The organism is Flavobacterium sp. NRK F7, from assembly GCF_024054195.1.
Lineage (GTDB): Bacteria > Bacteroidota > Bacteroidia > Flavobacteriales > Flavobacteriaceae > Flavobacterium.
This window is the reverse complement of the sequence record NZ_JAMXLB010000001.1, coordinates 1,893,980-2,123,038: the sequence shown is the minus strand read 5'-3', so window position 1 is coordinate 2,123,038 and position 229,059 is coordinate 1,893,980. Positions and strand designations below refer to the sequence as shown.

The window sequence follows — 229,059 nt, the reverse complement described above, 5'->3', positions numbered from 1 at the left end:
TTTTTTTTATATTTGCTAAAACGTTTTCGAAATGCAAGATAAAACAATCGATTATATTTTAAGATATACATGGCAAGCTGTAGCAAGAATGTATAATGAAGAAGCTTCTAAATATGGAGCTACAATGGCTACTGGTTTTGCTTTATTAAGTATTGATAAAGAAAAAGGAACTCCTTCTACTATGCTAGGTCCAAAAATGGGAATGGAAGCTACAAGCTTAACTAGAACCCTTAAATCTATGGAAGAAAAAGGATTAATTACTCGTAAAAAAAATCCTTCAGATGGTAGAGGTGTCATTATAGAACTTACTAAAGAAGGTCAAGAAAAAAGAGAACTTTCTAAAAATACCGTATTAAAATTTAATGAAACCATTAAAGAACATGTTTCAGAAGAAAAACTGATTCATTTTATGCAAGTGGCTGAAGTGATTAATGAATTAATTGCGGATAAGAAAATTTATTCAGAAAAGGAATTTGAAAACAAATTATAACCAAGTATATGAAACGTAATATTAAAAAAGTTGCTGTTATTGGTTCTGGAATTATGGGAAGTGGAATCGCTTGCCATTTTGCAAACATCGGTGTAGAAGTATTATTATTAGACATCGTTCCAAGAGAAGTAACAGAAGCTGAACAAAAAAAAGGATTAACTTTAGAAAGTAAAGTGGTTAGAAATCGTTTAGTAAATGAACATCTAGCAAACGCTTTAAAATCGAAACCCTCTCCTATTTACCATCCAAGCTTTGCCAACAGAATTACTACGGGTAATACTACTGATGACATGCCAAAAATAGCAGATGCTGACTGGGTAATTGAAGTAGTTGTTGAAAGATTAGATATTAAAAAATTAGTCTTTGAACAAGTAGAAAAATACAGAAAACCAGGTACCTTAATTACGTCTAACACTTCTGGTATTCCTATTCATTTTATGAGTGAAGGAAGAAGCGAAGATTTCCAAAAACACTTCTGTGGAACACACTTCTTTAACCCAGCTCGTTACTTAAAATTGTTTGAAATTATTCCTGGACCAAAAACCTCGCAAGAAGTATTGGATTTCTTAAACGGATATGGAGAAAAATTCTTAGGAAAAACTTCAGTTGTTGCAAAAGACACACCTGCATTTATTGGTAATAGAATTGGAATTTTCGGAATTCAAAGTTTATTCCATCAAGTAAAAGAAATGGGATTAACTGTTGAAGAAGTAGATAAATTAACAGGACCTGTTATTGGTAGACCAAAATCAGCTACTTTCAGAACAGTAGATGTGGTTGGTTTAGACACTTTAGTACATGTGGCCAACGGTATTTATGAGAACTGTCCAAATGATGAATCTCACGAATTATTCAAATTACCTGCTTTCGTACAAACCATGATGGATAACAATTGGTTAGGTAGTAAAACAGGACAAGGTTTCTATAAAAAAGAAGGAAAAGACATTCTTACTTTAGATTTAGACACCTTAGAATATAGACCGAATAAAAAAGCTTCTTTTGCTACATTAGAATTAACCAAAACTATCGATAAACCAATAGATCGTTTTAAAGTATTAGTAAAAGGTAAAGATAAAGCGGGAGAATTTTTCAGAAAGAATTTTTCAGCAATGTTCCAATATTGTTCCAACCGTGTTCCTGAAATTACGGAAGATTTCTACAAAATCGACGATGCTATGAAAGCTGGTTTTGGTTGGGAAAATGGTCCTTTTGAAATTTGGGATGCTATTGGTGTTGAAAAAGGAATCGAATTAATGAAAGCGGAAGGTTATGAACCAGCTGCTTGGGTAACCGAAATGATTGCATCAGGAAACAATTCTTTTTATTCTGTAAAAGAAGGCGCTACTTATTACTACAATATTCAGTCAAAAAAAGCAGAAAAAATCCCAGGACAAGATGCTTTCATTATCTTAAATAACATTCGCGAAAGCAAAAAAATATGGAATAATAGCGATTCCATTATTACTGATTTAGGAGATGGTATCATCAACTTAGAATTTACTTCAAAAATGAATTCTATTGGTGCTGGTGTCCTTCAAGGTATTAATAAAGCAATTGACATTGCAGAAAAAGAATATAACGGCTTAGTAATTGGTAACCAAGGAGCTAATTTCTCTGTTGGTGCGAATTTAGGAATGATTTTCATGATGGCTGTGGAACAAGAATATGACGAATTGAACATGGCTATTAAAATGTTCCAAGACACGATGATGCGTTGTCGCTATTCTGCAATACCAGTAATTGCTGCTCCTCATGGCATGACATTAGGTGGTGGTTGTGAATTAACCATGCATGCTGATCGCGCTGTTGCAGCTGCTGAAACCTATATCGGTTTAGTAGAATTTGGCGTGGGTGTTATTCCAGGAGGTGGTGGTTCTAAAGAAATGGCTTTAAGAGCTTCTGATTTATTCCGTAAAAATGATGTGGAATTAAACGTTTTACAAGAATACTTCTTAACTGTAGGTATGGCTAAAGTGGCTACTTCTGCATATGAAGGTTTTGATACAGGTGTACTTCTAAAAGGAAGAGATATGGTTGTAGTAAATAAAGACCGTCAAATTGCAACTGCAAAACAAGTGGCTTTACAAATGGCAGAACAAGGTTATACTCAAGCTCCTAGAAGAAAAGATATTAAAGTATTAGGAAAACAAGCTTTAGGTATGTTTTTAGTAGGTACAGACAGTATGGAAGCTGGTAAATACATCTCAGAACATGATAAAAAAATTGCAAATAAATTAGCTTACGTAATGGCTGGTGGTGATTTATCTGAACCAACACTAGTAACGGAACAATATTTATTAGACCTTGAAAGAGAAGCTTTCCTATCCTTAACTGGCGAAAGAAAATCTTTAGAGAGAATTCAATACATGTTAACGAAAGGGAAACCATTAAGAAACTAAGAAATTATGAAAACAGCATATATAGTAAAAGCGTATAGAACTGCAGTAGGTAAAGCACCTAAAGGTGTTTTTCGTTTCAAAAGACCAGACGAATTGGCTGCAGAAACTATCGAACACATGATGAAAGAATTACCTAATTTCGACAAAACGCGCATCGACGATGTGATGGTAGGTAATGCAATGCCAGAAGCAGAACAAGGATTAAATGTAGGACGTTTAATTTCATTAATGGGATTAAAAGTAGAAGACGTTCCTGGTGTTACTGTAAACAGATATTGTGCATCTGGAATTGAAACAATTGGAATGGCCACAGCCAAAATTCAAGCAGGAATGGCCGACTGTATTATTGCAGGTGGTGCAGAAAGCATGAGTTATATTCCTATGGGTGGTTATAAACCCACTCCAGATTATAAATTATCTAAAGAAGGGCATGAAGATTACTACTGGGGAATGGGATTAACTGCAGAAGCCGTTGCGAAACAATTTAATGTTTCTCGTGAAGATCAGGATGAGTTTGCTTATCATTCTCACATGAAAGCTTTAAAAGCGCAAGCAGAAGGACGATTTGATGAACAAATTGTTCCCATTACTGTAGAAGAAACTTTTGTAAACGAAAATGGAAAGAAAGAAACGCGTTCTTATGTTGTTACAAAAGACGAAGGTCCTAGAGCAGGTACCTCAGTTGAAGCTTTATCAAAATTAAGACCTGTATTTGCTGCTGATGGAAGTGTAACTGCTGGTAACTCTTCTCAAATGAGTGATGGTGCTGCTTTTGTTTTGGTGATGAGTGAAGAGATGGTAAAAGAATTAAACTTAGAACCAATTGCTCGTTTGGTAAACTTTGCTTCAGCAGGTGTAGAACCAAGAATCATGGGTATTGGACCTGTAAAAGCAATTCCAAAAGCTTTAAAACAAGCCGGTTTAAAACAAGCAGATATTGATTTAATTGAATTAAATGAAGCTTTTGCTTCTCAATCTTTAGCTGTAATACGTGAATTAGACCTTAATCCAGAAATTATCAACGTGAATGGAGGTGCAATCTCATTAGGACATCCTCTAGGTTGTACAGGTGCTAAATTATCAGTTCAATTATTTGATGAAATGCGTAAACGTGGTAATGCCAAATATGGTATGGTAACCATGTGCGTCGGAACTGGTCAAGGTACAGCAGGAATTTTTGAGTTTTTAAAATAAGATTACAGTAAATAGAATATAGACTAACCGAAAATGAAAATATGGAATCTGGAAAATTGCTTTTCTTTTCTTTATTTTCTTTTCTCCAAAAATCAAAAAAAATATGTCAGATATTATTAGAGGAGGTCAATTCCTAGTAAAAGAAACAAAATGTGAAGATATTTTCACACCTGAAGATTTCTCAGAAGAGCAAATCATGATGCGTGATTCTGTTATCGAATTTGTGGATAAAGAATTATGGCCCAATAAAGAGCGTTTTGAGAAAAAAGATTATGCACTTACAGAAGAAGTAATGCGTAAAGCAGGAGAATTAGGTTATTTAAGTGTTGCAGTTCCTGAAGCTTATGGAGGAATGGAAATGGGTTTTACCAATACCGTTTTAGTTTGTGACTACATTTCTGGAGCAACTGGTTCTTTTTCAACGGCTTTTGGAGCACATACAGGAATTGGAACTATGCCAATTACCTTATACGGTACTGAAGAGCAAAAACAAAAATATGTTCCAAAATTAGCCTCTGGAGAATGGTTTGGAGCGTACTGTTTAACAGAACCAGGAGCTGGTTCTGATGCTAATTCGGGTAAAACAAAAGCAGTTTTATCTGAAGACGGTACTCATTATAAAATCACAGGTGGAAAAATGTGGATTTCAAATGCAGGTTTCTGTTCGGTTTTCATCGTTTTTGCACGTATTGAAGATGATAAAAACATTACTGGTTTTATTGTTGAAAATGATCCTTCAAATGGAATTTCATTAGGAGATGAAGAGCACAAATTAGGTATTCGCTCCTCTTCTACGCGTCAGGTTTTCTTTAATGAAACGAAAGTTCCTGTAGAGAATATGTTAGCAGGTCGCGGCGAAGGCTTTAAAATTGCAATGAATGCATTGAACGTAGGACGTATCAAACTAGCAGCAGCTTGTTTAGAAGCACAAAGAAGAACTATTTCAGGTGCTGTTAATTATGCTAATGAAAGAGTACAGTTCAAAACTCCTATTGCAAGCTTTGGCGCTATTCAATCAAAATTAGCTGAAATGGCAACCAATGCCTATGCTGGAGAAAGTGCTACTTATAGAGCGGCTAATGATATTGAAAAAAGAATCGATATTCGAGTAAATGAAGGAAATTCCCACCAAGAAGCTGAATTAAAAGGTGTTGAAGAATTTGCAATTGAGTGTTCTATCTTAAAAGTAGCAGTTTCAGAAGATGTTCAAAACTGTACAGATGAAGGTATCCAAATTTTTGGAGGTATGGGATTCTCTGAGGATGCTCCAATGGAAAGTGCATGGAGAGATGCTCGTATTGCTCGTATCTATGAAGGTACTAATGAAATCAACAGAATGCTTTCTGTAGGTATGTTAGTTAAAAAAGCAATGAAAGGTCATGTTGATTTATTAGGTCCTGCAATGGCTGTTGCTGAAGAATTAATGGGTATTCCATCTTTTGATGTTCCAGATTATTCAGAATTATTTGCTGAAGAAAAAGAAATGATTGCAAAATTGAAAAAAGTATTCTTAATGGTTGCTGGTGCTGCTGTTCAAAAATTCGGACCTGAATTAGAGTCACACCAACAATTATTAATGGCCGCTTCTGATATTTTAATCGAAATTTATATGGCAGAAAGTACAATTCTTAGAACTGAGAAATTAGCTAAGAAAGAAGGTGCTGATAAAGTTCAAGAACAAATTGCTATGGCTCAATTATACTTATACCATGCGGTTGATACCGTGAACCAAAAAGGAAAAGAAGGAATTGTTTCTTTTGCTGAAGGTGACGAACAACGCATGATGTTAATGGGTCTTAAGCGTTTTACAAAATATACCAATATGCCTAACGTAATTGGTTTAAGAGAAAAAATTGCAGCAAAATTAATTAGCGAAAATAAATATTGCTACTAAAATAGCAACTGTAATTTTTTGGTTTAGTTTGTTTAAAAATCCACTTTGATAAAGTGGATTTTTTTATGTTACTTTATTTATGCATTTCCTAATAAACTATATCGGAACATCTATATCAATCTTCAGATTATCTCCTTTTCCTTCATCTTTCGGATCTTCTTGCTTGTTGAAAATTAAACCAAACATCATAATTAAGGCTGTTAAAACAATAACTTGAATAATTAAGGCTTTGTTAACCAAAGGAATTTTACTGTCATCAGGAATACTTAAAAACAATAAAATGGTAATTAATCCTCGTGGAGCAATATACAATAATGGCATTAATTTTACTTTAAATATTTTTAACTGTATCGCTCGCACTAAATAAATTAGAATTACAATTCCTATAGCTAATTCAAAAGTATGTGGATTTAAAATATCTTCTGTTTTCATTAAAAAACCAAACAACAAAAAGAAAAGCGAACGCACTAAAAAGGCCGCTTCAATAATCAATTCTTTAAACTTTTTAACCTCTTTATCTAATGAACGTGGTTTTAAATATTGAATGGCTTTAAAGCGTTCTAACTCATCAAAATTTCCAATAAACAAACCAAATAACATAATAAAGATTAAGGCTGGCAAATGGTAAATTTCAGAAATAGCAAAGATTAAAATAATTAAAAGTACAATGGGTGCAAACTTAATATGATGGTCAATTCGACTTAATAAAAAAGCTAAAAATGCAGATGCAATAAACGAAATCAATAACATCAATAAAATTTGTAAACCAAAGTGACCTAAAGTATCCAAATTAATTACTGAGTTTAACGCAATAAAGTTAAAAAACAAAACTCCAATAATATCGGAAAGACTACTTTCATAAATGGCAAATTCTTTATTAAAAGAATTTAAATGTCCTACACTTGAAATCGCAATGGCACTACTTATAATGCATAATGGCACCGCATTGATTAAACCGTCTTTATAACTAGAATCTAAAAAATAATAAAAAAAATGGCCAATCACAAAAGCAGTTACAAATAAAGGAATAATAGCTGTAACCAAGGTTTTCCCCACAAAAGGAAGCTTCTTTTTATTTAATTCTAACTCTAAGGAACCTTCTAAAACAATCAACACTAATCCTAATGTTCCAAAAAAGGGTAACAAAGAATTTAAATCGGGAATTACAATATGAAAAACATCTGTAATTTGTTTTACTACCCAACCTAAAAGTAACAACAAAATTACCGATGGAATTTTGGTTTTAGACGAACTTATCGTAAACGCATAAGCCAATAATAGTAAGACACAGATAGTTATAATTATAGCAAAATTCATACAAGAATATTTTTTAGCAAGATATAAATACTTTGCAAATTTAACAGTATAGAAACAAGAAATTTTTACCTTTGCTTCAATATTTTTAAAATGATAAACCCTTCAATTAACGGTTGGATTGACAAATTTTTTACAGAAAATCAAAGTAATTTTAAAGCTTATTTTGATTATGAATCTTTTTATCAAGATTTAAGAAATTCGGGCTTCATTTATGGACATCCCGTAAGCATCATTTTAAAAAAACCGATTGACCTTTCGGGACTTTCGTTAGACGAAATTACAAAAATTGCTTTTTTAAATACGTTGTATGCTACTTTTTGTCTCAAAACAAATGATACAGATACTTCCGTATTTCTAAAAAGTATTAATTCTTTCTATAAATCAGTACAAAAGGAAAACTATACGTTTCTAACCAAATTACTTCCTACTGCTTCTTCGAGTTCGCAATTAGAAAGTATTATTAATGATCGAATCCAAACGAATCAAAATATCATTACGAAGAGTTTTTCGCATATTGTTATCAATGCTATGCTTTTCGTGGATGTTTTAGGGTATGCCAATTTTATAAACAATTCCGATTTTTCAGATAAATACTTAAAAGATTTTGAATCGAGTTGCATGAAAGTGGTTTCTATTGCTTTTAAAACCAAAGTGAATAAATCTAAATATGATGAACTCTTAGTAAAGCTATTTGAAAATTCATTACGCTACACTAAATTTCAAAATATTGAAAACTTAACTCTAGAAGAAATTAATTTCAAACGATTTGATTCTATAATTGAGAAACTATATCTTTTGGATTTAGTTGAAATGGCGATGTGGAGTGACCAAAAATTAGAGACTAAGGAGTTGGAATTGTTAGAAGTATTAGTAGCTAAACTAAGTTTAAGAAAAGCCTATTTAGAACCTAGTTTACTTGCCATTGAACATTTCATTACCACTTACAAAGACGAAATAGCATATTTCAATTTTTCAAACCCAGTAAAACATTTTTACGATCAAACCAATAAAACGGTTACTAAATTAATTACTCGTAACAAAAAAAGATTAATTAAGGAAATTTCGGAAAGCAAAGAATTAATGGTGCTTTTAGCAAAATCAACAACAAAAGAACTGGATAAAGAAGAAAAAAAGAAAGTAAAAAAACAGTTACTCGATATTTGTAAAACCATACCTTCGTTAACTATCTTTTTACTTCCTGGTGGCGGCATATTATTACCTATCTTAGTAAAATATATTCCACAACTATTGCCTTCTGCTTTTAATGAAAACTTAGAAGAAGATTAAGCCCTTTAAAATTTTAATTGGTATACTTCGTCCAAATCTTCATTTGAAGTAATATTTACCCCTAAATCGGTCACATAACCCGAATTCAAACCGTAAACCCAACCGTGTAAAAATAATTTTTGGCCATTTCTCCAAGCATTTTGAACTATTGAAGTTTTAGCTAAATCATATACCTGTTCTTTAACATTTAACTCTACAAAACGATTGAATCGATCTTTTTCATCTGTAATGGCATCTAATTCTTGTTGGTGAAAACGATACACATCTTTAATGTGACGAATCCAATTGTCAATTACACCTATAGAATCATTACCCATAGCCGCTTTTACACCACCACAACCGTAATGACCACAAACAATAACATGCGTAACTTTTAAAGCATTTACAGCATAGTCCAATACACTTAACATATTCATGTCACTGTGTACAACCATGTTTGCAATGTTTCGATGTACAAAAACTTCTCCTGGTTCTGCACCAATGATCTCGTTTGCAGGAACGCGACTATCCGAACATCCAATCCAAAGAAGTGGTGGTTGTTGTCCTTCTGCTAAATGATTGAAATAATCTGGGCTTATTTTTAGTTTCTCTTCTACCCATTTCTTATTGTTTTCCAGTATTTTTTTATAAAATTCTGCCATACTATTGTTTCTAAATATTTATGTTGATTGTTTTTTTAATTTAAAAAATTCGATAAAACTTGCAGGATTATCTACTATTCCTCGTTCCGATTTTAAATGTATAAAAATGTTTTTATTCTTAGCTTGCACCACAAAATCTTCCAAAATTTCTACAATATCATAATCTAAATAAGTAGTCTTCCTAATGTCTAATTCCAAACGTGAATTCTCAGGCAAATTAAACAATTCTTTTTGAATGGAAGCTTTATTTAAAAAAGTTATTTCTTCTGCTAAAGTCATTTCAATGACATTGTTCGATTCCGATTCTTTTTTATTTAAAAACATAGAATTTTGATAACTTTTTACCAAAATTACAATTACTCCAATAGCTAAACCAGTAAATATTCCAATCAATAGGTTCGTAAAAATAATTACGATTACCGTTACTATAAAAGGAACAAATTGTGTCCAACCCAAAGCAAACATCTTTTTAAATAATGAAGGCTTGGCCAACTTAAATCCTACAATAATTAACACCGCTGCTAATACAGATTTGGGAATATGATTCAATAAATTAGGTATAGCTAAAACCGCGACTAACAACAAGATACCATGCAGTATTGCCGATAGTTTTGTTTTGGCATTGGATTGTACATTCGCAGAACTACGCACAATTACTTGAGTTACAGGTAAGCCTCCTATCAAGCCCGAAACCATATTTCCAACTCCTTGCGCAAATAATTCTCGATTGGGTGGTGTAATATTTTTATCGGGATCCAATTTATCAGTTGCCTCCACACTTAATAAAGTTTCTAAACTAGCCACCAAAGCTAATGTAAAGGCAACTACAAAAACATCCATAGTAAAAACTTGTTCAAAATTAGGAAAACGCAATAAGTTTCCAAATTCTGAAAGCTTTTCTGGAACAGGAATTTGTACTAAATGCTTACCTTCAATTGCAAGACCTTGGGTCTTACTAAAGAGTATTTGCAAAATGGTACCAATAAAAACCGCTACTAAAGATCCTTGTATGATTTTAAAAATGGCGTGTTTCTTAGATAAAATAGTGTCCCAAAATAAAATCAACACTAAACCTAAAACACCAATAATTAAAGAACCTAATGTAATATTATCAATTACATGAGCGATTGCTGAAAAAGTATTCTCTCCTGATTGTTCTAAAAAACTATCTGCACCTTCTGCTTCTAAATCGTAACCAAAAAAGTGAGGAATTTGTTTCAAAATAATAATGATCCCAATTCCAGTTAACATGCCTTTGATAACACTATTTGGAAAATAATATCCAATAACTCCCATTTTTAGTATACCAAATAAAAGTTGGATTACACCTGCTAAAACAACAGCTGATAAGAATATTTCAAAGCTTCCAAGAGAAGCAATTGCTCCAGCTACAATAGCCGCTAAACCCGCTGCTGGTCCACTCACTCCAATTTTGGATCCACTTATAGACCCTACAACAATTCCTCCAATTATACCCGCTATTAGTCCAGATAAAGGAGGTGCATCACTCGCTAAGGCAATTCCTAAACATAAGGGTAATGCTACAAAAAAGACAACGATACTCGCTGGAATATCATTTTTTAAATATTTAAACATAAAATTCATTTTAAAAAAATAGTACTAAATCAACTTATTTTTTTAAACAAAATCAGGTGGTGGAATAAAAATAGAAGCCTTGTACCGACACAGTAGTGCATCATCCATTAAAGCAAAACGAGGTAATTGAAATTCAAAAGAAGGAAGAGTAAATTGTAGCGTTTCGTTTTGTGTAATGAGTTTTATTTCATCAAAAGAAATATCAGAACCGCTTTCCTCTTCTTCATTTAATTCGTAAAAAGATGCCAAAGAAGATTTCTCCTCAACTAAACTAATAATTGTAGGTGTCGCTAAAAACGCTAAAAAAAAGACGAGACTTAACTGACATAAAAACTTCATATCACAAATATAAAGTGATTTTATGTAGGATAAGACTATTTTACTTTATTTTTTTAATAGGTTTTTACTCCTCTTCCATCCAAGCTTGCATCATCCAAATGGTTTTTTCCTGCTCTTTGATAAAGTCGCTCATCATGGCATTGGTTCCTTCATCATTATGAGAAGCCGCTTCCTCTAAAATTACTCTTTCAATTTTTAATAGTTCGGTTAACGAATCAATAACCAATTGTACCGCTTCTGTATCTTTTGAAATGTCTTTTCCAATTTTTAAACTATTATTCGCTAAATATTCAGTAAAAGTATGCATGGGCTTTCCGCCTAAAGTAAGCACACGCTCTGCAATTAAATCAATCTTTAACTGACTGTCATTGTATAATTCTTCAAACTTAACATGTAAATCGAAAAAACGTTTACCTCTAATGTTCCAATGTAAACCTCTCAAATTTTGGTAATACACTTGAAAATTAGAGAGCAATATGTTTAATTTTTCTATAATAACTTCTGATTCTTGAACGGATAAACCTAAGACATTGATTTTCATAACACTTTGTTTTTATTAATTTCTACACAAAATTATTTCAAAAAAATGTGGCTTTTATTATAAATCAAATTGATAGTTTTTATATTTTTATCAAAAATATTTATACAATGACAATTACACAATTATATTATGTTTTAGCAGTTGCTGAACACAAAAATTTTACCCTTGCAGCAGAAAAATGCTTTGTGACCCAACCCACCTTGAGCATGCAAATACAAAAATTGGAAGACGAATTAGACGTTTTGATTTTCGATCGAAGCAAAAAACCGATTCTTTTAACAGAAGTGGGACAAAAAATTGTAAATCAAGCTAAAAATATTGTGAATGAAGCGGGTCGAATTAAAGATATTGTCGACCAGCAAAAAGGATACATTGGTGGGGAATTTAAAGTGGGTATCATTCCAACGATTATGCCTACCCTATTACCTATGTTTTTAACCAATTTCATCGCTAAATACCCAAAGGTAAATTTGGTTATTGAAGAAAATACAACGGAAGAGATTATCCAAAAACTGAAAAACGGTCATTTGGATTGTGCTATTGCAGCTACTCCATTAGAAGAGGAAAACATTAAAGAAATTGTGTTGTATTACGAACCTTTTGTAGCGTATATTCCGGATACGCATAGCAGTTTTGACAAAAAGGAAATTGAAGTAAGTGATCTAGATTTAGATCGCATTCTTTTATTACAAGACGGACACTGTTTCAAGAATGGAATTCTCAATCTTTGTAAAAACAATGCCTATATTAATGAGAACCATTTTCAAATTGAGAGTGGTAGCTTTGAAACCTTAATAAAATTAGCAGATGAAGGTTTAGGCACTACCCTTTTACCCTATTTGCACAGCTTGGATTTGAACGAAAAAAATAAAGTCAAGTTGCGACAGTTTAAAAATCCGAAACCTTCTCGAGAAGTGAGTTTGATTTATCCTAAAAACGAATTAAAAATTCATATTATCAATGCACTACGCGATACTATTTCAGGTGTAGTACGAGGTGCGATTGCATTTCATGATGTAGAAATTATCAGTCCGAAGGCTGCAAAATAAAAAAGGAGCAAATTGCTCCTTTTTTTAGTTTATATAAATTAAACATTGCCTTAATTCAGGTTTTTCTTTGGTAAATTGTAATAACCAATCTCGTAATTGGTCAATTTCATAAGGCAATAATACTTTTATTGCTTTTTCTAACTCTTTACAAAACAGTTTTGGGTCAAAACTAACTCTTTCAAGTATAGATTTTGAATAAGAAAACATTGATCTTGCCATTGTAATTCAATTAATGTTTGTTAGACTTTGGGATAAGAACGTATGTAAATATACCTTTTTTTTGAAAACTATAACGTTGTAGGTCTTAAAAATAATGCTAATATTATGCTAAAATTTCAAATTAATTCATAACTAACTATGAATCAGTTGTTTATTTTTTAATTGCACGAAGCATTTCCCGTTTGCCTGGTGCTCCTGGAAGCTTTTCAACCGTAAAACCACTCGCTATCATGGCATTTTTAATACTGGTTCTGCAGGCATAGGTTACCAAAACGCCTTCTGCTTTCAACGCTTGGAACATCTTAGTAAAAATACTTTCCGACCATAATTCGGGTTGGACACGAAAACCAAAGGCATCAAAATAAATTAAATCAAATTTGTTTTCATCGGTTATGGTATCAAAAAACTGATTTCTTTTGGTTAACCCAAAATATTCCGACAGCATTTCCTTTTGTTCCCAATTGGATTGGTGCATGTTATGAAACCGTTGTGTTTGCTCTGTTGCCTGTAATTGGTCTGCATAATTCAATTGTTGGATTTCCGAAAACGCAACCGGATACGCTTCAATACCGGTGTAGTCTATGTGTTGTTTTCTTTGTTCGGCTTCCAATAAGGTAATTAAAGCATTTAAACCGGTACCAAAGCCAATTTCCAATATTGCAATAGCGGATTGTTCTTTAAAAAGGTCCAAACCATTTTTGATAAAAACGTGCTTGGCTTCTTGAATGGCACCGTGTTTCGAGTGATAGCTTTCATTCCATTCGGGTAAATGAATGCTGGTGGAGCCATCCTCTGTCATAATAATTTCTCTTTTCATAGCTACCCTTTTAAAAGAAAAGTTATCTAAAAAAATAGATTTTGTCAAACTGAACTTGTTTCAGTTTCTCTAATAATTACATTTAGCATTTATTTAGATTCCGAAAATAAAGATGCAAAGCGTTTACATAAATTCGGAAAGACAAATAGTATCTTTTTAGATAACTTCCTGTATCACTATTGAATATATAGTTTCTTAATTCTTGGAATAGGTCCCAAACACTTTTGCTGATGACAAGCAATACAGGCATCAATAGCCGCATTAAAATGTTCTTTTCGGTTCAAAGAATCAGTAAAGATTAGTTGTTCCGCTTCAATGAATTTTTGCGCTTGTTCGTTAAAGAAGGCATCTCTATCGGAAGCCGTTGTTAAATCAACTGTGTGAATGCTTGCAAAATAAGAAGGAAAAGAACCCAAAGTATCACCGTTAACTATTTGTTGTTTCAGTTTGTTGTTTTCTGCATAAAACTGTTCCATCAAACCGGCCATTTCGGAAAACTCATACATTTTGAATGCTTCCTCTTCTTGCTTTTCAGTAGCCGCTTCCTTTTGGTTACAACTACTCAAAAAAAGAACCAGTATTCCTAAGTACAACTGTTTCATTATTTTGCAATTAAAACCCCATCAGCCATAAAAGAATACGTCACTTTTGGCTCGGTGATACTATCAATTGCTTCTTGTGATTTCCCAGCGTCTTTTGCATAATGCTGTAAATCTTCTACACTTTCTACACTTACAAAGGCTTTACCATTAACGATAACTTCTTTATCGGTAGCGTTCATGGGTACAAAGAAACCGTAATCTTTAAATTTCACAAAGGTTTCTTTATCGTCTGCCAAGTCTAAGGTCATCCAACATCCTTTTTTCTGACATACATTATGAATGGTTGATTTGAATTTTACATCAATCGTATCCCCTTCTTTTAGACCGTTGAATTTTTGCATCATCTCTTCAGAAGACAAAGCCCCTTCCTCGTTGATGGTTGCTCCAAAAGAAGCATAGTTACTTTCATTCGTAGTTTCGGCAACCGTTGTTTCTTCTTGTTTTTTCTCTTGGCAACTGAAGTAAAAAGCGGCACATGCAGCCACTAGCATTATTTTTTTCATGGAATTCGTTGTTTTATTTACTACAAAAATAAATTAATTGTTTAAAAATAAGTATTTTTTGTTGATAATACCTCTATTTATTTTCTTTGCCATGTTAAAAGAACAAATCTTTTTTTGCTAAATTTGCAATGAAAATCGGTGAGGGAGAAATTCCGTTGATTTTTTTTTAATAAAACTAAATAAACAACTAAAAAATGGAAATTAAAACTATAGCAGATATCGATATCAAATTGGCTTCTGTATCAAAGATTAAGGATGTTGATTTTGAAACCCTAAGTTTTGGAAATGTTTTTACCGATCATATGTTGGTTTGCGATTATGAAAATGGCGTTTGGAAAAAACCTTCGATAGAGCCGTATGCTCCTTTTATGATTGATCCTTCTGCTAAAGTATTTCATTACGGTCAGGCAATCTTTGAAGGAATGAAAGCCTACAAAGACGAGCAAGATGATGTGTGGCTTTTTAGACCCGACCAAAATTACGAGCGTTTTAACAAAAGTGCCGTAAGAATGGCGATGCCAGAAGTTCCTGAGGACGTTTTTATGGGCGGTTTGAAGCAATTATTAGAAATTGAAAAAGACTGGGTAAAAAAAGGAAAAGGAAGTTCGTTATACATTAGACCTTTTATGATTGCAACGGGTAAAGGTGTGGTTGCTGCACCAGCCGTTTTCTATCGTTTTATGATTATTTTATCTCCTGCTAAATCCTATTATTCAGGAGAAGTAAAAGTATTGATTGCCGAGCATTTTAGTCGTGCCGCAAACGGAGGAATTGGAGCAGCTAAGGCAGCAGGTAACTATTCTGCGCAGTTTTACCCAACCAAATTAGCCAATGAAAAAGGCTATCAACAAATCATTTGGACCGATGATGCGACGCATACCAAATTAGAAGAAGCCGGTACGATGAACGTATTCTTTAGAATTAACGATACCTTATATACAGCACCTACGAGCGAACGTATTTTAGATGGTGTGACCCGTAAGAGTTTGATTGACCTTGCGAAACGAGAAAACATCAACGTAGAAGTGCGTCCGGTATTAGTAACTGAATTAGTTGAAGCGGCTCAAAACGGCACCTTACAAGAGATTTTTGGAGCGGGAACGGCAGCTGTGGTTAACCCAATTGTAGGATTTGAATACCAAGGTACCTATTATGAATTACCAAAGTTAGACCAACCCGTTGCTTTAGCATTAAAAGAAAAATTGAATAATATTCAATATAAATTAGAAGAAGATACTTTTGGATGGACGGTAAAAATCTAATACTAGGTTTTTAGTTCCTCATTTCCAATACCTTATAACTACCCTGCGCTTACTGTACCCACAGTAAAGGCAGGGTTTCTTTTTGGCAACTCCCTCCATTTTCATACAATTATTGTAATAATGGATTTTTACTTAAAAATCCAGGGTATTTCGATTCAAAAACTACTTTTTTAGCAACTACACCCCTATTTTTAGGAGGTTAAAACCCCATTAGAGTTCGAGCAACGCCATCTGAGTAAGTGGAAATACAATCTGAGTACGAGCAACGCCGTCTGAGTAGGTGGAAAGACCATCTGAGTACGAGCAACACCGTCTGAGTAGGTGAAAACGCCATCTGAGTACGTGAGTAGACCGTCTGAGTACGAGTTAGACTATCTGAGTAGGTGGAAATGCGTTTGTAGGGGGTTGTTTTTTTATTTTGAGAAGAGATTGTTATTGATAAGATAAAAACAGGTAGAAATACCTGTTGTAAGTAGCAATGAGAAACGTTATATTTGAAGAACAATAAAACAAAACAAACATTTGGATATGCCTCCAAAAATGGGTAGATTGGTGGTATAAAGTAGTGTATATATAATATTTGTGTGCAAGCTGAAAATGAACTTCAAAATCGACATAGAACAATTCAAAAAGCAAATAGAAGCCTTCAAAAAAGAGTCGGTTGAATTGGGAAATGTAATAAATCCAATACTTGATAATTTTGACTTAAATAAACAAGAAACCCTTGAAATTTGTCAAATTGGAAAGTTCGCATACAAAATTGATTGTGACATTAGAATTGTAGACAAACCACAACCACCAAAACCTGATTTCATTATCGAACTAAACGACAATTTAATCGGACTTGAACACACTCAAATTCTAACAGAAGACGCTCAAAGATATTTCAGAGTTAAAACACTTTTGGATTATGCAGAACAAATATTTGAACAGAAATATCCCAATATCAATGTTCACGCAACTATTTCAGTACAAAATGACGAATGGAATTATAGCCAAAGAGAGAAACCCAAATTAGCTGAAAAAATTGCCGATTATGTACAATGGACAAGATTGGAAAAGGACTTTGAACTGCCTGAAAAAATAACGAATATAAAAACGACAAGACATTCCCAAGTTTCATTCTCATATAAAGAGAAAAATTGGCAAGCTGAATACCTAACAAGGGAACGTCTGAAATTAGAAATAGAAAAAAAAGAATCCAAAATTTTGGGATATAAAAAAAGTGAAAAACAATTGACTGAACTATGGTTAATTCTTTTAATTGGCTCACTTTCTTCTGTATCTTATGAATTAAACGAATCTGAAAATTATGAAATGGAATCAGAGTTTGACCGAGTTTATTTAATGGCTGACTTTGATGCTAAAATATTAAGAGTAAAATGAAAAAGCCAGCAAACAAAATTGTATAAGTGAAATACGGGCTAAACTACTAAAAAACAAACGAATTGAATATTAACAAACATAATAAACCGAAAGTGAAGTGTCTCTAATCCCACACTACGCTTATACTTGACCGTTAGCAGTTATTTATCCATAAAATGAATCTATATCTAGACAATAATATCTTTATATATTTAGAGAACGAAACTCTAAAGCTTAGTGATTTAGAGAATTTAATAGAAAATAGAATAGATAAAATTTTTTTTTCAACATCACACATACAAGAGACCCTCGAAATAAAAGGCAAAACTGAAAAACAAAGAATTGAAAGAATAAATCAAAGATTAAATACTATTGAAAAATTCACAAACAACCATTATCTAAATGAAAATTTAAATAATCAAGTTAATAAATTTATAGAAAGTCCCTTTAATGTTATTCAAACCATTACTGAAGTATCATTTACTCAAGATTTAATGAAAAATATGGTTAATTTGATAACAGAAGAACAAAAAAAAGAAGTCCGAAAAGTGTTAAATATTGATTCTTCAAAAATAAATATTTACAGTCCATTAGAAGTAATTGATCAATTAACAAAGAAACTTTCTCAGTTTGGTCAAGAATATACTTTTCTAGATATGATTCAAATTGGTATCTCAAATCATAAAGACGGATATACTTTAGGAAGAAGCAATATGATTGCTGCAATTTTTGAATTATTAGATATGCTAGGGTATTGGAAAGATAAAGCAACAGCAAAATCAAATTATGCAAGATTTTGGGATAGTAGCCATACTTTTTACGCTTCTTTCTGTGATTATTTTATAAGTAATGATAAAAGAACAGTAAATAAAGCTAAAGTTGTTTACGACTTATACAATATTGACACAAAAATAATTATACCAAACATTTAAACAACCACTAAAATTGGTTTTAAAAAAAGCGAAGTTTTGGGTTTTTATTGGAAAAACTAGTGCTTACACTTCCCCCGCTCCGCAAAGTCCCCCAACTTTGCGGTCGAATTAATGGCACTTTTAGTTAATTTACTAACACAAAAAAATCATTTATAAATCGTTATATGAATGTTTTTTATAATTTAGCTCAAAGTCGGAAGTTTCGGACTCCCGACTTTGTTCAGCTAAGTAATTTTACTTATTGTAAGTAGCAATTAGAAACGTTATATTTGAAGCACAATAAAAGTACAACAATCATTCGCATAACACCTCCCAAAATGGGTAGATTGGCGCTATAAAGTAGCGCGTATATGCTAAGCGGTCAGTTTTCAGCCCTCAATATTTTAGAACCTAATGATGAAAAACAACCAAAGAATTCTTTTAATAATTATTTCAATGTTAATTGGAATTTTAGAATTAGTATTGCTTGTAAATCTATTTCCACAAACTGGAATGGGAAGAATTCTTTATATTCCTTTTTGGATAATTTCATATCTCTTAATTTCAATGTTGTTGACGAAAAAAAGTAAGACGTTGAAAAAATCACTTATCAACTTGATAATCGTTCATTTAATATTGTTTCATATAATTTTGTGGAGTTGGCCTCAATCAGCAGCAATACAGAAAAATTTAGTGAAAGAGTTTTATGGAAAGGTTTATAACTAAAAAGCTCGTAGCTGAATTCAATTGGGACTTTTTGTAATGGAATCCGCTCCGCAAAGCACCTGACTTTGAGGTCGATTTAATAGTACTTTTAGTTAATTTAGTAACACAAAAAAATCATTTATAAAATCGTTATATCAATGATTTTATAATTTAGCTCCAAGTCGGGAGACTTTGCGCAACGGAGCAACGGAGTAATTTTACCTGTTGTAAGTAGCAATTAGAAACGTTATATTTGAAGGACAATAAAAGCACAACAAACATAGCATACCTCACAAAATGAGTAGGTTGGCGCTATAAAGTAGCGTGTATATTTTAGTTAGCCACAATAACACCAAAAATGACCTGGATATACTTCTCAATAGCATTACTTTTATATTTTTCTCTTTATTTCTGGAGCAAATACTCAAGAAAAAAATTTAATACTTGGAGAAAAACTAACCACATGCAAGTTTTAAAAAAACTCCGTAACGATTGGAAGGAAATAAGAATCAAAACTGACGACTGTGTTATTATAAACTTTGACACAAAAGTAGATAGAAATTCTGCCACATATTCACTGTCAAATGAAGATGAAAATTTTTTTGAATGGATGTCTAGAGATCCAAAAAGAGTTGATTTAGTAGATTTACATTCAACAAAGATATTGTGTAAATACAAAGAGAGTGGTAAGATTAAAAAAGAATTTTCAACTACTGTTCACATGGATAAAACTGTAGTAGAATTTAAATTAAGATTGAGAGATTATATAAGTGTATATACATCTAATGATTTTGATGATGAGAATTATTTTATTGATTTAGAGTTCTTAAATGAAGAAATTGATTTTACAAAATTTAAGTAAGAGTAAACCAATTACTGTGGCTAACAGCGGTTTGTAGCAATTGCTAGACTTGGCTTGTGTTCGGAATTTTGCTGCACCAGTTCGTACTTTGTGCCCGGGTCTCCGAAAATTCCACGAGGAGTTTTGTACTTGTACTCTTTTGGTATAAATTTACACAACTGTTAAAAGCAGAAAACCGTTGTGTGTACTTCCTAAAATGACCGAGAGATTAAAAAATAACACTGAGAAATTGTATGAGACTTTTGAAAAGTATCATAGTAATTCTGCAATGAATGGAAGTCCAAATTATGATGACTTGGACAAGTGGAATAAGAAATTATTTTCAAAACCATTGCGAGAATTAGATGAAGATGATTTATCTCATTTCACAGGAAAAGCAATGACAACTTGGGGAAATGCAAACGACTATAAACATTTTCTTCCTCGAATTTTTGAGCTAACAGCTGAATTAAGAACACCTTACGAAATTTGGATTGCATTTGACAAACTTACTCTTGCAGAATTCCAAAATTGGGCAGAAGAAGAGCAAAAAGTAATTCACGAATTTATGATTGCACTTTGGGAAAGTATTGTAAATGACAACAGCCGAAAAGCAGAATTTGAATTTAAAGATTACTTTTCTGCTATTGCACATTTTTACCCAAAATTCTCTGATCTGCTTGACGTTTGGACTCAATCGGAATCAAAAGCTGGAATAAAGCATTTAGCTGAATTTATTGTTGACGAACAAACGACACTTTTTGATAGAAAAAAAATCAGCGGATTTCACGATCAAAAAGAAAACGTGGAGGAATTAATAAATTGGATTTTGTCAGATAAAACTCTTAACAAAATTCAACAGAAATATTTTGAATTTGAAACAGAAAGTTTTGCTGAAAAAATTTCTTGGGCTGAACAAATAATAACAAATAAAAGAAAAAGTACTGCACACAATAATGTATAACCGCAAATTAACGCATATTAACCCGTTACTCTAGGTTATACATGACTGTTAGGCGAGATTTTACTGAAAAACAGAAAAAATATGAAAAACATTAAATTAATTCTTATTTTATTAATTGCGAATACTTGTTTAGGACAAAACACATTTAAAAACGAGAGTTTAGGATTTAATATTGAACAACCTGAAAAATGGATTGTTGCAAAAAGTGGAGAAAGTCTAGAAAACATAAAAAAACAAATAAAACTCGATACAGAAACACTAAATAAATTATTAGAACAAAATAAAGGAACTATTCAAGTAGTTACGTTTTATAAATATCCTATTGAAACAACTCCAGGAATTATTCCAACTATAAAGGTGAATTTGCGGAAAAATAATTCTAAAACTTTCGATGAGTTTAAAAATGTAATTGAAGAAAGTTTTAGCAGCATAAAAAATGTTTTTCCAGATTTTCAATATTTATCAAACCCAGTTAAAACAAAAATTAGTGGATTAGATTGCGTAAAAGCTGTCTGCGCTTACACTTTAAAAGCAAAAAATGGCGAAGAAAAGGTTACAATAACAGTCTATGCTGTTCCTATAAAAAATCAGTTTTACCAAATAACATTTATGGATTCAGAAAAAGAAGACAACACCGAACTGTATAATGAATTGGCAAAAACAATTGAAATATACTAAAAAAACTTCTCTTAACAGCGTTTTGCTTCAATGACTACTTCCAGACTTTGCGAAGCTGGGCGCTATTTTGCCTCAGAAAACAACAAAAAATTATAAACCATGGTTTTGAAAAATATTTTAAAAATAATATTTTTTCTTATGTTCTCTATATTTTGCAATGCACAAAATGGAAAAATAGTTGGAAAAATTATTGTAAATGATAGCGAAAATATAAAACATCTTCCGAAAAATATTTATGCCTTTTTAAAATCAAAAACAATAAATGATAGTATTCTTTTGAATGAAAATTTAGAATTTAAATTTGAAAATTTAAAAGCAGACACTTTGAAACTTTCATTTTCAGTTCGCAATTATCCAACAAATATGTATTATATAATTCAACTTAATGAAAATGAAATTTATACAGCTGATATTTCAATTTGTCCAGTTTGTCCATATAAAAATTCGGAAGAGAAACCCAAATGTATAAAATGCGGAAAAAAGGATAAAGTAATACCAATTGTTTATGGTTTTATCAGCAAAGTCTATTTTGTAAATAAGAAAGGTAAAAAAGTAGATAAAAACGGAAACGAAATTACAACAAAAGAAAAAAAATATCACGCAGGAGGATGCTTAGTTTCAGAATGTCAGCCTAATTGGTATTGTGAAAGAGATGATACTGAATTCTAAAAAAAAACAGCATATAACAGCGGTTAAAGTAAATGGCTTTGTCTGCTTTGCAAAGTCTGAAGTTTCGAACTTTACAACGGAGTAATTTTACCAGTTGTAAGTAGCAATTAGAAACGTTATATTTGAAGGAAAATAAAAGCACAACAACATTCGCATTTACCTCATGGGTAGATTGGCGCTATCAAGTAGCGCGTATATACTAGTTAGCAGTAATTATGAAACCAACTTTAGAACTTCCTATAACATTACGTCAACCAGAATTGGATGAAGTTCCTATGAATTCTTCAGTTAAGGAAAGATTGGAATTACGGAAAAAAGCAAAAATTGTAGAAGGATTCAAAATTCTGTCAAAAGACAATAATCCTGAACACGAGGAATTAGCATTTAATTTTTACGCAGAAATTAATATTGACAACTCAAGACTTTGGAATTTAATACTCGAATTGAGTAAGCAACTACCAGATGAAATTTCATTGATTTTTAATCATTTGGATTGTGAACCTGAATATGGAAAATACTCTGACAAAAATCGAACTCTTGAATTTCTTGCCAAATACGAGACTGAAATTATTTCTGATACGTTTATCGACATTGGAATGATATTTCACTCGGATTCTGAATTGATTGAAATTTTCGTTCCTGAATCTAAATACATAAAATTTTGGGGAGTTGACCAAGAGTCATTTCTTGAATCAATGGATAAGTTTGACCTGAAAGAAATTGACGGAATTGAATTTGTGGATGAATATCCAAAAGTCAGAGAACCTTTAAGGTTGTTCAATGAAAATGCAACTGACTCAAACGAACTGATTGAATTAATAAGAACAAAATTTAAATAAAACAACTACAGGTAACAATAGCTATAAGTAATTGCTGGTTCTCGCCTACTTCTGAAAATTATAGCGGATTTTGCTTATGCCAGTTTGCACAAAATGCTTGAGTCTCTGAATTTTCTAAAATAAGTTTATATTTGTTAGAACTTGGTTGCAAATAATATTCAACCTCAACTTCAATTTTAAAAAATCAGTTGTTGGCTTACTGTTAATAATTAGTAGTCTTAGTATTAAAATGTCAAAATATCCGAAAGTTGTACAAAAAGAAAAGATGGGAAATTATCCAGCATACGTAAAATCGGGAGGAGGTTATGTATGGGATGAAGTGTTAGAATATCGCGTTTGGTGTTATCCAGAAAAAGGAGCACCTGATTATGATAATGGTGATGACTATTTTTATGTTTTTGATACTTATGAAGACGCCCTTGAATTTAGTGAGAACAATGTAGGAACAACCCCTCCTATAGCATTAATTTTGCAAAAGGAATATATAGACGAACCTGAACCAGAGCATTATATTCATATCAAAGAAGAAAGACTTACCGAATGGCCTGTTGTATTTTTAAACCGTCCGCAACGCATTGAAACTACTATCCCTAACTTCTTTTCTCCAAACGCTCCCAAAAATAGATTAAATATTTTAAAAGGGATTGAAGAATGAAAACTGTTCAACAAATCAACTAATCATATGGGATATTATACCAGAGTATTTTGTACGAGTCAAGAAAAGCCTACCATAAATGACTTACTAGAAAATTTAAACCTTAGTGGTTATCCTATTGAGAGTAATTCAGATTTGGAAAATGAGAAAGCAGTTGAATGGACTAAATTTGAATTAAACTATGACTCGGAAAGGATGCCATTACTTGTTGAAATTAATGAAGTTGGAAAATCAGATTCGCTTGCTGAAGAAGAAATAGCCGAATTTTTAGAATGGATTGGTAAACCTAAATTCTTTGAATTAAAGAAAAAGAAAGTAATCCATCATTTAAATAAAACAAAATATATTGTTTGCATTCAATTACCTACTTCAGATATTGTTGATAAAGGTTATGAGGTAAATGGTGTCTTAATGACTTATTTAGAAAAAAACTTTTCAGGAATGATTCAAGCGGATGGTGAAGGATTTTATTTTAATACTCAATTATGGTTTGAATTAGAATAGATACGATATAATGCATTTTTTAAATTACCTTAACAAAAAACTCTAAAAAAGAAAATGGAAGAAAAGAACATAATGTACTTTGTCGAAATTATTTTTATTATCACTTTCTTTGTTTGGTTAATCCTAGTTAGTAAAACCATATTTTTCTATTGGGTAACCATAAAAAAATGGAAAAAAACACAAGCCATTATTGTAGAGTGTGAAGTAAAGTGGTTTCGGTCAAAAACTGACTCTGATACAGAAGGTTGGAAAGAAATGATTCGATATAATTACACGGTAAACTCAAGAGAATATGAAAATGATTGTGTGACAAAAAACATTAGAATTCTTACCCCTTTTAAGGATTTTGCTAAAAAATATAATTTCTCAGAAAATCAGAAAATAGAAATATCATATGACCCTGAAAATCCCAAAAACGCAATAATTGACACAAGACTTAACCTATTAACAGTACTATTTCCGCTCATATTTTACATTGTTTCATATTTGTTGTTTTTTAAAAACTTAATAATATTATAGCTATTTTAGTAATTTAGAAATTTTATCTTTAACAGAGAATAAAAGGTTCCGAAGTTCTCAACTTCGCAAAGCCCGAAAACGTTGTGCAATATTTTACCAAAAAAACGTAAAAATGAAAATAACCCAAATTTTAGTTTTAATTTTTCTCTTTATTTGTTTTTCAAATTGTAAAAATAAAAACCCAGAAAATGACAAAATAGAATATAGTGAAATTGAAATAAAAGATAAATTTACAAATAAACTAAAATTAGATTATGCAGATAAGTTAACTGTTGCAGAAATATGTCCATTATATATTGGTAAAATATCTAAAGAAGTGAAAATATCGTATCAGAATTACAAAACGGTTGAAAAAAATAAAGCTTTAAAAAAATATAAATTTCCAATACAAAACTCATTAGAAATATTTATTGACACAACAAGAATAATTGGAATTCCAATGGGATTATATGAATATTCTAAAACAGAAAAAAGAAATGATAAAATTGCAAATCCAATTTTTATAAAAAACATTAGTAATGATACTTTAACTATTGGTTATGCAGAATATTTACCTATAATTATTGAAGCGAAAAATAGAAATGGAGAATGGCAACCAATTCAAGAAAGAATGAGATTTGAGTGTGGAAATGGAATTGTAGATTTTTATTGTCCACCGAACAATATTGTCATTTGTGCAATGCAAAAATATGGCGGAAATTTTAAAACCAAACTTCGACTTAAATATGAATCATTTGCTTCAAAATCAAGTATATTTTCAAATGAGATTAATGGAGAAATTAATGAAAAACAATTCGTGAAATAAAAAACATTGCACAACAGGCGTTTGGCAAGATTGCGAATTTTGAAGTAAATTCACGTTTACGTTTCGCAAGAATTTTTATCTTTAACAGAAAATAATCGGTTCCGAAGTTTGTAACCTCGCTAAGAGCTGGACCGTTAGCAATACTATTATCAAACATTACTAGAAAATGAAACTCCTTAAATTATTTATTGTTTTAACTTTTTTTATTTCATGTAAAAAGAAAGATCCTTTTATTAAAGCAAAAGCGATAAAGTCTGAAATTGATACGTTAGAAACCCAAAAAGATATTGAGAATTATATTCACAAAATTGACACTATTTATAAAAAATTTGAATTAAAAAAAATAGAAGATTTTGACAGAGGAACTGAAGATAGTTTAAATAAAATTCTAGCTAAAAAAGTTAAAATGTACGATTGCTTTTTAAAATCTGATTTTGACAATAATGGTTTAACTGATTTATTAATCATTGGGGATAATCACGATTGCATAAGCTTTAGACCTGGAATTGAAGGCGAAAAATCTTGTGATTATAGTACTTTAGTTTTAATGAACTACAATAATAAAATTAATGTAATTGATATTAACAAGAACAGGCATTATCCTATTGTACCCAAGGTTGAATATGAAAATGGTGAAGCTTTTCTAATGATCTATACTCCTAAAACTTTAGGAAATAAATTTATACCATCTGAAAAAGAATCAAAAACAAAATTAACCTTTAAGTATGGTAATTTTATTGAATATAATGAAAATCAAGAGGAACATAATATTGAAAAAATTGAATACTCAACTTCAGGATGTTATGGAGTATGTCCAATTTTCAAATTAGAAATTAATAAAGATAAATCTGCATTATTTATTGCTCAACATTTTAATTTTGATGACAATAGAGAAAACTACTCAAACAAAGAAGAAGGAAAATTCAAAACCATAATTTCTAAGGAAAAATTTAATGAACTCAATGCTATAATAAATTATATTGATTTTGTTAACTTGAAAAATTCTTACTCAGTAAATTGGACTGACGATCAAAGTTCAACTTTAAAAATAACTTATGATAATGGCAAAACCAAAACAATTGGTGATTATGGTTTAATTGGTACTTATGGTTTGAAAAGAGTTTATGAATTGCTTTTCGATTTACGTAAAAATCAAGATTGGAAATAAATACTACTGCTAACAGCCGTTTTAGCAAGCTTGAAAAAAATAAGCGTAGACTTTACACTTGGCATAAAAGTTTCATTGAATGGAGAATTTGGCGTAGTTATAAATTCTGTAACTGACGAAAATAATCTTTGCGGATTAATACGTTGGGACACATCTACAATTTCTGATATAGAAGATTGGCGAGGTCAATTTGGAACATTTATTTCTCTTGGCGGAAAAATAATAAATCAAGATTATGAATTTAAATTTATTAACAATAACGGGACATTAAAAAATGGATAAAGTTGGGATTTGGAAAAAATACGAAATGTTTGATTTATTTAAGGATTTGGAACAAGCTGAAGAAGTTTTAAGTAAATTAACTGGAGGATCTTCCAACAATTTCAATTCTGTTGAAGACTTTTATAATGCATTTGTTGAAGAATTATATGATTTAAAAGGTCAAAATGTACCAAACTTCGAGCAAATATGCTTATGGTTCGCCCCTACTTCTGCTTGGGATGATTTTGTTGGCTTGGACGGAATGGAATTAGCAAATAGGATTTACGAAAGAGCTGAAAAATGGAATAAAAATAATTTATAAAGCCTGTTGCTAATAGCGATTATAAGTAATGACTAGTTCAGTGACTATCTGAAAATTGTTGCACCAGTTCGCACTCTGTGCTCGTGTTTCCGAAAATTCCATGAGCAGTTTTGTACTTGTACTCTTTTGGTATAAATTTACACAACTGCTACAAGCTGCCAAACGTTGTGAGCAATACTAATTGACTAGACGAAACAGAACTCAATTAAAACGATGAAAAACTTAATAATATTTATATTTTTTATTAGTTGTAAGGTTTGCGCAACTCCTCAAATTCCTGATAAATTAATTTATAAAGGAAAAGAATATGAGTGGAATAGTTTTAGTCCAGGACATAAATATTTAGAAGATAAAAAAATTCCAAAACCAAAAGACGCAATTGAAACGTCTGCAAATTATGGTTTGTATATATTGACTTATACAATTGAAAATGATTCATTATTCTTAACCGATGTAGAAATATTAATTGAGAAAAATGATCAACTTGGCAATCGGTCGGTTTTTAAGGGTTTCTTCCCTACTCAATCCAAAATCTTTATGAATTTCTATTCCAACATTCAAACATTCCCATATGGAAAGGAGTTTTATACAACCAAAAACAATTGGACTGATATGTATTTTGAAAATTATCTTTTATTTGAATTTAAAAATGGGCATGTGGAAAAAAACTTTGATTTAACCCATAGAGATTTATTAAAACTTAAGAAAAAGCTGTTTTCAAAATTTAAGAAAACTCCCGAATATCAAGAAGCGATAATTTATCAAGCTGAAAATTTGGATAGCTTCAATGAATTTAGACCAAAGAAATACAAAATGGATGAATACTTACATTTAATAATTCTTAGACTAGTTAAAACTTTAAATATATAAGTACTGCTCACAACAGCGGTTTTAAGAAATTGAGGATTTAGGCAAAATTTAAAGGTAATTTTATATATTTGACTTTAGTCCTAATGGAATGGTTCGGGAACAAAAATCTCCTACTTCTTAAAACCGGCGGGACGTTGTGCACAATTTGTGAATCGAAGGAAATATCAAAAATGGAATTGTATTATAGAATAATTGAAATAATTGACGCAAATCTAATTTATTGTCTGATTCCTATTATCCTGACTTTAATAATTATAAACTTTTTATTCAAAGAGCGCTATGAAACTAAAAAATCACTAAATATATTTCGTTGGATAATAATAATATATTCAATAATAACTTGGACATTCTATCTGTTTGGAATGAATATAAATCCGGAAAAATATTCTTTTATTGACAGAGCAACTGGACCTTATAAAATTGCTTATTGGATTATGTTTTTATGTGCATTAATTTTTCCATTTACTTTGTTTTATAAAAAATTAGCATCAAATTTTTGGTATGTTCTTTTAGTGGCTTTTGGAATGAAAATCGGATATTATTTTGAACGTTACGTAATATTTGTAACAAGTCTTCATAGAGATTATGTTCCAAGTTCTGACAATTCTGAATTTACTAGTTTACCTAATTTCGGAATAGGATTAATTCTTATACAAGGAATAATAATTGCTATCCTGAGTTTAGGAATGCTTGAAATACTAAAACTAAAAAAAACTGTGCACAACAGCAGTTAACCTCAATGGCTCGGGCTTGGTTTTTTCTTCGGAAAAACCAAGCTCAAGTCAAACTAATTTTATATTTGTTAAAGTTAGCCTTAATTTGCCGTCACTAAGGATAGCTGCAAACCGTTAGACACAATTTAAAAACAATGAACACATTAGAGAAAATTGAACATATAGCTAATTGGACTTCGGAAAACTATAATGGAGAAGTCAATAAAATTAACCATGAAAGTGGTGAAACAGATTTTGCCCAATTACAGGAAATACTTAACGAAAAATTACCAAAAACCTTTACCGATATCTATAAATATTTTAATGGTGAAATAGGTAATAATTCTGGTATTTTATTTGGACATGAATTTTTAAGTACTAAAAAAATTATATCAAAACTCGAATTTGCTATAGGTCTACTTAAACCTATTGAGCGAAAAATAATTGACCTCAATAAATCTGAAAAAAATACTGAACGAAATCTCAAACTTATTTTTTAAATCCATTCCAAACAAAAAAAAGTTTGGGTTCATATCAAAAAAATGGACTAAAGCGATATTTAGTTGTGCTCAGGGTACATATAGCCAAGTTTCAGTCGAGTATGATAACGGTGAAATTGTAAGGTATTCTTTAAAAGAAGAGTATTCAGATAAAATATTTGACCTTGGAGACGAAATTTATCAATTAGAAAAGAAAGACTATAATTGGGACAGTTTAGAATTTAAATTGACGCCCGACGGTAAATACTCAGTGGAAAGAAAGGATTATATATGGGAGGAAGAAGTAGATTTCACTTCATGTCCAGAAGGCAAAATCAAAAAGAAATATTACCATTATAAATGGATTCCAATTTTTCATGATTATAGTGGTAATTTCATTGGAATTGACCTCGACCCAGATAAAAAAGGAAAAAAAGGACAGGTTATCATTTTTGGTAGCGAAGAGGAAAACATGGTTGTCGTTGCTGATAATTTTGAAGAGTTCTTGGATTTGACAATCAAAGAAATGAATAAAAATCCGAAGGAATTTGCGTCTGAAAATCATATACATGATGTTTATAGAAGAATAAATAACTGTGCCTAACAATGTATAACTGCAATTACGGAGGGTTAGACTACCCTTCGAAAAGCTCAAGGCAGGCTAGAATCCTCTCAGAATTGCTAACGTCGGTGCTAAATCAAAAATTATTACCTTTAAATCTGTAATTTACGGTTATATAAGACCTTTAGCAGTAATTAAAAAAATGTAAATGAAATGACTTTTGACATTCTATTTGATATTGTTGAAAATAAAGCTTTAGAAAATAAAACAGACTTATTAATAGCGGAAAGAATTCTTGAAGCAGAAAGAGATTGGATAAAACCTCTCTATGACTTAAACGAATTTATTCTCGAATTGGAAAATGAAATTGGGGGTGAAACTTCAAAAGATAACTTGACAAAATTATTGAATCGTTACCAAAAAAACGGGTTCGTTAATTCTGCTTGGAATACTGAAAGTGTTACAATCTTATTGGAAATATTTGAGTATACTGAGGATATTTGTTTGAAAACTGTATTTGAAAATTTATCAAGGAAAATAAATGCCAAAAAATAAAAACTATTGCTAAAAAGCCTTTGTTGAGACTTAGAATTTAGCATTAAAATGACTATTATATTTCACAAGAAATTTTATCTTTAACAGAAAATAATTGGTTGCGAAGCTCGCAACCTGATCAAGCATTGGAACGATAGCAACAACTCTGAAAAGACCTTGTAACAATTAAACAGTACGACAATGAAAACCAACCTACTTTTATTTTTTAGCATTGTATCGCTGTTGACTTCATGCAATGGCCAGACAACTGATAAGAAAAATAACTCAAACGCATTTGTAAATGGCGACACAGTAAAGGAACTGGGCAGCAATATAATGGTTGTTTACCAAGACCAGAAAAATGTTTATTGGTTTGGAAGTTGGGAAACAGGAGTTTATAGATATGATGGAAAGAAATTGATAAATTACACCACAAAGCACGGTTTGCCAAACAATAGAATTGATGAAATACAACAAGATGCATCTGGTGCGCTATACTTCACCAGCTTATATCCAAAACCAACCATTGTTAAGTTTGACGGAAATACATTTAAAACATTAGCTCCAATTCCTAGCAATGATTGGCAACTTAAAGCCACCGATTTATGGTTTAAACATACGTATGATTTGGAAAATTACGTGTATCGGTATGACGGTACAACGTTACATCAATTGCAGTTGCCTAAGCCACCAAATCTGCCCAATCCTTTCGGAGTCTATAGTATTTACAAAGACATCAAAGGAAATATTTGGTTTGGTACAAACCCTGTTGGTGTTTGCCGATATGATGGAAAATCGTTTGATTGGATAACCGAAGAAGATGTGACCGAGTTTCGTAACGAAGGAGCTAACGGAGTGCGTTCTATTACAGAAGATAAAAATGGTGACTTTTGGTTCAATACCGAAAACCGTTATCGTGTTTATGACAGCCTAACATTAAATAGCAATACGTTTTATACAAGACACGAAGGCATAGGCAGTTTAGATGGACAAAAAACAAGTGGCCTAAATGAGTATCTATCAACAGTAAAAGACAATACTGATAATTTATGGTTTGTAACTTATCGAAATGGTGTTTGGAAATACGACGGGACGAAAATTACGCATTATGCCGTTCTAGATAATTCACAAGACATTACGCTATTTAGCATTTACAAAGACAACAATGGTAACCTTTGGCTTGGAACACACGAGAACGGGGCATATACATTTAACGGTCAAACATTTGAAAAGTTTAACCCCTAACAGAAAAAAGAGCAGTTGCTAACAGTGGTTTGGCAAGATTGCGAATTTAGTAGTAGATACAGGTTTATTTCTCGAAATAAATTTTATCTTAGTAGAAAGTCCGCGGTCATGAAGCTCGTAACCTTTCAAAGCCGCGAAATGTTGGCAAACATTTAAACAAAACAGAATTTAATGGGATTTTTTGATAAAATATTTAGTAAGAAAAATAAAGCGCTTAAAATTGATTTTGCGGATGTCGGATTAAATTTAACTGACAGCGGAAAAGAATCCATTCGGAAATTTGCAAATAGAAACGATAAGGAACGAATGGGAGATATTATGATGTTGGGCGACAAAGGTGACCCAAACTTTTTTTATCTAATTTATTATGCAGTCCTATTTGATTCTGACAAGAATGTGCGTTTTGCAGCCTTAAAACGGTTGCACAATTTTAAAGACAACCCAAATTTTGAAATACTCATTAAGAAATTGGGAGAACCAAATGTTGGAGAAGAATTGGAACCGTATTATTCAATGATGTTGTCTCGAATTGACAAGATATCGGGAACAGAATTCAAAGACAGAATAAACGGAACATCTGAACAGAAAATCAATAGAACGCCTTTAAAAAACCTTGATGAAGCAAGAAAATTTGTTCAAGACAACTTTGAGAATTCAGAAGAGACTTTATGGATTTCAGATGAATTAAATGACCCTGTAGGAATGAATATGGCAATAATTGCGGTTGGAATATTAAAAGCAGGTTATATGCCAGATGGTTTTGACCAAAAAAATGGTTACAGAATTTATAAGTATAAAAAACAATAAAAACGATTTGCCAACAATGACTATTAGTAATTCTTTGTTCTCTCCTACTTCTGAAAATTCTTGCTAGTTTGCATGCGCTAGTTTGCTACTCTCATGTCAGTTTGGTGTGTACTTGTAAAGTTAAGTGCTACGTCGCGCAACTATTCATAACTGAAACATTTGCAAAAAATTGAAAAAACTAACTATCCTATTTATTTCCTTACTTCTTTTTAGCTGTAACGATAAAGAGCCAAAAATTATTTATGAATTTTCTGAAGAAGAGGCTTACGAATTGATAAACACCCATTTTCTTGAAAAATTAAATCGATACGATTCAGATTTTATAATTTATTGGAACAATAGAATTCTTAAAACACCTGAATACCAGCACACCTATTTTGGAACTGACTCCTTACTAAATATGCCGTTTAGAAAAATATTGATTCCCGTATTTTCGAAAGAGTATTGGAAAACTGACAAAATAAAAAATATAAAAGTGATAGACTGCGAGGAATTTGATTCATTTTTTAAAGTGAACGACTCAATTGATTTGGAAAAATTATGGAGTACCAAGTTTAATAATGAATATGTACATAATGTTTCCTTTCCAATTTACAATCCAAAAACAAAAATTGCAGTTATAGAAGATTATCGTTACAAACCTTTTCTGTATTGTGGAACTGGATTAGACAACTTTTATTATTATAAAAAAACAGTAAACGGTTGGGAAAAGCTAAAATAAAGAGTGTACAATAGCGTTTTGTTTCAATAAGTATTACTAATTTCCCTATTACTAACTCACTAAATAATTTCATGACATTTAAAAATACGAATCATACCTATACCATTCTCGGAATCTTACTATTGCTGATGAGTTGTAAATCAACTCAAAAGGTAGCAAAATCTGGGTTTCAAGAGAACGATGAGGCTGTCAATCTTTATGCTTTTATTGGAGAAAAAATTGCTGTAATGGAATTTGATCCCAATGAAAATAATACAGAAATTAAAATAGACTCGATCACTGGAGATAGTATTAGAACTGTATCCTATGTTATAGATCATGGTTTTAAAAACAAATATAAGGTGGTGCAAAATGTATTCAATGACTTAAAGACAGATACGATTGAATTTGTGGCTTATGACCATTATGGAAGACCTGGATTTGAAAACTATGACTACGTACTCTTATACCTTTCTTTAAATAAGGAAAAAGGGTATTTCTATCATCAGAAATACCAATTTGATCCTGTGCAAAAAACAAAAAAAGGAACTTGGAAAGGAAGCCATGGTGAAAGCATTGAAGAGTTGTTTAACCAAAAGAAAAAAGGAGTATTCACAGCTGGTGGATTATTTGATAAGTAAAAAGAGTTGGTAACAACCATTTTACCAAAAATTTTATCTTTAACAAATGTGAGACTGAAAGCTGAACGGATGAAATAAAGTAATCGGTTTTAAAGTGACTAAAAATTTATAAACTTTGTAACCTTAAAAAGAATTTGATGCAACCTATTTGGAAAAAAATAAATCTCGCAATTGCCATTATAAACCTAATTATAGGATTCGGAATTAGTTATTTTCTTGTACAACTGAGTATTCAGCTGAGTAATTATTCGATAGAATTAGCTGCCAAAAATGAAATTTCTGAAATTCATAGTACATATTTCTATTTATTCTTACATCATCAATCTCAATTATTAACTAGTATTTTACTCATTATTTCTCCCATTTTCATCCTAAAAGAAAAAAGATTAGGATGGATTTTCAGTTATAGTTGTTGGGTTATTCTAACTCTAAACATAACAAAAACTATATTTTTTAGAATTATAGAAGTAACAAAATCAAACATTTACCCTGATTATTGGCTTCAAATTTATGGAGGAATTGGATTTTTGTTAAGTTGGAGTGTACTAGTACTTTTATCTACCAAACCTATTAGAATTCTGAATAAAGTAAATCGGAAATCTTGGTATTTAAGTTTAGGATTATTTTTAATACTGTACCTAATGAAGCAATTTTTATAATGAAATCATTGCTAAAATAGAGTAATTTTGGTATAATAACTCGTAATGTTATTCAAAAACTATGAAAGAAATCGTATTTAAAAAATTTGGAATTGATATCTTTGAAAGAAGTCGAAAGGATGGTGAAGGATTTTATTTCAATACTCGATTATGGCTTGAATTGGAATAAATACTATAATTTTACAAAACAATCGGTTTTAAAAAGCACCTATTTACTAAAAGTTAAACCCTTTGAAAAAAATACTCTTCATAGTAACCTTTTTGATTTCCCAATTCAATCTTTTTTCTCAAAAAGAAATTGTTGGTAAAGTAGCATTTTATAAATCAATAGAAAGTGATTGGAAAGTACTCGAGTCTTTCCCCAATCAAACAATTAAGAACTTGACAAATCGCGTACATTCTATTGAAATAGTTCAAAACAATCATATATCAAAACTTGAAACGGATTCTACAGGAATTTTTAAATTCAAAACAAAAGAAAATGATTCTATTCAAATTTATGTAAATGCATCTTTTCCATTATTCAAGGAAGAATTTGAAATCGTTTTAAATCAAATCAAAGACACCTTACAATTGAAAATATCTGACAAAAAAATAAGTGTTTATCGAGATTCCATCAACGAACCCCAGTTCTATGCACAATACAATGAAAAACAAGCAGCATTAGATTTTCAAAACGGAAAAAAACGATTGCTTGCTATTGCAGTTGATTGGCCAAAAGAAGATGTCATAAAAAGGTTTGAAGAAATAGAAAATGAATATGGAATAAAATACGATTACTTTTTTGAACCCAGCCGTGAAAAAATAAGAATCATGTACCGATACAATCAAGTCATGAAAAAACTTATTGGAATTAATAAAAATGTGTGGTAAAATCATTTCTAGGAATTGTATTTTTTTTCAAAAATACTATTTACATTTTTTAAGAAATTTTATCTTTAACTAAAGAATAATCGGTGTTGAAGTTTCTATTCTTAGCATGGTAAAAGCTACACCTAAATTAAATACACATGAAATTCAACATCTCTTTTTTTATATCTCTTCTCTTGCTTTTTAGTTGTAAGGATAAGGATAAAAGTGAAATTACCGCAACCAAAGTAGATTCCATAAAACTAAATAGTGCACCCAAAATTACAGAACCTGTTATAGATACAATATTTCAACAAGGAAATGTGATTGTTTTTGGAGATACAACTATTCAAAAAGATAAAATAAAAGAAGTACTAATCCAATTTGAACCGTATATATCATTTGATGATTTTAAAGTTACACTTGAAAATTTAAAGGCTCCACTCGACCTAAATTCACATGAATTAGGAAAACAATTCAGAACAAGAATTAAAGAAAGTTATAACAACCCAGATAATCATTTTGCTGGACATTACACTTTTGTCACTTGGGGTTGCGGAAGTCCTTGCCAAATGCACGTACTAATTGATCGAAGAACTGGGAAAATATATGACGCTCCAACCTCAGCAGTGGGTACCGAATTTAAAAAAGATAGTAGGATGCTTCTTGTAAATCCTCCCGAAGAAGGTAATTTTTATTATAACGATTGTGCCTTTTGCAAACCTGAAATTTACATCTTAAACGAACATACGAAACAATTCGAAAAAAGAGAAGCAAATACTTTTAGTAATCCTAAATGATGGTATCAATAACCAAGCTATGTTTGTATTTTGCTATTGTATGAATATATAAGAAGAATTATATTTTAAAAATATGCTCATAGAAGTAATGCAATCCACAAATTCAATTTCCCTTTATATCCAATTTATGAATCCAAAGAGACATACCCTTTTAATTACTTTATTTCTGCTGTTTTCTTGTTCGCTCCTTTTTGCACAAAACTATATTTTACCCAATGAAGTATTAGTCTACAGTTTTGAAACTCAAAAAGGCAAAAAGCTTGTTTTAGCGAAAGATAAAAACAATCAATACCTCATCTATCGCTTTGGTACAGCTACTACTATTGAATTGGAATATCCCGATACAACCAAGGATAGTTGGAGTAAATTTACCTACTCCTATTATTCACGTGGAGGTGGTATTCAAAATGAAGGAATGGATTTAAATTATGTTACTTTTACCAATGGTAATTATCAATACGTAATCTATGATACCTATTATGCTGTTGAAGACACATCCGAAATTGGAATTAAAATAACCAACCTTACAAACCATAAAACAACAACTATAAGAGGTAATTATGCTACAAAAAAGGGAAGTTTAATCGATTTTAGAACGAATAATTTATTGAAAATTGATGATGAATAAGTCTGAATTTAGTATCCTAATTTTAATCCTTCATTTGATAGGATGTACCGATTTCAAAGAAAAAAGAAGTACTTATTAGGCCTTTTCAAATGATACCTCCAAAAGAAATTTTAGAAACTGAAATAGATTGGGATTCTTTTTAGGTTTTGTTTTAAGTAACTAATTTATTTCTGACTATTTAAAATAGTTTATATTTGAAAACCAGTACACATGATAAAGTTTACTTCTTACTATAAAAATGAAAAAAATGAAAATTAAAATAATTTTATTCCTATTCCTTACCGCTTGTGTTTTTGGTTCCAACCAATCTATTGAAGATGGGTATATTAATATTAAAGGAACCCGACTTTTTATTCTACCTCCAAAAGGTTTTAAGGAATCTAAAACTATTATTGGTTTAGAAAAAGACGAAAACACCATGATTCAAGTAATGGATTTAATAGGTGGTAATTATGAATCCAATGCCTTAACGTATACCAAATCTAAGTTTGAAGAAAAAGGTATAACGGTTTTAAATTTTGAAGAATTAAAAATCGATGGGTACAAAGCAAAAATGGCACACATTAAGGGTCAAGATGGTTATGAAAGCTTACAGGTAGTATTTGGCGACAATACTTTTTCTGCAATGGTTATGTGTCTATTCCTAACGCAAGATAGGAATGAAATTTTACCAGAAATTAAAGCTTCTTTATTGAAAATAAAGTACGATACAAATTTAAAAGTAGATCCCTTTGCATCGAGCGCATTTAAAGTGGAAAAAAATTGATTCGAAATTTAAATTTGCCAAAGCTACAGCCAATATGTTTATCTTTTCTGAAAATGGTGTCGTTAAAGATTCTTATACAGACGAATCGATGGTATTGGTTACCTCTGTACCTAATAATACAACCCTGTCAAAAGATGATTTTTTAGAAAATCTTGTAAATGGATTAATCCAACAAGGGATGGTAAAGAAAGAAGTCAAAAATATCTCCAAAACAAGTATTAATAATTATGATACTATTGAAGCAGAAATTTATTTTGAACATAAATCAAAAATGAAACTCGCTTGTATTACTATTTTAATTAAAAATGATATTGCTCTTCTTGTTTATGGTATGGCAAATTCTAATTATGAAGAGACCGTTCAAGAATTTAAAAAATTAACGCATCAGCTAACTATAAAATTGACCCATTAGCCATTTATTATTTTCAATAAAAGAATCACTATTAAAAAACTCAGAACCTACTAATATGAAAAAATTATTCTACGCTTCCATTTTACTAATTACTAGTATAACTACTTTTTCACAAAGTAAGATTGATAAACTTAGAGATGCAACGCTCATGGAAGGTAAAAAACTCTATGAATCTGAGATGGCTTCTTGGTATGGTACTGATATTTTTATGGAAAATTATCCTATAAGAGAATCTGTGGGTGGCTATTTTTCTTATTCTGATAAGGAAGTAGCCAGATGTATTTTCTTTTCAAAAGATGAAAAACCGAAAGTCATAGGAACCATCTCCTTTGATAAGACATTTGCAGTTAAAAATGCAAATCTTGATTTAGTAGAAAGAGATTTTACATCTTTGGAACAGGATTTATATACCCTTCGAAAAAATGCTTTAGTTGCTATTAATTCCGATACCATTTTTAAATACTATCCAGATACCAATTTTAATTTAGTGCCACTTATTAGTAATGGAGAGAAAAAAGTATATGTTTTAACGGGATCAACAAAGAATGGCGTGGTTATTTTTGGAAACGATTATTTATTAACTTTTGATAAAAAAGGTACTTTTAAAAAAACAACAAAGCTTCACGCAGGTATGATTCGTCTTGAATATGAAAATTTTAATGGTGATGCAAATAGTAAAACAACAGCTGCGATGCATACCCATTTACCAGAATATTCAGAAATAATGACAGCCACCGATATTTGTACCACCATGTTGTATGAAAAATTTACCGATTGGGAGTCCAATATTGTCATTTCAAAAAAATATGTTTCCCTATGGGATTGTAAATCGGATCAATTTGTGGTGATGACAATGGAAGCTTGGGAAAAAATGTCCTCAAATCAATCGGAAGAATAAGACAATCAATTATTGGATGTTTTAAAATGACGGTTACCAATCAAATCAACTATACCACTATCCAAGTATGTTATCAAACGAAAAATCAATTCTTTTAGTTACCTATCTTGTTTATAATATACTGTAACAAAACAGATTGTCTTTTGTCTAATGAGACAAAATCAATCAAAAATGAAATCAAATAAAAATTCGTTACAAACAGGATTAATTTATGGTAGTTTATTAGGAATTGTCGTAATCAGTATTGGAATCATACGATACAAAACAGGTATGATACTTAGAGATAATCAAACACTAAGTTATGTATATTGGGGAATTTTTACCATGACAATCTTTTATGCTATTTTCCAATTTAAAAAATTGAATCCTTTATCCTTTTCCTATAAGCAAACCTTACTTATTGGGTTGTTTTCAGGACTTATTAGTGGTTTAATGTATACTATTTATATTGTTATACTAAATGGTTATATTGATCCTGAACTGGCTTCTAAAATAATTGAGTATAAAGAACAGACAATTAGCAATCCTGTAGCAACAGTTGATGCTCGTGATACGGCTGACTCTATAAAAATTATGCAAATGAATTCAGTTTGGAGAGGTTTGGTTTATACTTGCGTGTGCATGTTCTTTGGTGTAATTCATGCATTTATAGCGACAATCGTAGCAAAAAAGATTCCATTTATAAAATAGAATAGTTGGAAACAATAGGAGAAGAATATGCTACTTACCTATTCCATTTTGAAAATGGAATACTACTTTAAAGTTACTCTATAATTTCAATTGGTTAAATACATGAATTAGTGTATATTTGAAAATACAGATTAAAACTTACTTGTACTTTTTACAAATTATTTGATTTTATAAATGGTATTTTTTGACAAACTATTCGGAAGAAAAAAACAAGATGAAAACCGTACTAAGACTGAAATAGCACAGCCTTTAGTAATTGATTTGAGTCAAACACCAGAACCATTTCAACCTTTTGCAGATGAGATTGTACATCTTTTACTTACTAATTTACAAAAATTACATTTATTAGAGGAAGAAATTTTCATAAGAAATGAAGCCTTAAGAAACCCTAAAGAACCCAATCAAGTACAACCAGGTCAAGATGAATTATGGGAGGAATACAAGCTTCGAAGAAGAGAAATTAAAAACGGAATTAGTTTGAAACCTACTGATGAAGGTAGTGGCTCTTTGGGTAAGCCAACCCGATACGAATATGTTAAGCATCCTAATACAAAATATGTATTTATCATGAAGTCTAAACTTCGTGCGGTTGTAGAAGTTTATTTTAAAAAAGGCAAACAAATAGATATGAAAGACCAATTTGTGTTCAAAAAAGAAGACGAACAATGGAAAATTAATACTAAAAAATATGGTTTTCCTGAAGAAGATAAATGGTATAAGGATACGCTTTAAAAACACAATCATAATTTTATAATTAACCCTTAGTGAATATACAACTATTGGCACCAGCACTTATGATACAATCCCTCTTTTCGGATTTTAAAACCCTAGTAATTATTGGAATTATTATAGGTTTAACCACTTGTTTTGCTTTGCTATTTAAATTTATATCGCGAAGAAAAATCAACCGACTGATTGCGACCAAACATATAGATCCTACGAGTTATCTCTTTGCGACCAAGTTAATCACGGTTATCATTTTTATTATTGGGATTTCCTTCGCTTTGGTACAAATACCTGAAATGAAAATTTTAGGCCATTCGATATTAGCAGGAGCTGGTATTTTATCTCTTATTGCGGGTTTGGCATCCCAACAAGCTTTAAGTAATATTATGAGTGGTTTTCTAATTGTTTTGTTCAAACCCTTTAAGTTGAATGACCGAATTACCTTTAACGATACTTATACAGGTATTGTGGAAGAAATTAATTTAAGACAAGTCGTACTCAGAGATATTGAAAATAATCGAATTGTGGTTCCTAATTCGGTTATTAGTTCCAATGTGATTGTGAATTCCAACTTAAATGATTCTAAGGTTTGTAAAATTATAGAAATTGGGATTGGTTATACGGCAGATATTGGCAAAGCCTTACAAATAATGGAAGAAGAAGTTTTGAAACACCCTTTGCACATTGACATTCGTACTCCAGAAGAAAAAGAAAATAACGTACCGGAAGTTGTTTCGAGAGTAACCGCTTTAGAAAATTCGGCTGTAAAGTTGAGTGTTTGGGCCTATTCCGATCATATGTTTAATGGTTTTACGATGTATTGTGATTTATTACGCTCTATTAAAGAACGTTTTGATCAAGAAAACATTGAAATTCCTTATAACTATCAGAATGTAATAATTAAAAAAACGGAGTAAAATTTTATATGGAAGAAAAATTTTGTTGGCGTTGCAATACGAAAGTCAAAATGCTTTCTGATGCCGAATTCAGTTTGTGTCAAGCAGCTTTATTTGGTGGAAAAAAAGTTGTCGAAGAAGAATTAATTAAAAGAAATAGTACAAATTATATATGGCTAGAACATTTGGAGACATTTGAACGATTTAGATATTTTGTTGAAATGTATCGTTTGCTAACAGGTGTATATGAACCCAATCCAAATGCCATTTTTCACCATGTAAGCAGTCAGTATGGTATGGATTGCCCAAAGTGTACTAAACCCTTTAGAACACCTCAAGCAAAATACTGTGCTAGTTGTGGTTATGGTAATGAACAACTAACTAAAATCTAAATTCATCTTAATGCAATTGAACACATTATCAAAATTTGACCAGTTTTATTTAAAAGCAAAACAGAATAGATGGTATTGGTACTTTTCTATTGTTTGTCGGTTTCTTTTAGCCTATGCGTTTATTGTCGCGGGAATCGTAAAAGTACTAGATGAACGATTTGCTAGTGGTTTATCCGAAATTCATCCAATGGGAGCCTATCTAACCGCTTTACATCATACAGGATATTACTATTCTTTTATCGGAATTGCGCAAATTCTAGCAGCAGTATTATTATTAATCCCAAGAACAGTAACTTTAGGTGCAGTTCTCTATTTTCCAATTATTATAAATATTTGCATTCTTTCTTTAGCTGTGCGGTTCGAAGGTTCTTTTGTAACTTCTCCTTTAATGGTTTTAGCGAATCTCTATCTACTAGTTTGGAACTATGATCGTTTAAAATATCTTTTGCCTTTTAAAAATATTCCAGATTTTGGTATTGTAAAAAAGCCAGAAAAATATAGTAATCGGTTTCCTTTTTTGTTCTTTTTGGTTGTGGGAATTGTTTTTGTACTTACCATTTTTATTTTCTTAAAAGGATTTGATATTATGCCTAGAAACTCTTTGTCTGATTGTAAGAAACAATATGCCTCTACAAAATATGAAACAATTGCAAATGCATTTTGCGAATGTGTACACACAAAAGGGACTGTTTTAGAAGATTGTTTAGAAGATTTTGACAATCAAAAGAAAACATTGGATAAACAATAAAGACCGCAAATTCATACACTTACAAGCTTTAGTCTTTAATGCTTAAATCATTTAAAAAAAGAAAATACAATGACCAAAAATATTCTCTTATACACGCTACTTCTCCCCTTTCTTTTGCAATCGTGTACAGGACAGAACAAAAAGGAGTCCCTAATGAAAGAAAACGCAACAGATTCCATAAAAAAAGAACCAATAGTTACGCCAAAAAACACGGCTCCCTTTTCTTTTGTAAATAACGGTCCTATTAGTCAAGTGGTGCGCACCATTTTTCAAGATAGCAAAGGAAATTTGTGGTTTGGTGGTGAAGGCGGTGCTTTTAAATTCGACAATACCATGTTGTTGCCTATGGTTGGCATTCAAAGTGAAACGGGAAAAGGAGTTACGGTTAAAGCGTTTTCTGAAGCAAAAGACGGGACGATTTGGATAGCACATACGGATGGTGTTAGTAGTATTAAGGGAGAAACGGTTCATAATTATTACAAATCCGATGGTTTGATTAGTAATGATACTTGGTGTATTGCGGTTGATGCACAAGATAAAATATGGATTGGAACGATTAATGGCCTTTGTATTTTTGATGGTACAACATTTACTCCTTTAGAATTGCCTGAAGGTGTGAAAGACACCTCTGTTGGTATTTCCAGTACCAAAATGATACATGCTATTTTACAAGATCATAACGGAAAAATATGGATTGCTTCCAATGCAGGTCTTTTTTCTTATACCGATAATCAATTGGTAAACGAATCAAAACAATTCGGTATTACAACCCCTTTTGTAACTAAGCTTTTTGAAGATAGTAAAGGCAATTTATGGATTTCTACCAAAGAAGGTTTGTATGTTGTACAAAAGGGTGTTGTCCAAAATCTAACTCGTGGAAAAATTGAAATTGGCAAAGGAATAGGAAGTGTTACTGAAGCTAAAGACGGAACGATTTGGATTGTTGCCAACCAACATTTTTTATATACCTTTGATGGCACAAAACTGAAAGAATTTCAGCAAAAAGAAGGTATTAAAAGACCTGTACCTTTTGAAATTTACAAAGATCAAAAAGAAAGATTATGGTTGGTAGGATTTGGTGGTGCTTCCCGATTGGAAAATGGAACTTTTATTCCAGTGACCAAGAATGGTCCTTGGTAAAATTAACAACTTTAAAACAAATCGTCAATTGAGCCCCGATAGTAGTGGCATCCTTTTTTATTTTTCTTTTACATGGATAATAAATTAGTTGCAAAAGAAAAATAAAAAAGATACAACGGATAGCGGGTGGCGTTTTCTTATAAATGCAAAATAAGTGCTCCTAAATAAACCTAATTATTTCAAAATAGGTTCGAAATTTGGTTTAAAGTAATTAGGTCCTTTCATTACTTTACCATCTTCTCTATAAATGGGTTTACCATCTTCACCTAGTTTACTCATATTACTTCTTTGAATTTCGTCAAATACTTCTTCGATTTTATGTTGCAAACCATGTTCCAAAATGGTGCCGCAAAGAATGTATAACATATCACCTAATGCATCAGCAATTTCAACTATATCATTATTTTGAACTGCTTCTAAATATTCTTCATTTTCTTCTTTCATTAATTCGAAGCGCAATTGGTTCTTTTTCTCGCCTAGATCAGCTTTCAATTCGTTACTAACACCTAAACCATAAGTTGTGTGAAATAAAGCCACAGCGTCTAATTGTTTTTTCATTTTTATTCCATTTTATTTTGGTAAATGTATTTAATTGCTTTTTTCATTTCTTACTTTTGTAAAAAATTTATAATTATGTTTTCAACAGGTCAATGGTATTTTGCTTTATTTTTTGTAATTGTCTTTATAGCAACCATGATTTATGTGTATCGCAAAGATCTAAAAGAATTAAAATCACAATATAGAGGCATTTACTGGATTTTATTTGGCTTTTTGCTGTTTATAGGTTTATTATTTTTTATAAAATTCTATTTGAAAGATTAATTTTATATATTTGGAGAACCACAAATTTTCCATAACAATGAGAATAGCAAAATATATTTTTCTACTTTTATTACTATTATCTATTGCCTTTATTGTTTTTATAGCTACCCAACCGAATCAATTTAATTACCATAGTGAAAAAACAATTGCAAGTCCGAGAAACACTGTCTATCAGTACATAAACGATTATAAAAACTGGCCAAGTTGGCATCCGGATTTAACGCCTAAATCAAAAGTTACCATTTCCGAAATTAGTTTTGGAGAAGGTGCTAGTTTGTCTTGGAATACTACTAAAATTACTACCACAAGAGTTTTTCCTTTAGATTCTATTTTTCAGTCTAGGGAAGAAAACGACAAAAAATACGATTTATACTGGAAATTTGAAGAGGCAAATGGAGCTACCAAAGTTACCTGGGGCATCAAAGGAGATTTATCGTTTAAAGAAAAGTTTTTTAGTTTCTTAAAAGGCGGTAATGAATTTATCTACACTTCAAAAATTGAACAAGGGTTAGAAGATATTAACGATTTTTTAGTAAATGAATTAAGCAGTTATAATATTTTATTGAACGGTATTATTCAAGTTCAAGCCAGTTATTATATTCAACACAAAAATTCTTCTAGTTTGGCTGAATTTTCCATTAAAACGAATGATGCTTTGAACAAAGTACAACAATTTGTAAAACAAAATGACATTGTAAAAAATGGAGAACCGTTTATCCAATTTAACTCTTGGAATTTAGAAAACGAACCTTTGTATTTTGCTGCTTGTATTCCTATTGAAGAAGAAATTTTAACTACACCTTTAAGTGATATCACTGGACATTTTCAAGAAGAATACCAAGCCTTAAAAATTACACTACAAGGAAGTTATTACCATAGAAAAGAAGCTTGGAAAAAAGCACTCGACTTTATTGCGAAAAACGAAGTGTATCAATTGGATAAAAACAATTCCATTACAGAAATACATAAAAAGGGGCGTGCTGTTACCAGTCAACCTTCTGAATTTATTACTGAAATTTTAATTCCTGTTACAGGTACAGTAGGAACTACTAAACCAGTAGTAACGCAACCCGTTGCTAAACCAAAACCCGTTGTGACACAAAAAAAGGATTCGGTTAATTAAATTTTATAATGGATGTTAACAAACAACATTTCCGCTTTTTCTTTTTACTTGCTGTAGGAATTTTACTCCTTAATGATTTTTTTCTAAAAGCAACTTTTCATAATGCTATTACAGGCAAATTGTCTGATGTTGCGGGTTTGTTTGCATTCCCTTATTTTATAAGTTTAGTATTTCCCAAAAAAGTGAAATTGAATTATGTCGTCTCAGTTTTACTTTTTATCACTTGGAAATGGGAAGGAATTGAACCTTTATTACAATGGTTTCAAAGTATTGGTATTGGAATAAATAGAACCGTTGATTATACCGATTTATATGCATTAGCCATAGTACCACTCTCCTATTGGTATTGGTTTAACCCAACAAAAACCATTATCCTTTTACCCAAAACAACAAAACCTGCAATTATATATCTTTGTTCCTTTGCTTTTATTGCAACTTCATTACCCAAACAATATGGTATAGTTCATCAATCTTCTAATTTAGAAATTCAAATTTCACAAGCTAAAGATTCTCTCATTGCAAAAATGGAATTAAAGGAAATAGATTCTATTTATTACTATACTAGCCTATATTTAAAAGATACTGATACAGAAATAACTTATATCGTTAGCCTAAAAGAAAACGAGAATAAAAAAATTAGTATTAAACTAGATAGTATCAGAGAATATGAAGTTTCGGGTGCTATATTATTTGGTATTGATGAAGACGAAATAGAAACCATGCAAAAGTTTCAAGTAAAAGACTATGAAAGATTATTTTTGGAACGTAAAATTATTCCCTTATACAAATAATTACTTTTTGTAATGCATTTCAATCACCTTTCGAATAGAAGTAAAAGCAATTTTTTCTAAGTCAATTTGTTTTCTATTGATCCAAATTAAGTCTTGGATTTCGTCTTTAGCAGTGACAGAAACCGTTTTGGAAACTAAGGGACATTCGTAAAAGATATCCATCGTGCGATACGGTACATTCTTATACAAATAATCGTTGGGTGACGTGGTAATGTATTTTAAATCGTTTGGTGCTACTGTAATTCCTAATTCTTCTTTAATTTCTCTACAAGCCGCTTCTTCTGCAGTTTCCTTAGGATCGATAAAACCACCTGGTAAATCAAGTTTGCCTTTATCCGGATCCACATTTCGAATCGTAAACAAAACCGAGTCTTCAAATGTAAAAATAACAGCAACTGCAGCAGCAATATTATGATAATAAACAAAATCACAAGCGTGACATTGAAATCTAAAATTGTTTTCAAAAGTAAAATGCGTGGATTTGCAATTCGGACAATAGGTAAAAAATGACATGGAAATAAATTATAGTTCCAAAATTACGAATTATCAATTACGAATTACGAATCACAAAAAAATATTCATTTCCTTCTAAATTCTACGTTCTAAATTTTAAATTTGCCTTATGCAAAAACATCTTGTCATCATAGGAACCGTTTGGCCCGAACCGAATTCAACTGCTGCAGGAAGTCGAATGTTAGAACTCATTGCCTTATTTCAAAAAGACAATTATAACATCAGTTTTTTATCTTCTGCAAAAAAATCAGAGTTTAGTTTCCCATTAGAATCGCAACATATTGATTGTTATTCGATTGAATTGAATCAAGATAGTTTTGATACTTTAATCCAAACTTTACAACCTTCTATTGTCCTTTTTGATCGCTTTATGATGGAAGAACAATACGGTTGGAGAGTAGCCGAACAATGTCCTGATGCTTTGCGAATTTTAGATACAGAAGATGTACACTTTTTAAGAAAAGCCAGAGAAACAGCATACAAACAAAACAGGGAATTGGTTTTTGAAGATTACCTCTCAGATATTTTTAAAAGAGAATTTGCAGCGATGCATCGTTGTGATTTGAATTTAATTATTTCCGAATACGAAATGGAGTTACTTACTGAAACCTTTCAAGTCAATTCATCTATTTTGAAGTATTTGCCATTTTTGGTGGAACCCATTTCAGAAAACTTTACAAATGAAATACCTCCATTTTCTGAAAGAAGTCATTTTATAAGCATAGGCAACTTTTTACACGAACCGAATTGGCAAACAGTGCTCCAACTCAAAAAATACTGGAAATCGATTAAAAAAGCCCTTCCTGAAGCTGAATTGCATGTTTACGGTTCGTATACAACTGAAAAAGCCAAACAATTGCATCACGAAAAAGAAGGATTTTTAATAAAAGGACGTGCAGAAAGTGTAAAAAATGTTTTTAATACGGCAAAAGTATTATTGGCCCCTATTCCATATGGAGCGGGTTTAAAAGGAAAATTATTAGAAAGCATGCAATTGGGTTTACCCAATGTAACTACATCTGTGGGCGCAGAAGGAATGCCTGGTAATTTGAACTGGAATGGATACATTACCCAAACCGAAGAGGAGTTTGTACAGAAAGCCATTGACCTATATCATAATGAGTTTTTTTGGAACCAAGCACAATCCAATGGAATTGCAATTATTAACCAAAGATTTACAAAAGCTTTATTTGAAACCGAATTTATTACCAAAGTCAATCACTTAAATCAACATCTGAAACAACATCGCCTTCAGAATTTTTTAGGTCAAGTATTCCAACATCAAACTTTGCAAAGCACCAAATATATGAGTAAATGGATTGCATTGAAGAATGGGAATTAGGGATTAGTTGTTGGTGAAAGCTACGTTAAAAACTGTAAACTGAGAACCGTTAGTTAAAAACTACCCATGTATTGCTTCACCTGTTCCGTAACTGGCAATTACTTTCGCTTCGTGTTCCAACCATTCTTCCCAACGTTTTTTTACATCGTAGCCATTTTCTGCTAAATCGTGTGCAAATTGTAAAAATGCCGTATAATGATTGGCTTCAGAAATCATTAATTCCCTGTAAAAAGTGGCTAATTCTTGGTCTTTAATGTTTTCAGATAAAACTTTAAATCGCTCGCAACTTCTGGCTTCAATCATGGCTGCAAAAAGCATACGCTCCACTATGATATGTTTGCGATTGCCTGGTTTCATAAATTTAAACAAATCGTTTACATAACTGTCTTTTCGTTCCCGACCTAAAACCCAACCTCTTGCCTTTATAATTTCGTGAACTTGTTCAAAATGATCCAATTCCTCTTTAGCAATTTTGGTCAGTTCTGTTGTAATTTCAGTAAATTCGGGTAACATAGTAATCAACATAATCGCATTAGAAGCTGCTTTTTGTTCGCACCAAGCATGATCCGTAAGAATCTCTTCAAGATTTCCTTCAGCAATATTAGCCCATCTTGGGTCGGTTGGTAATTTTAATCGAAACATGGTTTTGTATTTGGAGTACAAAAATACATTATTCTAATTAATCTTTTAAATCATATAAGTTTTCTTAACATCAACAATACGAGTAAAATGGGAATTATATAACAATGTAAAAAAAAGAAATAAGAGCTAAGAACCAAAACCAAGGTATCTTGCACTTATAATTTTAAAAACAAATAGTAATGAAAAAAGTAACAGTAATTATAGCTTCCTTGGTTATTTTAGCAAGTGTAAGTTGTAAAGAGCAAAACGAAGAGCCACAAGTAGTGGAAAAGACGGAAACCGTTGTAATCGAAAAAGAGAAACAACCGGAAGAAAATGACGGAACTTCATTAAGTATCAGTAATGATGGTGTTGAGTTTTCAACTAAAGATGGAGAGAAAAAAACAGAAGTTGACATCGACACAGAAAACAAATAAATAAAATAGTATAAACTATTACAATGCGAAATAATTAAAAAGAGCCCGTAACTAGTTACGGGCTCTTTTTATGATAGTATTCCATTGAGTTGCCAATTCTTATCAACATTATAATAAATACTTCCTTGAATAATTTCTAAAGGACAATCGAAGTTATTGGTATACAAACCACCTGTACCTAATCCTTGTGGTAACGGGTTTTGTAAAGTATAGGTAAATTGTGTAATCGCATTTAAACCTATATTACTTTCTAATGCTGAGGTAATCCACCATTGAATATTCAATTGTTCTGCAATCGCAATCCATTCTAAAGTACCTTTGAAGCCGCCAATTAAACTCGGCTTTAAAATAATATATTGGGGTTGGATTTTTTTTAGTAAATTCGTTTTTGCAGCCTTCCCAAATACGCCTATTAACTCTTCATCTAGAGCAATGTCTAAAGGCGCTTTTTTACAGAGTTCTGACATAGTGTCAGTATTATTTTTTGCAATAGGTTGCTCAATACTATGTAATTTATATTCAGCTAATTGATTCAACTTATCTAAAGCTTCATTTAAAGCAAAAGCACCGTTCGCATCTACTCTAATTTCAACCGTTTTTTCATCAAAATGGTTTCGAATAAAAGCTAATAACCCGAGTTCTTTTTGAAAGTCGATAGCACCAATTTTTAGTTTTATACAACGAAAGCCTTGTGTTAATTTTTCTTCAATTTGGGTTTTCATAAAGGCTTCTTCTCCCATCCAAACCAAGCCATTAATTTCCATTTTTTTTAACCCCAAAGTAAATTCAGAAGGAAATAATTCAAACGGTGTTTTGGAAGCTAGAGACAAAAAAGCCATTTCTACTCCAAATTGGATGGAAGGAAATTCGATTAAAGCATCCCATAATTGATCTTTCCCCAAATGGATGTTTTCACAAACCCATTGCAATTTTTCTTCATAATCGGGTCGATCGTCTATGGAAAGTGTTCTGAGTATACCACATTCACCTATGCCTATTCTATCGTTTTCCTTCAAAATAAGAAACCAAGTCTCTTTTTCTGTTAAAACACCTCGAGACGTACCGCTGGGTCTCTTAAAAGTAAGTATATGCTTTTTATAGATTGCTTTCATATTGAATTACACTATCAAACTCAATGTTTATAATAAATTTAATGTTGACATTGTTATTGACATTGACATTGATATTGATATTGACATTGTTTTTTAAAGTTCAATTGATTCTCCAATTTCTAACAGCATCAAATCTTTATTTTTATCGAAAAACTTGCGCTTTGCATCATCATGATCGATTTCGATATATCCGAAAGTATCAAAATGATAACCTAAAATTTTATCACATTGTACAAAATCGGAAGCAATAATAGCATCTTCAACATCCATTGTAAAATTACTTCCTATTGGAAGTATAGCTAAATCCAACTGCGTACGCATCGGAATTAATTTCATATCCATTATTAAAGCAGTATCACCAGCAATATAGATATTTTTTCTTTCACCTTCAATTACAAATCCTCCAGGTTGTCCACCATAAGTTCCATCTGGAAAAGAAGAAGTGTGCAATGCGTTTACGTATTTAACCGTTCCGAATTCAAAATCCCAACTCCCACCATGATTCATTGGATGATAGGAAAAACCTTTATTGCCATAATAGGTCGCAATTTCATAATTAGAAACAATTACTGCGTCTGTACGCTTTGCAATAGCTTCAACATCTAAAACATGATCTTGATGCGCATGCGTTAGTAAAATAAAATCAGCTTTTAAAGTATCAATATTAATGTGTGACGCTTTTGGGTTACCTGTAATAAATGGATCTACTAGGATTGAAACCTCATTAACTTCTATTCCTAAGCAAGCGTGTCCGTAAAATGTTATTTTCATGTTATTTTAGATTGCGTTGTTTTGAAACTATTTTAAAAAAACTAAAGTTAACCAAAATAATACACTTAAAGCAAATGTACTTAAAGCTACTTTTTTTAATTCAGGATCGAAGTCTTCATAAGATTTAGCTTTATTGACTTTATTAATATGCATTATAATTGAAATATTTACCAATAAAATCGGGATTAAAGAGGTTTTTGTTAGTAGGTTAAAAATCATAAAACTGATGGAAGCAATTACCAATACTACATTATGATATTTTTTGGCATTAGCTAACCCCATTTTAACTACCAAAGTCATTTTTCCCGCTTTTTTATCATTTTCAATGTCTCGCATATTGTTTAAATTCAATACGGCTACACTTAACAAACCAATAGAAGTTGCTGGTAAAAACAATTTCCAATCTATCATTTTGGTAAATAAAAAATTAGAACCAAGTACCGAAACAAAACCAAAAAAGATAAAAACAAATAGATCTCCTAACCCATTATATCCATAAGCATTACTTCCTACTGTATATTTTATAGCCGCTACTATTGCACTAATTCCTAGAAGAATAAAAATCATACTTAAAACAAAGTTTTCTTTTCCAAAAGCTACATATATTAAAGATAATGCTAAAACTAATGTCAATATAGCTAAACTTATAACTGCACTTTTCATTTGTTTAGCTGAAATAACTCCGGCAGCTACCATACGCTTTTCTCCTATCCTATTTTCATCGGTACCTTTTACACCATCTCCATAATCATTCGCATAGTTGGATAGAATTTGAAGTCCTAATGTTGTAAAAAAAGCAAGTGTTAGAATCGTGTAATTTGCAAAGCCTTGAAAATAAGCATAGGCACTACCAACAATAATTCCAGATAACGATAAGGGTAAAGTTCTTAAACGAGCTGCCTGAATCCAATGTTTCATATTTAAATAAATTTTAAAATGCTGTTAATAATAGTATTCCAAATAAAACAGAAAACAAAGCACATACTTTTAAATGAATAGGCTGTAAAATTGCTGCTGCTTTTTTAGAAAATTGATTGTGTTTTTGAATGGGTAAAGCCATCAATGCTAAAGCAGAAACCATTAAAAAATAACCGATAATTTTAAAATAAAACGGATACTTACTAATTACTGAAACCCACACAAAGGCAATTCCGATGAGAAATCGTATGCCTAGTTCACCATAATTAATCAGATACGTACTTCCTGCTTTGCCTATTATTTCCTTTGTTTTATAAGGCTTAAAAAACATTAAATACGCTGCGTAAATTAAAAACAAAGCGAAAATAAAAATGCTATATTTTGCAATTAGTATCATATTATAGTTTGAATTACATCCAGTTTCGTTTTGAAGTTTCTACTTTATACAACCAAACATTTACCTCTTTTTTTATAGCGGTATAATTTGTAGTCGAAAAAGAAATTCTTCCGCCAGCAGTATATAAAACTACTGAGCCAATATCGGTCCGTTTTTGCCAAAAAAATTGATGCGTTTTAACGGCTTGAATTTTATATGGCTCAATTATTTCGTGATCAATATCCCAAGCACCACTTTGCTTCATAATAAAATCATCACTTATAAATAAGCGATAATTTTTATAGGAAAAAAGCAAAATAACTCCCATAAAAAAAATATACAAAAGAATGATAACAATTATCGTATTTTGAGAAAATCGATGAGCCATTTCATTGATTCCAAAACCTATTAAAACAGGTAACAATACAAAAAAGAACATCCCAATAATTAATTTTCTAATATTGGGATACAAAATCTTTTCAAAAGATGGTTTTTTATCCAATAACAAAGCAATTATTTGTTCTTTTTCATTCCAGTTACAACCTGGAATTTTAGTTTTATCTTTAGCATTAGCTCTTTTCATTTCACTAGACGCTTGAAAAATTTCAATCGTATTGACGTTTAATTTCTTTTGAAAAAAGTTTTGCGTCCATTTTACAATTTGTACTTTTTCAGGACTAATTATGGTGTTTTTGATGTTTAGTAAACCATAGTTTAATACAAATGATTTACCGTCCTTTCGAATATTAAAATTAAAATATTTTACTACGGTAAGTATTAAATTTAGCAGTAGCACAGCAGTTATAATGAAAAATAAAACACCAAAAAGTAAACTTGAAATTGGTAGTTTTTCTAATTGGTTCATGTTGTTTTCTATTACATCTTCTCTACCGATTTGCTTTAAATTTTCAGAAATAGTAGAAAAAACCAAAATAAGATATGCAAAACTAGTTAGGTAATTGGCTGTTATTCCTATTTTTAACAAACTTGTAATTGAAATAGTAATAAAGGACGATTTAGGAGAACTAGCTTCTTGGTATTGGCTTTCTTCTACTAACGTTTTATTAAGGTCATTTTGAACTAAACTACTTTTTAACTCCAAAGCCATTTCTGAAGAAATGGCTTTAATTGAGGCTTCTTTTTTATCACTTCCTGCTGTGTCTAATTCTAGTTTATAGACTTTAAAAATTCTTTGAATCAAACTTTGATCAATTGTGACTTTTTGGATTTTATGAAAAGGGATAGATGTTTTTGTCTTATTGAAAATACCGTTTTCAATAACGAACTCTTTTTTAGTGTAATCGATATAAAATTGAAAAAACCAATAACGTAGAAAAGCAATAAGTGTAATACAAAAAACAACTCCAAAAATTCCCAAATAGATTTGTAACAAACTAGTTGTTGCTTTATTTTGAAACAAATAAACCAGAATAATTGGCCATAACGCACGTACTGATTTTTGTAGCGTATTTACAAATAAGACTACAACTCCTATTAAAGATTGCCTTTGGGGTTTAGAAAAATCAAAATTACTTTGTTTCATTATCCACTTCTAATTTCAATTCTTCATTTATTAAAGAATCGTTAGTTGTCGTTTCTTCTTTGAATTCTTCTGTTATTTCAATAATTTTTTCTGAAACACTTTCCTTTATTTTTTTAGCATCTTCCAATAACAAACCATTGATTTTTAAATCACTGGAACTCCCTCCTGCTGTAAATAATTCAATAGAAGCTAGTCCAAAATAACGAGAGAGCAATCCTTGATGTAAGGCTACGTGTTGCACTCTATTATTAGTTACTATAATTGTAGTTTCGCTTACAACACCTGATTTAAAAATTACATCATGCTCACGTAATGCAAAACCTTTTTTGGTAAAACTTATTCTTAAATAGAGAATCCCAAACCATACTAAAAAACTCCAAACTCCTAAAAGATAGACTAATTTTACTTCTAAAAATGAGGCTTTAGCATTCATAAAATAAACGACCAAAAACACTCCTAATAACACTATATAAAATAAACTTCTTTGTAACAACATTACAAAAAAGTACTTTTTTTCTAAAGGTTGTAATTGGGTTTCCTCAAATTTAGGTAAAGCTGAAATATTTAGTGTTTTATTTGTAAAATCTTCCATAGTAATTACAGTAACATTTACTTTCTAAAATTCTTAAAGAGAGCTAAAATACTACCGTATTATGGCAAATATTTCTTTTCAAAATTAGGTTTACGTTTTTCTAAGAAAGCATCCCTTCCTTCTTTTGCTTCATCGGTCATGTAGGCTAAACGAGTCGCTTCACCAGCAAAAACTTGTTGGCCCACCATACCATCATCTGTTAAATTCATGGCAAATTTTAGCATTTTAATTGATGTAGGCGACTTAGCTAATATTTCTTGAGCCCATTCATAAGCCGTATCTTCTAATTCAGCATGTGGAATAACTGCATTTACCATTCCCATTTCAAAAGCTTCTTGTGCTGAATAATTTCTTCCTAAAAAGAAAATTTCTCTTGCTTTCTTTTGACCTACCATTTTAGCTAAATAAGCAGATCCATAACCGCCATCAAAACTAGTTACATCAGCATCCGTTTGCTTAAAAATCGCATGTTCTTTACTTGCTAAAGTTAAATCGCAAACTACATGTAAGGAATGTCCACCACCTACAGCCCAACCAGGAACTACACAAATTACAGCCTTTGGCATAAAGCGAATCATTCGTTGTACTTCTAAAATATTCAAACGATGATAGCCATCTTCTCCTACATATCCTTGGTGTCCACGCGCTTTTTGATCTCCTCCACTACAAAAGGACCAAATACCATCTTTAGAACTAGGGCCTTCAGCAGAAAGTAAAACCACTCCAATAGAAGTGTCTTCTTGAGCATCATAAAAGGCTTGAATTAATTCTTTTGTTGTTTTTGGACGAAAAGCATTACGCACATCAGGTCTATTGAAGGCGATACGAGCTACCCCATCACATTTTTTATACGTAATATCTTCAAATTCTAAAGCAGTTTTCCAGTTTATAGTACTCATTTCTAATAATTTATTGTATTTGTTATTTTATAAAATCCAAGTAGAAGTTAATTTTTCCTTTCAATTTTATCTAATTTTAGGTAAAAATAATTCATTTTTTGCATTATATTGCACTAACAAAACAAATACTATCATGAAAAAATTATACTTAGGAATCCTTTTAAGTATAGGAGTCTTTACCGTTCATGCACAAAACTATGAATTCCAAGAGGTTATCAATATCGATTGCCTTCCTGTAATCTCTCAGGATAAAACGGGAACTTGTTGGAGTTTTTCAACTTCATCCTTTTTGGAATCTGAAATTATTCGCTTAACAGGAAAAAGAATTGATTTATCTGAAATGTATCAGGTACGAACTACCTATCCTAAAAAAGCGGAAAACTTTATAATGAGACAAGGTAAAGCTCAATTTAGTGAAGGTGGTTTAAGTCATGATGTCATAAAAAGTGTTGCCTCAAATGGATTAGTACCTGTTACTACTTATAGCGGTTTATCTGAAGAAGAAAAAATACACAATCACGCAGAATTAGTAGCAGTATTGGAAGCAATGGTAAATACATACGTATCCAATCCTGGCAAACAACTTTCCAATCATTGGAAAAGTGCTATTGATGCCGTTTTAGATGTTTATTTAGGTAAAATTCCAACTTCTTTTACTTATGAAGGACAAAAATATTCTCCTAAGAGTTTTATGGAAATGACAAAAATTGAACCTTCTAATTATGTTACCTTAACCTCTTTTTCACATCAACCTTATTATGAAGCTTTCATTTTAAACATTCCTGATAATTTTTCTAATGGCAGCATGTATAATGTACCATTAGACGAATGGATTACTACTATAAATTATGCCTTAGAAAAAGGATATACCTTAGCCTTAGATTGTGATGTTTCTGAAAGTACGTTTTCTGCAAAAAATGGAATTGCTTTTGTGCCAGAAAAAATAGAAGATACTGAAAAAGGACTTAAAGAACTAATTGCTGAAAAGAAAATAACCCCTGAATTTCGCCAACAAGAATTTGAAAACTACAATACTACCGATGATCATTTAATGCATATAGTTGGAATTATGAAAGATCAAAATGGTACTTTGTATTATAAAGTAAAAAATTCTTGGGGAACTGATGAAAAGAAAGTGAAAAATGGAGGTTTTATATATATGAGTCAAGCATACCTAAAATTAAAAGCCATTTCCGTATTGCTTCATAAGGACGGTATTGATAAAAAAACTAAAAAGAATTTAGGAATATAAAATGATTTATAAATCATGCATTAGTACCGCCAATAAAATCATTTTTGGTTTTGTTTTTTTTATTCTTATCCTAGCTACTATTCCAATCTTTTATTGTAATGATTTAACTTCTTTCATAATAGTAGTTTCTATTAATTTAGCTGCCTTATTTTTCTTGGCTTGGATCTTATTTGATACAGAATACAGTATTGACAAAACACATTTATATTGTAAATCAGGACCTTTTCAAAAGAAAATTGCAATAGCTACTATTAAAAATATTAAACCTCATAAAGGGGTTTTGGTACCTGTTATGTTAAAATTAGCATTAAGTCACGAAGGACTAATTATAAGTTATAATACTTATGACGAAATTTATATCTCACCTGAAAATCAAGTTGAATTTTTAGAAATCCTACAAAAATCAAATCCAAATATTAAAATTATACCTACTAAGAATGAATTATAGACTTTTTTTATTTCTGTTAACTCTTACCATTTTATCTTGTAAAAAAGAAATTACTCCACCTATTTCTGAAAAAAAAGAAATTAAAAAAGACACCCTTGTTTTACCTCAATTTAATCCGTTAGACGCATCCTATATCAAAAATAAAAAGAAAGCAATATCTAATTTTTATGATGAAAATATTAATATCGACAACTTTAGTGGCTCTTTTCTAGTAGCCAAAAATGGTCACATTTTATTTGAAAAATATTCGGGTTACTCGAATTACAATAAAAAAGAAAAAATGACCGCTTCTTCATCGATTCATTTGGCTTCTATAAGTAAAGTAATGACCGCAACCCTTATTTTACGGTTAATAGATGCAAAAAAATTAACTTTAGAAACTACCTTAACCCATTTTTATCCCCAATTTCCTTATAAGGATATTACGGTAACTTCTTTATTAACCCATCGAAGTGGTTTGCCCAATTATCTTTATTTTACAGATAATGATACCCTTTGGGACAAATCTAAAACTTTAACAAACAAGGATATACTAAATATAATTTCTTCTAAAAAAGTAGCTTTGGATTTTATACCAAATACTAAATTTAGTTATAATAATACCAACTATGCCCTTTTGGCTTTAATCGTGGAAAAAGTAACCCAACTTCCCTTTCCTGAAGCGATGAAAACCTTATTATTTGAACCGTTACAAATGAAAGATACATTTGTATTCGAAATTAAAAAACAAGAAGATAGTGTGGGCAAAAATTATAAAAGTACTTGGGAAGAAATTCCATGTAATTTTCAAGATGGTGTTTATGGAGATAAAAATATTTATTCTACGCCAAGAGACCTTTTAAAATTAGATTTGGCCACGTATTCCGATGATTTTTTAAGTAAAGACATTAAATCAAAGGCTTATAAAGGGTATAGTTACGAAAGAAAAGGCGTTAACAATTATGGATTAGGCATTCGATTAAGAGAATGGGAAGATGGTACAACCATGTTTTATCATAACGGCTGGTGGCACGGAAATAAAACATCCTATATTACTTTAAAAAAAGATACGGTTACCCTAATCGCGTTGTCTAACAAATACACAAGTAAAGTATACCAAATCAAACGCTTATCGAGTTTATTTGGCGATTATCCATTTACTATTGAAGATGAAGAATAAAATCATATTTTTAAAAGAAAATAGTATTTTATGAAAGTCTATAAACCAGAAAATTACAATTCTTTATCCCCTTATTTAATTGTAGATGAGGCGCAAAAATTAGTGGATTTGCTAAAAATTGTATTTAACGCTACCACTTTAAGACGTTTTGATCATGAAAATGGAACTATTGCTCACATTGAATTGCAAATAGAAGATAGTGTGCTTATGATTAGCAACAGTACAGAAAATTATAAAGCACATACCAGTATGTTACATGTGTATGTTCCAAATGCCATGGAGACCTATCAAAAAGCAATAGATCAAGGTTGTCAAAGTATTGAAGTCCCTATTCGTAAAGAAGGAGATCCAGATTTAAGAGGTTCTTTTTATGATTTTGCAGGAAATTATTGGGCTATTGGTACGCAACAATAATTTATAACAAAAGTTACTTAACCAATTTTTACCGAAGTCATGGTTAAAGAACCACCTACGGCTTTATCATTAAAAAAAACTACCTCATCAGTATTTGTTTGTAAAGCTAAAATATACAATAATGGATAATAATGATCTGGAGTTGGAATAGCTAAACTAGCTGATTTATTAAGTTTATTGTAAGCAATTAAGTCCAAATGATTTCCCATACTAATTTTTTGTTTAAAAATGGTATTCATTTCCAAAGCCCAATCATAACCGTATTCTGGCTCATTTAATTTGTTCCAAGCTACCATTCGCAAGTTGTGAACCATATTTCCACTACCTATAATTAATACTCCTTTTTTTCGTAAAGACAATAATTGCTTTGCCAATTCGTAATGATACATGGCTGGTTTATGATAATCGATACTAAGTTGTAAAATAGGAATATCAGCATTGGGATACATGTGTTTCACTACAGACCAAGTTCCATGATCCAAACCCCATTCATGATCTAAAACTAAGGATGGATTGGTAACCATTTTTTGAATTTCATTTGCCAAATTGGGATCTCCTGGTGCGGGATATTGTACATCGAACAAAGCTTGTGGAAAACCTCCAAAATCGTGAATTGTTTTAGGCTGAGACATGGCGGTGATAGCTGTTCCTTGGGTTAACCAATGAGCAGAAACCACTATTACTGCTTTCGGTTTTGGTATTTCTTGTCCCATTTGCTGCCAACGCTTTGAAAACTCATTATCTTCAATTGCATTCATAGGGGAACCATGACCTATAAATAAAACAGGCATTTTCTGATCTATTTCCAATAAAGAGCTGGACCAATTATAAAACGAATTGACATTAGACATAATGATTCCTCCTGTAATTATTTTAATAAAATTAATTCGATTCAAAACAAACATTTGTATATACAAATATATAATAAAAAATAGAAATTAAAACTGTTATAGAATATAATTCATTATCGCTTTAAACTGAAATGACCTCTTTTTTGTGATGTTTCTCCATTGAAGGAAGTTAAAATAAGTTGGTACCAATAATCGGATGCGGGTAAAGGTAAATTATTATATAATCCATCCCAACCTGCTTGTGAACTCATCGAATCGAAAGTATAAATTAATTTCCCATATCGATCATAAATAGTCACATTGGCACTTGAATATTGCAATGCAAGAGGACCATCAATTCGCCATTTATCATTTACACCGTCATTATTAGGGGTGAAAAAAGGAGGATAATTAAGTAATATTATATCTGAAAGAATCCTATTTTCACATCCATTTTTATCTTTCACAAACAAATAGTATACACTGGGTTCCAAGTTGGTAAAGGTGTAAGTATTACCATTTCCATAATAATCAACCCCATTTAGGGAGTACATATAATTTTCTTGCCCTTGCATTACTACAGATAATTGTCCGTTTTCAGCATTAATAGATTGATATTGTGGAATTACAGCTTTTAAAACCGTAAAACGTTTATCTTGGTTACAAACCAATCCATTTTCAAAGCGGGAAACACTTAAAATGTAATTTCCTATTTGATTCAATTCGAAAAATCTACTTGTTGAAAGAATCTCTCCTGTAGTTTTTTTCCATTCCCAAGTACTATTATTTCCACCACCATCAATGATTAGAGGTGTATCAGTGTTTTCACAAATAGTGTAAAAGGTTTCCAAATCAAATTCAATGGGGTCATTCACAACTGCTTGAAAAGAAATTATTCCATAACAATTAAAACTCTCGTCTTCTATTCGAACCCAAATTGTCATGGAAGGTAAAACGGGGTATCTATCAAGTACATTTAATTTTGTTAGCGCATCCAGTTGACTTCTATAAAAATTGATACGATAAGTAGAAGGAATACCAAGTTCATTTATTAAATCCTCTTTTTTTGAAACCAAATTAAATCTACCAAATAAATCCCCTATTACATTATCTGAATCTTCACAAGTGTAAATACTTTCTACATTTGGAGATTGGGATTGCCTATTTTCAATAAAAAAACTAGTGATAATAGAACATCCTTTATCACTAATAATTTTTGCGAAAATTTCTTGCGGATTGCTTGTGTTTATATAATTTTGATGATTAGGAATTGGATTTAAATCATTATTGGCATCATCTTCAGTATTATAAAACTGAAAGACAAAATTAGAATTTGAAAAACTTAAATAATCTTTAATATTTTCTAAATTAAAAAATGAAAAAGCATCATCATTGCATTGCGTTAAAATAGTGTTCTCTGGCAAGCTCGGTAAAGGGAATACTTCTAGTTCTTTAAACAGAGGAATTGTCTTATTATTTAATACAACGACTGCTTTTACTTGATATATTCCTGGCTGACTGTAATTATGAATGGGTTCTAATTCTGTTGAAGTTGAATTGTCACCAAAATCCCAATTTACACTGGTAATAGGACCATACGCATCTAATTTAAAATGAAAGGATTTTGATATACAATCATCTGGGATAACGATTCTATTTCTTAAAAAGGAAGAAACAAAAATTGGTAATCCTTTTTTGGAAATAGTAGGGCTAACACTTACCGCATTGCTTTCAAAGTTACAAGCTTCACCATATTTTTCTGGTTCATGAATAACACTTAAAAATGGATTATTTTCGCTAGCAACATATATTTTACCATTTCTTCCTAACTGTAACGATCTAGCCTTTGGACAATTCATTATATAGGCATCAACAATTTCCATACTATCTCTTGAGGTAAACTGATATTGCACTACATAATTATCTCCTGCATAGTAAAAATTATTAGAATCTTGAGAAAATTCTATTCCATAAGGACTTACACCAAGTCCAAATTTAGGAAATGTAGATAAAGTAAGATAAGGCGTACAAGTTAAAGTTGTAACATCAAACTCATATATGTAAATATACATGTCTAAATTATCTGCTACTGCTAAAAATTTTCCGTTTGGTGAAATTTTCATAGCGCCAAAAGATCCAATATTTTCAGTTAAATTCAAAATAACAGGAGTAAATTGAAGCCCTTGGTTAGTAATTGTAAAAATTTTGAAGTCAAGTTGATTAGACTTAGTTAAGCAAATAAGCCTATATGAATTACTTTCATAATGATAAATAGCTGCCAATCTAGCAGTTGCATTTACTGTTATTCGTTCATTCTTAACGGTAACAATTCCTAAAGGATTTTGAGGAGTAATTTTTATTTCAGAATAAAAAACACCGCTGTTAATTATAATTGGTACATAACTATTCGTTTCTTTAGTTACGAAAACATAATAGGTTGTGGGGTCATCTGGTTTTGGAATAATAATAGAAGTTTGAACATTATCAACTTCACCATATAAACCTTCGCCATTATCCATAATCTGATGGTTTTTATTCCAAATTGTATTTCCATTAGTGTAGAAAAGTAAATCTCCATTATCATCTGAAATACTAGAACAACCTGCAGGAGTATCCATATTTCCACTTATAGAAGAAACAATATCTTCATTAAAGTGTATTCCGGAATTTCCACCAAAAAACCAATTATTAGTTTCATTTTGAGCTTCTATTCTACTACTTACTGTAAATAGTAAATATAGAAATAATAAGGGATAATATGTTTTAGTTTTAAATTGCATAAGATTAAGAAAATTAATTTAAAAAATTAATTTTCAAAGAGTTAATAACGTTTAGAATATCAAAAATAGCTTTTAAAAAAATACCTACAAAAAATTATTATAATTTTAACGTAGTTGCTACAATCTGTGATTACATTTTAAGCAAAATAAAATAGAACAATAAAAATGTCCCAAACATTTTTACTGCTTGGGACATTCCCTAAAAAAAATTAACAACTATAAAATCTATTTCCAACCGCCACCAAGTGCATGATAAATGCTTACCATTGCATTCATTTGTTGCATTTTGGCTTCTACCAAGTCAAATTTCGATTCTAAAGCATCTCTTTGAGTCAAAAGCACTTCCATATAATCAGCTCTAGCTGAACGGAATAAATCATTGGAAATAGTAACCGATTGATTTAAAGCATCTACTTGTTTTGACTTTAACTCATAAATATTTTTCATATTTTCAATTTTAGCTAATTGATTAGCCACTTCAACATAAGCATTTAAAATAGTTTTTTCATAATTATAAACGGCTTGAATCTGTTTCGCATTGGCAGTATTATAAGTTGCTTTAATAGCATTTCTATTGATTAATGGAGCTACTAAATCTCCCGCTATAGAGTACAACAAAGATTCAGGAGTTGTAAATAAATACTTTGAATCAAAAGCTCTTAAACCAATACCTGCTGAAATACCTAACGAAGGATAAAATCTTGCTTTAGCTACTTTAATATCTAACTTTGCTGCAGCTAATTCTAATTCAGCTTGTTTTACATCTGGTCTATTTTCTAACAATTGAGAAGGAATCCCAGAGTGTATTACATTAGGAACCATCTCTATAAAAGTATCTGTACTTCTGTCTACTTTCTGTGGAAAACGTCCTACTAAGAAATTAATTCTATTTTCAGTTTCAATTATCTTTTGTTGAATTTCAAATTCCAAACCTTTTGTATCAAAAACTTGGGCTTCAAAACGTTTTACTGCCAATTCTGTAGCACGAGCTGATTCTTTCTGCAACTTAACAATTTTAAGTGCATTTTCTTGAATTTCAATATTGTTTCTCACAATAACTAGTTGGTTATCCAAAGCCAGCAACTCATAGTACGAATTCGCTATTTCAGAAATTAAATTAGTTACCATGAAATTCTTACCTTCTACAGTAGCTAAATAGTTACTAATCGCCGATTTTTTAGCATTGTGCAATTTATTCCAAATATCAATTTCCCAAGTAGCATAAGCTCCAACCATATAATCTTGTAAGGGTTCTGGAGTTTCTACTCCTGGTTTAATTTCTGTATTGGCATCATTAGCACCTTGACTCGTGTATCGTCCTACTTTTTCTACACCTGCTCCACCTCTTAGTCCAATAAAAGGAAGATATTCCCCTTTACGTGCTCTAATTTCATTTTTAGAAATTTCGATTTCTTGTAAAGTGATATTCAATTCCTGATTATTTTGTAAGGCGGTCTCAATCAATGTATTTAAATGAGCATCAACAAAATAATCTTTCCAATTCATAATTCCAGAATTAATGGTATCCTTGCTGGTTGAATAACTTTCTGGAACCGTGGTATTGGCTTCCTTTTGAGCCAAATTACTTGTTTTACAGCCTGCTAAACTTAATAAAATTAAGATAGCTGTAACAGGTATATAATACTTTATACGAAGCATATTTTTCAATTTTAAATTCATTTTATTCTTCCTCCTCTTCTTCTGGAAAACGATCCAATTGATGCACAAAATCTTCACTTAATGAACTATCCTCTTCTACATCTATTAATTTTCTTCCGCTAGCCAATGACCCAAAAATAAAGTACAATCCTGGTACAATAATGACTCCAAATATGGTTCCAAAAAGCATTCCGCCTAAAGCAGCTGATCCTAATGTTCTATTTCCAATGGCACCAGCACCTGAAGCCAACATTAAAGGAATTAAACCTGCAATAAAAGCAAATGAGGTCATTAAGATAGGTCTAAAACGCACTTTTGCTCCTTCAATTGCTGCTTCTAAAATCGAAAGCCCTTCATGATGCTTTTGAACCGCAAACTCTACAATTAACACAGCATTCTTACCCAGTAATCCTACTAACATAATCAACCCAATTTGAGCATAAATATCGTTTTGAAGACCCATTAATTCTAATAAAAAGAACGTACCAAAAACACCCACAGGCAACGAGAATACTACCGATAAAGGAATAATAAAACTTTCATATTGCGCAGATAAAACAAAATACACAAATACTAATACAATTAAGAAAATATAAATAGACTCATTTCCTCTACTAGCTTCATCATATGAAAGTCCTTCCCAAGCGATATCGTATCCTTTTGGTAACGTTTCTTTGGCAACTTCCCTAACTGCATCAATGGCTTCAGCAGTGGTATACCCTTTTGCAGGTAATCCTTGAATGGCAGCTGAGTTGTACATATTAAAACGGGTAATCTCATTTGGTCCTTGGGTCTTTTTCAATTTCATAAAAGCGGAATAAGGCACCATTTCTCCATGATCATTTTTAATATACAAATTCAAAATATCTGATGGCAATCTTCTAAATTTAGGGTCTGACTGAACATATACTTTGAAGAAACGCTCAAAACGAATGAAGCCTTGTTCGTAGGTACTACCAATTAATATGTCAAGATTTTCCATTGCTTTACCAATAGACACTCCTTTTTGCATGGCTAATTGGTTGTCTATTTCCAATTCATATTGAGGATAATTTGCCGCAAAGAAAGAGAAAAGACCTGCTAACTCTTTGCGTTTCTCTAAATTCTCCATGAATTTCTTATTAATCTCATCAAAATCTTTATAATCTACTGTCGTACTTTTATCTAATAGACGCATTGAAAAACCTCCTGATGATCCGAACCCTGGAATTGCTGGTGGTTCAAAAAATTCGATTTTTGCTCCTAAATCTTTCGATTTTTCTTCCAATTCTTCCATAATCTCGGTTACCTTATGCTCTCTTTCAGACCATGGTTTTAAATTGATCAAACAAGTACCAGCATTTGAACCACGACCTTCCGTCATAATTTCATAACCCGCTAATGACGAAACCGATTCTACTCCTTCTACATGTTCGCATATTTTTTGAAGTCTTTGTGATACTTGATTGGTAGTTTCTAAGGTTGAACCCGGTGGGGTTTGGATAATTGCATAAATAGTACCTTGGTCTTCACTAGGAATGAATCCAGATGGAAGAATTTTACTTACAAAAAATGTTCCAGCACAAAAGGCAATTAACACAAAGAATGTTAACCATCTTCTACTTACAATCGATTTTAACAATTTTACATACTTTCCAGTTAATTTGTCAAAAACACTATTAAACTTATCAAGGGATTTTGTTAAAATATTTTTTTTCTTTTCTTTACCATGATGATTTTTAAGCAACATGGCACATAAAACAGGTGTTAATGTCAAGGCAATAATAGCGGAAATAACTATCGAACTTGCCATTGTAATCGAAAACTGACGATAAAAAGTTCCAACTGGTCCTGACATGAAAGAAATAGGTACAAAAACCGACACCATTACCGCTGTAATTGCTATAATAGCACCACTAATTTCACCTAATACTTTTTTAACCGCTAAATAAGGAGTAATATGTGGGAATTCCTCAAACTTAGCATGCACCGCCTCGACGACGACAATAGCATCATCCACTACAATACCAATTGCTAATACCAAGGCAAATAGTGTTACCAAATTGATGGTTATACCAAAAAACTGAATCACAAAAAAGGCCCCAATTAATGAAACGGGTACCGCCAAAATAGGAATCAAAGTAGAACGCCAATCCCCTAAGAATATGAAAACTACGAGTGCTACTAATATAAAAGCATCTCGTAACGTATCAATTACCTGTTCAATCGAAGCATCTAAGAATTTAGAAACGTCATAACTAATTTTGTAATCCAAACCTGGAGGAAAAGTTTCTTTCATTTCCTCTAATTTTTCTTTTACTTGTTCGATTACATCATTGGCATTACTTCCATAGTTTTGTTTTAATACAATAGAAGCTGAAGGATGTCCATCTAAATTGGAATAAATATCAAAAAATTCACTTCCTAATTCTGCACGACCAATATCTTTTAAACGAATACTTTCTCCATCTGCATTGGCTCTAATAATAACATTTTCATATTGTTCTGGCTCACTAAACCTTCCTTTGTAAGTTAGTACATATTCTAAAGATTGGGCTTGTATACCCGAACTTTGACCGATACGACCTGGACGTCCTACAATACTTTGTTCAGCCAAAGCATCCATTACTTCATCTGTAGAAACATTATAGGCTCTCATACGGTCTGGATTCAACCAAATACGCATCGCATAAGTTCTACTTCCTAAAATTTGTGATCTCGCTACTCCTTTAATACGATTAATTTCAGGCAGCATTTTCACATTCGCATAGTTGTATAGGAATTTTTCATCCATATTCTTACCAGTAGCATATAAATTGACATACATCAACATACTCGGTTGAATAGGCGTAATAACGACTCCTTCTCTTTGAACTAACTCTGGTAATAAGGGCATCACTTGGTCTACCCTTGTTTTTACCCTAATTACTGCTTGGTTGGGATCTGTTCCTGGCTCAAAAATAATTCTCAAGGTAGCTTCACCTGCACTCGTTGCATCTGTAGCCATATAACGCATACCTTGCACTCCATTAATTGAGTTTTCAAGTGTAATTAATGTTGATTTTACTAATACGTCAGCACTTGCTCCAGGATAAGCAATAAAAATATTAACCGTTGTGGGCGCAATATCTGGAAATTGCGAAGTAGGCAATTTTAAGATAGAGAGTGTTCCCATAAAGACAATCATAATTGAAATTACAATTGCAAAAACGGGTCTTTGTATAAATTTACTAAACATGTTTTTATCTTTTTATAATTTCAATTATTCAGCATAAAGCTCTAAATGCGCTAAAACAGTTTCAGGCTTTTCTAACTTATATTCAATTTTTTCATTTTCTTTAACCAATCGTAATCCTTCTAAAAGAATTTTGTCATCTTCTGATAAACCTTCGCTTACAATAAATAAATGAGGTAATTCTGCTGCTAATTTGATTTCTCTTGAAACTACTTTATTGTCTTTATCAATTACATAAACATACTTTTTATCTAATACTTCAAAAGTAGCTTTTTGTGGAATTAACATCGCATTTTTATAAGGTAAGGTAACATGAATATTTCCCGTTTCACCGTGACGCAATAAACTTTTTGGATTTGGGAAAGTAGCTCTGAAAGAAATATTTCCTGTTTCATTGTTAAAATCTGCTTCAATTGTTTCTACTATTCCTGGATATTCAAAATATTTATTATTTGCCATTAATAAATTAACGGTTGGTTTTACATCACTTTTTTGTTCAGCTTTAAAATCTAAATATTCTGCTTCAGGTACATTGTAGTATACCCACATTTTACTATTATCAGATAGGTTAGTTAGCAAATCGCCTTCTTCCACTAAACTTCCTAAACGAACATGGAATTTATCAACTATACCATCAAATGGCGCTCTGATTTGCGTAAATTGCAAATGCACTTGTGCTAATGCTAACTCAGCATTCGCTTTGTCTAATTTGGCTTTAGCCATTGCCAATTCGTTTGGAGCAACAACATCACTATCTGCCAAACGTTTCGTGTTTTTATATTCAATCTCGGCAAAACTAGCTTCTGCTCTTGCTTTCTCCATTTCTGCCTCATATAATTTTGGCATAATTTGGAATAATAGTTGGCCTTGTTTTACAAATTGACCTTCATCAATGAAAATTTTTTGTAAATAACCTCTTTCTTGAGCTCTTAACTCAATGTGTCTACTCGATTGAATTTGGGATACATAATCTTTCGTAATTAACGTATCTTTTTTTATTGGATTGGTAACCAGAAAATGGGTGTTTTCTTCTTTTTTTTCAACTTCTTTTTTGCAACTTGTATTTAATAACAAAGTGCAGATACTCATAAAAATGAGAACTTTTTTCATAATAATATATATTTAAATAAAATGAGTGTGATTAATGGAGCAGTGAATAATAAAGCCGTTTATTATTGTAAAGTTCCTTTAAATTGTTAAGTATGGTAACTTAAATGGAGAAAAAGCAGGACATGAAAATGCCTGCTAACAGTTAAATCATATTCTAAATACGCTGAATACGATAAATAATTTTTTTATTGCGATATGAGAAGTAACTTCTCCTAAAAAAAGTCTTCTTTTTTGTTCTAGTAAAAGGATTTTTTGTTTTGAACTGCAAAGAAATTTACGAAGAAAAGAACTTGAATCAAGTGTTTTTTTCGAAGAAGAAATTTCATCTTCTTCAATTTCGACATCAATTCCATGAATTTTATGAGCTTCAATATCACCTACGTTATGAATATAATCATAAAAAAATAGGTTGTTAATTAACTCATTTTCAACTAATACTTCCTGTGAATTGTTGTGAGAGTCTAATGTAGATAAGGATTTACAATCATTTGCACCAGCAAATAATTGCGTGTAACCAACAAGTAAGGTTACTAAAGTAAGGAAAAAATATTTCACCATCTTTCTTATCATACAGAGGACAAATGTAAATCATTTTTTGATTTTAACAAATAATACTATGTTTAATAATCTGTTAAAATATTTATTTTTGTGATAATTCCTTAATGAATGCAAAAGCTCTTATTTCCGCATAAGAATAGTCATTATTTTTTAAAGGAAAAGCACAGTGCCCACCATATTTTGGAGTTTCTAAATAAATAAGATTACTATTTGATGCCAATTCTTTTGGATAACAATCTGGACCTAAAAAAGGATCATCTAATGCATTTAATATCAAAACAGGCAATTTTATATTGGTGATACTTCTTGCTGGAGAAACTTGATAGTAATAATCTTCTTTGTCTTTAAAACCATGTAAGGGCGCTGTAAAATGGTCATCTAAGTAATCAAAACTGTCGATGTTCTTAATTTTACTCCAATCCATTAAATCAGGAAATTGTTTGGCTTTTTGCTTTAATTTTTTGGTTAAGTCGTACATGAAGTTTTTCATGTAAACTTGATTAAACCCTTTTTTTAAAGATTCAGCACTCGATTTTATTTCAACAGGCACAGATATAGCCACTCCTGCTTTAATCCTTGAATCTACAGGTTGCATTCTACCTAAATAATTTAAGGTTTGAGCACCTCCCATTGAATAACCAATTAAATAAACCTCTTCTACTTGTTGTAAAGCAAATTGTATTACAGCATCTAAGTCTTCAATAGTGGCATGATGGTACAATCTAGGTAAACGGTTCATATCTCCACTACAACTTCTGTTATTCCATGCAAAAACAGAAAAATCTTGATTTAAAAAATAAGTTGCACAACTATTCATGTAAGTTCGCTGAGAATTTCCTTCCAAGCCATGACATAAAACTACTGCTTTCCTTTTATTTTTCAAGTTATAATCTACCACTAAAAAATCTCCATCGGTTAATTCTAAAATTTCTCTTTGGTAAACGGGACTAGGAAATTTTTTAAACATACCCGCATAAATCGTTGAAACATGTTTATGCTTGTGTAGTAAAGAAACCGATTGATTATATGAGGAATAAGTAAGAAAAGGCATTCTATAAATTAGACTATTAAATAAATCCCGTCTTCTTTAATTTCAATCATTTTTTGACGGTATAAATTACCTACTGCTTTCTTAAAGACTTTTTTACTCATTTTTAAAACGGTTCTAATATCTTCTGGATTAGAATTATCATTCAAGCCTAAAAAACCTCTATTGGATTTGAGTTCGTCTAAAATTACTTGTGCAGAAGGTTCGATAGCTTCCACACCTAATTTTCTTAGCGACACGTCAATTTTACCATCAGGTCTCACATTTTTAATGTAAGCTTTCATCTTCAAACCTGGCTTAACGTCTTCAAAGACTTCATTTTTGTAAGCCAAACCTCTGTACTTTTCGTTTATAATAACATTAATTCCTGCTTCAGTAATATGAGATACAATAATATTTACTTCTTCCCCATTTTCAAGATCTACATCTTCATTATTTAGAAATTGTTGTGTTTTACTAGAACCTACTAATCGATTGGTTTTTTCATCCATAAAACAATATACTAAATACCGTTTCCCTTCTTCCATGGGTCTGGCTTGTTCTTTAAATGGAACAAACAAATCTTTTTCCAATCCCCAATTCATAAAAGCACCAAACTTATTAATATAATTTACTTTTAAATGGGCAAATTCATTTAATTTTATATACGGTTTTAAAGTGGTTGCTACAGGACGTTCTTCATGATCCAAATATACAAATACCGTTAATTCATCCCCAATTGAAAATTCTCTTGGAACATATTTATTGGGCAATAAAACATCATTTTGTTCCTCTACTCCATCACCTAGAAATAAACCAACTTTGGTATTTCTTAATATTTTTAAGGTATTGTATTGACCTATCTGTAACATACTTTATTTAAATTATGATGCAAAGGTAATTAAATGCAACGTAAAATAATTAAATTCCTATTTCAATCTGAAAACGGGCATACCAATTTGATGAAGAAGAACTCCAATTATAATTTAATTCATTATAGGTAAGTTCCGCTTGCAATTTAAAAGTATGTTCCCATAAATAACGGGTTAGACCAAAACTATATTGCTTCGAATTTGGAGCCAAAGATTGTATTTCATCGGCAACTTGTTGCGTTGAAAACCTTCCGATTATTTCATAATTAGATGGAAACACATAACTCATTTGGTAATCAAAACCTTCTCCAGCAAAAACATAATTAAAATTAGTTACATCATTTGGATCATAAATGATTATATCTTTCGCTTTTCTATTCATATACGCACTCATAAGACTCCAGCCATTGTATTTTAAAAGGGCGTCAAAAAATGTGGAACGAAGGGTTCTTGGTTGAAAAAGCTCCTTCCCTAATTGACCTTGCGCTCTGACCGCTCTATTATTTTGTTGAAACGCACCTGACAATAGTAATTTTGGGCTTTCTTCTCGTAAAATATCTCCTTCAAAATAAATACCATTCTTTTTAAAAGTTCCAAATGGAAATAATTCAATTTTACCAGTTAAGGCCACTCCATCGTCTGATGTTTTCGTCCAATTTCTTCCTTCACCAGTTGAAATGGCTGTTTTTACATTGTAGGAAAAAGCATCTTTTCTTTCGTTTAAATAATACGCTTGTACACCAAAATCTCTATCAATAGTAAATTTTGCATTATTAATGGTTCTATCTGTTAATTGTAATGCCCCTGAAGAATTCACCCTTTGTCTATTTCCTGGCAATTTAGTTTGTCCAAAAATAAAATTCCAATTTTTATTGGGTCTGTAAAAAATAGCTGCATCTCTAATAATGTTTATATTTTCTCCATCTTCAATTACACCTACATCACCAGGAGCAAAAGAAAGTTGAATCACATATAAAAACTTTGGATCCCCTACATATCCATCAAAACGTAAACGCAGTCTTCTAATTTGTGCTTCATATCGATTTTCTTCATTTTCTTCATTAATATAGGTGACTCTGTTTTGCATTCTAAAACGAATGTTCAATTGAAAAATACTATCTGGAGAAGTAACTCCCAACCCCTTTCCATAACTGTAATAAGGCAAAGCTGCTAGTTTTATATCATTGTTATTTAGAGAATCTTTTTTGAATTGACCAAATGAATACTGGCAAAGAGCTAGTATTAATAGAATTATTAATTTTTTCATTAAATTGAAGTTGTGTTGTAATTGCCCGCAAAAATAAAATATTTTAAAGAATATCTTTTCCTTTATTTACCTTTGCAAAAAATTACATCATGTCAAATATTTATATAGGCTACTATTTTACAATTGAACCAAGAGAATTAGGTTCAGAAATTTTATTAGCTGAATTAGGAGAAACCGCATTTGAAAGCTTTGTTGAAACCGAAACGGGTCTTGCTGCCTATGTACAGAAAGAGCTTTGGAATGAAAACATATTGGAAGACATTTATATCTTGAACAATACGGAATTTAAAATATCCTATACTTTCGAGGAAATTGAACAAGTAAATTGGAATGAAGAATGGGAAAAGAATTTTGAAGCCATTGATGTTGATGGAAAATGCCATGTTCGAGCTCCTTTTCATGAAAAAACTGATGCTGAATTTGATATTGTAATTGAACCCAAAATGAGTTTTGGAACGGGACATCATGAAACGACACATATGATGATCCAACATTTATTAGAAACTGATGTTACTGATAAAAAAACCTTAGATATGGGTTGTGGAACGGCTATTTTAGCCATTTTAGCTGAAATGAAAGGAGCAAAACCAATCGATGCTATTGATATTGATAACTGGTGCTACTTAAACTCTATTGAAAATGCAGCTCGAAATAATTGTGAAAATATTAGTGTTTACGAAGGTGATGCTTCACTCTTAAAAGGTAAAGAGTATGATGTTATTATTGCAAACATTAACAGAAACATTCTTTTAAACGACATGCAACAATATGTAGATTGCTTAAACGAAAAAGGGATTTTATTTTTAAGTGGCTTTTACACGGAAGATATTCCTGTTATAGATTCTTGTTGCACTGAAAAAGGACTCACTTATGTTAAAAAATTCGAAAGAAACAATTGGGTTGCTTTGAAATATGTAAAACAATAATTATTTTTGTTTAAAATTTAAAAAGCTAAAAATGAGTATGATAGAAAAAGTTAAAGAAGAAGTTTTAGTTGAAGAATTAGTTAGTATAAATAACGAAATCATCTTATATAATGATGATGTAAATACTTTTGACCATGTGATTGAAACATTGATACGCGTTTGCAATCATGAAGCTTTACAAGCAGAACAATGTGCTTTACTTGTACATTATAAAGGACAATGCGCTGTCAAGACTGGAAGTTATGATGAATTAAAACCGCAATGTTCTGCCCTACTAGACGCAGGTTTGAGTGCTGAAATACAATAAACAAAAAATCCCGATTGAATCGGGATTTTTTTTATTTTAAATAGGATTTTTTATAATTTCTTATAAATATAAATAACTTCTTTTCCTTCTACTTCGGCTTTCACTTTTAAAGTAGTCGCATCTAATAGTAGAATTTCACCTGTTTCTTCACCAGCATAAGGAAAATTAATAATTAAATTATTATCCTCTTTTTTCCATGTACCACTATCAACAGACATTTCACAATTTCCAGAACCATAGTAAAAAACATCATTTACTTTACCATCTTCAAAAAATTCCACATAATCATTACCACAATTTTCCTCATGCTCATAGGAAAATAAAAGTTCCGCTTTACTCATTTTTTTACCTTCTTGATAGTACTTCCATTTTCCAACAATAGATACTTCATTAGAAGTTACATTACGAAATGATGACATTACTGTTCCTAACGCCATTACAGAAACCAAAACAATTGCTAATTTTTTCATAATTAATAGTTTTATTTGTTAAGTTTATACCAAAAAAACAACAAAAAAATTAATTTTAAAAATATTTTTTAAGAAAACGATATAGAATAATGAATTTATTAAAACTCTAATTAATAAATTGAAAAATTAATTTTTTAAATTCGAAAAAATAAGAATTTAATAATCAGTAAATGAGATTAATGAGGAATTTTATCTTTGAAAATTCCATAGATTAAATTTCCAATTAAAGCGCCAATAAGTACTACTCCAATGGTACCAATACCAGTTCCTAAAAGAACAAATATTGGACCTGGACAACAACCTACTATTCCCCAGCCAACACCAAACATAATTCCTCCCACTATATATCGAAAACGCGCTTTTTCTTTATCTAAAATTTCTATAGGCAATCCCTTATAATCCTTAATTTCTTTCTTTTTAAAAATACGAATACCTACAACTCCAGTAACAATAGCTGTAAAAATAATTCCGTACATATGAAAAGATTGAAATTGAAACATTTCATAAATGCGATACCAAGAAATCGCTTCTGATTTGGTTAAAACAACACCAAATATAAAACCAACCAAAACAAAACGTAGTAATTTCATTTTAAAAAATTAGAGGAATTAATAAATAGGAAGCTATCAAACCTCCAATAAAGAAACCAATTACAGCTATTAAAGATGGTAATTGTAAATTACTCAACCCAGTTATGGCGTGACCTGAAGTACAACCACCTGCATAAGGAGTTCCAAAACCTATTAGAAATCCACCTAGTAATAGAATCAAAAAGCCTTTAGGAGTTAACATGGTATCGATACTAAAAATGGCATCAGGAACCATTTTCCCATTAGGTAAATCTATATGGAGTGTTTGTAATTGTTGTAATGTTTTTGGATTCAATTGAACAATATCAATACCACTCAAAAAATGCGTCGCAAAATAACCTCCCAAAATAGCACCTAAAACCACAGCTAAATTCCATTTTTGCTCTCTCCAATCAAAATTAAAATAATTGGATTTATTTTTTGCTCCTAATAGCGTGCATAACGTTCTCAAATTAGAAGACATTCCAAAAGTTTTTCCAAAATAAATTAGAAGCAACATGGTAACTCCAATTAAAAAACCAGAAATAGACCAGTGCCAAGTACCATAAAGTATTTCCATACAATTATTTTTGACAAATATAAAAAATAGCAACGTTTAATTCCAATTATAATATTTTATATTAATTTTGAATACAAATTATACATTATGTTACAAAATTTCAGAATTGAAATCAAATGGGCCATTATTTATACTATTGCTTATACACTTTGGATGTACTTTGAAAGTAAAATGGGTTGGCATGATAGTAGAGTATTATTAGAACCTTTGTATAATCTTTTATTTTTACCCATCAGCATTTTTCTTATTGGTTTAGCTCTTTTTGATAAAAAAAGAAACCATTACAAAAATGAAATGGATTGGAAAAAAGGATTTACCTCTGGAATTATTCTCTCTGTATTAATTACGGTTTTAAATCCAGTTGCTTTGTATATTACACATCACTATATTTCTCCTGACTTCTTCGATAATGCTATTAATGCTTCTGTAGCAGAAGGATTGTCATTAGAAAAAGCAACTGCTCGTTATAATTTGAATACCGCAATTTCTAATAGTGTTTTTGATAGATTATCTTTTGGAGTTGTAATTTCTGCGGCAGTTAGTTATTTTATACGAACCAAAAACAATTAAAAAATGAAAGCACTTACCACTTTGTTTTTACTCCTATTTCTATATTCCTGTACGAGTACCAAATCAACTATTAAGAATATTAACCCAAATGCTATTCGTCCTAAAGTTGTTAATAATGCATTTGTAATTTCGGAATATGCTAAAGATTCGCAATATGGCTATGATGCTGATTACCCAATTAACATAGGACCATTATATGATACTCAAGAAGAACAAAATATTGCTTTTTTCTTCAATGCTTTAGAAGGTCCAAAAGGAGAAAAAATAGTGTATCAAAAAACAGCTACCTGTTGTCCTTTCCCATCAGACACTCATGGTATTGGTGCTGGAACGTTATCAATTTATGAGGTTGTATTAGAAGGAACTTCAAAAAAAATAAGTTTGTATTTCAATATCTACGAAAGAGGGCAAATTGTATGTCCGAAAGGTCTAAATATTAAAAAACAATAATTTTTGACTTAAAAATTATTGAAAATCTTAATTCTGTCTTAACGAACCTTTTAAAGCGTAATTTAAAAGGTTTTTATTTTTATCTTTGCACACGAAAAATAACAACACCATGAACTTAGAAAATATTCCTCAAATTAAACATACACAAAGCGGTAATTTCTTTTTACTATCAGGTCCTTGTGCTATTGAAGGAGAAGAAATGGCGCTACGCATTGCTGAAAAAATCGTAACCATCACTGATAAATTAGAAATTCCATATGTATTCAAAGGATCTTTTAAAAAAGCGAATCGTTCTAGGATAGATAGTTTTACGGGAATTGGAGACGAAAAAGCTTTGAAAATATTAGCTAAGGTATCGAAAGAATTTGGTGTCCCAACTGTGACCGATATTCATACCAATGAAGATGCTGCAATGGCTGCAGCTTATGTTGATGTTTTACAAATTCCAGCTTTCTTAGTACGTCAAACCGATTTAGTAATGGCTGCTGCAGAAACTGGTAAAACCGTTAACTTGAAAAAAGGACAATTTATGAGTCCAGAAAGCATGAAACATGCGGTACAAAAAGTATTAGACTGTAAAAATGAAAATGTTATGGTAACCGATAGAGGTACCATGTTTGGCTATCAAGATATGATAGTGGATTATAGAGGAATTCCAACCATGCAACAATATGCTACTACAGTTCTAGATGTTACCCACTCTTTACAACAACCCAATCAGACCGTTGGTGTAACAGGAGGAAGACCCGATATGATTGAAACTGTCGCTAAAGCTGGAATTGCAGTAGGTGTGGATGGAATTTTTATAGAAACTCATTTTGACCCGGCAAATGCTAAAAGTGATGGAGCTAATATGTTACACTTGGATTATTTTGAAGATTTAATGACCAAATTAGTCGCTATCCGAAAAACCGTAAATCAATTTTAAATTACTTATATTAACCCAATGAAGCAATCATTTTTAATGGTTGTACTATCTTTTTGTGTTTTTTCACAGTACACCTTTTCGCAAGAAACAGTTGCAACACCTGAAAAATACACCAGTCATAACAAAGGTAAATTTTTTATCTTTTGGGGTGGAAACCGAGAATCATTTTCAAGATCTGACATTCGTTTTCAGGGAGAAAACTATGATTTTACCTTATATGATGTACCCGCTCATGATAAACCAAAAGGTTGGAATATTGATTATGTCAATCCTGGAAGAATGACCATTCCGCAAACTAATTTAAGAATCGGGTATTTTTTTAGTGATCATTATTCGATAGCTATTGGAGTAGATCATATGAAATATGTGATGTTTAATAATGTTAGATCAAATTATTCTGGTTATTATCCAAATGCAGGGACCTATGGAGAATTGCCTACAAGCAACGAACTAACTCTTACAGAAGATTTTTTATTGTTTGAACACACTGATGGTTTGAATTACATACATACTGAATTATCAAGAGTAGATGATCTTTCAAAATTTATTGGTTTACCCAATACGGATAAATTTCAAATTAATGTTACCGAAGGTTTTGGTGCTGGAATATTACTTCCCAAAACCAATACCACCTTGTTGGGTAAAGAAAGATATGATGAATTTCATTTAGCAGGTTATGGTTTATCTGCAAAAGCAGGATTAAACTTTACCTTTTTCAAACACTTTTTTATTCAAGCTGAAGTAAAAGGGGGTTATATTAATATGAATGATATTCGTACCACAAACAATACAGCAGATAAAGCTTCGCAAGATTTTTGGTTCTTTCAACGTATTATTGCTGTAGGAGGCATTTTTAGAATTTAACTATTTTGAATTACTTTAAATAAAAAAGCACTTCAAGAAGTGCTTTTTTATTTTAAACATATAATGTTTTTGCTTCCTCTACAACCGATTTTAAGATACTATTATCTATGCTTTCTAAAGTAGTATATCGTAAAGATTTTACCGTATTCCTATTTTCATCAACCAAAGATTCTTGATTTTTAAGTAATTGAAAGCCTTTAGCAAAACCAACATCAACAAATTTACGTTTGTGATTGGGTGCCAAATAACAAAAAGGCTTTTTCTTATAATAAAAATAAGGAATTCCCCATTTGAAAAGCAATTCGGCATCTCTCAATTCATGTTCTACCACTGCAACAATATGCAGTAGCATTTCACGATACATTTCTGGCTGTCTAAAGATATACTCTTCTGCAGGTTTCATTACTCAATCCCATATTGATCCATCAAATAAACTAACGAAGCCATTGTGGCTGCTCCAAGTTCCAATTCTCTTTTATTCACAGCGTCAAAAGTATCATTGGCAGCATGATGATAATCAAAATAGCGTTGGGAATCAGGTTGTAATCCTGCTTTAACAATATGTTTGGATTGTAATGGTCCAATATCAACTCCTGTATGACCTTCCACAAAAATATGAATTAAATATGGTTCAAATAAGGTTTTCCAATTACTAATTTTTGAAAAATTGGCGGAATCAGCTTCAAATGAAAAGCCTCTTGGTGAAAAACCTCCAGCATCACTTTCTAATGCAAAAATGTGGTTTTCTTTATTACTTTCTGCTAATGCGGCATACTTTTTACCACCTCTATTACCATTCTCTTCATTCATAAATAAAACCACCCTAATCGTGTGCTTGGGTTTATAACCTAATCTTTTAAATATAGAAAGAATTTCCATACTTTGAACCACTCCTGCTCCATCATCATGAGAACCATCTCCTAAATCCCAAGAATCTAGGTGTCCACCCATCACCATAATTTCATCTGGTTTTTCAGTTCCTTTTATTTCACCCACCACATTATAAGACAAAACATCGGGTAATGTTTCACAAGATTGTTTAAAGAAAAATTGAAGGTTTGGGTTATTTTTAAGTGACTCGCTCAATAAATTAGCGCCATTCGTACTTATTGCTGCGGCTGGTATATACTTTTCTTTTGGCAAATCACCATAATTTGTATTTCCTGTATGCGGAAAATCATCTAATCTTAAGTTCATCGAACGTACAATAACACCTACAGCTCCTAATTTAGCTGCTTCACGAGCTCCAGAAGAACGTTGGTCAATACAACCACCATAGGCTTCAAAGGTGCGAATGTGAATAGGTGTCATTGGTCTATTAAAAAAAACGATTTTTCCTTTTATTTTTTCAGTTCCTAAAGCAATCATTTCGTCAATTCCCATTACTTCAATTATAGGAGCTTTAAGTCCGTTTTTAGGAGTTGCAACCGAACTACCTAGGGCACAAATAGGAACCTCAACTTTTTTACCTTTATTCTCAAAATAGGCTTTTTCTTTTTCTCCTCTTACCCAATGTGGCACCATTACTTCTTGTAAAAAAACACGATCTAAACCCAATTGTTCCAGTTCCGATTGTGTATACTGAACCGCTTTTTCTGCTGAAGAAGAGCCCGATAATCTTGCCCCTATCGTATTCGACAAATAGTCTAACCAATCATAACATTGTGAATGAGTTAATGCTTCATCGTAGATGGATCGTAGCATTTTTTCATCATTCGATTGCGCATTTAAAGAAAAAGTAGTCCAAAGACCTAATACTAAAACAAAAGAAAATCGCATTACTGAAAGAATTAAATGTATTAAAGCATAAAAATATTACAATTATTTTACTTTACGGTTACTGCTTCTTGAAATGGGAATTATTTAACAAAAAAAAATTTGGTCAATAGAAAAATATTAATTTACTTTGTATTTCAAAGTACTTTAAAATGGAAGCAAGTAAATATTTAAAAGACATACAAGATATTAAAGAAATGATGAGTAAATCCACTCAATTCATTTCGTTAAGTGGTTTATCTGGAATTTTAGCAGGAATCTATGCTCTAGTTGGTGCAGCATATGTGAACTATTTAATCAATTCTCATTATGGGCGTTATATCACTTTGGAAAGTAAAACTTTTAAACTAATTCTTTTAACCGCTTTTATTGTACTCGTTCTTTCTGTTGGTACTGCTTATTTATTAACCGCTAAAAAAGCAAAAAAAGCTGGAGAAAAAATTTGGAATCCTACTTCAAGAAGAGTCTTAATTAATTTTTTAATTCCTTTAATCACAGGTGGAATTTTTGCTTTGCTTTTACTAAAAAACAAACATTATGGATTAATTGCTCCTGTTACCTTATTATTTTATGGTTTAGCATGTTTAAATGCCAGTAAATATACGTTAAGAGACGTACGTTATTTAGGTATCACTCAAATTATTTTAGGATTAATTGCCGTTGAATTTTCAGGCTATGGTTTGTATTTTTGGGTAATTGGATTTGGTTTGTGTCATATTTTATATGGAAGTATGATGTATTATAAATATGATCGAAACATCTAATACAAAATAAAATGCGAAAATTTTTATTTCCCATAAGCGTCTTCATACTATTTTTTATTTGTGTAGCACATACAAAAATAAAAAATGAAGCAAAAAATAAAACATTTTCAGATGTAAGTGTACTTCCAAAAAATAAAGTTGGTGTAGTCTTAGGCACAGGAAAATATTTAAAAAATGGAACTTTGAATCTTTATTTTAAGTACCGTATTGAAGCAGCTGTAACTTTATTTAGAGAATGCAAAATTGAATATATTTTAGTTAGTGGTGATAATAGTCGTTTCGATTATAATGAACCCACCGATTTTAAAAATGAATTAATCGCGCAAGGTATCCCAGAAGATAGAATTGTTTTAGACTATGCTGGATTTAGAACATTGGATTCTGTTATTAGAGCAAAAGAAGTTTTTGGTTTAACCAATTTTACTCTAATTTCGCAAGAATTTCATAATGAACGAGCTTTATATATAGCTTCAAAAAACAATATGAATGTGATTGCATACAATGCAAAAGATGTCTCAAAAAAGTATGGTTTTAAAGTACAAGCTAGAGAATACTTAGCACGTACAAAAGTTTTTGTAGATTTCCATTTTAATATAAAACCAAAATTTTTAGGTCCAAAAATTAACATTGGCTACTAAATAAAAAAATAGAGTGAAAAATATCATCCAAAATATTAATAAAGCTTTTGATCACCGAATTCGTTTGGGAATCATGTCGGTTTTAATGGTAAATGAAAATGCTGATTTTTCTACTCTAAAAGAATTGTTAGGTGTTACCGATGGTAACTTAGCCAGTCATGCCAAAGCTTTAGAAAGTGAAAATTATATTACGGTTGAAAAACAGTTTATTGGAAGAAAACCAAACACCAAATACATTGCTACCAAAGAGGGAAAAAAAGCGTTTCAAGAACATATTGAAGCACTCGAAAAATTAATATCCAAAAGTTAAATCTATTTTTTTATTCAACAACTTTGAAATTCAAAGTACTTTAAGATATTATTATGAAATCACAACAAATAGCAAGTTTGCGAAAGCCAACAGGAATAAAAAAAAGAGATAACATATGTGACCGCTAAAAATAAAATCCACACACATGAAAGATAAAATAATCGAATTTTTATACAAAACCATTAAAGTTCCTTACGAGTACTTCTTTAAAAACGCACAACCTTGGGGTTTAAATGTGGACCAACTCTTATGTTTTGAAGCGGATAGTTTAGGACATGAACTGGGCACTTTTTTAAAAATCAATCATTATGAGGTACAAGATAGTTTAGAAGAACACGATGTGTTTCATGTACTAACAAAAATTGGTACCACTGTAAAAGAAGAAGTGGATTTGCAATTCTATTTATTAGGAAACGGAAAAAGAAGTCCCTTTGTTTTTATCGTAATACTCACAGGAATTCTATTTTATCCAAAAGCCTATAAAAGCTTTTATTCTAGTTACAAAAGAGGCAAAAAAGCACATCAATTCTATCATTTAGATTTTCATAAAATGCTGACTATTCCTGTCATAAACATTCAACAAACCTTTAATATTTAATACTATGCAAGCGATAATCAACCTGTATTTATCCAACAAAAAAACGAATAGTATTTTACTAATCTTGTGTTTTTATTGTGCACTTTTATTACTTTTCCGTGTCAAAATAACTCAATCTATTTTCTATTTTTTCTTGATATGGAATCTCTTTTTGGCCGCCATTCCCTATTTACTTTTACAAGTTGCAAAACAAAAGATTCAACTTTTCGAAAATGGAAAATTGAGACTATTACTATTTGTCTGTTGGTTGTTATTTTTACCTAATTCCTTTTACATAGTAACCGATTTTGTTCACTTACCAAAAGGCAATCCTGAATTATTTTGGTTCGATCTAATTTTGTTGTTTTCCTTTGCAAGCTTAGGTTTTTTATTTGGGTTATTGGCCATCCAAGAATTTAAAAATTGCTACTTACTATTTCATTCTTCGAAGTTCATTCAAATTAGTATTCCTATTATCAGCTTATTATGCGGTTTTGGTATTTATTTAGGTCGTTTCCTTCGATTTAATAGTTGGACTATTTTAACCCATCCTTTCCAATTGGCAATGGATACTTTTCTATCGATACTATCAACTGAAGCACTTCTTTTCTCGGCTTTGTATGGCAGTTTTATTTACCTCACCTATCAAATTAAAAATCAGTTTTATGGAAACTAACTATCAATTCAAAGATTTACCTTTTTCGACACAATTAGCTATTGTCTCATTTAGTTTTGGAACTATTCTATTTCTTGCACATTTTATCTTCCCAAATTATTTTCCAATACTGGTTTTTGGATATATCTACTTATTAATAGCAATACTAGTTAATGCCCTTACCTTTTTTTATTTGGTATACCTATTCTCTAAAGAAACGGATGTGGAAGATCTTATTATTAGAATTCTGATTCTGTTATCCAATATTCCTATAGCATTCTTATATGCTTATGTTGTACTAAATACTATTTAAATGTATGGAAGAAATTTTAGAAATAACAATTCAAGATGGTAAACTAGCCAGAATAGTAGCTCTAATTTCATTTGTAATTGGAACTATAATCTTATTGCTTTACAAAATAACAAAAGTAGATGTGATCTTTTTTATTGGCTTTCTCTATGTAATTACAGCTTTATTTATAAATGCGATTGTATTCTTCAAACTTATCTATAATCTCACAATTTGTAGACAACGCATTTTATATCAATTAGGAAGTATTTTATTTCTACTATTTAATATACCTATAGCCTTGTTATATATGTATTTAGTTTCTACCAATTTCATTATTCATTTTTAAAACAATTAAAATCTTATCTTATGGAAAATCCAATCGAATTACACAAACCTAGCAACACTCCAAAACCTTCCTTTTTACAAAGCAATACAGCTAAAATGATTATGGTAGGTATGCTAACCTTATTTTTATTAATTCCTCTTAATTTAGTGCAAAATCTAATTAGAGAACGCTCTGAACGTAAAGATGATGTCACGCAAGAAGTGACCGAAACTTGGGGTGAAAACATTCATTTTTATGGACCAATATTAAAAATTCCATACAAAACCTATTCTGAAACAGCTATTGTTGATGAAAAAAGTCGGGAAACCATCATTCAAAAAAGTGCCTCTATCCAATATGCTTATTTCTTTCCGAACACTTTAGAAAATAAAACGGAAGTTACTAAAGTAGATGACATTAAAAGAGGAATTTACAATCCCATTGTTTTTAAAGCCAGCATGCAGTTCAACGGAAGTTTTGAAAATGCAGCGCTTGATAAATTAAATATTAAAACAGAAGATGTGCTTTGGGATAAAGCAACCGTTTTAATAAAAACCACCAATTTGAAAAGCATAAAAAGTGATTTAAAAATTACGCTAAATAAAAAGAAGTTCAGCTTGGAATCGAAAGCTGATGAAGACAACTACTTTGGCACATTGGAAACCGAAACTTTTACGTATGTACCCAATCAAATCATCGCTTTCAATTTCGATATGAAATATAATGGAAGTGATAACATCCAATTTGTTCCAGTGGGAAAAACAACTACTACAAGCATTAATGCTAATTGGGACTCACCAAGCTTTATCGGTAGTTTTGCTGCCAATGATACCACAAAGCAAATTACTTCCAAAAACTTTCATGCTGATTGGAAAATTTTACATATTAATCGTCCTTTTTCGCAACAATACGACACTAAGATTCCAGATCTGAACAATTATTCGTATGGTGTTAAATTGATTGAGACTGTAGACCAATACCAACAAAATGAGCGTGCTTCAAAATATGGTTTCTTAGTGATCGGACTTACCTTTTTAATCTTCTTTTTAATACAAACCATTAGCAAAAAAAGCATTCATATTTTTCAGTATACGATGATTGGTTTAGCTTTAATTATGTTTTATACGCTATTAATATCGATAACCGAACACTCTAGCTTTACAATAGCGTATACTATAGCAGCTAGTGCCGTTATAATCATGCTATTACTCTATTCCGTTTCGGTATTGAAAGAGAAAAAATTCCCATTATTTATAGCTGCATCCTTAACGGTCTTATATAGTTTTATTTTTGTAATTATACAGTTAGAAAACTATGCCTTATTGGTAGGAAGCATCGGTTTATTCTTAATTCTAGGAGCTGTAATGTATTTTTCTAGAAAGATTGATTGGACTAATAATTAGGAGCACCACAATAGCTATCAGTACAAAAATTGTCCTGCTGTTTGCTCTATCTTTTTCTTTTTGTCACATTGAGTGGAGTTGGAATGCAAAAAAGAAAAAGGATGCCACTACCATCAGGGCTATAAGAGAAAATCCTGATTACTATAATCGTAATCAGGATTTTATACTTCTATTGATTTTTAACTTTTATTCTTCTTGTTTAAATTCAAAACCAACTTGCGTTACAAATCCATTTGAATTAAAGGCTAACATAATTATTTTCTCATTAGTTGTAGCGGCATACATTTCCATCATTAAATTATCAAATGAGATAAATGAAACCGTCTCAAAAAAGTTTTTGGTCGTTTCATTTGTAATTTTGGTGGAACCTATTAAAAATTCACCTGTAAAACTTTTCTCAGGAAAATTTTTATCACCATCCCAGTTGAAATTTGCCCCTATCATGGTAAGTTTTCCATTAAAAATTTTTAATGCAATACCTAAATCTGAATATATATATAACTTAACACCATTTCTAGATTCCTTTTTTAAAACTGGTTCTCCTAATTCTGAAACGATACTTTCAAAAGTTGTAGTGTTATTAAGTTCCAGTTTATTTAAAAATAGCTGATTGCTTTCGGTAAACTGCAATTTAGTTTGTGCTGAAGCAAAAAAACAAATTAATAAAGTAGCAAATAAAATCGTTTTTTTCATAAAAGTGAAACCGTTAATTTGGTTAATTATAAATTTTAAAACACACTAATAAGCAAGTTTAACAATATTATTCCTTATCGTCTACAAAATCTTGCAAATAAGCAAAACGCGGTGTTAACTTACCGTTTTCGGTTACTTTGGCTCTTGCTAATACGCCATTTGCATCGTTGTTATAAAAAGCAGGAATGACATATTTTAAAAACATTTCTCCAAAGCCTTCACTCGCATCTTTAGGCAATTCACAAGGAAGGTTGTCAACAGCCATGACCCATATTGCTGCTGGATGACTCAAAGGAACTTCTTTGTGTTCGCTTGGCAAATACCCATACACTGGATCAGCAATCGTACTAGGTCGCAAAGTACACGCAATAGGACCATCAATATCACATGAAACATCAGCTACAACTTTCAAACTACATTTTGAAGAACGTAGCATTTCTTTTGTAAGAATTACAGGAGCATTATTCCCATGAAAATGACCTGCAATGAATAAATCAGAAACCTCAGCAAATTTTTCAAAATCAGATTCATACTCTTTAGGATTAGTGTAGAAATCATATTTATCTAATTTTTGACCGTCTTTTCTTTTGTTGTAATCCAAAACATCAATCATAGTATACACAGGTTCGGTGTATTTTTTAGTCAAATAATTTTCGACGGAAACCTGTTTGATTTTCATCGCATCTAACATTTCCTTAGCACCATGAGCCACTTTTCCACTACCTGTTAAAACAATTTTAATATAAGGTAAAGGATATTTTCTCAATCGTTGAATTAACGCATTTTGATCGGGTAAGGTTTCGGCTTTAGGCAAATTGAATAATTCAAACTTAATTCCAAAAGCTCTAATTCCATTGTAAGCCCCAACAATTCCTGCATAACGACCAAAACCAATCAAACGCGCATTTTTTTCATCTACAATCGTTTCATGATCGTATAATGTAATATTTTTATCTAAAACTGCTTGTAATAATTTACGATTATAAGGTTGTTTTTTTATCGTATGTGAAAAAAAGAAGTAGCTTTTATTGGGAATTAAATTTACAATAGGTACTTCTTTTACACCTAATAAAACATCACAATCTGATACATTTTGAGCAATTTCAAAACCTTTTTCCTGATAAAGTTCATCAGAAAAAATACGAATATCAGAAGATTCTACAGTAATATCAGCTTGGGGAAATTGATCTTTAAATTGAACTAATTCATCTGGTGAAAAAACCACACGACGATCTGGTGGATTTTTACGTTCCTTTATTATTCCGAATTTCATTTGTTATTTTTATCTTAAGTTTAGTCAGCAATGTTACAAATATAACTTTATAGATTTCTAAAAACAACTTTTTTTTAATGGAAAAAATAATGTAATTTTGGCACACTTTTTAGAAGCATTCACTTAGAATAGTGAAAAGGTATGATTTTTGTATTATACATTTCTAAATTGAAGTTTCTAAATTCTAATTTCATTTGGGGGTCGACTGGTTTTGACAGCGAGTGGAATTGAAAAGTAAGCATGCCGAGCATTGTACTTTTGGCTCGTAAATCATAATCGTACAACCTTATAAACGGCGAAAATAATTACGCTTTAGCTGCTTAATCCGAAGTTTAGTACGATTTGCCTAGTTCCAACAAGGTTGGAAAGCTAGATTCACCTCAACATCCTTGGTTTATGGAGTTTGATTCAGGTGAACCGTAAAAGTAAACCTAGGAAAGGTAATGCTTTAAATCCTTTCTGACACTGATAAAGCTAAGCAAGAAGTGGTTGTTTTTGGCCTTGCTTTTTGTCGAAAATTCAAGCAGAAACTAAGCATGTAGAAAGCTCTTCGATTGCTTGTTTGGACGAGAGTTCGATTCTCTCCGACTCCACAAAAAAACCCTGTAAAACATTCATTTTACAGGGTTTTTTAGTGTATAACTTTTACCCTTTAAAACTGATAGACAAAGATAATTGAAGATCCATAACTGTCAATTGCTAGACTTACATCTAAGTTTCTTTCATATTTGGTAGTAAATAAGTACGAACTCGAAACACCAATAGCAGCACCTGCCAATACATCAATAAAATAATGATTTTTAGATTCTATTCTAGAATAGCCTGTAAAAGCGGCTAAGGCATAGACTGGAATACCGTATTCCCAACCGTATCTTTTTTGAATAAAAGCAGCACTTTGAAAAGTTATCGAAGTATGTCCGGAAGGGAAAGACTTAAAATTCGCATGATTGGGACGTTCTTTTTTAATGATTAATTTTAAAGCTTCTGTGGTGACCGCATTTACTAAAAACCCTTTTGAGAATTGTTTCAATCCTTTGTAATCTTTTATAAATATAGTGGTTGCTATAGTAGAAATTGGAAGCGCATATAATAAAGCATCGCCTGTAGACTCAGCAAAAGTGCTTTGTACTTGTGTATTTCCCCATTGGGAACACAAAAACACTAATAGTAATAAAAATTTTCTCATTTGCAAAGATTTAAACTGTCGTTTAAATTTAAAAAAAATAGTGGCCTAATTCAAGTGTTTTGATACTACATTAAAAGTCTTAATCAAATTTTAAGACAAACACTACTTTCTGTCGAATTTACTTTCAATTGTTATGCTCTTTTACTTCTAATTTTATAATTATTGATACAAATTTTATAACTCCTTTTCTCTTTAGAAAAGGTAATTTTGAGTAAACTAAAAAAACATAGAACATGAAAGCACAAAATCAAAATTCGCAAAGCGTAAACAAAAAGGGAACCGATCATCGTAGTGATACTAGAAAACATCAATACAGAAATCATGATGATGTATTAACGAATGATGAAAACTATGACGTGGATACTCAAAAATTTATTGGTGAACAACCAGATTGGGACGATAAATTAAATAATGAAGAAAAAAATTAATCTTTCATTCTAAAGTAAGAAAGCCTGCATTAATAAATTAAAGCAGGCTTTCTCATTCTAAATCAGTTGTATTATAATAAAACTTGCTTTAAACCATCAGCTACACTTATCCATAACAAATTGTAGAAGGATTTTTCCGGAACGCGTTCTACTTTAACAGAAACTGCTTTTAATTCTTCTCCAGAATCATCTTTGACAAATAAGTTTCCTATCGCTGTTAAAAGTCCATTCTTTTTGTAGCGTTTATTATTTTGATAAATCTCCACTTTTAAATCATCGTATTTTAAGGCAAAATCTCCTTGGTTCACAACATCATTTCCTTTGAAATTAAAATATACTTTCTCTAAATCACCTTTCACGACAACATTGAGATAAGGCTTTGTAAAATAGACTAATTTTTCGGCGTTAAAATGGTTTAATTTTCCTTTAATCTTAAAACCATCCGTACTATCTAACACATTAAAAGACCAATCTACGTCTAACATAGATTCTTTCATAAATTGGGATTGAATGGTTATTTCCGTATCAGGTACCTTCGTTTTATGAAAACCACTTTGAATAGAGGTTGCCTTTAAATTAAAAGCATCAAAAATTAATTTTCCTGGCCCTTCTTCAAAGCTTATCTCTTCTTCATAAACGATTTTGGATTGTACCATTTTTAAAGTATCAACCTGTAAATCAAAAGGAAGATTACGCAATAAGTTATTATATAGTTTCTTCTTACTCAAATCATCTTCTGGCATTTTGCCTCTGTAAATAGTGGCATCTAATTGGTTTAAAACCAATTCTGGAATTTTACAAAAGAAAACATCCTCTTGGAAACCCCAATTCATTTCTTTCAAGGAAATTTGCTTTGTATTTATAGTATATAAATCTCGTTCTTTAGGTATTTTTTGAACAAAGACTTTTCTAGAACAGTTTGGTTTTAACTGAAGATCATCAATTTGTAAACTGGTATTCGTAGTATTGAATTGAGAAACCTTTAGGGTGTAAAACTCGTTAACCTGATAAAAAAGTTGGGTACAATTGATACTGTAATTCTCATAGGTGAAAGGAATTTTATTTTGTAGGGTTTTTTCGTTTAAGACCAAACCTTCAATTTTTAAATTAAGTTGCTGTAGAGAAGCTATAAGTTGGTTTTTTTCAGCTTTTACAACTTGCACATTCCCTTCATTTAAGTAAATGGCGTTCACCACAATAATTTTTTCAAAAGGTTCGATTATTTTAGATTGAATGCTTTTAGAATGGGATAGTACTTTATCGTTATTTTTATGCAGTGTTATTTCAGGTGCTACTATAACGAGTTGATCTGCTTTAATTTTATCTCCAAACAAAATACTCAATATACTAAAATGAGCTACCTTTATTTGCGGTACTTTGGCATATATTCCTAATTTTTTATTTGTATTTTCGATATCCGTTTTAGGAGCAACAGAAACATCAAATACTTGTAATGTTGTATTCCACAGTGAAACATCAATATCTTTATACGCGATATTGTAATCGGATCTATTTTTATCTGCGAGTAGTTGGGGCAATTTAAATTCAATCCATACATTAAGACCAATATTAAGTATCCCTAAAAAGAGAATACCACCTATTAAAAAAACAGCTATTTTTTTGACGCTTATCATGTTTGTTGTTTATAAGCATACTAAAGTACACATTTTTTAAGAACAAAAGAGGTCTTGTAGAATAGGTTTGCTAAATTAAAAAAAGTAATTCCTTATTTAAACAAAAAACCTGTTTCTTCTTTTGAAACAGGTTTTTATAACTAATTCATTACTATACTATTTAACTTAATGAAAAGAGGATTAAAACACTATCATTTTTACCCGATCCTTCCACAAAAATCATTAATTCTTCCAATTCATCTTTTTTGTTGGTTTTTATTAAAAAACTAGCTTCATTGCCATTAGCTGAGTACTTCATTAACTGTTCCAAACTTTTATTCTTTTTATATTTTTTGGCAACCGATTTCATATCGCTTCTAAGCGCTTCATTTGAAGTGGAAAACACTTTTACAAATTCAATTTTTTTCAAAAAATCAATAATTTTCTTTTCTTCCTGATCCTTTCCTTTGGTGTTAATTTCTATATCCGAAAATAAATCTTTATTGATTACAAAAGAAGATACCTCTTTATTATTTTCAAATTTTTTAAACGATTGACCAAAAAATAAATTAACACTACATAAGAAGACTAACGTACAAAACAAATTTTTCATAATTATCTGGTTTTATTGTTATTATAAAAGCTAGACGAGACAGAAAAAGTTTTGTAACAAAAAAAGCGACTAAATGTCGCTTTTTTCTATTTTTAAAATAACAGCAGCGTTATTTTACTACAATTTTCTTGTGTATTTGTGAATCTTGATTGAACACAGTAACCAAGTATATTCCAGAAGGTAAATCAATTTCTAAGCGTGATTCTGTTTCATACTGATGTGTTACAACAACTTGACCTGATAAATTAGCAATTTCCACATTCACTTGACCTTTTATACCAGAAAAAATTAAATAATCAGTAGTAGGATTAGGATATACTTTAACCTGATTATTTTCAAAATTTGAATTGGATAAGGCAAAAGACCATGGTTGTCCAAAATTAGAACCAAATATATAATCGGCTAACTGAGGATAATCAATAAACGGATTTCTATTCAATTGCCAAGTATAGATATAATTATTTCGGTTCATTTCAAAGTCATCAGCTGCATCTTGAGTATTCCAAGTTAATAAAGTAGCTAAATCGCCCATTTGTCCTACGATATTATCGGCTGGATCCCCATTCACTAAATTTAATCCGTTATAACGAACTGCCATATAAAATAAAGCTCTAGCGACATCACCATGCCAACTTCCTTGACTTCCTGATGGACCATTATAATCTACCCCATAATCTCTATTACTTCTAGTAGAGTTTTCTGCACCGTCTTCTGCTCTTATGTGATGCGCATCTCCGTGACCTGCTGCAATATCATTTGCATTCGTTGGTAACCAAACATTAATTCCATCAGCAGTAGAAGAAGTTCCACCTGAAAAACCACCTCTAGATTGGGGAAAAATATGCTCTCTATTCCAAACCCCAATATTACTAGATCCAGTTTGATAATCAATAATTGGTTTAGGAGTTTCCACATACATTTGCCAAACCTGATTAGAATTTAAAGGATTTTTATCTGCTTCTTTTAAAATGTATTCAATATCTCCATAATTATGTGCATGCACCACATTTGGATCAGCAATAATATCTTGTAGTGCTTGTTTTAAAGTAGTTCCAGATAATCCTTCTAAACTATCATAATAACCTGCAGGAGTTGTAGGAGTAACTACTCCATAACTAGGATTTAAAGGTGTTCCATAAGTTTGAACCACATAATCGTTATCATATACTCTTATAATGACATCATTGTTAGCTGAAGCATAACCAAAAGGAAGTGATTGCACTTTAATTAACATTTCTTCATCACCTTCATCAGTAGGATCGTCAAAAATGGGAACCGTACGCTGTGCTGTAGTTGCACCAACAGGAATGGAAACTGTTAAATTAACTGTACCATAATCGTTCACCATAAAATTGCCATTAACTAAAGTATAATTAAATACTAATTGTTGGTCTTGCACGGGCGTATCTGTAGTAAAAGTAATTACAAAACTTTCTCCTTCTATATAAGAAGTAGCTGGAGTTGAAATCGTAACATAATTTATTACAACACCTGAACCATCATTATTTACACCTGGTGTAGGAGGTTTTGCTTCGTAAGTTCCATCATTTTTTCGTTGTACTGAAGTGGATGTAGATTCTCTTGTACATAATGTAATCCCTAGAATTGACATCAAATTAACGGGTTGACTCGTTGAATTTGTATAAGCTAACGCATCTATTAAATTAGTTGTTGTGGCTAAAGTTCCTGTTGAAGTAGCAGCATCAAAAGGAAAATCGGTAGCGTCTGCTTGATAAAGAGCTACTACATCTGGACCATTTTGAATCGCTCCATTATAAAAAACACCCATTGGTGCAGGATTAACAGAACTATTTCCAAAATGAGCTATTCCATTAATATCTGTTGTATAACCATCTAAATCTATAGTAAAATAACTTGAAGAATTGGTTTCATTAAAAAAGACTAAAACATAACCGTCTAAATTAAAATTAGGGGAGCTGGATTTTAATTCAACAAATTCTAATTGGTCAGAACCAGGATTATCAGCATCAATTTCATTGATAACAATTTGTGAAGAACAAAATGAAATACAAAAAAGAGCGAACAATAGATGTAATTTTTGGGGCATCATATTTTCTTTTTTTTTACAAATGTAGGAATTATGATGCACTTCCTAAAGATAAACGATTGATTTTATTAACATTAAACCCCATTAACAAAAATCTAAGGAGATTTTAAGGACAAAACCTACAAAATGACGCAACTTTTCACTAAAATTGTAATCTTATTATAAAAAGGCTTTGAAAATTAAAGGTTTCGTTTTATTGTTATTGTCATATCTTGGTTTTTCTCAACATAATGCTACCATTAGTGTTCGGGTAAATCAAGAGGAAAAAACGCTTTGGGTTCAACAGCAATTACACTATGTGAATACCAGTAATGAAACCCTTTCTACAATAGTTTTAAACGATTGGAATCATGCTTTTTCTTCTAAAAGTTCCAATTTAGCCAAACGTTTTTCTGACGAATATGTAAGAGCCTTTCATTTGGCTAAAGAAGAAGACAGAGGAGCTACTACAATTCAAAACATTTCTGATGCTACTTTTAAGAATATCAACTGGGAAAGACAAAAAAATCATTTGGATTTGATTGTCGTAATGTTAGACAAACCCCTTCTTCCTAATGCCACTACCATACTAAATTTATCTTATACCGTTAAAATTCCTAATAAACGATTTACTAAATATGGATTTAGCGATGATGGAAAATTATATTTAAAAAATTGGTACTTAGCTCCTGCCCGATTTGAAAACAAACAATTCGTTCAGTATAGTAATGAAAATTTAGATGATATTGCCAATGCTCCAACGGATTATACTATAACTATAGAAGCTCCAAAAAAATGGAATGTAATTTCTGATTTATATTTAGAAAGCACTCGTTCATTATCTGATTTTGATGTATACACGCTACAAGGTTCTAAGAGAACAGATTTCACCTTGTGTCTTACTCCAAAAGACGAATTTATTAGTTACAAGAATGAAATTGTAGAAGTGAGTACCAATTTAGAAAGTAAAATTGAACCCATTCAAAAAGCCATAATTGTAGATAGAGTAACCCATTTTGTATCAGAAAACATTGGGAATTCTAGCATCCAAAAAATGATTGTTTCTCAAGAAGATTATGACAAACAACCTTTTTATGGTTTGAATCAATTGCCTTCCTTTTTAAGACCATTTTCAGATGATTTTATATTCGAATTGCAATTTTTAAAAACCTACATAAATAATTTCCTAAAAAACAACCTTCAAATTGACCAGAGAAAAGAGCAATGGATTAGTGATGGAATTCAAGTATTTATGATGATGCGATACATTAATGCATTTCACCCAGAAATGAAAATGACTGGAAATTTAGCCAAACTTAAATTATTAAAATCTTATCACTTTATCAATCTTGATTTTAATCAGCAGTATAACTATTTGTATTTGTTGATGGCTAGAAAAAACTTAGACCAACCGTTGAGTTTTCCCAAAAATAGATTGATTAAATTTAATGAGCAGATTGCTAATAAGTACAAAGCTGGATTGAGTTTACAATACTTAGATGCATATTTAGGAAATGACATTGTTGAAAATTCAATTAAAGAATTTATGGTGTTGAATCAGGATTTTCAAACCAATGATAGAGATTTTGAAATGATTTTGAAGAAAAATACCTCAAAAGATATCAATTGGTTTTTCCAAACTTTAATACACAGTAGAGCCATTATTGACTTTAAAATTACACGCCTAAAAAAAGAAGATAATCAGATAACATTAAAAATAAAAAACAAAACCAAGACAAATGTTCCTATTGCATTATATCAGTTGAAAGAAGATAGCATTATTTCTAAAAAATGGTTAGAAAACATTAAAACGGATACAATTATTATTTTTCCTAAAAAAGATATTACCAAAGTAGTTTTAAATTATAACAATGAAGTTCCAGAATACAATCTAAGAAATAATTGGAAATCGTTAAAAGGTTTTTTCTTCAATCACAGACCTATAAAATTCAATTTTTACAAAGATTTGGAAGAACCCAATTACAATCAAATTTTTTACATGCCCGAATTTGATTTTAATCTTTATGATGGTCTTGCTTTTGGAGTACGCTTTAACAATAGATCTCTATTAAACAAACCTTATAACTTTACAGTAGCTCCATTTTATTCTACAAACACCAATTCCATTATTGGACATTTTGCAACATCCGTAGACGATTATGTAAGAGATGACAGTAAATTATATCGTATTATTTATGGATTAAGTGGGAATCAACTTCATTATGCTTCAGATGCGAAATACACTCGAATTATTCCATCCGTTCAGTTTATTTTCAGAGATAAAGATTTAAGAAGTAATAAAATGGAATACATTCAAGTGAAACAATTTTTCATTAATAAAGAAATTTCAGCAACCGCAATTCAAAATTCTACCAATTCCAATTTTTCAGTATTTAGTGCTTCTTACACCAATTCACAATCAGAAATAACAAAAACATTCAACATTTCGAACCAAGTCCAAATTTCTAATAATTTTGGTAATATTAGCACGGAAATCAATTACAGAAAATTATTTGAAAACAATCGACAACTTAGTTTACGCTTATTTGCAGGAAAATTTATCTATTCTAATCCAAACAATACGGCACACCGATTTGGACTAGAAAAGCCTGTAGATCTTACCTTTCAAACCAATCTTTTAGGAAGAAGTGAATCTGTTGGTTTATTCAGCCAGCAATTTATTTATTCTGAAGGAGGCTTTAAATCTAAATTAGATACGCGTTATGCTAACGATTGGATGACAACCATCAATGCATCTCTAAATATTTGGAATTGGGTACAAGTGTATGGAGACATTGGATTGGTAAAAAACAATGGTATACCTGCCCAATTCTTATATGATTCTGGAATTCATTTGAATTTAGTCCCAGATTATTTTGAATTATTCTTACCTGTACAATCTTCAAATGGATTTGAATTGAATGATAAAAATTATCCTGAAAAAATTAGATTTATAATTACAATTAGTCCTAGAACATTAGTTTCTTTATTTACCAGAAAATGGTTTTAAATAATTATTTGTCTATTTATTGAATAATTAGCAATAAACAACGAATAAAAACGGCAATAAATACAGTATTTATATTAAATAGAATAAATTTATAATAATTATTAATATTTACAGACTACTCCTATTGCTTTTTTGAAGGCGTTTAACTATATTTGTGGCAATATCAAAACTAATACTATGAGTAATTCTGTCACAAAAGAAACTTTATCTTTTCAAGATTTTAAAACAGAAGTCCTAAAAGACTATAAAACTGCTATTATCAGTAGAGAATGTAGTTTATTAGGAAGACGAGAAGTATTAACAGGGAAAGCTAAGTTTGGTATTTTTGGCGATGGTAAAGAAGTACCTCAATTAGCTATGGCAAAAGCTTTCAAAAATGGAGATTTTAGATCGGGTTATTATCGTGATCAAACCTTCATGATGGCAATTAACCAATTAACTATTGAACAGTTTTTTGCTGGTTTGTATGGTCATACTGATATTGATTTTGATCCAATGAGTGCTGGAAGACAAATGGGTGGCCATTTTGCTACTCATAGTTTAGATGAAAAAGGCAACTGGAAAAATCTAACCGAACAAAAAAACTCAAGTGCAGATATTTCTCCTACAGCCGGACAAATGCCTCGTTTATTAGGTTTAGCACAGGCTTCAAAACTATTCAGAAATGTTGCCGAATTAAAAAATCACACTCAATTTTCTATACAAGGTAATGAAGTAGCATGGGGAACTATTGGAAATGCTTCTACTTCTGAAGGTTTATTTTTTGAAACCATAAATGCTGCTGGGGTTTTACAAGTTCCAATGGTGATGAGTGTATGGGATGATGAATATGGAATTTCAGTTCATGCAAGACATCAAACTACTAAGGAAAACATCTCTGAAATCTTAAAAGGTTTCCAAAGAGATGAAGATAATAAAGGTTACGAAATACTTCGTGTTAAAGGTTGGGATTACCCATCATTGATTGATGTTTATGAAAAAGCAAGTAAAATAGCACGAGAAGAACATGTACCAGTTTTAATCCATGTAAATGAATTGACACAGCCTCAAGGACATTCTACCTCTGGTAGTCATGAAAGATATAAAAGTAAAGATCGCTTAGAGTGGGAAAAAGAGTTCGATTGTATCGAGCAAATGAAATTATGGATGATTAACAATAACATTGCTACTGAAGAAGAGATTGAAGAGATTAATTCGTTAGCCAAAAAAGAAGTTTTGGAAGGTAAAAAAGCAGCTTGGGCAGCTTACAACAATCCTATAAAAAAAGAATTAGACGAATTAGTTACTTTGCTTCAATCTATTGCAAAAGCGAGCACGAATAAAGTTTTTATTGAGAAATATGCGAATGATTTAGCCACTATTAAAGAACCTATACGCAAAGACATATTAACTACTGCTAGAAAAGTACTTCGCTTAATCATAAATGAAGAATCTAAAAATACATTGGCAAGCTGGATTACAAACTATATTGAAAAAATCCAACCTAAATTCAGTTCACACTTATATTCACAATCCGATAAAAATGTATTTTCTGTTAAGGAGGTATTACCAACATATGATGATACCAATGAAGAAGTAGATGCGCGTTTGATATTAAGAGATAACTTTGATGCCATTTTTGACAAGTATCCTGAAACGGTGATTTTTGGAGAAGATAGCGGAAACATTGGTGATGTAAATCAAGGTTTGGAAGGCATGCAAGAAAAATATGGAGAATTGCGTGTTGCTGATGCTGGAATTAGAGAAGCCACAATTTTAGGACAAGGTATCGGTTTAGCGATGAGAGGTTTACGACCAATAGCTGAAATTCAATATTTAGACTATTTATTGTATGCCATTCAAATCATGAGCGATGACTTAGCAACTTTACAATATAGAACACACGGAAAACAAAAAGCACCTTTAATCATTAGAACTCGTGGCCATCGATTAGAAGGTATTTGGCATGCAGGTTCTCCTATGGGAATGATTTTGAATGCTATTAGAGGAATTCATGTTTTAGTTCCAAGAAACATGACTAAAGCCGCTGGTTTTTACAATACATTATTAGAAACAGACGAACCAGCATTATTAATTGAATGTTTAAATGGATATCGTTTAAAAGAAAAAAAACCTACAAACATAGGTGAATTTAAAACACCTATTGGCGTTGTGGAAACCATTAAAGAAGGTTCAGACATAACGGTTGTTTCTTATGGATCTACCTTACGACTCGTAGAACAAGCCGCTAAAGAGCTTTTAGAAACAGGTATTGATGTTGAAATTATCGACATTCAATCGTTATTACCATTTGATATTAATCATGATATAGTGAAAAGTTTAGAAAAAACAAATCGCTTATTAATTGTAGACGAAGATGTACCTGGAGGAGCAAGTGCTTATATTTTACAAGAAGTCTTAGAAAAACAAAAAGGATTTTTCCACTTAGACAGTGAGCCTCAAACATTAACAGCTCAACCACACCGTCCTGCATATGGAACAGACGGCGATTATTTCTCCAAACCAAGTGCAGAAGATATTTATGAAAAAATATATGGAATTATGAACGAAACCAATCCTACTAAATATCCAAATTTATACTAACAAAAAAAGGAGATTCAATTGAATCTCCTTTTTTTATGAATATTGTTTTTAAATCGTTTTTAAAACACTAATTAAATAATCAATTTCTTCTTTTGTATTGCAATGACTTATCGAAATTCTAATATTAGGCTTTTGTTGTTCCTCAGGTGATAAAAAAGCAGCTAAAACATGAGAAGGCTTACTACTTCCACTTTGACAAGCACTACCTCTTGAAACAGATATTCCTTTCATATCTAAAGAAAATAGAAGCATTGCCGTTTTACTTTTATCAAATGGCAATACAACATTGATAATATTATAAAAAGTTTGTTTTCCAATAATGGTACACTCCGGAAAAGCTTCATTGAGTTGTGCTTCACAATACTCTTTTAAATTAGAAATATATTGTTTTTCTTCATCTAACTTAGCATAAGAAATTTCCAAAGCTTTTGCCATTCCTGCTATTTGATGCACCGCTTCAGTACCCGCACGAAAACCTTTTTCTTGTTCGCCACCATAAATCATAGGTTGCAACACCACATTTTTTCTCATGTATGTAAAACCAACTCCTTTTGGACCATGAAATTTATGAGCAGTTCCTACTAAAAAATCAAGATTTGAATTACTTAAATCAAAAGGATATTTTCCAATTGACTGTACTGCGTCACATTGAAAATAAGCTTTATTTTCTTTACACAATTGCCCAACACGCTCTAAATCGATCATTTCCCCTGTTTCATTATTCACATGCATTAAAGCTACTAGAGTAACAAGGTCTTCTTTCAAAAGCTTTTCCAAATCTGAAAGTAACAAAGTTCCATCTTTTTGAACTGGCAAGTATTCAATGACAACATCATATTCTTTCTTTAAAACTTCAACAGTATGCAAAGTAGCATGATGTTCTAAAGGAGATGTAATAATTCTTTTTACACCTAAATCCTTTATCGCATTTCTTAATATCCAATTTATCCCTTCTGTCGCACTTGAAGTAAAAATAATTTCAGATGCAGAAGTCCCAAGTAACTTCGCAATCCTTTTTCTAGAAGATTCCATACTATTTTTTGCAGATCTTCCAAAACTATGCGACGAAGAAGGATTACCAAAATGATCTGATAAAACTGCGGTTATTTCAGCCACAACCTCTTTTCTTAAGGGAGTTGTAGCTGCATTATCTAAATATATTTTTTCCATAAAATAATATTAGTACAAAGATAACAAACTCATTTGAGTTCCATAAAACAACTTATAATGAAAGCTTTTTTACAAAATATAAAAAAACATTTTAACATTAAAACTGAATTAAATTAAGACTTTATTAACATTTTAAATGAACAAATAAGCATTTTGTCGGTTATATAACTTTTATCTTGAAATTTTAACATTTTCGGCAAATTAGTTGTAAATAAAATTGAAATACATCATTTACTTTTACTTATGTTTTTAAAACATTAGTTACCAATTATTTACCTACAACTTGTGCAAACATGCTTACACATTAAAATAACATGAGGTCGCATTAACGTTCAAGACCATATGGAACAAAAATAGCCCAAAAAAATGAAAAACTTTACTCTCTCATTAATGGTTGCCTTACTATATAGCCTAGCTGGTTACACACAATGCAACGACGGAACAATTACGGGTTACTTTACTGTAATCTTAGGTCAACCAACTACTTTTACAGCAACTCCTGATGCACAATGTGACAATTGTTATGATTGGGACGTAAACAATCATTACACATCAACTGACAATCAAACTATTGGTACCTTAAAAATTGTTGGTACTGACACTAATAAAAGTATCGTAATAGAACCGACTGCTGTTGGAACTTTTTCCCTTCAATTATCTTATATGGATGAAAAAGGATATCACACCGCATCATTTATGGGTAATGTTGTAAGTCCGACAGAAATCGTTTCTGAAAAAACTCAAGTAACCTATGTTAAAGACAAAAAAAACAAATAACAAAACAAACACTATAAACTAATAAACAACTATAAATAAATTTTCTTGTTATAACGACCTCTTCCTACTAAGAGGTCGTTATTTTTTAATTAAAATATTCTTACAAAATATCTTATTTTATTAGACATTCAAACGTTTTATCGATAAAAAAACACATTTAATCTTATTTTTTTAACAAAAAAGGATTACTATTTAAAATTATATTCCTATATTTATAAAAACAAATTTAAGATTTATTCAAAGTATTGTGGATTTATACTAGCACTCTAAAAAGTATGAGGTCGTAAAATGTTCAAGACCAAATGGAACACTAAAACCCCAAAAAAATGAAAAAACTTATTCTTACATTAGCAGTTGCAATTGGATTTTGCGCATCGGGTTTCTCTCAATCAAACAATGGAACTATTTCAGGTTATTTTACAGCTATTTTAGGCCAAAGTACAACATATTCTATAAGTAATTTACAGGATTTTGACTCTTATCAATGGGAGGTAAATAATAATTTAACCAACACTAAGAACAAAAAGAGCTTGGGAAGTTTAAAAATTATTGGTAACAATACTGAAAAAACTGTGACTATTGAACCCACTTCACTTGGAATTTTTTCAATAGAAGTAATCTACAACGATAAAGATGGGCAACATACGGCAAGCTTTATTGGAAATGTAGTAAGTCCTACTGAAATAATGACCGAAGAAAGCTTAACAGTATTGGAAGAGTCAAAAAAGAATAAATAAACACTCAAATACATAAGGTTATTATACAAAAAGAGCTCCATTAAGAGCTCTTTTTTATTTTATATTTCACCATAATTCTTATGACACATCTATAGTAGTTGCCTCAGCAATTTTCTTATAAGTCCCGTTTACTAATTTTTCTCTAATAGCTTCAAAAGCAGCAAGAGTTTCATTAATATCTTCCAAAGTATGTGAAGCAGTAGGAATCATACGTAATAAAATAATTCCTTTAGGTATAACAGGATACACTACAATTGAAAGGAAAATATTATAATTTTCTCTCAAATCATTAACCATTACCATCGCTTCAGGAATTGATCCTTCAAGATAAACAGGAGTAACACAAGTATTCGTATCACCTATGTTAAATCCTTTTTCTTTTAAGCCATTTTGTAAAGCATTTACATTTTCCCATAGTTTGTCTTTTAAACTAGGATTATCTCTTAAAAGTTGTAATCTTTTTAAAGCTCCAACTGTTTGAATCATAGGTAATGATTTTGCAAACATTTGCGAACGTAAATTATATTTTAAATAATCAATAATATCTTTATCACCAGCTAAAAATGCTCCAATACTAGCCATAGATTTAGCAAAAGTTGAAAAATAAACATCAATTCCATCTTGACATTCTTGTTCTTCACCTGCTCCTGCACCCGTTTTACCTAAAGTACCAAAACCATGTGCATCATCTACTAATAATCTGAAATTGTATTTTTCTTTCATGGCTACAATTTCTTTTAACTTACCTTGCTGACCACGCATTCCAAAAACTCCTTCTGTAATAAATAAAATACCTCCACCAGTTTCAGTAGCCATTTTAGTTGCACGTTGTAAGTTTTTCTCCATGCTTTCCAAGTCATTATGCTTATAGGTAAATCTTTTTCCCATATGCAAACGCACACCATCAATAATACAAGCATGAGCATCTACATCGTATACAATAATATCATTTTTAGTAACCAAAGCGTCAATTGCTGACATAATTCCTTGGTAACCAAAATTCAACAAATATGCCGCTTCTTTTTTAACAAATGCAGCTAACTCTCTCTCTAATTGTTCATGAATATCCGTATGACCACTCATCATTCTAGCACCCATTGGATAAGCAGCTCCATATTGTGCTGCAGCATCTGCATCAGCTTTTCTAACTTCAGGATGATTGGCAAGACCCAAATAATCATTTATACTCCAATTTAAAATCTCTTTCCCATGAAATTTCATTCTAGGACCTAATTCTCCTTCTAATTTTGGAAAAACATAATATCCTTCCGCTTGTGAAGCCCATTTACCTAGAGGTCCTTTATTATTTTGAATTCTTTCAAATAAATCTTTTACCATAATATTTTTCATTTTGAAAACTCCGCAAAAATAAGAATTAAAATGAGTTTTTTAAATATATTAAGAAAGTAATATTAAAATTCATCTTTATTCTATTTTATATACAATTTAAATTATAAAATAAATACAAAAATTAAAACTTAAGAACTTTTTTTATTACATTTGCTCCCGAATGCACAGCAATGTGGTTACACATTCACCATAAAAGCTGATCGCTCCAGGTCGGCTTTTATATTTTAAACCAAGATTCAATCATTTTTTCTTCGCTTTTATTATCATTCACGTGCGTAAACTCATTTGTATTTGAATTATAAGTATACTCTTTTTTCCAATTAAAATGATTTGCTGCTAATTCCTTTATACTATTGCATACGTATTCAATTTCTTCATTCGTAGTTGTAGGATGTATTGACATTCTAATCCAACCTGGCTTTTTTTCTAAATCTCCAGCTGAGATCTGACACACTATCGAATTAGAAGTTTCTTGATCCACATGCAATAAATAATGACCATAAGTACCTGCACAACTACATCCACCTCTAGTTTGAATACCAAATTTATCATTAAGTATTTTAACACCTAAATTATAGTGCAAATCTGTTATATAAAAAGAAATAACCCCTAATCTATCTTTATGTTGAGGAGCAAGAATATTAATATTAGGAACATTTTCTAAAGAATTAAAAATAATATTGGTGAGCTCATGTTCCCGATCTAAAATATTTTGAATACCCATTTCCTCCTTAAGCTGAATGGCTAACGCAGCTTTAATAACTTGAAGGAACCCAGGAGTACCTCCATCTTCCCTATCCTCAATATTATCAATATACTGATGATCTCCCCAAGGGTTGGTCCATCTAACAGTCCCACCACCTGGACAATCAGGGACATTATTTTTGTATAAATTTTTATTAAAAACCATTACTCCACATGTTCCTGGTCCACCTAAAAATTTATGAGGGGAAAAAAAGATTGCATCTAGATAAGCCTCTTTATCATTTTCAGGGTGCATATCAATCGCAACATAAGGTCCAGAACAAGCAAAATCAACAAAGCACACTCCATTATTTTGATGCATTAATTTAGCCACTTCATGATAAGGTGTTTTTATACCTGTAACATTAGAGCAAGAAGTTATAGATGCAATTTTAAAGCTTCTATCTTTATATTTTTCAAGTAATACTTTAAAGTTTTCTAAACAAAACAACCCTTCATCATTGGCTGGAACAACAATTACATCTGCAATAGTTTCTAGCCAAGAGGTTTGGTTCGAATGATGTTCCATATGAGATATGAAAACAACAGGTTTTAGTGCCTCTGGAAAACTCGTATATTCTTTTAAATTTTCTGGAATTCTTAATCCTAATATTCGTTGCAATTTATTTACAACACCCGTCATACCAGTTCCATCTGTAATTAATATATCATTTTCATTCGCATTTACATGATGCTTGATAATATGCCTTGCTTTATGATATGATAATGTCATTGCTGTTCCAGAAATGGTAGTTTCTGTATGCGTATTCGCAACGAAAGGGCCGAAATGGTTTATTAGTTTTTCTTCAATAGGTCTATAAAGTCTTCCACTGGCTGTCCAATCCGTGTAAATAATTTTTTTGTCTCCATATGGAAATGAAAAGACTTGATCCACACCAATTATATTCTTTCTAAATTTATTAAAATAAAGCTCTAAAGTTGTATGAGATTGGGTACTTAACATAAATTTTTAGTTTTCACAAAGATACATCTTTTTATAAATTGTAATAAAATCATTTGCATTGGAAAAATATCAAACAAAAAAGCTCCGAAAAAATCGGAGCTTTAAAATAAATAAAAATTATCTTTTTATTCTTTTACTACTTTCAATACTTGAGTTGTTCCGTCAATTACTACTTGAACTACATAAGTACCACTATTTAATTCAGTCATATTAATTTTAGCAGCAGTAGCGTTTACTTTCTGATTAATCACTTGTTGTCCAATCATATTGAAAACAGTAACCGATGTCATGTTAGAAGTATATTCTAAATTAAGAATATCTTTAACAGGATTCGGATAAGCCATAAAATTAGTTAATTCAAATGCAGTAGCACTTAAACTTGCATCATATACTGACACTTGGAATTCGCCAAAGTTATCGTTGCTATATTCCCATACTCTATAATATAATGTTTCTCCAGGTGTTCTACCACTTACAGTAATAAGAGGATGATCATCACCAGCTGTACTTGAAGAATCATTACAACCCAATAATACCAATGCACCACATGTTCCACTATAAACTGCAGCTGCTGAATCTGTAATTCCACCTGTTTGCGTATTATTTTCAAAAGTTAAACTTCCAGAAGCAGGAACTGTTACTTGATACCATACATCACCTCCTAGATAAGATGCACAACCAGGAGCAGTCTCACCACTTGAAGCCGTAGCAGCAACGTTAGTTCCTACAACAGCATTATCAGCAAATACTCCACCAGGTGTTAAAACTTCAGCATTAGCACAATCATCATTTGCTGGAGGACAAGCAACGAAATTATAAGTTCCAACATTTACATCACAAATGTTATCCGATCCATGTAATATCGTTAATGTTACAGGTGAACCAAATGCATAAGGACCAACTTGAACTACCCCAGTAGCAGAAACAGGTAAAGTAGTAACTCCATCAGTTAGAGATGGCGAACCACTTCCTAAACCAGTAATATCTACATTCACAACATATTCAGATGCATTACAATTCTCAACAACTGTAACTGTACCAAAAGTTGGAGGTGAACAACTCGGCGCAACAATATTAATAGTAAAATCTAAAGTAACTCCATAAGTATCACTATAACAAGGGTCAACTGTTGGTAAATAATCCGCAGTTACAATTCTCATTCTGTGAGAACCAAGAGGTGCTGCACCTGGCATTACAAACGACGCATTATACGTTGTAGGGTCATCAGATAAAGATTCTCCTGTAAAAACAAGTTCTCCTGCATCATTGAAATCAAAATCATCATTGAAATCGATTAAAATATAAGTTGTATAAGTATATCCAGTAGCAAACGTAATTTGCACATTATTATTTAAACCTTGTGGCATATCTACACTAGTTGCTGTATGATCAAAATAAGTGACGTCAGTAGTAGGGAAGTTAGTAGATACTAGTTGCACATTTGTAATTCCTAATCCATCATTACTAGAAGGATTAGAAACACAATAACATCCATTTGCATTAGTTGTAAATGTTGCTTCAGCACAACCTGAAGCATTACCACTACCATTATAAGGTGTTATTGTAAAATAATACATCGTATTAATAGCACCTGCAAAACTATAACTTAAAACACTTCCTAAATCTACATTATCTAAAACCTCATTCCCACTAGGTGTAGTACCCAAAGTGATTCTATAGCCATCAGCACCTGAAACAGCATCCCATGATAAAACATTATCAAAATTACCACATGAAGCATCTGGAGTTCCTATAACATTAGTAGCACAATCAGGTGCAGTTGCAGGAGTTAATCTAATTTCGAAATTATCAATTGAAAAATCTATATCTGCACTTCCATTTGCAGCACCTTCAACCACTCTAAAAGCAAATCGTACCGTTTGACCTGAATAAGCATCTAAATCAATTACATTAGCAGATCCTACATTTGAGGGTACATTAGTATTATTATAAGTATACAAAACTGTCCAGTTAGTTGTTCCTGTAGAAACTAGAACCTCTACATAATCATCTGCTTCCCATGGAGTTGTAGGTGCACTTGTAGAACCATATTGGGTTGCTGCAGCATCAAATTTTAATTCATAACCTACTGCAGGAATATCATATAATGGCGAAAGTAACCAATCATTAGCTCCAGTTGTGTAAATATTATATCTTGCTGCACCTGTAGAACCAACATTTCCAAATCCATCAGCAACCCAAGTACTTGAACCAAAAGTAGCAGGTCCAGCTACTAAATCACCATTATCAGCTTCTTGCCAACATCCAGGAACATAGGTAGAGAAGTTTTCAAGTGATGGAACTGTATATGTTGAACATTCTGTTGTAAAAAATAAGGGTCCCAACCAAGCACTTTGATCAGATACTGAACAATATGCACGTACCCAAAACTCATAAGAAGTATTTGGAGTTAATGAATTAAGTGAAACCATTAGATCACCAACTGCAGTTCCTGAACCTGTAGGCATTCCAGTACCTTGAGCTTGAACCACATATTCATAATCAAACTGAACTCCAGTAGGATCAGTCCATGCTATATCTATAGAATTCGATGTTAAATTAGATGAAACTAAGTTTGTAGGTTGAGGACATGCTTGTGTAATTCCTTCAAAAATAACATTTGGGTAAAAAGAAACTAAATTTCCTGTCGGTGGAGAAGCTGGGTCAGGATTAGTTGTATCATTTCTGTAATAAATACTTCTACCTGTAGTTGAAGAAGTGTTATAGAAATCATCCGAACTTGAATCGTAGCTAGCCATATTCTCATCAACAGCAACAATCAAATTATCTGTCCCATTATAGGTGAATGGAGTTGGAAAAGTTACAGTAACCCAACCTGGACCAGTAACTGGAATAGCACCAGTGTATACTTGTGTCAAAGACGCTAAAGCTTCCCAGTCAGAAGTACTAGCAAAAGCAGTTCTAGTTGAGTGACCTAAATAAATAGTTATATTTTGAGAATTTGGCAATAAAGTTGTACCACTAAAGTACCAGCTAATTCCAGTAATATCTCCACTAGCATTTATTTCAGCAGAAGTATAGATACTTTGTGAGTAAGTATATCCATAAAATGGATCAAAGGGTAATGCTTGAGCTTCATTAGTACCATTTCCAATTGGTATTTGGGAAAACCCAACTACATAAAACAGCAATAAAAATAAGCAAAGAGTAATTTTTTTCATAAGATATTAATAATTTGTTAAGTTATTGCTAATATAATTAAAATAAATGTACCACTTGTTGCATGTTAATAAATATCGATAAAATGCACAAATTACCGACAAAAAGAAAACCTTGCTTTTTAGGCAAGGTTTTAAATATTAAATTTAATAGAGATTTTAATGGAGTTTATTTCAAGTTAATTAAACTCTGCTCTAAAGTAGTAATCTTGGCTAAGGCATCCGCTTCTTTTTTTCTTTCGCTCGCTACAATTTCGGGCTTAGCATTGGCAACAAATTTTTCATTAGACAATTTAACCTGAACACTTTTTAAGAATCCTTGCGTATATTTTAGTTCCTCTTCTAATTTTGCTATTTCAGCATCTAAATCTACATTTCCACTAATAGGTATAAAGTATTCATTTGATTTAATACGATAAGATAACGCCCCATTCACTTTTTCAGTTATATAACTTAAATCCGCAACATTACCCAATTTAATAATAATAGAATCGAAACATGTTGCTGCATTTTCATTATTAAGTACTTTTAAATCAATAGTTTCTTTGAAAGAAATGTTCTTGTCTTTTCGTATCGTTCTAATTCCTGAGATAACTTCTGTTGCAAAATCAAAATCAGCCAATATTTTTTCATCATATGCTTTAATTTCTGGCCAAGATGCAACAATTAACGCTTGCTCTGGAGACCTTTCCGCTATGTGTTGCCAAAGTTCTTCCGTTAAAAATGGCATAAAAGGATGCAATAATTTTAAATTAGCTTCTAACATTTCTATGGCTTTATTGAAAGTTGAAGTATCGATTGGTTGTTGATATCCTGGCTTTATCATTTCCAAAAACCAAGAACAAAAATCGTCCCAAACTAATTTGTAAATGGCCATTAAAGCATCTGAAATACGATATTTTTCAAAGTTATCTTCAATTTCTGTCAATACTTTTTGCAATTTGGCATCATACCATTCTATAGCAACTTTTGAAGATTCTGGTTGAACAATATCTGCAACTTCCCAACCTTTAATCAATCGAAAGGCATTCCAAATTTTATTGGCAAATCCTTTTCCTTGATTACATAATTCTTCATCAAATAAAATATCATTACCTGCTGATGAACTCAATAGTAATCCCACTCGTACTCCATCAGCCCCAAATTCTTCAATTAAACCTAGTGGTTCAGGAGAATTCCCTAATGACTTAGACATTTTGCGTCCTTGTTTATCTCTAACCAGTCCTGTTAAATATACATTTGAGAATGGCTTTTTACCTGTATATTCATATCCTGCAAAAATCATTCGAGCTACCCAAAAGAATAAAATATCAGGGCCAGTAACTAAATCATTAGTTGGATAATAATATTTAAACTCTTCGTTTTCTGGATCTAACATTCCTCCGAAAACAGATATTGGCCATAACCAAGATGAGAACCAAGTATCTAAAGCATCTGGATCTTGCTTTAAATCTAATTTTGTCAGTGTTCCATTTCCTGTTTTCTTTTGTGCCAACTGTAAAGCTTCATCACTATTTTCGGCAACTACAAAATCTTCTTTCCCATCACCATAATAATAGGCTGGAATTTGTTGACCCCACCATAACTGACGAGAAATATTCCAATCTCTAATATTTTCTAACCAATGACGATAGGTATTATTAAAACGAGACGGATGTAGTTTAATTTCATCAGACTCTAGAACCGCTTTTATGGCTGGTTTTACCAATTCCTCCATTTTTAAAAACCATTGATCTGATAATCTTGGTTCAATCACCGCTTTTGTTCTTTCTGAAGTACCAACATTATTAATGTGGTTTTCTATTTTTACTAAAGCACCTATCGATTCTAATTCTTTTTCAATTTCAGTACGAACCACAAAACGATCTTTTCCTTCATAATGCAATCCAAAAGAATTTAAAGTCGCATCTTCATTGAAAATATCTATAATTTCCAAAGCGTGTTTTTCACCAAGTGTTTTATCGTTTACATCGTGAGCAGGAGTTACTTTTAAACACCCTGTACCAAATTCCATATCAACATATTCGTCGAAAATGATAGGAATTACTCGGTTACAAATAGGAACGATTGCTTTCTTACCTTTTAAATGGAAATAGCGTTCATCATTTGGATGGATACAAATTGCAGTATCTCCTAAAATGGTTTCAGGTCGGGTTGTAGCTATAGTTACATATTCATTAGTTCCTTCAATTTGATAACGCAGATGATATAATTTACCTTGTCTTTCTTCATAAATTACCTCTTCATCTGATAGCGTAGTTTTAGCTTCAGGATCCCAATTCACCATTCGATACCCACGATAAATCATCCCTTTGTTATATAAATCAACGAAAGATTTGATTACAGAGGCACTCATATCGTCATCCATTGTAAATTTAGTTCTATCCCAATCACAAGAGCATCCTAATTGTTTTAATTGTTCAAGTATAGTACCTCCATATTTATCGGTCCAATCATAAGCATGCTTTAAAAATTCTTCTCGAGTTAAATCAGATTTATTAATTCCTTCTGATTTTAATTTAGCAACCACTTTTGCTTCTGTAGCAATAGAGGCATGATCGGTTCCTGGAACCCAGCAAGCGTTAAACCCTTTTAAACGAGCACGACGAATTAATACATCTTGAATAGTATTGTTCAGCATATGCCCCATGTGTAATACTCCAGTGACGTTTGGTGGAGGAATTACAATGGTATAAGGTTCTCTATGATCTGGTGTAGAATGAAAATAATTATTTTTCATCCAGTAATCATACCATTTTTTCTCTACCTCTTTTGGGTTGAACTGTGCTGGAATTGTCATTGTTATACTATTTTATATCGTTTTTAATTTATTTTATTCAAAAATACCCATTAAAAATTCCAAATTCCAAATAACAATTTGTTTTTACGATAGCGCAAATGGAATAAAAGAATTATAAAAAACTTTAAAAGATTAATCTAACAAAGTTAATTTTAAGTTTGGTATTGTTTTTGTAATTAACTGTTTGCAAAAGTAACGATATAAGCCAAAATAAAAAAAGGTATTTTATTTGTTCTTTGCAAGAAAACAATTATTTTTACATAAATCATTAATATTAAATATAATGAAAAAATTATTTGGATTTTTAACGTTTCTATTAATCAGTTTCTTTTCATATGGTCAAGACGGTCCTAAAATTGAATTTAAACAAGAAACGATTAATTATGGTGAAGTAGTTAAAGGAGAAGACGATGGTGTTCGTGTTTTTGAATTTACGAATACGGGTAACGCACCATTAATAATAACAGATGTAAAATCTAGCTGTGGTTGTACAGTACCTACAAAGCCATCAGAACCAATTATGCCTGGAAAATCAGATAAAATTATTGTTAAATACAATATGAATCCTGGCCCTATAAGTAAAACAATAACAGTTGAAAGTAATGCTGTTAATAAATTAAATGGTGTAGTTCCTTTACGAATAAAAGGAACTGTAATCGTTAAGTAAAAAAAAAGTCTCAAAATTGAGACTTTTTTTATATTATCTTTTGAAGTTTAAATTTAAAACTCATTATTTGTCCTTTTCTTTGCACTTCAATTTTTATTACCCTCCCTTCATCTGATTGAAACAAATCCGTTATTTTTTGAATGGTGTAATCGAATGCTTTTTTACCATTTATAGAATAGATAACATCACCAACTTTTAGACCTGCTAAAGCAGCAGGAGATTCTGGTCGTATTGCATATATTTCAAAAATAGGTTTTAACTTATAATTGTACTTAAATTCGGTATGTTCATCAAAAATTAGGGTGTTTTTTGTCGAAGTTGAACTGTTTAAAGAATTTGCATAGCTCGAATTTTCATTACTGATTCCTACTTTTTCAGAAACCCAAGTTAATCCCATATGTTGTACTTCAATACCAGACATATTATAATTGAAGGGATCATCAAAATATTTATTTTTTTTAAAGTAGAATTTCTTATTATTATAATCAAAAAACCAATTAAATCTTTTCATTATTTGTCCTCCAAGCGATCCATTTCTTCCTTTAGTGATATCTAATTGATTAAATGCTATACTATCAGGATAAGCAACTATAGCTTCCTTAAGAATAAAACCATTTAAATCTAATGCTTCAACTCTTGCCTTTTTTCCCTCAATATCACCGCCTAAACCTCTTCCTAAAACATCATTTATATATAATTTATTACATTTTATAGTATCATTTTCAAACAACCATAATCCATCTCCTAGTCCTGTATCAACTAACAACCTGTATTTCTTTTGAATACCATCATTTACTTTGGCAAAAACATCAAAATAAGGTTTATCGCCGACTATTTTTACTTCTTTTTCTATATATTTTGAAGCTTTTTTAGAAAGAATTTTTTTTGAATCTTTGTACAGATAGATATTTTTTTTCTGGTAATTAATCTCAACTAAATAATCTTTAAAAAAACTTGCTCCAATGATACCATTAATTGGTAATCCTAATTTATTGACTAAATTAATATTCTGTTCAGTAATTAATAAAATCTGAAATTTATCATCGGAATATCCTTTTACCTCCATGTGGTTGTTATTGGACACATAGGCTTCCAATGACTCACCATTTCCTAATCCATTAATCTTTACCTTTCTAGTTTCATAAAAAATGATAGAATCATTTTCTGGAAAACTAAATAGCAAATTTTTATCAGACCCTGTATCAAGAAGCATATTCAATTTAACATCATTAACTTTCACATTCACAATAATTAAATTATGCGTCAATTCAAAAGGAATAACAATCTTATTTTTAGAAGACTTCCATTTGTTTTGCCCTTGACAAGGCATATTACTTACAATAAAACAGATTAATAATAGATTAAGTAATTCTCTAATCATAAGAAAAAGGTTTTAAATAAATGTAGGAAATTATTTCCTACTATAATAATATTTAACATTTTAAAAAATAAAAGAATACAATAATTCGATAAAAAATTGCAATTTTGCACAACAAAAAATAAAAACAATGCCAAAAATATCTCAAAAAGGCTTTCAAATGCCTGAATCCCCTATTAGAAAATTAGTTCCGTATGCTGAAATAGCTAAAAAAAAGGGTCATAAAGTATACCATTTAAATATTGGACAACCTGATATAAAAACACCTGAAGTGGCTTTAAATGCAGTAAAAAACGCAGACATTAAAGTTTTAGAATATAGTCATTCAGCTGGTTTCGATAGTTATAGAGAGAAACTTTCTAATTATTACAAAAAACAAGATTTACCCATAAATAAAGAAGATATTATTATAACCACTGGTGGTTCTGAAGCCTTATTATTTGCTTTAGGAAGTACAATGGATACAGATGATGAAATTATCATTCCAGAACCTTTTTATGCTAATTACAATGGTTTTGCAGTAGCTTCTGGTGTTAAGGTAGTTCCTGTTATCTCGAGTATTGAAAGTGGTTTTGCATTACCTGCAATTGAAGATTTCGAAAAATTAATTACTCCTAAAACTAAAGCAATTTTAATTTGTAATCCTGGTAATCCTACTGGTTATTTATATTCACAAGATGAAATAAATCAGTTAGCAGCTATAGTTAAAAAACATGATTTATTCTTAATTGCTGATGAAGTTTACAGAGAATTTACTTATGACGGATACAAACACCATTCTATTATGAATGTAGATGGATTAGAGAATAATGCCATCATGATTGATTCTGTTTCAAAACGTTTCAGTATGTGTGGTGCAAGGATTGGATGTATCGTTTCAAAAAATAAAGAAGTAATGACTACGGCTATGAAATTTGCACAAGCGAGATTAAGTCCTCCTACTTATGCCCAAATTGCAAGTGAAGCAGCGTTAGAAACGCCGCAAAGTTATTTTGATGAAGTCATTATAGAATATAAAGAAAGAAGAGATATATTAGTAAATGAATTGAATAAAATTGAAGGTGTAACGGTAGCTGTTCCTAAAGGAGCTTTTTATTGTATTGCTAAACTCCCTGTAGATGATGCGAATAATTTTGCACAATGGCTCCTTGAAAAATATGATTTAAATGGTGAAACAGTAATGGTAGCTCCTGCTTCTGGATTTTATTCAAGTCCAAAAGTTGGTTTAGATGAAGTACGAATTGCTTATGTTTTGAAAAAAGAAGATTTAATTAAATCGGTTCAAATATTAAAAGAAGCTTTGAACACGTATAACAAATAATAAGCTTCTTAATGAAATAAAAAAAGCCTCACAAATGTGAGGCTTTTTTTATTTTGAGCTTAATTTATAATCTTAACGTTTCAAAGAAAAATGTGCTTTGAAAACTTTTTGTTGTTGATTTTCTTCATATTCTACCGTAAACCAATAATCTGTTGATGGTAAATCTTTAGAATTAAATGTTCCGTCCCAACCTGTTCCTAATGGGCTTATTTCCTTAATTAATTTTCCATAACGATCAAAAATATGAATTTTAGCATTAGGCTGATCTCTTAAAGTGAAAATGTTCCAATAATCATTATAACCATCTCCATTAGGAGTAAAGAACTTAGGATAATCAATTATAAAAATTTCTTTCGTTAAATATGTACATCCTTTTTCATCTACAACGGTTAATTGATGTGTACCAGAACTAATACCAGTAAACACATTTGAAGATTGTAAATTTTGATCATCTAATTGATAAGAATAATTTCCATTTCCATCAATAACAGTTACAGTAACTGTTGCATTATCTGAAAAAGCATCTGTTATAGTGTAAGTAAAATCAGTTGCATTATTAATTTCTGTAACAGTTACAATATTTGAAATATTTTCACAATTCGTAATGGTATTTTGTACTAAAACGTAGTAATCTCCAGCTTCTTCAGCTTCGTAGGTACTTTGAGTTGCTCCAGAAATAACATTCCCATTAAAATACCATGTAAATTGATAATCTGATGTATTAGGAATACCTGAATCTAATAAATGACTTTGAAAAACAGAACTTGTAGCTAACTCAATACATATTGAACCATCTTCTAATATTGGATCTGGTAAAGGATTAACATAAATTGTAAAATCAGTATATGCGCCTCTACAACCTGTTGAAGAAATACTCCAAACACGATATACAACTACTCCTTGTGTATTGCTTGTAGTAGTTAAAACATCTGGTATTTCAAATGGCGCAGTGCTAGACGAACCACTATTTGCTCCATCAACCCCTGTTACACTTTGAACTACCCACTCTACTGTAGTGCCTGTTAATGTTGGTGTACCAATTTGAATATCAATAACATCAGCTACTGATTCTCCGCTACACATATTAGCATCTGGAGAAGACACCACAGCGCCTGGTATTGGATTAACTGTGATAACAGCACTAGTTTCCATCTGACCTGTACAACTTCCTAAAACTGGAGTTATTTCGAAATATAAGTCTCCTGACTGATTCATATCGGATACTTCAACTACCATATCAATATCGCTTGTAGTAGTACCAGTAGTGGTTCCTGAAGCAATAACAACACCGTTTAATATAGCTGTCCAATTGTAATTAACATTGGTTAAATTACCCGAAACTTCCAAATGAATCGATTCACCAGAACAAACTGTTGTATTTTCAATAGCTATATCTGTAATGACTGGTACTGGTGTAACGGTAATCACATATTCTTCCGAATCACCATTACAAGTACTTCCACTGCTACCATTTAAAGTTGGAGTAATTTGCATAGTGATATATCCAACATTCAATACATTTTGAAGGTTCACAATTTGATTAATGTTATCCGTTTCATCCCCACTTTGAACATACGTAGTATTGTCAATGTTTGTTATGGTTGCGTTCCATACATAAGTGGTAGTGTTATTCAAAGTAATTACAAAATCAGTTGCTGTTCCTGCACATATTGTATTAGTGTAAGTAACTGTAGCTGTTGGTGTTGGTGTAATGGTTATGGTCTCAAAATCTGTAACAGTTTGAGAACAAGACGGTGTCGTACCAGTAGCAACATTAGTGATAGTGTAGGTCGTATCAGCTGTTAAGTTTGGTGTAGTGTAAGTTGCATTTCCTGATGCGTTTAAGGTAACTGTATAATTAGCAGTACCATTTGTAAAAGTTACAGTAGCATTTGGTGTTCCATTAAATAATAACGTTGTATTTCTATTATTACAAATCGTATTGCTTTGTGCATCTATAGTAGCGGTAGGTAAAGCAATAATAGATACAGTAGCTGTATTATTCAAATTTGCACTACATGTTATAGTTGTAGTATACGTTATTTGCGAAAGCGTTATGGTTTGATTAACCGTAGCTCCTAGCGCAGTAACAGTAACTGAACCAGATGCTGGTATTGTAACTGTATTAGAAACAGCGTTTAAAGTATAGGTTACTTGAGCTCCTGCAGTACCTGTAATGGTAAATACTGCATCTTGACCATAACAAATTGGACCATTCCCATTTAAACTTGTAACTGTAGGTAATGGATTAACCGCTATAGTTTCTGTATCTGTCAATGGTGTTATACAACCTCCATTGGCAATCTGAGTTAAATTTATAGTTTGATTTACCGTTGCTGAAGCTAGTACTACTTGTCCATTTCCTGATGCATCTAAAACAATAGTTTGAGTTGTTGAGCCTCCATTTAATATATAAGTTACTGTTGCATTTTGTGTTCCTACGATATCAAAAATAGCAGTTTGTCCATAACAAATAGGGCCGTTTCCTGTTACGCTTATTAGAATTGGTAATGGATTAACTACGATAGTTTCTGTATCTGTTAATGGTGTCACACAACTTCCAACTGCAATTTGGCTTAAATCTATAGTTTGGTCAATAGCTGCTGCAGTAACAATTACTTGTCCGTTTCCAGAAGCATCTAAAACGACCGTTTGGATTGTTGCTCCTCCATCTAACGAATAGCTTACCGTTGCATTTTGTGTTCCTACAATAGTAAATATGGCATCTTCTCCATCACAAATTGGACCGTTTCCTGTTAGACTCGTTACACTTGGTAATGGATTAACTACGATAGTTTCTGTATTGGTAACTACTAATGAACAAGTTGTTGTCGTATTTTGAATTAAGGATAAAGTAATCGTTTGATTAACCGTTGCTGCTGTAATAATAACTTGTCCATTTCCTGAAGCATCTAAAACTAGCGTTTGAGTAGTTGTTCCTCCGTCTAACGAATAACTTACTGTTGCATCTGCTGTACCAACAATATCAAATATCGCATCTTCTCCTTCACAAATTGGACCATTTCCTGCTACATTTGTTATACTTGGTAAAGGATTAACTACGATAGTTTCTGTATCTGTTAATGGTGTCACACAACTTCCAACTGCAATTTGGCTTAAATCTATAGTTTGGTCAATAGCTGCTGCAGTAACAATTACTTGTCCGTTTCCAGAAGCATCTAAAACGACCGTTTGGATTGTTGCTCCTCCATCTAACGAATAGCTTACCGTTGCATTTTGTGTTCCTACAATAGTAAATATGGCATCTTCTCCATCACAAATTGGACCGTTTCCTGTTAGACTCGTTACACTTGGTAATGGATTAACTACGATAGTTTCTGTATTGGTAACTACTAATGAACAAGTTGTTGTCGTATTTTGAATTAAGGATAAAGTAATCGTTTGATTAACCGTTGCTGCTGTAATAATAACTTGTCCATTTCCTGAAGCATCTAAAACTAGCGTTTGAGTAGTTGTTCCTCCGTCTAACGAATAACTTACTGTTGCATCTGCTGTACCAACAATATCAAATATCGCATCTTCTCCTTCACAAATTGGACCATTTCCTGCTACACTTGTTATACTTGGTAATGGATTAACTACGATAGTTTCGGTATCTGTTAATGGTGTTACACAACTTCCAATTGCAATTTGGCTTAAATCTATAGTTTGGTCAACAGCTGCTGCCGTAATGATAACTTGTCCGTTTCCTGAAGTATCTAAAACCTCCGTTTGGATCGTTGTTCCACCATCTAAAGTATAACTTACCGTTGCGTTTTGTGTTCCTACAATAGTAAATATGGCATCTTCCCCTTCACAAATAGGACCATTCCCTGTTACACTCGTTACACTTGGTAAAGGATTAACTACTATAGTTTCTGTATTGGTAAGTACTAATGAACAACCTGTTAATGTATATTCAATTAAGGATAAAGTAATGGTTTGATCAACAGTTGCTGCTGTAACAATTACTTGTCCGTTTCCTGATGCGTCTAAGACTACCGTTTGAATTGTTGCTCCTCCATCTAAAGAATAGCTTACTGTTGCATCTGAGCTTCCTACAATTGTAAATATGGCATCATCTCCTTCACAAATTGGACCGTTTCCTGTTAGACTCGTTACACTTGGTAATGGATTAACAACTATTGTTGCTGTATTGGTAACTACTAAGGAACAAGTTGTTGTCGTATTTTCAATTAAGGATAAAGTAATGGTTTGATCAACTGTTGCTGCTGTAATAATAACTTGTCCATTTCCTGAAGCATCTAAAACTACCGTTTGTGTTGTTGTTCCACCATCTAAAGTATAACTTACCGTTGCATCTGCTGTACCAACAATATCAAATATCGCATCTTCTCCTTCACAAATAGGACCATTTCCTGTTACACTCGTTACACTTGGCAATGGATTAACTACGATAGTTTCTGTATCTGTTAATGGGGTTACACAGCTTCCAACTGCAACTTGAGTTAAATCTATAGTTTGATCAACAGCTGCTGAAGTAACAATTACTTGTCCATTTCCTGAAGCATCTAAAACTACCGTTTGTATTGTTGTTCCTCCATCTAAAGTATAACTTACAGTTGCATTTGGTGTACCAACAATTGTAAATATAGCATCTTCTCCTTCACAAAGAGAGCCATTTCCTGTTACACTCGTAACACTTGGTAATGGATTAACTACGATAGTTTCTGTATTGGCAACTACTAAGGAACAACTTGTTGTCGTATTTTCAATTAAGGATAAAGTAATGGTTTGATCAACAGTCGCTGCTGTAATAATAACTTGTCCATTTCCTGAAGCATCTAAAACTACCGTTTGGGTTGTTGTTCCACCATCTAAGGTATAACTTACCGTTGCATCTGATGTACCAACTATATCAAATATCGCATCTTCTCCTTCACAAATTGGACCATTTCCTGTTACACTCGTTACACTTGGTAACGGATTAACAACTATTGTTGCTGTATCTGTTAATGGGGTTACACAGCTTCCAACAGCAACTTGTGTTAAATCTATAGTTTGATCAACAGCTGCTGCCGTAATGATAACTTGTCCGTTTCCTGAAGCATCTAAAACTACCGTTTGGGTTGTTGTTCCTCCATCTAAGGTATAACTTACCGTTGCATTTGGTGTACCAACAATTGTAAATATAGCATCTTCTCCTTCACAAATAGGACCATTTCCTGTTACACTCGTCAACGTTGGAGCTGGACTAATGGTAATAGTTCCTGATAAAATTAAATTATTACTACATCCTACAGTTTCAACATCATAATTATAGGTTCCTGTAACAGTAGGTGTTCCAGTTATAGTTACAACTCCACCTGAAAAAACAGCAGAAACTCCAGTAGGCAATCCAGTTACAATAGTTCCTGTAGCCACACCTCCAACAGTATATTCAATGGGCGTTATGGCATCTGAAATACAAATTACTTGGTTATCTGTATTTGTCGCAGAAGTTAAAACTAAAGAACAATCACAGTTGATTATATCTAGATCAAATGGTGTTGTATCATAAGCTGGACAAGTCGCAGTCGCATCCAGATGATAAACAATTGAATATGAACCTTCTGTACTTAAACTAGGATTAATTTCTCCAGTAGCAGTATCAATTGATAAACCAATAGCAGGTGTAACAATGTATTGACCTCCAGAAGGAGCTGTGTTTGTAGGCGTATATAAATTGGTATCATTCGAACAGTAATTTGGACTACTGTAGGTTATATCTCCCGAAGGATTAGCTATAGCCAATAAGTCAAAACTCCTTATAAAGACACATCCTCCGATATAATCTTCAACAGCTACCCAAATCGTTTCTCCACCATTCGATTGATAGGTGGTTAATGTAGATGGATCAATTGGTGAGACAAAATTTTGGGCATCACTGAGCGAATTATAGTAAGAGTAACCATAATTACCTGACTGCGTTCCACCTTCCATATAGTCACCTTGATCAATATTAAAAGTATACGGTGGAGGACCTGAAGTACAAATTGTTATATCTTGAGGTTCAATTAAAGGAAAAACTTCTGGACCAATAGTAATAGTTTCAGAAATTCTTTTAATGGTAGCATCACATTCTGTATATGAAATTACTGCTGTATAATCTGTATTTACAGCCGGACATACATTAATTGGGTTTTGCCCAACACTTCCTGGAATAAGCGTTCCATTTGCCAGCCAAGAAATTTGAGAATTGATAACACCTCCATCTGGAACAAAACGCCATGCTTCATTTGTAGCAGTCCAAGTACCAGTATCCCTATTCGCAGGATGGCTATATAAAGTACCATCTTCATTAATGATACCTATTACACCTCTACCTCCATTCCAACCTAAACAAGGTGTTCTTCTCGCCACATAAACCTCTATTACATTTGAAGTTTCATAAATTACAATTTGACTTGTTTGTCTACCTACTCCATCATTACAAGAATACTGAGGCAATTCATTATAACTTACAATAAATTTTCTTGTGGGAGCCGTTCCAAAAACTCTATAGTTTACATTTTGAACAGCTGGGTTTAATACTGGAGGTTGTGCAATATTAGTATCTTGATATACACCACATATTGAACTTTTTATCGGAAAATTTGGATCTTCTATGCTTTGATTATAACTCCATTGACAAAACCCTGCTGGATTTTGACTTCCTCCTGGAACTACTCCACTAATATCAAATGTAATTAAACCATTAGAACCTACTAAAACTTGATTATAAAATTGTCCGTAAAAACAAAAATCAAAGGGCAAGGTAAAAGTAGAAGACCATCTATCATCTTGAGAACTATCGAAAACGAAAGAATCGGATAAAGGAGTAAAACTTGCTGGAGGAAGATACGGTATAGATTCCACTCTGTAAGTTGTAGTAATCTCAGTCTCAAGATAATCAGCCAATAAGTCAACACAGTCTCCAGAATTACATACAGCAACTGGCGGAATGACGTCTACATATGGGGTGGCTTGAGAAAAAACATTATTAAAAGTTAAAATTGTAATTAAAATAAAAAAGTGTAGTATTTTTTTCATTGTTATAGCAATTTATTTGGCGGTTTATTGTTGTTGTCACAAATTTAACAAAATATTAATTCTATGCTAATATTTTCCTTAATATTTAACAATCAAGTCTTTTTTTAATGATAATTACTTTATCTTTGCACTTCTTAAAAATAGAGTATTATATAAATTACTATACTAATGATTCATAACGAGGAATTCCAAGAAGAAATTGGAAATAATCATATTGCTACTAGCGCAGTAACCCCCTTAAGAAAGGATGCATTCGACATTTCTGACGATGAAAAAATTGAAAGAATAAAAAAAGATGTAGAGAGTATTTTAACGACATTAGGAATGGATTTAACTGATGATAGTTTAAAAGGAACTCCTTACAGAGTGGCTAAAATGTTTGTTAAAGAAATTTTTGGAGGATTACATCCAAATAAAAAGCCAAGTTCTTCAACTTTTGAAAATAAATACAAATACAACGAAATGTTAGTTGAAAAAAACATTGTTGTATATTCTACTTGTGAACACCATTTATTACCAATTGTAGGAAGAGCTCATGTGGCTTATATCTCAAACGGAACTGTTGTAGGTTTATCCAAAATGAACCGAATTGTAGATTACTTTGCTAAAAGACCTCAAGTTCAAGAACGTTTGAATATTCAGATTGTGGAAGAATTACAAAAAGTTTTAGGTACGGAAGATGTTGCCTGTGTAATCGATGCCAAACACTTATGTGTAAATTCTAGAGGAATTAGAGATATTGAAAGCAGCACCGTAACTGCTGAATTTGGAGGTAAATTTAAAGAAGAAAAAACCAGAAGAGAGTTTTTAGATTATATTAAATTAGACACTCAATTTTAAGCTTCTTTTCTAATACAAACAAACAGTCGTAATTTAAAATAGCCCTGATAGTATTAAAATCTTTTTGCAACATGAATTCTTATTTTTATTCGAATAAAAAAGCGACAGTAGAAGCTCTTTTTATGAGTAATAAAAAAGAATACATGGCAAAAAATTGAAATGGATAGCAGGAATAGCTTCAAAATAACAAATTATAATAAAGGAATACAAAAACATGGAACGTTATAAAAGTCAAACATTAAAAATATACAATACATTAACCGGAGAGAAAGAAGTTTTTACACCTATACATGAAGGAAATATTGGAATGTATGTTTGTGGACCTACGGTTTACAGTAATGTACACTTAGGTAATGTACGTACTTTTATGAGTTTCGATGTGATTTTTAGATATCTACTACATTTAGATTACAAAGTACGTTATGTTAGAAATATTACCGATGCAGGTCATTTAACCGATGATGGCGATGTGGATAACGATCGTTTTGTGAAGCAATCTCGTTTAGAGAAATTGGAACCCATGGAAATTGTACAAAAATATACCGTTGATTTTCATAAAGTTTTAGACACTTTCAACTTCTTACCTCCTACTATTGAGCCCACGGCTACTGGACACATTTTAGAGCAAATAGAATTGACTCAAAAATTAATCGAAGAAGGTTTGGCATATGAAAGTAAGGGTTCTGTCTATTTTGATGTTCAAGCTTATAATAAAAAAGGTTTAAATTATGGGGAATTAAGCAACCGTAACATTGACGAACTTTTTGCCAATACGCGTGATTTAGACGGACAATCAGAAAAGAAAAATCCGCAAGATTTCGCTTTGTGGAAAAAGGCTTCACCTGCTCATATTATGCGTTGGAACTCTCCTTGGGGAGCTGGTTTTCCAGGTTGGCATTTAGAATGTACCGCAATGAGTACAAAATATTTAGGTGAGACTTTTGACATACACGGTGGTGGAATGGATTTAAAATTCCCACATCATGAATGTGAGGTAGCTCAAGCAAAAGGTTGTTTTGGTCATGCTCCTGTAAAAACATGGATGCATACAAATATGTTAACAATGAACGGTCTTCGTATGAGTAAATCGACTGGTAATTATGTGTTACCAATGGATTTAGTGGAAGGAAATAATACGTTTTTTGAAAAGAAATTTGAACCGAATATTATTCGTTTTTGTTTTTTACAAGCGCATTACAGAAGTGTTTTAGATATTTCTAACGAAGCTATGTTAGCCAGTGAAAAAGGATACAATCGATTAGTGGAAGCCTATAAATTGGCTAAATCTTTACCGGTTAGTGCGTCATCCAGTTTAGCTATTGCTACTTGGAAACAAAGTTGTTATGACGCTATGAATGATGATTTTAACACCCCTATCTTAATTGCGCAATTATTTGAAGGAGTACGTTACATAAATTTAGTGAACGATAAAAAAGAAACATTAAGCAGCGAAGATATTGCTACTTTACAAAAAACTTTACAGGTGTTTCTATCTGATATTTTAGGAATTAACTTAGAAGGTTCAGGCAATAACGTGAATAGTAATAAACTAGAAGGTGTTATTGAAATGCTTATTGAAATGAGAAACGAAGCAAGAGCTAATAAAAACTGGGCCTTATCAGATGAAATAAGAGACCGTTTGGCTGGATTAGGCATTCAGCTGAAAGATGGTAAAGAAGGAACTGGGTTTTCTTTTTAGTTGTCTGTTTTCTGTTGTAGGTTGTAAGTTGTATGTTGTCTGTTTTTTATATTTACTCTTAAACAACCTTAAACTATTTTAAACTTTATTAAACATTCTTAAACGCAACACAATTAAATTACTAAAAAAAATACTCATTTTTCCATTTGTCTTTTTGGTTCGGTTTTACCAAGTAGCCATTTCCCCTTACACACCTGCAACGTGTAGATTTCAACCTACTTGTTCGCATTACACGGTAGAAGCTTTACAAAAACACGGCTTATTTAAAGGCGGTTGGCTTGCTGTAAAACGTATTGTAAGCTGTCATCCTTGGGGAAAAAGTGGCTATGACCCCGTTCCCTAAAATTTTAGACAACCAAAAAGTTCTGTAAGAAATGGTTTATAGTAGTTTATGAGAATTTTATTTTATTTTAACTTCAATTACCAATAATAATCTTATTTTTACCTCACAAAACAAATAAATTTTCCCTTATGAATTACGCATTAAATATCGTTTGGAATCCATCAGAAGGTATCGATTTAGGATTTTTCATGGTTCGATATTACAGTTTAATGTTTGTAGTTGCTTTTGGCTTAGGTTGGTATATCATGAAAAATATTTACAACCGTGAAAGCATTTCTATTGAAAAACTAGACAAACTTTTTATTTATACGGTTGTTGCTACACTTTTAGGAGCACGATTGGGACATGTTATTTTTTACCAATCGGAATTATTTCATGAAGACCCTTTAAGTATCTTGTTACCTATAAGTACTAAACCCAGTTTGCACTTTACGGGTTTTGCAGGATTAGCGAGTCATGGTGCTGCTATAGCGATTATTATTGTAATGTTTTATTACAGTAGAAAAGTGGTCCATAAACCTATGCTTTGGATTTTAGACCGCATTGTTATTCCTGTAGCAAGTGGTGCTATTTTTGTGCGTTTAGGTAATTTCTTTAATTCTGAAATTATTGGAAAACCAACAACTGAAGATAGTTTTATGGCTATGAAATTCATTCGTGGAGAAGAATACAATGGTCCTTTAGGAGAAAGAGCGGTTATGGCAAAAACACAAATGAACAATGCGAATGAAGCATATAATGCACTGGCACACGATCCACAATATGCTGATTTTTTAGCGAGTTTTCCTTATCGCTTTCCCGCACAATTGTATGAAGCAATGGGTTATGTACTCGTTTTTGCCATTTTATTTTATATGTATTGGAAAACCGATGCTAGAAACAAAGCAGGGTTGCTTTTTGGAACCTTTTTATTACTCTTATGGACGGTTCGTTTCTTTGTAGAATATGTAAAAGAAAGTCAAGGTGGTTTTGAAAACTATCCTATTTTTGCAGCATTATCTACCGGTCAATGGTTGAGTATTCCTTTTATTATTGCAGGATTGTATTTTATGTTTAGACCGAAGAAAACGGTTTAAAATAAAATGAAATATAAACAAAGAGCCACAACTATTGAGTTGTGGCTCTTCGCTTTTGAACCTAATTATAACGCATTTATAAATTAAGTAATACCATTAATAGTGTAAATTGTGAACAAAAATTACGCGGCTTCAGTAACTAATTCTAAACTTGGCCTAAGTTGAGGGTGTTGAGCAGTAAAATAAACTAACCAATTTCGTAAATGTTCCACTTCATAAGGCAATAATTTTTTAATTGCCTTTTTAAGTTCTTTCATGAAAAGATCTAGATCAAAACTTACTTTTTCAAGTACACTTTTTGTGTAATCATATATCATTCTAGGCATAATTTAGTAGGTTAAAATTAATATTAGATTGAAACTCATTATAAAAGTAATTCAAAAAAATGAAACTACCATGTAAAAAGTGTTAAAATTACCGACAAAACGACATTTTTTATCGATAAAATGCATTTTGTAGGAAGATTCCTTTTGAAAGCGTCGTTAAAATTCCATCCTACTTAACACATCTATAACAAAGTCATGCATAACGCCTCTGTAATCCATATGGGTAACCATTCTCAATTTTCCTTGTCCCATTGAAGATATTAAAATACTTTTTTGTTTTAGCGTTTCTAAGAAAACTTTTTCATCAACTTTAGACTGTAAAGTAAAAATCACAATATTGGTTTCCACAGGTGCTACTTCTTTAATCCAAGATTTAGAAGCCAAAACCTGACCTAACTCTCTAGCTCTTTGATGATCTTGTGCTAAACGAGCAATGTTATTTTCCATAGCATACAAACCCGCTGCTGCTAAATATCCAGCCTGTCGCATATTTCCACCAAATAACTTACGAATGCGTATCGCTTTTTTTATATCTTCGGAAGAACCTACTAAAACCGAACCAACAGGCGCTCCAAGGCCTTTGGACAAACAAACTGAAATGGTATCAAATAAGTGACCAAAATCAGTAGGTTTTTGATTTTTGGCAACCAATGCATTCCACAATCTCGCACCATCCAAATGGTATTTTAATCCATGCTCCTTACAAACTTGTCGTATTTTTTGTAATTCCTCCAATTCGTAACAAGCACCACCACCTTTATTTGTTGTGTTTTCTATACTCACTAATCGTGTAGTAGGTGCATGATAAAATTCTGGATCATTAATAACTTGTCGTACTTGTTCTGCTGTTATTTTACCTTGATTACCATCCACTAAATGACAAGAAACACCACTGTTTGCAGCAACACCTCCTCCTTCATATAAAAAAATGTGTGACCATTTATCACAAATAACCTCATCTGCTGGTCGTGTATGCAATCGAATTGCAGTTTGATTGGCCATGGTTCCACTAGGAAAAAATAAAGCTGCTTCTTTACCAAAAAGTTGCGCAGTATAACGCTCTAATTCATTGACTGTGGGGTCTTGCTTAAAAACATCATCACCCACTTCTGCTTGAAACATAGCTTCCAACATCCCTTGTGTGGGTTTGGTTACTGTATCACTAATTAAATTTATTTCCATAAATCAAAAGGAATATTCTATTTTTGTGTTGTAAAACTACAATATTTATGATAAATACAGAACAAGTAAGAGACATTATTGATCGCCTTGGTGCGTTAAGGAGGTATCTTTGACATCGATAGAAAACTTATCGAAATAACAAACGAGGAAGAAAAGACATTTGCTCCTGATTTTTGGAACAATGCCAAAGAAGCTGAAATTGTAGTACGAGATATTCGTTCCAAAAAGAAATGGGTGGACGATTACAATAAAGCAGTCGAATTTTCTGAAGAACTTCAAATTATGTTGGATTTCTTCAAAGAAGGCGAAGTAACCGAACAAGAAGTAGAAGAATTGTACGACAGAACCATTACTCATATTGAAGATATTGAGTTTAGAAACATGCTTTCTGACGAAGGAGACAGCATGAGTGCTGTTTTGCAGATTACGGCTGGAGCGGGTGGTACAGAAAGTTGTGATTGGGCCTCTATGTTAATGCGTATGTATTTAATGTGGGGTGAAAAGCAAGGGTATAAAATTAAAGAATTGAACTTTCAAGAAGGTGATGTGGCCGGAATTAAAACGGTTACACTCGAATTTGAAGGAGAATTTGCTTTTGGTTATTTAAAAGGTGAAAACGGAGTACATCGTTTAGTGCGCATATCTCCTTTTGACAGTAATGCGAAAAGACACACTTCTTTTGCTTCTGTTTATGTGTATCCATTGGTAGATGACACTATTGAAATTGAAATTAATCCTGCAGATATCGAAATTACTACGGCTCGTTCTAGTGGTGCGGGAGGACAAAATGTAAATAAAGTGGAAACCAAAGTACAATTGGTTCACAAACCTACTGGTATTCAAATTCAATGTTCGGAAACACGTTCGCAACATGATAACCGTCAGCGCGCATTGCAAATGTTAAAGTCACAGTTGTATGAAATTGAATTGAAAAAACAATTAGCACAACGTGCCGACATTGAAGCAAGTAAAATGAAAATTGAATGGGGTTCACAAATTAGAAACTATGTGATGCAACCCTATAAATTAGTAAAAGATGTGCGTACCGGTGTTGAAACCAGCGATGTTGATGCAGTAATGAATGGAGAAATTGATAAATTCTTAAAAGGTTATCTCATGATGATGGGACAAAAAGAAGAAGAATAAATCGTTTAAAAGACTAAAAAAATCCAAATTTCGTTTTAAAATGAAATTTGGATTTTTTGAATTAAATTAACCAACTAAACTATTTTTTAATCGCAACCGTCAATATCACAACTTGCCTCATTAGAGTTTGCATCCAAAATAAATTCTTTTTCAAAATCGCCTTCCTCCCAAGTCTTTTCAAGAGCTTGCAAAAAAGTTTCTTCAGCTTGCGCTCCAGAAATGGCATATTTATTATCAAACACAAAAAAGGGTACGCCTTGTATTCCTATTTGTTGTGCTATAGCGATATCTTTTTCTACTGCTTCAGAAAAAGCATCCGAATGAAGCACATTTTCGATTGCTTCTTTGGAAAGTCCAATTGCTTGGCCCAATTCGCTTAATGTATTCAAATCATTTACATCTTTACCATCTGTAAAATACGCCTTTAATAATTGTTCTTTTAAAGCATCTCCTAGATTGTATTTTTTAGCCAAATGCAATAATCGATGTGCATTGAACGAATTAGCCATAATGGCTTTATCAAAGTTAAAATCCAATCCCACACTCTTAGCAGTTTGTGCTACATTAGTAGTCATTTCTTTTGCCCAAGCGATATCTTTCCCATACTTTTTAGCCAAATGATCAACTACATTATCTTCTTTTGAAGCTTTAAAATTGGGGTCGAGTTGAAAACTTTTCCATTCAATAGTTACCTTATCTTTATGTGGAAAATGAGCTAAAGCACCTTCTATTCTTCTTTTACCGATATAACAAAAGGGACACATAATATCAGACCAAATTTGTATTTTCATTGTATTATTCATTATTCTAAATAGTTGTATATACAAATTTACAACAACCTACTTAGTTATAAAAAGGGTTTATGATATTATTAAGAATACTGCCTCGCATGAAATTTTAAAATAATTATTTCAATTATAGTTAAAAAAGAATACTATTCTAAATTTCAAAGCGTTACTATAGAAACAAACAAAGTAACAACATGAAAAAAAGTACTCTATTTTATCAAATAAGATTGAGCATGAAACAAATATGCCTATCTTTCATTTTCCTACTGAATCTAACAGTTTATGCAACTGATTACCATGTAGGACCTAGTGAATCTTTAACGACTATTTCAGAAGTTCCTTGGACCACTTTACAACCAGGTGATAATGTATTCATTCATTGGAAAGCAACACCATATAAAGAAAAATGGGTAATTAATCGTTCTGGTACTCTTCCCAATCCCATCTCAATAATTGGCATCAATGGACCGCAAGGGGAACAACCAGTTATTGATGGTAATAATGCGGTAACTGTTAGTAATGTGAACTTTTGGAATGAAAATAGAGGCGTAATCAAGATTGGAGGTTCATCCGTTCCTGCTGATGGTTTACCAAGCCATATTATAATTGAAAATCTAGAAATTCGTTCTGGAAGGCCACCTTATCAATTTACCAATCAAAACAATCAAATTCAATCTTATGTTAATAATGCAGCATCTATTTACGTAGAAAAAGCTAAAAATTTAATTATCCGAAAATGCACTTTACATGATTCTGGTAATGGTTTATTTATAGGTGCTTTTGATGGTGCCACACAAGACATCTTAATTGAAAAAAATTATATTTATGATAATGGTAATGTAGGTAGTCTTTATGAGCATAATACCTATACAGCATGTATTAACATTACCTATCAATACAATCATTTTGGCCCTTTACGAAGTGGTGCCAATGGTAATAATTTAAAAGACCGTTCGGCTGGTTTAGTGGTCCGTAACAATTGGATTGAAAGCGGAAATAGACAATTGGATTTAGTGGATGCTGAAGATTCTCAAGTAATAGTAGATCATCCTTCTTATCATACAACTTACGTTTATGGAAATATATTGATAGAACCTAATAATGCGGGTAATTCCCAAATGGTTCATTATGGAGGCGATAGTGGTACTACTGCTATTTATAGAAAAGGGACGCTCTATTTTTATAATAATACGGTCATTTCAACAAGAACAGGAAACACTACCTTATTACGATTATCCACCAATGCCGAAACAGCAGAAGTTTTCAACAATGTCATCTATACTTCGGCATCGGGCAGTTCTTTTGCTATGATTGATGATACAGGGGCTTTCAATACACATCATAACTGGCTTAAAACGGGTTGGGTAAATTGCCATTGTGGTACAGCCTCAGGAACAATAAACAATCTTGGAAATAATATTACAGGTACTAATCCTTTGTTTGTAGATTTTGCTAACCAAGATTTTAAACTAACAGCAATATCTCCTCTTATCGATCAGGGGGCAACACTTCCTTTCATACTTCTTCCAGATAACAATCTAACGAATGAATATGTAAAACATCAGGAAAGTACAACAAGAATGGTTACAAATGCTTTAGATATAGGTGCCTATGAATATGAAAGTAATCTTTCATCTCCAAATCAAACCTTATTGAATAAAATAACTGTTTATCCTAATCCTTTTAAAGATACTTTTACCATAGAATTCAATAATGATTCTTTAGAAAAAGCAATACTATATAATCATATTGGGCAAAAAATAACTGTGGCTTACACAAAAGAAATTACTACAATAGAATTAAATAGCGGTATCTATTACCTAACTATTTTTACTAAAAACGGGTCAAAGACCACAAAAAAAATAATCAAACTTTAATAGCAATACACTAACATCTCTATTTTAAGATAGAGATGTTAGTTATTTAGACAATACTTTCTCATAAGCTCTTCGAGCACTTCCTCTAAAATACACTTCCCCACAATATACATAACCTAATCGATCAAAAATAGCCATCATAGCATGGTTATCAAAGTTGGTATCGGCTTTTACACTATAGATTTGGTTTTCCAAAGCATAATCTTCTATATAACCTATCATTATTTTAGCCAAACCTTTGCCTAAATAGTCTTCTGAAATAGCCACACGATGAAATACCACAAAATCCGCATTGGTAACCCACTTCCCTTCTATTCTAGCATATTCGGGTTCGTCATTAATTAAAACAGCTGTATAACCTATGATTTTTTGATTGTCGGTTAACACAAATCCGATTTCTTTCTCAATATCATTTTGGATAACTTCAGGATTGGGATAACCATCCTGCCATTGCTTACTCCCTTCTTCCTTTCTTCTTTGAATGGCTTTTTGAAGTATGAGCCATATTTCAGGAATGTCACTAATTTGAGCTTTTCTAAATGAGTATTCGGTATGCATTACTAGAATTATTAATTGGTATTTGTAAAGAATTGAAAGAGATTCGTTTCAAATATAATTTAAATTCAAATGAGAATCTTTGGTTTCTATTAATTTCTAAAACTAACGCGCTGCATTTTTTTTAAATTACTAATAAATTAACCAAAATAAAACATTTTACACAACATAAAATACATATCTCTACTGTATCCATACTCCTACAATTTGTAGACTAGTATATTGCTAATTAAAAAAGCAAAAAACTTCTTATAGTACTAAAAATCAATTGTTTTATTTCAATTAAATGGATTAATTTTGCACTCCGAAAAAAAAGATATTAACCCCTATTAACCCATGAGAAAAAATTACATGCTATTGTTAACGATGCTTTTACTAAGCATTACAGTATATTCACAAGATATCGATTTTAAAAAAGGTAAAGTATTAGCCGATAAAAAAAGTGTTTTTGATTTTGACAAAAGAAAAATGGGAAGTGAATTGTCTCTTTTTAAACTAGACACTAAAACAGAATTGATTTATATCGAAATTAACAACAACAATACCATCTCTTATCTAGATGATGATTTTGTAAAAATAGTGTTTCCAAAAAATGAGGTTACAATTGAATCTACCTTGTTAATTGACAAAAATTTTAAAGAGATTATCCAACTCTTATTTATGAATAATGTAGTGGATTATAATGGTACTATTAACCAAGAAAATCTATTCCTTTTTAAACAAAGACAAAATAATAGAAAGATTTAATTTTTCTCTACAATTATAGTATAAAAGCACTTTACTTTAAAAATAAGTAAAGTGTTTTTTTTATTATTTCTTTCGAAAAACATTTCTTATTTTATACCACACTCTTTTATGAAGGGGTGCTTTTACTCCATAAATAGAAAAAACAGATAATTCAACTGTTTCTGTAAATTGTACATTGACTTTTACATCTTTTATTTCTTCAAAATAAGTTTTATCTTGAGACCATAAAATTTGTTCATAACCCAAATATCCAAATACTAGATTAACTTTTTCAAGTGATTCAATTACATCTGATAAATTTAATTTATAAAAACCATTCTCATCAGAATTTGCTCCTATATCAGTACCTTTAACTATGACATAAGCTCCAGGAAGTACTAGTCCTTTTTCATCAGTAATAGTACCTGATATAAATATCATTTCTTTAACTATCGAACTATCCTGATCTTGCTTTTTTACTGTTATGTTAGGGTTTATGCTTAGCTTCTTATCGGTTTGTTCAACCTTTACTTCATCGCTTTTTTCTTGTCCTAAAGTATTCCAACTTAAAAAACTAAATAGTCCTATATAAAAGGCCTTCCAACGCGTTCCCTTTCTCCCTTTGTTAGCTGATGAGGCAAATTCCAACTGTTCTTTATTATATAAACCACAAACTTTATCTTCTGAAAATATATGGGCTTGTGCAATTTCTGCATCTGTACTTTTTCTAAAATCAATAATAGTATGGTTACATTGTAAACACAATCTCCCTTTCGCATTTTCAGGCATATCTTCCCAATACTGGTTGCATTTTCTCAACTTTGAAAGATTTATTTTGGTAATGGTATTCATATCTTCTTATTTAGTACACTTTGTAAAAGTAAATATATCTTTTTCGTTTGATAAAACAATTTTTAAAGATGCGTTCTACTTATACCTGATCAAAAAAAATAGCTAAAAAAATAAATCCAAAAAACAAAATGGGTAATAGTGTAATTGCTATCCACAACCATTGTCTCTTTTTATTGTCGTATTTTTCATAAAATATAAAAAGAGCATTAACGCCACTCCAAAGTAAGCAAATTAACAGCAATAAATAAGAACTCATTATACCAATTTGATAAAAACATCTAAATTCAGTAAAAACGAAATCTTTCTGAGATATTAGCTAATAAAAGTCCGAAAAACAGAAATAGACAAACTATTATTGCAACTTTTTCAAATTTATTTTTAAAAAGCATTTTACTTATTTTCATTTACTAAAAGTAAACAATTATTTACTTTTAATAAATTTTTATATACTTATATTTAAAAATTAGTTACTTAAAGTATTTATTTTTTTACTTTAAGTATATTATTTATTACCTTTAGTATTAAAATAGAATATAAAAGTAAATAAACACATGAAAAAAGGTAAAAATAATATCAATACAGGTAAATTATTAAACGATTTTATCTCAAAAAATAAGATCAATAAGTCGGCATTAGGGAGAGAAATCCATAGAGACGCAGTTTCTATCTTAAAATATACCCAAAACAGTAGTATTCAAACAGGTATTTTAATTGAATTATGCCATGCTTTACAACATAATTTTTTTCAGGATATAGCGAATCAATTACCCGCAACTTTCACAGTCAAAGAGCCTAAAAAAGATGAAATTGAAGCGTTAAAAGAAACCATAAAAGTATTGCAAATTCAAAACGACTTATTAATGAAGTTAAAAGCGTAAAAGAAAGGATATCCTAAATAATATGTCTTTCGACTTTTGACTTTCGACTTTTGACTTTCGACCTTTGACTTTCGACTTTTGACTTTTGACTTTTGACTTTTGACTTTCAACTTTTCTTTTTGTACTTTAGCGAACCAATAAAAAAACAACAACTAGTCACTCATGGATTTACAGTTCAATAAAAACGAAGACCATAATAAATTACTCCTTTCCGATTTAAAACAACGCTTTGCTAAAGTAAAATTAGGCGGTGGCCAAAAACGTATCGATAAATTACATGAAGAAGGTAAAATGACCGCTCGTGAACGTATCGATTATTTATTAGATGATAAAGCAAAAAGCATCGAAATAGGTGCTTTTGTGGGTGATGGTATGTATGAAGAACATGGCGGATGTCCTTCTGGTGGTGTGGTGGTAAAAATGGGGTATATCCAAGGGAAACAATGCATTGTAGTGGCAAACGATGCAACTGTTAAAGCGGGTGCTTGGTTTCCTATTACAGGTAAAAAGAATTTAAGAGCGCAAGAAATTGCAATTGAAAATAGATTACCAATCATTTATTTAGTAGATTCTGCTGGTGTGTATTTACCCATGCAAGACGAAATCTTTCCAGATAAAGAACACTTCGGTCGTATTTTTCGTAATAACGCTATCATGAGCAGCATGGGAATTACCCAAATTGCAGCTGTAATGGGAAGCTGCGTGGCGGGTGGTGCGTATTTACCTATTATGAGTGACGAAGCTTTAATTGTAGATAAAACCGGTAGTATTTTCCTTGCGGGAAGTTACTTAGTAAAAGCAGCCATTGGCGAAAGCATAGACAATGAAACTTTAGGTGGTGCCACAACACACTGTGAAATTTCGGGAGTAACCGATTTTAAAGCTAAAGATGATGCAGCTGCTTTAGACCGCATTAAAAGTGTGGTAAGCAAAATGGGCGATTTTGAAAAAGCAGGATACAATCGGGTAAAACCTGAAAAACCAGCTCTTGATCCAAAAGAAATATATGGTATTTTACCAAAAGCACGCAACGAACAATACGATATGATGGAAATCATCAGTCGATTAGTGGATAATTCTGAGTTTGACGAATATAAAGCCGGTTACGGACAAACCATCATTACCGGATATGCTCGTATCGATGGTTGGGCAGTAGGAATTGTGGCCAACCAACGTAAAATAGTAAAAACAACTGGTGCGAAAACAAAACCTAGCGAAATGCAGTTTGGTGGTGTAATCTATTCCGATTCTGCAGATAAAGCCACTCGTTTTATTGCCAATTGTAACCAAAAGAAAATTCCATTAGTCTTTTTACAAGATGTAACGGGTTTTATGGTGGGTAGTAAATCAGAACATGGAGGAATTATTAAAGATGGTGCTAAAATGGTAAATGCAGTTTCGAATTCGGTGGTACCCAAATTTACAGTCATCGTTGGTAATTCATATGGTGCTGGTAATTATGCCATGTGTGGAAAAGCCTATGATCCACGTTTAATTTTTGCATGGCCAAGTGCAGAATTAGCGGTAATGGGTGGTGCCCAAGCGGCCAAAGTTTTGATGCAAATTGAAGCGGCTTCGCTTAAAAAACAAGGCAAAATTGTAGATGAAAAAGTGGAGCAAGAATTATTTGATAAAATAAAAGCGCGTTACGATGCTCAAGTATCGCCTTATTATGCAGCCGCGCGTTTATGGACCGATGCCATTATTGATCCTCTAGAGACACGTACCTGGATTTCCATGGGAATTGAAGCAGCTAACCACGCTCCTATTGAAAAACCGTTTAATTTAGGAGTAATTCAGGTGTAACCAAATAAAAAAAATTAAATTTAAAAAATCCATTGTGCTTCGCAATGGATTTTTACTTTTACAAAGTATCTTTGCTCCATGTCAAAATTATTCTTTCAACCCTTTAAAACCGATATATCTGGTATTCCTTTACCAGTAAAATTTACGTTTCCCTTTTATTATGAACCACATCAATTAAGTATTCTAGCTGCGAAAGAACTACAAGAATACTTAACCACTCAAACCGATTTTGAACATAATTTTGGATTACAAGAAAACCAAACGGGTTTAGTGATTGGGAAAATGTTTGGGGTTTTAGTTTGTCAAGACAAAGAAGAAAACTTGGGTTATTTATGGGCCTTTTCTGGAAAATTGGCCGAAAACAATCATCTCAATTATTTTGTACCACCTGTTTTTGATATGTTACAACAAGATGGTTTTTTCAAAAAAGAAGAAGAGGTTTTAAATGCTATCAATCGAGAAATTGAAAGTTTAAAAAAGGACAGTAACTATCTTTTGGCTCAGGAACATTGGGCTACGACCCAAAAAAAAGCAACTGAGGACCTTCAAAATCAAAAAGAAAGAATCAAGGAATTAAAAATTGCAAGAGATCTAAAGAGACAAAAATTTGCTACAAATGCTACTCCAACTGAAATTGAAGCATTCGAGCACGAACTCTCTGAAGAAAGTAAAAAAGAAAGTATTCTGCTCAAAAAAATGACCAAATACTGGAATTATCAGTTAGAAGATGCGAAAAAGGAAATGCTTGTTTTTTCAGATAAAATTGCGGAATTAAAAGAGATCCGTAAACAAAAATCGGGTGAATTACAACAGCAATTATTTAAGCAATATGCCTTTCTAAATCAAAATAAAAAACTAAAAAGTATTGGTGCAATATTTGATAATAATCCGCCAGCAGGCGCAGGAGAATGTGCAGCTCCAAAATTATTACAATATGCTTTTGAAAATGATTTAACACCTATCGCTATGGCGGAATTTTGGTGGGGTCAATCACCAAAATCGGAAATTAGAAAACACCAACAATTTTATCCTGCTTGTAGAAGTAAGTGCGAACCTATATTGGAACATATGCTTAAAGGAATTGTTATGGATGACAATCCTTTTTTAGAGAACCCTGCGGAAGGAAAAGAGATAGAAATTGTTTTTGAAGATGAATATCTTGCTGTAATTAATAAACCTGCAGAGTTTCTTTCAGTTCCTGGAAAAAATGTAAAAGATTCTGTGTATCAAAGAGTGAAAGATGTATATCCAGAAGCTACTGGTCCTTTAATTGTGCATCGTTTAGATATGTCTACTTCGGGTTTACTCTTAATTGCAAAATCGGAAGCCATTTATAAAGAACTACAATCTCAATTTATCAAACGTACGGTTCAAAAAAGATATGTTGCACTTTTAGACGGTATCGTTAGAAACAATGAAGGGTATATTGATTTGCCACTACGCGTAGATTTAGACAACAGACCCAATCAATTGGTGTGTTATGAATATGGAAAACCCGCACAGACCAAATACAAAGTGATTGAACGAAAAGAAGGAAAAACGCGCATCCACTTCTTCCCTATTTCAGGACGTACGCATCAATTACGGGTGCATGCATCGCATGCATTAGGATTAAATTGCCCAATAATTGGCGATGATTTATATGGTACTAAATCTAACAGATTGCATTTACACGCAGAAGAAATAACATTTTGGCATCCTATTTTAAAAGAAAATATTACTATTTTTGAAGAAGCAGAATTTTAATTACACTGCTACTTACAATACAACCTATCAAGAAAAAATGAAAAAACTACTTATCATAAGCTTATTTATATTGGTTTACCAAAACACCACAGCACAAAACTTTACTCGTAGAGACTCTTTGCATGGAGGACTCCGTTTTGAAAGAAATTGCTTTGATGTGCAACGCTATGATTTGAATATTAAAATTAACCCAGACGAAAAAAGTATTGTGGGCTATAACGACATTACTTTTAAAGTAGTGGAACCTACAAAAAAAATACAATTGGATTTATTTGACAATATGAAAGTGGATTCTATTGTATGGAAAACTACAAAACTAACCTACAAAAGAGATTATGATGCTGTTTTTGTAAGTTTTCCAAATGAATTAGCAAAAAATGCCACTGAAAAAGTACGTTTTTACTATTCTGGAAATCCTAAAATTGCAAAAAACGCCCCTTGGGATGGTGGCTTTGTATTTAAAAAAGACAGTAATGGCAAACCATTTATTGCAGTGGCTGTACAAGGAACTGGAGCGAGTTTATGGTATCCTGTAAAAGACTCTCAAACCGATGAACCCGATTTAGGTGCTTCTGTTAAAGTGGCTGTTCCCAATGGTTTAATGAACGTATCTAATGGACGTTTTATCAAAAAAGAAGCGGTAGGTGACGCTTATACGCGCTGGGATTGGGAAGTAAAAAACCCAATCAACAACTACACCATTACCGTTAATATTGCCGATTACATTCACATCCATGATGAAATAGAAAACTTAGACTTAGACTACTATGTTTTAAGAGAAAATAAAGACAAAGCTATCGCTCATTTTGATGCAGATGTAAAACCAATGATGGCCTGTTTTCAGGAAAAATTTGGACAATATCCCTTTTGGGAAGACGGTTATAAATTAGTCGAGACTCCTTATTTAGGAATGGAACATCAAAGTGCTGTCGCTTATGGTAATAAATACAAAAAAGGATATTTAGGTATGGATTTATCAGGGACAGGTGAAGGTATGAATTTCGATTTTATCATCATTCATGAAACGGGTCACGAATGGTTTGGAAATAGTGTTACTAGTAAAGATATTGCCGATATGTGGATTCATGAAGGGTTTACAACTTACAGCGAAACGGTCTTTATCGAGTGTCAAAAAGGCTATGATGCCGCTCTAAAATACATTAACGGACAAGCTAAAAATGTACAAAATGACAAGCCTATTATTGGTCAATTTGGAGTTAATAACGAAGGAAGTAGTGATATGTATTACAAAGGTGCTTTACTATTAAATACCTTACGACATGTGGTAAATGATGATAGTAAATGGTGGTCAATTCTATTAAAATATTCCAACACTTTTAAAAAGAAAATTATAGACACACAAACGGTTATCGATTTTTTCAATAAAGAAACGGGACTTGATTTAACGGCTGTGTTTCATCAATATTTAAAGTACACTACTATTCCAAGACTAGAAATTAAAAAACACAAAAAAAGCTTCCAATACAGATGGATTACTGAAGAACCTAATTTTTCGATGCCCGTTGATGTTGTCATTGGCGAGAAAAAAATTCGCTTAAACGCTACTAATGAATGGCAAAAAGCAACAACAGTGGTGAAAGACACTAAAGATATAAATGTATTAACCACTCATTTTTTTATTACCACTAATTTATAATCTAATTTAAAATTATTGTTTTATTAGTTCCAATGTTTGTAATCGGTTGAGTTTACCCGTTTTTGTTTCAACAAAGTGAGGTACAAAATAGATTTCCTTCGGCTTTTCAAATTTATCCAATGCCTCAAAAACTGTGGATGGTATTTCTTTTGATGCTCCTTCAATAACTAAAATTACTTTTTGACCTAATTTTTCATCTGGTAAACTGGTAATGAAATAACGTTCTGAAATTACATCTTGTAGTTTAATTTCAATTTGTTCGGGAAATAATTTAACACCGCCACTATTAATCACACTATCAAAGCGTCCTAACCAAATGAATTCATTTTCTGATATGATTTCCACTATATCATTGGTAACAATTTTTTCAGAAATAATTTTAGGTGCTTGAATGACTAAACAATCACGCTCATCTTTTGAAATGATAATATTAGGTAAGATTTTAAAGGCTTTTTCACCAACTTTTTTAGCAGCCACATGCGTTATCGTTTCAGTCATGCCATAGGTCTCGAAAGCATTTATTTTTTTCTTTTTAAGCTTTTCTACCAATGATTTAGAAACGGGAGCTCCACCAATAATTATCTTTTTGATTTGTTTTAATTTATCTAAGGAATTTTCAACTTGCAATGGAACCATCGCAGCAAAGTCATATTTTTCCTCATTATAGGCTAAAGGATTTCCATCAACAGTTGTAATATCTAGAGATAATCCTAAAATAAGTGCTCTAACTAACATCATTTTACCAGCAATATATTTAGCCGACAAACACAATAATGCTTTATTACCTGGTTCTAATCCAAAAAAATCTCCTGTTGCCAATGCTGATTGTATCATGGCTCTTTTTTCCAGTCGAATAACTTTTGGGGTTCCTGTAGTGCCTGAAGTTTCTACCTCAATATACAAATCATCATCCAACCATTCTAATAAAAAACTACCAATATGCTTTTCATATTCATCCCCTTCTTTGATAAAACTATACGCTACACGACACATATCGTCATAATTCAAATGGTAGCCATTTAACTTGAATTGATTATGAACATTTTTATGAGTCAATTGGTCTAAAACTAAAGTGTGTTCCATACTATTTAATTTAATTTAAATCTATCGTTCCTGTTAACTTTTGTTTCCAGTTTTTCCATTTGTAGATTTTAGAAAAAATAAAAAGTAGAATGGGGAATATCACAAAGATAGGGAGAATTATCTCAAAAGAACCCGAAGGTTCTGAAACATCTTTCAAAATAGAATGCGTTTGAAAAGCTGTCCAGTCTGCCGTTACTAATAAAGCTCCTATCAAATTATTAGCTGCATGAAATCCTAAAGCGAGTTCCAAACCTTCATCCATGATGGTAAGAATGCCTAAAAACAAACCCGTTCCTATATAATAAATCATAATAATAAGCCCAATTTTTACAACTTCAGGGTTCGCCATGTGCATTAAACCAAATAAAATAGCAGGAAGTAACAAAGAAAGTAATCTGCTTTTAGTAACCAATGCTAACCCTTGCATTAAATTACCTCTAAATAAATATTCTTCAAAACTAGTTTGCAACGGAATTAAAATGATAGCCAAACAAAGAAATAATAAAAACTTTTTAGGTTTAAAGTTTACTACAAAATTTTCTGGCTCTATTGCATAGGCAATATAAGTCATTACGATGGTGATACTTGCCCAAAGAAAAAAGGAAAAGAAAATACGTTTAAAATCTACTTTTTTTCTAGAAGTTGTTAAGCTTGTAATTGATTGACGTTGAATTATTTTCACCCAAAACCACACAAAAAAAAGTCCTACCGATAAAGGAGCTATCATTAATACAAAAGCAACGTTTACTCCTACTTGTTCAATTAATTGATTGATAACTTTATTGGTATCAACATCCATACTAAAAACATAATTGGCTATCATCAATAGTAAAAAAGCTACTGGTAAAACAAAATATAAAATAGGATTAGAAGTAAATTTTTTAACTTGTTCTAGATACATAATTTCTTTTAGGGTTAAAGTTACATATTTTGTTACAAAATATAATATCTTTTTCTTTGCATAAAATTAAAAAACAATGATTACAATTTATCACAACCCAAGATGTACTAAATCAAGAGAGGGCTTAGCTATTATTGAACAAATTGACCAACCCTTTGCTATTCGAAAATATTTAGACGAACCTTTTACCAAAGAAGAATTAACAAGTGTAATTAAAAAATTAAATATTCAACCCATAGAATTAGTTCGCACCAAAGAAAAAATATGGATTGAAGAATATAGAGGTAAGGAACTATCAGACAACGCTATTATTGAAGCCATGTTATTACATCCTAAACTTATAGAAAGGCCTATTGTTGTTAATGGAGATAAAGCCGTTATTGCAAGACCTAAAGAACTTGTTAACAAAATACTATGAAATATTTAACAAACAATTGGGAAATGTAGCTTAAACCTAAGTCTAAATTTGCTGTCTTATATGGAAATATTAAATTAATCATGCTTAAAAGACTACAAATTTTCGCCCTATTCCTATTGACAACACTGGCTTTTGCCCAAAAACCAGATTTAAAAAAAATTACAATTACTGGTAAAATCTTTGAAAAAGGAACCACTTTACCTTTAGAATATGCTACTGTTGTATTTCAAGATGCTAAAAATCCTGAGAAATTAAACGGTGGCGTAACCGATATGGAAGGTAATTTTAAATTCGAGGTTCCTTCAGGAACTTATAATGTTCGTTTTGAGTACATCTCCTTTAAAACAGTCGAATTTAAAAATAAGACCTACAATACCAATACTGATTTTGGAACTATTTATTTAGAAGCAGATATTGCTCAATTAGCAGCTGTAGAAGTCATTGCAGAACGCTCTACTGTAGAAATTAAATTAGATAAAAAAGTCTACAATGTAGGAAAAGATATGATGGTTAAAGGAGGAACAGTAAGTGATGTTTTAGATAATGTACCATCAGTAACTGTTGACCCTGAAGGTACCGTTGCACTTAGAGGCAATGAAAATGTACGTATATTAATTGATGGTAAACCTTCTGGCTTAGCGGGTATTAATATTGCAGATGCTTTAAAAATGCTTCCAGCAGATGCTGTTGAAAAGGTAGAAGTGATTACAAATCCATCTGCTCGTTATGATGCTGAAGGTGGTGGTGGAATTATTAATATTGTACTTCGTAAAGGTAAAGCACAAGGTTTGAACGGTTCTTTTGTAGGAACTATTGGAGACCCGGAAACCTATGGCTTAAACTCAAGCATCAATTTTAGAAGTGAAAAATTCAATTTATTTTCTAATATTGGTTACAATTATAGAACCAGTTTAGGAAACTCTTCAACTGATTCCTATTATACAACTGCATCAGCTAATCCAAACAGTATTTTTTTGGAAGAAAGAAGAACTAATGAACGTTTAAATAAAGGTTACAATTCCAATTTTGGTATTGAATTATTTTTAGATAAATCAACCTCTTGGACAAATTCTTTAACCATTCAAAATGGTAGAGGAGAAAATCCAGATAATGTGTTTTTCTATAATTATGATGCCAATAGAAACCCCACATTCACTAGAAATCGTTTAAACAATCAAAACAGTAAAGATTTCACATTTGAATATGCAACAAATTTCACAAAAAACTTTAAAAAAGAAGATCATAAATTAACAGTAGATATGGCCTTTTCTCAAAACAGAGAAAGAGATAATTCTACTATTTATGATCAAATTATTGGTGACCCAAATGTACTTATCGAAAGAACCTTAAATCCTGAAAATCAACAACGTAATCTTTTTCAAACAGATTATGTATTGCCTATTGGAAAAGATGCACGATTTGAAGCAGGTTACAGAGGTAACTTTCAAAAAAACATAACTGATTTTGAAATCGACTCCTTGGATACATCAGGAAATTGGGTTCGTAATGACATCTACTCTAATTTATTAGAATACAAAGAATATGTAAATGCTTTTTACATGCAATATGGATCTAAAATTAATAAATTTTCCTATTTCTTAGGAGTTCGTTTTGAAGACAGTAATATTGAAGTAAACTCTATCTCTTCTAATGATTATAATACTAAAAAATACAATAACTTCTTCCCTACTGCTACTTTAAATTATGAATTTTCAGAAAGTAGCAACATTAGTTTAAGTTATAGTAAAAGAATTAATAGACCTAGAGGTCGTTTCTTAAATCCATTTTCAAGCTATTCTAGTAGAATTAATATTTTTAGAGGTAATCCAGATTTAAATCCTGCTTACACAAATGCCTTTGATTTAGGGTATTTAAAAAGATGGAAGAAAGTAACTTTTAATACTTCAGCTTATGTTAATTTAACTGATGATTCTTTCCAATTTATTAGAAGAGAATCTGGCTTATTTGTAGAAGGAGTTCCTGTTATTGAATCTACACCTATCAATTTAGCAACTGAAATTAGAGCTGGTTTTGAATTTAATGTAAATTATTCTCCATATAAATGGTGGAAATTAAATGCCAACTTCAACCTATTCAGAAATGAAACGAAAGGAGATTATAGTTATATCAATTCTTCAGATGAACTAGTGATACAAAACTTTGATAATACAGCTACTAGTTGGTTCAGTAGAATCTCTTCAAAAATTAATTTACCTTATAATATCGATTGGCAAGCCAATGCTTTTTACATGGCACCTCAAACGAATGCACAAGGTAAAACTTTATCTATGACGAGTATTAATTTAGCATTTAGCAAAGATATTTTAAAAGACAAAGGTACAATTGCCTTAAACGTTAGCGATTTACTTAATTCTAGAAAAAGACGTTCTGAAGTTAATTTACCAACCGTAATTAGTACTTCTGAATTTCAATGGAGACAAAGACAAATTAACCTTTCGTTTACTTATCGTTTCAATAAAAAGAAAAATGAACGTGATAATCAAAAAAGACCAGATGATGGTGGTGGTGATGAATTCATGGGATAACATAAAAAAAGGACTGCAATTGCAGTCCTTTTTTTATTTTTGAAACAATCCTAATTATTCTTGTTCCGTTTGTTTTTTAGCTCTTTTTTCTTTGATTAATTCAAAAATAGCGCCACCTAACCAATAAGGTACAAATGATGCTAAAAATATCATTAACCAAAAACCAATGGTTAAAATGGTTAAGAAAAGTAAAAAACCTAAGTACTGATCAAATTCAAACATGTTTTCCGGAATTTATGAATTCTTGCCAAAGATAATAGGAATTATTTTTTTTAGCAATATAATAACAGTTTTTATTTCGATAGCCAATGCATAAATTGTAATTTTATAAAAACAACTAGAAAAAGAGTATGAAATATAGAATTGAAAGAGATACATTAGGCGAAGTTCAAGTACCAGAAGAAAAGTTATGGGGTGCTCAAACACAACGATCTAAAACTAATTTTAAAATTGGTCCAGAAGCTTCTATGCCTATGGAAGTTATTAAAGCTTTTGCCTATCTTAAAAAAGCGGCAGCTTATACGAATACCGACTTAGGTGTGCTTCCAACTGAAAAAAGAGATTTAATTAGTCAAGTTTGTGATGAAATCTTACAAGATCATCTCAACGAACATTTTCCTTTGGTAATTTGGCAAACAGGTTCAGGTACACAAAGTAACATGAATGTTAATGAAGTAATTGCAAACCGAGCCCAACAATTAGTTGGAAAAACATGGGAGGATGCTCCTGTTTTAAAAGCCAATGATGATGTGAACAAATCCCAATCTTCAAATGACACCTTTCCTACCGCAATGCACATTGCAGCTTATAAAATACTTGTTGAAAATACCATACCCGCTTTAAAAGAATTAAAAAAGACATTTGAAAATAAGTCCAAACAATTTGAAGCTATCGTTAAAATTGGTCGTACACATTTAATGGATGCAACTCCACTTACCTTAGGACAAGAGTTTTCAGGTTATACCCAACTTCTAGAAAATGGTTTGCACAATTTAGAAGCTTCTTTAAGCTATCTTTCAGAATTAGCTTTAGGAGGAACAGCTGTGGGTACAGGGCTAAACACACCTGAAGGTTACGATAAATTAGTAGCCGAATATATATCCAAATTTACGGGACTCCCATTTATCACAGCTCCTAATAAATTTGAAGCACTTTCTTCGCATAATGCCATCGTACAAAGTCACGCTGCCTTGAAACAAATTGCTGTAAGCTTAAATAAAATTGCAAACGATATCCGAATGATGGCTTCAGGCCCACGTTCAGGAATTGGTGAAATTTTATTACCTGAAAATGAACCTGGTTCCTCAATTATGCCTGGAAAAGTAAACCCTACACAATGTGAAGCAGTTACTATGGTATGTGCTCAAGTAATGGGAAATGATGTAGCCGTTACTATTGGTGCTACACAAGGACATTATGAATTGAACGTTTTTAAACCAATGCTCATTTCAAACTTTATTCAATCGGCTACTTTATTAGGGGATGCCATGCATTCGTTCAACAAAAATTGCGCAGAAGGTATTGAGCCAAATAACAAAAGAATTGAAGAATTGGTACGTAATTCACTCATGCTAGTTACCGCTTTAAATACAAAAATTGGCTACTATAAAGCTGCAGAAATTGCACAAACAGCTCATAAAAACGGCACCACTTTGAAGGAAGAAGCCGTACGTTTAGGTTATGTTTCCGCAGAAGATTTTGATCAATGGGTCAATCCAAAAGAGATGGTTTAGTTAAAACCATCTTTTCTTTTTAAAATAGTACAACATCAGTACTACTAAAATAAACATCACGCCTAAAGTGATGAAATACCCATATTTATAATTCAGTTCTGGAATGTATTTGAAGTTCATTCCATATAAGCCTACAATAAAAGTTAATGGTAAAAACACAGAAGAAATTACGGTCAATGTTTTCATAACTTCATTCATCTTATGATTTTGAGCAGTGTAGAAAAAATTACTCGCACTGTCCAAGTTTTTCATATCATAATCAATTTGCTCTAAAAGTTCCAATGCTTTTTGGTGTAACCTTCCAAAAAAGATATAATTGGAAGTCTCAATACAATTAAAATCATCATCTTCTTTAATGGTTTTGATGGTGAAAAGTGCATCACGCAAAGGAACAATAGCTCTCTTTAAAATATGAAAAATCTCCCTTAAGTTTTCAATATCCTGCATGATAATCGGACTATCGGCAGTTTTGGATGCCAATAAAAGTGCTTCAATATCGTTTTCTTTATTTTCAATAGTAATATAAAAATTTTCAATAATGGAATCGAGCATGAGATATAATAAATAATCCACTCTTTTTTTACGTACAATTCCTGTGTTTTCTCTTAACCGTTCTCTAATATGTGTAAAAAAATCACCTCTTTTTTCTTGGAAAGAAATGATTAAATTATCTTGTAACAAAAAACTAATTTGTTCAATTAAAATCGTCTTATCATCGCTATCGTTTGGTAAAATAGATTTGATACTAAAAAATAAGGTGTCGTCTAATTCATCCAAACGAGTACCTCTAGAAATATTTAAAATATCTGAAACTATAATCGTGTTTAATTGTAAGGCTTCTGCTAAAGACTTAATCACTTCAACATCATTTAAACCATGAATATTAAGCCAGTTATTTAAAATAAGGTCTTTGGTCGTCATAAATTTTTTCACTGAAATATGCTGTTCTTCTATAACTTTATCTTCATTATACACAAACAATTGCATATCAGAACCTTTATCGGTATAAACACCCGTATATTCGAAGTTGGAAACACTTACTTTTCGTCCTTTTTTATAGCTAATTTTTCTCAAAATAATCAGTTTTAAAGCTAAAGGTAGTAGTTTTTAAAAAAACGTACTTATTTTTACGAAAAAAATACAATATGCGCACCCTTTTTATCAATATTAAAGAATTAGTCCAAGTAAGGAATGAAACTATTGAGAAAGTTTCTGGTAAAGATATGTCGGTTTTACCAATTATAAACCATGCTTTTTTATTGATTGATGAAGGTGTAATTGAAGATTTTGGTTCCATGGAAAATTGTCCGAAATTAGAATTTGGAACTGTTATCGATGCTACAGGAAAAGTAATCTTACCTACTTGGGTGGATAGTCATACACATATTGTTTATGCTGGCAATCGAATTCAGGAATTTGTAGATCGAATTAATGGCTTATCGTATGAAGAAATTGCCAATCGAGGTGGTGGTATTTTAAATTCAGCAAAAAAATTGAACGAAACTTCTGAAGATATCATTTATGAAGCTTCAAAAAAGCGTTTGGAGGAAATCATGCAATTGGGAACTGGAGCGGTTGAAATAAAATCGGGTTATGGTTTAACCGTAGAAGGCGAACTAAAAATGCTTCGCGTTATCAAAAGATTAAAAAAAAATTATGCTATTCCCATTAAAGCTACTTTTTTAGGAGCACATGCATTTCCAATGGAATATAAAGAAAACCATACTGGCTATTTGGATCTAATTATCAACGAAATGTTACCCAAGATTGCTGAAGAAAATTTAGCCGATTATATTGATGCGTTTTTAGAAACGGGTTATTTTTCAGTAGAAGAAACCATAAAAATTATGGAAGCAGGTAAAAAATATGGCTTACCAGCAAAAATACATGTCAACCAATTTACAGCAATAAATGGTATACAAGCTTGTGTAGATTATGAGGCTTTATCTGTTGATCATTTAGAGATTGTAACAGATACTGACATTGAAGCACTTCAAAATAGCAAAACGATGCCTGTAGCGTTACCAAGTTGCTCGTATTTCATAAGTATCCCTTATACACCTGCTCGAAAAATGATGGCTGCTGGATTACCTTTAGCATTGGCTACAGATTACAATCCGGGTACTACTCCATCAGGAAACATGAATTTTGTGGTGGCAACTGCTTGCATAAAAATGAAAATGACACCCGAAGAAGCAATCAATGCGGCTACTATTAATGGTGCTTATGCTATGGGTGTTAGTGCTACTCATGGAAGCATCACAAGAGGAAAAAAAGCGAATCTCATCCTTACAAAACCACTAACCTCCTATTATCAATTACCGTATGAATTTGGGAATAACCTGATTGAAAAAGTAATGATTAATGGAGTATTTATTTAAGCTTTTTATCTTTTCTATGGTTCTCAAATATTTCTATCGCAGCTTTCAAAAAACTAATATATCCTATACCTAGTACAATAAGTCCAAAAGCTATCTCTTTTAATATTTTATTTTGTGTTATATACATAGAAAACATACCTATAGTAAGTAATGATAAACAAAAAAAAGTCATAAAAATTATCATTCTCTTCCCTTTTTGAGGATTTTCCCATATTCTTTTTGAAAATTTATTCTGTGTTTTTGTGGTATCTTGTAAGGTAGAAAAACTAATTCCTAATCCAAAATAGATTAGAACATTATTAAGGTCACTCCAAATAGTTACAAACTCATTAAAATAAGGATGAAAAGCATAATAAGCTCCAATTAAAATAAAAGGATATTGCAAATAACTTATGATGTTGAAAAAGTCTTTTGGGTTCTTCATCTCTCGTATTATGATTTTAAGTTTGATTTATTTTACAAAAGGCAATTTTAATAAAAAAATTAAAATCCCAAGTTTTCACTTGGGATTTTTTTATAGTTCTTCAGCAAAAGTATCATGTTGCCTTATATCACCAGAATTGTATCCTTTCATAAACCATTTCATACGCTGTTCCGAAGTTCCATGCGTAAAAGAATCGGGCACTACTTGACCTTGCATTTTACTTTGTATGGCATCATCACCTACTGCATGAGCAGCGCTTAATGCTTCTTCAATATCACCTGCTTCTAAGTATTTTTTATTATAATGTGCCCAAAGTCCTGCATAAAAATCAGCTTGTAGCTCTAAACACACCGATAATTTGTTGGCATCTGCTCTACTTTTACCTTGCTGCGCTTGTCGTACTTTTTGAGACGTACCAAGAAGCGTTTGTACATGATGCCCTACTTCATGAGCAATAACATACGCTATCGCAAAATCTCCTCCTTTAGCACCAAAACGCGTTCGTAATTCTTCAAAAAAGCGCAAATCCATATACACTTTTTTATCAGCCGGACAATAAAATGGTCCAGAAGCCGCTGTTGCACTTCCGCAAGCCGTTTGTACAGCATCGGTAAATAAAACCATTTTAGGTTTTTCGTAGTATCCTAATTGATTGTCATTAAAAACTTGAGTCCAAATATCTTCGGTATCTGCCAATACCGTTGCAGTAAATTGTCCAAGCGCTTCTTCTTCTGGAGTTAATTCGCGTTGTACCGTTTCTTGCGAAGATCCCGATTGATTCATTTGTTCCAAAACGGGAGCAAGAGTTTGACCTGTATCACCTCCAAAAACTTGTATGAGAAGAATAATAATCCCTAATATTCCTCCTCCAGCAACTACTTTGCCTCCAGAAGACATACCTCTTCTGTCTTCTACGTTATCACTTTGTCTTCTACCTTGCCATTTCATGTTGTTTTGTTTTATTCGCCTAAAGTTAAAAAATTTATTCTTCTATTTGACCAATTTCATCTAAAACATTGTACGCTTCAACACCTACAATATTATCATATATCGAAAAAACCATTGCAGTATAAATCGGAAACGTAAAAAATACACCAATACACAATCCAATAATTCCTAAAAAAGCACCAATTGTTGCAACTAATAAAGCTAAAATAATATGAAATGGTTTTTTAGCAACTAATCTGATACTATTTTGAAGTGCTTCGCTGTAATTCTCATTCGCAAAAATAACTAATGGAACAAATAGTATGGTAAATACTCCAATTAAAATTTGAATTAAAACACCAATTAATTTTATAAAAAAACCAGCTATAGATAGAGGAATAAATTGAAATACAGTACTAATTACCATTGATGTTAATGCAATAATTACAGCCCCTATCAAGATATCTTTTAGATATTTACTTTTATAATATTCAAAGATTACTCCTAAATTTAGCTCTTGATTTCGTTTGGCTAAAAGGCATAATTTAAGAAAACCTGCATTCAAAGGAGCTATTAAAGTTGAAAAAAGAATCGTAATCACAAAATTTCCAATAATAAAACCCACTTCATGTTGCATGGATTCCATTTGGATGGCCCAATCAGATAAACTAGAAACTCCTATGAGCGTAGCCCCTAAAAAAGCATATAAAACAAATGCGGTTATAGCAACAATAAAAAAACCTAATCCTGCTATAAGAAATGTTTTTTTATAAATTTCAAAGCAATCTTCAATTAATTTTCCCAAATCTAAAGAATAACCCTTTCTAATTTTTTCACTAATATTAAAGTCCATACAATATATATTTTTTGTAAAAATAAGGTATTTTATTACAAATCAAAATAAGAACGATATAACTTACTTGTTGAAAAAAGGGGGATTTTCCCCTTGTACGATTTTGTCAATACAAATACATTTGCCCCATAAACTTAAATAAATAAACCATTATGAAAAAATGTAACTATCTTCTATTAACTTGTTTGTTTACATTATTCTTATTTCAGTCCTGTACTGAAGTAGAGGTAAAACATGAAGAACCAACTCAACTAATCTCGAATGATGTCGCAAAAGAATTAAACCGCAATTATAACAATACTAGACACCGTCTAGTTTCACAAAGTATTAATAAAGAAGATGCAAATTCGGCTTGGTATTCTATTAAAGAATTAGAAAATTATATTTATTACATAAAAAAACAAGGTAAAGAAAAAGGATACAATGTAAATGGAATTCGTTTTTATTTAGGAGCGTATCCAAATACGAGAGAGTACAATGAAAAGGCTAATATGACCACCATCTTTTTAACGCCAACTGGTAAAAGAACAGATGTACAAAAAGGTAGTTTTTTGAGCTTACCAGCCATGACCATACAAACACTTGAGGAAAACCCAGATATTGAAGAAATTGAACCAATGAATTTTGGTACTATGGGACATCCTCCAAAAGCAACTTATCCATTAAATTAATAAAGAAATTTATTAAATCAATAGAATTAGAAGCCTAACTTTTAATTCTATTGATTTTTTTTAAAAATTCTACCAGAAAAAGAATTAATGTTAATATATTTAAGATACTTCCCAGGTCTATTTGCCTTAATCACGGTAATCATTGGTTTACTAAATTGGTCAAAATTGCCCAATTATAAATCCAAGTTATCGCTATTTACTATAGGTTTAACACTTCTTATTGAAGTTTTAGGTCCTTTATTTAGTCTTTGGACCGGTTTATTAAATTACTATATCTTCAATATCTATATATTTATTCTTTTTCAATTATACTTTTATATTTTAGTAAAGATTTTAAAAAACTATCGCGTTAAAGTTTTAGGATCTATATTCATGGTTGTTTATACAACTGTTTTTATTTTAAATTTAATATTTCAATTTGAAACTTTAGGACATGATATCTATTCTGGTTTGTATTCCTTAGGTGTGCTCTTATTTATTATACTTTCTACATTTTATTTTATTGAATTATTCAACTCAAGTAATGTTTTAAATTACAAAAAAAACATATTTTTTTGGTTTGTTATTGGAGTTTTATTATTTCATGTACCTTTTTTACCTTTTATGCTTTCATTAGAATGGTTTTTAATTGAGTATAGTTCATCCATATATTGGATAGTTCTTTTTATACTTAATTTAATAATGAATAGTTGTTTTATAATCGGATTTTTATGGACAGAGAAGAAATACAATTATTAGTCATATCGCTTAGTATTGTATTTTTTACTTTACTCATCGTTCTTTTTGTGCTCTTTTTTTATTTTCAAAAGAAAAAGACTCAGTTTCTGATAGATAAAATGGAATCTGAAATTCATTTTCAATCGGAATTAATCAAAACAAGAGTTGAAATTAAGGACCAAACTTTAACAGAAATCAGTAAAGAATTACATGACAATATAGGCCAAATTATTTCGGTAGCCATCATGCAACTCAATATGTATGCTCAAAAAGAAGAAGGTGTTACTTCAACAGATCTAGAAGAAGTAAAATCAGTGATGGCTAAATCTTTAGATGAAATACGAATTTTATCTCGAATAATTAATAAAGATAATCTAATAAATACTAACTTTATTGAATCAATTGAAAATGATTTCAAAAGAATTGAAAAATTAAAAAATATTGAATGTAAACTGAATGTTGCTTGTAATTTCCCAAAAATTAATGTGGAACACGAGCTAATTTTGTATCGCATTTTTCAAGAATCTATACACAACAGCTTAAAACATTCATCTAGTAAAAAAATAGAAATGAACATTAATTGTAATGAAGAAATTCTTACAATTCAATTAAAAGACTTTGGAATTGGTTTTGATTCAAAAATAATGCACAAAGGCTTAGGATTAAATAATATTAAATATAGGGCAAAATTGATTGGCGCAAAATTGTCTTTAGATTCCAGTGAAAATGGAACAGAAATATTCCTAGAATACAATATAAACAAACAAGATGAAAGCAAAGAAAAAAGTAATAATAATTGATGATCATTTATTATTTTCTCAGTCATTAAAGTATCTTATTAATAGTTTTAATGATTTTTTAGTCGTTGATAATTATGAAAACGGCAAGGATTTTATCGATAGTGTTCAAGCAAATAAAATTAACACAGATGAAATTGAATTGGTTTTACTGGATGTAAACATGCCTGTATTGGATGGATTAAAGACTATGGAATGGATTAAAAATAATAGAGACGAACTTAAAGTTATAGCACTCTCTGTTAATGATGATGAAGAAACCATTATTAAAATGATCAAACACGGAGCCAAAGGTTATTTACTGAAAGACACTTCTCCACAAATTTTCGAAGAAGCATTAAAAACTGTTGCAGATAAAGGCTTTTTCTTTACAGAATTGGTTTCTGGTCTTTTAGTGAATCGTTTGGATAATAACAATCAAAAACACGAATTAAAAGATAAAGAAATCCTTTTCATTAAACATGCCTGTACAGAAAAAACCTATAAAGAAATTGCAGACGAAATGTGTTTGAGTCCAAAAACTATTGATGGTTATCGAGAAAATTTATTTTGCAAATTAGAAATAAAAACTAGAATTGGCCTTGTGCTTTACGCAATTAAAAACAAAATCGTTTGTATTGAATAGCACTTTTACTTTGTAACTTGTATACCTACTCCTAGTATATTCGGCAAATATGCTGCGTTGAATTTATTGGTTATAACCACTTCATAAGTTCCTTTTTCAAAATGAAAATTATTTTTAAGGTTATAATACAAATCACATACATCCCCTGAACAATCTGCCATATCTTCACCTTTTTCATTTTTTATTTTTAAATCCAAAGAAATGGTTTCTTTATTACCATCTGGATAAGTAATGTTAATTTCTAAAGGAATACTATCAAACTGAAAATCATAAATATGACCAAAATGTAATACTAAATTTGCATTTTCTTCTTTTTCTAAAGCAAATGAAAAAGTTCTACTAGCATTAGAGGACCATCTATTGTTCTCAAAATTAGAGTCAAAATTTCTATAAATAACACCCTCATTACAAGACTGAAGTAGAAACAAGATAAACAATAGTAAGCTTATTTTTATTTTCATGGAAAAAATTTTAATTTAATTAATTTTAATAGTTGAAGTCCTATCAAAGATACTAACATAATCTGTCCTACAATTTTATAAATATAAAAAAAAAGACCTGAAAAACAGGTCTTTTTATATATAAGAATACTAAATAATATTATGCTTCTTTTTTATATTCAGCCATTTTCTTAGCTTCTTTCTTACTCATAGTATCATTCATTACTGGAGTAGCAACGAATAATGAAGAATAAGTACCTACTAAAATACCAACTAAGATTGCAAATACGAAACCTCTAATCGTTTCACCACCAAAAATAAAGATGGCAACCAATACCACTAATGTAGTAGCAGAAGTATTAATTGTTCTACTTAATGTTGAGTTCAATGCTTTATTTACTAAAGCTTTAAAATCAGAAGAAGAATTATAATCTAAATACTCTCTTACACGGTCAAATACGATTACCGTATCATTTAACGAATAACCAATTACTGTTAAAATAGCCGCGATAAAAGCTTGGTCAATTTCCATATTGAATGGTAAAATTGTGTAGAAGAATGAGAATATACCTAAAACGATAATTACGTCATGAGCAACAGCTACTACCGCTCCTAAACCAAACTGCCATTTTCTAAACGAAACCATTAAGTATAAGAAAACTACTAAAAGTGAGCCTAAAACTGCCCATAATGAGTTGGTTTTAATATCTTTAGAAATAGTACCTGAAACTTTAGAAGACGACATGATACCAACTTGTTTCCCTTCATATAGGTTTACAAATTTATCATAGGTTAAATCAGCAGGAAGGTATTTTTTTAAACCTTTGTAAAGCATATCATTTACTTCTTTGTCAACACCTTCACCTTCTTCGTCAACTTTATATTTAGTAGTAATTTTTAACTGATTGTCGTTACCATAAATTTTAGCTTCTGCACTTTCAAAAACAGCTACTAAATCTTTAGTCACTTCTGGAGCTGAAACTGGTTTTTCAAAACGCACTTGATACGTTCTACCTCCAACGAAATCTACTCCATAATTTAAACCTTTAGTAACTAATGAAAATAAACTTAAAACAATTAAGATTGTGGAAACGATATAAGCAATTTTACGTTTTCCTAAGAAGTCAAAATTTAAGTTTTTAAACCAGTTTTTAGTCACAGAAGTAGAGAAAGCAATTTTCTCATTTCTTGATAAACTCCAGTCTAAGAAAATTCTAGTAATAAATACAGCTGTAACAAGTGATGTTAAAATACCAATTAATAAAGTAGTTGCAAAACCTTTAATTGGTCCTGTACCTAAAATGAATAATATTAATGCCGTAATGAAAGTAGTAACGTTTGCATCTACAATAGATGACATTGCTCCTTTCCATGTATATGAATAGTTAACTGCTTCTTCAACAGTTTTTCCAGAATCTAGTTCTTCTTTAGCTCTTTCATAGATAATTACGTTAGCATCAACTGCCATACCAATAGTTAAAACGATACCCGCAATACCAGGTAAGGTTAATACCGCTCCAAAACTAGCCAAAGCACCAAAAATGAACAAGATATTCACTAATAAAGCTAAATTCGCATAAAAACCAGCTTTACCATAGTACACTACCATCCATAATAATACTAAAGAGAAACCAATAATGAAAGACAAGAAACCATTATCTACTGCTTCTTTTCCTAAAGATGGTCCAACTACTTCCGATTGAACAATGTCGGCCGCAGCAGGTAATTTACCTGCACGCAATACGTTCGCTAAATCTTTTGTTTCAGTTACTGTAAAACTTCCTGAAATTTCAGAACGCCCACCAGTAATAGCTCCTTTACTTACACCAGGTGCTGAATAAACGATATTATCTAAAACAATTGCAATAGCATTACCTTGTTGCGAAACTTTACCTGTTAATTTTTCCCATTCTCTTGAACCTGCTCCGTCCATTTGCATAGAAACAGCTGGTTTTCCTAATTGATCAAAAGTATCGGTAGCATCAACGATTACACCGCCACTAATAGGAGCTTTACCATCTTTACCACTTCTTTTTAAAGCATATAATTCAACAATTCCAGGTGTTTTTTCATCTTCTTTACCCCAAACAAATTTCACATTTGCAATCGCATTTGGTAACGTTCTTTTTACGTCTTTTCTTCTTAAATAACCACCTATAGTAGCTGTATCAGAAACTTTAGCATAACCTAAGATTGAAAAACCTTGTTGTTGTGTTACTTGTAATTTATCAAATAATGGATTTACTTGTACTTTTGTAGAGTCTTCTTTATCTGTTAATAAAGCATCTAAATCCGTAGCCGTAGAATCTTTTTCAATAGAATCTTTTACTACCTCATTTACTTCTTTAGTTACCTCTTCAGTCTTTTTTAAAACTTCATTTGCAGAAACAAAATAATTGAAAACCTCATCAATTTTATACGTTTCCCAAAATTCTAATTTAGCAGTACCTTGCAATAATTTTTTAATACGATCTACATCTTTAGCTCCTGGTAATTCCACTAAAATTCTTCCTGAATTCCCTAACATTTGTATGTTTGGTTGTGTTACCCCAAATTGATCGATACGCTTTCTCAATACTCCAAAAGCACTTTCTACAGATTCAGAAACTTTTTGTTTGATGATTGGCTCAACTTGAGCATTGGTCATATCAAATTTAATTACTTCATCTAAATTTCTATTTCCAAAAATATCAACACTTGCTAACTTAAGATTCGCTTTGTTTGCTGCTTCAAAAAATGCATCGATATAATCTTGATTTCCTCTTTGATTTCTTTTCGCCTCTTCTAAAACTTTTAAGAAGTCTTTATTGGTGGTTTCGTTTGCTAAACCAAATAAAATATCTTTTACAGATATTTGAAGAATAACGTTAAGTCCTCCTTCAAGGTCAAGACCTTTGTTGATTTGATTATTCCTTACTTCATCATACGTATTCCAAAGAAATACTTTTTCCTTACTTTTCGCTAAAGAGTCTAGATAAGATACTTCTTTTTGAGTTTGAATTTCTTTTGGAAACTTACTTGCAAAAGTCTTTGCATCTTCCTCAATTCCATTTGCTACGAATGTAAATGACAATTGATAAATACATACCAAAGCAAAGATAATTGCGAAAAATTTAATTAGTCCTTTATTCTGCATTACTACTAAAATTAATTATTCTTTTTTTTATAAAAACGGACAAATATATAATTTACAATAGGATTAACCAATTTTATTTCTTAATAAAATTGGTTTTTATTAATATTTTCCTGTTGATAACTAAATATAAAAAAACTGTCAAATACAAATGACAGTTTTATATTCTGATACTGAAAAGATTACAATACTGATTTTAAATCTGCATTCATATTTCTAACAGCATCTGCACTTTTTGCAAACAATGCTTTTTCAGCATCATTTAATTGAACATCTACTATTTCTTCAATACCATTTTTACCAATGATACAAGGTACTCCAATACAAATATCATTTTGTCCATATTCTCCTTCTAATAAAACAGAACATGGAATCATTCTCTTTTGATCATTTAAGATACTATCTACTAAATACGCTACAGAAGCTCCAGGAGCATACCAAGCTGAAGTTCCTAACAAACCTGTTAAAGTAGCACCGCCTACCATAGTGGAAGCAGCTACTTTATCTAATTCTTCTTGCGATAAGAAATTAGAAACTGGTGAACCATTGTAAGATGCTAATCTCGTTAAAGGAATCATAGTAGTATCCCCATGACCACCAATTACCATTCCTTGAATGTCATTTCCTGGTTTTTGTAAAGCTTGTGATAAGAAGTATTTAAAACGAGAACTATCTAAAGCACCACCCATTCCAATTACTCTGTTTTTTGGTAAACCAGTAGCTTTTAAAGTCAAATAAGTCATGGTATCCATTGGATTAGAAACCACAACGATAATAGCATTTGGAGAATGAGTTAATACATTATCAGCAACTGATTTTACAATACCCGCATTTATACCGATTAATTCTTCACGAGTCATTCCAGGTTTTCTTGGAATTCCTGATGTAATTACTACTACATCACTTCCTGCAGTCTTTGAATAATCATTTGTACTACCTGATACTTTTGTATTAAAAACCGTTGTTGTAGCACATTGCATGATATCCATTGCTTTACCTTCAGCAAAACCTTCTTTGATATCTAATAATACTACTTCACTAGCAATTCCTCTGTACGAAATAACATCGGCACATGTTGCCCCAACGTTACCCGCTCCTACTATTGTTACTTTCATTTTATTGTTTTTGATTATTTATAAGTTAAAATTGATATTGTACTCCTATATTAAGATTCGCAAATTTACCAAAAGCAAATGAACTTTGCAATGCTAATTTATGGATATAATACACTCCTGATATTTCCATTATAGCATTGATTTTATCTCTTTCAATTCGAGTTAACAAAGTATTAATGGTTTCTTGAACTGCAATAACATTTTCAATACTTCCTTTAGGTCCATTAACTTTATAAGAAAAAGTGCTGTAATTTAAGATTCCGTTAGCATTTAAATCGAATTTATGAAATGCTTTGGAAAATAAAAGATTAAAATGCCAAGTATCCACTATCCCATTCATTCTATTAATTCCTAAATTCCCATAAGCTGTATTTACATCTAAAAAATCAAAACTAACATCTGCATTGGAATAAATTCCAGCTACTGCTAAATGTATATTTTTAGTTTCCCATTTTTTAAAATATTGACTAATACTATATTTCAATCCTCCACCATATACTTGATAATTTCCTTTTTTTAATTGTGTTTTTAAAGAGTAACGACCTAATAATTCAAAGCCATAGGGAAGCACTAAGCTTGCCTGAAAATAAGGATAAATTATAGTTTCTTGATTCACACCACCAGGAGTAGTAAAACGTACTTCCTCACCACCTAATTCTCCAACAAGATACTGTTTGTCATTATTACCTAAAGCAGTAGGGACTGTGGCTTGTGTAGCTCCTTCAATTTGAAAAAACTGAAAATCGGAATTTTTGATTTGAAAATCCCTCTCCTTTTTAGGTACAAAAAAAATATTAGAATGTATCCCCATGTTAAAATCCCATTTTTTTTTCTTTTTAGCCGATAAGACCCAGCCAGAGGAAGATTGATACACTGCCGCATCCGTAATAGGAATAATGTATTTTTCAGAATAGAAAAGGGCATCTGTTAACAGATACCCTATTTGCTGTAAATCACTCGATGTCTGAGCTGCTATTTTAGTACAAAATAGAAACATCATCAAACATACCATAGTGTTTTTCATTATACATCAATTTTTGCATACACCGCATTCTTTTCAATGAATTCTCTTCTAGGTGGTACTTCGTCACCCATTAACATTGAAAATACTCTATCGGCTTCAGATAAGCTATCTATTGTTACTTGACGTAAAGTTCTAAAATCTGGATTTAAAGTGGTATCCCACAACTGTTCCGCATTCATCTCTCCAAGACCTTTATAACGTTGAATATTAACTCCACCGCCCATTTGCTGCGCTATTCGATCTCGTTGATCGTCATTCCAAGCGTACTCCTTTTTATTTCCTTTCTTCACCAAATACAAAGGTGGTGCTGCAATATAAACATGCCCACCTTCAATAAGCTCTTTCATGAATCTAAAAAAGAATGTTAATATTAATGTAGAAATATGTGATCCATCGACATCAGCATCACACATAATTACTACTTTATGGTAACGTAACTTAGATAAGTTTAAAGCTTTACTATCTTCTTCTGTTCCAACCGTTACTCCCAAAGCGGTAAAAATATTTCGAATTTCCTCGTTTTCAAAAACTTTATGTTGCATCGCTTTTTCAACATTAAGAATTTTACCTCTTAATGGCAAAATAGCTTGAAACATTCTATCTCTACCTTGCTTAGCTGTACCACCTGCAGAATCTCCCTCGACAAGGAAAATTTCACATTTTGCTGGATCTTGCTCAGAACAATCTGATAATTTACCTGGTAATCCTCCACCGCCCATAACGGTTTTACGCTGTACCATTTCTCTAGCTTTCTTAGCAGCGTGACGTGCTTGAGCTGCTAGAATTACTTTTTGTACAATGATCTTAGCGTCATTAGGGTTTTCTTCTAAATAGTTTTCTAACATTTCTGCAACTGCTTGCGAAACAGGAGAAACTACTTCTCTATTTCCTAATTTTGTTTTGGTTTGACCTTCAAATTGAGGCTCGGCAACCTTTACAGATATAATCGCAGTTAATCCTTCACGGAAGTCATCTCCGGAAATTTCAAATTTTAATTTATCTAATAAACCTGAAGAATCTGCATATTTCTTCAACGTTCTAGTTAATCCCATACGGAACCCTTGTAAATGCGTTCCTCCTTCATGGGTATTAATATTGTTTACATAAGAAAAGATATTCTCAGAATAACTATCATTATAAATTAAAGCTACTTCAACTGGAATTTCTCCTTTTTCATTTTCCATTGAAATTACATGACCAATGATTGGTACACGATTACCATCTAGGAATTTAACAAATTCTTTAAGTCCTTCTTTTGAATGAAAAACCTCAGAAATAAAATTACCATCTTTATCTACATGTCTTTTATCGGTTAGCGTAATAGTAATCCCCTTATTTAAGAAAGACAATTCACGCATACGAGCTGCTAAAGTATCATAAGAATATTCTAAAGTTTGTGTAAAAATGGTACCATCTGGTTTAAAAGTAACCATTGTACCTCTTTTATCTGTAGTTCCAATTTGTTTTACAGGGTATAATGATTTTCCTTTTTCATATTCTTGCTCCCAAATTTTCCCTTCTCTAAAAACAGTAGCTTTTAAATGATCTGATAAGGCGTTTACACAAGAAACCCCAACTCCGTGAAGTCCTCCTGATACTTTATAAGAATCTTTATCAAATTTTCCACCTGCACCAATCTTTGTCATTACTACCTCTAATGCAGATATTCCTTCCTTTTTATGGATATCTACAGGAATACCACGACCATTATCTTCAACCGATATAGAATTATCCTCATTAATAGAAACAGATATCGTATCACAATGTCCAGCTAATGCTTCATCAATCGAGTTATCAACTACTTCATATACTAAATGATGCAATCCTCTAACACCAGTATCACCAATATACATGGAAGGACGCATCCTCACATGCTCCATTCCTTCTAAAGCCTGAATACTGTCGGCTGAATAATTGTTCTTCTTGATTTCTTCACTCATATTTTAATTCTTAAAACTCATTATATTTAACAGACAAATATAACCATAATCAAAAAAAATTAACTGGTAAAGAATTGTTTTTCCCTAGAAGTTATTAACAAATGTTGAAAATTTTCATTTTAAGGCCATTTTAAGCGATTAAAAACAAAAAAACGTCAACGAATACCGTCGACGTTTTAAAAACAAACCATAACCAAGATATTTAAATAATATCTTGGTTCTCAAAAAATAAAAATTACTTCAATCTATTCTTTCTCATTTTGTTAGAAAAAGCTCTTTTACACTTTTGCCATTTTCACATAAGCATCATCATGTACATTTGCCACTGCTCTACCAGATGGATCATTTAAGTTTTTAAAAGCCTCATCCCATTCTAAAGCAATTTTGGTACTACAAGCCACACTAGCTTCTTGTGGCACACTTAAAGCTGCTGCATCACTTGTAAAATGCTCTGCAAAAATAGAACGGTAATAGTACTCTTCTTTTGAAGTAGGCGTTTGAATAGGAAATTTATATTTCGCATTTGCCAATTGTTCGTCTGTAATTTCTTTCGCCACCAACTCTTTTAAAGTATCTATCCAACTATATCCTACACCATCACTGAATTGTTCCTTTTGTCTCCAGGCAACACTTTCTGGCAACATATCTTCAAATGCTTTTCTCAATACCCATTTTTCCATACGTTCTCCATTAATCATTTTATCTTGTGGATTAATTCGCATGGCCACATCCATAAACTCTTTATCTAAAAAAGGAACACGCCCCTCAATTCCCCATGCCGCTAAACTTTTGTTAGCTCGTAAACAGTCATACATATGTAATTTACTCAATTTACGAACGGTTTCTTCATGGAATTCTTTTGCATTAGGCGCTTTGTGAAAATATAAATAGCCACCAAACAACTCGTCAGAACCTTCTCCAGATAAAACCATTTTAATTCCCATTGATTTAATCACACGTGCCATTAAATACATTGGAGTTGAGGCTCTAATGGTAGTTACATCATAGGTTTCAATATTATAAATTACATCACGAATGGCATCTAGACCTTCTTGAATCGTAAATTTAATTTCATGATGAATGGTTCCTAAATGATCGGCTACTTTTTGAGCTGCTTTTAAATCCGGTGAACCATCTAAACCCACCGCAAAAGAATGTAATTGTGGATACCAAGCATCCGCTTTATCTTCCGATTCAATCCTTTTTTGAGCATACTTTTTAGCAATAGCGGAAGTAATGGAAGAATCTAAACCTCCTGAAAGTAAAACTCCATATGGCACATCACTCATTAATTGTCTTTTTACTGCTGCTTCTAAAGCGGTTTTTATTGCTTCAATACTCGTTGCATTCTCTTTTACAGCTTCATATTCTGTCCATTCTCTATGGTACCATTTTACAAATTCGCCGTCTTTACTAGACATGTAATGTCCTGGTGGAAATAATTCAATTTTGGTACAATATCCTTCTAAAGCTTTTAATTCTGAAGCCACATAAAAGGTTCCGTTTTGGTCCCAACCAATATATAAAGGAATAATTCCCATGTGATCACGAGCAATGAAATACTCATCTTTTTCCACATCATAGATAGCAAATCCAAAAATTCCATTCATTTCATCTACAAAATGTACCCCCTTTTCTTTGTATAAAGCTAAAATTACTTCACAATCACTTTCTGTTAAGAATTCATATTTCCCTTCAAATTGCTTGCGTAATTCTCTATGATTGTAGATTTCACCGTTAGCCGCTAAAACCAAACTTTTATCTTTTGTAAACAAAGGTTGCTTTCCAGAAGCTGGATCAACAATAGCCAAACGCTCATGCGCTAAAATAGCTTTATCATTACTATATATTCCGCTCCAATCCGGACCTCTATGACGAATAATTTTTGACATTTCTAAAACTTGAGGTCGTAATACCTCAGCTTTTTGTTTTAAATCGAAAGCACATACAATTCCGCACATTTTATTTCTGTTTTATAAAGTTATACGTTTAAAAGTGTACTCTTAAACGTGATTATTATTTCATTGATGAAGCAAATTTGACATATTAACTATAAAATATAAACTATAAATAATTTATTAGTTATAATTTAAAACTTAAAAAACAAATTTAATTACAAAATAGAATTAAAAAAGGGATTTTTTATTGCAGTAGATTACAATTTATAAAAAAACCACTCGTAGGAGTGGTTTCAAATTTATTCTATATCTAAGATTTTATAAGTAGCTGTATTAAAATGAACTTCATCATTTACTTTCTTACCTATTAACTGTCTACCTAAAGGAGATTGTGGAGATAAAGCAATTATTTCTTTTCCTTCTATTTTTATTTTTGGCAAAGCCTGACTAATAAAAAAAGGTAGTGAATTAGTATACACCAAACTTCCTAAACTAACAACTACATTCTTTTTGGAAATATCAATACTATCTAAAATGGCTTTTTGTTCTAAAGCTTCTTTTACTTTCTGATTTAATTTTTCTTGCTCCAAATGCATCATCGACAAAGCCGTTTCATGTTTATCACCTGCGGAGCCTTTAGCATCGTTTTGCGCATCTAAAGTTAAACCTGCAATTGTATCTTGCAAGGTTTTTATTTTTTCTAATACTAAATTTTGATACTCTTGGTATACTTTTTCTTTTAAACCCATATTTCTAATACAATAAAAAAGCACACAATTTGGCTTGTGTGCTTTTTCTATTTTAAAATAATAAATTAAAAATCGAATTTATAATTTGCGCCTAACACTACTTGAACTCCTTGTACAGGATAGTTTGCCCAACGGTTGTATTGTTGGTTTGCTAAATTATTTCCTCTTAAAAAGGCTGTTAATCGTTCGTTATACTTATAACCAATATGCGCGTTCAAATCGAAATAACTATCTAAGGTTACTTCTTGCAATTGGAAATTTGGTGGAAAAACAGCACTTACATCTTGCACAGAAACGCGATCTTTTCGCTCTCCTACAAAGAAAATATTCGCTCCTGCATACCATTTGTCTGTAATATCAAAATCCAAGGTTGTTCCAATATTCAACTGTGGTAAATTCCAAGCTTCAGATTGATTATCTGTGGTGTAATTATTATAGGTTCCGTTAATTCCGAAACTGACATGTTTTGAAAAATCGGCTTTAATTTCTCCATAAATACTTACTGTTTTTACATTATCATACACTACTTCAAAAGAATTTCCATGAGTATATCCTTCTGTATTTGTGTTACCAAAAACATAAGTATTACTTACAAATAACGGTTTGTAATCTTCATTTTTAATACTTCCTCTCACATTAAAAGCGACTGCATTGGCTAATTTACCTTTTAAACCAACATATACATCGTATTTATTATCGGTGGGTCCTACTAATAATGTTGGAGAAACAAATGGATTTTGGTCCACAAATTCAGCATAGGAATTTTGGTTTAAACCACCTTCAGCACCAGCATAACCCACTAAAATATCACCTACGATTCGATAAGAAGCTTTTACATTTGGATAGACAAATATTTTTCCATCGCTTTCCCCATTAATTTTTCCAGTGGTATAAAAAACACCGACTCCTAAATTAACCGATAAATCATCTTGTTGATATAAAATACTTGGTTTTGTTCCAAAAATAACATGACTGTATTTGATTTCGTCAGCACCTTGAAAATCCTTTTCAAAAGTACCACCTACATAATCTACGATAAAATTGGCTTTAATTTTTTGCTCCATCACATCGATATCAAAATTTGGCTTTACCAAAAAGCGATTCTCACCCGAACCAAAAGCATCAGAAAAACGTTTGAATTGTAAACTCGCTTCATTTAAAAAGCTTTTATCCATCGTTAATTTTCCTCCTAGAGCGATTGTATTGTAGGATTGCTGAGAATCGATTGCTCTAATTTGATCGTCGGTAAAAACAATGTTTTCCGTAGGTAAACCGTACCAATTGTAAATTTGGTTTTTCAGGCCTAAATCTACGTTCCAACTCATGTCTCTCTCCCGAGTACCGTAGGTTACATCTAAACTCGTATTATAGTATTTATCGTCTAAAACTACATCTTTAATACCTCCTTGCGAAGACAAATGACGCAACATGCCACCTACATAACTATTTCTTCCAAAATTTTCTGTAATAAATAATTCTGCATTAGCCGTAGCATAATTACCAAAACCTAAGGTAGCATAATTTCTATAAATTTTTTCTCTTTCCGATTTGTCAACGGCTGCTGCTTTACCTTTGGCAGGAGTAAAAGTGGAAGCAACAGGAAAAGAAAAAATATTGTATTTAATTTCTTCTTTTTGCATGTTATCTTCATCTTCTAAAACAGGAGTTTCTTTCACCTTAAAGGCATCAGAAATTGTAGGTGTATAGGCTTTTACAATATTCACTACTTCCGAACCTATATTTTCGTCTTTTACTTGAGAAAACGAAGCATACGTTAGGAACAAAGCTATAGTGGTTGAAAAATATATTTTGATTTTGCTCATATTTTATATTTTTAAATTGTCTGACTTTGGTTACCCAAAATAAAACAATAGTAGAAACGATTAATTTGATATTGATGAATTGGTTTTTGATTCTTCTGCTTTAATGATCGCTAATTCTTTCTTAGCTTCTTCAATAACATCTGGATAATCAGTAAAGTTTTTAATCACACTATCTAAGATATAGGTGGCTTGAAAACTATCTTTTAAACCGTAGAAATTCTTAGCCATTATTACTAAACCTTTCGCTCCGTAATATTTATAACCCGAATAATCTTTCGCAATTTTTTGAACGATTGTATTAGACGCTTCAAACTTACCTTCTTTATTTTTAAAGTAAGCATCATAATATAATGCTTCCGCAGCTAATTCCCCTTTGGCAATTTTTAATAAATCGGCATAGGCTTGTTTTGCTTTTGCTTCGTCATTTGTTTTTATGGCAGCACGTGCTACAATAATTTGTGCATCACTTTTAATTCGATTATCAATTTTATCATTAGCCAATACTTTTTCAGCATAAACCACTGCTTGACTATAGTTTTCTTTTTCATAATACGATTTCATCAAATTAGATTGCGCATAGGTAATATTCTGAGGAAAATCGGCTTCTGACTCTAAACGTTTTAAAACTGGAATGGCTTTGTCATAATTTGCTGCTTTTAAATACACCTGACATAAACGCGCTAAAGCTTGTTCCGTAAATTCATTTCTAGGCTGATTGATAACATATTCATAATGCTTAACTGTATTATTTTCCAATCCGTCAGCATAGTATAATTGGGCCAAATAGAAGTTGGCTTTTAAAGCATGTAATCCATTTGGGAATTTAGCCACATAATTACTAAAACCTGAAATGGCTTGTTTTGCATTATTCGTTAAGTATTGCTTTTCAGCAGATTCATAGGTTGCGTTATCTAAATCCGCATCTGAAACTTCAACAAAATCTAACGTTTTTACCCATTGTGAGTATTCATCTACTCTACCATTATCGATATAGATTAAACGTGCTGTAGTAACTGCTTGTAAGGATTCTGGAGAATTTGGAAACTCTGCTGCTACTTTTTTGAATTTTACTAAAGCAGGTTCACTTTTGTTGTTGTTGTAATAAATCAAACCTTGTTTTAATATAGATTTAGCGACATAGGAACTCGATTTATAGTTCGCAATCAATTTGTCATAAGTTGCAATAGCTTTAGATTCATTTTCAATATTTACATAGGTATTTCCTAATTCATACAAAGCATCATCTGCATATTGTGAATTAGGATAGGTTTTTACAAATTTTTCTAAATCGTCAATTTTTTTATCATTTTTACCAACAAAACCATAGCTAATGCCTTTTTGAAAAGCCGCATAATCGGAATTCACACTTTTCATTTCAATCGCTTTATTGTAGGCTTCCATGGCTGGCCAATATTTCGTAGAAATAAAATTACAATCTCCTAATCTTAAGTAAGCGTCTGATTTTCTAACATTATCATTTTTTACTTCACCAATAAAATTCGTAAAGTAAGTAATGGCATTCTCATATTCTTTTAATTTAAAATAAGCATACGCCAAATTGTAATTTACATTGGTTATTTCAGGAGTTGAAGTGGCTTGATTGTTATTAATAAACTGTTTAAAGCTTAACATCGCTTCATTATATTGTTCCAAATTGTATTCTGTTTCAGCTTTCCAAAAGGTAGCACGAGCAGTAAATTTAGCATCTTTATTTTCGGATATAGATTTTTTAAACAAGTCGAATGCTTGTTGGTAGTTACTATCAGTATACAGCTCCAAACCTCTGTAAAACAATACTTTTTGATAGGCTAATCTATTTTCTGGCGTTTTGTTTTTTTCTAACAGACTTAAAGCTTCTTTATAATTTTTCGATGTAATATAAGAACTGATTAATAAGTTATTGATCTCTTGTTTATAAGATTTATCTGGGTATTTGTTTAAATACGCATTCAATACTTCTGGAACGGATTGATACGGGTTACCAATTTCGTAACTTAGTTTAGCATAATTTAAAAACGCATCTTCTTGAATTTTAAGATCAAAATCCATTTCTGAAGCTGTTTTAAAGGCATTTAATGCTTGTTGTTTCTTATCTGTTTTTAAATAACTTTCTGCTAAATGATAATACGCATTTTGAGCGACAAAGTCATTACCATTGATAATTTTATTAAACTGAGCAATTGCGTTTTCATAATCTTTTTGTTGATAATAGGCATAACCCAACTGATAATAATCGGTATTATTCCATTTTCCTTTTTTTCCTCTGTAATCTAATAGATAAGGAAGCGCTTTATCATATTGTTTTAGATTAAAATAACTCTCTCCTATGATTTTAGACAATTCACTTTTTTCAACTGCATTCGATTTGGGTAGTTGCTCCAAACCTAAAGTAATGGCCTCTTGAAATTTCCCTAATTTAAAATTCATATCGGCTTGAAAATAACCCATTTTTTCTTTGTACTTTTCTTTATCTTGTACTTGGTCAAAATATTGATTGGCATTTTCGTAATCATCTGTTTCATAAGACATATAACCTAAATAGTATTTGGCTTGACTACCATAGGTTTTAGAATTGATTACTTTATTAAAATACTTCGTAGCTTCTGAAGTATTTTTTACCGTAAAATAAACATATCCTTTTTGAAAATTATACTTTTCTAAATCTTCATAAGACATCGAATTCTCATTCGCTTTATCAAACCATTCTAATGATTTGGCATAACTTCCTTGATCAAAATAATAATGTGCTACTTCAATATAGGCTTGATTTTGTTTGGTACTTGTAGGATAATCTTCAACGAATTGTTCAATTAAATCGTCTGCTCCCATTTGGTTTAACCGAATCGCACAATTTGCAATATAATAAGCACAATCTGCCTTTATTTCATCATTAGCAACGTTGCTTTTAACATTATCAAACACTATTTGAGCCGATTGGTATTGTTTGTCTTTATACAAGGCTACTGCTTTATCAAATTCTTTTAAATCGTGTGTGTAGATTGATGATTGTTGCGCCCAAATAGTATGGGTTGCAAAGATTAGAAAGAAAGAAAATTTTAAGATTTTTATCATTTCAATGTTTTTTTTCATAGACTTCAAAGATAGTATTATCTGAAAGTATTAACGAAGGACATTAACATATTATTGTAACTATTTTATAAACAAAATGTGAAAGAAAACCTAATTTTTCACTTAATTGACGATAAATTTTGAAAGCGAGTCGTAAGTTCTTACTTTTACATCATTAAATTGTTATAAACCTATGTCGCAAAGCATTCTTTCCTTAAAAGATATTTCAGTTTTTCAAGAAAAAAACCCTGTTTTAACTAATGTTAACTTAGAAGTTAAAAATGGAGAATTCATTTACTTAATTGGTAAAACGGGTTCAGGAAAAAGTAGTTTTTTAAAGACTCTTTATGCAGATTTACCCTTAACGATGGGTGAAGGAACTATTGTAGATTACAATTTAAGAGATTTAAAAGAGCATGATATTCCTTATTTAAGAAGAAAGTTAGGTGTTGTTTTCCAAGATTTTAAATTATTACCCGATCGTAATGTCAAAGAAAACTTATTGTTCGTTTTAAGAGCAACGGGTTGGACAATTGCAGAAGAAATGAATGTTAAAATTGATGAAGTTTTGGATAAAGTAGGCATGAAAAACTATCAATCAAAAATGCCACATCAACTTTCAGGAGGAGAACAACAACGAATAGCGATTGCTAGAGCTTTATTAAACAATCCAGAATTAATCTTAGCGGACGAACCCACAGGAAACCTGGATCCACAAACAAGTGCCGAAGTAATGGATGTTTTAAGAAAAATTAATAGTGCAGGAAAAACGATTATTATGGCGACACATGATTATGCTCTATTATTAAAATTTCCATCTAAAACATTAAAGTTTGATGGAGGACAAATTTTTGAAGTTGTACAAAGAACGGTATAATGTTATTTTTTTTTATAATAATGTGGATTTTCTTTGATTCCTTTTTTGAAAATTTTTCTAATATTCATTCTTAAAAAATTATCTGTCTGCAATAAAATATCTAGTATTTTATGTTCTGGTCTTCCTCTAAATGAAGTAACATGAAAAAAATCATCTTCTTTTAATGGTTTATTAGAGAAGTAATAATTAGAAATACATTTTCTTTCTACCTCTTTTACAACTGGAGATACTGAATGAAACGAATTATTATGTGTAGCCATAACTACCAAACGATTGCATTTACTTTCAATTGTAATTGGTTTTGCCTCTAATCCATTTGGCCAAAGTTCTAAGTTTCCTCCATTTTCAAATTCCCAATTAGGAGAAACATAATAAAGTAAATTAAACACACGCCATCTTTCCCTTTCTTTATCATGAGAATTATCTAAATGTGGATTTAGAAATTGATTTTTTTTCATTAATGAAATTCCTCCAGCATATAATTTATCGTCAGGATATATTTCTTTTAAACCAACGATTTCACCGATTACACCCACAACTTTTTCATCTTGAAATGCAAATAACACTTCTTCAAGTATAGATGCATACTTATTCATTTGAACTCCAATATATTTGTTCTCTCTTAAACTCTTCTTCAAAACCATCTCCTCCATCTTTGGAAAACAACTATTTAATTGTATCACAATTTCATCAGGCAGTAATGCATCTAAAAAAAAATATCCAATTTCATTTTCGGAATTAATATATTGTTTTTGTAAGGAATCTTTATTTTTAAATATATTTGCAAATATTATTTCAGCAAAATCTTTTCTTTTCATATACCGTTGTTATTAAAACAAATTTAACAATTTTCAATAAAATAACTATGCTTTCCATTTTAATTCCTACATATAATTACAATGTTTATCCCTTGGTAATTGAATTAAAAAATCAGACAGAAAGATTAGGTATTGCATATGAAATAATAGTTCAAGATGATAATAGTACTACATTTTTCGAAGAAAACACCTTAATTAACTCATTAGATAATTGTTTATTTGAGGTAAACGAAAAAAACCTAGGAAGAACTTACAATAGAACCAAACTTGCTACAAAAGCAAAAAACGAGTTACTTTTATTTTTAGATGCCGATGTTTTCCCGAGTAATAGTTCATTTATAGAAACTTATATCAATTTAAGTAATACTTATGATAAAACTATATTTGGAGGTTATGAATATGCGAAAAATGCGTATGATTTATCAACTGTTTTACGTTATAAATATGGTATAGAAAGGGAAGAAAAAGCTGCTTCAATTCGTAATACAACTCCGTATTCCTACGTGTTTTCTGGAAATATGCTCATTCATAAGAAAGTCTTTTTTGAATGTAATTTTGATACTGAAGAAAACTTATATGGTATGGACAATTATTTTGGATACCAATTATTTATTCAAAAAAAACCTATTCTACATATAGACAACACAATTATTCACAAAGGATTAGAAACAAATCAGATTTTTTTTGAAAAATGCTTGACGAGTATTGAAAACAGAAAAAAGCATTTGGCAAATAAAGAAGATATATCAAAAGTAAATTCCCTTTTGAAATACTATATCCTTATAGAGAAATTAAAATTAACTTCGATAGTTTCTTTTCTTTTTAAGGTATTTAATAAAAACCTTAAAAAGAGAATAGTAAATAACAATCCTAATCTATTTTATCTTGACATTTATAGATTAGGCTATATTTGTTCTATAAAATAAAAAGTATGTACAACAATTTCAAAAGAGTGGTTCATTTGATGGTTCCAAAAAGAATCATTTTCAAAGTAGAACCTTATTTGCGAAAGGTCTTTTCCATCACTAAAAAAGGGCACAATCATTGCTGTACTATTTGTAATTTTAAAGCAAAACAATGGATTTTACTTCCAAACCAAGACTTACTTTGTCCTAATTGTGGAAGTATTTCTCGAGATAGAAGATTATATCTAATAGTTAAAAAAGAATTTTTCACACCTTCTTGTAATGTTCTGGATTTTTCTCCTTCGCGCTCATTATTTCGTCAATTTAAAAGAGAAAAAAACATACAGTATACAGCTTCTGATTTGTCGGGCAATTTTATAGCTGATGCAAAATATGACATTACTTCTATTAACAAAGAAAGCAATTCTTTTGATTTAATCTTATGCTATCATATTTTAGAACATATTATTGATGATGAAAAAGGAATGTCTGAATTGTATCGTGTTTTAAAACCAAATGGTACTCTACTCATACAAACTCCCTTTAAAGAAGGGAAAATTTATGAAGACTACACCTTAACTTCTGAAACAGATCGATTGAAACATTTTGGACAAGAAGACCATGTAAGAATTTACAGTGTGGCTGGTTTAAAGGAAAGATTACAAAACGTAGGATTCAAAATTGAAATTTTACAATTTCAAAAAGAGGTGTATTTTGGTTTTTCTGACAATGAAACGATACTGAAAGCTACTAAATGATAAGCAATAAATCTTCCCACTTTTTCATAATTACATTACTTTCATATTCTATTGAAGCTTTTTTGGCACTTGTCCCCTTCTGTACTCTTACTTCCTTATTCTCAATGAGTTTTATACAATTTTCAGCAAACTCTTGTTCATTTTTTGCAATCAAACAATAATCAGAATTTACCAAATCTGTCGTTAAATCAAAGCATATTATAGGTAACCCAAAAGACATAGCTTCTAATATAACCATTGAAAAACTTTCATAATAAGAAGGATGTACTAAAAAATCGGAAGTACTATATTGTCTTTCTAAATCATTCACTGGTTTTAAAACTTTTACATTTTTTTTCAAATTCAAATCTTCAATTAATGAATTCAAATTATATTTTGGATCAATTTCACCATAAATTTCAAGATAATAATCAGGATGAATTGTTATCACTTCTTTCCAAATTCTTAACAATCTATCCCACCCTTTCTCGGGAACAATTCTTCCTACTGCAATCGCTTTTTTATAAACCATTGAGTTACCACTAGAAGTCATTACTTCATTACTTATTACAACCGGATTAGGTATAATAACTTGTTTGTCCTTTAAAATAAATTGGAATTTTTGATGTGAATTAAGCACCACAATCTTATGATACTTGCTTAAAAAATAGGCAATACTTCTATTTGAAAATAAATTGTTCTTCTTGCTTCCTAGATAAATAAAATTATCATTAGTTGCATGCATTTCATAAATGCTTTTTATTTTATGAGAAATAAAAAAAGGAACAAGCAAACCTTTAAAACCATTATCTGTAACAATAATTACATGGGGTTGATATTTTTTAATATATAATAGTAATTCAATAAAAAACCATAGTAATTTAATAATTTTATGCTTTTTGGAAATAAACTTAAACTTAATTAAAGGAGAAAAATTGAAAAATGTTTTTTGAGAAGTATCATTTGACGAAATTATATGTACTTCATGATTCAATTGCTCAGTAAAATAATTGGCTTTTAAAGAAACTACTTTGGCTACACCTCCTGAATTGGTAATTCCTGTACTTATATACAAAATTTTCATATGTCTATCTTCATTACTTCGAGCCATTGTTTTCCAATACTATTTAAATCAAACTTTTGAACGGATGCTTTTGCATTTGCTTTACAAAATTCATACAGCTCAACATCTAAGACTAATCGTGCCATTGCAGCAGCTAAAGCTATTTTATTTTGATTCTCCACTAAGAGTCCATTATATTCATGAGTAATTATTTCATTAGGCCCTGAATAACAATCGTAAGATACAAGTGGAGTGCCACAATATAGTGATTCTACTAATACATTTGGAAAACCTTCAAAAGCACTACTCATAACTAAAAATTTTGCTTTAGCCATATATTTGTAAGGGTTGTCTTGAAAACCAATAAAAAAAACTCTATCTTCAATTTGTAGCTTTTGAGCTAATTCAATTAATTTTTGTTTCAATTTGCCTTCTCCACAAATTACTAATGGCAAATTAATTTCACTTTCATAATAGGCTTCAAGAAGGTGGTCAAATTGTTTTACATTTGAATCGATTTGACCAACAGCAAGAATAAAATCATTTTGAAAATCTTCTGAAAGAGTTGCATTTGAAAAAGTATCAATTATATCTGTATTGATGGTATTGTAAATGGTTTGAACATTATCAAATGCATACTGTTTTTCTATTATATCTTTTATAAAATTGGAGACCGAAACAACAGCAAAACTTTTTTTATAGATTAATTTTGCCCAAAATTTATTTGATGGAATATAATGATCCAATGCAGAGCTATGAACTGTAAATATCGTTTTACCGTTGTAAACTAATTTTGAAATTAAAAACTCTTGAAAAGGTTTATTTCTAAATCTAAAATCGATAATAAAATCATATTTTTCTTTAGCGAATATTTTTTTCAAAGCAATAAACCTAGAAATCCTATTAAAAATACCCGTTCCAACTTTTAATTTTTCGGTTGCAATTACTTTTCCTTTGTACTCGTATCCATATTGATCAATGACTGTTATAATATGAGTTTCAATACCCAGGTTATCCAAAAAAATAGACAAATTAGCCATTACGCGTTCGGCACCTCCTACACCTAACCGATAACCTACTAAAGCAATTTTATACTTTTTTTGAAATTTCATTCCTAATAGTTACATTTGAGAAAAAAATCATGTTAAATGATCCTTTGGTTACTGTAATTTGCACTTGTTACAACCATGCTCCTTATGTTGAAAAAAGTTTAAATTCTGTAATTAACCAAGATTACAAAAATATTGAATTAATAATTGTTGACAATGCAAGTCAGGACAATTCTGTTGCAGTCATTGAAAACTGGTTACAAAAGTATCCTTCAATTTTATTCATAAAAAACGCTATAAATATTGGCAATAACAAATCCTTTAATCAAGCTATTGCTCTTTCAAAAGGTAGCTATTTAATTGATTTAGCCGCAGATGATGTACTTACAAAAGAAGGAATAACCCATCAAATTGATACTTTTTTAAAAAATCCGAATGCAGGATTAGTATTTGGAAACGCTACAATAATTGACGAAAATGACAATCTACTCCATTACCATTTTCCTGTTGATACTAATTTAAAAACCATTGACAATTCTATTTTTAACACCAACTATGAAAGCATTCTAAAAGGAGGCAACTGTATGTGTTCGGTAAGTGGTATGTATAAAAGAACGGTTTTTGAAGAGCTAAAGGGATATGATGAAAATTTAGCCTACGAAGATTTGGATTATTGGTTACGAGTTGCAAGAAAACATAAACTTATTTATATTGATTTACCCTTAGTAGAAAAAAGATACTTAACGCATTCTCAATTAAGTCATTTTTATAAAAAAAGTGCCTATGAAAAAAGAATCAATTATAGTACGTTTATGATACTAAAAAAAGCTTTTCTAATGAATACTAAAACTAGCGAATACAACGCTTTGTTAAAAAGAATACATCATGAGTTTATTCATAATTTAAAATTAAAAAATATCTCTTTAGTGCTTCAGTTATTTATTTTAAAGCTAAAAACGGAGTATAAAATTAGAGTGATGAATTAATTATTTAAACTTAAAAACACTTCAAAATCTCTTATATAATCTTCTTCTTCAAAGACATCGGAAGCAACAACCAAACAAACGGAACCAGAAGAAAAATTTTTCAATTCTCTCCAAATGCCATTTTTAATTAAAAGACCTTCATAAGGCTTATTTAAAGAAACCTTTTGTTCTTCTTTCCCATCATTTAAGATAACATCAAAACTTCCTGATAGCGCTACTAAAAACTCTTGTTGCTGCATATGAGAATGCCCTCCTCGTTCTGCCCCACTTGGCACATCGTAGAGATAATATACTCTCTTAATCGGAAAAGGAACCACATCTTTTTCAATGACTGACAAGTTTCCTCTTCTATCTTCAATCTTAGGAATTGAAATCATTTCTATCTTCATGAATCTGTATTATTTCTTCAAAAGTACTTATTATAAAAGATTTTCTAACATAAATTTTTATCCCACTGAAAATGCATTAGAAGTAACAGTTGCAATCCATTGGGACTTCTAAGAAAATCAAATCTTTTTTAAATAGTTCTCCAATAAATCTTTTTCTCCTTCCCAATCTCTTGTAATATTTTCTTTTACTAATTGAGCAGGAACACCGCCAATTAAAATTGCATTTCCGAAAGAAGTATAATCTTTATTACACAAACTATTTGATGCTACCGTACAATAATCTGGTGTAATTGATTTGGATAAAAACGTAACTCTATTACTTATAAAATTATAGTTTCCGATTGCAATGGGTGCATGTAAAGGAAATTTTTGTTGGGTTACTGTATCCATCATTTCATGAAAATTAGTATCAATAACCTGACACTCAGAACCCAACCTAGCATATGTCCCTAAAACAATCTCTTTGGTACAAATGATTTTCCCTTTGGAAGCAATGGATGACATATCTCCCATTTGTAAAACAGCTTCTTTTGCTACATATACAAAATAATCTTTCCCAAATTGAACATGTCCTTCAAAAATAACAGTTCCAGCTAGCATTATTTCTGCAATGCCACTAGAAAGTGTATTCATCTCATAGGGTTTCCCAAAACCAATCATCCCAGTTTGAATGGGAGCATTAATAGTTATTTTTCCAGATATATTTTGAAATTTTACGCTACCATAAAATAAAACAGGCATCTTTTTAGCAATAGCAAAAGGAAATTTTTTAAAGTTAAAATAAACCGATTTGATCCAATTTACTTGTAAGGCTCTTTTTATTTTTGATAGTATTTTCATTTCTTAAACAAATCTTTTAAAACCACTAATTTATTAATTTCATAAAATGTATAACCAATACTTAAAACCAATAAAATAGCAATCAAATATAAATGAATTTGAGGCGACAATCGCATAATAAAAAGTGCAACTAATAAAGTGAGAAATTGGGACACAAATAAAACGATATCCTTTTTTTCAAAAAACACCATTTGATATCTCTTTTTAGCAATGAGAAAAACTCCTGTTAAATGAAGAAAAAAATAAATTGCAATAGCTATGCCCATACCTTTAAAATGCCCTATTTGATACCCAAAGTATAACATTAAAAAATACAAAATATTAAATCCTAAAGAGGTTTTCATAAAAACTTTTGAATCGGCTTTTGCAATAAATAAATATCCAATGGAAAAAGAAATCGCCTTAAAAAACATGCCTATAACTGCCCATTGTAATAATTGATTAACCTCTAGAAACTCTTTGGAAAACAGAAATTGGATAATAAATTCACCAAAACCAATAAAAAAAATAACAACCGGAACTATTAATAGTGTGGTTACAATGGCTTGTTGTTTTACCGTAATGGCTACTTTGCTATTATCTTTTTCTAAACTTACTAATCGAGGATAATATTCCAAAGACATAGCGTTAAAAAGAAAACCTACATAGGTATTTAAAATAATATTTGCCACATTAAAAAGTCCAACATTTTCAATACCATCTTGTTTGTTTATTAGGATTTGTAGTGTATAATTGACTAACAAAGGTAAAAAAGACATCATCATTAATAAACTACCAAAATAGATAATTTCTTTTCCTTTTGATATGGCTTCTTTAAAGCTTAAAAAAGTATTCAAAACTTGGATTTTTTTTACAAAAAACCAACATACAACCATATTAACTAAAGCTGTAATTATGATAGCTGGAATGATAAAATCTTTTTTAAAAAAATAAAAAAAAGGAATCGTAAAAACCAAACCAAGACCGTTTGCTATTAAATTGGATTTGGCTAATTTCTTAAAGAAACTTTTACCCTGTAAAATAGCATTAAAAGCACTTGCAATTTGCTTAAAAAAAACGGCTAACCCTAAAAAGACAATAAGGTACCAATAGTCATAAGTAAAATATAAGTATTTGCTTATGATTGGAGAAATTAAAACAGTTACTAGACATCCTAAAAGACCTGTTAAAAGCGATAATTTTAAAACCACTTGAGCATTAAAATCGCTGTTTTCCTCACTCGCAATTGCTTTAACAGCACTATTATCTATCGATAAACCTGAAATGGACTTAATTAAATCAACAATAGAGTTTAACATTCCAAAAATACCATACCCTTCTGCTCCAATGAAAATTGATAACAGTTTGTGTTTAACAAATGAAAAGAAAAGATTTACAAATTGCATACTTCCAAAAATAGAAGTTGCCAATAGAATTCTTTTATATGTGCTCTTTTCTTCACTCACTTTTAATATTCATTTAAAACTTTAATTATTTTTTGAATTTCTTCTTCTTCTAAAACACTATTCAAAGGAATACTCAAAACTTCTTCATGAATTTTTTCTGTTACAGGAAATGACAACTGATTCCATTCATACAATGCTTCTTGTTTATGAGGTGCAATCGGATAATGTATCATCGTCTCAATACCATTTTCTTTTAAATAGGCAACCAATTCTTTTCTGTTTTTGGTTTGAATCACAAACAAATGAAAAACATGATTCTTACTTTCATCCCAAAAAGGAAGTTGTATTTTTTCATTTTTAATTTCTCTTAAATAACGCTGGGCTAATTGTCTTCTTTTTTCATTTTCATTTTCTAAATCAGGTAATTTGACATTTAAAAAAGCAGCTTGCAATTCGTCTAATCTTGAATTGGTTCCCAAAATTTCATTCTCATATTTGACTTTTGAACCGTAATTACGCATTGAAAAAAGAACCTCAGCCAAAGCTTCATCATTTGTGGTTACTGCACCCGCATCACCTAAAGCTCCTAAATTTTTACCTGGATAAAAACTAAAACCAGCAGCATCACCAAGATTGCCCGCTTTTTTCGTATCCCAATTCGAAACTGCACCATGTGCTTGAGCTGCATCTTCAATAACAATCAATTCATTTTGTTTCGCAATACTATTAATAGCTTCCATATCTGCTAATTGACCATATAAATGCACCGCAAGAATAGCTTTAGTCTTTGGAGTAATATTTTCTTGAATTAAACTTGGATTTATAGTATAAGTTGCTTCTTTTGGTTCTACTAAAACAGGGGTTAAGTCGGCTTGTAAAACGGCTAATATACTCGCAATATAGGTATTCGCTGGCACCAATACTTCGTCCCCTTTTTTCAATTTACCTAATTGGATATATCCCTTAAAAACAAGGACTAATGCATCCAAACCATTACCTACACCAATACAATATTTTGTTCCACAATACGAAGCAAATTCTTTCTCAAATAAGACAACTTCCTTACCTAATATATACCAACCACCATTTAGCATTGCTGTCATTTTGTTGAGAAAAGCAGCTTCATAAGGTTTATTTATCGAATGTAAGTCTAAAAATTTTATCATAACGAAATACAATAAGTATCTTGAGTATACAAAGTGCAACCTAATTCTTCTTTTTGCGTTAACAAACCCGAATTGTACCCTTTTTCATTATCTTCTGTACACGTACCCATATCAAAGAATTCATAATCTTTTTTGTAAAGTTCAATTAAATGAAAATACAAATAATCTAAAGCTCTTATTTTTTCTCCTAAAATTGTTGTAGCTCCATATTGTGATTTTATCCCATGTTCCGTTTTAAAAAGTGTAATTCCTGCAACTATTTCATCTTCAAAATAAATATCATACTGCATAATTTCTTCTGGAAACTTTTTTGACAAATAGGTAATTTCTGCTAAACTATGTACAGGTTTTGCATTGTGTTTCTCTTCTAATCGTGGAATTAAAACTTTATTCCAAAAACTAGAAAAATCGTTTCCTGAATGTATCTTAAAATCTAATTTTTCATTTTTCCTATAATGCTTAAGTTTACTTTTTGAAACCTTAAACTTTTTATGAAAAGGAATACATAAATTTAATTCTCTCTTAACTAATACAGCATCCATTTCTTTTAAAAGAAATAAATACTCCTCTGATGGCAACTTTTGATAATAAGAATTTATGGGTTTGTAAATAACTTTTTTTAGATTCTCCGTTTTTAAATAATCAAAAATTGAGAGAAATAAAGCTCTTACTTCTGCAAACTTAACATATTTTGGCAATATCAATCCACCATACGTTAACCCTTGATGTGAATAAAGTGTATCCGCTACTTTATTTGCAGGCAGAATTGCTTTTAGATTTTCTTTCTCATCTAAAACAAGCAAAGAGAAATCTTCGAATCGATCCTTATGATATTCCATAAAATCTCTATGAAATAAGAAAGTAGCATTCTTAGCCTGAGATACAAATGCATTCCATTGGGAATAATAGTCAGTCGTATATTTTTTTACTTGATATTTTTTCAAAAGTCAGGATTAAAGCCGAAAATTACTAATTTTTTAATTCATGCAACTTGAAAAGCAAACATTTTATTAAATTAATTAGTACCTTAGAAGATAATTTAAGTGTAAATAGAATCGAGTGTGTCCAAAAAATTACTTTTATTTTAGTCTGTTAGTGCTCCTTTTCCCAATCGTTATGAATGGGCAAGATATTTCACTTTACACTCAAATCAATGGCCGATACGATTTTACCTTTATTGGTAATACAATGAATTCAGCAGAAAACAACCCTTCTCCTGTTTTGGTTACCGGCACTTCATCCACAGCTACTTTGAATTTGAATACGACAGACACCGTAATTAAAGCTTTTTTGTATTGGGCTGGAAGTGGTGATGGTGATTTTGATGTGGATCTTAATGGAATTCCAATTTATCCAGATCGAACATTTTCACACACCAATGTTTTTCCTAATTTAACGCTCAATTATTTTAGTGCTTTCAAAGATATTACTTCTTATATTCAAACAACAGGGAATGGAGATTATACTTTATCGAATTTAGATATTTCACCATTTGAGTTAGACCATTTTCAAAGAAAAACCAATTTTGCTGGTTGGGCTATCTTAGTTGTCTATGAAAATAGTAGCCTTCCTCTAAATCAAATTAATGTATATGATGGCTTACAAGGAGTTCCTGATAATTTGAGTATCGACCTAACCAATTTATATGTGATTGACAACAACAATGCCACTGCTGGTTTTATCGCATGGGAAGGTGATGCTTCTTTACCTACTGAAACATTTGCCATTAACGGAACTATCATTAGTAATGCTTCTAATCCAATTAACAATGTTTTCAATGGAACCAATTCCATTACTGGAGCGACTGATTTATACAATGTAGATTTAGATATTTATGAAATTGAAGACTACATTCAAATTGGAAATACAAGTGCCAATATTACGTTATCTTCTTTTCAGGATTTCATCATGATTAACACTGTCGTGACCAAATTAAATAGTCAATTACCCGATGCTACCATAACTATTTATGATTACCAACTAACCTGTAATAATCGCAACATTCCTGTGAATTATAAAGTTTACAATGTAAATAGTACTGAAATTTTAGCAGCCAATACTCCTATAGCTTTTTATGCAGATGGAATTTTAGTAGGCTCCACACAAACGCAAAATCCAATTCCCATTGGTGGAAATGAAATTGGAAATATCGTAATCACAATTCCAAATACAACTCCTTCAAATTTTACTTTGACAGCAGTTGTAGACGATCAAGGAAATGGAACAGGTATCGTAACCGAATTAGTCGAAACCAATAATGATTACAACACAACTATTAGCTTATTTGAATCTCCTGATTTTAATACTTTATCTCCTATAATAACTTGTAATTTAGGATTATCAAGAGGTGTTTTTGATTTTTCTAATTATGAGGAATTGGTTAAAACCGATGTTTCACATCAGGTTAGCTTCCATGAAACGTATGAAGATGCAATAAATTTTCTTAATCCTATTTTGAATACGACTCATTATGAAGCACTAACCACCCCAAAAGAAATTTTTATTCGTATTGAAAACGAAAATAATTGCATAAGTGTAACTTCCTTTTTACTTCAAGTTGAAAATTGTCCTCCTATTGTTTACAATGCCGTTTCTCCCAACAATGATTCGTTTAACGACACCTTTTTTATTGAGGGGCTTCGAGATATATTCATACATTTCAAACTTGAAATTTACAATCGATGGGGAAAATTACTTTGGACTGGTGATCGTAACAAACCCGATTGGAATGGTTATGTAGAAGATGGTATTGGTACAAAAATAGCTCCTGATGGCACTTATTATTATATTTTATATTTAAATGACCCAAGTTACCCAGAACCTTTAAATGGATACTTATACCTTAGCCAATAGTTACATGTTTTGGGTGTAGAAATTATAATCTTTTAAAAGAGTTCTGATAAAATCTTGATCATTACCCGATTGATTTTTAATTCCTGTAACTGCAATTACTTTCTCTCTTAACTTTATTAAAGTTCCATAATCTCTATTTCTAACGGCAATTTCAAAGGTTTCTTTAATAATTCTTATATCATTATCTGATAATTTAATAACTAATGGATAAGTTGGCACGTAATCTTCATTCACTTCTTGTAATATCGTATGATTAATATTAATGTTATTCTTTAACGAAATAACCGATGTACCTGCGCCCATATCTCCTATTCTCTGATTTCTATCATTAAAAATAATAGCAATTAAACCTACTACAGATAAAGGTGGCAAAACCTCTACTAAACGAAATAACCAACGAATGAGATAATCTCCAAAACCCGCCTGATAACCATCAATTTTTATCACTTTTAACTTCATAATTCGTTTGCCAATGGTTCTTCCTTCCCAAATGCTTTCCTGAATAAGCGTATAAAAGAAAACGGGTAAATATAAAATAATATAAATGGCCATTCCAGACCAATAATCCATTGAAACTATATATCTTTCTAAACCTGAATTACTTACAATATAAGACATTACTAACGAATAAGCTATAATAACCAAAAAATCAAGTATTTGACTTAATATACGTTCCCCAACAGACGCTGCTGTAAAATTAATTGAAACATTTTGTGTCGTAGTTATAGTTAATTGTGACATATTTTTTTATTTTAGCACCTCATGAGAGAAGTAGCATTTATTAAGCAAAATAAAGAAAAATGGCTTGAATTTGAACAAGCTATTTTTGGTAAAACTAAAAAAAATCCAGATGAATTGGCCAATTTATACATTCATTTAGTGAATGATTTGGCTTATGCTCAAACTTACTACTCAAAAAGTAAGACTGTGGTTTATCTAAATTATTTAGCTTCGCAAACCTACCAAAAAATTTATAAAACAAAAAGAGAAGATAGTAATCGTTTGTTATATTTTTTTAAAACAGAAGTTCCGCTTTTGGTTTATGAATACAGAAGATATATTTTATATGCTTTCCTTTTTTTTACTATTTTAACTTCTATTGGTGTGGTTTCAGCCTTAAATGACGATACCTTTCCTCGTTTAATAATGGGAGACGACTATGTGAACATGACTCTAGAAAATATTAAAGACGGTAATCCTGTTGCGGTTTATAAAAGTGGTAGCAATTGGGGTAGTTATATAGGTATTACTTGGAATAATTTAAAAGTAGGAGCTTTATCCTATTTTTCAGGCATTTTTATTGGTATCGGTACTTTTTTTGTTTTATTACAAAATTGTATTATGCTAGGGTCTTTTCAAACCTTTTTTTATCAACAAGGTGTGTTTTGGGAAAGCGTAAGAGGAATTTGGATTCATGGTTCTATGGAAATTTTTGGAATGGTTATTGAAGCAGGTGCTGGTTTTGCTTTAGGTGCTAGTATCCTATTTCCAAAAACATTTTCTCGTTTTAATTCTTTTAAAATTGGTTTTAAAAATACTTTTAAAATATTTTTAAGCACTATGCCTTTTACAGTCATGGCAGGTTTTTTAGAAGGTTTTATTACTCGTTATTCGATAGATATGCCTCATTTTTTAAGTGTTGGAATTATTCTTAGCACTTTAGGTTTAATTAGTTTTTACTATTTAATATATCCCTTTATCGTACATAAAAAAGTTAAAAAATAATATGTTTCAATTATACAAAAAAAGAGGGTTTAGCGAATTCATAAGCGACACTTTTGCTTTCTTAAAATTAGAAGGAAAAAACTATTTTAAAAATTATTTTATTATCAACGGTCCGTTGTTATTAATTTTAGTAGTCTGTATCTATTTTGCTATGAAAGTTTATATGGATGCTCTTTTTTCGTCTGTAAATTCTCAAAATTTTGGTGAAAACCAACTTTTAAATGACTTAATGAACAATATTCCCATATTTATTTTTTTAGGAATAATCTCTTTTTTTGCAATCCTTTTTATCAGTTTTGTGAGCTATTCTTTTCCTATTAGCTATTTAAAATTAGTTAGCACTAAAAGTGACATTACAACACAAAGTATTTTTCAAACCATGAAAGTAAAATTAGGCAAGACAATATTGTTTTTTCTAGCTTCTATTTTAGTTTTTCTTCCCATAATAGCCATAACTGTAACACTTCTTATTTTATTAAGCATTATTATAATTGGAATTCCTTTATTAATAATACTAATTCCTGCCCTTTTCAGCTGGATTAAATTAAGTTATTATGATTATATTTCTACCGAAAACGATTATTTAAAATCGGTTGGTAACGGATTTGAATTGCTCAAATCAAAGTTTTGGCCTATAGTAGGTTCAACCATGATTATGTACCTCATCTATTATATTATTTATTCTGTTTTTACAATGGTACCTTATTTATTAGGTATTTGGGGTATTTTTTCCAATATGGACCCACAAGTGAATCAGGAAGAAACGTTTTCAACGATGAGTATAGTTGTATCTGCTGTTTTAGTAATTGCTACTATTTCAAATTATACCTTACAAAATCTTATTTTTATAAATCAAGGTATCATCTTTTATAGTCTTACAGATGAAAAAGAAAATATTTCAATCAAAAGTGATATCGATTTAATTGGCTCTGACAGTGAATAAAATAAGTTACATACTCATCCTACTGTTTTCCCTTTGCTGTTATTCGCAATCGGAAAACTATTCGGACACACTTTCAGTAATCGAAAATGATTTGGTCACAAGAATAGACTCCTTACAAACAGAAGATGTATTCGAAGATTCTTGGGAAATTACACCTAAACATTTTGACCCTAAATTTAAAGAACGTTATCAATCCAAAGAATATCAATATGAAACCATAATTGATTCTAAGAAACAAACAGCTTGGGATCGCTTTTGGAAAGCCATAAAAGATTTCTTTAGTCGTTTATTTGATTTTAGAGACGTAGATAATACGCTCTCTGGATTTGAGATTTTTATGAAAATTATCGCCTTTATCATTATTGGCTTCGTAATTTATTTAATTGTTCGTTTGATCATTAATAAAGAAGGCCAATGGGTTTTCTCTAAAAATAAAAAGAAAATTATAGTCTCTGAAATGGTGGAAGAAAATATCCATACTATAGATTTTAAAGAAATCATTCAGCAGTCAAAATCAAACAAGGAATACCGATTAACTATCCGTTATTATTATCTATGGTTATTGAAATCGTTATCGGATAAAGAAATTATTGAATGGGATATTGAAAAAACCAATTCCGATTATTTATACGAAATTCAATCTCCAACCTTAAAAGAAAATTTTAAATATTTATCCTATATCTATGAATATAGTTGGTACGGAGAATTTGAAATTAATGAAACCGATTTTTCCAAAGCTGAAAAAGCTTTTGAAAAAGCAATTGCAAATACGTAATTATGCCAAAAAGTATTAAAATATATGTCTTCATTCTAGTACTTATTCTCATTGGAATAATTACAATTGATGCCAATAAACCGAAACCAATAAATTGGAATCCAACCTTTAGTAGTAAAGATAAAATTCCATTTGGACTATTTGTATTGAATAAAGAAATAGATAGCTTGTTTCAATCGCAAAAAATAACGCGTTTTGGTGAAACACCTTATGAATTTTTAGACGACCAGTTTTCTTATCAAGATACGGCTTACACTACGCAAGGAACCGTTTTATACATAGATGGAATGTCTAATTTAGATGATGAATCGGCTCAAGAATTGCTCTATTTTGTTTCGCACGGCAATACTGCTTTTGTAAGTGCCAGTAACTTTCCAATAAAATTTAGAGATACTTTAGATTTTAATTATTCTTACAGCAATATTTTTACGGACTCTTTGTATTTATCAGCTAATAAAGGAAAAGAATATAGTTATCTGAAAGGAACAGATAATGTGTATTTTAATCAATTTGATTCCACTCGAACAGAAATTTTAGGGTACCAAAGAACTAAAGACAAAGACAGTTTGGTTAATTTTATTAGGATTCCGCACGTGAATGGTTATTTTTATTTACATACACAACCCGTTGCGTTTACCAATTATTATTTGCTCAAAAAAGACAATTACAAGTATGCTGAAGAGGTGCTTTCTTATATTGAAGACCCAAAAATATTTTGGTACCTAGAAGGAACTCGAGATCAAATTAAAGATAAAATGGGGTATATTTTTAGTCAGCCCGCTCTAAATTGGGCTTGGAAAATTGCCATCCTAAGTTTATTGATTTTCATGTTCTTCAATGCTAAAAGAAAACAACGTGTCATTCCTATCGTAGAACCGTTAAAAAATACAACTATAGATTTTACTAAAACCATAGGAAATTTATATTATCAGGAAGGAAATCATCATGACATCATCTCTAAAAAAATCAAATTCTTTTTAGAAAAAATACGTAATGAATACCTAATTGATACGTTCGATTTAAATGAATCTTTTATCAATCGTTTGCATCAAAAAACAGGAAAAAATAAAGCAGAAATTGAAACTGTAATTCATTTAATCAAAAAATATAGAAATCAGCTTGACAGTTCTGAAAATGATTTAATTGCTTTTAATAAAGCATTAGAAAAACTAAATTTATAAAATAACAAAGGCTTTAATTCTTACATTAAAGTTCCAAAAAAAAGAAGAATAAGTAAAAGAAACCATATGGAAAATAATTTTGAAAACCCAGAAAACCAAAACGTAAACGAGCACAATAGTGAATCTCAAATGGAGCAAGCTGCTGAACATACGATGGAACAAACGAATCCTATGGCTAATGAAGTGGCTACTGACAATCTAAATTTTAAAACGCGTTTGGATTTAGCTCCTTTACAACAAAGTGTAGATCAGGTAAAAGCAGAAATTGGAAAAGTTATTGTAGGACAATCTAAAATGATTGACCAATTATTGGTAGCCATACTTTCAAATGGTCACGTACTTTTAGAAGGGGTTCCTGGTGTAGCCAAAACAATCACTGCCAAATTACTTTCTAGAACCTTAAGTCTCGATTTTAGCCGTATTCAGTTTACACCCGATTTAATGCCATCGGATATTATTGGTACTTCTGTTTTTGATTTAGCTAAAACAACTTTCGAATTTAAAAAAGGACCTATATTTTCTAACTTTGTACTTATTGACGAAATCAACCGTGCTCCTGCAAAAACACAAGCTGCTCTTTTCGAAGTAATGGAAGAACGTCAAATTACTGCAGATGGTACTACTTATTCGCTAGACTTACCTTTCTTAGTTATTGCTACACAAAATCCAATTGAACAAGAAGGAACTTACCGTTTACCAGAAGCACAACTAGATCGTTTCTTATTTAAAATAGATATTGGATATCCAAATCTTCAAGAAGAAATTGCCATTCTTCAAAAAGAAAACGAATTACAAAACAACGATAAATTAGCAGCCATTGTTAAAGTGATTGAGAAGAGCAATATCCTGCATTTCCAAAGCTTAGTGAAACAGATTTTAATTGAGCCTCATTTAGTAGAATATATCGCTAAAATTGTATTAAACACAAGAGAAAACCCATTCTTATATTTAGGGGCTTCTCCTAGAGCTTCGATAGCTATTTTAAATGCAGCTAAAGGTTTTGCTGCTCTTAAAAACCGTGATTTTGTTACACCAGAAGATATTAAAGAAGCTGCTATTCCAGTTTTACAACACCGTGTAGTAGTTACTCCAGAACGTGAAATGGAAGGGGTTACAAGTACCGTAATCATCAAACAAATTATCGATTCTGTAGAAATTCCTAGATAATAAAGGCTCATAAATTAGAAAAACATAGTACTCGTATACCATGAAACAATTCCTAAAACAACTGTATCTCAATAATTTCCTTTTTTATTGCCTCATGGGTATCATTACCCTATTTGTTGTTTCGTATTTGTTCCCAAGCCTATACAATGCGTGTTGGTACCTACTATTTGTCTTATTGGTATTCGTACTTATTGATATTCTTTTACTCTTTGGTTTTGGTCACAAAATTGAAGCTACCAGAATAACTCCTGAAAAATTATCTAATGGTGACGAAAACCCCATCGTAATTAAAATCAAAAACAAATATACTTTTCCTGTACAAGCCAAAATTATTGATGAAATACCCACACAATTTCAACAACGCAATTTTGAAGTTAAACGAAAAATAAAAGCCACATCTAACGATGAATACCAATATTTTTTAAGACCCACAGCACGTGGGGAATACTTTTTTGGAAGTGTTAATTTCTATGCGAGCTCTCCACTTGGCTTGGTTGCTAAAAGGTACACGTTCAGTAAAGATGAAATGGTGCCCACTTACCCTTCTTACATACAATTACGCAAGTATGATTTAATGGCTTTTTCCAATCATTTGTTTCAATACGGTTTGAAAAAAATCAGACGTATTGGGCATACCATGGAATTTGAACAAATTAAAGAATATGTACAAGGGGATGATATTCGTACCATTAACTGGAAAGCAACTGCCAAACGCAACCAATTAATGGTGAATCAATTTCAAGATGAAAAATCGCAAAATGTATACATGGTCATCGATAAAGGTCGTGTAATGAAAATGCCTTTTAATGGACTGAGCTTACTGGATTATGCGATTAATGCTACATTGGTTTTATCAAATGTAATTATCAAAAAGCAAGACAAAGCCGGAATGTTTGCTTTTTCAAAAAAAGTAGAAAATCGTGTGGTAGCTGAAAAAAGACAAAACCAAATGCAAAACATTATGGAAAGTCTGTACAATATTAAAACCGATTTCTTTGAAAGTGATTATAGTAGACTCTATGTCGACATCAAAAAACATATCAATCACCGCAGTTTGATTATGTTGTATACCAATTTTGAAACCTTAGATGCCTTACACCGTCAATTACCCTATTTAAAAGGAATTGCTAAAAATCATTTAGTAGTAGTTGTCTTTTTTAATAATACCGAACTCAATGATTTAATTGAGAAAAAAGCAGAAACCGTTCAAGAAATTTATGACAAAGTAATTGCTGAAAAATTTGCTTTCGAAAAAAGACTTATTGTAAACGAATTGAGAAAATATGGTATTTATTCCGTGTTAACCCAACCAGAAAATCTAACTCTAGATACTATTAATAAATACCTAGAAATTAAAGCAAGAGGCATTTTATAGCTTAATTTTCAGTATCTTTATTTAAATATTGCAGCCTAAAATTGAAAAATCTTGTTTACTTATTTTTACTAGTATCTACTAGTTTAAACAACTTACAAACACCTTGTATTTTACAAGAAGGTCACTACAAAGTCTTGTATGACCCACAATTTTCAAATTATCCCAAATTTGAATTTGAAATTAAAGACCAAGTAGTTACTGAAATAAATGGCAATCCCAATCAAAATTTTATAATCGAAAATCTAGGAGAAAATACGTTCCGTTTTAAACCACTTTCAAAACCTTCAGGCACACTAACGGAATTCCAGAAAAAAATAATAACAGATGGAATACCTTATTATGAAATTACAAGTTGTACTAAAGACACCCTTTCTTTTGTAAAGAGAGTCAATTTACATGTTATTTCTCATTCGGGAAAATTTGTCAAACTAAAATAAACAATTTTCCAACTCCTAACTCACTTCCTGTAAAGGTATTCATCTTTACTAATTCATTATAAATTAGACCCTAACCCAAAAAAAATATGCAAAAACATTTGCGAAACCAAAAAGTTGCGTATATATTTGCAACCAAATAGTTTCGTATTTATTTTTAGATATAAAATAAATAAATTGAAATTAGAAAATAGTAAGTTTAAACCTTAAAAGACAAACCAATGAGCACATTAAAATTTGATTTTACCGTAGATAAAAAAGCACAAACCGTTTACATCACTAGAGAATTTGATGCAAATTTAAATTTGGTTTGGGATGCTTTTACCAAAGCCGAACTCTTAGATCAATGGGTAGCACCTGCTCCTTTTCAAGCAAAAACCAAATACATGAATTTTACCGAAGGGGGCAAACGCTTCTATGCTATGGTAAGTCCAGACGGTCAAGAAGGTTGGATCATTCAACAATACAAATCCATTACTCCAAAGACCAATTTTCAATTCTTCAATACGTTTGCCGATAAAGATGAAAACCCAGCCCCAACAGGCTCCGATTGGGATTTCACTTTTACAGAAGAACAGGGAAGAACTACAGTCGCAATCACCATTTACAATGAATCTTTAGAACGTATGGAGCGAATGATCGAAATGGGCTTCAAAGAAGGCTTCAAAGCAAGTTTAACCAACTTAGAACAATTAATCCAATCCTTAAAATAAGGAAACATAATAGCAATCCTATTCAAAACCATCTGCAAAATTTGTTTTGACAGATGGTTTTCAATTATGTCACTTCGAGCGCAATCGAGAAGCCTTATTTATAAAAATGCAATGTCACTTCGAGCGCAGTCGAGAAGCTTTATTAAAAAACACAGTGTCACTTCGAGCGCAGTCGAAAAGCCTTATTTTAAAAAAAGCCCTTGTCACTTCGAGCGCAGTCGAGAAGCCTATCTAAAACAATAATTCCCCCCATCCGTCAGTTCGAGTGTTTTTATGGAATGCAATGGAATAAAAATGTATCGAGAACGTAAACACCTCTTTATTACAATCAAACTTTCTATCAAATCAAACCGATGATTTTTCTATTTTATCACTTCAACCACACCATTGTCACTTTAAGCGCAATCGAGAAGTTTTATTTATAAAAATTCCCTGTCACTTCGAGCGCAGTCGAGAAGCCATTCTAAAACAATAATAAATTCAACCATCCGTCAGTTCAAGTGTTTTTATGGAATGCAATGGAATAAAAATGTATCGAGAACGTAAACATCCCTTTATTACAATCAAACTTTCTATCAAATCTAACCGATGGTTTTTCTATTTTATCACTTCAAACATTCCAGTGTCACTTCGAGCGCAGTCGAGAAGCTTATCTCTAAAACACATTATTCTTGCAAGATTTGAAACAAAAGTCTAGATTTGAAAAAAATAAAGCATTACTTTTTATAAAATAACTTTATCCATTTAAAATGACACCAGATAACATTAATTACAATGCTGAAATAAATTACGCTTCAGTTCTCGATAGAATCAAATCAACCACTATAGATACAATCACAATTGTTGGAATCATTTATTTATTAAGTGAAATTCTTAACGATATGAATAACACTTCCGATACCTTACGTATCATATTATTTATCGCTATTGTAATGTATGAACCTATCTTTATCACATTAAATGGCACGTTCGGAAATTACAGAAGCAATATTAGAATTCGAAAAAATAACGATACAACTAAAAAACTTAACTTTTTTCAATCTTTATTTCGCTTTGTCTTAAAATTTTCCTTAGGTTGGCTATCACTTATTTTCATTTTACTTAATAACAAAGGAAGAGCCCTGCATGATATTTTTAGTGGCAGTGTAGTAATAGCTTTGGAAGAAGAATGAAATAAATAATGCTTTGAATTACTACTTTACTATATGCTTTTAAATTTGTAAAAAAGTAACATTACATGTCCCTATATCAAATTACGCAATGGTGTTTTTTTGGCTTTGGAGTCTACAACCTCATCTATTTACTTTGGAAACATATCTCCTATCTTAAAAATAAAATCAATTTACAAGCCATTGATAAAGCAGCAACGGCAACACTTATTTTAGCCGGATCCATTTACACACTTACTTTTGTAACCGATTGGATATTTATTTTTATCCATTCCGAATCAGAGGAAAGCCAACACCTATTCAGTCGCTTAAAAGGTCCTTATGGCTTTTCATTATATACACAACAACTCAGTTATATTTTCTTTTCATTAATCTTCTTGCTTAAATTTGTAAGAAAGATAAGCCTATTGCGCCTTATTTTTGGTTGTATCTTAATGCTTAACTTTGAAAGAATAGTAATCATTACTACTTCAATACATCGCGATTATTTACCCAGTTCTTGGACTATGTACCAACCTTTTTGGGGTGCATTTATAATAGATTGGTTACTCAAGTTCATTATCTTCTGTAGTTTTACAACCGTTATTTATTTTATTCAAAACAGAACAAAAAAGTAAAAAATTAAAAACAAATGGTATAAAAGCAGAAACATATCAAAAATTCACTATAACTGCAACCACACCAGTGTCACTTCGAGCGCAGTCGAGAAGCCTCAGCTATCAAAAAAATTTTGCAAGTATAAAAAGGAAATCTTACATTTAAAAAAACAAAACCAACATGAAAAGAGCATCACTACTCCTACTACTTTTAGTACTTATTTCCTGCACGCCTAAAAAAGAAAATACCACAGAAACAACTCCAGAAAACAATGCGCTGCAAGATACTGTAAAAGTAACTGAAGAAGTAGTTTCTGAAGAAAATACAGCTACAGAAGTTAACGACACCCCTGCAACTGAAATCTCAAATGAAGACTACTACATTTGTTATACCGATGATGATGTTCCTACAAGAGTCATTTGGATTCGTTTTACCAAAGAAGGAAAAGCACTACAAGTGAAATATAAAGGACAAAAAGAAGCCATCAATGTAGTTTTCGTTAGTGAAGAAGTGTCAGAAGGTGGTGCGTATCCTACCATCGAATCCAATTATGATGAAATCTACAACGGTACTAAAAACGGTACCTATACACTTACCCATTCTGGTGCTTGGGACTATGTAACCTACACTCGCGAAAAAGATAAAAAACAATTCCATTTTACTATCGATCATAACGCTGATCCGTATGGAAAAGAACCTTGTTTTTAAATTTTTAATTGGATAGTCCTAACATCCTACTTTACTTTCAAACAATAAACCACATATAAACCCCAAAACCCTCGTTTATGGGGTAAACGAGGGTTAAAAATCTAAAACTTAACTATAAAACAACTAAACTACTAGGTCAATTATGGTAATCTAAAGCAAAAAGGAATCTTTATATTTACCTTTCTTTTAATTACATGGTAAAGATACAACACCGCATTCTTGTATCTTTTTATTTTAGACAAACCCGCTTAAAAACCTCGACCAACAACCTCTTCCTGTAGACGAATGGTAAAATAAATAGTCATCCTTTTTTAAAAGAAAATAGGGAAAAAGTTAGATCTCTATTACAAACGTTAAAAAAATCTAAAATTCAAATCCCAATACCAACCTAAAAGGTTATTCTTGCTATATTTAGTCCCTTTAACTAAACCTAATCCAAAACAATCGTATGAGAATTTGTTCGCTCTTAGTTGTTTTTTTACTATCATTTATTGGAAACGCTCAAGATTACTTTCCTAAAAATGATGGTGTAAAACAATCCTTTAAAAACCATGTTGCCATTACCCATGCAACTATTTATGTGTCTCCCACACAAAAATTGGAAAATGCCACGCTTTTATTTAAAGATGGTAAAATCATTGAAGTAGGAACGAATGTTACCCTTCCTAAAAACGCAACCCTTATCGATGCTACGGGTAAAACTATTTATCCTTCTTTCATCGACATCTACAGTGAATTTGGTATCGATAAACCACAACCTGCTCCTAGAAGAGGTTTCGTAACTCAATACGATGCTTCTAGAGAAGGATATTATTGGAACGACCACGTAAAACCCGAATTCAACGCGTACGAAAACCTTAAGTACGATGATAAAGCTGCTGGTTCACTTCGTGAAATTGGTTTTGGAACTGTTCTAAGTCATTGGAATGATGGCATCATTGCTGGAACTGGACTTCTATGGACTTTAAACGATAGCGATAATAACTCCAAACGAATTTTAAATACGAAAATTTCGCAACACTTTACTTTCGACAGAAGTAAGTTAAGCAATCAAAGTTATCCTTCTTCTTTAATGGGAAGCATGGCTTTAATTCGTCAAGTATACCATGATGCTAAATGGTATGCAACAGGTGCTTCAAAAACAAAAGACTTATCGTTAGAAAGTTTCAATGCCAATAAAAACCTAATCCAAATTTTCAATGCGGGTGATATCTTAAACAAATTAAGAGCGGATAAAATCGGAAAAGAATTTGGTGTAAACTATATCATTAAAGGTAGCGGAGACGAATTCGAAAAGATTGCCGAAATTAAAAAAACAGGAGCAACGTATATCATTCCTTTAGATTTCCCTGAAGCGTATGATGTTTCTGATCCTTATTTGGCGCAGCAAGTCAGTTTAAGTGATATGAAATTTTGGAACCAAGCACCTTTTAATTTAAAAATCTTAGCCGAAAACAATATCAACTTTGTGTTAACCGCTAATGATAATAAAAAACCTAAAGACTTTTTAGACAATCTTAGAAAAGCTGTTTTATATGGTTTACCCAAAGAAAAAGCCTTAGCTGCATTAACGGAAACACCTGCTAAAATCTTAAATCAATCAGATGCATTAGGGGTGTTGAAAAAAGGAGCTTTAGCCAACTTTATTATTGTTTCTGGAGATATTTTTGACGATAAAAGTACCATTCATGAAAATTGGGTTCAAGGAAATAGAAACATCTTAGACAAAATGAATGTGGATGATATTCGCGGCACTTATGATTTGGTGTTTAACCAACAAACATTTGAGCTCGCTATCACTGGTGAAGTAGACAAGTTAGAGGCAAAAATTAGTAAAGACAGTATCAATTTCGGAACGAAATTAACGTATAAAGAACCTTGGATTACTTTAGTAATCAAAACGAAAGATACCACTACAACTTCTTTTTATCGCTTAACAGGTATAAAAAATAAAACTACTTTAGAAGGAAAAGCAGTACTTGAAAATGGTGTAGAAACGAATTGGACAGCAACTAAAAAAGAGGCTTCTGATAAAAAAGAAGACAAAAAAGAAGACAAAAAAGACGATAAAAAAGTCCCAGAAATGGTTCCTGTTACTTATCCAAATATTGCTTATGGAAATTCGGTAAAACCAACGCAAGAAACTATTTTATTTAAAAACGCAACGGTTTGGACGGGAGAAAAAGAAGGAACCCTTACAGAAACCGATGTATTAATTCAAAATGGAAAGATTGCACAAATTGGTAAGAATCTTTCGGCTCCAAATGCAAAAATCGTAGATGCAACTGGTAAACATTTAACAGCGGGTATCATCGATGAACACTCGCATATTGCTATTTCTAGAGGTGTGAATGAGGGTGGCCAAAATTCCTCAGCAGAAGTAACAATTGAAGACGTAGTAAATTCTGATGATATTAATATTTACAGAAATCTTTCTGGTGGTGTTACTTCAGCGAATCTATTACATGGTTCTGCTAATCCAATCGGAGGTCGTGCTGCCTTCATCAAATTAAAATGGGGTTATACTCCAGATGAAATGCTGGTAAAAGACGCACCTAAATACATCAAATTTGCTTTGGGTGAAAATGTAAAACAATCTAACTGGGGAAGCGGTCGTTTTCCACAAACCAGAATGGGTGTGGAACAAGTATATGAAGACTATTTCTCGAGAGCATTGGAATACAAAAAAGAATGGGCAGACTACAATGCAAGCAAAGCAAAAAACAAAGTAGCGCCTCGTTTTGATATTGAAATGGAAGTTTTAGGACAAATTTTAGACAGAAAACGATTCATTACCTGTCACTCTTATGTACAATCTGAAATTAATATGTTAATGAAACTAGCAGAACGTTTTAATTTCAAAATCCAAACGTTTACGCATATTTTAGAAGGTTACAAAGTGGCTGATAAAATGGCCGAACATGGTGTAGGCGGTTCTACATTTGCAGATTGGTGGGGTTACAAATATGAAGTAAAAGACGCAATCCCTTACAATGCAGCCTTAATGAACGGTCAAGGTGTAGTAGTCTCTATCAATTCAGATGATGCCGAAATGTCTCGTCGTTTAAACCAAGAAGCAGGAAAAGCAGTGAAATATGGGAATGTTTCAGAAGAAGAAGCATGGAAATTTGTCACCTTAAATCCAGCTAAATTATTACAAGTAGACGATAAAGTAGGTAGTATTAAAGTAGGTAAAGATGCCGATGTGGTGCTTTGGACTACAAATCCATTATCTATTTATGCCAAAGCAGAAAAAACCCTAGTTGACGGAATTGTTTTCTACGATTTAGAAAAAGAAAAAGCAACACTAGCCTCTATTCAGAAACAGAGAAGCGAATTGACAAACAATTTATTAGAAGCTAAAAATAAAGGTTTAAAAACTCAGGCTCCTAAGAAAAAAGATGTGGGGCATTACCATTGTGATACCTTAGGTGAAAACTGCGTGGTTTCTCATGCTAAATATCAATAATTTGTAAAGTACGAAATCTTATGAAAAAATATATATTCCTATTAGCAGTCAGTTGTTTTGCCTTTGGCCAACAAACACCTGCTCCTAAACAAACCCAAACGATTTTAATTACTGGTGGAAAAGCGCATTTAGGTAATGGAAAAGTAATTGAAAACAGCATTATTTCTATTAAAGAAGGCAAAATTGCGATGATTCAAGATGGAACCAATTTTAAACCAGAAAAGCATGATATTTATATTGATGCTTCTAAAAAACATATTTATCCTGGTTTTATTGGTGCCAATGCTACACTAGGTCTCGTTGAAATTGATGCTGTTAAAGCTTCTGATGACGAAAGTGAAATGGGCGAAATGAACCCACACATTAGAAGTATTATTGCTTATAATACAGAATCTGGTTTAGTAGAAGCTGCCAGACCTAATGGTGTTCTATTAGCACAAATTGCACCAAGAGGCGGACGTATTTCTGGAACTTCTTCTGTAGTACAACTAGACGCTTGGAACTGGGAAGATGCTGTCATTAAAGAAAATGATGGGATTCACTTAAGTTGGCCAAGAAGTTTTTCTAGATCAGGTTGGTGGGCAGAACCAGGTGGTATCGAACCTAATAAAAATTATGACAAACAAGTTACAGAAATTCAAGATTTCTTTAATGATGCCAAAGCTTATTTTTTAGCCAATCCTGCTGTAAGAGATATTCCATATGAAGCAATGAAAGGCTTAGATACGGGTGAAAAAACACTTTTTGTACATGTAGATGGAGAAAAAGAAATTGTGGATGCTATCGTATTTAAAAAGAAAAATAACATTCAAAAAATGACTTTAGTAGGTGGTTATTACGCTTTTAAAAACATTCCATTATTAAAAGAAAATAACGTTTCTGTTCTATTAAGACGAGTGCACGACTTGCCTTTATTAGAAGATGAAGATGTAAATCTACCTTACAAAAATGCTAAGTTATTAGACGATGCAGGAATTTTAGTGGGTCTTCAAAACGCAGGAGATATGGAACGCATGCAAATTAGAAATTTACCTTTTTATGCAGGAACTTGCGTAGCTTGGGGAATGGAAAAAGAAAGAGCATTGCAGTTAATCACTTCAAATACTGCTAAAATTTTAGGTATTGAGACACAATACGGTTCTCTAGAAGTTGGTAAAAGCGCTACCTTATTCATTTCTGAAGGCGATGCATTAGACATTACTTCCAATCAGGTTACTCAAGCTTTTATTGATGGTCGTAACATTAGTTTAGAAAGTCATCAAACGGAGTTATATGATCGTTATAAAGAAAAGTTTGATGCTCAAAACAAAAAGTAAAAATAACTAGTTTTACATACTAAAAATCTCACTTTCATTCTTGAAGTGAGATTTTTCATTTATAGGAAATACAATTATCTTTTGTAATTTTGTATTCAAATAATTTCTTTGATGAAACAAATTACTTCTGTACAAAATCCATTTATCAAATCGTTAGTTCAATTACAAGAAAAAGCTAAAACTAGAAAGCAAACCGGCACTTTTCTTATTGAAGGGAAAAGGGAAATTGAATTAGCCATTAAAGGAGGCTACATATTAGAAACCCTGCTTTTCTGTCCAGAAGTAATGCAAAATGTCGATTATAAGATTTTTGACAGTTCCATTGTTGAAAAAATTGAAATTTCAAAAGAGGTCTATCAAAAATTAGCGTATCGAGACACCACCGAAGGTATTTTGGCTGTAGCCCAATCCAAAGCATTGCATTTATCCGATTTAAAATTAAGCAAAAATCCATTAGTATTAATTGCAGAAGCTCCTGAAAAACCTGGTAACATAGGTGCTTTATTACGAACCGCCGATGCGGCTAACATTGATGCCGTAATTATTGCCAATCCCAAAAGTGATTTATACAATCCCAATATTGTACGCTCTAGTGTAGGTTGTTTATTTACACGTCAAATAGCAACTGGAACTTCAGAAGAAGTAATTACCTTTCTACAAGAAAATAATATTAATTTTTATAGTGCCACTTTACAAAATTCTAACGAATATCATAAAGTAAATTACACCACTCCAACTGCAATAGTCGTAGGTACAGAAGCAACCGGTTTAACGGAAATTTGGCGAAAAGAAAGCACTCAAAACATCATAATTCCCATGCAAGGAGAAATTGATTCCATGAATGTTTCAGTAGCTGCTGCCATTTTACTTTTTGAAGCTAAAAGACAAAGAGGTTTTTAAAAATTGGATATAATTGATTAATCTGACCTCTTCACAATATTTCTCTAATTACTAATCTCTGATTTCTAAATTCCCTATTGCACAATCCATAACTTTGTTATAACTTTAACTGTTATAAAATTGCCCTATGACCGAGATTGATTTTGAAGCAGAAAACAAGGCTATTGCTCAAGAGTATAAAGAATTACTTCGCATTAGTTATCAAACACTTACAACAGAAGATAAAAAGTTAATCCGAAAAGCTTTTGATGTTGCCGTAGATGCACATAAAGATCAAAGAAGAAAATCTGGTGAAGCTTATATCTTCCATCCTATTGCTGTGGCTAAAATTGTAGCTTCAGAAATTGGTTTGGGAGCAACTTCTATTGCTGCTGCTTTAATGCATGATGTGGTGGAAGATACCGATATTACAGTGGAAGACATTTCCAAAATGTTCAATCCGAGTATCGCCAAAATTGTGGAAGGGCTAACCAAAATTGCGAAAGTAAAAACCGATCAAGACGTGTCTATGCAAGCGGAAAACTTCCGTAAAATGTTGCTCACGCTTAACGACGATGTTCGTGTAATTCTAATCAAAATTGCAGACCGCTTACACAATATGCAAACCATGGACAGCATGGCAGAATACAAGCAAGCTAAAATTGCTTCGGAAACCTTGTATATTTATGCTCCGCTTGCCCATCGTTTAGGTTTGTATAACATAAAGACACAACTGGAAGATTTAGGGTTAAAATATACCGAACCAGACGTTTACAAGGAAATTGTTAGTAAAATAAAAGAGACCAAACAAGAACAAGATGCCTACATTAAAACCATTTCTGATGTGTTATCTAAATCTTTAGAAGAGGAAGGCATTGATTTTACTATAAAAGGACGTCCAAAATCGATTTATTCTATTCGAAGAAAAATGCGCGTACAAGGCGTTACTTTTGATGAAGTATACGATAAATTTGCTTTGCGTATTATCTATAAATCCAATCCTCATGATGAAAAATTCTTAGCTTGGAAAATCTATTCTGTGGTAACCGATCATTACCGACCAAGTCCGAGTCGTTTGCGCGATTGGATTTCGTCACCTAAATCAACTGGATATGAAGCGTTGCATATTACCGTGATGGGACCAAAAGGAAGATGGGTAGAAATTCAAGTGCGCAGCGAACGAATGGACGAAATTGCGGAAAAAGGTTATGCTGCACATTACAAATATAAAGGTGTAGGTGCAGAAGAACATGGTTTAGAAATTTGGTTGAACCAATTAAAAGAAGCTTTAGAAAGTCAAGCTGCTAACGCCGTAGATTTTGTAGAAGATTTCAAACTCAATTTATACTCTAAAGAGATTTATGTTTTTACTCCAAAAGGAGATTTAAAATCGCTACCCAAAGGAGCAACTACTCTAGATTTTGCTTTTAGTATTCACACCGATATTGGTGCCAAAACCAGAGGAACTCGTGTCAACGGAAAATTAGTTCCCTTAAATTATGTTTTAAACAGTGGTGATCAAGTAGAAGTAATTACATCGCCTAATCAAAAACCTACCGTTCAATGGCTAGACTATGTAACCACTTCAAGAGCAAAAAATAAAATTAAGAATTCCCTTAACGAGAATACTAAAAAAATTGCAGAAGAAGGTAAAGAAATTCTAAATCGGAAATTGCGTCATTTAAAAATCACTTTAAACGAAACCACCGTAAATGAATTAGTTAATTACTTTAAATTACAAACGAGTTTAGACTTATTCTATCGGGTGGGAATTGGCGCTATCGAAAATCAGAAATTAAAAGACTATGCTGCTCAAAAAAGCAATACGCTGGTTAATTTCTTAAAAAAACCATTCAATAGAACCAATGCTACCAAACCTGAGCAAATAGAAAAAAACGAAATCAGCAAAAAATATGACATGCTGGTTTTTGGTTTGGAACAAGAAAAATTAGATTACAAACTTTCAACTTGTTGTAATCCGATTCCTGGTGATGATGTTTTTGGTTTTATAACGATTAGCGAAGGTATTAAAGTGCATCGAAAAGATTGTCCGAATGCAATTAGCTTACAGTCGAATTATGCGTACCGAATTATTCCAGCCAAATGGATAGATTCTAGTCAAGAAGAATTTAGAGCCATGTTAAATATAACAGGAATGGATACTTTAGGTTTAACCAATGAACTTACCAAAGTAATTTCTAACCAAATGCATGTAAATATTGAAAATATCGCTCTAAGTGGAAAAGCAGGTGTTTTCAATGGAAAAATTACAGTAATTGTACCAAACAATACGATTTTAAAACGCTTAATCGATAATATTAAAAAAGTGGATGGAATTGATAAAGTAACGCGCATTTATCAAAATTAACCCTCAAATACAAAAACAAAGGAATAGATTTTCTCAAACTTATCAAGAAGTTTTGTTAAAAAAAAAGTACAACCACTAGGTAGTAAAGTTTAACTTTACCTATCTTTGCGTTTATTTAGTTAACCAAAATGGAAAACAATAAAAATCAAGAAATTGTAAAAAACGTATTTACCAAATACCTTGAAGAAAAAGCACATCGAAAAACTCCAGAACGCTATGCTATTCTTCAAGAAATTTACAACTCAAAAGAACATTTTGATATCGAATCTTTGTATATCAAAATGAAAAACAAAAATTACCGTGTAAGTAGAGCTACACTTTACAATACGATTGAATTACTTTTAGAATGTGGTTTAGTACGACGCCATCAATTTGGACAAAATCAAGCGCATTACGAAAAATCGTACTTCGATAAACAACACGACCATATTATCATGACCGATTCAGGAGAAGTTATTGAATTTTGTGATCCTAGAATTCAACAAATTAAACAAACTATGGAGGAAATGTTTGGCATTGATATCCAAACGCATTCCCTTTATTTCTATGGTACAAAAAAAGAAAACAAGAATTAAAACAACTGCTTAAATAGACTAAACGACAAACAACTAAGATTACAATGACCGTAGATTTATTATTAGGACTCCAATGGGGTGACGAAGGAAAAGGAAAAATCGTCGATGTATTAACTTCAAAATATGACATTATTGCTCGCTTTCAAGGCGGACCCAATGCAGGTCATACTTTAGAATTTGATGGAATAAAACATGTTTTAAGAACAATTCCATCAGGAATTTTTCACAAAAACGCCATTAATATTATTGGAAACGGTGTTGTTATAGACCCAGTAGTATTCCAAAAAGAATTAGAAGGTCTTGAAAAATTTAACATGGATGTAAAATCTAAATTATTCATTTCCAGAAAAGCACACCTTATATTACCAACACACCGTCTTTTAGATGCGGCATCAGAAGCTTCAAAAGGAAAAGCAAAAATTGGTTCAACTTTAAAAGGAATCGGACCAACTTACATGGATAAAACAGGCAGAAACGGTTTACGTGTAGGAGATATTGAATTAGAAGATTTTAAAATACGTTATCGCGCTTTAGCTGATAAACATGAAGCTATGATAGCCTTCTATGATGTGGATTTACAATACGACTTAAAAGAAATGGAAGAAGAGTTTTTTGATGCAATTTCTGGATTAAAAAAACTAACTTTCATTGATAGTGAAGAATATTTAAACCAAGCACTAAAAGAAGGAAAATCTATTTTAGCTGAAGGCGCTCAAGGATCTTTATTAGATGTTGATTTTGGAACCTATCCATTTGTGACTTCATCTAATACTACAGCTGCGGGTGCTTGTACAGGTTTAGGAATTGCACCAAATAAAGTAAAAGAAGTATTTGGAATTTTTAAAGCATATACTACACGTGTAGGTAGTGGCCCATTCCCTACTGAACTTTTTAATGAAGCCGGACAAACCATGGCTAAGGTTGGTAATGAATTTGGAGCTGTTACAGGTCGTCCTAGAAGATGCGGATGGTTAGACCTTGTAGCTTTAAAATATGCAGTTCAAGTAAATGGTGTAACCCAATTGTATATGATGAAAGGTGATGTACTATCTGGTTTTGAAACTTTAGATGTTTGTACCGCTTACAAATACAAAGGAAAAGAAATCCAACATTTACCTTACAATATTGAACCCGAAAATGTAGAACCTATTTTTACTACTATGAAAGGGTGGCAAGCAGATTTAACAGGAATGACAACTTACGAAGAACTTCCAAACGAACTAAAAGAATACATCGAATTTATTGAAAAAGAACTAGAAGTGCCTATTTCAGTTATTTCTGTTGGACCTGATCGAAAACAAACGATCATTAAATAAAACAAAAAACGCTTTCCTTTGAAAGCGTTTTTTATTATAAAAATATCTTAATAACAATCGCTTTCTGTTCTTTTTACTTATTTTTGACCCAAAATAAATAGTTTGAAAAGATTTACTTATTCTATTCTAAGTTTTTTCCTTTTAGGAATGATTGCCTTCGCGCAAAAAAACACTCCTGAATCTAAGAGTAAACCCATTACTCAAGAGTCGGATAAAATTATTATTGAGCATTCTGATTTTATTGATATGAATCAATATGAGATTCCAGGAGCTACTGTATTTACAGGTAACGTTAGAGTTATTCATAAAGGTACCAAAATCAATTGTAATAAAGCTTATTATTTTACAGATGAAAATTATGTAAAAGCATTTGGTAATGTACAAATCAATCAAGGAGATTCCATTACCATGAATAGTCGTTATGCCGAATATGATGGCAAAGATGAGTTTGCTTTTGCAACAGGAGATGTTAATTTAAGGTCTCCAGAATCAACTTTAACTACTGATACTATTTTCTTTGATAAGAAGAAACAAATTGCCTTTTATAATAGCTACGGCACTATTATAAATAAAGAAAACACCTTAAAAAGTAAATCTGGTCGTTATTTTGTAAGTTCTAAAAAATATCAGTTTACTTCTGCCGTTACAGTAACCAATCCTAAAGCAGTAATTAAAACCAATCATCTTGATTTTTACGAGAATTCAGGTCATGCCTATGTTTTTGGGCCTTCAACAATTACCAGTAAAGATAATGTGATTTATACCGAAAATGGATTTTATGACACGAATAATGACATTGGTAAACTTCAAAAAAACAGTAAAATAACCTACGACAATAAAATAATAGAAGGAGACGATTTATATTATGACCAAAAAACCAATTTTTCACGAGGGATTAATAATGTAAAAATCACAGACACTATTAATAATATGGTGGCCAAAGGTCATTATGCTGAAATGTATCGCAATACTGAAACCAGAAAGGATTCTATCATTTTAACGAAAAGAGCTGTTGTTATCACAAAGGTAGAAAATGACTCGTTATACATGCATGGTAAAAAAATTCTGGTAACAGGCCCTCCAGAAGACCGAGTAATTCGTGCTTTTAATAACGTTCGTTTCTTTAAAACCGATATGAGTGGAAAATGTGACTCTATTCATTCGAACAATAAAACAGGTTTAACCCAACTTATAGGCAATCCTGTTCTTTGGAACAACGATAATCAAATGACGGGAGATGTAATGCATTTAATTGGCAACAATAAAACGGAGCAATTAGACTCTTTAAAAGTGATTAACAACGCCTTTATTGTACAAAAAGACTCGTTAAGTGAAAACGGATACAATCAAATTAAAGGACAATACTTGTATGGCAAGTTTAAAGAAAACAAATTAAGCGAAGTAGATGTTGTAAAAAACACTGAAGTCATTTATTATATGTACAATGACAAAAATGAATTAGTTGGAATTGATAAAAAGGTATGTAGCAAACTTAATTTTGTATTTGAAAACAACCAAATTGTTTCCCAAACTGCCTTTAATAATGTAGAAGCGAAAACCTATCCCGAAAGTGAATTTCCAGAAAACGCCAGAAAACTAAGAGGCTTTATTTGGCGTGGAGACGAAAGAATTAAATCGAAAGAAGACATCTTTCCTGAGGAAGAAAATAAAATACACCAACAAATTTTATTAGAAAGCAAGAAAAAAGCTTCTGAGCAAGACATACCTATGGAAGTACTTCCAGAAACATTAGATTACGATAAAGAGCACCCTAAACCTAAGGAAAAAGTCAAAGAAACGAACGAAAAGAACAAGTAATAGTATTCCAAATGACTATGATAGATGATTTTTTTAAATACCAAGCTCAAACTTCTCCACACCCTTTAGCTTTAGAAATTTCACATGCTGAAGGAAGTTATATTTATGATTCAAACGGAAAAGCCTATTTAGATTTTGTAGCAGGTGTTTCCGCTAACACTTTAGGACATCAACCCAAACGGGTAAATCAAGCTATAAAAGAGCAGCTCGAACGCTATTCTCATGTAATGGTTTACGGAGAATATGCACAAAAACCCGCTACAGAATTATGTAAATTATTAGCTTCACTCCTACCTGAACCATTAAATAAAACGTATTTAGTAAATTCGGGAACCGAAGCTATTGAAGGTGCTTTAAAATTAGCGCGACGCGTTACGGGTAGAAGCCAACTCATTTCTTGTCATCATGCATATCATGGAAACACCATGGGAAGCATGAGTGTGATGGGTTTTGAAGAAAGAAAACAAATTTTTCGACCTTTAATTCCAGATGTGGATTTCATAACTTTCAACAATGAGGCAGATATCCAAAAAATAACCACTCGAACGGCTGGTGTACTATTAGAAACCATTCAAGGTGGTGCTGGATTTATTCAACCTGAAAACAACTATTTAATAAAAATAAGAAAACGTTGTGACGAAGTAGGTGCTGTTTTAATTTTAGACGAAATTCAGCCTGGTTTTGGTCGTACTGGAAAATTATTTGGTTTTCAAAATTACAATATGATTCCTGATGTTGTAGTAATGGGAAAAGGAATGGCAAGTGGAATGCCTATAGGTGCATTTACTGCTTCTTCAAAAATGATGGATTTATTAAGTCATGATCCAAAACTAGGCCACATTACTACTTTTGGAGGTCACCCTGTTATTGCAGCTGCAGCTTTAGCCACCCTTCAAGAAATTACAGAAACTAATTTAATGGCAGAAGCACTCGAAAAAGAACAACTCTTTAGATCTTTATTAGTACATCCTTTACTTACAGAAGTGAGAGGTAAAGGATTAATGCTCGCTGCCATGACAGAAAGTCCTGAAATTACCAACCAAGTCATCTTAGAGTGTCATAAAAGAGGATTGATTTTATTTTGGCTTTTGTTTGAAGGCAAGGCTATTCGTATTACACCTCCCTTAACCATTTCAAAAGAAGAAATTAAAAAAGGATGTGGCATTATTCTTGAAGTATTAAATGAAGTACAGGAATTACAAAACAAAAACAATTCACACTAACTTGTTTGGTTTTAAAATTGTTAATTAAATTGTTTAAAACAATTCGTACTAAAATTGCATTACCCCATAAAATGTCTTACTTTTAATATAAGACAAAACCCATAAAATTGATTGCTTATGAGATTGAGTCATGAAGAAGAAGAGAACAACTTATCCTTATCTAAGTTTGAATCAATGTTAAAAACGAACAAAGTGTTTTTCTTTGATTCTGAAGAATTTGAAGACATTATTCTTCACTATATGGATACAGGTCGAATGAATTTAGCAAAAAAGGCATTAAAACTTGGTCAAGAGCAACATCCAAAATCGACTGGTTTACGATTGGTTCAAGTAGAGATGTTGATCTATGAAGACCGATTAGATATTGCTGAAAAATTATTGTCTGAATTATACGCTATTGAACCTACCAACGAAGAAATCTACATTCAACAAGCTAATATTTATTCGAAAAGAGACCAACATGAAAAAGCAATAGAATCGTTACAAATTGCTTTGAAATTCACAGATGACTATGCTGATGTCTATTCTATGATTGGAATGGAATATTTATTTATGGATGAATTAGAAAAAGCAAAAGATTATTTCATTAAATGTTTAGAAGAAGATCCTGAAGATTATTCCGCATTATACAACATTATCTATTGTTATGATTTTCTAGACCAAAACAATGAAGCTATCGCTTATTTAGAAAAATTTATTGATAGAAAACCTTACAGTGAAGTGGCTTGGCATCAATTAGGAAGACAATATTATGCCTTGAAAAATTATGAAAAATCGGTATGGGCATTTGATTATGCAACACTTATTGATGAGTCTTTCTTAGGTGCTTACTTAGAAAAAGCGAAAGGGTTAGAAAAACTAAAAAAATACCAAGAAGCAATCGACTGTTATACCATCACTATGGAATTGGATGATGCAACATCTTTTGCTTTATTACGTGTGGGCAAATGTCATGAAAAATTAGGTAGAAAGGACTTGGCATTGAAGTTTTATCTACGAACTGTCCATGAAGACCCATTGTTAGACAAAGCTTGGATTGCCATAACTGACTTTTACATTCGTCAAAAAAACTTCCAAAAAGCCATTTATTATGTCAACAAAGCCTTAGGAATAGATAGTGATAACAGTTTATATTGGAAACGATATGCTGCTATTAATCACGGACTTCAATTTTATGAAGAAGCGGAACTTGGCTACAGAAAAGCTTTCGAAGCAGGTGATATTAATTTGGATACTTTTGTTCTTTGGTCTCAAATGTTACAAGAATTAGGTGAATATGAAAACGCTATTGAAATTTTATTACAAGCAAGTGAGGTGTTTCCTGATGAATTTGAGATTGAATATCGTTTAGCTGGCCTCTATCATTTGACTAAAGAAACCAAAAAAGGAAATTTTCACCTTAATAACGGATTGCGAATTAATTTTAAAAATCACACCATTATTCAAGATCATTTTCCTAATATGTGGAAGAAAAAAACAGTTCAAAACATCATTGAAAAATATAGAAACTAATTAATAGTTTCTCTAAATTTGTCATTCAGTTATAAAACCATTTCTAGCTGAATGACATTTATTTTATAAAAGCATGAGAAAACTTTTTCCCGATTATATATTAATCACTCTAAAAGGTATTGCTATGGGTGCCGCTGACGTAGTCCCTGGCGTTTCTGGAGGCACAATCGCATTTATTTCTGGTATCTATGAAGAATTAATTGAGAGTATTAATAAAATCAATTTCTCAGTAATCAAAGGGATTAAAGAAAACGGAATAAAAAATACGTGGGCAGCCATTAATGGTAATTTTTTAGTCGCTCTTATTCTAGGAATTGCCATTAGTGTGGTAACTTTCTCAAAAATAATAATCCATCTTTTAGACACCCAACCTATTGTAGTTTGGTCTTTTTTCTTTGGATTAGTTATCGCCAGTATTTTGTTTATTTGGAAAGAAATTTCAACTTGGTCTTGGAAAGCTATTGTATCATTACTCATTGGCATTGTAATTTCTTATTATATTACTATTGCAAAACCTACCGAATCACCAGATAGTTATTGGTATCTTTTTATATCTGGTTTTTTAGCCATTATAGCCATGATTTTACCTGGTGTTTCAGGAGCTTTCATATTACTTCTAATGGGTTCGTATCAAACTGTTATTGGAACCATCAATCAACTCAGAGAAGGTCTTTCTACAGTAAATTTTGAAATTATTAGTAATGCGTTATTAAAATTAGGAACCTTTGCGATTGGAGCAATTTTAGGCTTGAAATTATTTTCAAAAGTACTAACTTGGATGTTTTCCAATCATAAAAATACTACTTTAGCCTTACTTGTTGGTTTTATGATTGGTTCCTTAAATAAAATCTGGCCTTGGAAAGAAGTGATTGAAACTCGAATTAATAGTCACGGAGAAACAGTCCCGTTTCTAGAGAAAAGTATTCTACCACAAAACTTTCAAGGTGATCCACAAATTTTAACAGCTATAATTATGGTTATTTGTGGATTTATGTTAATTTTCGGATTAGAAAAAATAGCGAACCGATTAGGAAAAAAATAAGCTATATGTCAAAAAAGAATAAAAATAAAAAGCAAATTAAATTTGGGCTAATTGGAAAAAATATTAGTTATTCCTTCTCCAAAAAATACTTTACCGAAAAATTTCAATTACTTCATTTTGACAATTGTGAATATCTTAACTTTGATATTGCAAGCATTAAAGATTTTCCTAAAATTCTTTCAGAAACTAAAGGTTTAAAAGGATTAAATGTTACCATTCCATATAAAGAAGAAATTATCCCGTATTTAGATAAACTATCTAAAAACGCAAAAATAATTGGAGCAGTTAATACTATTACGATTTCAAAAAAGAAAAAATTAAAAGGACACAATACCGATTATTATGGATTTAAAAAAGCTATCAAACCTTTACTTGATACCCATCATAAAAAAGCGCTTATTTTAGGAACTGGCGGTGCCAGTAAAGCCATTGCATTTGCCTTTAAGAAGTTAAAAATTGAATATGATTTTGTTTCTCGAAATCCAAATGAATTTCAATTAGGTTATGAAGAGTTAAACCAAGAAATTTTTGAAGAATATCAAATTATTGTAAACACTACACCTGTAGGAACACATCCTAACATAGACGATGCACCTCCTCTAGATTATCATTTATTTACAAAAAATCATATCGCTTTTGATTTAGTATATAATCCTGAGGAAACCTCGTTTTTAAGAAAAGCCAAAACACAAGGAGCTAAAACAAAAAATGGTTATGAAATGCTTCTTTTTCAAGCAGAAAAAGCTTGGAGTATCTGGAATGGATAAGATATTGGTATACCCAATTAAAACCTCCATAAGCTTTATAAAATTCAAAATCTTATTCTATGAATCATTATTACAGATAATTTCGTCTCTGAAGATTCAATTTATTTTATAGAAAACACAAGAACAGATTCATTAAAGCGTATTCTAACATATAAAAATACGGGTTTTTCTTTGAATTTTGCACAGCCTTTAGTATCTTCGGTCGCAATTAGTAACCTTAAGCATGTAATGATGTTAGAAGAAAAGAATGATAACCTGCAAAACGCAGATGGACAAAAAGAGCAAGAGTCTCAAGAAAATGTAATCACTATTAATCAATCTGCTTTAGACGAGATTGATAATTCCAACGCAGAAGAAAACGAAGACGACTCTATTCAGGATAAACATATTATTCCAATGTTAGACTACGATTCTCTTACTATGGAAGAACTAACTACTGAATTAGATAAGTTAGTCCACAACCATAAAGTAATGGCAATTAAAGACCATGTAGAAGAAATCAGAAAATCGTTCATGAATCAGTACCATCATTTAATTGATGAAAAACGAGAGGAATTCAATGAGTCTAATACAGATGAAACGGCTACTTTTGAATATCATTTCCCTCTAAAAAATAAATTTGATGCGGTTTATGACGACTATAAAACCAACAGAAATAATCATTATAACCAATTACAAAAGAATTTAAAAAACAATCTTACTGTTAGAAACGAAATTATTGAAGACTTAAAAAATTTAGTTGACGGTACAGATGAAACACTTTCTATTGCTGATATGTTTAAGAAATTAAACGACATTAGAGAGCAATGGAAAAATGCAGGTGCAATACCAAGAGACAAATACAATATTGTTTGGAATAACTTCCATTTTCATATTGAACGCTTTTATGATTTAATCCACCTCGACAAAGAGGCGCGTGATCAAGATTTTAAGAATAATCTTGAACAAAAACAAGCTATCATTGAGCGAGCAAAAGCTTTGTTAGATGAAGCAGATATTTTAAAAGCTTTTCGTGAATTACAATTACTTCACCGTATTTGGAAAGAAGAAATTGGTCCAGTTGACCGAGAACATAGAGAAGCAATTTGGAATGAATTTAGTGAAATAACAAAACAAATTCATGATAGAAGAGAAGCTTTTTTTGGTCAGGCTAAAGAAAGAGAAGTAGAAAATTTAGCAAAGAAAAAGGAAATTATTGCTCAAATTGTTACTTTAGGAAATGAAGATATTCAATCTCATAATGGTTGGCAATCTCAAATCAAAAAAATGGAAGCTTTACGTGAAAGCTTCTTTAAAGCTGGTAAAGTTCCAGCAGAAGTTACAGAAGATACTTGGGCTGCTTTTAAAACTGCGGTGCGTAATTTTAATGTCAATAAAAATGCGTTCTATAAAGATATCAAACATGAACAACAAGAGAATCTATCTAAAAAATTAGCTTTAGTTGAAAAAGCGGAATCTTTAAAAGACAGTGAAGATTTTAAAGCGACAACTCCAATTATGAAGCAAATTCAAGAAGATTGGAAAAAAATTGGACACGTACCTCGGAAGTATTCTGATAAAATATGGAAAGACTTTAAAGACGCTTGCAATCATTATTTTGATCGCATGCACGCAGTTAGAAATGCTGAAAACGAAGATGAAGTTCAAGCGTTTGACAATAAAAAAGAATATTTAGAAAATTTAAAATCTTTTGAATTAACGGGCAATCATAAAACCGATTTAGACGCGATTAAAGCTCATATTGAAGCTTGGAAATCCTTTGGAAGAGTTCCTTTCAACAGAAGACATATTGAAGGGAAATTCAATAAAATTTTAGATGCTTTATTTGAGAAGTTAAGTTTATCTAAAAAAGATACTGAGATGATGAAGTTTAATGCTAAGTTAGATCAGTGGGTAGAAAATGATGATAATCGATCTTTAGAAAAAGAACAGTTTTTCATTAGAAAGAAAATAGATGAAGTTCAAAATGAAATTTTCCAACTAGAAAATAATATTCAATTTATAAGTAGTAGTTCAAAAGGAGAAAATCCATTTATTAAAGAAGTTGAAAAAAATATTGAAAGACACAAAGACGAATTAAAACTTTGGAAGGAAAAATTAAATAAATTAAGAGATATCTAAAACGCTTATTTTTAAAAAACCAATCCCATTAAATGTTCCATTTAATGGGATTTTTTTATTCCTATAGATGCAGTAATAAGAAGCCGTTTTTCAAAAAGTACGTATAAATACGTATAAAAAAAGGCAAAAAATACGTATAAATACGTATTGTAAAATAAAAAACAGAATCCTAGATTTGAAAAAAGAAGGTTAGTCTATTTTTCGAGTGTACACTTTTTTATTGCTATTAGCCCAAAATAATCAATAAAATTTTACCCTATGAGAGATTTAAAAATTAACATTCTGAATGAAGACGGACAATTGATGGGATTCTTAATCGATCGAGAAATCATGAGTGGTCTTTACATTACTTTTGATTACAATAAGGTAGCACAAAACTATGAAAGTTTTAAGATTAACTATCAAAAACCGAGAAAATCGGAACTTAATAGTGTGGTTTTTAATATGGATGATATTACCGTAATAAGTACTCAATTGGATGCAGACAATCATGTACAGTTCCTATTTGAAGAAAACTTATCCTTAAAAAAATTAAGGAAAGTTCCCGAAAATATTATTCCTTCATCTTTTAAAAAAATAATTCGTTCCGCTTACAAAACATTTTGTGAAAAAGAATTTATAACGGGTGTAGCTTCATAATTATTTATAGATTGCTAGATTAGTTTCTAAAAGTCATTTAGAGTGAATGTTTTTCATTTTAAATGACTTTTTTTATAGTATTCTTTTACTAAATTCGTAATATTGTTCGGACTGAAAATCCTTTAATAATAACTTATTTTTAAAGGTTTCGTTTATATAAATGAAATCATAATAATACACACTTCATAAATTTTAGGCAACATGCTACAACTTAACTTCTCTCCTTTTCCTGTCTTAGAATCAGAAAGATTGCATTTTAGAGCTCTTCGCGATACTGATGTTAATGAAATTTTCGCATTAAGAAGCAACCCAGAATTAATGCAATACATTCCCAGACCACTACTTACAAAGCAAGAAGAAGCATTAGAGCATATTAAAATGATTCAAGATAAAATCGAAAGTAACGAAGGAATTAATTGGGCTATGACTGAAAAAGACAATGATAAGCTCATCGCTCTTATCGGTTTCTACAGAACCCAAAATGAAAATTATCGTTCGGAATTAGGATACATGCTTTTACCCGAATATCAAAATAAAGGATACATTACAGAAGCCATCCAAACGCTTTTAAACTATGCCTTTACAGAAATGGGGCTACATTCAGTAGAAGCTATTATCGACCCAAGAAATCTTGCTTCTGAAAAAGTATTGCAAAAAAATGGTTTTAGAAAAGAAGCGCACTTTGTAGAAAATTGCTATCATAATGGAGAGTTTCTAGACAGCGTACATTATGGCATCTTAAAACAACAACATAGTAATGATAGTAACACTAAAAAATAAATATTTATCTGCTTCCATACATTCAAAAGGAGCAGAATTACAAACGCTAGTTAAAAATAATTGTAATTACATTTGGGAAATAGATACAGACTATTGGAATAAAACATCACCCATTCTTTTTCCAATAGTTGGTCGATTAAAAGAGGACACTTACCTTTATGAAGAGAAAGAATATCAGCTTTCACGACATGGTTTTGCAAGAGATTATGAGTTTTCTGTTATTCACCAAACCGATACGGAAACCATTTTCTCATTCACTTATAACTCTGAAACTTTAGTAAAGTTTCCATTTGAATTTGAACTTCAACTCAGTTACACTTTAAACGAATCTTGTTTGACCATTGGCTATCAAGTAAAGAATTTAGGAATTTCAAAAATGCCATTTTCCATTGGAGCGCATCCAGCTTTTGCTATTCCAAATGCATTTGAAGAATACAAATTGTGCTTTAATAAAAAAGAACGTTTTGAAAGTTACGTACTTGAAAACGATTTATTTTCTGGTCAAACCAAAACTATAACATCAGTTGAAGAATGTATACCACTGGAGTATCGTTTATTTGAAGAAGATGCCTTGGTTTTTAAAAATCTCCATTCATCCGAAGTTACACTATCCCATCTTAATAAACCTATCTTAAAAATGGATTATAGGGAGTTTCCTTATTTAGGCATTTGGACCAAAAATAAAGCTCCTTTTCTTTGTATCGAACCTTGGTTAGGATTGGCCGACCATAAAGACACATCTGGTCATATTCAAGAAAAAGAAGGTATACAATGGTTAGCTTCGAAGTGTAATTATGAATGCAAATTTTCAATTGAAATCTATTAAATAAAAAAGAGCTGATAGGAACAGCTCTTTTTTATTATATAATTTTATGTATTCTATTTAAAGGAATTACCACTCCTTGTTTCAAAATAATCCGATTATCTGTAACACCCCAAATCGTAGTTTCTGTCATTTTAAGGTTCGTATCGTCTTCAAAATAAATTTTCATTTTTAGATGTTCTAAATTCCCTAAAGCTAAAGCTCGGTCTAAATCATTCTTTCGTTGTATTACATCCTCTTTATCAAGTAACACTTCTTCAGTGGGGAAATGCAAGGAATGAATAAGCTCTTTGTCGATTTGTTGGCATTCTAAAATCATAGTAGGTTGGTTTTTGGGGTTAATAGAAATAAATATACAAAAAAAATATTAGGATGAATAAAAATGTTAAAAAAAACTCTTTAATATTTTTTTAAAAAATTATTCATTATGAACGAGTTAGCATTAATAACATTCTTTTACTAACATTAAATTAGGCATCAGAAGTAAGTATAAAAAAACAAAAGCAGATTCTAATATCTTAGAATCCGCTTTTGCAAGAATTAATAATTGTATGAAATCTATTGTTTTATTGCACAGCTAAAGCCGCATTAATATTACCATAACCGTATTCTGAACTTCTATTTGGATATAAAGAAGCAGATTGCTTTAGTTTATTTAAAACTTGATCTTTGGTCCAACTCGGATTTTTTGACCAAACTAAGGCAGCTATACCCGCTGTAGTAGCTGTTGCAACAGAAGAGCCACCTACATAATCCGTTTGATTTTCGTAATAGCTTAATACAGGTGCCGTATTCCCTGAAGCAGAACGCTCCATTACCACAGTAAAATCAATTTTACTTCCTGAATGACAATTCGAACATTTATTGTAACCTGATCCTTCTTTAATACCTGTAACAGCAACAGTTTCATTCATCCAAGCTGGAAAAATTACACCTACAAAATTAGTAAAACTAGTTGAAGTTCCTCCTGCACAAAAAATGAGTTTTCCTCTGTTATTAGCATAACGTACGCCATCTTCAATTCTACCTACAGAAAAAATATGTCCCATAGACATCGAAATAATTTTAACAGAAGAGTTATTTCCTAAACCTACAAAAGCATTTTGAACACCTTTTTGTTCATGATAACCTTCTAAAACAACATTTGCTGCAGCTCTATAAGAAATTAAATTAGCATTATACGCAACGCCTACAGGTAAGCCTTTATTATTTCTAGGTGCTGTAGCAGTGGCTGTCATACTAGTACCATGGCCACATTGATCATTTGGACCATCTGTAGAAGTAGACCATGGCCAAATAGAATCTACATAGGTGCCATATTTTTGTACACTTCTACCATTTGAGTCTCCGTTATTAAAATTACTACCTAATAAAGATTGATTAGGAGAAACACCCGAATCAATAACACCAATAGTAATACCAGAACCTGTACTTTTACTCCATGCATTTGGAATATTATGTTTGTAAAAACTCCATGGCACCTTAGCATTTGGAGTAATTGATGTATAATCTGCTGTACTTAAGGTTTGAGAATCGAATCCGCATCCGGAAGATCCTGAACTTGAACTTCTTTGAGCTCCGTTTTCTTCTTCAAATTTAAAAAAGCGATAATCCGCTGGTTCTACATACCTCACATTTTTATTATTTCGTAAAGCATATAGTGTTTTTTGATCTTTCACAATTACATCAATAATATTTAAAACAGGATCATTATATATCAAAAGTTTTTCAGCAGGATTCGATTCATTTGCTTGAATACTATTCAATAATTGCTCTACAATTTCTTTACTTTGATTAGAAGCTGATTTTTCAAAATCTGTAGTAGAAGTACCATAACCAATTGTTACTAAATTTTGCCCATGTTGGGAAGCACTCCATAATAGTTGCAAGGATGCATTTTTCCAATAAAATTGACCTGTTTGTTGTAAAGTGCTTTTTATTTCATCATTAATTTGTTGCGGAGATAATAATTTCTGATTAAAATTTTGTACTTCTTCAGCAGTGTTTTTTTCAATAGAATCTTCTGTACATGCTACATTTAAGCCAAGAACTGCCAATAAGCATATCTTGAATACTGTTTTTTTCATATTTGTTTGTTTACTGTTTGAAATACGAATTTATGAATTTTTTATATAAAAAAATATTAATTGCGTAATTTTAAGTATTGTTTATTGTAAAAACCATATTTTTTTAAACATCGCAATATTTGTAATAAAAATTTCTAATTCTAATATTTTGAATTACATTTGCAATCCAATGCAAAAAACGATTAACATACTCAATAAAAGAGCTAAATTCGATTACGAAATTATCGATAAATATACTGCTGGGATAGTTTTGACGGGTACCGAAATCAAATCGATTCGCCTAGGTAAAGCTTCCATTGCAGAAAGTTTTTGTGAATTTCACAATAATGAACTTTTTGTAATTAATTCTACCATTGAAGAATACCTTTTTGGAACACATTACAATCATAGAGCTAAAAGTGAAAGAAAGTTATTATTAAATAAGAAAGAATTAAAGAAACTTCAAAAAGACAGTGATAATAAAGGACTTACAATTATTCCTTTGCGCTTATTTACGAATGAAAAAGGATTGGCCAAATTAGATATTGCTTTATGTCGAGGTAAAAAGAACTACGACAAAAGGGAAACGATGAAAGAAAGAGACACCAAAAGAGATTTAGACCGAATTAAAAAATCATATTAAACAAAAAACACCCTTGAATAAGGGTGTTTTTTGTATTTAAATCTCAAGATAATTTTTATTTGTAACCTACTATTCGTTCTTCACTAACAATTACTTCTTCCACATATTTTTTAAATTCTGGATATTCTTCAGCGGAAACGTCTTCCCATGATAAATTTGCCTTTCTGTTAACCACTAATTGCGTATCAGAAACCAATTCATAGGTAATTTCATAAGAATCGTTTTTATAGGCCAATTTTTTGTTTTCTGGAATTTCAATAAATTTTTTCCCTTCAGGAATATTTAGAACTACTTGACTTTCATAAAGGTTGACATTTTCATACTTCACATAATTAATTGGATAGTTCCTTGTTTCAGTATTGATTAAATCTTTGGTATAAATTTTTTCAAAGAACGGTATTTCAACAATTTTTAAACTTCCTAATTGTTGTAATTTTTCATTCACTAAAAATTGAATATCAAACTGAATAGTAGAATCAAATTTATTTTTTGACAGTAAATTACTGTTTTTGTAAACGATGGTTTTATTCAAAGAACTATTAAAGTTATTTTCAAATTCTTTTTTTCTAATTTCTTCAGAAATAGCATTGGAAAACAATTCATTATAGTATGCTTTTAGATATCCTGAATAATCATGATTAATTTTAAAATTCTTCTTTTCTTCTGTAATATCAATTTCTACAACCGATTTTTTTACATTCGTTAAAGAATTATCAAAATTCAAATGTATCAATTTAGCCTCTTCATTTTTAGCTTTATCAAATTCAATTACCAATGCGTTTGCTTTATATAAAGATATTGGCATAGATTTGAAAGGCAGGTATTTATCTGTCATTTCTATAAAGTAATCTTTATTTTCTAAAGTTACTTTCACAATACAATGATTGAACTCTGATGAAGGTAAAGGAAGCGCTTTTAAACCATTATCATTGGTAAGAACCAAAACCAAATTCGATTTTAAATCGGCTTTTTCGGCAAGCGTAACAAACAAAGTTGATAAATCTTTACAATCACCTAGTTTCGATTCTAACGTCTTTGAAGGTTTTTGAGGTACATAACCACTTTGTCTGAAATCTAAATAACTATAGGTAATGTTTTCTTGGATATAATCATAAATTTTTTCTGCTCGTTGCGTTTCAGTCAAACCTGAAATTCCATTAGGGAAAATTTCATTAAAAACAGCAAGGGTTGTTTTATCGACTTTTTTATTCTTCTTCACTAAGTCAGCATACCAATTTGCAATATCTTTCCAAGCTGGTATAGTTCCTGCATAAATTTCAATAGTTAAATCGTCAAAATTAGGAGAATACGATTCATGAACTGGCATTGCACTAAGATTTCTTTGCGTCCATTGTTTCACGATTTTATCATTCACTTTCTTTTCTACCATTTTTAAATCTCCATTCTTAACCACAGTATTAAATTTTAAACCAGGAGCATGAATAATGTAAAAATTGGATTCCACTATCGGATAGCTTCCATTTACTACATAATCAATATTGAAGTCTTTATAAAACCTTCCATAAGAATTGGATATAAAATCATATTCTACATAAATTACATCTCCAATTTCTAAATTTGAGAACACAATGGTACCTGAACCAACTTCCCCAGGAACAATTGATCCATTTTTCTTTATAATTTCCGATTTAGTTAGATTTATTCCATAAGAATCCAATCCATATTCTTTAAGGTTTTCAATTCCACTTTCAGAAGTTATTTCATAAACCAATTTCGATTTTGATTTTCTACCACCTTCTGGTAAAATATTCACAATAAATTCATCTAATAATATGGTTATTCCATAATCTCCTTTTAAAGTCGTATTTCTATTTTTCTTAATAAATGCATATACGTCTTTTGTTTCAACTTCTGCTATTTCATCAGGAGTATTTGTTAAATCATATAATTTTTTTCGAAGAGAAGAATTGGAACTATAATGTGACAAGGCTTTCTTGTAATATTTTTCAGCTTCTTTTCTATTATTCATTAAGCTGTAAATAGCCGCTTTCTTTTCAAAATTTTCAAAGGAATAAGGAAAATATTCTAAATTAATGTCCACTAGTTCAAGAGCTTCATTATAATTGTTCTCATCAATTAAGATATCAATATAAGCCGTTCTCAAGAAATTAAAATCAGGTCTTTTATTAATTTCTTCTCTCAACAACTCCTTAACTTTATCAATTTGATTCGCATTATTATAGATATCAATTAAAGCGTAGGTAGCTTTAATATTGTCTCTTTCTTTTGAAAGTGTTTCTAAAATTTGTAACGCTTTTGTTTTATCATTTTTTAGTCTTCTGTATAAATTTGCTACTAAAATTTTATATTCTTCATTATTATAAGATTCATCTAAAATCTGATTCACTAACTTAAACATTCCATCAATATCAGATTTTCTTGATTTAATCATAAAATCAAAAAGTTGCGAGTAAAATTTTTCTGGGTATTGTTTTGATTTGTTATAATATTCTTCTAATTCTGAGATAGATCCTTTTTGTAACCAATTATTATCTTTCATTTTGATTACAGTGGTATAATAATAATCTTTATCGTTATTTTCAATATTTATTTTAAACTCTTCATATTTTTGAGAATTATCATCTAAAATATAATAATTCATAAAATATTTAGCAATTAAAGAACTTTTTGGATATCTAATATCGAGGCCTTCTATTGCATCATGCGCTTTATCTTTCTTTTTGTTAGCAGCATAAGCTGAATATAAAAACAACTTATACAAAACATTATTAGGATTACTTTTAACTTTAGATTCGAAAAATTCTTCATAATCTAATGCTTTTTCAGTACTACTAGCACTATTAAAAGCACCAGACTGATAGGGAATATATTTTTCTTCAAAAGTTAATTCTTCAGCAACTGTTTGATCAACATTGAATAATGAACAAGAGAAATAATCTGAACCACCTTCAACTTCAAGTTTTACTAAAATTCTGTGTATTCCTTTTTGCAAGTCAATTTCGTAATTGAAAGCATCCAAATTTGTTTCAGCAGTTTCATATTTGGAAGCAATTTCAACATCATCAATAAAAATTTTGATTCCAGATGAACAACCAAATTGTAATAAATATTTCTTATCAGAAGGGACATTTACAAATGTTTGTGCATATATAATTCCATTTCCATATTCCTTTTCATTCACAAAATATTGATATCCTTGAGTTGATTTTGTTTTAGGTATAAACCAACCGACAAGACCGTTACTATTTGCGTCAAATAATTTATCATCCTTTGCGTATAATTCTGGTTCGTATTCAGTATCCAAACCACTACTATTTAAATTTTCAAAAACACCACACAATTGCCAATTATTAATAGTGTGCAAACTTTTGTAATGATTTAAAGAAGCTTCAAAATTCAAGCGTTTAAAATCATAAAAAGCTTTTCTATATTTAACAATATTTTTGTTTTTAAATTTTGCAGATGCTGCTAAAAAATCAATCTTTTTATAAATCAAATCATTACTATTGTCAGAACTTAAATCATTTAGCACATAATTTTCATTGATAAAAGGGTCGATATAAAACGCTGCATTGGGTAAGTTTTCAATTTTTCTTAATAAGGTTTCGTCAAAGTTGGTTTTACCAAGCTCTACATCAATAATGGCGTCTAAAAAAAGTAAATCAATGTCTGATGCGCTTTTGGAAGCAAATTTTTTATCATACAATTTTCTTGCTTCTTGCCTTTCATTTTTAAGCAATAAATCCATTACTTCAGTGTAATCATTTTGAGAAAACACAACCATAGTAAAGAATAATAACAGGGCAGTTAGGGTGTTCTTCATAAAAGTAGGTTATTTAATATATTTTAATTTTTATCTTCTAAGAGCGGTACAAAACGAAACTCTCCAAACTCATGTTTTTCAAATTGTGATTCATTTTTTCTAATTAATAGAGTCATAATCTGATGTTCTTCTCCTAAAGGAATAACAAGTTTACCACCTATTTTCAACTGAGCCATTAAAGCTGGAGGAATAAAAGGTGCACCAGCGGTAACAATAATGCTGTCAAAAGGTGCATATTGCGGTAATCCTTTATAGCCATCTCCAAAAGAAATATGTTTGGGCCTAATTCCTAATTTTGGCAATAACAAAGACGTTATTTTAAAAAGCTCATTTTGTCTTTCAATAGTATATACTTTGGCTCCTAAAGTACACAAAACAGCAGTTTGATAACCACTTCCTGTACCAATTTCTAAAATTTTGTGTTCTTTTTTAACGTCCAATAACTGACTTTGAAACGCAACTGTATATGGCTGAGAAATGGTCTGTCCAGCTGCAATTGGAAAGGCTTTATCTTGGTAAGCAAAATCTTCAAAGCTTGAATTTAAAAAGAGGTGACGTGGAATTTTTTTTATGGCTTCTAACACGTTTTTATCCGTAATTCCTTTTTGCTCTAATAATTTAGCTAGTTGATTTCTAAGTCCTTGATGTTTGGGAGTATCTTTCAATGTATAGGCTGTTAGTTTTTGGTAAAAATAACAGTAAAAAAGACAATAAACAAGCTATAAACTTCAAAAAAAACAGAACTGGTATCTTAAAAACTTCAAACAAATATGTATTTTTGTTGAAAATACTTTATTATGTTGAAAGTTGGTGTTCTAGGTGCTGGTCACTTAGGAAAAATACATTTACGTTTATTAAATCAATCCTCAAAATATGAATTAGTTGGCTTTTATGATCCTTTTGAAGAAAATGCTAAAAAAGTAGCTACTGAATTTGGTTATAAAAAGTTTGACTCTATCGAAAGCCTAATCAACGCTGTTGATGTTGTTGATATTGTTACACCTACTCTTTCCCACTATGATTGTGCTATTACAGCAATTGAAGCGGGTAAACATGTTTTTTTAGAAAAACCTATTTCAAATACGGTAGAAGAAGCAGAAAAAATCATTGCTTTAGCAAAAAAACATCAAGTAAAAGGACAAGTAGGTCACGTAGAACGATTTAATCCTGCGTTTCAAGCTATAAAAGATAAGATTGAAAACCCTATGTTTATTGAAACACATCGTTTAGCTGAGTTTAATCCAAGAGGTACAGATGTTCCAGTAGTATTGGATTTGATGATTCATGATATTGATGCCATTTTAAGTGTGGTTCAATCCAAAGTAAAATCAGTAAATGCTAGTGGGGTTGCCGTTATATCGGATTCTCCAGATATTGCAAATGCTCGAATTGAATTTGAAAATGGGTGTGTTGCCAATGTAACTTCGAGTAGAATTTCGATGAAAAACATGCGTAAATCACGATTTTTTCAAAAAGACGCATACATTTCGGTAGATTATTTGGAGAAAATATGTGAAGTGGTTAAAATGAAAGATGCACCTGAAACACCTGGGGATTTTGATATGATTTTGCAAAATGCCGAAGGGATCAAAAAACAAATCTATTTTGACAATCCTAAAGTAAATGCAAACAATGCCATTTTAGAAGAATTGGAAACTTTTGCAGATGCAATTAACAATAACACAACACCCATTGTAACCTTAGAAGATGGTACCGAAGCATTACGTGTAGCTTACATGATTATTGAATCCATGGAAAATAAATCATAATGAATAGAAAAGATTTTCTCTTATTTTTACTATCAAAAAGAATCAAACCTTTTTTTATTCTATGTTTTTTATTTGTTGTAATTTATTTTTTCATTCAAGTTATATTTAATAAAGACAGTAATGAAAGAAACCTTTTTATTTTAGGTAGCTTAGGTTTTGGAATAATTGTAACATTCATGAGTATCCAATTTTTTGTAAGAAAAGTTAAAAATCAGCTATCCATAAAAGCTAAAATGATCGTTAATTCAATAGTACTATTTTTTGAAATCATAAGTCTACTTTTTTTATTAGGCTTGGCCATTCAACTTATAATAGAATCTAAGTTTTTAGAACTTTTCATGGTGTTAATTCCTGGCCTAACCTCATTTTTAATATATACTAATAAAACAAAACTCAATTAATATAATGAAACAAATAGCAGTAATAGGTGCAGGAACTATGGGCAACGGAATTGCTCATACTTTTGCACAATCCGGATTTACCGTAAAATTAATCGATATATCAGAAGCCGCAATTGAAAGAGGCATGACCACAATCGCTAAAAATTTAGATCGAATGGTAGCCAAAGGTAGCATTACAGAAGAAGATAAAATTAAAACAATAAGCAATATCATTACTTACACCGATACGAAAGATGGTGTTGTGGGTTGTGATTTAGTGGTTGAAGCAGCTACTGAAAATGTAGATTTAAAATTAAAAATCTTCAAACAGTTAAGTGACATTTGTGACCATAATGTGATTTTAGCAACCAATACTTCTTCCATTTCTATTACACAAATTGCGGCACAAGTTGTACATCCTGAACGTGTGATCGGAATGCATTTTATGAATCCAGTGCCTATCATGAAATTGGTTGAAATTATCAGAGGATACAACACTTCTGATGAAGTGACTAAAATCATCATGAACTTATCTGAAAAATTAGGAAAAACACCAACAGAAGTAAATGATTATCCAGGTTTTGTTGCCAATCGTATCTTAATGCCAATGATTAATGAGGCTATCGAAACTTTATACAATGGTGTTGCTGGTGTAGCAGAAATTGATACCGTAATGAAATTAGGAATGGCACATCCGATGGGTCCTTTACAGTTAGCCGATTTTATTGGGTTAGATGTTTGTCTTTCTATTTTAAACGTTATGTATGATGGCTTTAAAAACCCAAAATACGCACCTTGTCCTTTATTGGTAAATATGGTGATGGCGGGAAAATTAGGTGTGAAATCTGGAGAAGGTTTCTACGATTATGCTGAAGTTAAAAAAGCAGAAAAAGTTTCAAAACAATTTATGAAGTCGTAAAGACTAATGTCAAAAGTCTAAAAGTTACATTCTCAACTTTTAGACTTTTGATTTTTAACTACATTATGAGTAAAATAATTCCTTTTAAAGCGGTTAGACCAGCACCCGATAAAATTGGTTTGGTTACCTGCAGAAATTATGACGATTATAGTCCGGCCGAGTTAGCCGCATGGCTTAACTTCAATCCGTATTCATTTTTGCATGTAATTAATCCTGCTTATGCGCATTCGCAGAAAATAAGTTGGGACAAACGCTTTAAAGGAGTAGCTCTAAAATACAAGGATTTTAAAAGCGAAGGCATCTTTATTCAAGAAGAAAAAGCGGTTTTTTATGTTTATGAAATTCAAACGAAAAATCAGACTTTTACAGGTATAATTGCAGGAACTTCAGTTGAAGATTATCAAAAAGATATAATTAAAAAACACGAAGATACGTTACAATATCGCGTGGAATTATTCAAAGATTATTTACATCAAACCCAGTTTAATACAGAACCTGTCTTAATTACCTACCCTGATAGTGTGGAAATTAATACTTGGTTGTTATTAAAGAAACAAAGTGAACCCATTTATGCTTTTACTACCACTACTAAAGAAAAGCATACGCTTTGGAAAATAGATACCCAAAGTGATATCGATTGGCTACAAGACTATTTTGAGAATATACCTAATCTATATATAGCTGATGGACATCATCGCTCCGCTTCAGCTGAAATGCTTTACGAGCAGGATAAAAAATTAGGCAATCCTCATTTAGAATATTTTATGAGTTTTTTAATTGCCGAAAGCAATGTTAAAATTTATGAATTCAATCGAATTATTAGAGATTTAAATGGACATTCCAAAGCAAATTTTCTCACTTTATTGGAAGAATATTTTATTGTAAAGCCAAAAGAACAAGAACTTTGGAAACCAGAAAATAAATTTGAATTTGGTATGTATTTAGATGGTAATTTTTATGCTTTATTCTATAAACATCCTATAAATGAAAACACAGAAAATTCGATTTTGAATACTTTAGATGCTCAAATTTTATACAATACGGTTTTACATCCTATTTTAGGAATTGGAGATTTACGTAATGACGAACGCATTGAATACATTCCAGGGAAACAATCGATAACCACAATTAAACAAGTCATTGATGAAGGAGATTTTGAAGTTGGATTTATGCTCTACCCTTCTGATATTTCAGAGATAAAAACATTGGCCGATCATAATTTAATTATGCCTCCAAAAAGCACCTATATCGAACCTAAATTTAGAAGTGGTTTGATTGTTTATGAATTGTAAGTAAGATTGAGAACTAATTTATTTTTAATTTCTTTGTAATGAATAATGAAATAATATGGCAAGGAAAACCGTTTCAAGGATTTATTTTTAGAAACATTGATTTTGGATTGGTGTTTGTAGGAACTTTATTGAGTTTTTTCATATATCATCTTTGCTTAAAAACTGAAAAACAACATGAAAGTACTATGTTCTATTATTATAAAATCGGCTTAGGTTACTTCATGATTACCTATTGTTTCATTCGATTTTTTATAGATTTTTTTTATAGAAAATTTACCACAATCACTCTAAAAAAAGATAAAATAGAAATTCAATGTTTTAAAAATAAAATAATTGTAAATTTTGATTATATAAAACTAGAGAAACATCCCTTTAATATTTATTCTATAAATTATAGAATAGAAAAAGATTACATTACCATAAAAAAACCATTTGAATATGGAAGTGGAATCGATTTCTTTTATGATAATAATGCCATTTTCTTGAAAAAAAAGGAAGCAAAAGATCTATATAATTTAATTCAAGAACTTAAAAATGAACATAGCAACTAATCTCAACAACATAAAAAAAACGATTCCTAAACAAGTTACACTTGTGGCGGTTTCTAAAACGAAACCTATATCAGATATAATGGAAGCTTATGAGGCTGGCCAACGTATTTTTGGTGAAAACAAAATTCAGGAAATGACCGAAAAGTATGAGCAAATGCCAAAAGATATCGAATGGCATATGATTGGGCATGTTCAAACCAATAAAGTAAAATATATGGCTCCTTTTGTGAGTTTGATTCATGGTGTTGACAGTTTAAAACTATTGAAAGAAATTGACAAACAAGCGGCAAAAAACAATCGTGTTATTCCGTGTTTATTACAAATGCACATTGCAGAAGAAGAAACGAAGTTTGGTTTGGATGAAACGGAATTAAATGACATTCTCAACCTACTTCTCAACGCCGCTAAGAGTAACAATCCTTCATTTAAAAACATAAAAATTGTTGGACTAATGGGAATGGCTACCTTTACTGAAAACCAAAACCAAATTCAAAAAGAATTTCAACATTTAAAAGTTCTTTTCGATACAACAAAAAAACATTTCGGCTCCGCTACTTGTGATACTATAGACTTGAATATTCTTTCAATGGGTATGTCTGGAGATTATGAATTGGCCATTTCTTGTGGGAGTACCATGGTTCGAATAGGAAGTAGTATATTTGGAAATCGAAATTATCAATAAGTCAATGCGAAAATATGTCAATTTTAAAAATACTGAATACTAACAACTGAACACTGAATACTTAATTTGTACGCAATACTCGACATAGAAACAACTGGTGGGCAATACAATGAAGAAGGTATTACCGAAATCGCTATTTATAAATACGATGGTCATGAAGTAATTGACCAATTTATTAGCTTGGTAAATCCTGAAAAACCCATACAACCTTTTGTGGTTAAATTAACGGGTATTAATAATGCTATGTTGCGTTCTGCTCCAAAGTTTTATGAAGTAGCCAAACGAATTATCGAAATTACCGAAGGTAGTATTATTGTGGCTCATAATGCTTCTTTTGATTATCGCATTTTAAGTACCGAATTTAGAAGATTAGGGTATACCTTTAAAAAACCAACATTATGCACTGTAGAATTAGCTAAAAAACTGATTCCAGAGCAACCTTCGTATAGTTTAGGTAAATTGGTTCGTTCCTTAGGTATTCCTATTGCGGATAGACACCGAGCAAGTGGTGATGCTATGGCTACAGTAAAATTATTCAAACTTTTACTTTCCAAAGACACAGGAAAAGAAATTGTAAAAAGTTTTGTAAAAACCGAAATCAAAGCGGGTTTATCTCCCAAACTACTCGATATTGTAGATGCCGTTCCTTCTAAAACAGGTATTTATTACATTCATAATGAAAAAGGCGACCTGATTTACATTGGTAAAAGTAAAAACATCAAAAAAAGAGTCAATCAGCATTTCACAGGAACCACACACAAAAGTAAAAAGATACAACGTGATGTCTATACTGTTACTTATGAGGAAACTGGAAGTGAATTAATTGCACTTTTAAAAGAAAGCGAGGAAATTAAAATTAACAAACCCGTTTACAATAGATCTTTGAAAAAATCGCTATTTGGTTGGGCTCTATATACTGAAAAAAACGAGAAAGGGTATATTAAACTTAGCGTTCAAAAAGTAGATGGTCGAAAAAAAGAAATCACCTCTTTTACTTCCTTACTAGAAGGCAAAAATTATTTGTTTAAAATTACAGAAAAATACAACCTTTGTCAAAAAATAAACGGTTTATACGATACTAAGAGTAGTTGTTTTCAATACGACTTAAAGCAATGTTACGGAGCTTGTATCAATAAAGAAACACCACAAGAATATAATAAAAGGGTTCAGTTGTTTATCGAAGAAAATACGCTTTCTAAAAACAACTTGGTCATTGTGGACAGAGGTAGAACTCATGATGAAAGAAGTGCTATTGTCATTGAAAATGGCAACCTAAAAGGCTACTGCTTTTACGATCTAAATTACCAAATCAACAATTTAGAAATTTTGCAGAAAATTATCATACCAATGCAAAATAATCGCGATTCAAAGAATATCATTCAAGGCTATTTGAGAAAACACAAAGTAATGAAAGTGATTCCTTTTTAATTTTTTAAATTTGTATCATGAGTAAAGAAAGAAGTGTTTTTCAACAGTTTCGAAAGAAAACCTACATTGTCATTTATGGAACCAATACCATAGCTGGCAAAGCCTTCGATCTCATTTTACTAGGCGTTATTTTACTTAGCATTCTGTTAACCATGATGGAAACAGTCAAAAGTTTTGAAACTAAATACCATGACATCAGGATTGCATTAGAATGGGGAATTACAATTTTTTTCACCATAGAATATTTTTTACGCATCATATCTATTAACAAACCTTTAAAATACATTTTTAGTTTTTACGGAATTATAGATTTAATTGCTACGCTACCCATGTATTTGGCACAAGTTTTTGCGGGTTCAGGAGTGTTGTCTATTGTGCGTTCGCTACGTTTATTACGATTATTCAAAGTATTGAATCATCCTCAATTTACGGGTCAATCTCAACAATTAAAAGACGCTTTATTAGCCAGCAAAGGTAAAATTTTGGTATTTATCTATTTTGTTTTAATCAGTACGGTACTTATTGGTTCTATTATGTATGTAGTAGAAGGTAGAGAAAATGGTTTTACCAGTATACCCACAAGTATTTATTGGACCATAGTAACCTTAACAACAGTAGGTTATGGAGATATTTCTCCTGTAACACCGTTAGGGCAATTTTTGGCTTCTTTAGTCATGATTTTAGGATATGGTGTGATTGCGGTACCAACAGGAATTGTTTCAGCAGAATTAGCCAAAACCGATCAAAAATTAGCCATTATAGACAAAAACCCTTGTGCCGATTGTGGTGCAGAAGGACATCAAGAAAACGCCAAATTTTGTCACCAATGTGGCAATAATTTATTGGATGATTAATTGGGAGCTATTTCCTGCTGTACACTATATCTGTCATTGCCATCAGGGCTAAAAACAAATGTAATAGAAATATGCAAACATGAAACTGAAACACTGGATAATCACACTTATAATTATTTTTTCTGGCTATAATGTTATCAATTATATTATAAATAAGAAGCAATCGAAAAATTGGACTGCTAATAGTGAAAAAATCCTAATTGAGAAATGTATGATTGACTCAAAAAATATGGCTATTGAATACCCCATTTTGACTAAAGAGTATTGTAGTTGCTCCATGAAAAAAATCAGGGACAGTATTTCTCTAGATGAATATTTACGAATTAGTAAAATGGAGACAGAAGAACAAATAAAAATACTAATCCCTATTTTTAAAGAGTGTCTTACAGAGTATCAAAATAGAATTAAAAATTTGAATAAATAAATTTCAACATTGAACTACCTCATTACAATCATAGGCCCCACAGCCATTGGAAAAACAGCTTTAAGCATTCAATTAGCGTGCTATTTTAATTGTGATATTCTTTCTTGTGATAGCCGTCAGTTTTTTAAAGAAATGAGCATTGGCACAGCCGTTCCAAATAATGAAGAATTAACAGCTGCCTCACATCATTTCATACAAAATAAAAGCATACTAGAAGCCTATTCTGTGGGTGACTTTGAAGAAGAAGCTTTAGCAAAATTAGATACTCTTTTTCAAAAAAATCCTATCCAAATTATGGTTGGTGGTTCGGGTTTGTATGTAGATGCTGTTTTAAAAGGCTTTGATGCTTTTCCAGACATTGAAACTTCAGTTCGTGACCAAATTAATGCGAAGTATGATGTAAATGGTATTTCCTATTTACAAGAGCAATTACAAACCTTAGATCCTGCTTATTACAATACATTGTTAATTGAAAATCCGCAAACTTTACAAAATCCACAACGAATGAAGCGTTTTGTTGAAGTTTGTCTAGGAAGTGGCCAACCTTATTCGAGTTTTATTGGTAAAAGAAAAAATACAAGAAACTTTACGCCTATTATCATTGGTTTAGAAGCAGACAGAGCGGTGATGTATGAACGTATCAATACACGAGTTGATTTAATGGTAAAAGAAGGATTATTAGAAGAAGTACAGCAATTGATACCCTATAAAAACTTAAATGCGTTGCAAACGGTTGGATATCGTGAATTATTTGATTATTTTGATAAAAAAACAACTTTGGAATTTGCCATTGAAGAAATCAAGAAAAATACACGTCGTTTTGCTAAAAGGCAAATTACGTGGTTTAAACGAACCGAAAATGCCAAATGGTTTCCATACCAAACCAATGTTCAGGAAATTATTAATTACATAAAATTACAACTATAAATGCCTATTTCATCCAACATTACCTCTATTTTAGAACAACAACAAGAAATTACATTTTTGCATTGTTATCCTAATGGGTATTTAAAATATACCGATTTGTGCAATTTACTTCAATTAACTGCTGGTCGTCATGCGGATTTAGGCGGTATTAGTTTTACCGATATGCAAGCCTTTCATCAAGCTTGGGTAATGAGTAGAATGCGTTTGGAGATCAAAAAACTTCCCAAATGGCGCGATATCGTTACTATAAAAACTTGGGTGAAAACGTTAGAGAACTCACGTTCGGTTCGTTGCTTAGAAATGTACTTAAATGATGAAAAAATAGTGGGTTGTGAAACTTTTTGGGCGGTAATTAACACAAAAACGAGAAGACCTGAAGCTTTGGCATTACCCCACGATCATTTTCAAAAATTTGAAATAGATGCTTCGTTGGCTTCTACTAAAAAAATTGACATTAGTACAAATGTAACAACACTAGCGAATCGAAAGGTAGTTTTATCTGATTTAGATGTCGTAAACCATGTGAATAATGTAAAATATATGGAGTGGTGTCTCGATTTTGAAGACCCAACAAGATTACTCAATCAAGAAATTGCAACCTTAGACATTAATTTTATTAAAGAATTAAATTGGGATGATGTAGCGGTGATTCAAAAAGAAATCAATACCAATACCTCAATATACAGTATTTCAAAAGAGAATAAAAATGCTTATGCATTAGAAATTAATTGGTATAAATAAGTCTAACTGTTAATAAATATGTTTAAAATAAAGCTCTTAAAGATAATTTAATGCCAATTTTACATTAATTTTATAGTAACTAACCTTATTTTAAACTGGATAGCAAATGACAAAAAAAATACTCTTAATAGATGATGATCAAGTCACCAATTTTTTTAATCGAAAATTAATTGAACAGAGCAGTACTCCTATAGAAGTGAAAACCGTAAATAGTGTTACTGATGCCATAACTTTTTTGAGAGAAAATAAAAACTATTGGATACCCGATGTTATTTTTATTGACATTTTCATGCCTATAAAAAGTGGCTGGGATTTTTTAGAAGAATTTCAACAAGAATTTGAAAGCCATGCAACAACTATTAAATTGTACATGCTTTCTTCCTCTACAGAAGACGAAGACATCTCAAAAGCAAAGGATCACTTCTTAGTGAAGGATTATATTTCAAAACCTTTATCTTCCAACATTTTAGGAGATATTTTAAGTTAAGATTTAAAAAAAAGGCTTCGATAATTATCGAAGCCTTTTTTCTAGGTTTAATCTCTTTTTAGGTTTTTTATTCTTTTGATTTTATTTTTTCACGACTAATCGGAATCCTTCTCCGTGAATGTTTAAAATTTCAACATTTTCATCACGTTTCATATATTTTCTCAATTTTGCAATATAAACGTCCATACTTCTTGAAGTAAAATAATTATCATCTCTCCAAATCTTAGTTAAAGCTAATTCACGAGGCATTAAGTCGTTTTCATGCAAAGCTAACATTTTAAGAAGCTCACACTCTTTAGGAGATAATTTAATTGGTTCTTCATTTTGGAAAGACAAGAAACGCAATTTAGAATTCAAATGAAATTTACCAATTTCAAATTCAAATTTAGTATTATCTGGTTTTACCTCAGAAGCTTTTCTTTGAATAATTGCTTTTATTTTCATCAATAAAACTTCAGAATCAAACGGTTTGTTCAAATAATCGTCTGCCCCAACTTTATAACCTTTTAAAACATCTTCTTTTAAGGTTTTAGCGGTTAAGAAAATAATTGGTACTTCTTGGTTCTTTTCACGAATTTCTCTAGCTAAAGTATACCCGTCTTTGTAAGGCATCATCACATCTAGGATACATAAATCATAGATATCCTTTTTAAATTTTTCAAAACCTTCCATACCATTTTTGGCAAGGGTAACATCAAAATCATTTATGATTAAATAATCTTTTAATATTGCGCCAAAATTGGGGTCATCTTCAACTAATAAAATTTTTCTTGCTTCCATATTTCTTTAATTTATTAAGGGCATTTTTAATATAAAGACACTTCCTTTACCTTTTTCACTTTCTACAAAAATTTGTCCGTTGTGATCATCTACAATTTGTTTCACATAAGCTAA

Annotated in this window: 216 protein-coding genes and 1 other RNA gene (1 of these 217 running past the window's edge); 135 read left to right on the top strand and 82 right to left on the bottom strand. The window is 31.2% G+C overall.

What is annotated here, in order from left to right; all coding sequences use genetic code 11:
* Nucleotides 1-31 precede the first annotated feature (31 nt).
* The 4 genes from NHF47_RS09480 to NHF47_RS09465 all read left to right on the top strand — a co-directional run bounded on the left by NHF47_RS09480 (nt 32) and on the right by NHF47_RS09465 (nt 5,977).
* Complete coding sequence (locus NHF47_RS09480; RefSeq protein ID WP_140998380.1) at nt 32-490, top strand: MarR family winged helix-turn-helix transcriptional regulator; 459 nt, start codon at nt 32-34, stop codon at nt 488-490.
* Between the two features lie 8 nt (nt 491-498).
* Complete coding sequence (locus NHF47_RS09475; RefSeq protein ID WP_252764688.1) at nt 499-2,889, top strand: 3-hydroxyacyl-CoA dehydrogenase/enoyl-CoA hydratase family protein; 2,391 nt, start codon at nt 499-501, stop codon at nt 2,887-2,889.
* 6 nt (nt 2,890-2,895) lie between these two features.
* Nucleotides 2,896-4,083: an acetyl-CoA C-acyltransferase gene (locus NHF47_RS09470; RefSeq protein ID WP_252764687.1), complete on the top strand. Its 1,188-nt coding sequence runs from the start codon at nt 2,896-2,898 to the stop codon at nt 4,081-4,083.
* A gap of 103 nt (nt 4,084-4,186) precedes the next feature.
* Nucleotides 4,187-5,977, top strand: coding sequence for an acyl-CoA dehydrogenase family protein (locus tag NHF47_RS09465; protein WP_252764686.1), 1,791 nt, complete (start codon nt 4,187-4,189; stop codon nt 5,975-5,977).
* Between the two features lie 96 nt (nt 5,978-6,073).
* Here NHF47_RS09465 and NHF47_RS09460 read toward each other — a convergent pair whose 3' ends face one another.
* Nucleotides 6,074-7,294 (bottom strand): cation:proton antiporter, encoded by a 1,221-nt coding sequence (locus NHF47_RS09460; protein WP_252764685.1) that lies wholly within the window; start codon nt 7,292-7,294, stop codon nt 6,074-6,076.
* A gap of 90 nt (nt 7,295-7,384) precedes the next feature.
* On the opposite strand from NHF47_RS09460, the gene NHF47_RS09455 reads away from it, so the two are divergent.
* Complete coding sequence (locus NHF47_RS09455; RefSeq protein ID WP_252764684.1) at nt 7,385-8,581, top strand: LETM1-related biofilm-associated protein; 1,197 nt, start codon at nt 7,385-7,387, stop codon at nt 8,579-8,581.
* A 5-nt stretch (nt 8,582-8,586) separates the two neighbouring features.
* Here NHF47_RS09455 and can read toward each other — a convergent pair whose 3' ends face one another.
* From can to NHF47_RS09435, 4 genes are all read right to left on the bottom strand, one after another.
* The gene (gene can / locus NHF47_RS09450) at nt 8,587-9,222 is read right to left on the bottom strand and encodes a carbonate dehydratase (protein ID WP_252764683.1); all 636 of its coding nucleotides are present in this window, start codon (nt 9,220-9,222) and stop codon (nt 8,587-8,589) included.
* An 18-nt stretch (nt 9,223-9,240) separates the two neighbouring features.
* Nucleotides 9,241-10,818: a SulP family inorganic anion transporter gene (locus tag NHF47_RS09445; RefSeq protein ID WP_252764682.1), complete on the bottom strand. Its 1,578-nt coding sequence runs from the start codon at nt 10,816-10,818 to the stop codon at nt 9,241-9,243.
* 42 nt (nt 10,819-10,860) lie between these two features.
* Nucleotides 10,861-11,157: a hypothetical protein gene (locus NHF47_RS09440; protein WP_140998371.1), complete on the bottom strand. Its 297-nt coding sequence runs from the start codon at nt 11,155-11,157 to the stop codon at nt 10,861-10,863.
* 64 nt (nt 11,158-11,221) lie between these two features.
* Nucleotides 11,222-11,698: a Dps family protein gene (locus tag NHF47_RS09435; RefSeq protein ID WP_252764681.1), complete on the bottom strand. Its 477-nt coding sequence runs from the start codon at nt 11,696-11,698 to the stop codon at nt 11,222-11,224.
* Nucleotides 11,699-11,805: 107 nt separating this feature from the next.
* Here NHF47_RS09435 and NHF47_RS09430 point away from each other — a divergent pair, with 107 nt between their 5' ends.
* On the top strand, nt 11,806-12,747 hold the full coding sequence (locus NHF47_RS09430) for a LysR substrate-binding domain-containing protein (protein WP_252764680.1): 942 nt from the start codon (nt 11,806-11,808) through the stop codon (nt 12,745-12,747).
* Between the two features lie 24 nt (nt 12,748-12,771).
* Here NHF47_RS09430 and NHF47_RS09425 read toward each other — a convergent pair whose 3' ends face one another.
* From NHF47_RS09425 to NHF47_RS09410, 4 genes are all read right to left on the bottom strand, one after another.
* The gene (locus tag NHF47_RS09425) at nt 12,772-12,966 is read right to left on the bottom strand and encodes a hypothetical protein (protein ID WP_252764679.1); all 195 of its coding nucleotides are present in this window, start codon (nt 12,964-12,966) and stop codon (nt 12,772-12,774) included.
* A 151-nt stretch (nt 12,967-13,117) separates the two neighbouring features.
* A complete protein-coding gene (mnmD, locus tag NHF47_RS09420) occupies nt 13,118-13,783 on the bottom strand; it encodes a tRNA (5-methylaminomethyl-2-thiouridine)(34)-methyltransferase MnmD (protein WP_252764678.1) in 666 nt (221 codons plus the stop codon).
* Between the two features lie 176 nt (nt 13,784-13,959).
* Nucleotides 13,960-14,385, bottom strand: coding sequence for a hypothetical protein (locus NHF47_RS09415; RefSeq protein WP_252764677.1), 426 nt, complete (start codon nt 14,383-14,385; stop codon nt 13,960-13,962).
* Nucleotides 14,385-14,888 (bottom strand): DUF4920 domain-containing protein, encoded by a 504-nt coding sequence (locus tag NHF47_RS09410; RefSeq protein ID WP_252764676.1) that lies wholly within the window; start codon nt 14,886-14,888, stop codon nt 14,385-14,387. Before NHF47_RS09410 ends, NHF47_RS09415 begins: the two co-directional genes overlap by 1 nt.
* A gap of 194 nt (nt 14,889-15,082) precedes the next feature.
* Between NHF47_RS09410 and NHF47_RS09405 the strand changes: the two genes are divergently transcribed.
* From NHF47_RS09405 to NHF47_RS09225, 37 genes are all read left to right on the top strand, one after another.
* Nucleotides 15,083-16,150 carry a branched-chain amino acid aminotransferase gene (locus NHF47_RS09405; protein ID WP_140998364.1) on the top strand — a complete coding sequence of 356 codons (1,068 nt, stop codon included), beginning with the start codon at nt 15,083-15,085 and terminating at the stop codon, nt 16,148-16,150.
* Nucleotides 16,151-16,747: 597 nt separating this feature from the next.
* Nucleotides 16,748-17,536 carry a hypothetical protein gene (locus NHF47_RS09400; RefSeq protein WP_252764675.1) on the top strand — a complete coding sequence of 263 codons (789 nt, stop codon included), beginning with the start codon at nt 16,748-16,750 and terminating at the stop codon, nt 17,534-17,536.
* Between the two features lie 155 nt (nt 17,537-17,691).
* Nucleotides 17,692-18,447: a hypothetical protein gene (locus NHF47_RS09395; RefSeq protein WP_252764674.1), complete on the top strand. Its 756-nt coding sequence runs from the start codon at nt 17,692-17,694 to the stop codon at nt 18,445-18,447.
* 1,042 nt (nt 18,448-19,489) lie between these two features.
* Entirely contained in the window at nt 19,490-19,993 is a 504-nt protein-coding gene (locus NHF47_RS09390) for a hypothetical protein (protein ID WP_252764673.1), read from the top strand.
* Between the two features lie 196 nt (nt 19,994-20,189).
* A complete protein-coding gene (locus NHF47_RS09385; RefSeq protein ID WP_252764672.1) occupies nt 20,190-20,936 on the top strand; it encodes a hypothetical protein in 747 nt (248 codons plus the stop codon).
* An 81-nt stretch (nt 20,937-21,017) separates the two neighbouring features.
* Entirely contained in the window at nt 21,018-21,614 is a 597-nt protein-coding gene (locus tag NHF47_RS09380) for a PsbP-related protein (protein ID WP_252764671.1), read from the top strand.
* Between the two features lie 105 nt (nt 21,615-21,719).
* Nucleotides 21,720-22,283 carry a hypothetical protein gene (locus tag NHF47_RS09375; protein ID WP_252764670.1) on the top strand — a complete coding sequence of 188 codons (564 nt, stop codon included), beginning with the start codon at nt 21,720-21,722 and terminating at the stop codon, nt 22,281-22,283.
* 275 nt (nt 22,284-22,558) lie between these two features.
* The gene (locus tag NHF47_RS09370; protein ID WP_252764669.1) at nt 22,559-23,122 is read left to right on the top strand and encodes a hypothetical protein; all 564 of its coding nucleotides are present in this window, start codon (nt 22,559-22,561) and stop codon (nt 23,120-23,122) included.
* Between the two features lie 229 nt (nt 23,123-23,351).
* Nucleotides 23,352-23,777 carry a hypothetical protein gene (locus tag NHF47_RS09365; RefSeq protein ID WP_252764668.1) on the top strand — a complete coding sequence of 142 codons (426 nt, stop codon included), beginning with the start codon at nt 23,352-23,354 and terminating at the stop codon, nt 23,775-23,777.
* A 27-nt stretch (nt 23,778-23,804) separates the two neighbouring features.
* The gene (locus NHF47_RS09360) at nt 23,805-24,281 is read left to right on the top strand and encodes a hypothetical protein (RefSeq protein WP_252764667.1); all 477 of its coding nucleotides are present in this window, start codon (nt 23,805-23,807) and stop codon (nt 24,279-24,281) included.
* A 54-nt stretch (nt 24,282-24,335) separates the two neighbouring features.
* Nucleotides 24,336-24,800, top strand: a complete 465-nt coding sequence (locus tag NHF47_RS09355) for a DUF3592 domain-containing protein (protein ID WP_252764666.1) — start codon at nt 24,336-24,338, stop codon at nt 24,798-24,800.
* A gap of 112 nt (nt 24,801-24,912) precedes the next feature.
* A complete protein-coding gene (locus tag NHF47_RS09350) occupies nt 24,913-25,605 on the top strand; it encodes a hypothetical protein (RefSeq protein WP_252764665.1) in 693 nt (230 codons plus the stop codon).
* Nucleotides 25,606-25,771: 166 nt separating this feature from the next.
* The gene (locus NHF47_RS09345) at nt 25,772-26,773 is read left to right on the top strand and encodes a DUF6438 domain-containing protein (RefSeq protein WP_252764664.1); all 1,002 of its coding nucleotides are present in this window, start codon (nt 25,772-25,774) and stop codon (nt 26,771-26,773) included.
* Between the two features lie 30 nt (nt 26,774-26,803).
* Nucleotides 26,804-27,055, top strand: a complete 252-nt coding sequence (locus NHF47_RS09340) for a hypothetical protein (RefSeq protein ID WP_252764663.1) — start codon at nt 26,804-26,806, stop codon at nt 27,053-27,055.
* Nucleotides 27,048-27,356 carry a hypothetical protein gene (locus tag NHF47_RS09335; protein WP_252764662.1) on the top strand — a complete coding sequence of 103 codons (309 nt, stop codon included), beginning with the start codon at nt 27,048-27,050 and terminating at the stop codon, nt 27,354-27,356. The genes NHF47_RS09340 and NHF47_RS09335 overlap by 8 nt, the downstream gene beginning before the upstream one ends.
* Before the next feature lie 213 nt (nt 27,357-27,569).
* Nucleotides 27,570-28,226, top strand: a complete 657-nt coding sequence (locus tag NHF47_RS09330) for a hypothetical protein (RefSeq protein ID WP_252764661.1) — start codon at nt 27,570-27,572, stop codon at nt 28,224-28,226.
* Nucleotides 28,227-28,588: 362 nt separating this feature from the next.
* Nucleotides 28,589-28,960: a hypothetical protein gene (locus NHF47_RS09325; RefSeq protein WP_252764660.1), complete on the top strand. Its 372-nt coding sequence runs from the start codon at nt 28,589-28,591 to the stop codon at nt 28,958-28,960.
* Nucleotides 28,961-29,094: 134 nt separating this feature from the next.
* Nucleotides 29,095-29,439 (top strand): hypothetical protein, encoded by a 345-nt coding sequence (locus NHF47_RS09320; RefSeq protein WP_252764659.1) that lies wholly within the window; start codon nt 29,095-29,097, stop codon nt 29,437-29,439.
* Nucleotides 29,384-30,022, top strand: a complete 639-nt coding sequence (locus NHF47_RS09315) for an SMI1/KNR4 family protein (protein ID WP_252764658.1) — start codon at nt 29,384-29,386, stop codon at nt 30,020-30,022. Before NHF47_RS09320 ends, NHF47_RS09315 begins: the two co-directional genes overlap by 56 nt.
* Nucleotides 30,023-30,193: 171 nt before the next feature.
* Nucleotides 30,194-30,535 carry a hypothetical protein gene (locus tag NHF47_RS09310; protein ID WP_252764657.1) on the top strand — a complete coding sequence of 114 codons (342 nt, stop codon included), beginning with the start codon at nt 30,194-30,196 and terminating at the stop codon, nt 30,533-30,535.
* Between the two features lie 180 nt (nt 30,536-30,715).
* Nucleotides 30,716-31,759, top strand: coding sequence for a two-component regulator propeller domain-containing protein (locus NHF47_RS09305; protein ID WP_252764656.1), 1,044 nt, complete (start codon nt 30,716-30,718; stop codon nt 31,757-31,759).
* Between the two features lie 171 nt (nt 31,760-31,930).
* Nucleotides 31,931-32,566: a hypothetical protein gene (locus NHF47_RS09300; RefSeq protein WP_252764655.1), complete on the top strand. Its 636-nt coding sequence runs from the start codon at nt 31,931-31,933 to the stop codon at nt 32,564-32,566.
* Between the two features lie 169 nt (nt 32,567-32,735).
* Entirely contained in the window at nt 32,736-33,287 is a 552-nt protein-coding gene (locus tag NHF47_RS09295; protein ID WP_252764654.1) for a hypothetical protein, read from the top strand.
* Nucleotides 33,288-33,358: 71 nt separating this feature from the next.
* Nucleotides 33,359-33,907: a hypothetical protein gene (locus NHF47_RS09290; RefSeq protein WP_252764653.1), complete on the top strand. Its 549-nt coding sequence runs from the start codon at nt 33,359-33,361 to the stop codon at nt 33,905-33,907.
* A gap of 137 nt (nt 33,908-34,044) precedes the next feature.
* The gene (locus NHF47_RS09285) at nt 34,045-34,566 is read left to right on the top strand and encodes a hypothetical protein (RefSeq protein ID WP_252764652.1); all 522 of its coding nucleotides are present in this window, start codon (nt 34,045-34,047) and stop codon (nt 34,564-34,566) included.
* Nucleotides 34,567-34,797: 231 nt separating this feature from the next.
* On the top strand, nt 34,798-35,439 hold the full coding sequence (locus NHF47_RS09280) for a hypothetical protein (RefSeq protein WP_252764651.1): 642 nt from the start codon (nt 34,798-34,800) through the stop codon (nt 35,437-35,439).
* A 137-nt stretch (nt 35,440-35,576) separates the two neighbouring features.
* Nucleotides 35,577-36,215: a hypothetical protein gene (locus tag NHF47_RS09275; protein ID WP_252764650.1), complete on the top strand. Its 639-nt coding sequence runs from the start codon at nt 35,577-35,579 to the stop codon at nt 36,213-36,215.
* 73 nt (nt 36,216-36,288) lie between these two features.
* On the top strand, nt 36,289-36,843 hold the full coding sequence (locus tag NHF47_RS09270) for a hypothetical protein (RefSeq protein WP_252764649.1): 555 nt from the start codon (nt 36,289-36,291) through the stop codon (nt 36,841-36,843).
* Between the two features lie 247 nt (nt 36,844-37,090).
* Entirely contained in the window at nt 37,091-37,609 is a 519-nt protein-coding gene (locus NHF47_RS09265; RefSeq protein ID WP_252764648.1) for a hypothetical protein, read from the top strand.
* Nucleotides 37,575-38,021 (top strand): hypothetical protein, encoded by a 447-nt coding sequence (locus NHF47_RS09260; RefSeq protein WP_252764647.1) that lies wholly within the window; start codon nt 37,575-37,577, stop codon nt 38,019-38,021. The genes NHF47_RS09265 and NHF47_RS09260 overlap by 35 nt, the downstream gene beginning before the upstream one ends.
* 55 nt (nt 38,022-38,076) lie before the next feature.
* Nucleotides 38,077-38,919 (top strand): hypothetical protein, encoded by an 843-nt coding sequence (locus NHF47_RS09255; RefSeq protein WP_252764646.1) that lies wholly within the window; start codon nt 38,077-38,079, stop codon nt 38,917-38,919.
* 171 nt (nt 38,920-39,090) lie between these two features.
* Nucleotides 39,091-39,609 (top strand): DUF4199 domain-containing protein, encoded by a 519-nt coding sequence (locus tag NHF47_RS09250; protein ID WP_252764645.1) that lies wholly within the window; start codon nt 39,091-39,093, stop codon nt 39,607-39,609.
* Between the two features lie 174 nt (nt 39,610-39,783).
* Nucleotides 39,784-40,341, top strand: coding sequence for a hypothetical protein (locus NHF47_RS09245; RefSeq protein WP_252764644.1), 558 nt, complete (start codon nt 39,784-39,786; stop codon nt 40,339-40,341).
* A gap of 32 nt (nt 40,342-40,373) precedes the next feature.
* On the top strand, nt 40,374-41,252 hold the full coding sequence (locus NHF47_RS09240) for a mechanosensitive ion channel family protein (RefSeq protein WP_252764643.1): 879 nt from the start codon (nt 40,374-40,376) through the stop codon (nt 41,250-41,252).
* Between the two features lie 8 nt (nt 41,253-41,260).
* Entirely contained in the window at nt 41,261-41,623 is a 363-nt protein-coding gene (locus NHF47_RS09235) for a hypothetical protein (RefSeq protein WP_252764642.1), read from the top strand.
* Between the two features lie 10 nt (nt 41,624-41,633).
* Nucleotides 41,634-42,371, top strand: a complete 738-nt coding sequence (locus NHF47_RS09230) for a DoxX family protein (protein ID WP_252764641.1) — start codon at nt 41,634-41,636, stop codon at nt 42,369-42,371.
* A 153-nt stretch (nt 42,372-42,524) separates the two neighbouring features.
* Nucleotides 42,525-43,511 (top strand): two-component regulator propeller domain-containing protein, encoded by a 987-nt coding sequence (locus tag NHF47_RS09225; RefSeq protein ID WP_252764640.1) that lies wholly within the window; start codon nt 42,525-42,527, stop codon nt 43,509-43,511.
* 174 nt (nt 43,512-43,685) lie between these two features.
* Here the strand turns inward: NHF47_RS09225 and NHF47_RS09220 are convergent, their stop codons facing one another.
* Nucleotides 43,686-44,069, bottom strand: coding sequence for a nucleoside triphosphate pyrophosphohydrolase family protein (locus NHF47_RS09220; protein ID WP_140998335.1), 384 nt, complete (start codon nt 44,067-44,069; stop codon nt 43,686-43,688).
* A gap of 75 nt (nt 44,070-44,144) precedes the next feature.
* On the opposite strand from NHF47_RS09220, the gene NHF47_RS09215 reads away from it, so the two are divergent.
* From NHF47_RS09215 to NHF47_RS09205, 3 genes are read left to right on the top strand one after another with little or no spacing between them, the layout of a single operon-like run.
* Nucleotides 44,145-44,333, top strand: coding sequence for a hypothetical protein (locus tag NHF47_RS09215; protein WP_252764639.1), 189 nt, complete (start codon nt 44,145-44,147; stop codon nt 44,331-44,333).
* 37 nt (nt 44,334-44,370) lie between these two features.
* Nucleotides 44,371-45,456 (top strand): SRPBCC family protein, encoded by a 1,086-nt coding sequence (locus NHF47_RS09210; RefSeq protein WP_252764638.1) that lies wholly within the window; start codon nt 44,371-44,373, stop codon nt 45,454-45,456.
* 8 nt (nt 45,457-45,464) lie between these two features.
* Entirely contained in the window at nt 45,465-46,247 is a 783-nt protein-coding gene (locus NHF47_RS09205) for a hypothetical protein (protein ID WP_252764637.1), read from the top strand.
* Here the strand turns inward: NHF47_RS09205 and NHF47_RS09200 are convergent, their stop codons facing one another.
* Nucleotides 46,248-46,760 (bottom strand): NUDIX domain-containing protein, encoded by a 513-nt coding sequence (locus NHF47_RS09200; RefSeq protein ID WP_252764636.1) that lies wholly within the window; start codon nt 46,758-46,760, stop codon nt 46,248-46,250.
* 109 nt (nt 46,761-46,869) lie between these two features.
* Between NHF47_RS09200 and NHF47_RS09195 the strand changes: the two genes are divergently transcribed.
* Nucleotides 46,870-48,102 carry a glycosyltransferase gene (locus NHF47_RS09195; protein WP_252764635.1) on the top strand — a complete coding sequence of 411 codons (1,233 nt, stop codon included), beginning with the start codon at nt 46,870-46,872 and terminating at the stop codon, nt 48,100-48,102.
* 60 nt (nt 48,103-48,162) lie between these two features.
* Here NHF47_RS09195 and NHF47_RS09190 read toward each other — a convergent pair whose 3' ends face one another.
* Nucleotides 48,163-48,744 (bottom strand): tRNA-(ms[2]io[6]A)-hydroxylase, encoded by a 582-nt coding sequence (locus NHF47_RS09190; protein WP_252764634.1) that lies wholly within the window; start codon nt 48,742-48,744, stop codon nt 48,163-48,165.
* A 179-nt stretch (nt 48,745-48,923) separates the two neighbouring features.
* Here NHF47_RS09190 and NHF47_RS09185 point away from each other — a divergent pair, with 179 nt between their 5' ends.
* Nucleotides 48,924-49,160 carry a hypothetical protein gene (locus NHF47_RS09185; RefSeq protein WP_140998329.1) on the top strand — a complete coding sequence of 79 codons (237 nt, stop codon included), beginning with the start codon at nt 48,924-48,926 and terminating at the stop codon, nt 49,158-49,160.
* Between the two features lie 68 nt (nt 49,161-49,228).
* Here NHF47_RS09185 and NHF47_RS09180 read toward each other — a convergent pair whose 3' ends face one another.
* The 7 genes from NHF47_RS09180 to NHF47_RS09150 form a co-directional block, all read right to left on the bottom strand.
* Complete coding sequence (locus tag NHF47_RS09180; RefSeq protein ID WP_252764633.1) at nt 49,229-50,272, bottom strand: o-succinylbenzoate synthase; 1,044 nt, start codon at nt 50,270-50,272, stop codon at nt 49,229-49,231.
* A 93-nt stretch (nt 50,273-50,365) separates the two neighbouring features.
* Nucleotides 50,366-51,043 carry a metal-dependent hydrolase gene (locus NHF47_RS09175; RefSeq protein ID WP_252764632.1) on the bottom strand — a complete coding sequence of 226 codons (678 nt, stop codon included), beginning with the start codon at nt 51,041-51,043 and terminating at the stop codon, nt 50,366-50,368.
* 27 nt (nt 51,044-51,070) lie between these two features.
* A complete protein-coding gene (gene menA / locus NHF47_RS09170; protein ID WP_252764631.1) occupies nt 51,071-51,961 on the bottom strand; it encodes a 1,4-dihydroxy-2-naphthoate octaprenyltransferase in 891 nt (296 codons plus the stop codon).
* 13 nt (nt 51,962-51,974) lie between these two features.
* Nucleotides 51,975-52,358 carry a hypothetical protein gene (locus NHF47_RS09165; protein WP_252764630.1) on the bottom strand — a complete coding sequence of 128 codons (384 nt, stop codon included), beginning with the start codon at nt 52,356-52,358 and terminating at the stop codon, nt 51,975-51,977.
* 13 nt (nt 52,359-52,371) lie between these two features.
* On the bottom strand, nt 52,372-53,880 hold the full coding sequence (locus tag NHF47_RS09160) for a PH domain-containing protein (RefSeq protein WP_252764629.1): 1,509 nt from the start codon (nt 53,878-53,880) through the stop codon (nt 52,372-52,374).
* Nucleotides 53,867-54,472, bottom strand: coding sequence for a PH domain-containing protein (locus NHF47_RS09155; RefSeq protein WP_252764628.1), 606 nt, complete (start codon nt 54,470-54,472; stop codon nt 53,867-53,869). The genes NHF47_RS09160 and NHF47_RS09155 overlap by 14 nt, the downstream gene beginning before the upstream one ends.
* A 59-nt stretch (nt 54,473-54,531) precedes the next feature.
* Nucleotides 54,532-55,371 carry a 1,4-dihydroxy-2-naphthoyl-CoA synthase gene (locus tag NHF47_RS09150; protein WP_252764627.1) on the bottom strand — a complete coding sequence of 280 codons (840 nt, stop codon included), beginning with the start codon at nt 55,369-55,371 and terminating at the stop codon, nt 54,532-54,534.
* A gap of 133 nt (nt 55,372-55,504) precedes the next feature.
* Here NHF47_RS09150 and NHF47_RS09145 point away from each other — a divergent pair, with 133 nt between their 5' ends.
* Genes NHF47_RS09145 through NHF47_RS09130 form a run of 4 tightly spaced genes read left to right on the top strand, consistent with a single transcriptional unit; the run spans nt 55,505 to nt 58,644 of the window.
* On the top strand, nt 55,505-56,623 hold the full coding sequence (locus tag NHF47_RS09145; protein ID WP_252764626.1) for a C1 family peptidase: 1,119 nt from the start codon (nt 55,505-55,507) through the stop codon (nt 56,621-56,623).
* Nucleotide 56,624: 1 nt separating this feature from the next.
* A complete protein-coding gene (locus tag NHF47_RS09140; protein WP_252764625.1) occupies nt 56,625-57,071 on the top strand; it encodes a PH domain-containing protein in 447 nt (148 codons plus the stop codon).
* Nucleotides 57,061-58,230 (top strand): serine hydrolase, encoded by a 1,170-nt coding sequence (locus NHF47_RS09135; protein WP_252764624.1) that lies wholly within the window; start codon nt 57,061-57,063, stop codon nt 58,228-58,230. Before NHF47_RS09140 ends, NHF47_RS09135 begins: the two co-directional genes overlap by 11 nt.
* 30 nt (nt 58,231-58,260) lie before the next feature.
* A complete protein-coding gene (locus NHF47_RS09130) occupies nt 58,261-58,644 on the top strand; it encodes a VOC family protein (protein WP_252764623.1) in 384 nt (127 codons plus the stop codon).
* A 17-nt stretch (nt 58,645-58,661) separates the two neighbouring features.
* On the opposite strand, the gene ygiD is transcribed toward NHF47_RS09130, so the two are convergent.
* From ygiD to NHF47_RS09085, 9 genes are all read right to left on the bottom strand, one after another.
* On the bottom strand, nt 58,662-59,549 hold the full coding sequence (gene ygiD, locus NHF47_RS09125) for a 4,5-DOPA dioxygenase extradiol (RefSeq protein ID WP_374670170.1): 888 nt from the start codon (nt 59,547-59,549) through the stop codon (nt 58,662-58,664).
* Between the two features lie 59 nt (nt 59,550-59,608).
* Nucleotides 59,609-62,254 (bottom strand): T9SS type B sorting domain-containing protein, encoded by a 2,646-nt coding sequence (locus tag NHF47_RS09120; protein WP_252764622.1) that lies wholly within the window; start codon nt 62,252-62,254, stop codon nt 59,609-59,611.
* A 225-nt stretch (nt 62,255-62,479) separates the two neighbouring features.
* Complete coding sequence (locus NHF47_RS09115) at nt 62,480-63,913, bottom strand: TolC family protein (RefSeq protein ID WP_252764621.1); 1,434 nt, start codon at nt 63,911-63,913, stop codon at nt 62,480-62,482.
* Nucleotides 63,914-63,935: 22 nt separating this feature from the next.
* The gene (locus NHF47_RS09110) at nt 63,936-67,130 is read right to left on the bottom strand and encodes an efflux RND transporter permease subunit (protein ID WP_252764620.1); all 3,195 of its coding nucleotides are present in this window, start codon (nt 67,128-67,130) and stop codon (nt 63,936-63,938) included.
* A gap of 24 nt (nt 67,131-67,154) precedes the next feature.
* Nucleotides 67,155-68,237 carry an efflux RND transporter periplasmic adaptor subunit gene (locus tag NHF47_RS09105; protein WP_252764619.1) on the bottom strand — a complete coding sequence of 361 codons (1,083 nt, stop codon included), beginning with the start codon at nt 68,235-68,237 and terminating at the stop codon, nt 67,155-67,157.
* A 147-nt stretch (nt 68,238-68,384) separates the two neighbouring features.
* The gene (locus NHF47_RS09100) at nt 68,385-68,795 is read right to left on the bottom strand and encodes a hypothetical protein (RefSeq protein WP_252764618.1); all 411 of its coding nucleotides are present in this window, start codon (nt 68,793-68,795) and stop codon (nt 68,385-68,387) included.
* 82 nt (nt 68,796-68,877) lie between these two features.
* Complete coding sequence (locus NHF47_RS09095) at nt 68,878-69,846, bottom strand: YheT family hydrolase (RefSeq protein WP_252764617.1); 969 nt, start codon at nt 69,844-69,846, stop codon at nt 68,878-68,880.
* An 8-nt stretch (nt 69,847-69,854) separates the two neighbouring features.
* Nucleotides 69,855-70,694 carry a S1 RNA-binding domain-containing protein gene (locus NHF47_RS09090; protein WP_252764616.1) on the bottom strand — a complete coding sequence of 280 codons (840 nt, stop codon included), beginning with the start codon at nt 70,692-70,694 and terminating at the stop codon, nt 69,855-69,857.
* Between the two features lie 49 nt (nt 70,695-70,743).
* The gene (locus tag NHF47_RS09085) at nt 70,744-71,961 is read right to left on the bottom strand and encodes a porin (protein WP_252764615.1); all 1,218 of its coding nucleotides are present in this window, start codon (nt 71,959-71,961) and stop codon (nt 70,744-70,746) included.
* Between the two features lie 89 nt (nt 71,962-72,050).
* Between NHF47_RS09085 and prmA the strand changes: the two genes are divergently transcribed.
* Both prmA and NHF47_RS09075 read left to right on the top strand, forming a co-directional pair.
* Entirely contained in the window at nt 72,051-72,887 is an 837-nt protein-coding gene (gene prmA / locus NHF47_RS09080; protein WP_252764614.1) for a 50S ribosomal protein L11 methyltransferase, read from the top strand.
* A gap of 31 nt (nt 72,888-72,918) precedes the next feature.
* Nucleotides 72,919-73,194, top strand: a complete 276-nt coding sequence (locus NHF47_RS09075) for an ATP-dependent Clp protease adaptor ClpS (protein WP_252764613.1) — start codon at nt 72,919-72,921, stop codon at nt 73,192-73,194.
* Nucleotides 73,195-73,244: 50 nt separating this feature from the next.
* Here the strand turns inward: NHF47_RS09075 and NHF47_RS09070 are convergent, their stop codons facing one another.
* The 3 genes from NHF47_RS09070 to NHF47_RS09060 all read right to left on the bottom strand — a co-directional run bounded on the left by NHF47_RS09070 (nt 73,245) and on the right by NHF47_RS09060 (nt 74,813).
* Nucleotides 73,245-73,664 (bottom strand): lipocalin family protein, encoded by a 420-nt coding sequence (locus tag NHF47_RS09070; protein WP_252764612.1) that lies wholly within the window; start codon nt 73,662-73,664, stop codon nt 73,245-73,247.
* A 176-nt stretch (nt 73,665-73,840) separates the two neighbouring features.
* Nucleotides 73,841-74,254 (bottom strand): DUF6691 family protein, encoded by a 414-nt coding sequence (locus NHF47_RS09065; RefSeq protein WP_252764611.1) that lies wholly within the window; start codon nt 74,252-74,254, stop codon nt 73,841-73,843.
* 1 nt (nt 74,255) lies between these two features.
* Entirely contained in the window at nt 74,256-74,813 is a 558-nt protein-coding gene (locus NHF47_RS09060; RefSeq protein WP_252764610.1) for a YeeE/YedE family protein, read from the bottom strand.
* Between the two features lie 87 nt (nt 74,814-74,900).
* Here NHF47_RS09060 and NHF47_RS09055 point away from each other — a divergent pair, with 87 nt between their 5' ends.
* From NHF47_RS09055 to NHF47_RS09040, 4 genes are all read left to right on the top strand, one after another.
* A complete protein-coding gene (locus NHF47_RS09055) occupies nt 74,901-75,383 on the top strand; it encodes a DUF4199 domain-containing protein (protein WP_252764609.1) in 483 nt (160 codons plus the stop codon).
* A 3-nt stretch (nt 75,384-75,386) separates the two neighbouring features.
* On the top strand, nt 75,387-75,833 hold the full coding sequence (locus tag NHF47_RS09050; protein ID WP_252764608.1) for a 2-dehydro-3-deoxyphosphooctonate aldolase: 447 nt from the start codon (nt 75,387-75,389) through the stop codon (nt 75,831-75,833).
* A gap of 109 nt (nt 75,834-75,942) precedes the next feature.
* The gene (gene kdsA, locus NHF47_RS09045; RefSeq protein ID WP_252764607.1) at nt 75,943-76,761 is read left to right on the top strand and encodes a 3-deoxy-8-phosphooctulonate synthase; all 819 of its coding nucleotides are present in this window, start codon (nt 75,943-75,945) and stop codon (nt 76,759-76,761) included.
* An 18-nt stretch (nt 76,762-76,779) separates the two neighbouring features.
* Nucleotides 76,780-77,625, top strand: coding sequence for a hypothetical protein (locus tag NHF47_RS09040; protein WP_252764606.1), 846 nt, complete (start codon nt 76,780-76,782; stop codon nt 77,623-77,625).
* Between the two features lie 52 nt (nt 77,626-77,677).
* On the opposite strand, the gene NHF47_RS09035 is transcribed toward NHF47_RS09040, so the two are convergent.
* Together NHF47_RS09035 and NHF47_RS09030 are read right to left on the bottom strand one after the other, a co-directional pair.
* Nucleotides 77,678-78,028, bottom strand: a complete 351-nt coding sequence (locus NHF47_RS09035; RefSeq protein WP_252764605.1) for a DUF1801 domain-containing protein — start codon at nt 78,026-78,028, stop codon at nt 77,678-77,680.
* Nucleotides 78,028-79,404, bottom strand: a complete 1,377-nt coding sequence (locus NHF47_RS09030; protein ID WP_252764604.1) for a M20/M25/M40 family metallo-hydrolase — start codon at nt 79,402-79,404, stop codon at nt 78,028-78,030. The genes NHF47_RS09035 and NHF47_RS09030 overlap by 1 nt, the downstream gene beginning before the upstream one ends.
* Nucleotides 79,405-79,553: 149 nt before the next feature.
* On the opposite strand from NHF47_RS09030, the gene NHF47_RS09025 reads away from it, so the two are divergent.
* The 8 genes from NHF47_RS09025 (at nt 79,554) to creD (ending at nt 84,365) form a co-directional block, all read left to right on the top strand.
* Nucleotides 79,554-80,165 (top strand): hypothetical protein, encoded by a 612-nt coding sequence (locus NHF47_RS09025; protein WP_252764603.1) that lies wholly within the window; start codon nt 79,554-79,556, stop codon nt 80,163-80,165.
* Between the two features lie 11 nt (nt 80,166-80,176).
* Entirely contained in the window at nt 80,177-80,803 is a 627-nt protein-coding gene (locus tag NHF47_RS09020; protein WP_252764602.1) for a vancomycin high temperature exclusion protein, read from the top strand.
* 13 nt (nt 80,804-80,816) lie between these two features.
* Nucleotides 80,817-81,113 carry a transcriptional regulator gene (locus tag NHF47_RS09015; RefSeq protein ID WP_140998296.1) on the top strand — a complete coding sequence of 99 codons (297 nt, stop codon included), beginning with the start codon at nt 80,817-80,819 and terminating at the stop codon, nt 81,111-81,113.
* Between the two features lie 145 nt (nt 81,114-81,258).
* Nucleotides 81,259-81,711: a hypothetical protein gene (locus NHF47_RS09010; protein WP_252764601.1), complete on the top strand. Its 453-nt coding sequence runs from the start codon at nt 81,259-81,261 to the stop codon at nt 81,709-81,711.
* Nucleotides 81,712-81,715: 4 nt separating this feature from the next.
* Nucleotides 81,716-82,366, top strand: coding sequence for a DUF1361 domain-containing protein (locus NHF47_RS09005; protein ID WP_252764600.1), 651 nt, complete (start codon nt 81,716-81,718; stop codon nt 82,364-82,366).
* Nucleotides 82,356-82,658, top strand: a complete 303-nt coding sequence (locus NHF47_RS09000) for a hypothetical protein (protein ID WP_252764599.1) — start codon at nt 82,356-82,358, stop codon at nt 82,656-82,658. Before NHF47_RS09005 ends, NHF47_RS09000 begins: the two co-directional genes overlap by 11 nt.
* A gap of 4 nt (nt 82,659-82,662) precedes the next feature.
* Complete coding sequence (locus NHF47_RS08995) at nt 82,663-82,983, top strand: hypothetical protein (RefSeq protein WP_252764598.1); 321 nt, start codon at nt 82,663-82,665, stop codon at nt 82,981-82,983.
* Nucleotides 82,984-83,003: 20 nt separating this feature from the next.
* Entirely contained in the window at nt 83,004-84,365 is a 1,362-nt protein-coding gene (gene creD, locus NHF47_RS08990) for a cell envelope integrity protein CreD (RefSeq protein WP_252764597.1), read from the top strand.
* Between the two features lie 186 nt (nt 84,366-84,551).
* On the opposite strand, the gene NHF47_RS08985 is transcribed toward creD, so the two are convergent.
* Nucleotides 84,552-85,058, bottom strand: a complete 507-nt coding sequence (locus NHF47_RS08985) for a hypothetical protein (protein ID WP_252764596.1) — start codon at nt 85,056-85,058, stop codon at nt 84,552-84,554.
* A 67-nt stretch (nt 85,059-85,125) separates the two neighbouring features.
* The gene (locus tag NHF47_RS08980; RefSeq protein WP_252764595.1) at nt 85,126-86,331 is read right to left on the bottom strand and encodes an NAD(P)-dependent oxidoreductase; all 1,206 of its coding nucleotides are present in this window, start codon (nt 86,329-86,331) and stop codon (nt 85,126-85,128) included.
* A gap of 197 nt (nt 86,332-86,528) precedes the next feature.
* Between NHF47_RS08980 and ssrA the strand changes: the two genes are divergently transcribed.
* Nucleotides 86,529-86,927, top strand: a transfer-messenger RNA (tmRNA) gene (gene ssrA, locus NHF47_RS08975).
* Nucleotides 86,928-86,983: 56 nt separating this feature from the next.
* On the opposite strand, the gene NHF47_RS08970 is transcribed toward ssrA, so the two are convergent.
* The gene (locus NHF47_RS08970; protein WP_252764594.1) at nt 86,984-87,517 is read right to left on the bottom strand and encodes a phosphatase PAP2 family protein; all 534 of its coding nucleotides are present in this window, start codon (nt 87,515-87,517) and stop codon (nt 86,984-86,986) included.
* A 233-nt stretch (nt 87,518-87,750) separates the two neighbouring features.
* On the opposite strand from NHF47_RS08970, the gene NHF47_RS08965 reads away from it, so the two are divergent.
* Complete coding sequence (locus tag NHF47_RS08965; protein ID WP_252764593.1) at nt 87,751-87,945, top strand: hypothetical protein; 195 nt, start codon at nt 87,751-87,753, stop codon at nt 87,943-87,945.
* 71 nt (nt 87,946-88,016) lie between these two features.
* Here the strand turns inward: NHF47_RS08965 and NHF47_RS08960 are convergent, their stop codons facing one another.
* The 3 genes from NHF47_RS08960 to NHF47_RS08950 form a co-directional block, all read right to left on the bottom strand.
* Nucleotides 88,017-89,579 carry a hypothetical protein gene (locus NHF47_RS08960; RefSeq protein ID WP_252764592.1) on the bottom strand — a complete coding sequence of 521 codons (1,563 nt, stop codon included), beginning with the start codon at nt 89,577-89,579 and terminating at the stop codon, nt 88,017-88,019.
* 160 nt (nt 89,580-89,739) lie between these two features.
* A complete protein-coding gene (locus NHF47_RS08955) occupies nt 89,740-90,171 on the bottom strand; it encodes a DUF4252 domain-containing protein (protein ID WP_252764591.1) in 432 nt (143 codons plus the stop codon).
* A 109-nt stretch (nt 90,172-90,280) separates the two neighbouring features.
* Nucleotides 90,281-92,242 (bottom strand): endonuclease, encoded by a 1,962-nt coding sequence (locus tag NHF47_RS08950; RefSeq protein WP_252764590.1) that lies wholly within the window; start codon nt 92,240-92,242, stop codon nt 90,281-90,283.
* Nucleotides 92,243-92,411: 169 nt separating this feature from the next.
* Here NHF47_RS08950 and NHF47_RS08945 point away from each other — a divergent pair, with 169 nt between their 5' ends.
* Both NHF47_RS08945 and NHF47_RS08940 read left to right on the top strand, forming a co-directional pair.
* Nucleotides 92,412-95,228, top strand: a complete 2,817-nt coding sequence (locus NHF47_RS08945) for an aminopeptidase (RefSeq protein WP_254005714.1) — start codon at nt 92,412-92,414, stop codon at nt 95,226-95,228.
* A 177-nt stretch (nt 95,229-95,405) separates the two neighbouring features.
* A complete protein-coding gene (locus tag NHF47_RS08940; protein WP_252764589.1) occupies nt 95,406-97,811 on the top strand; it encodes a thiamine pyrophosphate-dependent enzyme in 2,406 nt (801 codons plus the stop codon).
* 48 nt (nt 97,812-97,859) lie between these two features.
* Here the strand turns inward: NHF47_RS08940 and NHF47_RS08935 are convergent, their stop codons facing one another.
* Complete coding sequence (locus NHF47_RS08935; RefSeq protein WP_252764588.1) at nt 97,860-98,981, bottom strand: cysteine desulfurase family protein; 1,122 nt, start codon at nt 98,979-98,981, stop codon at nt 97,860-97,862.
* Between the two features lie 366 nt (nt 98,982-99,347).
* Here NHF47_RS08935 and NHF47_RS08930 point away from each other — a divergent pair, with 366 nt between their 5' ends.
* The gene (locus NHF47_RS08930) at nt 99,348-99,758 is read left to right on the top strand and encodes a hypothetical protein (protein ID WP_252764587.1); all 411 of its coding nucleotides are present in this window, start codon (nt 99,348-99,350) and stop codon (nt 99,756-99,758) included.
* 326 nt (nt 99,759-100,084) lie between these two features.
* The gene (locus NHF47_RS08925; RefSeq protein WP_252764586.1) at nt 100,085-100,495 is read left to right on the top strand and encodes a hypothetical protein; all 411 of its coding nucleotides are present in this window, start codon (nt 100,085-100,087) and stop codon (nt 100,493-100,495) included.
* A 78-nt stretch (nt 100,496-100,573) separates the two neighbouring features.
* Here NHF47_RS08925 and NHF47_RS08920 read toward each other — a convergent pair whose 3' ends face one another.
* From NHF47_RS08920 to NHF47_RS08905, 4 genes are all read right to left on the bottom strand, one after another.
* On the bottom strand, nt 100,574-101,833 hold the full coding sequence (locus NHF47_RS08920; RefSeq protein WP_252766078.1) for a pyridoxal phosphate-dependent aminotransferase family protein: 1,260 nt from the start codon (nt 101,831-101,833) through the stop codon (nt 100,574-100,576).
* Between the two features lie 229 nt (nt 101,834-102,062).
* A complete protein-coding gene (locus NHF47_RS08915) occupies nt 102,063-103,553 on the bottom strand; it encodes an aminotransferase class V-fold PLP-dependent enzyme (RefSeq protein WP_252764585.1) in 1,491 nt (496 codons plus the stop codon).
* A gap of 125 nt (nt 103,554-103,678) precedes the next feature.
* Nucleotides 103,679-106,735 carry a GEVED domain-containing protein gene (locus tag NHF47_RS08910; RefSeq protein WP_252764584.1) on the bottom strand — a complete coding sequence of 1,019 codons (3,057 nt, stop codon included), beginning with the start codon at nt 106,733-106,735 and terminating at the stop codon, nt 103,679-103,681.
* A 166-nt stretch (nt 106,736-106,901) separates the two neighbouring features.
* Nucleotides 106,902-109,532 carry a valine--tRNA ligase gene (locus NHF47_RS08905; protein ID WP_252764583.1) on the bottom strand — a complete coding sequence of 877 codons (2,631 nt, stop codon included), beginning with the start codon at nt 109,530-109,532 and terminating at the stop codon, nt 106,902-106,904.
* A 283-nt stretch (nt 109,533-109,815) separates the two neighbouring features.
* Here NHF47_RS08905 and NHF47_RS08900 point away from each other — a divergent pair, with 283 nt between their 5' ends.
* Nucleotides 109,816-110,199 carry a DUF1573 domain-containing protein gene (locus tag NHF47_RS08900; RefSeq protein WP_252764582.1) on the top strand — a complete coding sequence of 128 codons (384 nt, stop codon included), beginning with the start codon at nt 109,816-109,818 and terminating at the stop codon, nt 110,197-110,199.
* A gap of 28 nt (nt 110,200-110,227) precedes the next feature.
* On the opposite strand, the gene NHF47_RS08895 is transcribed toward NHF47_RS08900, so the two are convergent.
* Nucleotides 110,228-111,580, bottom strand: coding sequence for a PDZ domain-containing protein (locus tag NHF47_RS08895; protein ID WP_252764581.1), 1,353 nt, complete (start codon nt 111,578-111,580; stop codon nt 110,228-110,230).
* A gap of 127 nt (nt 111,581-111,707) precedes the next feature.
* Here NHF47_RS08895 and NHF47_RS08890 point away from each other — a divergent pair, with 127 nt between their 5' ends.
* Nucleotides 111,708-112,898, top strand: coding sequence for a pyridoxal phosphate-dependent aminotransferase (locus tag NHF47_RS08890; RefSeq protein ID WP_252764580.1), 1,191 nt, complete (start codon nt 111,708-111,710; stop codon nt 112,896-112,898).
* 72 nt (nt 112,899-112,970) lie between these two features.
* Here the strand turns inward: NHF47_RS08890 and NHF47_RS08885 are convergent, their stop codons facing one another.
* A complete protein-coding gene (locus tag NHF47_RS08885; RefSeq protein WP_252764579.1) occupies nt 112,971-119,930 on the bottom strand; it encodes a T9SS type B sorting domain-containing protein in 6,960 nt (2,319 codons plus the stop codon).
* A 168-nt stretch (nt 119,931-120,098) separates the two neighbouring features.
* Between NHF47_RS08885 and folE the strand changes: the two genes are divergently transcribed.
* From folE to lgt, 4 genes are all read left to right on the top strand, one after another.
* Nucleotides 120,099-120,770, top strand: a complete 672-nt coding sequence (folE, locus tag NHF47_RS08880) for a GTP cyclohydrolase I FolE (protein WP_252764578.1) — start codon at nt 120,099-120,101, stop codon at nt 120,768-120,770.
* Between the two features lie 214 nt (nt 120,771-120,984).
* A complete protein-coding gene (gene cysS, locus NHF47_RS08875; RefSeq protein WP_252764577.1) occupies nt 120,985-122,469 on the top strand; it encodes a cysteine--tRNA ligase in 1,485 nt (494 codons plus the stop codon).
* A 112-nt stretch (nt 122,470-122,581) separates the two neighbouring features.
* Nucleotides 122,582-122,812, top strand: coding sequence for a membrane protein insertion efficiency factor YidD (gene yidD / locus NHF47_RS08870; protein ID WP_252766077.1), 231 nt, complete (start codon nt 122,582-122,584; stop codon nt 122,810-122,812).
* Nucleotides 122,813-122,940: 128 nt separating this feature from the next.
* Nucleotides 122,941-123,888, top strand: a complete 948-nt coding sequence (gene lgt / locus NHF47_RS08865) for a prolipoprotein diacylglyceryl transferase (protein WP_252764576.1) — start codon at nt 122,941-122,943, stop codon at nt 123,886-123,888.
* A gap of 122 nt (nt 123,889-124,010) precedes the next feature.
* Here the strand turns inward: lgt and NHF47_RS08860 are convergent, their stop codons facing one another.
* Both NHF47_RS08860 and NHF47_RS08855 read right to left on the bottom strand, forming a co-directional pair.
* Entirely contained in the window at nt 124,011-124,214 is a 204-nt protein-coding gene (locus NHF47_RS08860) for a hypothetical protein (protein ID WP_140999285.1), read from the bottom strand.
* Nucleotides 124,215-124,370: 156 nt separating this feature from the next.
* Nucleotides 124,371-125,396: a low specificity L-threonine aldolase gene (locus NHF47_RS08855; RefSeq protein ID WP_252764575.1), complete on the bottom strand. Its 1,026-nt coding sequence runs from the start codon at nt 125,394-125,396 to the stop codon at nt 124,371-124,373.
* A 47-nt stretch (nt 125,397-125,443) separates the two neighbouring features.
* Here NHF47_RS08855 and prfB point away from each other — a divergent pair.
* Nucleotides 125,444-126,542, top strand: a protein-coding gene (gene prfB / locus NHF47_RS08850) for a peptide chain release factor 2 (RefSeq protein ID WP_140999283.1) whose coding sequence is annotated in 2 segments (ribosomal slippage) — nt 125,444-125,506 and nt 125,508-126,542 — 1,098 coding nt in all. Because the reading frame shifts where the segments join, the coding sequence is not laid out codon by codon here.
* 86 nt (nt 126,543-126,628) lie between these two features.
* On the opposite strand, the gene NHF47_RS08845 is transcribed toward prfB, so the two are convergent.
* Nucleotides 126,629-127,333, bottom strand: coding sequence for a DsbA family protein (locus NHF47_RS08845; RefSeq protein WP_252764574.1), 705 nt, complete (start codon nt 127,331-127,333; stop codon nt 126,629-126,631).
* 230 nt (nt 127,334-127,563) lie between these two features.
* Here NHF47_RS08845 and NHF47_RS08840 point away from each other — a divergent pair, with 230 nt between their 5' ends.
* The gene (locus tag NHF47_RS08840; RefSeq protein ID WP_252764573.1) at nt 127,564-129,207 is read left to right on the top strand and encodes a T9SS type A sorting domain-containing protein; all 1,644 of its coding nucleotides are present in this window, start codon (nt 127,564-127,566) and stop codon (nt 129,205-129,207) included.
* Nucleotides 129,208-129,249: 42 nt separating this feature from the next.
* Here NHF47_RS08840 and NHF47_RS08835 read toward each other — a convergent pair whose 3' ends face one another.
* Entirely contained in the window at nt 129,250-129,765 is a 516-nt protein-coding gene (locus tag NHF47_RS08835) for a GNAT family N-acetyltransferase (protein WP_252764572.1), read from the bottom strand.
* Nucleotides 129,766-130,098: 333 nt separating this feature from the next.
* Here NHF47_RS08835 and NHF47_RS08830 point away from each other — a divergent pair, with 333 nt between their 5' ends.
* Nucleotides 130,099-130,509 carry a hypothetical protein gene (locus NHF47_RS08830; RefSeq protein ID WP_252764571.1) on the top strand — a complete coding sequence of 137 codons (411 nt, stop codon included), beginning with the start codon at nt 130,099-130,101 and terminating at the stop codon, nt 130,507-130,509.
* 63 nt (nt 130,510-130,572) lie between these two features.
* On the opposite strand, the gene NHF47_RS08825 is transcribed toward NHF47_RS08830, so the two are convergent.
* The gene (locus tag NHF47_RS08825) at nt 130,573-131,340 is read right to left on the bottom strand and encodes a carboxypeptidase-like regulatory domain-containing protein (protein ID WP_252764570.1); all 768 of its coding nucleotides are present in this window, start codon (nt 131,338-131,340) and stop codon (nt 130,573-130,575) included.
* 551 nt (nt 131,341-131,891) lie between these two features.
* Here NHF47_RS08825 and NHF47_RS08820 point away from each other — a divergent pair.
* From NHF47_RS08820 to NHF47_RS08805, 4 genes are all read left to right on the top strand, one after another.
* Nucleotides 131,892-132,218 (top strand): hypothetical protein, encoded by a 327-nt coding sequence (locus NHF47_RS08820; protein ID WP_252764569.1) that lies wholly within the window; start codon nt 131,892-131,894, stop codon nt 132,216-132,218.
* A 162-nt stretch (nt 132,219-132,380) separates the two neighbouring features.
* Nucleotides 132,381-134,024, top strand: coding sequence for an acyl-CoA carboxylase subunit beta (locus NHF47_RS08815; RefSeq protein ID WP_252764568.1), 1,644 nt, complete (start codon nt 132,381-132,383; stop codon nt 134,022-134,024).
* A gap of 78 nt (nt 134,025-134,102) precedes the next feature.
* The gene (locus tag NHF47_RS08810; RefSeq protein WP_252764567.1) at nt 134,103-135,770 is read left to right on the top strand and encodes an RluA family pseudouridine synthase; all 1,668 of its coding nucleotides are present in this window, start codon (nt 134,103-134,105) and stop codon (nt 135,768-135,770) included.
* 37 nt (nt 135,771-135,807) lie between these two features.
* Complete coding sequence (locus NHF47_RS08805) at nt 135,808-137,427, top strand: M1 family metallopeptidase (protein WP_252766076.1); 1,620 nt, start codon at nt 135,808-135,810, stop codon at nt 137,425-137,427.
* 12 nt (nt 137,428-137,439) lie between these two features.
* On the opposite strand, the gene NHF47_RS08800 is transcribed toward NHF47_RS08805, so the two are convergent.
* Nucleotides 137,440-138,510, bottom strand: a complete 1,071-nt coding sequence (locus tag NHF47_RS08800) for an AMP-binding protein (protein WP_252764566.1) — start codon at nt 138,508-138,510, stop codon at nt 137,440-137,442.
* 10 nt (nt 138,511-138,520) lie between these two features.
* A complete protein-coding gene (locus NHF47_RS08795) occupies nt 138,521-139,411 on the bottom strand; it encodes a CPBP family intramembrane glutamic endopeptidase (protein WP_252764565.1) in 891 nt (296 codons plus the stop codon).
* Nucleotides 139,412-139,487: 76 nt separating this feature from the next.
* Between NHF47_RS08795 and arsC the strand changes: the two genes are divergently transcribed.
* Both arsC and NHF47_RS08785 read left to right on the top strand, forming a co-directional pair.
* On the top strand, nt 139,488-139,829 hold the full coding sequence (gene arsC / locus NHF47_RS08790) for an arsenate reductase (glutaredoxin) (protein ID WP_252764564.1): 342 nt from the start codon (nt 139,488-139,490) through the stop codon (nt 139,827-139,829).
* An 80-nt stretch (nt 139,830-139,909) separates the two neighbouring features.
* Nucleotides 139,910-142,375, top strand: coding sequence for a TonB-dependent receptor domain-containing protein (locus NHF47_RS08785; protein ID WP_252764563.1), 2,466 nt, complete (start codon nt 139,910-139,912; stop codon nt 142,373-142,375).
* Between the two features lie 54 nt (nt 142,376-142,429).
* Here the strand turns inward: NHF47_RS08785 and NHF47_RS08780 are convergent, their stop codons facing one another.
* Nucleotides 142,430-142,597 (bottom strand): hypothetical protein, encoded by a 168-nt coding sequence (locus NHF47_RS08780; RefSeq protein ID WP_181369189.1) that lies wholly within the window; start codon nt 142,595-142,597, stop codon nt 142,430-142,432.
* Nucleotides 142,598-142,725: 128 nt separating this feature from the next.
* On the opposite strand from NHF47_RS08780, the gene fumC reads away from it, so the two are divergent.
* The gene (gene fumC, locus NHF47_RS08775; protein WP_252764562.1) at nt 142,726-144,108 is read left to right on the top strand and encodes a class II fumarate hydratase; all 1,383 of its coding nucleotides are present in this window, start codon (nt 142,726-142,728) and stop codon (nt 144,106-144,108) included.
* On the opposite strand, the gene corA is transcribed toward fumC, so the two are convergent.
* Nucleotides 144,109-145,182 (bottom strand): magnesium/cobalt transporter CorA, encoded by a 1,074-nt coding sequence (gene corA, locus NHF47_RS08770; RefSeq protein ID WP_252764561.1) that lies wholly within the window; start codon nt 145,180-145,182, stop codon nt 144,109-144,111.
* A gap of 71 nt (nt 145,183-145,253) precedes the next feature.
* Between corA and hutI the strand changes: the two genes are divergently transcribed.
* Nucleotides 145,254-146,489, top strand: a complete 1,236-nt coding sequence (gene hutI, locus NHF47_RS08765; RefSeq protein WP_252764560.1) for an imidazolonepropionase — start codon at nt 145,254-145,256, stop codon at nt 146,487-146,489.
* Here the strand turns inward: hutI and NHF47_RS08760 are convergent.
* From NHF47_RS08760 to NHF47_RS08750, 3 genes are all read right to left on the bottom strand, one after another.
* On the bottom strand, nt 146,482-146,913 hold the full coding sequence (locus NHF47_RS08760; protein WP_252764559.1) for a hypothetical protein: 432 nt from the start codon (nt 146,911-146,913) through the stop codon (nt 146,482-146,484). The two genes, hutI and NHF47_RS08760, sit on opposite strands and share 8 nt — an antisense overlap.
* Nucleotides 146,914-147,003: 90 nt before the next feature.
* A complete protein-coding gene (locus NHF47_RS08755) occupies nt 147,004-147,861 on the bottom strand; it encodes a neutral zinc metallopeptidase (RefSeq protein ID WP_140999263.1) in 858 nt (285 codons plus the stop codon).
* Nucleotides 147,862-147,895: 34 nt separating this feature from the next.
* On the bottom strand, nt 147,896-148,693 hold the full coding sequence (locus NHF47_RS08750) for a hypothetical protein (RefSeq protein ID WP_252764558.1): 798 nt from the start codon (nt 148,691-148,693) through the stop codon (nt 147,896-147,898).
* 152 nt (nt 148,694-148,845) lie between these two features.
* Here NHF47_RS08750 and NHF47_RS08745 point away from each other — a divergent pair, with 152 nt between their 5' ends.
* From NHF47_RS08745 to NHF47_RS08735, 3 genes are all read left to right on the top strand, one after another.
* Nucleotides 148,846-149,364 (top strand): hypothetical protein, encoded by a 519-nt coding sequence (locus NHF47_RS08745; protein ID WP_252764557.1) that lies wholly within the window; start codon nt 148,846-148,848, stop codon nt 149,362-149,364.
* Between the two features lie 710 nt (nt 149,365-150,074).
* Nucleotides 150,075-150,881 carry a sensor histidine kinase gene (locus tag NHF47_RS08740; protein WP_252764556.1) on the top strand — a complete coding sequence of 269 codons (807 nt, stop codon included), beginning with the start codon at nt 150,075-150,077 and terminating at the stop codon, nt 150,879-150,881.
* Nucleotides 150,850-151,503 carry a response regulator transcription factor gene (locus tag NHF47_RS08735; protein WP_252764555.1) on the top strand — a complete coding sequence of 218 codons (654 nt, stop codon included), beginning with the start codon at nt 150,850-150,852 and terminating at the stop codon, nt 151,501-151,503. Before NHF47_RS08740 ends, NHF47_RS08735 begins: the two co-directional genes overlap by 32 nt.
* Before the next feature lie 5 nt (nt 151,504-151,508).
* On the opposite strand, the gene NHF47_RS08730 is transcribed toward NHF47_RS08735, so the two are convergent.
* The 9 genes from NHF47_RS08730 to NHF47_RS08690 form a co-directional block, all read right to left on the bottom strand.
* Nucleotides 151,509-151,964: a hypothetical protein gene (locus NHF47_RS08730; protein WP_252764554.1), complete on the bottom strand. Its 456-nt coding sequence runs from the start codon at nt 151,962-151,964 to the stop codon at nt 151,509-151,511.
* A gap of 139 nt (nt 151,965-152,103) precedes the next feature.
* Entirely contained in the window at nt 152,104-155,079 is a 2,976-nt protein-coding gene (gene secDF, locus NHF47_RS08725) for a protein translocase subunit SecDF (RefSeq protein ID WP_252764553.1), read from the bottom strand.
* 179 nt (nt 155,080-155,258) lie between these two features.
* The gene (gene mdh, locus NHF47_RS08720) at nt 155,259-156,191 is read right to left on the bottom strand and encodes a malate dehydrogenase (RefSeq protein WP_252764552.1); all 933 of its coding nucleotides are present in this window, start codon (nt 156,189-156,191) and stop codon (nt 155,259-155,261) included.
* A gap of 25 nt (nt 156,192-156,216) precedes the next feature.
* Nucleotides 156,217-157,215: a DUF6588 family protein gene (locus NHF47_RS08715; RefSeq protein WP_252764551.1), complete on the bottom strand. Its 999-nt coding sequence runs from the start codon at nt 157,213-157,215 to the stop codon at nt 156,217-156,219.
* Complete coding sequence (gyrB, locus tag NHF47_RS08710) at nt 157,215-159,155, bottom strand: DNA topoisomerase (ATP-hydrolyzing) subunit B (RefSeq protein WP_140999254.1); 1,941 nt, start codon at nt 159,153-159,155, stop codon at nt 157,215-157,217. Before gyrB ends, NHF47_RS08715 begins: the two co-directional genes overlap by 1 nt.
* 278 nt (nt 159,156-159,433) lie before the next feature.
* Nucleotides 159,434-161,116, bottom strand: a complete 1,683-nt coding sequence (asnB, locus tag NHF47_RS08705) for an asparagine synthase B (RefSeq protein ID WP_252764550.1) — start codon at nt 161,114-161,116, stop codon at nt 159,434-159,436.
* A 236-nt stretch (nt 161,117-161,352) separates the two neighbouring features.
* The gene (locus NHF47_RS08700; protein ID WP_252764549.1) at nt 161,353-161,802 is read right to left on the bottom strand and encodes a GreA/GreB family elongation factor; all 450 of its coding nucleotides are present in this window, start codon (nt 161,800-161,802) and stop codon (nt 161,353-161,355) included.
* A gap of 65 nt (nt 161,803-161,867) precedes the next feature.
* Nucleotides 161,868-163,625, bottom strand: coding sequence for a TonB-dependent receptor (locus tag NHF47_RS08695; RefSeq protein ID WP_252764548.1), 1,758 nt, complete (start codon nt 163,623-163,625; stop codon nt 161,868-161,870).
* 60 nt (nt 163,626-163,685) lie between these two features.
* Nucleotides 163,686-166,697 (bottom strand): tetratricopeptide repeat protein, encoded by a 3,012-nt coding sequence (locus NHF47_RS08690; RefSeq protein ID WP_252764547.1) that lies wholly within the window; start codon nt 166,695-166,697, stop codon nt 163,686-163,688.
* A 190-nt stretch (nt 166,698-166,887) separates the two neighbouring features.
* On the opposite strand from NHF47_RS08690, the gene NHF47_RS08685 reads away from it, so the two are divergent.
* On the top strand, nt 166,888-167,571 hold the full coding sequence (locus NHF47_RS08685) for a cell division ATP-binding protein FtsE (protein ID WP_252764546.1): 684 nt from the start codon (nt 166,888-166,890) through the stop codon (nt 167,569-167,571).
* 2 nt (nt 167,572-167,573) lie between these two features.
* Here the strand turns inward: NHF47_RS08685 and NHF47_RS08680 are convergent, their stop codons facing one another.
* Nucleotides 167,574-168,389: a 2OG-Fe(II) oxygenase gene (locus tag NHF47_RS08680; protein ID WP_252764545.1), complete on the bottom strand. Its 816-nt coding sequence runs from the start codon at nt 168,387-168,389 to the stop codon at nt 167,574-167,576.
* 47 nt (nt 168,390-168,436) lie between these two features.
* On the opposite strand from NHF47_RS08680, the gene NHF47_RS08675 reads away from it, so the two are divergent.
* Together NHF47_RS08675 and NHF47_RS08670 are read left to right on the top strand one after the other, a co-directional pair.
* Nucleotides 168,437-169,315, top strand: a complete 879-nt coding sequence (locus NHF47_RS08675) for a glycosyltransferase (protein ID WP_252764544.1) — start codon at nt 168,437-168,439, stop codon at nt 169,313-169,315.
* A 5-nt stretch (nt 169,316-169,320) separates the two neighbouring features.
* Nucleotides 169,321-170,052 (top strand): bifunctional 2-polyprenyl-6-hydroxyphenol methylase/3-demethylubiquinol 3-O-methyltransferase UbiG, encoded by a 732-nt coding sequence (locus tag NHF47_RS08670; protein WP_252764543.1) that lies wholly within the window; start codon nt 169,321-169,323, stop codon nt 170,050-170,052.
* Here the strand turns inward: NHF47_RS08670 and NHF47_RS08665 are convergent.
* Complete coding sequence (locus NHF47_RS08665; protein WP_252764542.1) at nt 170,045-171,142, bottom strand: glycosyltransferase; 1,098 nt, start codon at nt 171,140-171,142, stop codon at nt 170,045-170,047. The genes NHF47_RS08670 and NHF47_RS08665 overlap by 8 nt on opposite strands.
* On the bottom strand, nt 171,112-172,206 hold the full coding sequence (locus tag NHF47_RS08660; protein WP_252764541.1) for a glycosyltransferase: 1,095 nt from the start codon (nt 172,204-172,206) through the stop codon (nt 171,112-171,114). The genes NHF47_RS08665 and NHF47_RS08660 overlap by 31 nt, the downstream gene beginning before the upstream one ends.
* A gap of 29 nt (nt 172,207-172,235) precedes the next feature.
* Here NHF47_RS08660 and NHF47_RS08655 point away from each other — a divergent pair, with 29 nt between their 5' ends.
* The gene (locus tag NHF47_RS08655) at nt 172,236-173,129 is read left to right on the top strand and encodes a glycosyltransferase (RefSeq protein WP_252764540.1); all 894 of its coding nucleotides are present in this window, start codon (nt 172,236-172,238) and stop codon (nt 173,127-173,129) included.
* On the opposite strand, the gene NHF47_RS08650 is transcribed toward NHF47_RS08655, so the two are convergent.
* The 5 genes from NHF47_RS08650 to NHF47_RS08630 form a co-directional block, all read right to left on the bottom strand.
* Complete coding sequence (locus NHF47_RS08650) at nt 173,126-173,518, bottom strand: FdtA/QdtA family cupin domain-containing protein (RefSeq protein WP_252764539.1); 393 nt, start codon at nt 173,516-173,518, stop codon at nt 173,126-173,128. The two genes, NHF47_RS08655 and NHF47_RS08650, sit on opposite strands and share 4 nt — an antisense overlap.
* Nucleotides 173,519-173,635: 117 nt before the next feature.
* The gene (locus NHF47_RS08645) at nt 173,636-174,358 is read right to left on the bottom strand and encodes a transferase (protein WP_252764538.1); all 723 of its coding nucleotides are present in this window, start codon (nt 174,356-174,358) and stop codon (nt 173,636-173,638) included.
* Nucleotides 174,355-175,803 carry an oligosaccharide flippase family protein gene (locus tag NHF47_RS08640; protein ID WP_252764537.1) on the bottom strand — a complete coding sequence of 483 codons (1,449 nt, stop codon included), beginning with the start codon at nt 175,801-175,803 and terminating at the stop codon, nt 174,355-174,357. The genes NHF47_RS08645 and NHF47_RS08640 overlap by 4 nt, the downstream gene beginning before the upstream one ends.
* 2 nt (nt 175,804-175,805) lie before the next feature.
* Complete coding sequence (locus tag NHF47_RS08635) at nt 175,806-176,909, bottom strand: DegT/DnrJ/EryC1/StrS aminotransferase family protein (RefSeq protein WP_252764536.1); 1,104 nt, start codon at nt 176,907-176,909, stop codon at nt 175,806-175,808.
* Nucleotides 176,906-177,853, bottom strand: a complete 948-nt coding sequence (locus tag NHF47_RS08630) for a FemAB family protein (protein WP_252764535.1) — start codon at nt 177,851-177,853, stop codon at nt 176,906-176,908. The genes NHF47_RS08635 and NHF47_RS08630 overlap by 4 nt, the downstream gene beginning before the upstream one ends.
* A gap of 172 nt (nt 177,854-178,025) precedes the next feature.
* Here NHF47_RS08630 and NHF47_RS08625 point away from each other — a divergent pair, with 172 nt between their 5' ends.
* Entirely contained in the window at nt 178,026-179,762 is a 1,737-nt protein-coding gene (locus NHF47_RS08625; RefSeq protein WP_252764534.1) for a gliding motility-associated C-terminal domain-containing protein, read from the top strand.
* Here the strand turns inward: NHF47_RS08625 and NHF47_RS08620 are convergent, their stop codons facing one another.
* A complete protein-coding gene (locus tag NHF47_RS08620) occupies nt 179,763-180,503 on the bottom strand; it encodes an RDD family protein (protein WP_252764533.1) in 741 nt (246 codons plus the stop codon).
* A gap of 21 nt (nt 180,504-180,524) precedes the next feature.
* On the opposite strand from NHF47_RS08620, the gene NHF47_RS08615 reads away from it, so the two are divergent.
* The 26 genes from NHF47_RS08615 to NHF47_RS08490 all read left to right on the top strand — a co-directional run bounded on the left by NHF47_RS08615 (nt 180,525) and on the right by NHF47_RS08490 (nt 211,200).
* Nucleotides 180,525-181,487, top strand: coding sequence for a stage II sporulation protein M (locus NHF47_RS08615; protein WP_252764532.1), 963 nt, complete (start codon nt 180,525-180,527; stop codon nt 181,485-181,487).
* Between the two features lies 1 nt (nt 181,488).
* Nucleotides 181,489-182,430 carry a hypothetical protein gene (locus NHF47_RS08610; RefSeq protein WP_252764531.1) on the top strand — a complete coding sequence of 314 codons (942 nt, stop codon included), beginning with the start codon at nt 181,489-181,491 and terminating at the stop codon, nt 182,428-182,430.
* Nucleotides 182,423-183,205, top strand: a complete 783-nt coding sequence (locus NHF47_RS08605) for a DUF4129 domain-containing protein (protein ID WP_252764530.1) — start codon at nt 182,423-182,425, stop codon at nt 183,203-183,205. The genes NHF47_RS08610 and NHF47_RS08605 overlap by 8 nt, the downstream gene beginning before the upstream one ends.
* A gap of 2 nt (nt 183,206-183,207) precedes the next feature.
* Entirely contained in the window at nt 183,208-184,386 is a 1,179-nt protein-coding gene (locus NHF47_RS08600) for a DUF4350 domain-containing protein (protein WP_252764529.1), read from the top strand.
* Nucleotides 184,387-184,557: 171 nt separating this feature from the next.
* Nucleotides 184,558-185,553 carry an AAA family ATPase gene (locus NHF47_RS08595; RefSeq protein WP_374670178.1) on the top strand — a complete coding sequence of 332 codons (996 nt, stop codon included), beginning with the start codon at nt 184,558-184,560 and terminating at the stop codon, nt 185,551-185,553.
* 40 nt (nt 185,554-185,593) lie between these two features.
* Nucleotides 185,594-186,928, top strand: coding sequence for a DUF58 domain-containing protein (locus tag NHF47_RS08590; RefSeq protein WP_252764528.1), 1,335 nt, complete (start codon nt 185,594-185,596; stop codon nt 186,926-186,928).
* A gap of 41 nt (nt 186,929-186,969) precedes the next feature.
* Nucleotides 186,970-187,365 (top strand): hypothetical protein, encoded by a 396-nt coding sequence (locus NHF47_RS08585; RefSeq protein WP_252764527.1) that lies wholly within the window; start codon nt 186,970-186,972, stop codon nt 187,363-187,365.
* Between the two features lie 218 nt (nt 187,366-187,583).
* Nucleotides 187,584-188,075: an SRPBCC domain-containing protein gene (locus tag NHF47_RS08580; RefSeq protein ID WP_252764526.1), complete on the top strand. Its 492-nt coding sequence runs from the start codon at nt 187,584-187,586 to the stop codon at nt 188,073-188,075.
* Nucleotides 188,076-188,824: 749 nt separating this feature from the next.
* A complete protein-coding gene (locus tag NHF47_RS08575; RefSeq protein WP_252764525.1) occupies nt 188,825-189,247 on the top strand; it encodes an RDD family protein in 423 nt (140 codons plus the stop codon).
* Between the two features lie 65 nt (nt 189,248-189,312).
* Nucleotides 189,313-189,861, top strand: coding sequence for a hypothetical protein (locus NHF47_RS08570; RefSeq protein WP_252764524.1), 549 nt, complete (start codon nt 189,313-189,315; stop codon nt 189,859-189,861).
* 160 nt (nt 189,862-190,021) lie between these two features.
* Nucleotides 190,022-190,549 carry a hypothetical protein gene (locus tag NHF47_RS08565; RefSeq protein WP_252764523.1) on the top strand — a complete coding sequence of 176 codons (528 nt, stop codon included), beginning with the start codon at nt 190,022-190,024 and terminating at the stop codon, nt 190,547-190,549.
* Nucleotides 190,550-190,997: 448 nt separating this feature from the next.
* Nucleotides 190,998-194,018, top strand: a complete 3,021-nt coding sequence (locus NHF47_RS08560) for an amidohydrolase family protein (protein ID WP_252764522.1) — start codon at nt 190,998-191,000, stop codon at nt 194,016-194,018.
* A gap of 20 nt (nt 194,019-194,038) precedes the next feature.
* On the top strand, nt 194,039-195,334 hold the full coding sequence (locus NHF47_RS08555; protein WP_252764521.1) for an amidohydrolase family protein: 1,296 nt from the start codon (nt 194,039-194,041) through the stop codon (nt 195,332-195,334).
* A 111-nt stretch (nt 195,335-195,445) separates the two neighbouring features.
* Entirely contained in the window at nt 195,446-196,234 is a 789-nt protein-coding gene (locus tag NHF47_RS08550) for an RNA methyltransferase (RefSeq protein WP_252764520.1), read from the top strand.
* Between the two features lie 127 nt (nt 196,235-196,361).
* The gene (locus NHF47_RS08545) at nt 196,362-198,581 is read left to right on the top strand and encodes a bifunctional (p)ppGpp synthetase/guanosine-3',5'-bis(diphosphate) 3'-pyrophosphohydrolase (RefSeq protein WP_252764519.1); all 2,220 of its coding nucleotides are present in this window, start codon (nt 196,362-196,364) and stop codon (nt 198,579-198,581) included.
* Nucleotides 198,582-198,709: 128 nt separating this feature from the next.
* A complete protein-coding gene (locus NHF47_RS08540; RefSeq protein WP_140998934.1) occupies nt 198,710-199,156 on the top strand; it encodes a Fur family transcriptional regulator in 447 nt (148 codons plus the stop codon).
* A 44-nt stretch (nt 199,157-199,200) separates the two neighbouring features.
* Nucleotides 199,201-200,472, top strand: a complete 1,272-nt coding sequence (locus NHF47_RS08535) for an adenylosuccinate synthase (RefSeq protein WP_252764518.1) — start codon at nt 199,201-199,203, stop codon at nt 200,470-200,472.
* Between the two features lie 147 nt (nt 200,473-200,619).
* Entirely contained in the window at nt 200,620-202,290 is a 1,671-nt protein-coding gene (locus tag NHF47_RS08530) for an OstA-like protein (RefSeq protein ID WP_374670177.1), read from the top strand.
* Between the two features lie 17 nt (nt 202,291-202,307).
* The gene (locus tag NHF47_RS08525) at nt 202,308-203,513 is read left to right on the top strand and encodes an aspartate aminotransferase family protein (protein WP_252766074.1); all 1,206 of its coding nucleotides are present in this window, start codon (nt 202,308-202,310) and stop codon (nt 203,511-203,513) included.
* A gap of 117 nt (nt 203,514-203,630) precedes the next feature.
* A complete protein-coding gene (locus NHF47_RS08520) occupies nt 203,631-205,025 on the top strand; it encodes a tetratricopeptide repeat protein (RefSeq protein WP_252764516.1) in 1,395 nt (464 codons plus the stop codon).
* 73 nt (nt 205,026-205,098) lie between these two features.
* Nucleotides 205,099-206,067 carry a DUF368 domain-containing protein gene (locus NHF47_RS08515; protein ID WP_252764515.1) on the top strand — a complete coding sequence of 323 codons (969 nt, stop codon included), beginning with the start codon at nt 205,099-205,101 and terminating at the stop codon, nt 206,065-206,067.
* A 5-nt stretch (nt 206,068-206,072) separates the two neighbouring features.
* Nucleotides 206,073-206,834: a shikimate dehydrogenase gene (locus NHF47_RS08510; RefSeq protein WP_252764514.1), complete on the top strand. Its 762-nt coding sequence runs from the start codon at nt 206,073-206,075 to the stop codon at nt 206,832-206,834.
* Between the two features lie 231 nt (nt 206,835-207,065).
* Nucleotides 207,066-208,955 carry a DUF349 domain-containing protein gene (locus NHF47_RS08505; protein WP_252766073.1) on the top strand — a complete coding sequence of 630 codons (1,890 nt, stop codon included), beginning with the start codon at nt 207,066-207,068 and terminating at the stop codon, nt 208,953-208,955.
* Nucleotides 208,956-209,213: 258 nt separating this feature from the next.
* Nucleotides 209,214-209,594, top strand: a complete 381-nt coding sequence (locus NHF47_RS08500; protein WP_140998926.1) for a hypothetical protein — start codon at nt 209,214-209,216, stop codon at nt 209,592-209,594.
* Between the two features lie 201 nt (nt 209,595-209,795).
* On the top strand, nt 209,796-210,374 hold the full coding sequence (locus NHF47_RS08495) for a GNAT family N-acetyltransferase (protein WP_252764513.1): 579 nt from the start codon (nt 209,796-209,798) through the stop codon (nt 210,372-210,374).
* Nucleotides 210,352-211,200, top strand: coding sequence for an aldose 1-epimerase family protein (locus NHF47_RS08490; RefSeq protein WP_252764512.1), 849 nt, complete (start codon nt 210,352-210,354; stop codon nt 211,198-211,200). The genes NHF47_RS08495 and NHF47_RS08490 overlap by 23 nt, the downstream gene beginning before the upstream one ends.
* 34 nt (nt 211,201-211,234) lie before the next feature.
* Here NHF47_RS08490 and NHF47_RS08485 read toward each other — a convergent pair whose 3' ends face one another.
* Both NHF47_RS08485 and NHF47_RS08480 read right to left on the bottom strand, forming a co-directional pair.
* The gene (locus NHF47_RS08485; RefSeq protein WP_252764511.1) at nt 211,235-211,516 is read right to left on the bottom strand and encodes a hypothetical protein; all 282 of its coding nucleotides are present in this window, start codon (nt 211,514-211,516) and stop codon (nt 211,235-211,237) included.
* A gap of 247 nt (nt 211,517-211,763) precedes the next feature.
* Complete coding sequence (locus NHF47_RS08480) at nt 211,764-213,284, bottom strand: S8/S53 family peptidase (protein WP_252764510.1); 1,521 nt, start codon at nt 213,282-213,284, stop codon at nt 211,764-211,766.
* A gap of 169 nt (nt 213,285-213,453) precedes the next feature.
* On the opposite strand from NHF47_RS08480, the gene smpB reads away from it, so the two are divergent.
* A complete protein-coding gene (gene smpB, locus NHF47_RS08475) occupies nt 213,454-213,906 on the top strand; it encodes an SsrA-binding protein SmpB (protein ID WP_252764509.1) in 453 nt (150 codons plus the stop codon).
* Nucleotides 213,907-213,961: 55 nt separating this feature from the next.
* Here the strand turns inward: smpB and NHF47_RS08470 are convergent, their stop codons facing one another.
* Entirely contained in the window at nt 213,962-217,711 is a 3,750-nt protein-coding gene (locus NHF47_RS08470) for a transglutaminase domain-containing protein (RefSeq protein ID WP_252764508.1), read from the bottom strand.
* A 23-nt stretch (nt 217,712-217,734) separates the two neighbouring features.
* Nucleotides 217,735-218,376 (bottom strand): protein-L-isoaspartate(D-aspartate) O-methyltransferase, encoded by a 642-nt coding sequence (locus NHF47_RS08465; protein ID WP_252764507.1) that lies wholly within the window; start codon nt 218,374-218,376, stop codon nt 217,735-217,737.
* A gap of 132 nt (nt 218,377-218,508) precedes the next feature.
* On the opposite strand from NHF47_RS08465, the gene NHF47_RS08460 reads away from it, so the two are divergent.
* The 11 genes from NHF47_RS08460 to NHF47_RS08410 all read left to right on the top strand — a co-directional run bounded on the left by NHF47_RS08460 (nt 218,509) and on the right by NHF47_RS08410 (nt 228,165).
* Nucleotides 218,509-219,480 carry a Gfo/Idh/MocA family protein gene (locus tag NHF47_RS08460; RefSeq protein ID WP_252764506.1) on the top strand — a complete coding sequence of 324 codons (972 nt, stop codon included), beginning with the start codon at nt 218,509-218,511 and terminating at the stop codon, nt 219,478-219,480.
* A 405-nt stretch (nt 219,481-219,885) separates the two neighbouring features.
* Nucleotides 219,886-220,779 (top strand): 3-hydroxyacyl-CoA dehydrogenase family protein, encoded by an 894-nt coding sequence (locus NHF47_RS08455; RefSeq protein ID WP_252764505.1) that lies wholly within the window; start codon nt 219,886-219,888, stop codon nt 220,777-220,779.
* 65 nt (nt 220,780-220,844) lie between these two features.
* Nucleotides 220,845-222,071, top strand: coding sequence for a DUF1015 domain-containing protein (locus NHF47_RS08450; RefSeq protein WP_252764504.1), 1,227 nt, complete (start codon nt 220,845-220,847; stop codon nt 222,069-222,071).
* A 38-nt stretch (nt 222,072-222,109) separates the two neighbouring features.
* Entirely contained in the window at nt 222,110-222,622 is a 513-nt protein-coding gene (locus NHF47_RS08445) for a hypothetical protein (protein WP_252764503.1), read from the top strand.
* Complete coding sequence (locus NHF47_RS08440; RefSeq protein WP_252764502.1) at nt 222,606-223,304, top strand: YggS family pyridoxal phosphate-dependent enzyme; 699 nt, start codon at nt 222,606-222,608, stop codon at nt 223,302-223,304. Before NHF47_RS08445 ends, NHF47_RS08440 begins: the two co-directional genes overlap by 17 nt.
* A 66-nt stretch (nt 223,305-223,370) precedes the next feature.
* Complete coding sequence (locus tag NHF47_RS08435) at nt 223,371-224,732, top strand: exonuclease domain-containing protein (RefSeq protein ID WP_252764501.1); 1,362 nt, start codon at nt 223,371-223,373, stop codon at nt 224,730-224,732.
* 17 nt (nt 224,733-224,749) lie between these two features.
* Entirely contained in the window at nt 224,750-225,586 is an 837-nt protein-coding gene (locus tag NHF47_RS08430; protein ID WP_252764500.1) for an ion transporter, read from the top strand.
* 79 nt (nt 225,587-225,665) lie between these two features.
* The gene (locus tag NHF47_RS08425; protein ID WP_252764499.1) at nt 225,666-226,010 is read left to right on the top strand and encodes a hypothetical protein; all 345 of its coding nucleotides are present in this window, start codon (nt 225,666-225,668) and stop codon (nt 226,008-226,010) included.
* A 9-nt stretch (nt 226,011-226,019) separates the two neighbouring features.
* Nucleotides 226,020-226,937 carry a tRNA (adenosine(37)-N6)-dimethylallyltransferase MiaA gene (gene miaA / locus NHF47_RS08420; RefSeq protein ID WP_252764498.1) on the top strand — a complete coding sequence of 306 codons (918 nt, stop codon included), beginning with the start codon at nt 226,020-226,022 and terminating at the stop codon, nt 226,935-226,937.
* On the top strand, nt 226,938-227,678 hold the full coding sequence (locus NHF47_RS08415; RefSeq protein ID WP_252764497.1) for an acyl-[acyl-carrier-protein] thioesterase: 741 nt from the start codon (nt 226,938-226,940) through the stop codon (nt 227,676-227,678).
* Between the two features lie 106 nt (nt 227,679-227,784).
* A complete protein-coding gene (locus tag NHF47_RS08410; protein WP_252764496.1) occupies nt 227,785-228,165 on the top strand; it encodes a response regulator in 381 nt (126 codons plus the stop codon).
* A gap of 81 nt (nt 228,166-228,246) precedes the next feature.
* Here the strand turns inward: NHF47_RS08410 and NHF47_RS08405 are convergent, their stop codons facing one another.
* Both NHF47_RS08405 and NHF47_RS08400 read right to left on the bottom strand, forming a co-directional pair.
* Nucleotides 228,247-228,945: a response regulator transcription factor gene (locus NHF47_RS08405; RefSeq protein ID WP_140998908.1), complete on the bottom strand. Its 699-nt coding sequence runs from the start codon at nt 228,943-228,945 to the stop codon at nt 228,247-228,249.
* Between the two features lie 6 nt (nt 228,946-228,951).
* On the bottom strand, nt 228,952-229,059 hold the end of the coding sequence (locus NHF47_RS08400) for a sensor histidine kinase KdpD (protein WP_252764495.1). 1,476 nt of this gene lie beyond the right edge of the window; 108 of the gene's 1,584 nt are visible here — the last part of the coding sequence; the start codon falls outside the window, past its right edge — the gene reads right to left on this strand; its stop codon occupies nt 228,952-228,954.

Coding starts and splice junctions, on each gene's coding strand:
- NHF47_RS08755 (WP_140999263.1), bottom strand. CDS start 147,861: ATGAAATGGCAAGGTAGAAGACAAAGTGATAACGTAGAAGACAGAAGA.
- lgt (WP_252764576.1), top strand. CDS start 122,941: ATGAATTACGCATTAAATATCGTTTGGAATCCATCAGAAGGTATCGAT.
- NHF47_RS09390 (WP_252764673.1), top strand. CDS start 19,490: ATGACCTGGATATACTTCTCAATAGCATTACTTTTATATTTTTCTCTT.
- NHF47_RS09470 (WP_252764687.1), top strand. CDS start 2,896: ATGAAAACAGCATATATAGTAAAAGCGTATAGAACTGCAGTAGGTAAA.
- NHF47_RS08645 (WP_252764538.1), bottom strand. CDS start 174,358: ATGAAAATACTATCAAAAATAAAAAGAGCCTTACAAGTAAATTGGATC.
- NHF47_RS09385 (WP_252764672.1), top strand. CDS start 20,190: ATGACCGAGAGATTAAAAAATAACACTGAGAAATTGTATGAGACTTTT.
- NHF47_RS08740 (WP_252764556.1), top strand. CDS start 150,075: ATGGACAGAGAAGAAATACAATTATTAGTCATATCGCTTAGTATTGTA.
- hutI (WP_252764560.1), top strand. CDS start 145,254: ATGCGCACCCTTTTTATCAATATTAAAGAATTAGTCCAAGTAAGGAAT.
- mnmD (WP_252764678.1), bottom strand. CDS start 13,783: ATGAAAAGAGAAATTATTATGACAGAGGATGGCTCCACCAGCATTCAT.
- NHF47_RS08905 (WP_252764583.1), bottom strand. CDS start 109,532: ATGACAATTCCAGCACAGTTCAACCCAAAAGAGGTAGAGAAAAAATGG.
- NHF47_RS08800 (WP_252764566.1), bottom strand. CDS start 138,510: ATGGAACACACTTTAGTTTTAGACCAATTGACTCATAAAAATGTTCAT.
- NHF47_RS09255 (WP_252764646.1), top strand. CDS start 38,077: ATGAAAAAATTATTCTACGCTTCCATTTTACTAATTACTAGTATAACT.
- NHF47_RS08535 (WP_252764518.1), top strand. CDS start 199,201: ATGACCGTAGATTTATTATTAGGACTCCAATGGGGTGACGAAGGAAAA.
- arsC (WP_252764564.1), top strand. CDS start 139,488: ATGATTACAATTTATCACAACCCAAGATGTACTAAATCAAGAGAGGGC.
- NHF47_RS09415 (WP_252764677.1), bottom strand. CDS start 14,385: ATGAAACAGTTGTACTTAGGAATACTGGTTCTTTTTTTGAGTAGTTGT.
- NHF47_RS08670 (WP_252764543.1), top strand. CDS start 169,321: ATGTACAACAATTTCAAAAGAGTGGTTCATTTGATGGTTCCAAAAAGA.
- NHF47_RS08915 (WP_252764585.1), bottom strand. CDS start 103,553: ATGTTAAGTACCCAATCTCATACAACTTTAGAGCTTTATTTTAATAAA.
- NHF47_RS08565 (WP_252764523.1), top strand. CDS start 190,022: ATGAAAAGAGCATCACTACTCCTACTACTTTTAGTACTTATTTCCTGC.
- NHF47_RS09180 (WP_252764633.1), bottom strand. CDS start 50,272: ATGAAAGCAATCTATAAAAAGCATATACTTACTTTTAAGAGACCCAGC.
- NHF47_RS08405 (WP_140998908.1), bottom strand. CDS start 228,945: ATGGAAGCAAGAAAAATTTTATTAGTTGAAGATGACCCCAATTTTGGC.
- NHF47_RS09355 (WP_252764666.1), top strand. CDS start 24,336: ATGGAAGAAAAGAACATAATGTACTTTGTCGAAATTATTTTTATTATC.
- NHF47_RS09225 (WP_252764640.1), top strand. CDS start 42,525: ATGAAAGAAAACGCAACAGATTCCATAAAAAAAGAACCAATAGTTACG.
- NHF47_RS08970 (WP_252764594.1), bottom strand. CDS start 87,517: ATGAGAAAATTTTTATTACTATTAGTGTTTTTGTGTTCCCAATGGGGA.
- NHF47_RS08840 (WP_252764573.1), top strand. CDS start 127,564: ATGAAACAAATATGCCTATCTTTCATTTTCCTACTGAATCTAACAGTT.
- NHF47_RS09430 (WP_252764680.1), top strand. CDS start 11,806: ATGACAATTACACAATTATATTATGTTTTAGCAGTTGCTGAACACAAA.
- NHF47_RS09285 (WP_252764652.1), top strand. CDS start 34,045: ATGCAACCTATTTGGAAAAAAATAAATCTCGCAATTGCCATTATAAAC.
- NHF47_RS09055 (WP_252764609.1), top strand. CDS start 74,901: ATGTTACAAAATTTCAGAATTGAAATCAAATGGGCCATTATTTATACT.
- NHF47_RS08515 (WP_252764515.1), top strand. CDS start 205,099: ATGAGAAAACTTTTTCCCGATTATATATTAATCACTCTAAAAGGTATT.
- NHF47_RS09305 (WP_252764656.1), top strand. CDS start 30,716: ATGAAAACCAACCTACTTTTATTTTTTAGCATTGTATCGCTGTTGACT.
- NHF47_RS08510 (WP_252764514.1), top strand. CDS start 206,073: ATGTCAAAAAAGAATAAAAATAAAAAGCAAATTAAATTTGGGCTAATT.
- smpB (WP_252764509.1), top strand. CDS start 213,454: ATGCAAAAAACGATTAACATACTCAATAAAAGAGCTAAATTCGATTAC.
- NHF47_RS09005 (WP_252764600.1), top strand. CDS start 81,716: ATGCAAGCGATAATCAACCTGTATTTATCCAACAAAAAAACGAATAGT.
- NHF47_RS09135 (WP_252764624.1), top strand. CDS start 57,061: ATGAATTATAGACTTTTTTTATTTCTGTTAACTCTTACCATTTTATCT.
- NHF47_RS08590 (WP_252764528.1), top strand. CDS start 185,594: ATGAAACAATTCCTAAAACAACTGTATCTCAATAATTTCCTTTTTTAT.
- NHF47_RS08430 (WP_252764500.1), top strand. CDS start 224,750: ATGAGTAAAGAAAGAAGTGTTTTTCAACAGTTTCGAAAGAAAACCTAC.
- NHF47_RS09350 (WP_252764665.1), top strand. CDS start 24,913: ATGAAAATAACCCAAATTTTAGTTTTAATTTTTCTCTTTATTTGTTTT.
- creD (WP_252764597.1), top strand. CDS start 83,004: ATGGAAAATCCAATCGAATTACACAAACCTAGCAACACTCCAAAACCT.
- NHF47_RS09395 (WP_252764674.1), top strand. CDS start 17,692: ATGAATCTATATCTAGACAATAATATCTTTATATATTTAGAGAACGAA.
- NHF47_RS08490 (WP_252764512.1), top strand. CDS start 210,352: ATGATAGTAACACTAAAAAATAAATATTTATCTGCTTCCATACATTCA.
- NHF47_RS08495 (WP_252764513.1), top strand. CDS start 209,796: ATGCTACAACTTAACTTCTCTCCTTTTCCTGTCTTAGAATCAGAAAGA.
- NHF47_RS08425 (WP_252764499.1), top strand. CDS start 225,666: ATGAAACTGAAACACTGGATAATCACACTTATAATTATTTTTTCTGGC.
- NHF47_RS08620 (WP_252764533.1), bottom strand. CDS start 180,503: ATGTCACAATTAACTATAACTACGACACAAAATGTTTCAATTAATTTT.
- NHF47_RS08960 (WP_252764592.1), bottom strand. CDS start 89,579: ATGATAAGCGTCAAAAAAATAGCTGTTTTTTTAATAGGTGGTATTCTC.
- NHF47_RS09270 (WP_252764649.1), top strand. CDS start 36,289: ATGCTCATAGAAGTAATGCAATCCACAAATTCAATTTCCCTTTATATC.
- NHF47_RS09425 (WP_252764679.1), bottom strand. CDS start 12,966: ATGGCAAGATCAATGTTTTCTTATTCAAAATCTATACTTGAAAGAGTT.
- NHF47_RS09235 (WP_252764642.1), top strand. CDS start 41,261: ATGGAAGAAAAATTTTGTTGGCGTTGCAATACGAAAGTCAAAATGCTT.
- NHF47_RS09050 (WP_252764608.1), top strand. CDS start 75,387: ATGAAAGCACTTACCACTTTGTTTTTACTCCTATTTCTATATTCCTGT.
- NHF47_RS08675 (WP_252764544.1), top strand. CDS start 168,437: ATGCTTTCCATTTTAATTCCTACATATAATTACAATGTTTATCCCTTG.
- NHF47_RS09130 (WP_252764623.1), top strand. CDS start 58,261: ATGAAAGTCTATAAACCAGAAAATTACAATTCTTTATCCCCTTATTTA.
- NHF47_RS08440 (WP_252764502.1), top strand. CDS start 222,606: ATGAACATAGCAACTAATCTCAACAACATAAAAAAAACGATTCCTAAA.
- NHF47_RS09220 (WP_140998335.1), bottom strand. CDS start 44,069: ATGAAAAAACAATTAGACGCTGTGGCTTTATTTCACACAACTTATGGT.
- NHF47_RS09100 (WP_252764618.1), bottom strand. CDS start 68,795: ATGGTGAAATATTTTTTCCTTACTTTAGTAACCTTACTTGTTGGTTAC.
- NHF47_RS08545 (WP_252764519.1), top strand. CDS start 196,362: ATGACCGAGATTGATTTTGAAGCAGAAAACAAGGCTATTGCTCAAGAG.
- NHF47_RS08715 (WP_252764551.1), bottom strand. CDS start 157,215: ATGAAAAACACTATGGTATGTTTGATGATGTTTCTATTTTGTACTAAA.
- NHF47_RS09000 (WP_252764599.1), top strand. CDS start 82,356: ATGGAAACTAACTATCAATTCAAAGATTTACCTTTTTCGACACAATTA.
- NHF47_RS08810 (WP_252764567.1), top strand. CDS start 134,103: ATGTCAAAATTATTCTTTCAACCCTTTAAAACCGATATATCTGGTATT.
- NHF47_RS09210 (WP_252764638.1), top strand. CDS start 44,371: ATGAGAATAGCAAAATATATTTTTCTACTTTTATTACTATTATCTATT.
- NHF47_RS08460 (WP_252764506.1), top strand. CDS start 218,509: ATGTTGAAAGTTGGTGTTCTAGGTGCTGGTCACTTAGGAAAAATACAT.
- folE (WP_252764578.1), top strand. CDS start 120,099: ATGATTCATAACGAGGAATTCCAAGAAGAAATTGGAAATAATCATATT.
- NHF47_RS09090 (WP_252764616.1), bottom strand. CDS start 70,694: ATGTTACAGATAGGTCAATACAATACCTTAAAAATATTAAGAAATACC.
- NHF47_RS09205 (WP_252764637.1), top strand. CDS start 45,465: ATGGATGTTAACAAACAACATTTCCGCTTTTTCTTTTTACTTGCTGTA.
- NHF47_RS08730 (WP_252764554.1), bottom strand. CDS start 151,964: ATGAAAATAAAAATAAGCTTACTATTGTTTATCTTGTTTCTACTTCAG.
- NHF47_RS08955 (WP_252764591.1), bottom strand. CDS start 90,171: ATGAAAAATTTGTTTTGTACGTTAGTCTTCTTATGTAGTGTTAATTTA.
- NHF47_RS08525 (WP_252766074.1), top strand. CDS start 202,308: ATGATAGATGATTTTTTTAAATACCAAGCTCAAACTTCTCCACACCCT.
- prmA (WP_252764614.1), top strand. CDS start 72,051: ATGTCAAATATTTATATAGGCTACTATTTTACAATTGAACCAAGAGAA.
- NHF47_RS09475 (WP_252764688.1), top strand. CDS start 499: ATGAAACGTAATATTAAAAAAGTTGCTGTTATTGGTTCTGGAATTATG.
- NHF47_RS09150 (WP_252764627.1), bottom strand. CDS start 55,371: ATGAGTACTATAAACTGGAAAACTGCTTTAGAATTTGAAGATATTACG.
- NHF47_RS09250 (WP_252764645.1), top strand. CDS start 39,091: ATGAAATCAAATAAAAATTCGTTACAAACAGGATTAATTTATGGTAGT.
- NHF47_RS09320 (WP_252764659.1), top strand. CDS start 29,095: ATGAACACATTAGAGAAAATTGAACATATAGCTAATTGGACTTCGGAA.
- NHF47_RS09410 (WP_252764676.1), bottom strand. CDS start 14,888: ATGAAAAAAATAATGCTAGTGGCTGCATGTGCCGCTTTTTACTTCAGT.
- NHF47_RS09465 (WP_252764686.1), top strand. CDS start 4,187: ATGTCAGATATTATTAGAGGAGGTCAATTCCTAGTAAAAGAAACAAAA.
- NHF47_RS08825 (WP_252764570.1), bottom strand. CDS start 131,340: ATGAATACCATTACCAAAATAAATCTTTCAAAGTTGAGAAAATGCAAC.
- NHF47_RS08900 (WP_252764582.1), top strand. CDS start 109,816: ATGAAAAAATTATTTGGATTTTTAACGTTTCTATTAATCAGTTTCTTT.
- NHF47_RS08540 (WP_140998934.1), top strand. CDS start 198,710: ATGGAAAACAATAAAAATCAAGAAATTGTAAAAAACGTATTTACCAAA.
- NHF47_RS08560 (WP_252764522.1), top strand. CDS start 190,998: ATGAGAATTTGTTCGCTCTTAGTTGTTTTTTTACTATCATTTATTGGA.
- NHF47_RS09190 (WP_252764634.1), bottom strand. CDS start 48,744: ATGTTTCGATTAAAATTACCAACCGACCCAAGATGGGCTAATATTGCT.
- NHF47_RS08625 (WP_252764534.1), top strand. CDS start 178,026: ATGAATGGGCAAGATATTTCACTTTACACTCAAATCAATGGCCGATAC.
- NHF47_RS08795 (WP_252764565.1), bottom strand. CDS start 139,411: ATGTATCTAGAACAAGTTAAAAAATTTACTTCTAATCCTATTTTATAT.
- NHF47_RS08635 (WP_252764536.1), bottom strand. CDS start 176,909: ATGATAAAATTTTTAGACTTACATTCGATAAATAAACCTTATGAAGCT.
- NHF47_RS08935 (WP_252764588.1), bottom strand. CDS start 98,981: ATGGAAAAAATATATTTAGATAATGCAGCTACAACTCCCTTAAGAAAA.
- NHF47_RS09035 (WP_252764605.1), bottom strand. CDS start 78,028: ATGAAACCTGCAGAAGAGTATATCTTTAGACAGCCAGAAATGTATCGT.
- NHF47_RS08600 (WP_252764529.1), top strand. CDS start 183,208: ATGCCAAAAAGTATTAAAATATATGTCTTCATTCTAGTACTTATTCTC.
- NHF47_RS08665 (WP_252764542.1), bottom strand. CDS start 171,142: ATGGCTCGAAGTAATGAAGATAGACATATGAAAATTTTGTATATAAGT.
- NHF47_RS09290 (WP_252764653.1), top strand. CDS start 33,359: ATGACATTTAAAAATACGAATCATACCTATACCATTCTCGGAATCTTA.
- NHF47_RS09275 (WP_252764650.1), top strand. CDS start 35,577: ATGAAATTCAACATCTCTTTTTTTATATCTCTTCTCTTGCTTTTTAGT.
- NHF47_RS08985 (WP_252764596.1), bottom strand. CDS start 85,058: ATGAAAAAAACGATTTTATTTGCTACTTTATTAATTTGTTTTTTTGCT.
- NHF47_RS08950 (WP_252764590.1), bottom strand. CDS start 92,242: ATGATGCCCCAAAAATTACATCTATTGTTCGCTCTTTTTTGTATTTCA.
- NHF47_RS08780 (WP_181369189.1), bottom strand. CDS start 142,597: ATGTTTGAATTTGATCAGTACTTAGGTTTTTTACTTTTCTTAACCATT.
- NHF47_RS08895 (WP_252764581.1), bottom strand. CDS start 111,580: ATGATTAGAGAATTACTTAATCTATTATTAATCTGTTTTATTGTAAGT.
- NHF47_RS08650 (WP_252764539.1), bottom strand. CDS start 173,518: ATGAAGATAGAAATGATTTCAATTCCTAAGATTGAAGATAGAAGAGGA.
- NHF47_RS08750 (WP_252764558.1), bottom strand. CDS start 148,693: ATGGACTTTAATATTAGTGAAAAAATTAGAAAGGGTTATTCTTTAGAT.
- NHF47_RS08835 (WP_252764572.1), bottom strand. CDS start 129,765: ATGCATACCGAATACTCATTTAGAAAAGCTCAAATTAGTGACATTCCT.
- NHF47_RS09155 (WP_252764628.1), bottom strand. CDS start 54,472: ATGGAAGATTTTACAAATAAAACACTAAATATTTCAGCTTTACCTAAA.
- NHF47_RS08615 (WP_252764532.1), top strand. CDS start 180,525: ATGAGAGAAGTAGCATTTATTAAGCAAAATAAAGAAAAATGGCTTGAA.
- NHF47_RS09230 (WP_252764641.1), top strand. CDS start 41,634: ATGCAATTGAACACATTATCAAAATTTGACCAGTTTTATTTAAAAGCA.
- NHF47_RS08735 (WP_252764555.1), top strand. CDS start 150,850: ATGAAAGCAAAGAAAAAAGTAATAATAATTGATGATCATTTATTATTT.
- NHF47_RS08595 (WP_374670178.1), top strand. CDS start 184,558: ATGGCTAATGAAGTGGCTACTGACAATCTAAATTTTAAAACGCGTTTG.
- cysS (WP_252764577.1), top strand. CDS start 120,985: ATGGAACGTTATAAAAGTCAAACATTAAAAATATACAATACATTAACC.
- NHF47_RS09360 (WP_252764667.1), top strand. CDS start 23,805: ATGGGATATTATACCAGAGTATTTTGTACGAGTCAAGAAAAGCCTACC.
- NHF47_RS09020 (WP_252764602.1), top strand. CDS start 80,177: ATGCGAAAATTTTTATTTCCCATAAGCGTCTTCATACTATTTTTTATT.
- NHF47_RS09160 (WP_252764629.1), bottom strand. CDS start 53,880: ATGAAACAAAGTAATTTTGATTTTTCTAAACCCCAAAGGCAATCTTTA.
- NHF47_RS09460 (WP_252764685.1), bottom strand. CDS start 7,294: ATGAATTTTGCTATAATTATAACTATCTGTGTCTTACTATTATTGGCT.
- NHF47_RS08815 (WP_252764568.1), top strand. CDS start 132,381: ATGGATTTACAGTTCAATAAAAACGAAGACCATAATAAATTACTCCTT.
- NHF47_RS09065 (WP_252764611.1), bottom strand. CDS start 74,254: ATGAAATTACTACGTTTTGTTTTGGTTGGTTTTATATTTGGTGTTGTT.
- mdh (WP_252764552.1), bottom strand. CDS start 156,191: ATGAAAGTAACAATAGTAGGAGCGGGTAACGTTGGGGCAACATGTGCC.
- NHF47_RS08920 (WP_252766078.1), bottom strand. CDS start 101,833: ATGGTAAAAGATTTATTTGAAAGAATTCAAAATAATAAAGGACCTCTA.
- NHF47_RS08480 (WP_252764510.1), bottom strand. CDS start 213,284: ATGAAAAAAACAGTATTCAAGATATGCTTATTGGCAGTTCTTGGCTTA.
- NHF47_RS09265 (WP_252764648.1), top strand. CDS start 37,091: ATGAAAATTAAAATAATTTTATTCCTATTCCTTACCGCTTGTGTTTTT.
- NHF47_RS09025 (WP_252764603.1), top strand. CDS start 79,554: ATGGAAGCAAGTAAATATTTAAAAGACATACAAGATATTAAAGAAATG.
- NHF47_RS08610 (WP_252764531.1), top strand. CDS start 181,489: ATGTTTCAATTATACAAAAAAAGAGGGTTTAGCGAATTCATAAGCGAC.
- NHF47_RS08885 (WP_252764579.1), bottom strand. CDS start 119,930: ATGAAAAAAATACTACACTTTTTTATTTTAATTACAATTTTAACTTTT.
- fumC (WP_252764562.1), top strand. CDS start 142,726: ATGAAATATAGAATTGAAAGAGATACATTAGGCGAAGTTCAAGTACCA.
- NHF47_RS09245 (WP_252764644.1), top strand. CDS start 39,784: ATGGTATTTTTTGACAAACTATTCGGAAGAAAAAAACAAGATGAAAAC.
- NHF47_RS09110 (WP_252764620.1), bottom strand. CDS start 67,130: ATGTTTAGTAAATTTATACAAAGACCCGTTTTTGCAATTGTAATTTCA.
- NHF47_RS09455 (WP_252764684.1), top strand. CDS start 7,385: ATGATAAACCCTTCAATTAACGGTTGGATTGACAAATTTTTTACAGAA.
- asnB (WP_252764550.1), bottom strand. CDS start 161,116: ATGTGCGGAATTGTATGTGCTTTCGATTTAAAACAAAAAGCTGAGGTA.
- NHF47_RS09380 (WP_252764671.1), top strand. CDS start 21,018: ATGAAAAACATTAAATTAATTCTTATTTTATTAATTGCGAATACTTGT.
- NHF47_RS09335 (WP_252764662.1), top strand. CDS start 27,048: ATGGATAAAGTTGGGATTTGGAAAAAATACGAAATGTTTGATTTATTT.
- NHF47_RS09325 (WP_252764660.1), top strand. CDS start 28,589: ATGAATATAAATCCGGAAAAATATTCTTTTATTGACAGAGCAACTGGA.
- NHF47_RS08910 (WP_252764584.1), bottom strand. CDS start 106,735: ATGAAAAAAATTACTCTTTGCTTATTTTTATTGCTGTTTTATGTAGTT.
- NHF47_RS09195 (WP_252764635.1), top strand. CDS start 46,870: ATGCAAAAACATCTTGTCATCATAGGAACCGTTTGGCCCGAACCGAAT.
- NHF47_RS09010 (WP_252764601.1), top strand. CDS start 81,259: ATGAAAGATAAAATAATCGAATTTTTATACAAAACCATTAAAGTTCCT.
- gyrB (WP_140999254.1), bottom strand. CDS start 159,155: ATGAGTGAAGAAATCAAGAAGAACAATTATTCAGCCGACAGTATTCAG.
- NHF47_RS08410 (WP_252764496.1), top strand. CDS start 227,785: ATGACAAAAAAAATACTCTTAATAGATGATGATCAAGTCACCAATTTT.
- NHF47_RS08965 (WP_252764593.1), top strand. CDS start 87,751: ATGAAAGCACAAAATCAAAATTCGCAAAGCGTAAACAAAAAGGGAACC.
- NHF47_RS08485 (WP_252764511.1), bottom strand. CDS start 211,516: ATGATTTTAGAATGCCAACAAATCGACAAAGAGCTTATTCATTCCTTG.
- NHF47_RS08785 (WP_252764563.1), top strand. CDS start 139,910: ATGCTTAAAAGACTACAAATTTTCGCCCTATTCCTATTGACAACACTG.
- NHF47_RS08555 (WP_252764521.1), top strand. CDS start 194,039: ATGAAAAAATATATATTCCTATTAGCAGTCAGTTGTTTTGCCTTTGGC.
- NHF47_RS09405 (WP_140998364.1), top strand. CDS start 15,083: ATGGAAATTAAAACTATAGCAGATATCGATATCAAATTGGCTTCTGTA.
- NHF47_RS08890 (WP_252764580.1), top strand. CDS start 111,708: ATGCCAAAAATATCTCAAAAAGGCTTTCAAATGCCTGAATCCCCTATT.
- NHF47_RS09030 (WP_252764604.1), bottom strand. CDS start 79,404: ATGCGATTTTCTTTTGTTTTAGTATTAGGTCTTTGGACTACTTTTTCT.
- NHF47_RS09115 (WP_252764621.1), bottom strand. CDS start 63,913: ATGCTTCGTATAAAGTATTATATACCTGTTACAGCTATCTTAATTTTA.
- NHF47_RS09330 (WP_252764661.1), top strand. CDS start 27,570: ATGAAAAACTTAATAATATTTATATTTTTTATTAGTTGTAAGGTTTGC.
- NHF47_RS09165 (WP_252764630.1), bottom strand. CDS start 52,358: ATGATACTAATTGCAAAATATAGCATTTTTATTTTCGCTTTGTTTTTA.
- NHF47_RS08745 (WP_252764557.1), top strand. CDS start 148,846: ATGAAAAAATGTAACTATCTTCTATTAACTTGTTTGTTTACATTATTC.
- NHF47_RS09440 (WP_140998371.1), bottom strand. CDS start 11,157: ATGAAGTTTTTATGTCAGTTAAGTCTCGTCTTTTTTTTAGCGTTTTTA.
- NHF47_RS09060 (WP_252764610.1), bottom strand. CDS start 74,813: ATGGAAATACTTTATGGTACTTGGCACTGGTCTATTTCTGGTTTTTTA.
- NHF47_RS08685 (WP_252764546.1), top strand. CDS start 166,888: ATGTCGCAAAGCATTCTTTCCTTAAAAGATATTTCAGTTTTTCAAGAA.
- NHF47_RS09370 (WP_252764669.1), top strand. CDS start 22,559: ATGAATTCTTCAGTTAAGGAAAGATTGGAATTACGGAAAAAAGCAAAA.
- NHF47_RS08995 (WP_252764598.1), top strand. CDS start 82,663: ATGGAAGAAATTTTAGAAATAACAATTCAAGATGGTAAACTAGCCAGA.
- NHF47_RS09215 (WP_252764639.1), top strand. CDS start 44,145: ATGTTTTCAACAGGTCAATGGTATTTTGCTTTATTTTTTGTAATTGTC.
- NHF47_RS08855 (WP_252764575.1), bottom strand. CDS start 125,396: ATGGAAATAAATTTAATTAGTGATACAGTAACCAAACCCACACAAGGG.
- kdsA (WP_252764607.1), top strand. CDS start 75,943: ATGAACTTAGAAAATATTCCTCAAATTAAACATACACAAAGCGGTAAT.
- NHF47_RS09480 (WP_140998380.1), top strand. CDS start 32: ATGCAAGATAAAACAATCGATTATATTTTAAGATATACATGGCAAGCT.
- NHF47_RS09300 (WP_252764655.1), top strand. CDS start 31,931: ATGGGATTTTTTGATAAAATATTTAGTAAGAAAAATAAAGCGCTTAAA.
- NHF47_RS08690 (WP_252764547.1), bottom strand. CDS start 166,697: ATGATAAAAATCTTAAAATTTTCTTTCTTTCTAATCTTTGCAACCCAT.
- NHF47_RS08580 (WP_252764526.1), top strand. CDS start 187,584: ATGAGCACATTAAAATTTGATTTTACCGTAGATAAAAAAGCACAAACC.
- NHF47_RS09445 (WP_252764682.1), bottom strand. CDS start 10,818: ATGTTTAAATATTTAAAAAATGATATTCCAGCGAGTATCGTTGTCTTT.
- NHF47_RS08470 (WP_252764508.1), bottom strand. CDS start 217,711: ATGAAGAACACCCTAACTGCCCTGTTATTATTCTTTACTATGGTTGTG.
- NHF47_RS09175 (WP_252764632.1), bottom strand. CDS start 51,043: ATGAAAATAACATTTTACGGACACGCTTGCTTAGGAATAGAAGTTAAT.
- NHF47_RS09075 (WP_252764613.1), top strand. CDS start 72,919: ATGAGTATGATAGAAAAAGTTAAAGAAGAAGTTTTAGTTGAAGAATTA.
- NHF47_RS08455 (WP_252764505.1), top strand. CDS start 219,886: ATGAAACAAATAGCAGTAATAGGTGCAGGAACTATGGGCAACGGAATT.
- NHF47_RS09145 (WP_252764626.1), top strand. CDS start 55,505: ATGAAAAAATTATACTTAGGAATCCTTTTAAGTATAGGAGTCTTTACC.
- NHF47_RS09365 (WP_252764668.1), top strand. CDS start 23,352: ATGTCAAAATATCCGAAAGTTGTACAAAAAGAAAAGATGGGAAATTAT.
- NHF47_RS08700 (WP_252764549.1), bottom strand. CDS start 161,802: ATGGGTTTAAAAGAAAAAGTATACCAAGAGTATCAAAATTTAGTATTA.
- NHF47_RS09085 (WP_252764615.1), bottom strand. CDS start 71,961: ATGAAAAAATTAATAATTCTATTAATACTAGCTCTTTGCCAGTATTCA.
- NHF47_RS08680 (WP_252764545.1), bottom strand. CDS start 168,389: ATGAAAAGAAAAGATTTTGCTGAAATAATATTTGCAAATATATTTAAA.
- menA (WP_252764631.1), bottom strand. CDS start 51,961: ATGAAACATTGGATTCAGGCAGCTCGTTTAAGAACTTTACCCTTATCG.
- NHF47_RS09310 (WP_252764657.1), top strand. CDS start 30,194: ATGACTTTTGACATTCTATTTGATATTGTTGAAAATAAAGCTTTAGAA.
- NHF47_RS09070 (WP_252764612.1), bottom strand. CDS start 73,664: ATGAAAAAATTAGCAATTGTTTTGGTTTCTGTAATGGCGTTAGGAACA.
- NHF47_RS08860 (WP_140999285.1), bottom strand. CDS start 124,214: ATGCCTAGAATGATATATGATTACACAAAAAGTGTACTTGAAAAAGTA.
- can (WP_252764683.1), bottom strand. CDS start 9,222: ATGGCAGAATTTTATAAAAAAATACTGGAAAACAATAAGAAATGGGTA.
- NHF47_RS08845 (WP_252764574.1), bottom strand. CDS start 127,333: ATGAAAATACAAATTTGGTCTGATATTATGTGTCCCTTTTGTTATATC.
- NHF47_RS09140 (WP_252764625.1), top strand. CDS start 56,625: ATGATTTATAAATCATGCATTAGTACCGCCAATAAAATCATTTTTGGT.
- NHF47_RS09200 (WP_252764636.1), bottom strand. CDS start 46,760: ATGTCATTTTTTACCTATTGTCCGAATTGCAAATCCACGCATTTTACT.
- ygiD (WP_374670170.1), bottom strand. CDS start 59,549: ATGTTTGTTTTGAATCGAATTAATTTTATTAAAATAATTACAGGAGGA.
- NHF47_RS08530 (WP_374670177.1), top strand. CDS start 200,620: ATGATTGCCTTCGCGCAAAAAAACACTCCTGAATCTAAGAGTAAACCC.
- NHF47_RS08930 (WP_252764587.1), top strand. CDS start 99,348: ATGAAAAACTTTACTCTCTCATTAATGGTTGCCTTACTATATAGCCTA.
- NHF47_RS09400 (WP_252764675.1), top strand. CDS start 16,748: ATGAACTTCAAAATCGACATAGAACAATTCAAAAAGCAAATAGAAGCC.
- NHF47_RS09185 (WP_140998329.1), top strand. CDS start 48,924: ATGAAAAAAGTAACAGTAATTATAGCTTCCTTGGTTATTTTAGCAAGT.
- NHF47_RS08445 (WP_252764503.1), top strand. CDS start 222,110: ATGAATAATGAAATAATATGGCAAGGAAAACCGTTTCAAGGATTTATT.
- NHF47_RS09095 (WP_252764617.1), bottom strand. CDS start 69,846: ATGCCTTTTCTTACTTATTCCTCATATAATCAATCGGTTTCTTTACTA.
- NHF47_RS08505 (WP_252766073.1), top strand. CDS start 207,066: ATGTTAGAAGAAAAGAATGATAACCTGCAAAACGCAGATGGACAAAAA.
- NHF47_RS08805 (WP_252766076.1), top strand. CDS start 135,808: ATGAAAAAACTACTTATCATAAGCTTATTTATATTGGTTTACCAAAAC.
- NHF47_RS08830 (WP_252764571.1), top strand. CDS start 130,099: ATGAGAAAAAATTACATGCTATTGTTAACGATGCTTTTACTAAGCATT.
- NHF47_RS08660 (WP_252764541.1), bottom strand. CDS start 172,206: ATGAAATTTCAAAAAAAGTATAAAATTGCTTTAGTAGGTTATCGGTTA.
- NHF47_RS08980 (WP_252764595.1), bottom strand. CDS start 86,331: ATGAAATTCGGAATAATAAAGGAACGTAAAAATCCACCAGATCGTCGT.
- NHF47_RS08925 (WP_252764586.1), top strand. CDS start 100,085: ATGAAAAAACTTATTCTTACATTAGCAGTTGCAATTGGATTTTGCGCA.
- secDF (WP_252764553.1), bottom strand. CDS start 155,079: ATGCAGAATAAAGGACTAATTAAATTTTTCGCAATTATCTTTGCTTTG.
- NHF47_RS08520 (WP_252764516.1), top strand. CDS start 203,631: ATGAGATTGAGTCATGAAGAAGAAGAGAACAACTTATCCTTATCTAAG.
- NHF47_RS09040 (WP_252764606.1), top strand. CDS start 76,780: ATGAAGCAATCATTTTTAATGGTTGTACTATCTTTTTGTGTTTTTTCA.
- NHF47_RS08415 (WP_252764497.1), top strand. CDS start 226,938: ATGCCTATTTCATCCAACATTACCTCTATTTTAGAACAACAACAAGAA.
- NHF47_RS08760 (WP_252764559.1), bottom strand. CDS start 146,913: ATGAAGAACCCAAAAGACTTTTTCAACATCATAAGTTATTTGCAATAT.
- NHF47_RS09435 (WP_252764681.1), bottom strand. CDS start 11,698: ATGAAAATCAATGTCTTAGGTTTATCCGTTCAAGAATCAGAAGTTATT.
- NHF47_RS08940 (WP_252764589.1), top strand. CDS start 95,406: ATGAGTAATTCTGTCACAAAAGAAACTTTATCTTTTCAAGATTTTAAA.
- NHF47_RS08695 (WP_252764548.1), bottom strand. CDS start 163,625: ATGAGCAAAATCAAAATATATTTTTCAACCACTATAGCTTTGTTCCTA.
- NHF47_RS08570 (WP_252764524.1), top strand. CDS start 189,313: ATGTCCCTATATCAAATTACGCAATGGTGTTTTTTTGGCTTTGGAGTC.
- NHF47_RS09105 (WP_252764619.1), bottom strand. CDS start 68,237: ATGAAAAAAGTTCTCATTTTTATGAGTATCTGCACTTTGTTATTAAAT.
- NHF47_RS08575 (WP_252764525.1), top strand. CDS start 188,825: ATGACACCAGATAACATTAATTACAATGCTGAAATAAATTACGCTTCA.
- NHF47_RS08450 (WP_252764504.1), top strand. CDS start 220,845: ATGAGTAAAATAATTCCTTTTAAAGCGGTTAGACCAGCACCCGATAAA.
- NHF47_RS08550 (WP_252764520.1), top strand. CDS start 195,446: ATGAAACAAATTACTTCTGTACAAAATCCATTTATCAAATCGTTAGTT.
- NHF47_RS08655 (WP_252764540.1), top strand. CDS start 172,236: ATGTTAAATGATCCTTTGGTTACTGTAATTTGCACTTGTTACAACCAT.
- NHF47_RS08500 (WP_140998926.1), top strand. CDS start 209,214: ATGAGAGATTTAAAAATTAACATTCTGAATGAAGACGGACAATTGATG.
- NHF47_RS09120 (WP_252764622.1), bottom strand. CDS start 62,254: ATGCAATTTAAAACTAAAACATATTATCCCTTATTATTTCTATATTTA.
- NHF47_RS09345 (WP_252764664.1), top strand. CDS start 25,772: ATGAAACTCCTTAAATTATTTATTGTTTTAACTTTTTTTATTTCATGT.
- NHF47_RS08820 (WP_252764569.1), top strand. CDS start 131,892: ATGAAAAAAGGTAAAAATAATATCAATACAGGTAAATTATTAAACGAT.